Source organism: Paraburkholderia sp. RL17-337-BIB-A, from assembly GCF_046025895.1.
Classification (GTDB): Bacteria; Pseudomonadota; Gammaproteobacteria; order Burkholderiales; family Burkholderiaceae; genus Paraburkholderia; species Paraburkholderia fungorum_C.
Genome location: NZ_JARESY010000001.1, coordinates 1146837 through 1377522, shown reverse-complemented (window position 1 = coordinate 1377522; position 230686 = coordinate 1146837). Strand labels below are relative to the sequence as shown.

Sequence of the window (230686 nt, the reverse complement as noted above, 5' to 3'; positions counted from 1 at the left end):
CAGTGCGACTGCGCCGCTGTCGCCGAGACGGTGTTCGATTGCGTCGACGCCGAATAATGCAAAGAGAGGCACGGCTATCATGCCGGCTTTGTAGGCGGCGAGGTGCGCGATGGCCGTTTCGATCGATTGCGACAGGAAGATGCCGATGCGGTCGCCTCGCTGTGCGCCGGATGCGAGTAGCGCGTTGGCGAAGCGGTCAGACAGCGACTTCAATTCGTCGAATGTATAGCGGCTGGCTTTGCCTTCGGGGTCTTCGTAGATCAAGGCGAGGCGGGCCGAGCCGTCGGCCCATTTGTCGCATACGTCGACGCCGATGTTGTAGCGCGCCGGAATGCGCCAGGTGAAGTTGACCTTCAGCGATTCGTAGGTCTGGCCGTCGAGGTTCATGGTGTCTCCGTCGCTTGACGCTTTCTGCGTGATTTTTTTGAGTCTAGCTCAACGGGTTGGGGCGTGTTGAGGGAGGTCCCCTTTACTCGACGTTAATCCGCGCCATGAAGTCGCAGGGTTATCGATCATTACATATTCAATTCACATTTATTACTGTGTAATTACTGTCATCCGACAGGGTGGTATCGCCGAATAGCGCATAACGCGCAATCGGCGCGTAACGATCCGGGTTCTTTAAATCCAATCGGAGGTAGCTATGGGCTACATGATGTGCATGTACACGAACGACTACGAGGAAACCCAATCACAGGCGAACTCACAAGAAGCTGAGGAGATCGACCTTGATGCAATTCTAACTGCGGAGGAGATCGAAATTCTTTCCAACTAAGTCAGGAAAGGGGGGAATTCGCGCCCCCCTTTTAAATGGAGTCTATCCATGCAATGTATCGTACCGGAACGTTCGGTTTCCCTCGCCGAGGCTGAAGCGAAAATCGATGTCCAACTGCGTGAAAACGCTGTGCGACTCAGCCTGGAGCGCTTCGGCGCGCCACTTTCAAGCACGGTTGTGACCCTGGACTCAGATGAATTCAATGAAAGTTGCCGAGGATGTGGAAAAGGATATGAAGACGAGGCTCGGGTCGGTGCGAAATTCGAAGCGTACGAACATCAGTATTCTCTGCAATATTTTCGAGCTGCTTGCGAACTCATGCCCTTTCCAACGGTAGCAACACAACCGGTCTTGGCCGGGATGCTGCCAGTCCAGATTCTTGCCAGGAACAATCCAACCCAACTTGGCACGATACGATTTAATGAGGAAGAATCCCTCCCCACTCTTCATTACCCCGCTTTTCTGATTGACTACAACCATCCATCAAACAGACTCACCGGGGATGACGCCGACTATCAACTTGGCAAACGCTATTCGTGCGGCACCGGCTTAGCGGCTGGGGTGGGGTATATCGAAGCCGCCATTCATGCGGTGAGTGAAGTGATCGAGCGGCATAGCGTTGGATGCTTTATTGCTCAGCATTTCTTCTACTCCTCCCAGCAAGCCGTTCGGGTTGTTTCGCCAGATTCATTACCCGATGACGTTGCCCAGGTATTTCATGATGCCGAGTCATGCCTGCATTCCAGAATCCAGTTGATTGACGTGACCAGTGCGATCGATTGTCCAGTCTATATCGCACGCTGCCAGGAAAGACATATTGCAGGTGTTCACGTGATGGGAGCGGGTTGCTCGATCTATGCCAGTCACGCAGCAACGCGGGCGATCAAGGAGTTGGTTCAACAACACCACATTGCTGAAGGTGTCGAGTGGGTGCGCGACGAGTGGCGGCGGCATATGCTGCATTTGAGTCCGATCCCCCGGCTTCAGCAATGTTTGGCGGCAGACCTCGATTCACAACAGGGAATCAAAATGAGCGAGGTGTCCCTCCCGGCGGATCCATCCATTCTGCCTCTCGCCGCACAACTTGCTTCACTTAAAGACAGGTGCCGGACCGCAGGACTTCCCATCTGGTCCAAAGAACTGCATACCGCTGAGCTAGGCATTAGCCTCGCCTGTGCCGCGATGCCGAATATGGAGAGATTCTCTATCGTATCGCTCGGCAACTACGTTGTTCCAACCTATAACTAGTCGGTCCTGAAAAATTCAGTTTGCGCATCAGCGCGTCTCCATGGGGCCAAAGAGGCCACAGTCTCCGTCTGCGCGGCGAGGCAGTGGAACGCCTGGATGTCAACGAAGGGGATCAGTGCCTTTGCAGACGGTTCCAGCAAGCCGGTGCTGGCGTGAGCGTGACAGTGACGAGCCACTGCAGCGTCGTGAGGATAAAAAATGCGGGCGCCAGGCGCAGACGAACGATTGCGCGCAGCAACCATCGCAGGTTGTACCCCGCAGCACACAGTATCGCGTGTAGCGCATCGCCAGCCTGCCCTTTAAGCCAGCAACGCCGCATGCCGTGATCATGCTTCACATGGCCGATGATCGGTTCGATCGCCTGCCGCCGCTTTAGCCAGCGTCGCTGCGTGCTCGTCAGGCTCTTGTGTTTACCGCGATGAATAAGTTGTACTGACGATACCTCATTATCGACCCCACGATACCCGAGATCGACCAGCACGGTCTTCGGTTGCGGCGTACCGGGCAGATCCTGCAACAGGATGGTGCTCTGTTCAAGTTGTTCTGCCAGCGTGTGGCCGTCGTATGGGTTGCCCGCGAACGTGCGCGCACCAACGATCAGCCCTTGTTTTTCCGTGATCGCAAGGCTTACCTTGACGCCGAACTCGTAGGGCTGGCGCGCCTTGCCTTTACCGATGCACTCGACTTCGGGCGCGTGCAGGGCGTAAAGCTTGTTTTTGTCCTTTGGACGTTGGCAGCAAATACGCCACGCCCGCTCCAGCCACACGCGCAGTTGTGCCTTGCGTTCGTCTGAGGCTCCAGAGAGCTTGCGTTCGATGTCGCGCAGTAGCCGTCCCAATACGGTGCGCTGACGTTTGAGTACACGCCGCAGTCGCCTGAACTGCTTCGCATGCGCATAGCCGCCGGCGCGGCGACGCAGCCGTTTGCCTTCACGTTCGTACGTCTGCTTCAATACAAGACCAGCGCGTTGCGCAAGTTGCACGAGTCTGGCCCGCGCCACCTCCAGCAGACGGCCGTCAGTCGGATACGCAATGGCCTTCTCCTGGACCGTCGTATCAACAATCACGCGCTCGAATTCGGCCGGCTTCACCGCCTTCATCTGCACCGCCGCCGTGATCGTCGTCGCGAGCAGCTCCTCGACACCGCCTTCGCCCAGCGCCTGCCGGAAACGCACCAGATTGGTCGGGTCGCATGGCAGATGTGGCTGAAAGTACTCCTCACCACAGAAGAACTGAAAGTACACGTCCTGCGCCCAGCGCTCGCACACCGATTCATCGCTCTCGTTATAAGTGTGCTTCAAATACAGCAGCCCGACCATCAGCCGCACTGGCAGGCGCGGACGTCCGGCCGCACTAACGCCACCGGCCAGTTCCTTAGAACTCACACCAAACAGGTCCGCCGCTTCGCTTAACCGGCCATCGCGTGAGCGCCGCACAAACAGGGGCGCGAGCCTCGCTTCGATGGCAGCCCACGGCATCCTCGTGGCCAGCACCGCAAGTGGGTGGCGCAGATCAATCATCGCGTCCAGACGGCTACGAAAAAAATCCGGTGTGCTCATCGGCCAAAACTCCCAGAATTTTTATCTCTTCGATAATCTTCCTGGGAGCCAGGTTATCCGAAAACCAACTGCTACGCCAGGCCAGACGGTGCTTCACAGGTTTTTGCAGATCCGACTAACTACATCTGAGTCGATCTGATGCCGGTAGTCAGGATAGGAAAAGACAAACAGCATGCAATCTATCTGCTAAGGGGCGAAGCCAATGCCTGGCTCGGAATCAGATCAAAAACGCATGCGCTGAGCCGGTATAGCGTCATTGAACCCGAGACCCTGCAAGGGCTAATACTGGCCGACTCAACCTCCGGCGACTTTCATTATTTTGAAGTCCTGCTCCCGAAACGCGCCAACTGGAAGCAGGCATTATTTGATCGCGCCAACCGGATAAAAGGGTTTGACATTCACTTTCCCTACCCGCCTTCAGGAGAGACGGGTGATGAATATATATGCCCAGATTCCTTCTGGACAGAATGCGCTACAGACCCAGACCGTCTGGATCAGGAGGAATCGCACTTCCGCTCTTTTACTATCAACGTCCTCCAAGATATCGTTTATCCCGGCTGTGTCATCTATGACCCCGCCTGTTCAACTGGCTCGTTTTCTGGCTATCTAAAGGCATCGCTACCCCAATGCATAGTTCTGGCATCGGACGCCTCGCTATCGATGACTCAGGCAGCGAGAGACAAAATAGATCGCGCATTTGTGTGCGATGCACTTCGTCCCGCATTGCGGGATAATTCGTGCGACATCCTGATTTGTCGCTTCCTGAACCATGAAGTGATGACAACCACGTTGGCGAATAAAATTTTTTCAAAAATGGTGCCGCTGATAAAGCACAACGGAAAAATCATAATTTATGGGCACACTCCAATTTTAATTGACGTCCCCAGGATCATTCAGAAATATGGAATGACACTGACATCAAGCCTTGCACACTCGGAGATTCCGAATGGTCTATTCCAATACTATATCGTCGGGTTTCACTGAGTTTGCAGGCGCACGTCCGAAAAAGAACTGGGCGCTGCAGAGCCTTCACCTGGGTCAGCTGAGTAACCGGCGCGCCTGTTCATCCGGCGCGCTTGTTTCGTCGGGCGCGATGTGCGCGCCAGCTGACCAGTGCGGCGAACGCCGCGGTCGCCGCATAGCCGGCGAGGCGGATGGCCGCTTCGCCCGGCAGACGCGAGACCATCACAACGACAATGACGATTGCAAGCAGAGCCACACATGCGATTGCCCATTTCATCTCCGTCTCCCCCGAGGTTTAATGTGCCGCCCGGGCGCGCCCGGCTATCCCGCCGTCTTACCAGGCATACCGCCAACGACTTGCCGCTCAAGCGGCAACCCCTCTGCCACTTCCGCGCGCCTGCTCCAGAATGAACTCGATAAAACTCGCGGCGGCCCGCGTGTGATGACGATTCGGCATATAGAGCATGTACATGTTCGTGCCGAAGATGCTTAGACGCCATTCATCGAGCGCCGTCACCACCTCCCCACGGCGCAAGTCGTCCTGTACCACGTAGTCAGGCACCAGACCGACGCCCAGGCCGGCCAGCACCGCCTGGCGCAGGAACAGAAAGTTCTCGGAAATGATCGTCGGCTCCAGCAGCACTTCGTGGCGCTCGTCGCGCAGATAAGCTGCCACGCGCAACTGCCTGCCGACCACCGCCGCTGTAATCAACGGCGCCGTACGCAGATCATCGAGCCGCGTCGGCATGCCGCGGCTTGCGGCAAAATCCGGCGAAGCACAGGCAACATATCGCACCGGCCCCATGTCGCGCGCGACGAGATTTTGCGGCGGCTCCGACATCACCCGCACCGCGATGTCGACCTCGTCACGCATCAGATCCTCGACGCGATTCTCGAACATCACATCCAGCACGATACCCGGATAAAGACGCTTGAATGCGATCAGCCAATCCGACATCACCAGTTGCCCATAGCCGCTCGGCACGCTCAACCTCACCCGCCCCTGCAAGCTCTGCCCGAGCGTGGTCACCGACTCGCGCGCGGCCAGCAGCGCGTTCTGGATCGTGCGGCCATGCTCATAGAGCTGCAGACCGATTTCAGTCGCTTCGACCCGGCGCGTGGTACGCCTGACCAGTTGCAGCCCGACCGAGCGCTCCAGTTGATTCAGGTGATAGCTCACATTCGCGCGGCTCATTTTCAGCCGGCGCGCGGCTTCGCTCAGGTTGCCCGCATCGAGAATATCGACCAGCAAGGTCAGTGAATTGACGTCCATGACGCATGCCTTTGTCAAAATAATTTTGACAGTCTGTCAACCGTCTATGCAATTGTCAATAAACCTTGACCAACCGACAATCGGAGAACTCGCCAGAGCCGGTATCCTCCAATCCACCTCGATCCGGCCCGGTAACAGACAGTCAGGAGACGACACGATGACCCAGAACGCTTCCGCCGACGTTGTGACGCGCGAATTGCGCGGCAAAGTCCTGCTGGTGACGATCGACCACCCGCCGGTCAACGCCTTGTCCGCCGACGTGCGGCGCGGCCTGCTCGCCGCCGTCGAAGCCGCGGATGCCGACCCAGCCGTGGAGGCCGTGCTGATCGTCGGCGCCGGGCGCAACTTCATCGCGGGTGCGGACATTCGCGAGTTCGGCAAGCCGCCGGTGCCGCCGTCGCTGCCGGACGTCTGTAACCGCATCGAAACCTGTACGAAACCCGTGGTGGCCGCGATTCACGGCGCGGCGCTCGGCGGCGGTCTGGAAGTGGCGCTCGCGGCGCACTACCGGCTCGCCGTGAATGGCGCGAAGCTCGGTTTGCCCGAAGTCCAGCTCGGCCTGCTGCCGGGCGCAGGCGGCACGCAGCGGACGCCGCGCCTGATCGGCGCGCAGGCCGCCCTCGACCTGATCCTGAGCGGCCGTCACGCCGGCGCGAAGGAAGCGCTCGCGCTCGGCCTCATCGACCGGCTGGGCAGCAGCGACGACATCCTCGCTGAAGGCCTCGCCTATGTGCACGAACTGCTGGCCGCTCACGCTCCGGTGCGGCGCACCCGCGACGCCGCGGCGCTAAGCGAGCGCGCAGCGAGCCTCGCCGCCGTCGCCACGGCGCGCGCCGATACGGCGAAGAAATCGCGCGGCCTGTTCTCGCCGCTCAAAATCGTCGATGCTGTCGAGGCCGCCATCGAACAACCCTTTGAAGACGGCCTGCGGCTCGAACGCAAATTATTCCTGGAATGTATCGACAGCCCGCAGCGCGCCGGCTTGATTCACGCGTTCTTTGCCGAGCGTGAAGTGCTGAAGGCGCCGGAAACGCGCGATGCAAAAACACGCGCGCTGAACCAGATCGGCGTGGTGGGCGGCGGCACGATGGGCGCGGGTATCGCCGTCGCCGTCCTCGATGCAGGCCTGCCGGTGACGATGATCGAACGCGACGAGGCGTCGCTCGCGCGCGGCCGGGCGCACATCGACAAGGTCTACGACGGCCTGATCGCCAAAGGCCGCATGAGCGCGGAGAAAAAAGCCGACGTGATGGCACGCTGGCACGGCAGCACTTCGTACGACGCGCTCGCCGAAGCCGATCTGGTGATTGAAGCCGTGTTCGAAGACCTGGCGGTGAAAAAAGCCGTGTTCGCCGAGCTCGATCGCGTCTGCAAAGCCGGCGCGGTGCTCGCCACCAACACGTCGTATCTCGACATCGACGCGATTGCGGCCAGCATCTCGCGCCCGGCCGATGTAATCGGCCTGCACTTCTTCTCCCCCGCCAACATCATGAAGCTGCTGGAAGTGGTGGTGCCGAAGCAGGTCAGCGCGGACGTGGTCGCCAGCGCGTTCGAACTCGCGAAGAAGCTGCGCAAGACGCCGGTGCGCGCGGGCGTGTGCGACGGCTTCATCGGCAATCGCGTGCTGGCGGTCTATCGCAGCGCGGCGGACGCGATGATGGAAGACGGTGCGTCGCCCTATCAGATCGATGCGGCCGTGCGTGCGTTCGGCTTCCCGATGGGGCCGTTCCAGGTGGTCGATCTAGCGGGCGGCGACATCGGCTGGGCCGCGCGCAAGCGGCGCGCGGCCACGCGCAATCCTGCGGCACGCTACGTGCAGATCGCCGACCGCCTGTGCGAACGCGGCTGGTTCGGCCAGAAGACCGGCCGGGGTTTCTATCTGTACCCCGAAGGTTCGCGCAGCGGCACGCCGGACCCTGAGGTCGAGGCCATCATCGACGCCGAGCGTGAACGCGCCGGCATCACGCCGCGCACTTTCACCGACGAAGAGATCATGCGCCGCTACATGGCCGCGATGATCAACGAAGGCGCCAACGTCGTGCACGAAGGCATCGCGCTGCGGCCGCTCGACGTCGACGTCACGTTCCTCTACGGCTACGGTTTCCCGCGCTATCGCGGCGGTCCGATGAAATATGCCGATACGGTGGGCCTCGCCACGGTTCTCGCGGACATCCGCGAGTTCGCCCAGGAAGACCCGCTGTTCTGGCAAGCGTCGCCACTGCTGGTCGAACTGGTTGAGCGCGGCGCCGATTTCGCAAGCCTCAACCAGATCGCTTGAGACGGAACGTCATCTGGCGCATTCTCGACCGGTGGGCGCCTGCCCGCCCGCCGGTATGCCGTGCATCGATCGGTACACCTGTATGCCGGTCCAATAAACCTCCAGGAAAGAACCCGCCATGGATCTGAACTTCACGCCTGAAGAAGAAGCTTTCCGCACCGACGTGCAGCGCTTTTTGCGTGACAGGCTCCCGCAGCGTCTCGCCGACAAGGTACACGGCGGCCGCCGCCTTACGCGCGACGACATGGCTGAGTGGCACGCCATTCTCAACGCGCAAGGCTGGCTCGCCAATCATTGGCCGAAGGAGTACGGCGGCCCCGGCTGGAACGCCGTGCAGAAATTCATCTTCGAGAACGAATGTGCCTTGGCGGGGGCACCGCGCGTCGTGCCGTTCGGCGTCAACATGCTTGGCCCGGTGTTGATCAAATACGGCAACGACGCGCAAAAGCGCCACTGGTTGCCGCGCATTCTCGATGGCTCTGACTGGTGGTGCCAGGGTTACTCGGAACCGGGCGCGGGCTCGGACCTCGCATCGGTCAAGACCACTGCTGTACGCGGCAGCGACGCGCAAGGCGAGCATTACATCGTCAACGGTCAGAAAACGTGGACCACGCTCGGTCACTACGCGAACATGATCTTCTGTCTCGTGCGCAGCGCCACCGACGTGCGCAAGCAAGAAGGCATCAGCTTCCTGCTGATCGACATGAACACGCCAGGCGTCGACGTGCGGCCGATCATCACGCTCGACGGCGAGCACGAAGTCAACGAAGTGTTCTTTACGGACGTGCGCGTGCCCGTTGAGAACCTCGTGGGCGAAGAGAACCAAGGCTGGACCTACGCCAAATATCTGCTCACGTATGAGCGCACCAATATCGCGGGCGTCGGCTTCTCGGTGGCCGCCTTCAACCGGCTGCGCAAGATCGCCGCGAAACAGCAGCGCCACGGCCGGCCGCTGGCGGAAGATCCCGCGTTCGCGGCACGCATGGCGCGCGTCGAGATCGATCTGGAGAACATGAAGACGACCAATCTGCGCGTGATCGCGGCGGTAGCCGGCGGCGGCGTGCCGGGCGCCGAGAGTTCGATGCTGAAGATTCGCGGCACCGAGATCCGCCAGGAAATCTCTTCGCTCACGCGCCGTGCGATGGGACCGTATGCGCAGCCGTTCATCGGGGAGGCCTTGCACGAGGGCTTCGAAGGCACGCCGGTCGGCCCCGCCGAAGCCGCAAGCGCGGCCTCGCTCTACTTCAACAACCGCAAGCTGTCGATCTTCGGCGGCTCCAACGAAATCCAGAAGAACATCATTTCCAAAATGATCCTCGGACTGTAAGGGGCGCATGCCATGAATTTCCAGCACACAGAAGACCGCCGCATGCTGGCGGATACGCTCAATCGTTTTGTCGCCGAGCAATACGCCTTCGCGACGCGCGACCGGATCGCGGGCTCGGCTGAGGGCTTTAGCGCCGAGCTGTGGAATCGCTTCGCGGAACTCGGCATTATCGGCGCGTTGTTCGATGAAGCAGAGGGGGGTTTCGGCGGCGGCGGTTTCGATATCGCTGTCGTATTCGAGAGCCTGGGCCGTGGTCTCGTGGTCGAGCCGTTTCTCGATACCCTGATGGTCGGACAGGCGATCGCGCGTGACGGCAGCGAAGCGCAGAGAGCCACGCTGGCCGAACTGATCGAAGGCTCGCGTCTGGTTGCGCTCGCGCATGGCGAGCCGGACGGCCACTACGAACTATCGCGCGTTACGACGCGCGCCGAACGCAACGGCAACGCATGGAAGCTGAACGGCGCGAAAGCGGTCGTTCAGCAAGGCGAGAACGCATCGCTCCTGCTCGTCTCCGCGCGCACGGAAGGTGCCGGCGATGCAGAAGCCGGCATCACGCTCTTTCTCGTCCCGCGCGAGACAGCGGGTGTCAGCGTGCGCGGCTATCGCAAGATCGACGGCGGCCGCGCCGCCGAGGTCACCTTCGACAACGTCACACTCGCCGATGACGCGCTGCTCGGCGCGTCCGGTGAGGGCTTCGCGACGCTCGAATACGCGATCAGTTGTGGCGTGCTGGCCTTGTGTTCCGAAGCAGTCGGCGCGATGGATGTCGCGAAAGACTACACGCTTGAATACTTGCGCACACGCAAGCAGTTCGGCGTGCCGATCGGCAGCTTCCAGGCATTGCAGCATCGCATGGCGGATCTGCTGCTCGAAATCGAGCAGGCGCGCTCGGCGGTGATCAATGCCGCGGCGGCACTTGGGGCCGAACGCACGGTGCGGGAACGGGCGGTTTCGGCGGCGAAATACAGTATCGGCAGGATTGGAGCGAGGGTCGCCGAGGAATGCATTCAACTGCATGGCGGTATCGGCATGACGTGGGAATTGCCGCTTGCTCACTACGCGAAGCGCCTCGTGATGATCGATCATCAGCTTGGCGATGAGGATCATCATCTCGAACGGTATATCGCGCTCGGCAGAGGCTGCTGACGCAAGCGCTCGTAGAAACACATCCTTGGCGTATGGCCGACCCGTGCACTTCGTGCGGCTACAGCCCCCAAAAGACCTCGGCGTGTTCCTACAAGCGCTTGCGGCAACCGTCTACGAAAAGAACCCGAACAATAAGATTGTGGCTTTCGTATCGACGAAATCTCAATCGAAGCACATAGAACCTCGCTCAGCGATCTCGAGATTCTGTCATCACGCGTATAACGAATTTATAAAACCGAAGGGGGTGTACCGTTAATGCGCCATATCCGTGATGCACGTCGCGCGGTCCGCTCAATTCGCATGCTTTCTTTATCAGGAAGCTCACCCTTTATACAAATGATTTAGATGCAGGTCGATATCATCGCTCCGCTTGATGCCACTGCGTTACAGCCAGGCGTCATTCTTCGGAGAAAAATCATGTTTGAAACTGGCAAAGAGTATTCTCGGGAAGATATTCATCGAGTAACGGGAGGATGCAAACAGGCATTCTTACCTGTGAAGGGCGGTAAGGTCGTCGCCGCGCGATTGCGTCAGGACCTCAATCCGTATGCCCCGGATGTGATCGTCTGTGATAGCAGCGCCGCTGCACGTGCGGCCGGCCGAACGCTTGCGCGACAGACCGACCCGCTTCCTGTTTTTGTCCGAACAGCAACGGACCGATTCCGTTACATGGGCGAGTACATCACTGATGAATCGTTTACTGCGCCAGTCGACTACGCAAAATACGTGGAAAACACCGGCTTTAAGCTTGGTCAGATTTCGCGCGTGATCAAGATGAAACGCCGTTGATCTCAACGGGGTCTTCGATTCGTAAGCGTCTCTTCGCCGGCTGGGTTGTTGCTCGTGCCCAGCCGGCGAACCTCAAGTCATCGTTGACTGCGTCTCACATGGCGTATATACAGGCGATTTAGGACATCGCGCGGGACGGCATATGCACAGAATCGGTTTCGTCGTGTTCCCCGATTTCTATCTGATGGGCTTTGCGGCAGTCACGGCGTTCGAACTCGCAAACCTCGTGCTCGATGAACCGGCGTACGAAGTGACGGCTCTTTCGGAAACGGGCGGAATGGTGCCGACCTCGTCAGGAATTCGGGTCGAGACGCAACCTTTCGGCGACGCCATTTTCGATACGGTGATGTTCGGTTCGGGTCTTGAAACCGACGTTGCGTCCCCCGCACTGAGCGATTTCATCAAACGTTCGCTCAAGACATCGAGGCGTATCGCGGCTCCCTGCACCGGCGCTTTCATACTGGCGGCAGCGGGCGTTCTGGACGGCCGGCGCGCAACAACCCACTGGCGATTCGCGCGCGACCTGCAACGCCGCTTTCCGAAAGTGATCGTCGACGAAGATCAGATCTTCGTCGTGGACGGACCGATCTGGACATCGGCGGGTATGACCGCCACCATCGATATGGCGCTTGCCATGATCGAGAAGGATCACGGCAAGGACGTGTCGCGCACGGTCGCGCGCAAACTCGTCGTCTACCATCGGCGCGCGGGCGGCCAGTCGCAATTCTCCGCGTTGCTCGAACTGGAGCCGAAGTCCGACAGGATCCAGAAGGCCATCGACTACGCGAACGCCAATCTGCGCAACCCGTTGTCCGTGGAGGAGCTCGCCGACATCGCGAGCCTGAGCCCGCGCCAGTTCAGTAGAGCCTTCACCGCGGAGACCGGCCAGTCGCCTGCCAAGGCCGTCGAGCACCTGCGCGTGGAAGCCGCGCGGCTGATGCTCGAGCAGGGGCGCCATTCGATGGATGTGATCGCCGATGAAGTCGGCCTGTCCGACCGCGAGCGCATGAGGCGCGCGTTCCTGCGCACACTCGGCCAGCCGCCGCAGGCCATTCGGCGCTTCGGCAGGCAAAGTCGCCTGCCTGCGGAGCAAGCCGACCGTACCCAATTCAGAGATGCCTGACGAAGACGGCATGCTGGTGCCTTTCGCCCGATCGGACAGCGAGAAAACTTTGGGCCAGACCGCCAGATAGTCATCAACGCCAGGCAATCAATGCACAAATAGGGTGCCAGTTCCGCATGCACGGGTGCGCGCCGTCACTGGAACAGGGCAGACACCCACTGCGACGCCGCGAAATGCGGCGATTGCCGTTTGGCACGCTTCTCGCTATACAACGATGGCAAGGAGCCGGCGCATCATCCGGTTTGCACACAATCTGGAAATGGACGGCTAGGGTTCCGGCCTGCTTCACGCAGGTGCTGGTCCGAGAGCTGTCGACCTCAGGCGAGGTTACACGGCGGGATAAAAGCCCGGGAGAGAACGCGATGTTTGCGCTGCTCCCTGCCGTCGCTAACCGTCCCTTCCGAGGTCAATCTCATGCGCAAGCTCGTCCGCTTTCTCGGTATCGCTGCTGTCTCCCTCGCCTCCCTCGCCTCAACTTCCGCATTTGCCGCAGGCCGTACCGACTTCAAGGTCTGCTGGACCATCTACGCCGGCTGGATGCCGTGGGGTCAGGCAAAGACCCAGGGCATCGTCTCGAAGTGGGCCAAAAAATACGGCATCAACGTCGATGTCGTGCAACTGAACGACTACGTCGAATCCATCAATCAGTACACCGCCGGCAAGTTCGACGGCTGCGCGATGACCAATATGGATGCGCTGACCATTCCGGCTTCGGGCGGCGTGGATTCGACTGCGCTGATCGTCAGCGACTATTCGAACGGCAACGACGGCGTGCTCATCAAGGGCAAGGGTAAGCAGATCGCCAACCTGAAGGGCCAGCAGATCAATCTGGTCCAGTTCTCCGTTTCGCACTACCTGCTCGCCCGCGCCCTCGAAAGCGCGCATATGAGCGAGCGCGACCTCAAAGTGGTGAACACGTCCGATGCCGACATCGCCGGCGCGTTCGCAACGCCCGCGGTCCAGAACGCGGTGACGTGGAACCCGATGCTCGCTGATCTGAAGGCGCAGCCGAACGTCACCGAAGTCTTCGACTCGAGCAAGATCCCCGGCGAAATCATGGACATGATGGTGGTCAACACCAAGACCCTGCATGACAACCCCGCACTCGGCAAGGCGCTGACGGGCGCCTGGTTCGAGATGGTCGCGCTGATGCACGCCAACAGCGCCGACAGCACCACCGCGCTCACTGCGATGGCCAAGGCATCGGGCACCGATCTCGCAGGCTTCAAGGGCCAGTTGTCGACCACCGCGCTCTTCTACACGCCGAAAGCCGCGCTCGATTTCGTCACCAGTCCCGACATGCCGAAGATCATGACGCGCGTTGCCAGGTTCTCGTTCGATCATGGTCTGCTCGGACAGGATGCCAAAAGTGCGGACGTGGTCGGCATGGCATTCGACAAAGGCGTCGTGGTCGGCAACAAGAGCAACGTCAAGCTGCGTTTCGATCCGACCTACGTCGAAATGGCGGCGGCCGGGAAGCTCTGAGCCAAACATCTCACGCATTCGACAAGGCGGGCATCCATGCGACTCATCAACCGGCATCCCAGCCGAAGCGGCGGCCTGATGCTGCTGTTGCTGCCGTTCATCGTGCTGATGGCGGTGTATTTCACCGGCTCGTCGATGCGGCTCAAGCTCAATCCTGACGACAAGCTGCTGCCGGGCGCAACGCAGATGAGCGAGGCCATCAAGGAGGTCGCCTTCACCGAGGACAAACGCACGGGCGAGTACCTGCTGTGGGCCGACACGGTGTCGAGCTTGCGGCGGCTCGGTATCGGCCTGCTCGTGAGCGCCGTGATCGCGCTGGCGGCAGCCATCGCGACCGGTTCGCTGCCGTTGGTAAGCGCGACGTTTTCACCGTTCATCACGGTGATCTCGATGATCCCGCCGCTCGCGGTTCTGCCCATTCTGTTCATCGTGTTCGGGCTCGACGAATTGTCGAAGGTGGTGCTGATCGTGGTTGGCATTACCCCGATGATCATCCGCGACCTGCATTCGCGCGCCAGAGAAATCCCGGCCGAGTTGTGGGTCAAGGCGCAGACGCTCGGCGCGAACAGTTGGACGTTGATTCTGCGTCTCGTGCTGCCGCAGTTGCTTCCGCGTCTGCTGGTGGCGATGCGTCTGTCGCTCGGTGCGGCATGGCTTTTTCTGATCGCAGCGGAAGCGATTGCTTCGACGGATGGCCTCGGCTACCGCATCTTCCTGGTGCGCCGCTACCTCGCGATGGACGTGATCCTGCCTTACGTGGCGTGGATCACCCTGCTCGCGTGGCTCATCGACGAGCTGCTGCGCCGCGTGACGCAATGGTCGTTTCCCTGGTACGGCGGAGGCGCCCGATGATCGAAGTTCGTAACGTCTGGAAGGAATACGGCGATCAGGTCGTGCTCGAACGATTGAACCTGCGTATCGAAGCGGGCGAGTTCTGTTCGCTGGTCGGCGCATCGGGCTGCGGCAAGTCGACCTTCCTGCGGCTGTTGCTCGGCCAGGAGCGCGCCACGCGCGGCGAGATTCTGCTGGACGGGCAACCGTTGCCCGATGAGCCCGACGCGCATCGCGGCGTGGTGTTTCAACGCTATTCGGTGTTCGACCATCTCACGGTGATTCGCAACGTGATGCTGGGACTCGAATTGCCGCGCGCGAAGTTCACGGGCCGATTGTTCGGCGCACAACGACGTGCGGCGCGTGACGAGGCCGCGGCGATGCTGGAACACGTCGGTCTCGGCGCGGCGCTGGACAAATATCCGCAGCAACTGTCGGGCGGCATGCAACAGCGGCTCGCGATCGCTCAGGCGCTGATGATGAAGCCGCGCGTATTGTTGCTCGACGAACCATTCGGCGCGCTCGATCCCGGCATCCGCAAGGACATGCACGACCTGCTGCTGAGCCTGTGGCGCGAATCGAAGCTCACCATCTTCATGGTCACGCATGATCTGAAGGAAGGCTTCACGCTGGGCAGCCGCGTGCTGGTATTCGACAAGGTCCGCGTCGACCCTCAGGCGCCCGGCGCCTACGGTGCGCGTATCACCTACAACATTCCGCTCGACCACAGCCGCGACTCCGCGTCGTCGATCCATATGGCCCAGGCCGTGGTGCAAGGCGCAGCGCGTGTCGAAGCGGTCTCTGCCTGACAGGAATCTCAACAACATGGATTTGCTACTCGAAGAAACCATCCCCGGCGGCGGCCATGCATCGCTGATCGTCAAACGCGGCCAGTCGTTGCGCATTACCGACCTGCGCGGCGGCGCGAACGTCAGCGTGATGTTGATCAATGCCGCCGAGAAGAGCGAACGGCTCAACCTGCCCGATACGCTGAAGTGCCAGCACACGGCGAAACTCACGGCCGGTCATTGCCTGTACTCCGATATGGGCCGCGTGCTTGCCGCGATCGTGGCGGACACCTGCGGCTGGCACGACAGCATCGGCGGCGTATCGAACGCGGAAGAAGTGCAGGAACACTACGGTGCGGGCCGCTACCAGGAACTGCGCAACGGGTTCTATCGCAATGGCACCGACAATCTGCTCGTCGAAATGGGCAAGTGGGGGCTCGGCATTCAGGACCTGCTGATGACGCTCAACCTCTTTAGCCGGGTCGACGTCACGGATGCGGGCGCCTTGAATTTCGTGCCGGGCAATTCGAAGGCCGGCGACTACGTCGATCTGTATGCGCCCATGAACACGCTCGTCGTACTCACCGCGATCCAGCATCCGCTCGATCCGCATCCGGACTATGCGCCCAGGCCGGTCAAGCTTGCGTTGAGCCACGCAGAGCGCGACGTCGCCGAGCTTTGCCGAACCGCGTGCGAGGAAAACGTGCGCGGTTTCATCAACACCGATCGTCTGTTTCTTTGAGCGGAGCCCGACACCATGACAACAACGCTGACCGTCAGCGACAAACGCCCTGAAAACGCGGTCTTTCGCGAGACACTTGCGGCCGGTGAACCGTGGCTTCACGACCTGAAAGCTGGGCAGACGCTACGCATTCTCGATCTGGAAGGCAATCAGGCCGTCGATACGCTGTTCTACAGTCTCGCCGATCCGCGTGAGCGTTTCGACCCGCAACGTACGCTGCGCCGGCAGAAAAGCCTGTACCTGACAACCGGCACCGTGCTGTATTCGAACCTCGGCAATCCGATGCTGACGATCGTCGCCGATACCTGCGGTCGTCACGATACGCTCGGCGGGGCTTGCGCACAGGAGAGCAACACGGTGCGTTACGCGCTGGAAAAGCGCTACATGCATAGCTGTCGGGATAATTACCTGCGCGCCTGTGCACACGACGGACGTTTGTCGAAGCAGGATATCGGCGCGAACATCAACTTCTTCATGAATGTCCCGGTGACCTCCGTTGGTAGCCTGACTTTCGAGGACGGCATCTCGGCGCCAGGCAAGTATGTGGAATTGCGCGCGGAAATGGATGTGATCGTGCTGATCTCCAACTGCCCGCAGTTGAACAATCCGTGCAATGCCTATAACCCGACACCCGCGGAGCTGCTGATATGGAACTGAAGCGTATCCGCAACTGGCTGTACTTCGTCATGCTGGTTCGCTCCGGACGATGCTGTACCTGCACGCGCGAGCAATTGACCCACGCGAATCGCTAACGCCGGTCTCTGCCGCGGACGACCGCGGCATGCAATTCCCACGTGGCGGGACGGCCCGCCCATGAATCAAGACCTCCTTTCATGTTCGAGAAAATCCTGATCGCCAATCGCGGCGCGATTGCGTGCCGCATCCTTAGAACGTTGCGCGAACTCGAGGTAACCGGTGTTGCCGTTTATGCGGAAGCGGATCGCGCGAGTCTTCATGTGAGCGAGGCGCCCATTGCGCACTGTCTCGGCGACGGCCCGGCGTCGGCCACTTACCTCGATTCGCAAAAGATTCTCGAGATTGCTCGCCGTGAGAACGTTCAGGCGATCCATCCGGGCTACGGATTCCTGTCGGAGAACGCAAGCTTCGGCGAAGCGTGCGAAGCGGCCGGCATTGCGTTCATCGGACCGACGCCCGCGCAATTGCGGGCTTTTGGTCTGAAGCACACGGCTCGTGCCATCGCGGCCGAACAGGGCGTGCCGATGCTCGAAGGCACGGGCTTGCTCGACGATCTGCCGGTGGCGCTCGATGCAGCGGCGGCGATCGGCTATCCGGTGATGCTGAAAAGCACGGCGGGCGGCGGCGGTATCGGCATGCGGGTGTGCTGGAACAGCGAGGAACTGGGCACGCATTTCGACGTGGTCAAGCGCCTTGGCCAGAACAACTTCAGTGATGCCGGCGTGTTCCTCGAAAAGTACATCGAACGAGCGCGGCATCTCGAAGTGCAGATCTTCGGCGACGGACGGGGCAATGCCATTGCCCTCGGCGTGCGCGATTGCTCGGTGCAGCGGCGCAATCAGAAGGTGCTCGAAGAAACCCCCGCACCCTGTTTGCCGGACGGCATGTCCGCCGCATTGTGCGACGCCGCCGTGAAGCTCGCCAAAGCGGTGAATTACCGCTCGGCCGGCACCGTCGAATTTGTCTACGACAGCGCCGCGCAGCGGTTCTACTTCCTCGAGGTGAATACGCGTTTGCAGGTCGAGCACGGTGTGACCGAGCAGGTCTGGGGCGTCGATCTGGTGCGCTGGATGATCGAACTGGCCGCGGGCACGCTCGCGCCGTTGCAGGAACTCGCGGCGGGCTTGACGCCGCGGGGACACGCGATCCAGGCACGCCTCTACGCCGAAGACCCAGGCCGCGATTTCAAGCCGAGCCCGGGCTTGTTGACCGATGTCGCGTTTCCGCGCGCCGACGGCCGCGCGCTGCGCATCGATACGTGGATCGAAGCCGGCTGCGAAGTGCCGCCCTACTTCGACCCGATGCTGGCGAAGCTGATCACATGGTCGCCGACGCGCGACGCGGCACGCCACGCGCTCAACGACGCGTTGCAGAGTACGCGCCTCTACGGCGTGGAAACCAATCGCGACTATCTGCGGCAGATCCTCGACGATCGGCCGTTTGCGTCGGGCGAACCCTGGACGCGCTGTCTCGAAGGGCTCAGGTATCGGGCAAGCACGATCGAAGTACTCAGCGGCGGCACCCAGACGACCGTGCAGGATTATCCGGGCCGTCTCGGCTACTGGGCAGTCGGCATTCCGCCTTCCGGTCCGATGGATGACCGCGCGCTGCGGCTCGGTAACCGGCTGCTCGGCAATGCAACCGACGCGGCCGCGCTCGAAATCACCATGAGTGGGCCAACCTTGCGTTTCAATACGGATGCGGTCGTCGTAGTGACGGGCGCGCATCTGTCCGTGTTGCTCGACGACATCGAACAGCCGTTGAACACGACGCTCTTTGTCGCCGCCGGTTCGACGCTCGCGCTCGGCGCGATCCGTGGGGCGGGTGCGCGAGCCTATTTGTGTGTGCGCGGCGGCTTCGATGTCGCGATGTATCTCGGCAGCCGCAGCACCTTCACGCTCGGCCAGTTCGGCGGACATGGCGGGCGAGCGCTGCGCGCGGGCGATGTATTGCATCTGCACCCGCTGCAGGACGACAGCACGGGCGCGGTGCTTGCGAATGTCCCTGAGCTGGAAACCGTGCGGACGCTGCGCGTGATTTATGGCCCGCACGGCGCGCCGGAGTACTTCAGCGCGCGCTATATCGAGCAGTTTTTCGACACCGAATGGCAGATTCATTTCAACTCCAGCCGCACCGGCGTGCGTCTGGTCGGACCGAAGCCGGAATGGGCGCGCGAGGACGGCGGCGAGGCCGGGCTGCATCCGTCGAACCTTCACGATAACCCGTATGCGGTCGGCGCCGTCGATTTCACCGGCGACATGCCTGTGATTCTCGGGCCCGATGGTCCGAGTCTTGGCGGCTTTGTTTGTCCAGTCACGATCATCGAGGCGGATCTTTGGCAGATCGGCCAGTTGAAAGCCGGTGACAAGGTGCGCTTCCTGCCGGTTCAGATCGATGAAGCACGTGCGGCAGCACGCCAACGTCTGGGTGAATTGCAGACGCTCGAATTCGACGCACAGCCGGTCTTCACGAAGGCAGCCCCGCTGGTCTCGCCTATCGTCCTCGATACCGGTGCGGATCGCGAACGCCTCGTCGCGCGTGTTTCCGGAGACACGCATCTGCTGCTCGAAATCGGCCCGGCGGAACTCGATCTCGTCTTGCGCTTCCGAGGTCATGCGTTGATGCAGTCGCTCGAGGCGATGGCGCTGCCTGGCGTGATCGATCTGACGCCGGGCATCCGCTCGCTGCAGATCCACTATCAGCCTGAGCGCCTGCCTCTGTCGGAGTTGCTCGCGCTCGTCGAGCGCGCATGGCAGCATGTCGTGTTGCAGAAGGATTTGCGCGCGCCGTCACGGATCGTGCATCTGCCGCTGTCGTGGGACGATCCCGCGTGCCGGCTCGCGATCGACAAATACATGACGACGGTGCGCAGGGACGCGCCCTGGTGCCCGAGCAATCTCGAGTTTATCCGCCGCATCAACGACCTCGATTCGATCGACGCCGTCAAACAGATCGTCTTCGATGCCAGCTATCTCGTGATGGGACTGGGGGACGTGTATCTCGGCGCGCCGGTCGCGACCCCGCTCGATCCGCGCCACCGGCTGGTGACGACCAAATACAACCCGGCGCGCACATGGACGGCCGAGAATTCGGTCGGCATCGGCGGCGCGTATCTGTGCGTGTATGGGATGGAGGGGCCTGGCGGTTATCAGTTCGTTGGCCGCACGTTGCAGATGTGGAATCGTTACCGCGAAGTCGCGGATTTCGCGGGGCGGCCGTACCTGTTGCGCTTCTTCGACCAGATCCGCTTTTACGAAGTCGCGGCCGACGAATTGCAGCGCATCCGCGCGGACTTTCCGCTCGGCCGATATCCACTGCAGATCGAAGAGACCGAACTGTCGCTGGCCGACTATCAAACGTTTCTCACGCGCGAATCCGTCGGCATCGAGCAATTCCGCGTGCGTCAGCAAGCCGCGTTTCAGGCCGAACGCGAGCGTTGGCGCGAAGCGGGCGCGGCCGAAGAGAGTTTCGACGCGCCGGTCACCGAGGACGTGGAGCTCGCGCCGCTGAAAGATGGTGACGTAGCCGTGGAAAGCGAGATCGCGGGCAGCCTCTGGCAAGTGCGCGTGAGTACCGGCGACACGGTAGAGACCGGCGACGTGCTGCTCGTCATCGAGTCGATGAAGATGGAAATCTCCGTGTGCGCGCCGTCGGCGGGGACCGTCGGCGAAATTTACGTGGTGCCCGGCTCGCCGGTACGCGCGGGGCAACGCGTCGCTGTTATCGAGCGCCTTTGACTTTCCTGGGAAAACATTCATGTCTTCATTCGATCTGCGCCTGTCCACGCTGCGTGCCGCTTACCGTGCCGGGACGCTCACGCCGCGCCAGCTGATCGGCGAACTGCTGGCGAAAGCCGCTGCGCTGAATCCCGAGTTTCATCTGTTCATCCACCTGCTGAGCGAAGCGGAAGTCGCGCCCTATCTGGAATGGCTTGACACTCAGGATATCGAATCATTACCGCTCTATGGCATTCCGTTCGCGATCAAGGACAACATCGACCTGGCCGGTATTCCGACAACGGCCGCCTGCCCCGCGTTTGCCTATACGCCGGCCGAGTCGGCGACGCTCGTCGCGCAGTTGATCGCGCTGGGCGCCGTGCCGCTCGGCAAGACCAATCTCGACCAGTTCGCTACCGGCCTTAACGGCACGCGTTCACCGTACGGCAAGTGCCGCAACAGCGTGCATCCCGACTATCCGTCAGGCGGGTCGAGTGCGGGGTCGTCGCTGGCCGTCGCGCTGGGCGTCGCGAGCTTCGCGCTCGGCACCGATACCGCGGGTTCCGGCCGCGTGCCGGCAGGGCTGAACAACCTCATCGGACTCAAGGCGACCAAGGGTCTGCTATCCACCGCCGGCGTCGTGCCGGCCTGCCGCACGCTCGATTGCGTGACGTATTTCACGGCGAGCGCGCGCGAAGCCAGCGAACTGCTGGCGCTCACTGCGCAGGCCGATCCTCGCGATGCATACAGTCGCAAGAACCCGCAATGGAACAACGCGCGTGCGTTCGGCAAGCTCGCCAGATTCCGCTTTGGCGTGCCGTTGCAACTCGAATTCGCGGGCTGTGCTGAAAGCCCTGGGTTGTTTGCGAAGGCCCGCGCAATGCTCGAAGCCGCGGGCGGTGAAGCCGTCGAGATCGACTTCGCGCCGTTCGTCGAAGCGGCGAACCTGCTCTATGAAGGCCCGTGGGTCGCGGAGCGCTACAACGTAGTGGGTGAGTTGATCGAAGCGAATAAGGAGGCCGTGTTGCCGGTCATTCGCGACGTGCTGGCGAAGGCGCCGGGCGCCACCGCCGTCGAGCTCTTTCGCGCGCAATACCGTCTGCAAGCGTTGAAGGCGATCTGCGACGCCGCGCTCGAATCACTGGACTTCGTTCTCACACCAACTTATCCGCGTCCCGTCACGCTGGCAGAGTTGGAGCGCGATCCTATCGGACCCAATTCGCTGCTCGGCTACTACACCAACTTCATGAATCTGCTGGACTACGCGGCTGTGGCAACACCGACCGCGTTCATGAAGAACGGCCTGCCGTGGGGCGTGACCGTGTTTGGCCGCGCGTTCACGGATCAGTATCTGTTGAGCGTGGCGGATACGCTGCAGCGAATTAGCGGTGTTCAATGCGTCGGCGGTAGCACGCCTGATGTGAGCGACCGGCCGGCAGCAGCCAACGACCACGTGCGCGTCGCGGTGTGCGGCGCTCACATGCAGGGTTTGCCGCTCAATCGCGATCTGGTTTGCCGTGGTGCACGCCTGGTAGAGGCCACGCAAACAGCGCCACACTATCGGTTGTCCGCACTGGCGGCCACACCGGATGGCACGAGGCGGCCCGGCATGTGGCGAGTCCCGGACGGCGGCACGGCGATCGCGATTGAGGTCTGGGAGATGCCCAGTCTGGAATTGGGCTCGTTCATCACGACCATTCCCTCTCCGCTTGCGCTAGGGAAAGTTGAACTGATGGACGGCACGTGGGTTACCGGCTTTGTGTGCGAACCTTGTGGCCTGGAGTCCGGGGTCGACATCACGGGATTTGGCGGCTGGCGAGCATGGCTCGCTTCCGCTCTGCGGTAGCCCGCCCCGCTCGGCCAGGAAGCCTGTCCTGCTCCGAAATTCGGAGTATCAGCTTACCTAAGCCAGGATTTCAATAAGCGCATGAGTGTTTGACGCTTGCTTTACATCGACAGCATGGTCACTACACTTGGTTGTTGCGGCGACGATCGGTCTTGCCGGGCTCCTGGTTTCTACTGAGCAATGATGAGACGGTATGCACTGTTGTCAGTTGTCGTGCGCATTGCTGATATTGCAGCCTTATCTCGCGGAATTGGAGGACACGATCATGCAAACTGTTTTAAGACGATATTCCGGAAAGGGCGCGAAAGAACTGTTTGATTTGCTCGAGAAGCGTAAAGGAGAGGTCGAAGAATGGATGGGTGGTGTCAAAGGTCTGGTCACGTACACGCTCGTGCACAGCGGCGATGGCGGATTCTCCGTGACCGTTTGTCAAGACAAGACAGGTATCGATGAGGGCGTGCAAAGAGCGAAGGAGTGGATCGCGAAGAATGCGGGGAGCATTGGTGCGGCCGCGCCGGAAGTGACGGAGGGTAAGGTCATTACTCACTTGAACAAATCCTAGTTCTGAGACTTACGACGCACGCGCCAGATAGCGGCATGGGCGTGCGTCGCCAGGCCAATCATCCATTTGTCCAGTTACACCCGCACCGTCCACCAAATCAATCGACCTGTATCGAAAGCCGCAACCATCCTCTCACCGCCTCTTTTGAACCGGGGTGGCTACGCCAACCGATATGCGCGTCAGGCCGCACTCCCCACACCGTGCCGTCTGGGGCACGAAATGCGATAGCAAATTCGTTTGCCGCATCCGTTAGCACAGTGAACTGTTCATTGGGAGGCACTTCACATCCCGGTGCCGCAATCAGCACCGCAGTGTAGTGTCGCGCGAGATATCGATCCTTTAACTGTTCGATACCGTACGTACTGGGCATCAAAGACATCGGTAGAAATACCATGGCGCCTATGCCTGGTTTTCAACTAGCCTGATGTCGTCCGACACATTGCCTTCAAATCTCCTTGAAACTTTATCGGCAGGACGAAAGAACACTCGCTCTCGGAACCTGCTCGCCCACCGCATTCTGCGAATATGGCTCTGTAGATCATCAACCGGCACGTTAAGCGGCGACAAACACCAGCAGAGGTTTGCAATGACGAGGTTCGGTCCGGTTATGGTTTGGAGGGCGATGTTTCGTTCAGCGCTTGCGTTGCTGATCGGGATCGCCAGTGGCGCGTCGCGCGCGGATGATTGCGGTTGTTACGCGAGGTGCGGAGGCAACGCTCAATGCGTGCAGAACTGCGCATCTTCCTGTCAGCTGAATGCCAACATTGCCAGGCAACGCGAGGACATTCAGTCGGAAATCAAGAAAGACATGCAAACCATCGTGCCCGCTTACGTGCGAGCACGAGACCTCTTGCACAACACAGCACCCACGGCTCCGAACTTCGAAGAAGTTTTTTATGCGTACCAGGACGCCCGAATCAAGAGAGACAATGCGCTCCTCGGGCAGTACGTCGCCGCGGGGTCCAACTATATGGCAGAGCTTCTAACCGGCGGTCAGTCCTTCAAGATCCTCGACGACGCGTATCAAATGCCGGAATTCGCAAGGCCTTCATTCCACAGTTTCGTCAGGGCCCAAGCCACGCAAATGCTGAATGCCCCAACCGGTCGGGGTTACGCCGGCAATACCTCGAACTATCCAACCATGCTCGACCAGGCGGAACTCAACGTCTGGCCCGCTCAACACGGTGGACCGGTGCCGAAAGTCGTGTTCGGGCATCTCGTCGTCCCGCAGAAGGGTGATCCGAAGCCTCTTGATGAGCTTAATGCAAGCGATCGGTCGGCAGTAAAAGCATGCAATGACCAGGTCAATGCGAGCTTTCCATTGACGGACAGACGAGACCGCGAACTCCGGCAGAAACGTCAGGCGATGATGAAGGAGTGCGTCGGCCGCACATGTCAGAGTTGCGCCTATTGAACATCTTGCGAAGTAGTCTAAGAGCTTGCTTGATAGCCGACGAACCGCTCTGCTCCAAAACACGACACTCGCCCTCTGAAAACACAACGCCCCGGCGTCTCCTTTATCGGAGGCCCGAGGCGTTTTCATTGGCTCAGGTTATTCTGCAATGCGTTTGAAATTGGCGTAGTAATCGTCGGTGTAGTAGCAGTCGCTGGTCTGCTTGCGCGGTCCACCACAGACTATGCGGCGCTGCCCGCGATCCGCCGAGCCAGGCGTGCGAACGGTGTATGCGTGGTAGTAGCCGCGCGGATGCTGCGGCAGCAATACCGCGCTGTTGCGGAACAGGACACCGTCCTCGCCAAAAGGGAAAGGGCCGCCCGCTTTGATCAGACGCAGTGTTTCGGCTGCTTCCCCCGGCAACTGCGCCTTAGTGACGGTGGCCGGCGCGCTCCGCTCCTGCGCACCCGATGCGGCGAGTGTGCCGCTCGCGGCCTGCCCAGGCTGAACCAGCGCCTGACCCGCGGATGCGCCCGATTCCTGAGTAGTGTTTCGCGATCCGCCCTTGTCGCATCCTCCGAGGATCGCGCTCAAGGCGAGGATGCAGGAGAAAGCCCACGCTCGTTTCACGAAACGGTTGCCTCCGGGTTGACCAGCATTCGATGACCACGAACGATTTAAGGGTATCGCTAATGGCAGGGTGAATCAATGTTCGGCCGGAAATAGGATTTTTTTACTCGACAATCAGGTCGATCCACGGTTTTCGGCTGTGGCTAAATCAACGTCCTCAGCAAAGAAGCGGCGACGTGCTGCTTCGTCGCTTGGTGTATCCGGCCCGAGCCCCGACAGATCCGGCGCGCGGTCCGGCTCGCTGGCGAAATGCGGCAATACGTGTGCGCGGCGCATGTCGGCCATGTGGCCGGTCTCGTACAGCAACTGGGTGAGCCAGTCTTCGACGCGGTGCAGTGCGCCGTAATAGCGGTCGTGCTGTTGCGCGTACCCGTGTGCGGCGGCCTGCCAGTCGTCGGTGCCGAGCAGGCAGTCGCGTAACACCCGGACATCCCGCAGTGTCAGCGACAACCCGCATCCCCACGACGGGTCGCTGGCGGCGGCTGCATCGCCGATCAACGCCACCCCGTCACGATACGGATGATCAACCCAACAATCGGCGCCCGGATAAGCCGCGAGCGGGCCAGCGACGCTGGCGCCAGCGTACCAATCGCAGGGCACCCCGGTTGCGACGCACGCATCGACGAATTCGGCGATATGCCTGCTACCGCTAACGCGGTGCCGCTGTGCGACCCCGGACACGAAATAGGACCGGAACCGTTGCTGGCCGAGCGGAAAAATTAGAGCGCCCTGCCCGCACGACGGATTCTGGAAGTAGTGGACCGCATCTTCCGGCGCACCGAGCCCTTCGTGCAGTACGCCCGCAACGATCAGCCGTGGCGGGTCCTGGTTCACGATGAAGCCGGCCGCACCGCGCACCATCGAGCGGCGACCGTCAGCGCCGACCACCAGGCGGGCCGACACACGCTCCTCGCCTTGGACTGTGCGCAACCGCACGACCGGCGCATCCCCAGGCTCGACGCCGACGACGGCCGTATCCCGGCGCACGATCGCGCCGGCTGCTTCGGCTGCGTCGAGCAGTGTGCGTTGCATCGCAGGATGATGGAAGTTAAAGCAGCCGCAGTGCGCCGGTGTTGTTTCGACCAGGTCGCGGCAGTCGCGCGGCACGGGTCCAAAGTAACGCTTCCACCAGCGCACCTCATGGGCACCGCTATCGCGCAGCAGGCCCTCGATGCCAAGCGTACGTGCCTCCGCGACGCCCCACGGATGCATTCCCTCTCCCCGTACGCGGTCCTTGAATGCTGCCTCGCGCTCTACGATCAGCGTGCGGATTCCCTGCATCGCCAACGAGCGACCCAGCGCCGCGCCACCCAGACCGCCACCCACGATGACGACGTCCCAGTTGCCGTGTGCCATTTCTGACGATCCTCCGGGAAATTCGGGTCATGCTGTCACGTGTTCGAATATCCGATAGACGACTCTCGGATAAGACTTTGCAAGTGTGTGCGCTGCAGTGACGTGACGCCCAAATTCTATTGCGGATGGCCGCGCGGCATCTGGCGAGACCGGTGAAGCGATCCAGGCAGGAACCAGAATATCCGCTCCGCTACCTATGTATCTACGTACATCTGTGAGAGAGCAAAGAAAGCCGCTGGCGGAGCACAAATGTCTGTGGCCCGGCACGCATGGAGCATGCCGGCAAGGTCTGGGCAGGCAGTGCTCACTGTGACTACGCAATCTCGTCATCGGCATTGAGGCTGCGATGGGCGCGTAAGTCAGGCCGCAGCTGGCACCGGTCGGATGTTTTGATTCAGACGGAAGAAATTGGTTGGATCATATTTGTTCTTTACTTCCACGAGACGCAAATAATTTCCGCCGTAGGCGGAATGTAGCCGATCCTCGCCCTCCTCGCCGAGGTTGTTCGCGTAGACGCCGCCGGTCGAGTAGGGTTTGATCGCGTACCACACCTCGTTCGCCCATCGGGCAGCCGCCTCGTCGTCCGCCGCATTGTCCCAGATTGCAACTGGAAAGCAGTCGTAGCGTGCATCCCGGTTCACATACGGCGTGTCCGTTTTCTGTACTCGGGCGATCGCGCCGCCAACCTGCTGCAACACGAGCATTGATGAAATGGTAGGCGCGCTCGCGTAGACCCTCAGCATCGTGTTGATCGCCGTGTCCGTGAGCTCACGAAGAAATTGTGCCTTCCAGTAGTAACGGCGGCCTGGCGGAAAAATGCTGTCGCCACCGGATTGAATTTGCAGATACGGGATCGCGGCAAACCGGCTCTCGACCGGCGTTCCATATTCCCTGAGTGGCCTGATGACCCGGGTGCCCGCTTCCACGGACCCGGTGTAGCACGCCGAGATACTGAAGAACCGCTCACCAGATGGCGCAGTGACGAGTGCGGCGTCGAGACTGAGTTCGTCCGGCGCTGTGCTGGAAAATGCGTAATAGAACCGCATTGCATCACGCGCCTGATCGTAGCGATGCAGCACCGACCCCGCCAGCAGTTGCGGCCCGACCGGATGAAGCTGATATTCGAACGCCGTGACAATGCCGAAGTTGCCGCCTCCGCCGCGCAGGCCCCAGAACAGATCCGGATTTTCGAAGCGCGTTGCCCTCAGCAAGCGGCCGTCAGCGGTGACGACGTCGGCGCCAGCCAGGTTGTCGCAGGTCAGCCCGCATTTGCGGCCGAGCTTGCCAAACCCACCTCCGAGCGTCAATCCGGCAATGCCGGTATCGCTGTTGACACCCATCGTGGTCGCCAGACCATAGGCTTGCGTCGCAGCGTCGAACTCGCCGAGGCGAAGGCCGGCTTCGGCGCGTGCAACCCGGCGCAACGGATCGACCTCGATCCGCTTCATACGCGACAGGTTGATCACGACGCCGCCGTCGCAAACTGACATACCCGCGACATTGTGGCCTCCGCTGCGGACCGCCACGAGGTGGTTGCCTGACCGGGCGAAGCGAACCGTCTCGACAACGTCGTTGGCATCGGCGCAATAGACGATCATCGCCGGCCGCCTGTCGACCATGCCGTTCCATACCTTGCGGGCGTCGTCGTAGCGAGGCGTGCCCCGAATCACGGCTTCGCCGCGTAATTTCTGGCGAAGTCGTGTGATATCCCATTCCGGCGGATCGAGGCTGATACCGGAACGCTGGTTAGTCTGACGCACGTCCATCGAAACGCCTCCTCGTGTCCGGTTCTACCTGCCGAGGATCCTCTCATAGGCTATTGCCTGTGGCAAAATCAAAGATCTCAGTTACCGGATGACATTAATTCATCCAGGCACGTCATGAGAAAGCTGCTTCCGTTGCGGTCCCTTCAGGCATTCGAAGCTGCGGCGCGACACCGGAGCTTTAAGGCTGCGGCGGCGGAACTCGGCGTGACGCCAACGGCGATCAGCCATCAAATCCGGCTGTTGGAAGACGTGTGCGGTCAGAGACTATTCCAGCGGCATCCACGACCTCTTGCGCTGACGACTGCGGGCGAGCGACTGTTCCCGCAGCTGCGAAACGGCTTTGACACGCTGACACATGCAGTGGCGTCGCTCGCTGCGCCGTGTGATCCAGCGCCTCTTCGCGTAACGAGTCCCAATGCTTTCGCAAGCCGATGGCTGGTTCCGCGTCTGCCGAAATGGCGCGAGATGCATCCGGATATTCCATTGGAGATCATCGGGACCGACGCTGTCCTCGATCTGCGCGCGGGCGATGCCGACTTCGCGATCCGCTACGCCCGCGTAATGCCTGCCGGCTTTGCAGCGCAGGAGGTTTATCGTGATGCGTTCTTTCCGATCTGTAGTCCGGCGCTGCTTGCAACGCAGGACGGTCCGATCACGTGTGTTGCCGACTTGCTGCGGTTTCCCTTAATCCATTTCGACTGGATGAATCACGATCCGGAGGCACCCACCTGGCGAAAATGGCTTGCGACCGCAGGCACGATCGATCCTGGTCTGATGGAGACCGATAAGAAGTGCGATTTGAGCTTCCGTGAAGAATTGCACGCGATCGATGCCGTTGTCGCGGGACAAGGAATCGCCATCTGCAGTGATGTCGTGGTTAGCCGCGAACTGAGGTCTGGAGCGCTGGTCAAGGCGCATTCCCTGTCTCTGCAAGGCTATGGCTTTTACCTCGTATCAATGGTCCACCACCCCCGGCAGGCGGCGATCGATGCCTTCTCAGCCTGGATGAGATTGGCGAACTAAGGCATCTGCTACACCGGCTTCTGCGCTCCGGATTGGACCTGCTCGCCTGGCATCGTTGATTGAATCGAGTCGGTTCAAAGGCTCTGGAAGTGGCCGCTGAGCAGCGACTGCCGTCTCTAACCGCCAGGATCGCTATAACCAGCATTCCGGCTGCGCGAGTGACATATTCGTTCGCTCGTTCGTTCGCAGGCGCGGCGACACGCTTTTTTAATTCGGCAGCGCCTCATTCCGCAAGGCTCGATCGCAACAGACGGATGACCTGCGTGCGTGTTGACATCATTATTGTTGGGACGTTGACGGCCTTAATGCGGACTGCGCTGACGAAATCCCGAAGTTCCGGCCATACTGACGCTCACGTCACTGCCTGGAGGCAAATTCATGGGATTCGATTTCAACGGTAAACGCGTCGTCGTCGCGGGGGGCTCGCGCGGCATCGGCCGCAGCATCGCGCTCGGCTTCGCGCAGGCAGGCGCCGCCGTGTCCGTCTGTGCACGCAACCTGGAAGGATTGAAAGCGGTCGAGGCCGAACTGGCCGTCTATGACCATCCGGTCCATACCGCACCTTGCGATCTTGCTGACGGCGAAGCGATTACCGCGTACATTGCGGCCGCCGGCAAGGCGCTCGGCGGTATCGACATTTTGATCAACAACGCGTCCGGTTTCGGAGGCGGGGATACCGAACTCGGATGGGAGGCCGGCATTCAAGTCGACCTCATGGCAACCGTGCGCGCGGGTCATGCGGCACTGCCATTCCTGCGTCAGTCGGCCAACGCGGCCATCGTTAATGTGACGTCCATCTCAGCGCTGCGTCCGTCGACGCGTACCCAGTCTTACGCGGCGATCAAGGCGGCGGTCGTGCACTATACGGCCTCCCATGCCTTGTCACTCGCACCGGATCGAATCCGTGTCAACGCGGTTGCGCCCGGCTCAATCGAATTTCCCGGTGGAGCCTGGGAGCAGCGCAAGACATCCGATCCCGCGCTGTATGAGCGGATACTGTCTTCGGTTCCGTTCGGCCGGCTCGGAACGCCGGCAGAGGTCGCGAGTGCGGTGCTGTTTCTCGCCAGCTCGCACGCGGGCTGGATCACCGGCCAGACATTGGTGGTCGATGGCGGCCAAGTGTTGACGTAAATGCAAATACGCACACGGGGACGGGCAACGGTTCGCTGCGGAACGTAGCATCCCTGCTGCGAGCAGACGTAGCGGTCCTTGCGGCCGTTGCGCTGCTCGATGCACAGCGTCATGCGCTGACTGTCGTCGTCGCCGACCTTCAGCGCCACCACTTCACTGGCACGCACTCCGGCACCGAAGGCGACTGACAGCGCGGACTGATGCTTCAGGTGGCCAGTTGCCGTGATCGTCCGGGCCACTTCGTCCAGGCTGAGCACGACCGGTAACGTGCGGGGCATTCGCACCGGCTGCATCCGCGCCATCAGGTCGGGCTCGTGAAGCGTGATCTCCGAGAAGAAAACTTCATTGCCGATGAGCGGACCTGTCAGTTGCGCTTACAACCATTCTGATCAACTTGCAGTTGCGGGTGCAAACGATCCAAGAAGGTTGTTCGGCCTAGTGCTAGTGGGAGGCTAGCCGCTGACACTGTGGGGTACAACGTGGGTACAAATTATGGAAACGCGCCAGAAATAGAAAAAGGCCTTACAAGCATTGCTTGTAAGGCCTTGATTTCTTTGGTCGGGGCGAGAGGATTTGAACCTCCGACCACCTGCACCCCATGCAGGTACGCTACCAGGCTGCGCTACGCCCCGAACAGCTAAAAATTATAACAGACACTTCAATCGATTAGAACTGCCCTACGCTAACAAAGCAAACTAGTGACCCAACAAATCGATCACATGCAGTAATTCCTTGCGCAACTGCTCCACATCTACCGCAGCCACTGCTGCTGGCGCCGCTGCGCCCTCGCCTTCTTCGACCACCTCAGCCGGCGCACCGTGCGCGCCACCGCCATGCGAATCAAGCCGATTACGCGCTCCGTTGATCGTGAAGCCCTGCTCATACAGCAACTCACGAATCCGCCGGATCAACAGCACCTCATGATGCTGGTAGTACCGGCGATTGCCGCGCCGCTTGACAGGCCTCAACTGCGTGAACTCCTGTTCCCAATAGCGCAGCACGTGCGGTTTCACGCCGCATAGTTCGCTGACCTCACCAATCGTGAAGTAGCGCTTCGCCGGAATCGGAGGCAAGACGACTTTTTCGATCGTCGCTGTCATCGTCAGTTAGCCGTCGTGGTGGGTTGCGCAGGAACGCGCCAATCGATCAGCGCGCGAAGCTCGCTTCAGCGCCGCTCTCGACCAGCGCTTTCAGCTTTTGACTTGCATGGAACGTCACAACGCGGCGCGCGGCAATCGGAATCGCCTCGCCGGTCTTCGGGTTTCTGCCGGGACGCTGGGGTTTGTCGCGCAACTGAAAGTTGCCGAACCCCGACAGCTTCACGCTATCGCCACTCTCCAGCGCATCACGGATCACCTCGAAGAACGCTTCGACCATGTCTTTCGCTTCCCGCTTGTTGAGCCCGACATTGTCGAACAGCAACTCGGCAAGTTCAGCCTTGGTCAGCGTCGGCGTTTCGGTGGAAACGGCCGCGGGTGATGTCGGAATTTCGCGAATCATGGCGCTGCGTTGCGCCGTAAGAAGGGCTTCGAAATCACTCGAGTTCATTTCATTCATATCTATCAAATGGCGCGCCAAGCAGAAACGGAGGTTGCAAAAAAATGCCGTGCGAATGTTAAATGCGGGTTATCCACGCAACCGTGCGCCATATACTCGAGCCAGACGTTCCACCAGAGTTTGAATGGCCAGATCGACCGTTTCGTCCTGAAGGGTCCCGCCAGTATCTTGCAAGGTCACACGGAACGCAAGGCTTTTCTCGTGAGCACCCAGACCACCGGAAGTGTTTGATTTTGGACGGAATTCGTCGAAAAGCGCAACCTTCTGGACAGTCTTGCAAGCCTCTTCGGACTGCGCCTTCCGGAGCTCGTCCAGCAGCGCCTGCGCCTCGATTTTCTGATCGACGACCACCGCAATATCGCGACGCACCGGCGGGAATCTGGACACATCCGACGGAATCGGCAATACGCGCTGCATTAATGCTTTCGCTTCGATTTCAAACAGAATAGGCGCATGCGGCAAATCATATTTTTGCATCCAGCGCGGATGCAATTCGCCAATCCAGCCCACTGCGCGGTCATTCAGTTCAATACGCGCGCTGCGGCCTGGATGCAAAGCCGGATGCTCCGCTTTCACGAAGCGTGCCACGGCCGGCGCGAGCACGGCTTCGATGTCGCCCTTCACGTCGTAGTAGTCGACTGCGCGCGTCGGTGCGCCCCACTGCTCTTCGAGCGCGGGACCGTAAGCGAGGCCGCCGATCATCTTCGGCTGGGCGAAACCTTCGACCGTCAGCTCGCCGGCCTTGATCGACGGGTCGTGCAGAAATACGCGGCCGGCTTCGAACACGCGCACGCGGTCAGCCGCGCGACGGTTCAGGTTGGTACGCAGCACGTTGATCAGGCTGCCGAACAGCGTGGTGCGCATCACCGACAACTGGCTTGCAATCGGATTCAGCAGACGTACCGGCTTGTCGTTGCCGGCGAAGTCCTGCTCCCACTCGGCGTCGACGAAACTGAAGTTGACCGTTTCCGCGTAATCGCGCGCGGCGAGCGCGTGACGAATCACGTGAATCGAGCGCTGCGTTTCGTTGGTCGGCAGCATTTCGCTGGTCGCGACCGGCGGACGTGCGGGGATCTTCTCGAAACCGTAGATACGCGCGACCTCTTCGATCAGATCTTCTTCGATTTCGATATCGAAGCGGTACGACGGCGGCATCACCGAGAACGTATCGCCGTCGCGTTCGAACGTGAGGCCGAGGCGCGTGAAGATCTGCGCGATTTCGTCCGCCTCGATCTTGATGCCGATAATGCGGTTCGCGCGCGAGACCCGCATCTTCACCGGCTCGCGCTGCGGTACGTTGACGATCTGATCGTCGACCGGGCCGGCTTCGCCGCCGCAGATATCAAGGATCAATTGCGTGATGCGTTCGATGTGTTCGACGGTGGTCGCGTAATCGACGCCGCGTTCGAAACGATGACCCGCGTCGGTCGAGAAGTTGTATTTGCGCGAGCGGCCGCGAATGCTATCGGGCCACCAGAACGCGGCTTCGAGATAGATGTTGGTAGTGTCGAGCGTGACGGCCGTGCTGTCGCCACCCATGATGCCAGCGAGGCTTTCGATGTGTTGTTCATCGGCGATCACGCCGACGGTTTCATCGAGTTCGACGGTGTTGCCGTTCAGCAGCTTGAGCGTTTCGCCCTTGCGGCCCCAACGCACATCCATGCCGCCATGGATCTTGTCCAGATCGAACACGTGCGACGGACGGCCCAGTTCAAGCATCACATAGTTCGAGATATCGACGAGCGCGGAAATGCTGCGCTGACCCGAACGCTCCAGACGCTGCACCATCCATTGCGGCGACTTCGCGCGCGCATTCACGCCGCGAATCACACGACCCGAAAAACGGCCACACAGATCGGGCGCCGAAATTTTTACGGGCAACGTTTCGTTGAGCTTCACTTCGACCGGTTTGATCTCAAGCGGACGCAGCGACGCTCCGGTGATGGCCGACGTCTCGCGCGCCACGCCGAACACCGACAGGCAGTCCGCCTTGTTCGGCGTCAGCTTGATTTCGAAAACCGTGTCGTCGAGATTGAGCGTTTCGCGGATGTCCTGGCCGATCGGCGTATCTTCCGGCAGGATCATCAGGCCGCTATGATCTTCCGAGAGCTTCAGTTCGCGTGCCGAGCACAGCATGCCCTGACTTTCCACGCCGCGCAGCTTCGAGAGCTTGATCGCGAACGGCGTGCCGCCCTCTTCGGCCGGCGGCAGTTGCGCGCCAACCAACGCGACCGGCACCTTGATGCCCGGCGCGACATTCGGCGCACCGCACACGATGTTCAGCGTCGCGCCCGTGCCGGCGTTCACCTGACACACGTTGAGCTTATCTGCGTCCGGGTGCTTGACGACCTCCAGCACCTGGCCGACGACGATCTTCGAGGTCGGCGGCGCGGCCGGCCGCAGGTCTTCGACTTCGAGACCCGCCATCGTCAACGCGTGCGACAGCTCATCGGTCGTCAGTTGCGGATCGACAAAGGTTCTCAGCCAGGATTCCGGGAATTGCATGGTTCTGTGTACGTTCTGATCAGGTTGGGTCCATGTCCGGCAGGCGGCCCATTGATTCACTGGGCACTGCCGGGGACGCTGCTGGCGGCACGCACTGCGTGCGGTGCCGCGCTCTATGCTTGTCGCGTTCGTACGCGCCAGTTCACGCGAATTGACGCAGGAAACGCAGGTCGTTTTCGAAGAACAGACGCAGGTCTTGCACGCCGTAACGCAACATCGTGAGCCGCTCGAGGCCGCTGCCGAAAGCAAAGCCGATGTAGCGCTCGGGGTCGAGGCCCATGTTGCGGATCACCGTGGGGTGAACCTGGCCAGAACCCGAAATTTCGAGCCACTTGCCGGCGTTCTTGCCCGTTTCGAACAGCATGTCGATTTCAGCCGACGGTTCGGTGAACGGAAAGTACGACGGTCGAAAGCGCACGAGAATGTCGTCGCGTTCGAAGAATTTCTTGAGGAAGTCGGTATAGACACCCTTCAGATCCGCGAAGCTGATGTTCTCGTCGATCCACAGCCCTTCAACCTGGTTGAACATGGGCGAGTGGGTCGCGTCGCTGTCCACACGATATGTGCGGCCCGGCACGATCACCTTGATCGGCGGCGTGTTGGTGCGCGCGTAACGCACCTGCATCGGGCTCGTGTGCGTGCGCAGCAGCAGTTGACGGCCGTCGGCATCTTTGCCGTCGACGTAGAAGGTGTCCTGCATCGAACGCGCCGGATGGTTTTCCGGGCTGTTCAGCGAGGTGAAGTTGTACCAGTCGGTTTCGATCTCGGGGCCGTCGGCCACGTCGAATCCGATCGTACGGAAAATCTGTTCGACGCGCTCCCATGTGCGCATCACCGGATGCAGGCTACCTGCACCGGTGCCGCGGCCGGGCAGCGTGACGTCGATGGCTTCAGCGGCGAGGCGCTGGTTCAGCAACGCGTCGGCCAGCGCCTGACGGCGGGCCGTCAGCGCGGCTTCTACTTGTTGCTTGACGAAGTTGATCCGTGCGCCTTCGGTCTTGCGCGTTTCGGGATCGAGTTTGCCAAGGCCCTTCAATAGCTCGGTCAGCGCCCCCGATTTGCCGAGAAAGCGGGCTTTCTCGTTCTCGAGGGTAGTGACGTCGGAGGCTTCTGCGAAGGCTTTTTGCGCGTCGGCGACAATCTGGTCCAGATCCATTGATCCCATCATTTCAACGTCAGTGTTCTATCGAAGCAAAACTGGTTCTACCAACAAAAACGGGGCTCGGTGAGGAGCCCCGTTTTTGCTGCAGCGTCACCGAGACTACCGGATGTTCGCTGCAACGAACCACGCAGTTTAATTGCCCAAAGCGCAATCAGGCTGCAACGGCGGCTTTCACCTGCTGAACGATCGCAGCAAAAGCAGCCTTGTCGAACACAGCCATGTCGGCCAGCACCTTGCGGTCGAGTTCGATCGAAGCCTTCTTCAGGCCGTTGATGAACACGCTGTACGTCATGTCGTGCTGGCGCACCGCCGCGTTGATACGCGTGATCCACAATGCACGGAACACACGTTTCTTGTTGCGGCGATCGCGGTAGGCGTATTGGCCTGCGCGCATGACCGCCTGCTTGGCGATGCGATAGACGTTATTGCGACGGCCGCGGTAACCCTTGGCCAGCTTGATGATCTTCTTGTGACGGGCCCGTGCGGTAACCCCACGTTTTACTCGAGGCATATCTTGCTCCTATGAGTTTCGGTTAAGGGTTAAGCGAACGGCAGCATTGCGCGCACGGAGTTCATATCTGACTCATGAACTGACGTGGAACCGCGCAAATGGCGTTTGTTCTTGGTGGTCTTCTTGGTAAGAATGTGGCGCTTGAAGGCTTGACCGCGCTTGACGGTACCGCCCGGACGCACCACGAAGCGCTTTGCAGCACTCTTCTTGGTCTTCATCTTCGGCATGACAACTCCATTATTAGATGGATATGGGTGTGCGGTCGGCCAGATGGCCATTACCCGCCCTTCGAAACCCATTCCACTTGGTATGCAGACCGCCGATACCGCCGGCAGCCGCTTTTCAGGAGCGGCAACATTTGCACATGCGCCGTTCCGAAACCTACCGATGCGGCGCCGGACACCCGGCACAGCATCGTTCAATCTTTCACAACCGGAACGCGCACCACACGGCGCGCCGCCGTTCCAATTGCTTACTTCTTTTTCTTCGGCGCGAGCACCATGATCATCTGGCGCCCTTCCATTTTCGGCATCTGCTCGACCTGACCGACTTCGTCGAGGTCCGTGCGCAGGCGCTCGAGCATGCGCATACCGATTTCCTGGTGGGCCATTTCGCGGCCACGGAAACGCAACGTGATTTTCGTCTTGTCGCCGTCGTCGAGGAAGCGGATGAGGTTGCGCAGCTTGACGTTGTAATCGCCGTCATCGGTGCCCGGGCGGAATTTGACTTCCTTGACCTGGACAATCTTCTGCTTCAGCTTGGCCTCGTGTTGCTTCTTCGCTTCCGAGTACTTGAACTTGCCGTAATCCATCAGACGGCAGACCGGCGGAACCGCTTGCGGAGCGATTTCGACCAGATCCACATCTTGCTGTTCCGACATGCGGAACGCATCAGCGAGTTTCACGATGCCGAGCGGTTCGTTCTCGACGCCGACCAGACGCACCTCGGGTGCTGTAATTTCACCGTTGATGCGGTGCGCAGACTTATCAGTAGCGATGTTACGTTTCCTCTAAAAATTAAAAAAACGAGCCGGGCTGCCAAGTGGCTCAGTTGAACGACTGCACGTCCTGGCGCAGACGCTCAATGAAGGTATCGAGAGGCATCACGCCCAGATCGACACCACCACGGGCACGCACGGCTACCGTTTGGGCTTCACGCTCTTTGTCGCCGACCACAAGCAGGTACGGCACCTTCTCCAGCGTGTGCTCGCGTATTTTATAGCTAATCTTCTCGTTGCGCAAATCAGCCTCTACTCTAACCCCTTGTTTTTGCAACGATTGGGCTAGGGACTGTGCATATTCGGCCTGACTTTCCGCGATATTCATCACCACAACCTGCATGGGCGCGAGCCACGGCGGCATTGCACCAGCATGGTGCTCGATCAGAATACCGAGAAAGCGCTCCATTGATCCGACGATTGCCCGGTGCAGCATGATCGGGCGGCGACGGCTATTGTCTTCGGCGACGTATTCGGCGCCGAGGCGCTCCGGCAGCACCATATCGAGCTGCAACGTACCGCATTGCCACGAGCGGCCAAGCGCGTCCTTGATATGGTATTCGACCTTCGGCCCGTAGAACGCGCCCTCGCCCGGCAACTCTTCCCACGTCACGCCGCAAGCCGTCAGCGCCTCGCGCAGGCCCTGCTCCGCGCGGTCCCACGTCTCGTCCGTACCGGCGCGCGCGTCCGGGCGCAGCGAGAGCTTGATCTCGACGCTGTCAAAGCCGAAATCTTTGTACACGCTCATCGCCAGCGTGTTGAACGCGATCGACTCGCTGATGAACTGGTCTTCGGTACAGAAAATGTGGGCGTCGTCCTGCACGAAACCACGCACGCGCATCAGGCCATGCAGCGCGCCCGACGACTCATTGCGGTGGCACGAGCCGAATTCCGCATAACGCAGCGGCAGATCGCGGTACGAACGCAGACCGTGGTTGAACACCTGCACGTGACCCGGGCAGTTCATCGGCTTGATCGCGTAATCACGCTTTTCCGACTCGGTCGTGAACATGTTTTCACGATAGTTCTGCCAGTGGCCCGACGCTTCCCAGAGCGAACGGTCCATGATCATCGGCGTCTTGATTTCAAGGTAGCCGGCGTCGTTCACGCGGCGGCGCATGTACTGCTCAACCTGCTGCCACAGCGTCCAGCCACGCGGATGCCAGAACACCATGCCCGGCGACTCGTCCTGCATATGGAACAGATCCAGTTGCTTGCCGAGCTTGCGGTGGTCGCGCTTTTCAGCCTCTTCGAGCATGTGCAGATACGCGTCCTGGTCTTCCTTCTTCGTCCAGGCCGTACCGTAGATACGCTGCAACTGCTCGTTCTTCGAGTCGCCGCGCCAATAGGCGCCGGCCAGCTTCATCAACTTGAAGACCTTCAGCTTGCCGGTGGACGGCACGTGCGGGCCGCGGCACAGATCAGTGAAGCCGCCGTGCGAGTAAAGCTTGATTTCGTCGCTGACAGGAATGGATTCGATGATCTCGGCTTTGTACTTTTCGCCGATGCTCTTGAAGTAGTCCACCGCTTCGTCGCGCGACACCACGCGCCGCGAGACCGGCTCGTCTTTCTTCGCGAGTTCCTGCATGCGCTTTTCGATCTTCTCGAGATCTTCGGGCGTGAAGGGACGGCTGTAGGCGAAGTCGTAGTAAAAGCCGTTGTCGATCACCGGGCCGATCGTGACTTGCGCTTCCGGGAACAGATCCTTCACCGCGTAGGCGAGCAAATGCGCCGTGGAGTGACGAATGATATCGAGACCGTCGGCGTCTTTATCCGTGACGATAGCGAGCGCCACGTCATGATCGAGCAGCGTGGAGGTATCGACGAGCTCACCGTCGATCTTGCCGCCGAGCGCAGCCTTCGCGAGGCCGGGGCCGATCGAGGCGGCCACTTCGGCGACGGTCACCGGATGCTCGTACTGTCGAACAGAACCGTCAGGCAGACGTATCGAAACCATTGCGTTCTCCGTGGTGCCGACCGACGGCGGCACATACAACCATCAAATAAGCCAAAAAAAATGCGGCCCCGCTTTCGAGGGGCCGCATTCACATTTCCTGCAAACTACATTGGCGAAAGTGGTCCTCGACTAGCGTCGCTCCGAAGTAGTTTCGGCCAACGTTCGCGGTGTCATACCCTACTCACCTTTTGCGCCGAGGCGCTTGCTGCAGTTTGCGAAACCCCGGTCAAACCGGAATTTCTCTTTCGTTGGTAGGCTCGATTGGACTCGAACCAACGACCCCCACCATGTCAAGGTGGTGCTCTAACCAGCTGAGCTACGAGCCTGAAGAAACGAGATTATATGGAGCCCCACACCGCTTGGCAAGTACTTTTATGCACCGACTTTAAATTCCCACGCACGCGCTCGCGCGCTTTGAACGAATGCCCGCTGGCACCCGCCACCTCGTCCGTGCGTCAACTTTTTCGCGAAGCGCGCATCACGCCTGCTACTTCACCGAGCAACGTACACGCGCGCTGAATTTGCGCGGCATTCGATACCTCGACAGTGAACTGCATGAACGCGGCGTTACGACGCGATTGCGTCTTCACGCCGATCACATTCATTTTCTCGCGCGCGAAAACTTCGGAGATATCGCGCAACAGGCCCTGCCTATCTGTCGCCTCGATGCTGAGGTCGACGGGATAGACCGATTGCCCGCGACCGCTCATGACATCTGCCGACCATGCGGTTTGCAGCACACGCTCCGGCGCGCGATCGGCCATGCGCAGGAAGGTCGGGCAATCGCTGCGATGGATCGACATGCCCTTGCCGCGCGTGACAAACCCGCAGATATCGTCGGGCGGTGCGGGACGGCAACAACGCGCGAGTTGCGTGAGCAACGCGTCGACGCCGACCACCAGCACACCCGTGGAAGCCCCGCGTGCAACGCTCGCGCCACTGCTGCGCTTCTCGAACTGCTCAGGCGCTTCGACGACAGGCTCGGGCGGCGGCGCATCGTGCAGCGCCTGCTCGACGAGCCGCAGACTGAATTCTTCCTTGCCGACCACCGAGAACAGATCGTCGGTAGTCTTGAAGCCGAGCTTCGCGGCGAGCTGATCGAGATTGACCGAGGTCTTGCCTTCGCGCTGCAAGGTCTTTTCGACCATCGCCCGGCCGCTTGCAATGTGCTCCTGCACTTCGACCGCGTTGAACCACGCGCGCACTTTCTGGCGCGCCCGATGGCTCTGCAGATATCCAAGCTGCGGGTTGAGCCAATCCCGCGACGGACCACCCTCCTTGACCGCAACGATCTCGACCGTCTGGCCGTTCTGCAGTTGTGTGTTGAGCGGCACCATCGCGCCGTCGACACGCGAGCCACGGCAGCGATGCCCCAGCTCGCTATGCAGGTGATACGCGAAGTCCACCGGTGTCGCGCCGTGCGGCAGCGGAATCACGCGCGCTTGCGGCGTGAGCACGTAGATGTGGTCGTCGTCGAGCGTGGCCTGGCGCAGTTGCTCCCACGGCTGCGCCGCGCGTTTCTCGCCGTGCTCGCCTTCCGAAACTTCATCTTTCCACGCGAGCAGCTGACGCAGCCACGCGATCTTCTCGTCGTACTTCTCATTGGCGCTGAACTGCCCGCCGTAACCCCGCGTGCCCGCTTCCTTGTAGCGCCAGTGCGCCGCCACGCCGTACTCGGCGAACTGATGCATTTCCTGCGTGCGGATCTGCACTTCGAATGCGCGGCCGTCGTCGCCGATCACGACCGTGTGCAGCGATTTATAGCCGTTCGGCTTCGGCCGCGAGATGTAGTCGTCGAACTCTTTCGGCACCGGCTGCCACAGGTTGTGCACGATGCCGAGCACCGTGTAGCAATCCTTGATGTCCGGCACGATGACGCGAAACGCACGCACGTCGTACAGTTCGGCGAAGTCCAGCTCCTTGCCGCGCATCTTGCGCCAGATGCTGTAGATGTGTTTGGGCCGGCCGCTGACTTCGGCCTGGACATGCGCCGCGGCCAGCTCGCGCTGCAGGCGCTCGATCGCCTGCGCAACATAACTCTCGCGCTCGACGCGCTTCTCGTCGAGCAGCTTGGCGATGCGCTTGTAGGTGACCGGCTCTTCGAAACGGAGCGCGAGATCCTCGAGCTCCCATTTCAGTTGCCAGATGCCCAGACGGTTCGCGAGCGGCGCGTAGATATCGAGCGTCTCACGCGCGACGTCGGGCGACGGCGTGACTTTCGCCGCCGCGTAATAACGCAACGATTGCAAGCGCGACGCGAGCCGGATCAACACCACCCGAATATCCTGCGCGAACGCAAGCAGCATCTTGCGCAGCGCCTCGACCTGGGCGCGGCGTGCGGCTTGTGCGTCACGCCCGGCTTCGGGAATCGCATTCTGCGCGGCACGCAAACTCACGGTGCCCAAGCGCAGCAACTTGCGCACGTCGCCGACCAGTTGCGCGACTTCTTCGCCGAAGTTGTCGGCGATCACACGCTCCGGGTCTCGCAGATGCGGCGTCAACGCGAACAAGGCCGCCGCCAGCACAGCAGGCGGATCGACGTTGAGCGTGCGCATGATCGACGCCGTACCCGCCGCATGATCCGCCAGCAACTCGCCGGATGAGAGCCGTACCTCGCCCGCATGTTCGCGCACGAACGCCATCGCTTCGTCGAAGGAAGGCAGGGGTGTCGGCGTGCTCGTAACGATTTCGGTAGTCATGGTGCGACGGCCCACCGGGCCAGACGGATCAATGGAATTTCAACAACAACTGCGAGCCAGCCTTAATCGCGCTGCGCAGCGACTACAACGATCTCGACGAGGCACTTCGGGTTCGCGAGCCTGGCTTCCACGGTAGCGCGCGGCGGCGTGGCGCCTTGTGCGACCCACTCGTCCCACACGGCATTCATACCGGCGAAATGCACCATGTCCGAGATGTAGATCTGCACGGACAGCAACTGCGACTTGTCGCTGTTCACTTCACCCAGCAAACGGTCGATGTGGCCGAGCACTTCGCGCGTTTGACCCGTGATGTCCTGGTCCGCGTCTTCAGCAATCTGACCGGCGAGGTACACGGTGCCGTTGTGCACGGCGATTTCCGAGAGGCGCTTGCCGACGTGGTGACGAATGACTGCCATGAAGAATCCTGAGGTTGGTTGAAAATTGATCGAAGATGCGTCCCGCATTGCGTCCGCTCGCCCAAGGCTCAAGGCTCACGGACGCTGCGCGGAACCCGATATTATGACGCGTCAGCGGCCGGCCCGATAAAGAACTGCCTCGCGAGGTCGATCTGATCGGTCGACAGAAACGCCGGCGCATGCCCCACGCCCGCGATTTCCGCGCTCGATACGGCGCGCCCGCTCTCGACCATCCTGGCGACGGTCTCACGAGAAAGCAGATCCGACTGCTCACCGCGCACCACCAGCACAGGCCCCTGAAACGCAGCCAGCGACTGCCATAGCGCAGCCTCGCCGAGTTTGGCCGCCTCTTCGGTGGTCGCGGCAAACGGCACGGCGATCCGCGGGTCATAGCGGAACAGCCATTCGCCGCCTTGCTGGTGCAAAAGCGGCGTATTGATCTCGCGCCACTCCTCTGGCGTGAGCGGGCCGAAAGTTTGCGCGAGCAAGGCGGCGTAATCGATGCCTTGCTGCAGCGTTTCGAAACGCACGGGCTTGCCTAGGTAATCGGCGATGCGCTGCACGGCCGCCGGTTCCAGATGCGGCCCGACGTCGTTCAGCAGCAGCTTGCGAATCGGCGTTTCCGGCAGGCCGGCCAGCGCGAGTCCAATCAGGCCGCCCATCGAGGTGCCGAACCAGTCGACCGTTTCGACGTTCAGGCGTGCGATCAGCGTGATCATGTCGGCGACGTATTGCGGCACGCCGTAGAAGTTGGGGTTGCCGAGCCACGAAGACAAGCCCCGCCCCGCCACATCCGGACACACCACGCGGTACGTGCCGGCGAATTCCGCCGCAAGCCGGTCGAAATCGCGCCCTGAGCGCGTCAAGCCGTGCACGCACAGCAGCACACGCGGATTGGCCGGATCACCCCACTCGGTGTATGCGATCCGGTGCAGGCCACCGGCGCTCGCGCACTGCACATAACGTTGGCGCGGCGCGGACCGCTCGGCGGTGGAAGCGGACGTTTCGGTCATCTGGGCTCCTTGCAAAAAGCGCTGCGGGCTCGGCGCAGACCAAGCGGTGGGAAATGAACGTCGAATCTTCAAACGATTGTAAACCGCTTTGCCTCGCAGCAAGGATCGGCCAAACGGCCTAAGACTGACCAGGATGCTCTCGACATGCCCCGAGGTGAAAGCCCCGGCGCAGGCGCCCGGATGCAGGTAGCGCAAAACGGCATACGTGATCGTCACAACGGCCGGTCAGCGTTGCGTCGATACCGGGCCCAGCAACGGATAGACGGCACCAAACAAAACGGGCGAGACTCACGCCTCGCCCGCTTACAACCCGCTTCAACCCGCTTCGCAAGCCGCCCGTGATTCACAGGCAACTTGCGTTACCGCCCGCCGGGCGCCGGTCACATGGACCGAGACGGCCGGCTCATCCAATCACTCAGCTCACCGCGCTGACATCCAGCGGTGCGCCGGTCTTCGCCTTGATTTCCTCGACGCTGACGCCCGGGGCCAGTTCAGTCAGCTTCAGACCGTCTTCCGTCACCTCGATCACGCCGAGATCGGTGATGATCTGATCCACCACGCCCACGCCCGTCAGCGGCAGCGTGCATTCTTCGAGGATCTTGTGCTGATCGCCCTTCGCGACGTGCTCCATCAGCACGACCACGCGCTTGACGCCCGCCACCAGATCCATCGCGCCGCCCATGCCCTTGATCATCTTGCCGGGGATCATCCAGTTGGCCAGGTCGCCCTTCTTGCTGATCTGCATTGCGCCCAGAATCGCCAGGTTGATGTGGCCGCCGCGAATCATCGCGAACGAATCCGCCGACGAAAAAATCGATGACCCCGGCAACGTGGTCACCGTCTGCTTGCCGGCGTTGATCAGGTCGGCATCCACTTCTTCCTCGGTCGGCGACGGGCCTATGCCGAGCAGGCCGTTCTCCGACTGCAGCCACACTTCGACGCCCGCCGGCACGTGGTTCGCCACCAGCGTCGGCAAGCCGATGCCGAGGTTCACGTAGAAACCGTCCTGCAATTCCTTTGCCGCGCGTGCGGCCATTTCGTCACGAGTCCATGCCATGATCAGTCTCCTTTCGCGCGGACGATGCGTTGTTCAATGCGTTTTTCCGGATTCGCATTGAGCACAATGCGCTGCACGAAAATGCCCGGCGTATGGATCGCATCCGGATCGAGTTCGCCCACTTCAACGATTTCCTCGACCTCGGCGACCGTGATCTTGCCGGCCATCGCGCACATCGGGTTGAAGTTGCGCGCCGTGCGGCGATAGATCAGGTTGCCCGATTTGTCGGCCTTCCATGCCTTGACCAAAGCAACGTCGGCCGTCAGCGAGTGTTCGAGCACGTAGTGGTTCTCGCCGAACTGGCGGGTTTCCTTGCCCTCGGCAATCAGCGTGCCGTAGCCGGTGTTCGTGAAGAACGCCGGAATGCCCGAACCGCCGGCGCGCAGCTTCTCGGCGAGCGTGCCTTGCGGCGTGAATTCGAGTTCGAGTTCGCCGGCCAGATACTGGCGCTCGAACTCCTTGTTCTCGCCCACGTATGACGAAATCATCTTCTTGACCTGGCGCGTTTCGAGCAACAGACCGAGGCCGAAACCGTCGACGCCCGCATTGTTGCTGATGCAGGTGATGCCCTGCACCTTCGAATCGCGCAGCGCCGCGATCAGCGCCTCGGGAATGCCGCACAGCCCGAAGCCGCCGACGGCAAACGTCTGCCCGTCCTTGACGATGTCTTTCAGCGCCTCGGCGGCGCCTGGATAGACCTTGTTCATCAGTATGTCCCTTCCTTTATGGAAACCCTAAACCGGTACGCCGGCCGCCGGTACGCCGGCCGCCGGATCGTTGCGACTTCGATATGGCGCACAGCGGGCGAATGCCCGACACGTCATTCTAGTCATCCGCGGCCGGCCCTGCGCTCAGCTTACCCTGCATGGCGCCGATGCCTGCCGCCGACGCTTCGCCGCGTTGTCATGTGCCCGAAAGAGTACGCTGCGCGCGCCATGCGGCACAATACGCAAAAATACATAAGTACTTGCCGCCAACCCATGCCTGCACTGGATTACCAAACCGCGTTTCACCTCGCCCCGATCGGACTCGTGTTGTCGCGCGAACGGATCATCGAAGACTGCAACGACGAATTGGCGTCGATATTCGGCTGCACGCGCGAGGCGCTGCTCGGCCAGTCGTTCCAGGTCCTGTATCCGTCGACGGACGAATTCGAGCGCATCGGCACGCGAATTCCGCCGATCATGACCGCGCAGGGCAGCTATGCGGACGACCGGATCATGAAGCGGGCCAACGGGGAACTATTCTGGTGCCACGTGACGGGCCGCGCGCAGCAACGCGCCGACCCGCACGCAGCCGGTGTATGGACCTTTGAGGACTTGAGCGCGACGCGCCGCGTAGCGGTCGAATTGACGCCGCGCGAGCGGGAAATCGCCGCGCAGCTGGTAACGGGCAAAACCAGCAAGCAGATCGGGCGCGCGCTGGATATCAGTTCGCGCACGGTCGATGTCTACCGCGCGCGGCTGATGCGCAAGTACGATACGGGGAACGCGACCGAACTGTTGCAACGCTTGCTCGGGCATTGAGGGCTGGGATTGGGGGTGCCGGCTCGGTGAGGGACCGGCCTCGATGCATGAAGTACCGGCTCGGTGAGGGTCCGGCCTCGATGCATGAAGTGCCGGCTCGGTGAGGGTCCGGCCTGATGCGTGAGGACGACGTACGAGGCAGGAGGCATCAGGCAGCCCGCAACGAACCTGAAGAAGGCTTCCAGGTTCGACTGCATTCAGGGGCCAGGCTTCGAATATGCCGGTCACAGCCATTGTTCACCGTGGCTACCGCCAGGTCGTTGCAGGAGGCTGACGCTCAAGCCGCCTTGACCAGCGCGGCACCCTCGATGGTCGCGCGCAACAAATCCGGAACCGGCACTGACTTGCCCGCGGCGTAGTCGATCCACACACAGCGCGCGGCGCCGCGTGCATACACGGTGGTCGGATCGTCGGCGCGCACGAGTTCGAAGCCGGTGTCAAAGCTGCTGCGCCCGGGCGTCGCCACGGACATCCTGCCGATCACATCGCCGGGATAGTGCAACTGCTTGAGAAATTCCATCGACGCGTTGACGATCACCGGCCCCTGCCCGTCGGCGTTGCTGCCGACGAGGCCCAGTTGTTCGAACCAGGAAATCCGCACCTGCTCCATGTAGCGGAAATAGACCGTGTTGTTCACATGGCCGAATGCGTCCATGTCGCCCCAGCGGATCGGCATCGACATCTCGAAAACTGCATGAAAATGGCTCATCGTACTTCTTTAACGGATTGAAATCAGGTTGAAGCCGGCACGCGGGCCGGCGCAGAAATGACCAACAAAATAACGCAGGCCTTCCGTCAGCAGAAGGCCTGCGCGTGTAAAACAGTTTTTCTTCGACTGTGTGCCAATCCGCGGCGCCGGACGTGCGCTGCCGCGTTTCGGCTACACGCAAGACGCCGACGCCGGGCGAGGCGGCGCTAACAAGAAGGCGCCACAGCTTCCCGACGGCGGCGCAAAAGTCGCGTCACGCCCTCCAACCGAGGTCGAATGCGGCCCCGAGCGGCCCAACGAGCGTTCAGGCCAGCCCGAACCCGTCGTCGGCAGCAATCACCGAGCCGTTGATGAACTGCGATTCGTCGGCCGCCAGCAGCAGCAACAGTCCGTCCAGATCCTCCGGCGTGCCCACCCGATGACGCGGCAGCAACGACACCAGCTTCTGCCCCTGCTCGGTCGACCAGTGATGATGATTGATCTCAGTATCGATATAGCCCGGGCAAATGGCGTTCACGTTGATGCCGTGCTTGCCCCACTCCAGCGCCATGGCCTTGGTCATATGGACGACCGCGGCCTTGCTCATCGAGTACAGGCCGATCTGCGGCAGCACGCGCAAACCCGCCATCGACGCGATGTTGATGATCCGGTACGACGGCTTCTGCGCATTGTTGCCGCGCATGATCATGCGCTTGGCGACTTCCTGGGCGACGAAGAAGGCGCCGCGCGTGTTAGTGTCGAACACATATTCGAAGTCCGCCGGCGTGACTTCCGAGAGCTTCTGCGTGGTCGACACGCCTGAATTGTTCACCAGAATGTCGATCGTGCCCGCCTCGGTTTCCGCGTGGGCGACGGCTGATTTGATGCTCTGATAGTCCGTGACGTCGAGCGAGACAACATGCGCCGCGCCGCCGGAGGCTTCGATCTCGGCACGCAGCTCCTTCAGACGCTCGGTGCGGCGGCTTGCCAGCACGACCTTCGCGCCCGCCTGCGACAATACCTGAGCAAAGCGCTTTCCCAACCCGCTCGAGGCGCCCGTGATCAGCGCGACCTTGCCTTCCAGATTGATCGAACGGCCCATTGTCGTTCCCTTGTTCGGTTATTGTTACAGACGCAGTTGACAGGTGCGGTAAGCCCGTCACTACGGGTCATACCGTATCACAAAAATAGAACGATCGTGCTAATCTCTGCTCATCGGGTTGCAGTGCAAGAGACCATCGCCCACAATACGATCCCGAAAAAAGCATTCTAACGGTAAGAGGAGCATCAATGACCCCCGCAAGTCTCATTGAGCAGTACGGCCCGCGCGAGTCGATGGAATACGACGTGGTGATCGTCGGCGGCGGCCCGGCTGGGCTGTCCGCAGCGATCCGCCTGAAGCAGCTGGCGGCTGAAAATGGCGTCGAGCTTGGCGTGTGCGTACTCGAAAAAGGCTCGGAGATCGGGGCTCATATCCTGTCGGGCGCGGTGATGGATCCGCGCGCGATCACCGAACTGATTCCGGACTGGAAAGAAAAAGGCGCGCCTTTAGACGTTGAAGTGACCGAGGACCGGTTTTTGTTCCTGACCGAAACCGGCTCGAAGAGCGTGCCGGTCTGGGCGCTGCCGGATAACTTCAAGAATCACGGCAATTACGTGGTCAGCCTCGCGAATGTCACGCGCTGGCTGGGTCAGCAGGCTGAGGCGCTGGGTGTCGAAATTTTTCCGGGCTTTCCGGCCGCGGAGATTCTCTACAACGACGATGGCTCGGTCAAAGGCGTCGCCACCGGCAATCTGGGGATCGGCAAGGATGGCGAGCCTACTGAGAATTTCCAGCTCGGCATGGAACTGCACGCGAAATACACGCTGTTCTGCGAAGGCGCGCGCGGACATCTCGGTCGCCAGTTGAACGATAAATTCAAGCTGCGCGAAGGCGTCGATCCGCAGGTCTACGGTATCGGCATCAAGGAACTGTGGGAAATCGATCCGTCGAAACACAAGCCGGGTCTGGTCATGCACACGGCTGGCTGGCCGCTCGAAAATGATACGTACGGCGGCTCGTTCCTGTATCACATGGATAACAACCAGGTGGTGGTGGGCTTTGTGGTCGGTCTCGGCTACACGAACCCGTATCTGTCGCCATTCGAGGAGTTCCAGCGTTACAAGACGCATCCGGCAATCCGCGCGGTGCTCGAAGGCGGCAAGCGGGTGTCGTACGGCGCGCGGGCGATCACCGCCGGCGGCCTGCTGTCGCTGCCGAAGCTGGTGTTCCCGGGCGGCGCGCTGGTGGGTGACGATGCGGGCTTCCTGAACGCATCGCGGATCAAGGGTTCGCACGCGGCGATCAAGACCGGCATGCTGGCGGCTGAAGCGGCCTTTGATGCCGTCCAGGCAGGCCGCACCAGCGATGAACTCACCGCTTATCCGGAGTCGTTCAAGACCTCGTGGCTGCACACTGAGTTGCATCGTGCGCGTAATTTCAAGCAGTGGATGAGCAAGGGCCTGTACCTCGGCACCTTGATGGTCGGCATCGAGCAGAAGCTGTTAGGCGGCAATGTGCCCTGGACGCTGCATCACCAGCATTCGGATCACGAAATGCTGAAGCCTGCGTCGCAGTGCAAGCCGATCGTGTATCCGAAGCCGGATGGGAAGCTGACGTTTGACCGTCTCTCTTCGGTGTTCATTTCGAACACCAACCATGAAGAGAACCAGCCGGCTCACCTGACGCTGAAAGACCCTTCGGTACCGGTAAATGTGAACTGGCAGACCTATGCGGGACCGGAGTCACGCTATTGCCCGGCGGCGGTGTACGAGTTCGTGAAGAACGACGACGGCAGCGAACGGCTGGTGATCAACGCGCAGAACTGCGTGCACTGCAAGACCTGCGACATCAAGGACCCGACCCAGAACATCGTCTGGGTCACGCCTGAAGGTGGCGGCGGTCCGAACTATCCGAATATGTAATGCACACAAGCGCCGCTTCCACGCGGCGTTTTTTATCGGCGCGCGATCGCAACGCGATGAGTGGGCGGAGGCAGGAGATGAGGTTTGCAATACAAAAAACTCAAGCGCTCCGCATCACTTCAATCCGTTCTCGCACTTTCGCCAGCACCGGCGCCCACGCGCCAATCTCAGGCTGTCGAAAGAGTTCAATAGAGTCGTACCAAGGCGTGGTGCGCGATTCGTCGCCCCAAAACCATGCCGAGACATGATCGATCATCAAACACGTCGGCACGCCGAGCGCTCCCGCCAGATGCGCAGGCCCGCTATCGATCGTGACGACCAGATCCAGATTCGCCAGCAACGCAGCGACGTCATCGAATCCGGACTGAAAATGGTGGGTCAAGTCGACAACATCGAGACCCTTGGCCCGCCACAGCACGACAGTTTCACTACGCCCTGGCGACAACGCAAAATAGGTCACACCGGGCACATTCAATAGCGACTCGAGTTGCTCGACCGGCACCGAGCGCCGCATATCGCGGATATGGTCAGGATTGCCGTTCCACACCAAGCCGACCTTGCGATTGCCCGGCTTGCCGGCCGTGTGCGCCTGAACCCGCCCACACCATGCCTGCACACGCGCAGGCTCGGCGCTCAGATACGGCGCACCCCACCCTGTTGCATCGAAAACACCAAGCTGTAACGGCAAGCTCATCAATCCGCAATGGAAATCAGGCCGCGTTTCAAGGCTTGTTTCGAGCGGCAAGTCGGCAGGCAGCATCCGTTCGAATAGATGCCGCAACGGCCCGTCGTGACCGAAAATCACCCGGCCGCCCTCACGCCGCGCGCGCTCGGCTAGCCGCGGCAGAAAGCGCACCGCCCAAAGACAGTCGCCATTGCCTTGCTCGCCATACACGATCAGCGTTTTGCCTTCCAGCGATTCGCCCCGCCAATGCGGGCTGATCGCGGCGAGCGCATGCTGCGCGTTATTCAGATCGTCGCCGAACGCAACGCGTGATTCGTAATGCGCCCAGCCCTCGGCGAACCGTCCTGTGCGGATTTCGAGTTCAGACAGATCGAACTGCGCATGCGCGTTATTCGGCGACAGCACAAGCACCTGCCTGAGCAATGCTTCCGCTTGCGCGAAACGCGCCTGCTCCTTCACGCACAACGCGAGCTTGTGAAGCGCCACCGGATTGCCGGGTACGACACGCACCGCTTCGCGCAACAGCCGCTCGGCCGTGTCGAAGTCGTTGCGCTGTTGCACGGCGGCGGCGCGCCAGATCAACGCGTTGGCGTCTTCGCGGTTCCGTTCGAGAAGCAGCGTCGCGGCGGAATCGACGAGCACCCAGTCGCGCACGATGAACGCCGTCTGCGCAATCGTGTGGAGCAATGTGGGTTCGCACGAAGGGTCGAGCTGATAAGCGCGCACCAGCGCGGCAAGCGCCTCGCGCTGGCTGGCTTTGTCACGGCCGGCGCGTTGCAGCAGCGTTTGTCCGAACACGAGACAATCGGCTGCACCGGCTTGCGGCGCGGCGGCGCGCATGCGCAGAGCCGCGAGTTGGCGATCTGCCGGCTCGGAGGTCGTATCAGTCATGGAGACGATGCCACGGCGCGCGGTGCCGGTACGAAGGCGCTCGGAGAACCCGCTTTAAGGCGCGCTCGCGGCGATCTTCGGTGTGCTCACGGCGACATCGCCGCATTGCGCACGGTTACGCAATGCGTGGTCGATCAGTACCAGTGCGAGCATGGATTCGGCGATCGGCGTGGCGCGGATGCCGACGCAAGGGTCATGCCGCCCAAACGTTTCGACGATCGCCGGCTGCCCTGCCTTGTCGATCGAACGACGCGGCGTGCGAATGCTCGAAGTCGGCTTGATCGCGATGGACACCGTGATGTCCTGCCCGGTCGAAATGCCACCGAGCACGCCGCCCGCGTGATTGCCGACGAAGCCCTCTGGCGTCAATTCGTCGCCATGCACCGAGCCGCGTTGCGCGACACTGGCGAAGCCCGCGCCGATCTCGACGCCCTTCACCGCATTGATGCCCATCATGGCGTGGGCAATGTCCGCATCGAGGCGGTCGAACAGCGGCTCGCCGAGCCCGACCGGCACCCCGGAAGCCACGACATTGATGCGTGCGCCGATCGAGTCACCGTCCTTGCGCAACGCGTCCATATAATCTTCGAGTTCCGGCACGATCTCCGCATTCGGCACGAAGAACGGGTTCTCACGCACGTGCGCCCAGTCGACGAACGGGACATTGATCTCGCCGAGCGCCGCCATGTAGCCACGGATCTCTGTACCGAACTTTTCGCGCAGCCATCTCTTCGCCACCGCGCCGGCTGCCACGGTCGGCGCAGTCAAACGGGCCGACGAACGGCCGCCGCCGCGATAGTCGCGAATGCCGAATTTTTGCCAATAGGTATAGTCGGCGTGACCGGGACGGAAGGTGTCCGCGATGTTGCCGTAGTCCTTACTGCGCTGATCGGTATTGCGGATCAGCAGCGCGATCGGCGCACCGGTGGTCTGACCTTCGAACACGCCCGAGAGGATCTCGACCTTGTCTTCTTCCTGACGTTGCGTGACGTGACGCGACGTACCGGGTTTGCGGCGGTCGAGTTCAAGCTGGATATCGGCTTCGTTAAGCGCCATGCCGGGCGGGCAGCCGTCGATCACGCAGCCGATAGCGGGGCCGTGCGATTCGCCGAAGGTCGTGACAGTGAAAAGCGTACCGAGCGTGTTGCCGGACATGGGCGTCGTCCAAAGAAATGCGGGGAAGGCACTATTATGCCAGCCCCCAAGGGCCTAGGGCCGCAGCGCGCGCCGGTCTATGCCTTCTGGACAAGTCTCCGGCGTGGCGGGGCCGCAGAGGGAAGGGCAGGAATTCCTGCCGCGACACTGACCCAGCCGCGAATTCCATGACGCCGCAGCTTGCGCACGGACCCGATCGGCAAGCCGCCATCCGGCCACGCTACTTCCGCGCCCCGCGCAGTTCAGTAACGATCTGCTGCAGCGCTTCCGGCGTCGCCTCAGCCGGATCGATCGGTTCACCCACCGCCAGCGTCAGCCGGCTCATCACACCTTTCTGGATCGGCCGCGGCCAGCGCGCGTCGTTGGCGCGCGAAAACACGCTGCCCCACAGCCCGCGCAGCGCCATCGGTATCACCGGCGCCGGCGTGCGGCGCACGATCTCGGTCACGCCATGGCGGAACGGATTCATCTCGCCGGTCTTGGTCAGCTTGCCCTCCGGGAAGATGCAGACCAGGTCGCCCTCAGCCAGCGCCGCTGCACAACGCTCATAAGCGCGCGTCAGCAACTCTGGATCCTGATGGGCGGGCGCGATCGGAATCGCCTGCGCGTGGCGGAACACCCAGCCGGCGAACGGCGTCCTGAAGATCTGATGGTCCATCACGAAGCGGATCGGCCGCGGGCTCTCAGCCATGATGACGATCGCATCGACGAGGCTCACGTGGTTGCACACCAGCACGGCCGCGCCCTCTTCCGGAATTCGCTCGGCATGCACCAGGCGAATCCGGTAGAACGTATGCACCAGCACCCAGGCCATAAAACGCAGCAAAAACTCGGGCACGAGCGAATAGATGTACGTCGCGACGACGATGTTCAGCAACGCGGTGACCAGGAAAATCGCCGGAATGCTGAAACCCGCCGCGGTCAGCGCCATCGCCATCAATGACGAAACGATCATGAACAGCGAATTGAGAATGTTGTTCGCGGCGATGATGCGCGCCCGGTGGCTCGGCTGGCTACGGCTCTGGATCAGCGCATAGAGCGGCACGCTATAGAGGCCGCCGAACATGGCGAGCAGGAACAGATCGGCTAGCACGCGCCAATGAGCGAGCCGCATGAGAAATTCGCCGACGCTCAGCAAATGCCCCGCCTCCGGCAACGCGTGACTCGCGAAGAACAGATCGATCGCGAACACGCTCATGCCGATCGAGCCGAGCGGCACGAGGCCGATTTCGATGCGCCGCTTCGAGAGCTTTTCGCACATCAGCGAACCCAAACCAATGCCGATCGAGAAGGTGGCGAGCAGCACGGTCACGACATCCGGATCAGCGGACAGCACATTTTTCGCGAAGCTGAAAAACGACGACAGAAAAGTCGCGCCGACGAACCACAGCCAGGAAATCCCCAGCAGGCTCAGAAACACCGTGCGGTTTTCGCGCGCGAGCTTCAGATTGCGCCAGGTCTCGCTGACTGGATTCCAGTTGATGCGCAGATCGGGCTGCGGCGCCGCCGTAACCGGCACGAAGTTCGACACCAGCCGCCCCACCAGCGCAATCCCGACACAGGCGCAGGCCAGCACCACGGCGCCGTGTTCGACGAAACCCGCGCCCACGCCGCCAACGATCGTGCCGATCAGGATCGCGACGAAGGTGCCCATCTCAACCATCCCGTTACCGCCGACCAGTTCCGACTTCGACAGATGCTGCGGCAGGTACGAATACTTGACCGGGCCGAACACGGTCGAATGGACGCCCATCAGAAACGTGCACAGATACAGCAGGGGCGCGCTATGCAGCCAGAAACCCGCGCCGCCGATCAGCATGACGACGATTTCGAAGCTTTTGACGAAGCGCGTGAGCATCGCCTTGTCGTACTTGTCCGCGATCTGGCCGGAGGTGGCCGACAACAGCACGAACGGCAGAATGAAAATCGCCGAGATCAGGAACGCAGCCGTTTTCGGATCGACACCGGAAAAGCGCGCCGCCTGATACGTGACGAGCGACGTGAAGCCGATCTTGAAGACGTTATCGTTCATCGCGCCGAGGAACTGGGTCCAGAAAAACGGCGCGAAACGGCGCTGCCCGAGCAGGCGGAACTGGGATTCGTGCCCCTCGTGTGGGCGAGCGGCGCGGCGGGCGGCGGGTAACGGACGATCGCTCATTAAGTTCGGGGAACGGGCTAAACAATCACAAAAAGGGAAGAGCCAGGCACAAAAAAAGCGCACGCTTTCGCGCGCGCTTGACCGCATTTTCACACTCACGGCAACGGCGCGAACGCCGCGGTGAGCCGCTGCTCGTTAAGTTAGTTAGCGCGGCGCCGGTTGCTGTTCCTGCTGCTCTTCCGGCCAGTCGCGGATGTAGGCCTTGAGCATGCGGTTTTCGAAACCCTGCTCTTCGACCACGGCCTTCGCGACGTCGTAGAACGAGATCACGCCCATCAGCGTGCGGCTTTCCATCACCGGCAAATAGCGCACATGATGCTCGAGCATCATGCGACGAACCTCGTTGACGTCCGTTTCGGGCGTGCAGGTGAGCGGATGGTCGTCCATCAACTTGCGGATCGTTGCGGTACCCAGGCTGCCGCCGTGTTTGCTCAAGGTCAGAATAATTTCACGAAACGTCAGCATGCCGACGAGGTCGCCGTATTCCATCACGACCAGTGAGCCGATATCGTGCTCGGCCATGGTATTGACTGCGTCGTGCAGCGTGGTATCCGGCGTAACCGTGAAAAGGGTGTTGCCTTTGACTTTAAGAATGTCGCTGACTCGCATGATCTGTCTCCGTGATGCCGCTTAAGCTGATAATGCCTGAATGACTTTCGATCCTAGCGGAAAGGCCCATAAAAGGAAAGCGGCCCGCCCGCCAAGGCGCAGCGGGCGTTTGCAAGCTCAGTCCGGCGCCATGTAGACCGCGCGCATCGGGAAAACCGCGCTTGAAGCGATTCACGCCGGTGATAGGATGGCCGCCACTTTCACCTTTCGCGAGGCTGTCCGTGGCCTCGCCGCCCAGGATGTCCGCCAACCGTTTCGATACGCTTGCGCTGCACGCCGGCGCCGCCCCCGATCCCACCACCGGCGCGCGCGCCACGCCTATTTACCAGAGTACGTCGTTTTCGTTCCGCGACTCGGACCACGCCGCGGCGCTCTTCAATATGGAGCGCGCCGGCCACGTCTATTCGCGCATCTCGAATCCGACTGTGGCCGTGTTCGAGGAACGCGTTGCCGCGCTGGAAAACGGCGCGGGCGCGATCGGTACAGCGAGCGGCCAGGCTGCGCTCCATCTGGCGATCGCTACGTTGATGGGCGCGGGCGCCCATATCGTCGCCTCCAGCGCGTTGTACGGCGGCTCGCACAACCTGCTGCACTACACGCTGCGGCGCTTCGGCATCGAGACAAGCTTCGTCAAACCGGGCGATCCCGACGCATGGCGCGCCGCGCTGCGGCCGAACACGCGCCTGCTGTTCGGCGAGACGCTTGGCAACCCCGGCCTCGACGTGCTCGATATCGCCGCGGTGGCGCAAATCGCGCACGAGCACGGCGTGCCGCTGCTGGTCGACTCGACCTTCACCACGCCCTACCTGCTCAAGCCGTTCGACCATGGCGCCGACTTCGTCTATCACTCGGCGACCAAATTCCTTGGCGGGCACGGCACCACGATCGGCGGCGTGCTCGTGGACGGCGGCACGTTCGACTTCAACGCATCCGGCCGTTTTCCCGAATTCACCGAACCGTACGAGGGCTTTCACGGCATGGTATTCGCCGAGGAAAGCACTGTCGCACCGTTTCTCCTGCGCGCGCGCCGCGAGGGCTTGCGCGACTTCGGCGCCTGCCTGCATCCCCAGGCCGCCTGGCAACTCCTGCAAGGCATCGAGACGCTGCCGCTACGCATGGAACGGCACGTCGCGAATACGCGCAAGGTAGTTGAATTCCTGTGCGCACACCCCGCCGTCGAAGCCGTCGCCTATCCGGAACTGCCATCGCATCCGGACCATGCGCTCGCGAAGCGTCTGCTGCCGCGCGGCGCGGGCGCGGTGTTCAGCTTCACTCTGCGCGGCGACCGCGCCGCCGGACGCAGCTTCATTGAAACGCTTTCGCTGTTCTCGCACCTCGCGAACGTCGGCGACGCACGCTCACTGGTCATCCACCCTGCATCGACGACGCACTTCCGCATGGACGCCGCCGCACTCGCCGCAGCCGGCATCGCCGAAGGCACGATCCGCCTGTCGATCGGTCTCGAAGACCCCGACGATCTGATCGACGACCTCAAGCGTGCGCTGAAAGCCGCGCAGAAGGCGAGCGGGACGAGGGTGCCGGGGAGCGGACCATCTGGTTCGTCCGGCGCGGCGAAAAACAGCCCGTCCAGTTCATCCGCTGCTTCGGCGCAAGGAAGCCTGTCCAATTCGTCCGCCCCGCAGGCCCTCGACAACCTAACCAGTTCATCCACCCCGCAGGCCCCCGACAACCTATCCGGTTCATCCACCCCGCAGGCTCAGGACAATTCATCCAGCCCATCCGCTGACGCAACCAAACCACGCCCGGAGTCCGCATGATCCTCACCGTTCAAGGCAAGCCCGCCTACGCGTACACCGGCGGCAAACCCTTCGACCCCAGCCTGCCGACCGCGGTGTTCATCCACGGTGCCGAGCATGACCATAGCGTGTGGGCATTGCAAACGCGTTACTTCGCGCATCACGGCTTCGGCGTACTGGCGGTCGATCTGCCCGGCCACTGCCGCAGCGCCGGCCCCGCGCTCACCACCGTGACAGCAATGGCCGACTGGCTGGCCGCCCTGCTTGACGCCGCCGGCGTACAACGCGCATTCGTGGCCGGCCACAGCATGGGCTCGCTAATCGCACTCGACTTCGCCGGCCGCTATCCGGAGCGCGTCACGCACCTGGCGCTGCTCGCCACCGCCATCCCAATGGCCGTCTCCGACGCGTTGCTCGACGCCGCCCTGCATCGCGAGCCCGAAGCAATCGAGATGGTCAATCAATGGTCGCATTCGACGCTCGCCGCCAAACCGTCGTGCCCGGGCCCGGGCTTCTGGCTGCACGGCATGAACCAGCGGTTGATGGAGCGTGTCTCGGCGAGCGGCGAAACGCACCTGTTCCACACCGACTTCACCGCGTGCAACGGCTACGCGGACGGCCTCACACGAGCCGCTGAGGTGCGTTGCCCGACGCGCCTGATCGTGGGCCGGCGCGATGCGATGACGCCGCCACGCGCGGCCAAAGCGCTCGCCGACGCGCTCGCTCAAGCCGGCGTACCGGTCGACACCGTGACGCTCGAAGCCGGCCACGCCCTGATGACCGAGCAGCCCGATGCCACGCTCGACGCGCTGTTCAGCTTCGCCTCGAAAACCACAGGCACTGTTTCATACGGTGGTCAGTAATCGTTGTGAGTCGTCACGATAAGCGCACCCGTGCAGACGCGCCATCGGCCGAATGGCCAGGTTGCGCGCATAGCCCGATACCCGCACAATGACTCAAGCCTGTCCTGTTTCGAGTGCGTTCCGAACCTGTCGGCACACGGCGAAGCAACCTGGGAGCGACGGGCACGGAATCGAGTAGCGTCGACATTCGGAGGCCATGATGGCTCAAACCGCGCACACCGATCACTTCGCGAGCTTCGCGGAGTTCTATCCGTACTACCTGAGCGAGCATCGCAACACGGTATCGCGGCGGCTGCATTTCGTGGGTTCGCTCGGCGTGATCGGTTGCCTCGCCATGGCGCTCGCCACCGGTGACTGGCTATGGCTGCCGGCCGCCGTCATCTGCGGATATGGCTTTGCCTGGGTCGGGCATTTCTTCTTCGAGAAGAATCGCCCGGCTACTTTCCGGCATCCGCTCTATAGCCTGATGGGCGATTGGGTGATGTTCAAGGACATCTGCGTCGGAAAAATTTCTCTGTAGGTCTGCCGGCGCGTTCAGGCTGCCTGCTCATGCAGCCTGCTCATGCAGCCTGATGAGGCATTGAAGAAGTGCCCTGCCCATTTTCCTGGGCACGCGCTGCCCGTGAGGCAGCACGCGCCGCCAGCAACGCGGCGAGCGTCACTTTCAGTTTGTCGTTTTCCAGCGCCGCCAGAAGCGTCTCGCCATCCACGCGCGTGGAGTGCAGTTGAAGCTGATATTCGAGCTCCGCGCGATCGATCACGAACAGGTCGAACAGCTGCTCAACCGTGATCTGCGCCGGATTCGCCAGCAGCAGGAAGTGCGGACGCATGCCGTCCTCCTGCAAGCGCGCGATCCACTCGATCTCCTCGAGCTTTTGCAGCAGCTTGATCGTGGTGTCCATCTCGCGACGAAGCATTCGCGAGAGATCCGGCACCGTGTAGCCGCGCTTGCCGGCGTCGCGCGCTTCCGAGAGCCGTGCGAGCAATTCAAGCGAATCGAACAGATCGCTGCCCTCGAAAGTCGGCCGATGAAACTGGCCGATCCGGATCGCCGGCAACGCCGACGCAATCATCGCGCCGGCCAGTGCGATGAACCAGCAGAGGTACATCCACAACAGAAACAGCGGCACAGCGGCAAATGCGCCGTACACCGCCGTGTAGGTAGGAATACGGCGCACGTAATAGCCAAAGCCGCGCTTGGCGAGTTCGAAAGCGATCGCGGCAGTAATCCCGCCAATCACCGCGTCGCGCCATTCCACGCGGCAGTTCGGCAGAAATACGTACAGCATCGTGAAGGCGAGGGCCGTCAGCGGCAGCGCGGCGCTGGTCAGCGCCCAGTCGATCACCGGCGTAATGTGCTGGGCGGCCGTGAACGCCATGGACCGCGTGAACAGATAGGAAGAAATCGACAGACTCACGCCGATCAGAATCGGACCGAGCGTGATGATCGCCCAGTAGACCAGAATGCGCTGCGCGAATGGCCGCGCCTTGCGCACCCGCCAGATCACGTTGAAGGCGGACTCCACGGTCATCATCGTCATCACGGCGGTGACGAACAGAAAAATCATGCCGATGGTCGTGAGGCCCTTCGCCTTGGACGCGAACTGGTTCAGATAATTGAAAATCTGACTGTTGAGCTGCGCGGGCATCAGATGGTCGGCGAGGAAAATCTGCAGCGACATCTGAAACGAACTGAAAATCGGAAACGCGGTGAACAGCGCGAACGCGACCGTGGCAAGCGGCACGAGCGCGAGCATGGTGGTGAACGTGAGGCTGCCGGCCACCTGCGGAATGCGGTCTTCGCTGCTGCGCTTCGCGGCAAACTGCGCGAGCCGTTTGAGCGTGTCGAGATCGAAACGCACCCTGGACAACAAACCCACCTCCTTGCTTGATCAAACAGTGTGTCAGGACAGAGCGCGAGGCCTGGCCGAATGGCTATGGATGGCCTGTGCAGCGGACCCAGCCCCTATAATACCCGCTCACCGATGAGGCCTATGAAAGACATTCTCGTGCTTTATTACAGCCGTCACGGCGCCACGCGCGAGCTTGCGCTGGCGATCGCCCACGGCGTCGACAGCGTTCCCGGCATGCAGGCGCGCGTGCGCACCGTGCCGGCGGTTTCCACCGTCTGCGAAGCGACCCAGCCGGATATTCCCGCTGAAGGACCGCCCTACGTCGAACTGCGCGATCTCGAGGAATGCGCCGGTCTCGCGCTCGGTTCGCCCACCCGCTTCGGCAACATGGCCGCGTCGCTGAAATACTTTCTCGACGGCACCACGCCGCAGTGGCTTGCGGGTGCGCTGTCCGGCAAACCGGCCTGCGTGTTCACGTCCACCGGCAGTTTGCACGGCGGCCAGGAATCCACGCTGTTGTCGATGATGTTGCCGCTCCTGCATCACGGCATGCTGATCGTCGGGATTCCGTACACCGAGAGTGCGTTGTCCACCACGCAAACCGGCGGCACGCCCTACGGCGCGTCGCATTTCGCACGCGCGGGCACGGCCGGACAGGGCATCTCCGCCGACGAAAAAACGCTTGCGATTGCCCTCGGCGCGCGCGTTGCCCGCGCGGCGGCATCCATGAGCGAACGGCCGTGAGCGAGCCGGTCTCACCGCCGAAAATCGCCGCCGCATCCGGCGCCACTGCCGCCCTGCTCGCGCTGATCGTATTGTCCGTCGCGTGGGAATGGTGGCTCGCGCCGCTGCGTCCAGGCGGCTCGGCGCTGGTGCTCAAAGCCGTGCCGCTCCTGCTCGCCCTGCCCGGCGTGTGGCGGCATCGGCTTTACACGTTGCAATGGGCGTCGATGCTGATCCTGCTGTATTTTGCCGAGGGCATCGTCCGCGGCTGGAGCGATCGCGGCCTGAGCGCCCGCCTCGGTTGGCTCGAAGCCGCGCTCTCCGTGGTTTTTTTCGTCTGCACGCTCGCCTATGTCGCTCCGTTCAAGCGCGCGGCAAAACGGGCAGCCAGGCAGGCGGCAAAACAGGCAGCAAAAGAGAACGCAAAACCGAACGCCGGGCAGGCCGAGGGAGGCACCCGATGAAAACAGCGCTTCCCGCATAACCTATCCGCCGAACATCCCGACCGACCAACATGACCCAAGCCGCTTTCCTCACTGCCTGCCGCGACGTAATCGGCGCAGCCCACGTGCTGACCGACCCGCACGACACTGCGCCTTACCTCACCGACTGGCGTCACCGCTACACCGGCGCGGCCTGCGCCGTGCTCTGCCCGGCCACGCCTGACGAGGTCGCGGCGCTCGTCAAACTCGCCATCGAGCATCGCATCGCGCTGGTGCCGCAGGGCGGCAACACCGGTCTGGCCGGCGGCGCCACGCCGGATGCAAGCGGCGCGCAGGCGATCATCAGTCTGCGGCGTCTGAACCGTGTGCGCGATATCGATCCGCACAACAACACGATCACGGTCGAAGCCGGCGTTATCCTTGCCGACGTGCAAAAGCACGCCGGGCAAGCCGGCCGCCTGTTCCCCTTGAGCCTCGCGGCGGAAGGCAGTTGCACGATCGGCGGCAATCTCGCCACCAACGCGGGCGGCACCGGCGTACTGCGTTACGGCAACACGCGCGAACTCTGTCTGGGCCTGGAAGTGGTGACGCCGCAAGGCGAACTGTGGGACGGCCTGCGCGGACTGCGCAAGGACAACACCGGCTACGACCTGCGCGATCTGTTCATCGGCGCGGAAGGCACGCTCGGCATCATCACTGCTGCGGTGCTCAAGCTGCATCCGCAACCGGCCGCGCGTGTCACGGCGCTCGCCGCACTCGCGTCGCCGCATGCGGCGCTCGATTTCCTGTCGCTCACGCAACGCGTCGCCGGGCCGCTTCTGACCGGCTTCGAACTGATGTCGGATTTCTGTCTGCGGCTGGTGGGCCGGCATTTCGAGCAGATGCGCTATCCCTTCGCCGAACCGCACGCGCAAGTCGTGCTGCTGGAATTGTCGGACAGCGAGAGCGAGGAGCACGCGCGCGGACTGTTCGAGCGCCTGATGGAAACCGCGCTCGAAGAAGGTCTGGTGGAAGACGCGGTGGTCGCGGAAAACCTCACGCAGTCGCGAGCATTCTGGAATCTGCGCGAACACATCCCGCTCGCGCAGGCTGAGGAAGGCCTGAACATCAAGCACGATATCGCGGTGCCAATTTCGCGCATTGGTCACTTCATCGAGGAAACCGACGCGGCGATCGCGCAAGCCGTGCCGGGCGTGCGCATGGTCACGTTCGGCCATCTCGGCGACGGCAACCTGCACTACAACGTGCAGGCGCCAGAGGGCGTCGACGCGAAGGCGTTCCTCAAGACCTGGCAAGGTCCGATCAACCAGCTCGTCTACGACAGCGTGCACCGGCATCGCGGCAGCATCAGCGCGGAGCACGGTCTTGGCCAGTTGAAAATCGACGAGGCGATGCATTACAAGCAGGACGTCGAGGTACAGCTGATGCGCGCCGTCAAACGCGCGCTCGACCCGCTGAACCTGATGAATCCAGGCAAGGTGCTACGCTAGGGTTTAGAGCCTTCGGTTTTGAACCTTTGGTTTAGAGCCTTCGTTTTAAAGCTTCGGTTTAAGGCCTTCGGTTTAGAACCTTCGTTTTAAAGCCTTTGTTCCGAAAGCCTTCGCCATCTGGTGCGAGGCCCATTGCAGGAGTTGTCGTCGTGAAGATTCGCGTGCTGTCCGATCTGCATCTGGAGAACGACGAGCCCGAGCTGATCCCGCATGCGCACGCGGATCTGATCGTGCTGGCCGGCGACATCCACAATCATGCGGCCGGCCCGCGCTGGGCCGCGCAAACCTTCGACGGCGCCGTGCCGGTCGTCTACGTGCCAGGCAATCACGAGTACTACGACGGCGAATTCGGCGCGCTCGACACGGCCCTCTACGACGCAGCCGCGCAAGTCGACAACGTGCATGTGCTGAACAATGCGGCGCTGGTCGACCCGCAAGGCCGCTGGCGCGTGCTCGGCACCACCTTGTGGACCGACTTCGCGTTATACGGCGCGGATCCTGACACGCTCGCCGACTGCATTGACGCTTCGCGCCGGGCGATGCTCGACTTCCGCGGCCTGATCCAGATGAACTGGCCGCACGACACCCAGGACTCGCCACGCGACTTCACCCCTGGCGATTCTCTCGCGCTGCACCGCCAGGCGCGCGCCTGGCTCGAAAACGAGCTCGCCAGACCGTTCGACGGCAAGACGATCGTCGTCACGCATCACGCGCCGCATCGGCTGAGTCTGGCCGAGCGCTACGCGCACGATCGCGTGTCGGCCGGTTTCGTCAATCATTTGCCGCAACTGGTGTGCGCGCCCGTCGCGCTATGGGTTCACGGGCATACGCATAGCCCCTTCGATTACACCGTGAACGGCACGCGCGTGGTCTGCAATCCACGTGGCTATTTCGACCGGCGCACCCGGCAGTGGGAGAATCCGCAGTTCACGTGGGATAAGGTCGTGGAGATATAGCCTCGGCTTCGGGCCGATCTGGGTAGCGCGGCCAGGCGCGACGCACTACGCTGTTGTTGTCGTCGGGTCTTGCCAGGAGGTCGCTCATGTGTGGTCGAATCAGCCAGTACCGCGATCCGCATCTGTACGCCCAGCAGCTCGGCCTCGCCGATCCGGTCATGCTGTTCGACGCCGCAGACCGCCGCCCCGGCTACAACCTCGCGCCGGGCACCCATCCGCTCGCGATTTACCCAGACCAGACGTTGCGTGCGATCCACTGGGGGTATTGCCCGGCTTGGGCACGCGAGCAGCATCTGCCGCAGACGATCAACGCGCGCGCCGAAACCGCGCCGCACACGCGCTACTTCAAAGACCTGTGGAAAACGGGACGGGTACTGGTGCCGGCAGACGGCTGGTTCGAATGGCGCATGGAAGCGGTGGCCGCACCATCAAACGGCACCACCGCCGCGCAAGTCGAGGCCACGGTCCGCCAGCCCTACTTCGTGCATCTTAAAAGCGCCGTCCCGATGTACCTCGCGGCCTTATCGAGCGTACGCGGCACGCAAGCGCAAACGGACGGCATGGGATTGGTGATCGTGACGGCCACGGCCGACGCGGGCCTGATCGACGTGCACGACCGCCGCCCCCTGGTATTCGCGCCCGAGGCGGCGCGCCGCTGGCTGGATGCGGCACTGCAGTTCGACGAACTCGAACAGCTCGCGCGCAGCGCCTGCCTGCCCGCCGCGCGGTTTCGCTGGCATCGGGTGAGTCCGGAGGTGGACCGCACGCTCAATGACGAGCCGGGTCTGATCGAAGCGCTGCACTAGGCGCGCGGAGCGCGGATCGAAGCGCTGCGCCAAGCGTGCGGAGGGCAGATCGAAGCGCTGCGCCGACCGTCCGGAGCGCGAATCGAAGCACTGGTTCAACCGTACGGACTGCGGATCGAAGCACCAAACCACGCATACGGAGCGCGGATCGAAACAGATCGGCAGGCAGACCGCCATGGCGCGGTAACGCGGAAAACACGCAGGAAAACGCAACAGCAAGCTCAATCACCGCACGCCGGGCAATCCGGCACGCTCTCATGCTTCAACGCTCGTGCCGCTGTGCCTGCAGATCAGGACGCTCGACCTTGATCGGCATCAGTTGCGGCTGCTGTTCACGCAGACGGCGCAACAGTTCGCGCGATGCGGCGATTCCGATCAGTCCCAACATGACGGCCACGCCGATCATCAGATGCGTATCCATGAGTTCCTCGTCCTTGAGTTCTTGGTTGTTGCGTTTGTTGCGGTTCTTGCGATTTGCCGAACAGCGGCTTATTGTACGCGTCCGGCTGAATGCGGCAGCGTATGAACCACACGTTAGCAAATCGATCGCGGTGCGGAAGTAAGGAAATGTTGCAGCGCGGCACTTATGTAACAGGCTGTCATGCCACGCGTGGCCAAAGCCGTCAACAACGGTCAACCACTCGCGCGGCGCTGCCTCAGCTGCGCGCGAACTGGCGCAATTCTTCCTGATCGACGGCCAACGTGGCAGGCAGTTCGTCGCGCAGAAATTCGACCCAGGTGCGAATTTTCGCGTCCAGATACTGCCGTGACGGATACAGCGCGTACAGATTCATTTCCTGCGAGGTGTATTCCGGCAAAAGCCACACCAACTCACCACTACGCAAACCGCTGATCGCCGAGTAGATCGGAATCAGCCCCACGCCCATGCCACTGGACGCCGCGACAGCCATCGCTTCGGCGACATTCACCTGGAAGGTGGCCGGCCCCAGGGCAATCGTTTCCTCGCCGTTCGGGCCGTCGAAAATCCATTTGTCGGTCGGAAAAATCGGCGTGACCATTTGCAGACAAGTGTGACGCGCGAGGTCCGCGGGCGTTTGGGGCACGCCGTGCCGCTCCAGATAAGCCGGCGAGGCGCACACGATGCTGAACGCGCTGCCCAGCCGCTGCGACACCAGCCCCGAATCCGGCAGGCCGGTCGCGAGGGTCAGCGAGACATCAAAACCTTCATCGAGCAGATCGGGCATGCGCTGCGCGAGCGTCAGTTCGATATGCACGTCCGGATAGCGCGCCTGATAACGGCCCACCGCCGGCACCACATAGTGCTGGCCGAAGCTCGTCATCGCGTGGACCTTGAGCTTGCCGGATGGACGCGCGTGGGCGTCGCTGGCTTCCGCTTCGGCCTGATCCACGTACGCGAGAATCTGCTCGCAACGCTGCAGATAGCGTTCACCCGCCTCGGTCAACGCGATACGGCGCGTGGTGCGGTTCAACAGACGTGTGCGCAGATGCGCTTCCAGGTCGGAAACCGCGCGCGACGCATACGCCGTGGTCGTGTTCAGGTGCTGCGCGGCACCCGTAAAGCTGCCCGCTTCGACGACGCGGACAAATACGCGCATGTTTTGAAGCGTATCCATACTCTTTTCCAAGTGATCGGTGGCGATTGTTACACAATTCGCAAAGGCGATTATCTCATATTGCGTAAAAATGCCTTGCATCTTTACCGGTTATTCCCCAATCAATCGAAAAATATAATGACGCACATGCTTCTATAGCCAATTTTGGAGGAAATCGTGCAGTCTCCGGTACAGAAACGGATCGCCGCAGCCGCGGTTCTTACGATCCTATTAACAATCGCCGGCTGTGCCAGTACCGGAGGCATCGCGCCCCAAGACCGAGGAATCGAGCCCGCCTCGCTCGACGCAGGCAACGCCATCCGCGCCGCCAACGCGGACGCGCAATGGCCAGCCGCCGACTGGTGGCGTGCCTATAACGATCCGCAACTCAATGAGTGGATCGAAGCCGCGCAGACGGGCAATCCGAGCCTCGCCGTCGCCCAGGCGCGGGTGCGCGAAGCCGTGTCGATGGCGGGCGTCGCCCGTTCAGCGCTGTCGCCGCAAGTGAACGGCAGCCTGTCGATCCAGCGCCAGAAATGGGCCGACAACCTCTATTACGGCCCGGGCCCGCTCGCGGGCGAACAATCGTGGAATAACACCGGCACGCTGGGTCTGTCGTACAACCTCGATCTCTGGGGCAAGGACAAGAACGCCGCCGAACGCGCGCTCGACACCGCTCACGCCAGCGCGGCGGACTTCCGCGCCGCCCAGCTCGAACTGGAAGGCAACGTGGTGCGCACGTACATCGAGATGTCGCTGAACTACGCGCTACTCGATATCGCCAGATCCACGCTGCAGCAACAGCAGCAGATCGTCGACCTGGCGAACCGGCGTCTGAAAGGCGGCATCGGCACGCAGCTCGAAGTGAGCCAGGCCGAAACGCCGCTGCCGGAATACGAACGTCAGATCGATGAGATCGAGGAAAAGATCGCACTCGGCCGCAATCAATTGGCCGCACTGGCCGGCAAGGGTCCTGGCGCGGGTGACGAAATCCAGCGTCCGACGCTCTCGCTCGACACCGCACCCGCCGCTCTGCCGAGCGCACTGCCTGCGGATCTGATCGGCCATCGGCCGGACGTCGTCGCGGCGCGCTGGACGGTAGCGGCGCAAGCGCGCGGCATCGACGTCGCCAAGGCCAGCTTCTATCCGGATATCAACCTGTTGGCGTCGATCGGCGGATATGCCGCAATGGGGCCGCTGTTCCAGTTCCTGAAAGACCCGTCGCATAGCTGGAGCGCGGGTCCGGCGCTGTCGCTGCCGATCCTCGACGGCGGGCGCTTGCGCTCGCAACTCGGCGCGGCCTCGGCAGGATACGACGAGGCGGTCGATCGCTATAACCAGTCGATCGTCGGCGCGCTGAAGGACATCTCCGATCAGGTGATCCGGATCCGTTCGCTCGCGACCCAGGCGCAAGACGCCGACCGTTCGGTCGCGGCGGCTCGCAAGAACTATGACCTCGCGCGCGAAGGGTATCGGCGTGGTCTGACCGACTACCTGAATGTGCTGATCGCGCAAAGCCAATTGCTGCGCGCGCAGGAAGGCGTCGCCAAGATTCAGGCCGAGCGCCTCGGCGCGCATGCGTCGCTGGTCACGGCGTTGGGCGGTGGACTCGACGAGCCGGCGAACGGACCGCAGGCAAACGAGACGTTGCCGGCGCATGGCAAGGGCAATGCGGTGGCAGCAGGTTCGACCGCTGCGGCCAAGCCGTCGAACGCGCCGACGCAGACCGATTCGGCGAGTCATACGGGTAGCACCGCACCCGCTGCGGCCACGGCACCAGCGCAAAGCCCGGCCGCCGCTGCGGCAAAACCATCGCGCGCTGCTGCCAAACGTGCGAGCGACACCGGTATGAGCGCCGCGGCCACCACGTCTCACCTGTCCTCCACCGCAGCAGCGGCCGAGTAAGGAAGCCGACCATGTCAGCCTCCCCCTCTCCCGCGCCGCGCCCGGCATCGTTTACCGCGCTCTATTCGGCCGCCGCCGACTGGGCGCGCACCGACGGTCTCACATGGGTCTATCTGTTCAAAGCGCTCGCCGCCTGCTTTCTGGCGCTCGGCATCGCGATGAAACTCGATCTGCCGCAGCCCCGCACCGCCATGACCACCGTGTTCATCGTGATGCAGCCGCAAAGCGGGATGGTGTTCGCCAAGAGTTTCTACCGGATCTGCGGCACACTGGTCGGCCTCGTCGTGATGCTCGCGTTGATCGGCCTGTTCGCGCAGCAGCCGGAACTGTTCATCGTCTCGACTGCGATCTGGGTCGGCATCTGCACTGCGGGCGCCGCGCGCAATCGCAACTTCCGGTCCTATGGGTTCGTGCTGGCCGGCTATACCGCCGCGCTGATCGGCATTCCGGCTTCGCAGCATCCGGACGGCGCGTTTCTGAGCGCGCTCACGCGGGTGGCTGAAGTGGTGGTCGGCATCGTCTGCGCGGGCGCGGTCAGTGGCCTCGTGTTTCCGCAGTTCGCCGGCTTGCAGATGCGCGGCACCGTGCGCGCGCGTTTCTCGGCGTTCGTCGAATATGTGTCGGCCTCTTTGGCCGGCCGCAACGACCGCGCGCACATCGAAGCGACCAATGCGCGCTTTGTCGCCGACATCGTCGGTTTCGAAGCGGCGCGCAGTGTCGCGGTGTTCGAAGGCCCCGATTCGCGGATGCGCGGCGGCCGGCTGGCGCGTCTGAACAGCGAGTTCATGACCGCGTCGACGCGCTTTCACGCGCTGCATCAGTTGATGAACCGGTTGCGCGACGCGAACACCCGCGGCGCGACCGTCGCGGTCGAAGCGTTGGAACCGTACTTCAAGGAAATCGCGCCGTTGCTGGCGAAGTCGGGCGAACCCGTGCTGAGTGCCGCCGATGCGGCCCACGCCGCCGCGCAACTCGACGCGTACAAAGCCGAACTGCCCAAGCGAGTCCGCGCGACACGCGCCGAACTGGAAACGCAGCCGGACGCACCACTGCTCGATTTCGACACGGGCGCTGAACTGCTGTATCGCTTCATCGACGATCTGCACGCGTACGCGGCCACCTATGCATCGCTTGCCGTCGACACGCACGAACGCGAGCGCTGGATCGAGCGCTACGAACCGAAAACGAATGGCATTGCCGCGGGTGTCGCCGGCGTGCGCGCGGCCGTCGTGATGATCGTGCTCGGCGCATTCTGGATCGCGACCGCGTGGCCGAGTGGCTCGACCTTGACGCTGGACGCCGCGGCGGTGTGCGCGCTGGCGTCGTCGTCGCCGAATCCGAAGCGCACGGCGTTCCAGATGGCCGGTGGCACGCTGGTCGCCTCGGTAACGGCCATGATCGTGCAGTACGGCGTGTATCCGCACATCGACGGCTTTGCACTGCTGTGCGCCGCGCTCACGCCGTTCCTGCTGCTCGGCGTATTCATGACGACGCGCCCGGCGCTCGCCGGCTACGGCGTCGGCTACTGCATCTTCTTCTGCTTCCTGGCCGGTCCGGACAACCTGATTCATTACGACCCGAGCGGCACCATCAACGACGCGATCGCGCTGGTGCTGTCGATGCTGGTGTGCGTGATTGCCTTTGCCGTGCTGCTGCCGCCTTCGACGCCTTGGCTGCGCAACCGCCTGCTGGTGGACCTGCGCCGCCAGGTGACGCTGGCTAGCCGTGCGGGCATGCGCCGGGTGCGTTCGCGCTTCGAGAGCGGCGCACGCGATCTGATGTTCCAGATCAATGCGCTCGCGCCGAACGAACCCGAACTCAAACGCGACACCTTGCGCTGGCTCTTCTCGGTGCTCGAAGTCGGCAACGCGATGATCGATCTACGCCGCGAGGTGGCGGCGCTGCCCGCCGACGCGCGCTACGCGAAGTCGATGCCGTGGCGCGTCAGCTTGCGTGCAATGCGCAATGCGGTCACAGCGCTTTTCGAACGGCCGCGCGCGGACCGTTTCGACCGCGCGCTCGCCGCTACCACCGATGCGATTGCCGCGGTCCAACAGGTGCTGGCTACCTTCACGCCGCCGCGTGACGAGCGGCATCGGCTGCAACGCATTTTGAGTCAACTGCATTTCATTCGTACCGCGCTGCTCGATCCGCAATCGCCGCTTGAACCGCTGATGAGCGGACGGGCCGACGCGTCAGAAGGAGTTCGTCATGCCACGTGATATCGCCGTTTTCGACGCCTACGTGCCGGCCATTGTGCTGCTGTTTATCGCGGGCGCCGCGCTTACCTGGGTGTTGGATCGCGTGATTGCCTATACCGGCTTGTATCGCGTGGTGTGGCATCCGTCCTTGTTCCGGGCCAGCTTGCTCGTGTGTGTGTGCGGCGTGCTGAGTCTCGCCGTTTATCGTTGATCAGAGTCGAAACATGACCATCCGAAATATTGTTGGCTTCGTCGCGACAGCCATTATTTTTATCGTCGCGATCTTGATTGGGCGCGTGTTGTGGGTTCATTACATGGATGAGCCGTGGACACGTGATGGGCGCGTGCGCGCCGAGATTGTGAATGTGGCGCCGGATGTTTCCGGCGCGGTGGTTGATCTGCCTGTTAAGGATAATCAACTGGTCAAGAAAGGTGATCTGTTGATGCAGATCGATCCGTCGCACTATCAGATTGCTGTTGAGCAGGCGCAGGCGGCTGTTGCTGCGCGGAAGGCTGAGTTGCAAATGAGGCGGGATGATGCGCAGCGGCGGGCGGATATGGATGCTTTGGTGGTGTCCAAGGAGAGTCGTGAGAATGCTACTCATACTGCTTCTGCTGCTGAGGCTTCTTATCAGCAGGCTTTGGCTGCACTTGATGCTGCGAAGCTTAATCTTGAGCGGACTCGGGTTGTTGCGCCGGTTGACGGTTATGTCACTAACCTTAACGTGTTTCGTGGGGATTATGCGATTGCGGGTTCTGCCAAGGTGGCGATTGTTGATAGTCACTCATTTTGGGTTTATGGGTATTTTGAGGAGACCAAGCTGCCTCATGTTCGTATCGGTGATAAGGCTGAAGTTCGGTTGATGAGTGGAGGCACGCTTCAAGGGCACGTCGAGAGCATCTCTCGCGGGATCTATGATCGGGATAATCCCGAAAGCCGCGAGCTGCTGGCTGATGTTAATCCGACTTTTAATTGGGTTAGGTTGGCGCAGCGTGTGCCCGTGCGGGTTGCTATTGATTCTGTGCCTCAGGGGGTTGTGTTGGCGGCGGGGATTACTTGTACTGTTGTTGTTAAGGCTGGCTAATGATGGTTGGCTGCGCGGCGCTTGTTCGTCTGTGCTCTTATGGTGTTGGCCTTTCCTTGATTTCTTATTGGTCTATTAGCGTCGCCCCTGTGCGGGGCGGGCACTTACTTCTCTTTGCCGGCCGCAAAGAGAAGTAAGCAAGAGAAAGCGGCTCAAACCGCTAGTTCTTAAGCGGGTCCCCCGCGCAGTTACGGTAGTGGTGCATCTGGAATCCGGGTTCTCGCACACTCCGCGCCCGTGACACAGCAGTCATTCTTCCGGCGGCGCTGCGCGCGCCGTCGCGGTCGTTCAGGCGCGAGGCCTCATTCGCAGCGATTCGGGCGCAGACCTCAATCGCGGCTGCTCAGTCCCGGCACCCAGCCGCAGTGCTTCGGTCGCGGTACCCCGGTCGCAGCGATTCGTCGCGGTACCTCACTCGTAGTGCTTCGGTCGGGGTACCTCAGTAGCGGTACCCCAGTCGCGGTGGCTCGGTCGCGGTGGCTCGGTCGCGATGTTCAAGCTCTAAGCCTCGCCGGCTTACAGCCTGAACTTTCCAACCATCTGCTTCAGCCCCCGCGCCTGGTCATCCAGCGATCTTGCGGCCGCCGTTGCCTGCTCCACCAGCGCAGCGTTCTGCTGCGTACCCGAATCCATCTGTGTCACCGCCAGGTTGATCTCCTCGATGCCGGCGCTCTGCTCCGATGACGCCGCTGAAATCTCTCCCATGATGTCGGTCACACGCTTCACGGCCTTCACGACTTCGTCCATGGTCTGGCCGGCGTCTTGTGCCAATGTCGAGCCATTACTCACGCGCTGCACCGATGTGCTGATCAAACCCTTGATCTCCTTGGCCGCCGACGCGCTGCGTTGGGCCAGATTGCGCACTTCGGCGGCGACGACCGAAAAGCCACGGCCTTCCTCGCCGGCTCGGGCGGCTTCCACCGCGGCGTTCAACGCCAGAATGTTGGTCTGGAATGCAATTCCCTCGATCACGCCGATGATGTCGCCAATGCTTCGCGCGCTATCGTTGATCTCGTTCATCGTCGCGACCACGCGGCTCACAACTTCGCCGCCCTTCTCCGCAATTTCCGAAGCCGTGTTGGCCAAGGTGCTCGCCTGCTTCGCGTTGTCGGCGTTCTGTCTGACCGTGGAGGTCAACTGCTCCATGCTGCTCGCAGTCCGCTCGAGCGCCATCGCCTGCAACTCGGTACGCTGCGACAAGTCAAGATTGCCCATCGAAATTTCACCCGAGGCGGTCGCAATCGCGTCCGCACTGGATGCGATGTCGGAGACCGTCGTTGCAAGGCCGCTTTGCATGTCGTGCAGCGCGTACAGCATGCTCGATTTGTCCTTGCGCCCCAAGGCGATCTGATTCGACAGGTCGCCCGCGGCGATCCGGCTGGCAATTTCCTTGGCGTACGCAGGCTCGCCGCCGAGCTGGCCGGCAAGGCGTCGTACCACCCACTCGCTAATGGCGAACGCCAACACGATCAGCGCGACGGTCATCACCGCGATCATCACGAACGAGGAATGGAAGATAAATCCCGACGCCTCGATGGTCGCCTTCGCCGCCCTGCCGCGCTGCTCGACAATTTCGTCGACGAGCTTTTCGAGCTTGCCGGTCTCAACCAGCAACGAGACGTCCTGCGTGCCGACCTGCCAGTTCATCTGCGAAAGATCGAGCGGCTGCGCTTTCACGAGTGTCACGAAATCACGCAAATGGCCGCTCCACGCCGTGACGGCCGCGGCAAATTTCTTCTGCTGGTCGACGGCCTTTGCATCGGACGCGTCGACGTATTGCTGCAGCGTGCCCAGTTGCGCGGCGAGGCCGCTCAAACCCCGGTCGATGTCGGCGCCAAGTTCGTCGCGCTCCTTGGCCGTGGTCGCGGTCAGCAGCATCTTTTGCGCGCGGCTCGCGCGCAGCGTGTGGCCACGCGCCTCCTCAGCAGCGATGCTCGCCACGTGGCCCTGGTCGTAGATCGATTGCGCGGAGGCGTTCAGGCGGCTGATCTGGGTCAGCGAAAACACGCCGATCGCAAGTGTGCCGATCAGCAGCACGGCAAACGCAAGCCGCAACGTCGCCTTCACCGATAAGCCCTTGAGCCGCACGGCACGCGGGCCGCCGCCCTGTCCACGCGACGGCGACGGCTTGCCCGCCACCTTCTCTTCCGGTACGAACCCCGCGCCCGCCTGGCCGCCCAGCGAAACTGCTTTCATATTCTCGTCCCCACGTTTCGAACTGCCGGAAAGATCGGTTCCGGCATTGATGCTTATCTCTCCGGGTCTACGGCATAAACGTCTGCGATCTTTAACGCAACTCGCTTCATGCCGACCGTTACGCCCGGTCCTCGACGCATCGCTTTGTAAGCTTCGCGCCCGCGACCGTTTTATACATGGCCAAAAATCCGCAAACTGCATTTATCGGACGGCTTGCAAACCGGACGTGGCAATAACAGCACATCTCACCGCAAGCACGCCGCGGTGCACCGAGCTCCCGATTTCAGCGAGCCCGGGATGCCCGAATGAGCCGCAAGTGTCCGATTCGCGACAAAACTTGTCCTTACAATTCGCGGAGGCCACATTAAACTCCGATAATTAGCTGTCAAGGCGCTGCGCCGTGTCGAAACGCCGCAGTAATTCAAACCGGCAAGCGAACACGAAGAATCACGACACACCGCCCGCCTTGAATTGCCTTAAGTCTTGCGTCATTACCCGTCATCCCTTTTCTTCTCTCTCATCTAGCGTATGGAAACGAGCCTCGATAAAAGCGCCCTCGCCGGCGCCGCTGCCGGAACCGCTGGTTCTGCCAATCCGGCTGCCGCCGCGCAGCCGGCCGCCAAAGTCCAGCGCACGGTTTACTCCGTGCTCGGTGCGATCAGCTTTTCGCACCTGCTCAACGACATGATCCAGTCGTTGATCCTGGCCATTTACCCGATGCTGAAAGACAACTTTTCGCTGTCGTTCGGGCAGATCGGCCTGATTACGCTGACCTACCAGATCACGGCGTCGCTGCTGCAACCGCTTGTCGGCACCTATACCGACAAACATCCGAAGCCGTATTCGCTGCCCGTCGGCATGGGCTTTACGCTCGCCGGCCTGCTGCTGATGTCGGTCGCGCCGAGTTTCGGCGTGCTGCTGGTCGCGGCGGCGCTGGTCGGCTGCGGCTCGTCGGTGTTCCATCCGGAATCGTCGCGGGTAGCACGCATGGCGTCGGGCGGCCGTCATGGACTCGCGCAGTCGCTGTTCCAGGTGGGCGGCAATGCAGGTTCGTCGCTCGGACCGCTGCTCGCCGCGTTGATCGTGATTCCGCACGGCCAACGCAGCATCGCGTGGTTCTCGGTGGCGGCGCTTGTCGCGATCGTCGTGTTGACGCAGATCGGCCGCTGGTACAAGGCTCATCCGTCGGTGAAGAAGGCGCGCAGCCAGACCGGTCACGCGACGCTGTCGCGCAACAAGGTGATGTTCGCGATGAGCGTGCTGATGCTGCTGGTGTTCTCGAAATACTTCTACCTCGCCAGCCTCAACAGCTACTTCACGTTCTATCTGATCGACAAGTTCCATCTGCCGGTTCAAGCCGCGCAGATCCACCTGTTCGTGTTCCTCGCGGCGGTGGCGGCAGGCACGGTGATCGGCGGCCCGATCGGCGACAAGATCGGCCGCAAGTATGTGATCTGGGTGTCGATTCTCGGCGTCGCGCCGTTCACGCTGCTGCTGCCGTACGCCAACCTGTTCTGGACCGGCGTGTTGACGGTGGTCATCGGTATCGTGCTGGCTTCGGCGTTCTCGGCGATCCTCGTCTATGCGCAGGAGCTGATCCCCGGCAAGGTGGGGATGGTCGCGGGGTTGTTCTTCGGTTTCGCGTTCGGTATGGGCGGGATCGGCGCGGCCGTGCTCGGGCAGTTGGCCGACGCCACCAGCATCGCCTATGTGTATAAGGTCTGCTCGTTCCTGCCGCTGATCGGCGTGCTCACGGTGTTTCTGCCGGACGTCGAAGGCAAGCGCGCGAAAGCGTGATGCGCCTCTGCGGAGGTGAATGAGGAAAAAGGCGCTCCGGCGCCTTTTTCTTTGGGCGGCGCGTTTCGCGCTTGCTTGCGGCTACCCGTCATGGTGAACCCGCGTTGTCCGCACCGCCGCGCGTGCTCTATGCTTGTGCGGACATACGCACTGCTTTCCCGCCGCGCGCAACATCCGCACGACTCGACCCGTTCACTCACGCAGCAGAAGGATCGCCGCAGATGACCCGTTACCGCGACTTCCACCGCCGTTCGATCGAGCAACCCGAGGCGTTCTGGCGCGAACAGGCGCAGCGGATTCACTGGCAGACGCCGTTCGATACAGTGCTCGACCGCTCGAATCCGCCGTTCGCGCGCTGGTTCGTCGGCGGCCGGACGAACCTGTGTCATAACGCAGTGGATCGCCATCTGGTCGAGCGCGCACAGCAGAACGCGCTGGTGTATGTGTCGACGGAAACGGGCATCGAGCGGCGTTACACCTACGCCGAGCTCTACGCGGAAATCAACCGGATGGCCGCGGTGATGCGCTCGTTGGGTGTGAAGCGCGGCGACGTCGTGCTGCTCTATCTGCCGATGATCCCCGAAGCGCTGTTCGCGATGCTCGCGTGCGCACGGCTCGGCGCGATTCACTCGGTGGTGTTCGGCGGCTTCGCGGCCCCCAATCTGGCGGCACGCATCGACGATGCGAAACCTGTGCTGATCGTGACCGCCGACGCCGGCGCACGCGGCGGCAAGGTGATCGACTACACGCCGCTGGTGGACGAAGCGCTCGCGCGCGCAGCCCACAAGACGCCGCATGTGCTGCTGATCGATCGCCAGCTCGCGCCCGAACGCCTGAACGCTAACTACCTCGTCGCCTACGAACCGCTGCGCGAGCAGTTTTTCGACGCCCATGTGCCATGCGAATGGCTCGAATCGAACGAGCCTTCGTATGTGCTGTACACGTCGGGCACGACCGGCAAGCCGAAAGGCGTGCAGCGCGACGTCGGCGGCTATGCGGTGGCGCTGGCGGCATCGATGGAACACATCTTTCAGGGCAAGCCGGGCGACACGATGTTCACCGCGTCGGATGTCGGCTGGGTGGTTGGCCACAGTTACATCGTCTATGCGCCGCTGATCGCGGGGCTGACTACCGTGATGTACGAGGGCACGCCGATCCGGCCGGACGGCGGCATCTGGTGGCACCTCGTCGAGCAGCACAAGATCAATCTGATGTTCACCGCGCCGACCGCGTTGCGCGTGCTGAAAAAGCAGGACCCCGCGCTGTTGAAGAAAGCCGACCTGTCGAGCCTGCGCACGCTGTTCCTCGCCGGCGAGCCGCTCGACGAACCGACCGCGACATGGATCGCCGACGCGCTCGGCAAGCCCGTGATCGACAACTACTGGCAGACCGAAACCGGCTGGCCGATGCTGGCGATTCCGCGCGGCGTCGAGGCGCTGCCCACCAGGCTCGGTTCACCGGGCGTGCCGTCGGCCGGCTTCAATCTGAGCTTGCGCAACGAACTGACCGGCGAGCCCTGCCCGCCTGGCGAAAAAGGCGTACTCACGCTGGCTTATCCGCTGCCGCCGGGCTGCATGTCGACGGTATGGGGCGACGACAGCCGCTTTATCAGCACCTACTGGTCGAGCATTCCGAACCAGCAGCTCTACTCGACGTTCGACTGGGGCATTCAGGACGAAGACGGCTACGTCACGATCCTCGGCCGCACCGATGACGTGATCAACGTCGCGGGCCATCGGCTCGGCACGCGCGAGATCGAGGAAGCGTTGTCGAGTCATGCGGCGGTCGCGGAAGTGGCGGTGGTCGGCGTGACGGATGCGCTGAAGGGTCAGGCGGCGATGGCCTTCGTGGTGCTGCGCGACGCGCAGGCTTACGCGAACGACAAGGCGCGCGGCAAGCTGGAAGCCGAACTCACCGCGACAGTCGACCGCCAGCTCGGCGCGATTGCGCGGCCCTCGCGCGTGGTGGTGGTGTCGATGCTGCCGAAGACGCGCTCGGGCAAGCTGCTGCGCCGCGCGATCGCGGCGCTGGCCGAGGGGCGCGAGCCGGGGGATTTGCCGACGATCGAAGATCCGGCGGCGTTGCAGCAGGTGCGCGAGGCACTGGGGGATTCAACGAAACACTAGCCGGCGCCCGAGCCGCCCACGCCGTGAACGGGCAGCACACCTGCGCGCCAGCCATTCGAGCTACTGCTAGTGGACCGGCCGATCAACACGCGGCACGCCGAAGCGGCGAGCAGATCACGCGCGACGCGCCTCGAGAAACCGTGTCAGGATCGCGTTCGAATACGTCCCGGCAATCTCCGTGAGAAACGATACGAACGATTGCGGCGCGTGATCGTCCGCGGTGTCGGAAATGGTGCGCACTACCGCACACGGCACGCCGTACTCGTAACAGACCTGTGCGATCGCCGCACCTTCCATCTCGACCGCAAGCGCGTCCGGCAGCGCATTGCGCAGGGCTTCGACACCCGTTGCACTGGCAACGAACTGATCGCCGCTGATGATCAAGCCGCGATGCACGCGCGGCTCGCGTGTGCCGAAGCGCGCCGCCTGCACCGCGCCCTCTTCGGCAACAAAACGCTCACACGCTGCGGCGAGCCGATCGGCGAGCGCCGTATCGGCTGCAAAGCGCGACACGCCGAGCAAGGGCACTTCAAACCGCGGAAAGAGCGGCGACGCGTCGAGATCGTGCTGCATCAGCACGTTGGCGACGACGATATCGCCAACCCGCACCTCCGTTCCCACGCCACCCGCGACGCCGGTAAACACGATCGCCTCGACATCGAACGCATGGATCAGGGCGCTGACAGTGGCCGCCGCCGCGACCTTGCCGACCCGCGCCAACGTCACGACGCAAGGCGCGCCGTGCACAGTCCCAAGGTGATAGTCACGCTGACCATGCGTGATGGTGCGCACGCCGGATTCGGCGCGCATTGCTTCGATCAGATCGCCGAGCTCCTGCGGCAAGGCCGCGAGAATGCCGAGCGGACGATGCGAGACGGGCGCGCCACGGTGCGCCGGATCGGCACCCGGCGCGCTAGAACCCGCAGTACTGACGGCAATCTGGCTTCGACCCGCAGCACCCACGCCGACCGTGCTTGCACCAGCCGCCGCTACGCCAGTTGCGCCCGCGCTCATTCGACCGCCTGCAATTTGGCAACCGCCAGCGCCAGCCACTTCTCGCCGTGCCGCTTGAATTTCACCTGGGCCTTGGCATCCGTGCCGCCGCCTTCGAGCGCCGTGATCGTGCCTTCGCCAAACTTGGTGTGGAACACCTGCTGGCCGATGCGAAAACCCGCTTCAGCCGCGCGCTGTTCGTTTGCGAAGGCCGGCAACGGCGCCGGTGTCGACGACGTAGCGCCTGTGTAACCCGGCCGCGCGAACCAGTCGCGGCCATAGCCGGCGTTGTCCGAGCGGCCACCCCAGCGCGCGCCCGCCTCGACTTTCGGCGTGAGCCACTTGAGGGTTTCCTGCGGCAGTTCGTCGAAGAAACGCGAACGGATGTTGTAGCGCGTCTGGCCGTGCAGCATCCGGCTCTGCGCGAACGACAGATACAGACGCTCCTTCGCCCGCGTGATCGCCACGTACATCAAACGACGCTCTTCCTCCAGCCCGTCCGATTCCATCGCGCTGTTTTCATGCGGGAACAGCCCTTCTTCGAGACCGGTGATGAACACCGCCGTGAACTCGAGGCCCTTGGCCGCGTGCACGGTCATCAACTGCACAGCTTCCTGACCGGCTTGCGCCTGGTTGTCACCCGCTTCCAGCGATGCGTGCGACAGGAAACCGGCGAGCGGCGTCATCGTGTCCGGGTTTTGCGCCGGATCGGCGATGCCGGGCGCGTCCAGCACGACGACATTCGGATCGTCGGTGGCGACCGCCAACTCCGGAGCCGCGGTCGCGCCCGGGCGCAGCGGAATCGAGCGCGCCGGCGTATCCATGCCGTAGCCTTCCTCGCTGACAAAAGCGGCAGCCGCGTTGACCAGTTCCTGCAAGTTCTCGAGCCGGTCCTGGCCTTCGCGTTCGTTCTGATAGAACTCCGTGAGACCGCTCGTGCGGACCACGTATTCGACCGTTTCCGGCAGGCTCATCTGCTGCGTTTCCGCGCGCATCTTGCCGATCAGGTTCGCGAAGCTGGCGAGGCTCGACCCCGCCTTGCCCGCGACATACGGAATCGCCGCAGCCATCGAACAGTTGTACAGCCGCGCCGCATCAGCAAGTTGCTCGATCGAGCGCGCGCCGATGCCGCGGGTCGGGAAATTGACGACGCGGGCGAACGCCGTATCGTCGTTCGGATTGTCGATCAGGCGCAGATAGGCGAGTGCGTGCTTGACTTCCTGACGCTCGAAAAAGCGCAAACCGCCGTACACGCGATAGGCGATGCCCGCATTGACCAGCGTGTGTTCGATCGTGCGCGACTGCGCGTTGCTGCGATACAGGATGGCGATTTCACTGCGCGACGTGCCGGTACTGATCAGCGCCTTGATTTCCTCGACGATCCAGCCGGCTTCCTGCGTATCGGTGGCGGACGCGTAGACGCGCACCGGTTCGCCGTGACCCGCGTCGGTACGCAGGTTCTTGCCCAGACGCCGCGAGTTATTGGCGATCAGTTGATTGGCCGCGTCGAGGATATGGCCGTGCGAGCGGTAGTTCTGCTCGAGCTTGATCATGTGCCGGACATTGAACTCGTGCTCGAAGTCACGCATGTTGCCGACGTTTGCGCCGCGGAATGCGTAGATTGACTGGTCGTCGTCGCCGACCGCGAAGATCGAGTTGGTTTGCCCGGCCAGCATCTTCAGCCATGCGTATTGCAGCTTGTTGGTGTCCTGAAACTCGTCGACGAGGATGTGCTTGAAGCGCGCCTGATAGTGGGCGCGCAGGGGCGGATTGTGCGCGAGCAGTTCGAAGCAGCGCAGCAGCAATTCCGGGAAGTCGACGACGCCTTCGCGCTGGCATTGTTGGTCGTAGGCTTCGTAGAGTTCGACGAATTTGCGGTTGAAGTTATCCGTGGCGTCGACGTCTTTCGGGCGCAGGCCTTGTTCTTTCGAATTGTTGATGAAGTACTGGAGATTTTTGGCTGGGTACTTTTCATCGTCGATATTGAGGCCCTTCATCAGACGCTTGATCGCGGAGAGCTGGTCCGCGGTGTCGAGGATCTGGAAAGTGGCAGGCAGGCCGGCGTCGCGATGGTGCGCACGGAGCATGCGGTTGCACAGGCCGTGGAAGGTGCCGATCCACATGCCGCGCGTATCGATCGGCAAGAGTGCCGAAAGACGCGACATCATTTCGCGGGCGGCTTTATTGGTGAAGGTCACCGCGAGGATGGTGGCGGGCGACGCCAGACCGTGCTGGATGAGCCACGCGATCCGCGTGATAAGGACGCGGGTTTTGCCGCTGCCCGCGCCGGCAAGGATGAGCGCTGGCTCGTTCGGGAGCGTGACGGCGGCGTGTTGTTCGGGGTTTAGATTGGCTAGCAGATCGGGCATTTTTTGGGAGGACGGCGAGTGCGTTCGACATTATATGCCCCTGCGGGGTTGGGGGTTTTTTTGGGGTTTTTTTGGGGTTTTTGCCTGCGCGGCGCTTGTTTCTGGATACCTGCGGTGTTGGGCTTTCCTTGATCTGGTTATCTGCGTTGCGTTTTTTGGTTGTATGCCTACGGCGTTGGCCTTTCCTTGAATTGATATTGGTCTATTAGCGTCGCCCCTGTGCGGGGCGGGCACTTACTTCTCTTTGCCGCCGCAAAGAGAAGTAAGCAAGAGAAAGCGGCTCAAACCGCAAATTCTTAAGCGGATCCCCCGCGCAGTCGCGGTAGTGGTGCATCTGGAATCTGCGTTCTCGCACATTCAGCGTCAGTGACACAGCCGTCATACTTCCGGCGACGCTGCGCGCGCCGAAGGGCTCCTCTTAAAACCACCCCCTGCGTTTTCGTACTCACGCTTCATTTGGCGCGGTAGCGCGGCACGTATTTCGTATATCGACCTCTGCCCTCTCTCACCTCTTTCGCCTCTTTCACCTCTCCCACCTCTCTCACCTCTCCCACCTCTCCCACCTCTTTCGCCTCTTTCGCCTCTCTCGCCTCTCCCACCTCTTTCGCCTCTTTCGCCTCTCTCGCCTCTTTCGCCTCTTTCGCCTCTCTCGTCTCTCTCGTCTCTCTCGTCTCTCTCGCCTCTCTCGCCTCTCTCGCCTCTCTTGTGTCTCTTGTCCCTCTTGTCCCTCTTGTCGCTCTTGTCGCTCTTGTCCCTCTTGTCGCTCTTGTCCCTCTTGTCGCTCTTGCCGTGACACATCGCCGAGGCGAAGCCGACGGCCTCGAATGCATCTAAACGAAGCCAATGGTTTGCATGATGAACCCTTCCGGCGAGCACGCAGGGCGAGGCGGGACGTATGAGCGCCTTGTCACTCACGCCGAATGCGCGAGGGCACAGATTCCAGATGCACCACTACCGTAACTGTGCGGGGGACCCGCTTAAGAATTAGCGGTTTGAGCTGCTTTCTCTTGCCTACTTCTCTTTGCAGCCGGCAAAGAGAAGTAGGTGCCGCCCCGCACAGGGGCAACGCTAATAGACCGATAAGAAATCAAGGAAAGGCCAACACCGTAGGCATACAACCAAAAAAAACGCCACGCAGCCACCCCCTCAAGAGAAACCCAAACTCCAGATCGAGCAAAAAACCAAAACCGGCTGCCCCCAGCGGCAGCCCCCCACCTGCTGTAGAATTTGACCTCTCCCCGGCGTCGCGCGAACGACGCCCCATCCCGAAGGTCATCGTCGATGCAAATTCAGGTTCACAAGGAAGTCGATGCGCGCGGGCTGATGTGCCCGCTGCCCATTTTGCGCGCCAAGAAGGCGCTCGCCGACATGGAAAGCGGCCAGATTCTCAAAGTACTGGCTACCGATCCGGGCTCCCAGCGCGATTTCGCCGCGTTCGCAAAACAAACCGGCAATGAAATCGTCGAAAGCTCGGCCCACGACAAAGTTTTCACTTTTTTGATGAAGCGCCGCTAAATCAGGCGCCGGGCGCCCCAAAACAAAGGCGCTGTGCCCGCGAATGCGGGCACAGCGCCTTTTTTACGTCCGACTGTTGCTATCGGGAGACTTACACCGCGAAGCCGCTCAGCCTTCCAGCACCGGCGAACGGGTACGCAGATATTCTTCGAAATCGGCTGCCACCTCCGGGTGACGCAGCGCGAACTCGACCGTCGCCTTCAGATAGCCCAGCTTGCTGCCGCAATCGAAACGCGTACCGTGATACTTGTACGCCAGCACCTGTTCATCGGCGAGCAACGATTGAATCGCGTCCGTCAGTTGCAATTCGCCGCCCGCGCCCGGCTTGATCGAGCGGATGTGATCGAAAATCCGCGGCTTCAGCACATAGCGGCCGACCACGCCAAGGTTCGACGGCGCCGCGCTCGGCTCCGGCTTCTCGACGATGCCCGACATCTTGATGATCGAGTCTTCCCACTCCTTGCCTTCCACGATCCCGTATGACTTGGTTTCCTGCGCCGGGATCTCCTCGACGCCAATCACCGAGCTGTGATAGTGGTCGAACACCTCGATCATCTGCGTCATGACGGGCGGCGTGCCATACAACAGGTCGTCCGCGAGAATCACGGCGAAGGGGTTGTCGCCCACCAGCTTTTCCGCGCACAGCACGGCGTGGCCGAGGCCGAGCGCTTCAGGTTGACGCACGTAGAAGCAGTCCACATGGCTCGGCTTGATGCTACGCACCAGCTCGAGCAGCTTGTCCTTGCCACGCGCCTCGAGTTCCGCCTCGATTTCGTATGACTTGTCGAAATGGTCCTCGATCGCGCGCTTGCTGCGGCCCGTGACGAAGATCATTTCGGTGATGCCGGCCGCCATGGCCTCCTCCACTGCATATTGAATCAGCGGCTTGTCGACGATCGGCAGCATTTCCTTCGGACTCGCCTTCGTGGCAGGGAGGAACCGGGTGCCGAGACCTGCTACCGGAAATACCGCTTTTGTAACTTTTAGCATGTGATTACCCTGAATCCTCTGGTTTAGCTTTTGGTCCGTGTTCGCCTTCAAAAAGGCGGACACGGAACGTCGATCAGGCCGGCAGACGAGCCAATTGGGCCTTCAGCTTGCCGATGGTGATTTCGAATTCTGCCAGCCTTTTCTGCTCCTGCTCAACCACTGCCGGCGGCGCCTTTGCAACAAAGCTTTCATTCTGCAATTTGGCGTTGCACTTGCCGACTTCCGTGCTAAGCCGCGCAATCTCCTTCGCCAGGCGCTCGCGCTCCACCGCTACGTCGATTTCCACCTTCAGCACCAGCTTGTCATTCCCCACGATAGCAATTGGCGCGCCATCTGCCTGCGCATCCAGCGTTGCCTCGTCGGCAATGATCTGCACCTCCGACAAACGGGCCAATGCCTGAGCGTACGGAGCGAAGGTGGAGAGGCGCTCCGCGTTGCCGGCAGCGAGCAACGGCACCTTGACCGCCGGCGACAGATTCATTTCGCCGCGCAGATTCCGGCACGCATCGATTACCGCTTTCAGATCGGCCGCCCATTGCTCCGCGTCTTCGTCGATCTTCGACGGCTCCGCAACGGGGTAAGGCTGCACCATGATGGACGCTTCACCCTCGGCTTTGCCTTCGGGATAGCGGCCCGCCAATGGCGCAACTTTTTGCCACAGCGCTTCGGTAATGAAAGGAATCACCGGATGCGCGAGACGCAACACCGTCTCGAGTACGCGCAACAACGTGCGGCGTGTTGCGCGCTGCTGGTTCGGCTGACCCGTCTGGATCTGAACCTTGGCGAGTTCGAGATACCAGTCACAGTATTCGTCCCATACGAACTTGTATAGGGCGTTGGCCACATTGTCAAAACGATAGTCGGCGAAACCCTTGGCGATTTCCGCTTCGACACGCTGCAGGCGCGAGACGATCCAGCGGTCGGCCGCGGAGAAATTCAGGTGGCCATCCGGGCCGCACTCGCCGCATTGCTCCGGCTTGCCGAAACCGCAATCGTGGCCTTCGCAGTTCATCAGCACGAAACGGGTGGCATTCCACAGCTTGTTGCAGAAGTTGCGATAGCCTTCGCAGCGCGCCAGGTCGAAGTTGATGTTGCGGCCGAGCGTGGCCATCGACGCCATCGTGAAACGCAGCGCATCCGTGCCGAACGCCGGAATGCCGTCCGGGAATTCCTTGCGGGTTTTCTTTTCGATCGACGCAGCCTGCTTCGGATTCATCAGACCGGTGGTGCGCTTGGCGACCAGCGCGTCGAGGTCGATGCCGTCGACAATATCGATCGGGTCGAGCGTATTGCCCTTGCTCTTCGACATCTTCTGACCTTCGGCGTCGCGCACCAGACCGTGCACGTAGACCGTGTCGAACGGCACCTTGCCGGTGAAGTGCGTGGTCATCATGACCATGCGCGCGACCCAGAAGAAGATGATGTCGAAACCGGTGACCAGCACTGACGAAGGCATGAAGTGCTTCAACTCCGGCGTCTCGGCCGGCCAGCCGAGCGACGAGAACGGCACTAGAGCAGACGAGAACCACGTATCGAGCACGTCTTCGTCGCGCTTGAGTGGGCCCGTGTAACCGGCCTCGGCCGCCTTCTCGCGCGCGCCTTCTTCCGTCTTGGCGACGAAGATTTCACCGTCCTCGCCGTACCAAGCCGGGATCTGATGGCCCCACCAGAGTTGGCGCGAGATACACCAGTCCTGGATGTTTTCGAGCCATTGATAGTACGTGGTGGACCAGTTTTCCGGCACGAACCTGATTTCGCCGCTGCGGACCACGTCCAGCGCGGTCTCGGCGATCGATTTACCCGGATTGAAGGTGCCCTCCGGCGCCGGCTTGCTCATCGCGACGAACCATTGGTCCGTGAGCATCGGCTCGATCACCACGCCCGTGCGGTCGCCGCGCGGCACCATCAGCTTGTGCGGTTTGACCGATTCGAGCGCGCCGAGCGCTTCGAGGTCGGCCACGACCTGTTTGCGGGCTTCGAAACGATCCAGGCCGCGGTATTTTTCCGGTGCGTTGTCGTTGATCTTCGCGTCGAGCGTGAGGATCTCGATCATCGGCAGCTTGTGGCGCAGGCCGATCTGATAGTCGTTGAAATCATGCGCGGGCGTGACTTTGACCACGCCGGTGCCGAATTCGCGGTCGACGTAGTCGTCGGCGATGATCGGTACTTCGCGGCCGGAGAGCGGCAGTGTGACCGTTTTGCCGATCAGGTGCGCATAGCGCTCGTCTTCCGGATGGACCATCGCGGCGGTGTCGCCGAGCATGGTTTCCGGGCGCGTGGTGGCGACCGTCAGATGGCCGGAGCCGTCCGTGAGCGGATACTGGATGTGCCAGAGGTGGCCGTTTTCTTCTTCGCTGACCACTTCGAGATCGGAGACGGCGGTGAGCAGCACCGGGTCCCAGTTGACGAGGCGCTTGCCGCGGTAGATCAGGCCTTGTTCATACAGGCGTACGAAAACGTCGCGCACGGCGGCCGACATTTTGTCGTCCATCGTGAAGTATTCGCGCGACCAGTCGATCGACGCGCCCAGACGGCGTACCTGATTCGTGATGGTGGAGCCGGATTCCTGCTTCCATTCCCAGACGCGTTCGGTGAACTTTTCGCGGCCGAGGTCATGACGGGAGATGCCTTGTGCGTCCAGTTGACGTTCGACGACGATTTGCGTGGCGATGCCTGCGTGGTCCGTGCCCGGCACCCACAGGGTGTTTTCACCGAGCATGCGGTGATAGCGGGTGAGGCCGTCCATGATCGTCTGGTTGAAGGCGTGGCCCATGTGCAGGGTGCCCGTGACGTTCGGCGGCGGCAGCTGGATCGAGAAGTCTTTCTTGTTCTCGCTGAAGGAGGGCGCCGCGTAGGCGCGCTTTTCCCATTCGGGGCCCCAATGGGCTTCGATGGTGTGGGGCTCGAAGCTTTTGGCAAGCGTGGAGGTCGGGTCGCTCGGGGTCTCGCTCATTTCGTCGGTCTGCTGGTGGATGCAAAGAATGCTCGATTATAAGCGGCGCTGCGCGCGGGGGGCTTTGGGGGCTGTTTTGGGGTGTTTTTTTTGCCTGCTTGGTGTTTGTTTGTCTGTATGCCTGCGGCGTTGGGCTTTCCTTGCATTTTTTCTGCCTGCGCGGCGCTTATCGGCTGTGTGCCTACGGTGTTGGCCTTTCCTTGAATTGTTAGTGGTCTATTAGCGTTGCCCCTGTGCGGGGCGGCACTTGTAGTGGTTCAATGATCCTGGACACCTCTAAAGGGGATAATTCTCCAACTGAGGTGAGAAATGAGCAGACGGAACATTCCCGACGAATTGAAGGCAGAAGCGGTCCAGCTGGTGGTCAGCAGGGGCTATTCCTATGCGCAGGCGTGTGAGGCGCTGGGCGTGGGCGACACGGCGTTGCGCCGCTGGGTGACGCTGTGGCGCGCTGAGCAGGTCAGAGCGCCGCGTACACAACTGGAGATAGAGGCCGATGCGCGCCGCATCCGCGAACTCGAAGCCCGGGTCGCCGATCTGGAACGGGAGCGCGACATACTAAAAAAGTCCACGGCCTTCTTCGTCAAGGAAATGGATCGCTTCCCGAAGTGATCCAGTCACTGAAGAAGGTCTGGCCTGTGAGGGCGATGTGCCGGGTGATGAATGTTGCGCCTAGCAGCTATTACGCGTTTGCCGGGCGCACGTCGAAGAGTGCGGCGCCTTGCCAGCAGATAGCGGCCGCACGGGAAATTCATCGCGAAACCCGCGGCAGTTATGGGAGCCGCAGGATGTCGCAGGAGTTGCGAAAACGTGGTCACGCGGTAGGTCGTTATCGTGCCGGCACGCTGATGCGGCAGGCACAACTGGTGGTCACCAGAAAGCGCACACATCGCTATCCGAAGAGCAATGAGCAGGCGCAGGTGGTGCCTAATCTGCTGGACCGTAACTTCGAGCCGCCGGCCATCAATCAGGTATGGGCAGGCGACATTACGTATGTGAGGACGCTTCAGGGTTGGTCTTATCTTGCCATCGTGATGGACCTGTATTCGCGCCGTATCGTCGGCTGGTCGTTGGGGCTGATGCCTGATACAGCGCTGGTGATCAGGGCGTTGCAGCAGGCCCTGGAGCGGCGCAGTCCGTCGCCAGGCCTGATGTTCCACTCGGATCAGGGATGCCAGTACACCAGCGCGCACTTCACGAACGAACTGAAGGCAAACGGCATCGTCCAGAGTATGAGTAGAAAGGGGAACTGCTGGGATAACGCGCCGGTGGAGCGTTTCTTTAGAAGCCTGAAAGGCGAATGGATCGACGACAAAGGGTACCGTGATCACGCGCATGCCGAACGCGACATTGAGGCTTACATCGACGACTTTTATAACCACCGTCGCATCCATTCTGCAGCAGGCGGACAACCGCCGGCACGATGTGAAGCGTCACTTTTTTAGAAATGCCCCTTTCCGGGTGTCCAATTTTACTTGACCACTACAACTTACTTTCTTTGCCGCCGCAAAGAAAGATAAGCAAAGAAAGCGGCTCACACCGCAAATTCTTAAGCGGGTCCCCCGCACAGTCACGGTAGTGGTGCATCTGGAATCCGTGCCCTCGTACATTCGGCGTGAGCGACAACGCGCTCATCAGCTCCCACTCCGCACTGCGTGCGTCGCGGATGGGTCTGCATGGGAAACCATGAGCTTTGGTTCGGCGCGGTGGGAACCATCGGCTCCGCCTCGGTATACGCCCCCGCGACAGCGGCGAAAGAGGCCACAGCAACAGCAACAGCAACAGCAACAGCAACATCGGAGCTAAACACGATACACGCCACGCCGCCGTGCCAAACGAAACGTGAGTGCGAAAGCGCAGTGATCGGTCTTAAGAAGTGCGCTTCGGTGCGCGCAGAGCGCGCCGGAAGCATGGTGGCCTTACGAAGAGAAGTCAATGGCTGACACGAGTCGCGAGCGAAGCCGCAGGTCTTCCGTTGGGACGTTCCGGCGAGCACGCAGTGCGAGGCGGGAAGTATGACGGCCTTGTCACTCACGCCGAATGCGCGAGGGCACAGATTCCAGAGCACCACTACCGTAACTTGCGAGCGACCCACTTGCTGACACGAGTCCCGAGCGAAGCCGCCGGCATTCCCGATGTCCCCTTCCGGCGAGCACGCAGTGCGAGGCGGGAAGTATGAGCGCCTTGTCACTCGCGCCGAATGCGCGAGGGCACAGATTCCAGATGCACCACTACCGCGACTGTGCGGGGGCCCCGCTTATGCGCTGGCGGTGTGAGCCGCTTTCTTTGCTTATCTTTCTTTGCGGCGGCAAAGAAAGTAAGTGCCGCCCCGCACAGGGGCGACACTAATAGACCAATATCAATTCAAGAAAAGGCCAACACCATAGGCATACAGACAAAAACCGCGAGCAGCCAACCCAAATCAAGTAAACGCAAACACCATAAAAGCACCGACAAAAAAGCGCCGCGCAGGCAAAAAACTCCAGGAAAGACCAACCTCCCCGCCTCACCCCAGCGCCGCAGGCCGTCAACTACAAACCAACAGCCTCCCCCCTCAACAACGACTGCCGCAAAGCCACGCCAATCCGCGTGGCCTCAAGCGCATCGGCCAGCGAAGCCCCGGCATGCCTGCCAACCCCAGCGGCACCCGCTTGCACAGCGGCGACAAACCCCCGCGCCTCAAACAAAAACGCTTCCTCGAACCGATCAAAAAAACTCGGCGTACATTCATTACGAATGCCGGCGGCATCATAAATCTCGACGCGATTCGCACGCGGATTACGCCCAATAGCAACCGCACCCGCCGTACCAATCACCTCGCTATGCGTATCATTCCCATGCGCCTGCGTGCGCGACGCATAGAACATGGCGAGCTTCCCATCCTCGAACTCACAAATCGCCACGCCGTTATCAACATCGCCAAATTCCCGCAAACCCTCGTGCAACGCAGCCGCCCCCGCGGCAAACACGCGTTTGGCCCGCGGCCTGCCAAGCAGCCAGCGCGCGACATCGATGTCATGCACGGTGCAGTCCAGAAAAATCCCGCCGGAGGTCGCCGCAAAACGCACGAAAAAGCCATCGTCATCGTTCTTATCAGTGGTCTGCGAACGCACAAGAAAAGGTCGCCCAATCGCGCCAGCCTGGATCTTGTCAAACGCATCCTGATAGCTCGGATCGAAACGCCGCATGAAGCCGATGGTCGCCTGCAGATGCGGATAGCGCGCGGCTTCGGCCAATACGCGCTCGCACTCGGCAAGATCCAGTGACAGCGGCTTCTCACAGAACACATGTTTGCCGACGCGCAACGCATCGATAATCTGTTGCGCGTGCAACGACGACGGCGTGACAAGCCACACCGCGTCCACTTCGGAATCGGCAAGCAGGTCCGCATAGTCGTCATATAGACGCGGTTCAGGCAACGTATCCCGGGCCCAGGCCCGCTCCTCTTCCAAGGGACTGCAAGCGGCCACGAGCGACGCCCCCGGCACGCGGTACGCCAGATTTTCCGCGTGCCGCTTGCCCAACCGCCCCAAGCCGACCACGCCCACCCGAAGCGGCCCCGCCGATGCCTTCATCACGATGCCTCGCCGAGCTTTACCGCGCGACCCTCGCGCCACGAACGCGTGGCCGCTTCGGCAAGTTCGAGCGCTTTCAGGCCGTCCGCGACAGTAGTACGCACCGGCTTGCCGCGTGTGACCGCGTCGAAGAAATGCGCAATTTCCAGTGCATAAGCCGCGCGATACCGTTCGAGGAAAAACGCCTCGGGCACGTCGCTCGAGACTTCGGTTTTCGAATACGCGGTGACTTCGGTGGGACGCACATTACCCGCCTGCAACATACCGGTGCTGCCGAGCACTTCGAAACGCTGGTCGTAACCATAAGCCGCGCGCCGCGCGGTGTTGATCTGACATAGACGGCCGTGCTTCGTGCGGATCGTCACCGCAGTCGAATCGATATCGCCGGCTTCGGCAATCGCCGGGTCCGAAAGACAACTGCCGGTAGCATGCAACGTGTCGGCTTCGTCGTCGAGAATCCAGCGGAAGATGTCGAAGTCGTGAATCAGCATGTCCTTGAAAATGCCGCCCGAGTGCTTGATGTACTCGACGGGCGGCGCGCCCGGATCGCGGCTCGTCACCACCAGCATTTCCGGCGTGCCGATTTCGCCCGCATCGATGCGCGCTTTCAATGCGGAAAACGTCGGGTCGAAACGGCGCTGAAAGCCGATCATGCAAACCACGCCCGCACGCGCGACCGCCTCCGCACAGGCACGCGCCCGCTCCAAAGTCAGGTCCACCGGTTTCTCACAAAACACATGCTTCTTCTGTGCCGCCGACTTCGTGATCAGATCCGCGTGCGTGTCCGTGCTCGAACAGATCACCGTCGCGCCGATCGACGCATCGCCCATCGCGCCGTCGATATCCGCGACCTGCGCGCCGTGCTCGGCGGCGAGCGCCGCGGCCGCCTCGCGATTCACATCGACCACATATTTGAGCCGCACGCCGGGTTGGCGCGTCAGATTTGCCGCATGAATCTTGCCGATACGTCCTGCGCCGAATACCGCCACGTCGATCGTCTTTACCGCCTCAGTCATCGTATCCTCCAGTGTCTTTGGATTCTTCAACGTTCAGTTCGAGTTTGTACGCAAGCGCGATGAACAACGCCTGGCACAAACAGATCGTGCTGGTCAGCGAGCGGAACGCGAATGCGCTGCCCTCTTTCACATACAGTTGAGTGGTCGCGTAACGCGCTAGCGGAGAAAGTTGGCTATCCGTAATAACCAAGGTCTTCGCCTGATGATGATGCGCGACGCGCAGGCAATACTGCGTTTCCTTGCCGTACGGCGCGAAGCTGATCGCGATCACCACGTCGCCCTTCTTCACGCTGCGAATCTGTTCGCGGTACATGCCGCCGAAACCGGACACCAGATGCACGCGCTTGGGCGTGTGCTGCAACGCGTAGACGATATAGCTCGCCACCGGAAACGAGCGCCGCACGCCGATCACATAGATGTTGTCCGCCTGCTGAAGCATCTTCACAGCGGCGTCGAACTGCTTGTCGTCGAGACCTGCTTCAAGTTCTTCAAGTCCGCCGCGCGACGCCGCGATGAATTCGCGTGCTACCGAACCGCCGGACAACGCGCCAGGCTTCTCGTCGATCAGCTTGCGAATCCTCTGCTGATAACTCGGCGAGGACGTGCCCTGCCCCGTATAAGCCTGACGAAACACCGCCTGAAGATCGGAGAAGCCGGAAAACCCGAAGCGCTGCGCAAAACGCACCACCGCGGACGGATGCACGCCACAGCTCGCGGCGATATCGCTGGTGCGATCCACCATCACGCTCGAACGGTGCTGCTCGAGATAAGTCGCGACATTCTTCAATTGACGCGGCAGCGCCTCGTAATTTTCCGCGATGCGTTGCATCAATTCTTCGACGCTCGGCAAGTCTTCCGTGCTCTCTTCCGCCATGGCTCTCTCTTCGTTGCTTTATTGCAGTGCGGAAAGCGCCTTCAGCGCGCGACGCACCGCTTCCTGACGCTGCCGATTATAGGCAGGCACCTCATCAAATGGAATGTATTTTCCATTTTTATTTTTCATGAAATTTCCATTGCAACGCTTCGGAAGTTGGCCTAATCTTGGTCGTGAGCGATGGTGCACCGGCTAACCCGTGCCGCAACGCACGCAACCGGAAGGCCGCCCCGCCAGACGCTCCCTTCAATAACGACAGACCGAGAAAGGTGGAGACAATGAGACTTTGCAAGGGCAAGGCTACGCTCAGGATTCTGGTGACGGCATTGACGTTGGCGACGGGATTCGGTGCGGCGTCGGCCGCCCGCGCGGCTGACGCTCACTTCGTGCTGATCAGCCACGCGCCGGATTCGGATTCGTGGTGGAACACCATCAAGAACGCCATCAAACAGGCCGACGAAGATTTCAACGTCGAGACCGATTACCGGAATCCGCCGAACGGCGACATCGCCGACATGGCGCGTCTGATCGAACAGGCGGCCGCCCGCAACTACGATGGCGTGATCGTCTCGATCGCCGACTTCGACGTACTCAAGAGTGCAATCTCCAAGGTCACCGAGAAACACATCCCGCTCGTCACGATCAATTCCGGCACGGAAGCGCAAAGTGCGCAGCTCGGCGCAATCATGCACGTCGGTCAGCCTGAATACACCGCGGGCAAGGCAGCGGGCGAAAAAGCGAAGGCAGCGGGCATCAAGTCGTTCCTGTGTGTCAACCATTACGCAACCAACCCGGCTTCGTTCGAACGCTGCCGAGGCTTTGCCGAAGCGATCGGCGTCGACTTCAAGTCTTCCACGCTCGACGCCGGCCAGGACCCGACCGGTGTGCAATCGAAAGTGAGCGCGTATTTGCGCAATCATCCGAACACTCAGGCGGTGCTCACGCTCGGTCCGCTGTCGGCCGCGCCGACGATCAAGGCGCTGCAGCAGATGGGCCTTGCCGGCAAGGTCTGGTTCGCGACTTTCGATTTCGACAATGACATCGCGAAGGGCATCCAGGACGGCACGATCCAGTTCGCCATCGACCAGCAACCCTACCTGCAAGGCTATATCCCGGTCGCCGTACTGGCCATCGTGAAGAAGGAACACACCACCGATCCGGCGAAGATCCGCCAGATCCTGGAAGCGAATCCGAAGTTCAAGCAACGCCTCGCCACCTACGGCCTGGCACCCGCCTATGGACCGCGCAATATCGGTTCCGGCCCGGGGTTCATCACCAAGGCCAACATCGACAAGGTGGTCAAGTACGCCGGGCAGTATCGCTAACGCATTTCGCTGGAAGTGCGGATACGGGACAACCGTTCCGGCAGGTATGAAGTAAGTGGATGCGGCCGGTGCCAACCGGTCTGGCCGCTCCACGCCTGGGTTCACCACGTTTTACGTGCATCACGCGCCACGCGGTCAGATTGCAATCCGCTCTCGACTGCCACCCCGGGCGCATCAAGGAGAGCTTCAATGGGCGTAGCCAACCCCTTCCACCCCCATTCCCGCAAGCAGCCCCCTTCCGGCACCGGAACGGCGGCGACGCCCAACAGTGCGCCCGCCTCGGCCACCGGCGCCGCGGGGGCCGCGGGGCCCGATGAGCGTGTGCGCCAGGAATCGTGGTTCCGGCATCTGCTGAACCGTCCGGAATTCGCCGCCCTCGCCGGCACCGTGATGGTGTTCCTCGTGTTTGGGATTGCGGCCGGCAACTCCGGCATGTTCAACCTCGACGGCGTGATGAACTGGTCGCAAGTCGCCGCGTATCTCGGCCTGATCGCAGTCGGTGCATGTCTCCTGATGATTGCCGGTGAATTCGATCTGTCGATCGGTTCGATGATCGGCTTCTCGGGCATGATGGTCGCGCTGCCCACCATGTACTTCCACTGGCCGATTGCATTGTCGATCCTGTTTGCGTTCGCCGGCTCGATGCTGCTCGGCGCGCTCAACGGTTATCTGGTGATGCGCACGCGGCTGCCGTCGTTTATCGTGACACTGGCGTTCCTCTTCATCCTGCGTGGGCTCACGCTGGCTCTGTCGGTCATGTTCGCCGACCGCACGATCATCTCCGGCGTGGGCGACGTCGCCGCTCACGACTGGCTCGCCCATACCCTGTTCCAGGGTGTCGCGTTCAAGGGCCTGTTCATCTGGCTCGGCCAGATCGGTGTCGTGAAACTGCTCGACAACGGCAATCCGCTCGTGCCCGGCATTCCGAAAGTCCTGCTCTGGTGGTTCGCGCTGGCCGCAGTCTGCGCGTTCACGCTTGCCAAGACCCGCTTCGGCAACTGGATTTTCGCGGTCGGCGGCGACGCCAACGCGGCCAAGAACGTCGGCGTGCCGGTGCGGCGCGTGAAGATCTCACTGTTCGTGCTGACCGCGTTCTGTGCGTGCCTGTTCGCCGTGCTGCAAGTGTGCGACATCGGGTCGGCAGCGGCCGACCGTGGGCTGCAGGCTGAATTCGAAGCCATCATCGCGGCGGTGATCGGCGGCACGCTGCTGACCGGCGGCTACGGCTCGGTGATCGGCGCCTGCTTCGGCGCGCTGATCTTCGGCGTGGTGCAGATCGGCATCACCTATACGAATGTCGACTCCGACTGGTTCCGCGTGTTCCTCGGCGTGATGCTGCTGATCGCCGTGCTGTTCAATCACTACGTGCGCCGCCGCGTCGCGCAGTCGTAACGAGGAGACGACCATGTCCGATACGAATACCGTGAACACCGTGAACACGGCGGGCACGAGCGAGCCGCAGGACGACGTGATCCTCGCGCTCGAAGACGTCAGCAAGTACTTCGGCCAGGTCATCGCGCTGAGCGGCGTGACCTTGCGCCTGAAACGCGGTGAAGTGCATTGCCTGCTCGGCGACAACGGCGCGGGTAAATCGACGCTGATCAAAACCTTGGCGGGTGTGCATCAACCCTCTTCCGGTCAATACCTGGTCGACGGCAAACCCGTGCTGTTCGAGTCGCCGAAAGACGCGCTCGATCTCGGCATCGCCACGGTCTATCAGGATCTGGCGCTGGTGCCGTTGCTCTCGGTCGCACGCAACTTCTTCATGGGCCGCGAGCCGCAAAAGAAACTGTTCGGCTTTCTGAAGGTGATGGACCTCGAAACCAGCGCGACCACCGCGCGCGACAAACTTGCGGAGATGGGCATCAACGTGCGCGACCCGCATCAGCCGATCGGCACCATGTCCGGCGGCGAGAAGCAATGTCTGGCGATTGCGCGGGCGATTCACTTCGGCGCGCGCGTGCTGATTCTCGACGAGCCGACCGCCGCGCTCGGCGTCAAGCAGAGCTTCAACGTGCTGAAGCTGATCCACACGGCGCGTGCGAAAGGCATCTCGGTGATCTTTATCACGCACAACGTGCATCACGCGTATCCGATCGGCGATTCGTTCACGCTGCTCAATCGCGGCAAATCGCTCGGCACGTTCACCAAGGACACCATCAGCAAGGATGAAGTGCTCGACATGATGGCCGGCGGCGCCGAGATGCAGAAGATGATCGGCGAACTCGAAGGCACGACGATCTGATTCATTCGCGTGGGTTGCCGGCGCTTGCTGCGCCTCACGCCCGCGCTCAGCTATTCAGGAATATTCATGGATCATTCCAGCACATCCAGCGGCGCCGGGATCGTGAACCCAAACGCAACCGGCATTGAGCCCGCGTCCGCTTCAGCGGCCGCGGCCAGCCGTTTCGCACCGGATCGTAGCCGCGACATCGTCTGTCTTGGCCGGCTTGCCGTCGATCTGTACGCGCAGCAGGTCGGCGCGCGGCTCGAAGACGTGTCGAGCTTCGCGAAGTATCTCGGCGGGTCCTCGGCGAATATCGCGTTCGGTTGCGCGCGGCTCGGGCTTCGATCGGCGATGCTGGCGCGTGTCGGCAACGATCACATGGGCCGCTTTCTCACCGAGACCTTGACGAAGGAAGGCTGCGACGTCAGTCATGTACGTATCGATCAGGAGCGCCTGACCGCGCTCGTTCTGCTCGGCCTGAAAGATCGCGATACGTTTCCGCTGATCTTCTATCGTGAGAACTGCGCGGATATGGCCGTGGATGAAGCAGATTTCGACGAGGCGTACATCGCGTCGTCGAAAGCGCTGCTGATTACCGGCACGCATTTTTCGACCGGGCAGGTGAACCGCACAAGCCATCGCGCGCTCGATTACGCACGGCGCAATAACGTGCGCACCGTGCTCGATATCGATTATCGCCCTGTGTTGTGGGGTCTCACGGGCAAAGCGGACGGCGAAACCCGCTTCGTCGCGAGCGAAGGCGTGAGCTCGCACTTGCAGCGCATTCTGCCTTTGTTCGATCTGGTGATCGGCACCGAGGAGGAGTTCCGCATCGCCGGCGGCAAGACCGAACTCGTCGACGCACTCGCGATGGTGCGCGCCGTGACACCGGCCACGCTGGTTCTGAAGCGCGGGCCGATGGGCTGCCAGATCATCGACGGCAAGGTTCCGGCAACGCTCGACGATTTACCGATTCATGGCGGCGTGGAAGTCGAAGTGCTCAACGTGCTCGGCGCGGGCGACGCGTTCGCGTCCGGCTTTCTCTCCGGATGGTTGTGCGACCAGCCACTCGAAGCCTGCGCGCGCGCCGCGAATGCCAGCGGTGCGCTGGTCGTATCGCGTCACGGTTGCGCACCCGCGATGCCGACGCCCGCCGAACTTGACTACTTCCTGCGCGAAGCCAAAGCCGATCCGCAACGCATGCGCCGCCCCGACCGCGATGCGACGCTCGCACGCCTGCATCGTGTCTCCCCTGCCCGTAAACAATGGGACGAAGTACTGGGCTTCGCGTTCGACCACCGCAACCAGTTCTTCGAACTGGCCCAGCAGACCGGTGCCGACGAAGCGCGCATCGCGCAACTGAAGGGCCTGTTCGTGGAAGCCGTCGCGCAGACGGAAGCCGCCTTGGGGTTGCAAGGCCGCATCGGCGTATTGAGCGACGACCGCTACGGTCAGGACGCATTGAACGCCGCCACCGGCCGCGGCTGGTGGATCGGCCGCCCGGTTGAACTGCCCGGGTCCGTGCCGCTCGTGTTCGACCACGGCCGCTCGGTCGGCACCGCGCTGATCGCGTGGCCGCAGGAACACATTGCCAAGTGCCTGGTGCAATTCCATCCCGACGAACCGGTCGAACAACGGCTCGAACAGGAGGCACAACTGCGCGCGCTTTACGACGCGACGCAAGCGAGCGGCCACGAACTGCTACTCGAAGTGATTCCGCCGAAGCACGCGCATCTGCCGCAAGCACCGGACATCGTTTATCGCGCGTTGAAGCGGCTGTACAACATCGGCATCTATCCGGAATGGTGGAAGCTCGAACCGATGGACGCCGCGCAATGGCAAGCCGTCGACGCGCTGATCGCCGAGCGCGATCCGTATTGCCGGGGCGTGGTGCTGCTCGGTTTGTCGGCGGGTGTCGAGCAATTGGACGAGGGCTTTCGCGCGGCGGCACAATCGGCGACATGCCGGGGCTTCACCGTGGGCCGCACGATTTTTCACGAACCGAGCCATGCATGGCTCGCCGGGGAGATCGGCGACGACGAACTGATCGCGCGCGTGCGCCGCACCTTCGAAACGCTGATCGCGTCATGGCGCGCGGCGCGCGGAGCGGCAAACGCGCCGCTTACCACGGCGCGGCATGCACATCAGGAGCAGGCGGCATGAACGAACGCATATTGCATCACGATGCGGCGTCCGCCAACGACGCCGTCCAGGCACGCGCGCCCTCGGGCGGCACCATCCGTCTGACAACCGCCCAGGCGCTGGTGCGCTATCTCGCCGCGCAACGCGTCGCGAGCGAAGACGGCACCGGCACCGAGCCGCTCTTTGGCGGCGTGTTCGCGATCTTCGGGCACGGCAATGTGGCCGGCATGGGCGAAGCGTTGTATCAGCACCGCGAGGCGTTGCCCACCCTGCGTGCCCATAACGAACAGGCGATGGCACACAGCGCGATCGCCTACGCGAAAGCGCATTTTCGCCGCCGTATGATGGCCGTCACGACTTCGATCGGACCCGGCGCGACCAATCTGATCACGGCAGCCGCGCTCGCGCATGTGAATCGTCTGCCCGTGCTGCTGTTACCCGGCGACGTGTTCATCTCGCGCGCGCCCGATCCGGTGTTGCAGCAGGTGGAAGATTTTCATGACGGCGGCGTCTCCGCCAACGATGCGTTCAAGCCCGTGTCGCGCTACTTCGATCGCATCGTGCATCCGGCGCAGTTGCTCAATGCATTGCCGCGCGCCTTGCGTGTGCTCACCGACGCCGCGTTGTGCGGTCCCGTCACGCTCGCGTTGCCCCAGGACGTGCAAGCGCAGGCATGGGATTTCCCTGCTGATTTCTTTGCGCCGCGCGTCATTACGTTTCACTCCCCTGCGCCACGTGCCGAAGACATCGACGCGGCGGTCGCCCGTCTGCGCCGCGCCAGGCGGCCGCTGATCGTCGCGGGCGGTGGCGTGCTTTATGGCCGCGCGACCGAGGCGCTGCACCGCTTCGCCGCCGCACACGGCGTTCCGGTCGCGGAAACGCAGGCCGGCAAGGGTTCGCTCGCGTGGAACGATCCGTTGAACGCCGGCGCATTGGGCGTGACCGGCTCGCCTGCCGCCAATGCGCTCGCACACGATGCGGACTGCGTGCTCGCAATCGGCACACGCTTGCAGGACTTCACCACCGGTTCGAACACCTTGTTCACGCAGGCCGACGTGATCGGCATCAATGCGAATCCGTTCGACGGCCTCAAGCATCGCGCGCTGGTGCTCGAAGCCGATGCCCGTCTTGCACTGGATGCGCTCGCCGAACCTCTGCAAGGCTGGCACGCGGACCGCACATGGACCGCGCGCGCGCACAAACTCGCCACGAGCTGGCGCGATACCGTGGGCACGCTCACGCATGCGCCGCAACGCGACACCGTGCTGCCGTATGAAGGCGACGTGATCGGCGCGGTGCAGCGTTCGAGCGCGCGTTCCACGATGGACGACATCGTCGTTTGCGCAGCGGGAACCTTGCCGGCCGAATTGCACAAGCTATGGCGCGCGGGCAAACCGGGGGCGTACCACGTCGAATACGGCTACTCGTGCATGGGCTACGAAATCGCCGGCGGCCTCGGCGTGAAGCTCGCGCGGCCCGCGCGCGAAGTGATCGTGATGCTCGGCGACGGCAGCTATCTGATGATGAACAGCGAGATCGCGACTTCGGTGATGCTCGGCGCGAAGCTCATCATCCTGGTGCTCGACAATCGCGGCTACGGCTGTATCAATCGCTTGCAGCAGGCCTGCGGTGGCGCGCCGTTCAACAACCTGCTCGACGACTGCATGCAGGGCCCGCTCGGCGCACCGAGGATCGATTTCGCCGCGCATGCGCGCGCGCTTGGCGCGCAGGCTGAACACGTCGCGAACATTGCTGAGCTTGAAAACGCACTGCAACGCGCGCGTGCCGCCGATCGCACCTACGTCATCAGTATCGACACCGACCCCGCCCGCACCACTGACGACGGCGGCTGGTGGTGGGAAGTCGCCGTGCCCGAGGTATCGGCGCGCGACACCGTGCGTGCCGCACGTTCGCAATACGACGCCCAACTCGCCGCCCGCGCCGCGCCCGCCGATCCCGGCGAGCGCCCCGGCCACATCGACACCGAATGAGGACCCTCGCATGACTGCTTTCGACGTACGTATCGGCATCAACCCCTTATCGTGGATGAACGACGACCTCCCTTCGCTCGGCGGCGAAACGCCGCTCGAAGTCGCGCTCACCGAAGGACGCCAGATCGGCTATCAGGGGTTCGAGCTCGGCAACAAATTTCCGCGCGAACCACAGGCGTTGAAGACGTTGCTTGCCCAATACGATCTGGCCTTGGTATCCGGCTGGTACTCCGGACGACTCGCGCGACGCAGCGTGGCAGAGGAAATCGCCGCGGTCGGCCCGCACCTCGAGCTGCTCGCGCAGAACGGCGCGACGGTGATGGTCTACGGCGAAGTCGCCGATTCGATCCAGGGCGCGCCGCAGCCGCTGTATCAACGTCCGCGTTTTTTCAGCGACGCGCAGTGGGCTGCCTATGCGGCACGCGTCGATGAATTCGCGCGCTACACGCTAAGCCGCGGCGTACGGCTCGCGTACCACCATCACATGGGCGCGTATGTCGAAACGCCGGCTGACGTCGACCAGTTGATGTCGCGCACGAGCGACGCCGTGGGTTTGCTGTTCGATGCGGGGCACATCACGTTTGCCAGCGGCGATCCACTCGCGGTACTCGACAAGCACATTGACCGCGTATGTCATGTGCACTGCAAGGACGTTCGGCCTGCGGTGATGAAGCTGGCACGCAACCGGAACTGGAGTTTTCTCGACGCCGTGATCAACGGTGCATTCACGGTACCGGGCGATGGCGCGGTGAACTTTGCCGCGCTCATTGATCGATTGAAGCGGCATGGTTATCGCGGCTGGCTGGTAGTTGAAGCGGAACAGGACCCGGTGGTGGCGCCGTCATACGACTATGCGGAGAAAGGCTTTCGGACCTTGCGAGCGATGGTCGATGCGCCGCTTGGCGCCGGTGACAAGACTGAGCAGGAGGCGGCATGAGTTTATTGGTGAAGGCGCAGCGCGAGGGCCAGACAATCGTGCGGGTGACGCCTGAGTCGGCGTGCTGGCGGTATGTGGGGTTTGCTGCTTACCGGCTGGGCGCGGATGAAGTCGTGCATGTTTTCGAGCCGTCCCGTGAAGTGTGTATCGTGGTGCTGATGGGCGCGGTGGATATTGAAACGGCTGATGCCAAATGGAGTTCGCTGGGTTCGCGCGATAGCGTGTTCGAGGATTCCGCGCCGTATGCGCTGTATTTGCCGCCTGGCGTGCGGGCGACGGTTCGCGCCTGTCGCGATGCGGAGGTTGGCGTGGCGAGTGCGCCTGGCAAGGGGGCGTATCCGGCGAGGTTGATCGAACCTTCCACGATGAAGCGCTCCACGCGTGGCAAGGGGCTGAATACACGATACGTATGCGATATTCTTCCGCAGACTGAGCTTGCGGAGTCTTTGCTGGTTGTTGAGGTTCGGACGCCCGGTGGGCATGCTTCCAGCTATCCGCCGCATAAGCACGATACGGATAATGTGCCTCATGAGAGTTCACTCGAAGAGACTTACTATCATCGGCTCGATCCGCCGCAAGGGTTTGCTTTTCAGCGTGTGTATACGGATATGCGTGATATCGATGAGTCGATGGCTGTCGAGAATCACGATGTCGTGATGGTGCCGCGTGGGTATCATCCGGTTGTTGTTCCCTATGGGTATGAGTCTTATTATTTGAATGTGATGGCGGGAGGACAGCGCGTGTGGCATTTTCGTAATGATCCTGCGCATGAGTGGATTGTTAATAAGGATGGTTGACGGTTTTTTTTTTGCGGAGCGGTTGTTTGTTTGTGTGCCTGCGGGGGTGGCCTTTCCTTGATCTCGTTGCCTGCGCGGCGCTTTTGGCTGTGTGCCTGCAGCGTTGGCCTTTCCTTGAGTTGATATCGGTCTATTAGTGTTGCCCCTGTGCGGGGCGGCACTTACTTTCTTTGCCGCCGCGTAACTATTCAGCAGCCACCAAAGGCGAAACGACTAATCCGGCGAAGCTCAACGCCAGCGCATTGATCAGCGAGCGGTTCTGCTTGCGCAGGGTGGCAAGGTAGGAGCGGATCGTGCAGAACGCCTGCATGCCCGATTCTGCGCGGAAGCATCCTGAGATTTTCTGTTTGAGTTTGAGCATACGGATGTCGCGTTCGGCCTGGTTGTTATCGAACGGGACGCGGTGGTCTGCAATGAAACGCCACACTTCGCGTGCATACCTCTGAAGGCGCCGGAGCAGGTTGTATGTAAAACTTTGCCTGATTCTGCCGCGGCGGTCCTCGCGCGTCGGTTCACGTGCCTGTTGCGGATTGAGTCGGCGCGCCTGGGCAATCAGCATCCGGCTACGCCGCGCATAATGGCGTTGGCGCGATTGATCCAGCGCTGCGTTGCCCGAGGCCAGACTGAGGTCAGCCTCACGCTTTGCCTGGCAAAGCAGATCGATCATCTGCTGTGCCCAGGTTTGCTGCGTGGACTCCAGCACAAACACCAGTTCGCGCAGATGGTGCGCATTGCACAGCGCATGTTCACATTCATAGCCCGCGTACGGCCCCCAGCCGTCATGGACCGCGATGCCCTTGAAGCCGGGGAGAATGCCGAAGCTATCCAACGCCTCGCTACCGCGCTTGCGGTGTGAGCCATACCAGCTCAACATGCGTGTCGAGGCGACATGCAGCCAGTGAGGCGTGCGACCCACGCGCATTGAACTCTCATCGAAATGCACCACGGGCTGCTCGCGTAGCGCCTGTTTGATCTGTTCAACCGCCGGCGCCAGCAGCTGCGCGGCCTGATCAATGCTGTGCTGTACGGTTCCCGTACTCACAGGCAGACCAAACAGGTCTTCCAGCGCCTGAGCGGTACGCGCTACCGGCAACTGCTGGTATTGCGTCAGATAGACCGCCGCGGCGCGCACCTGGGGACCGTACTGGACCGCCTGGCTCACGCCCTGGGGAAACATGCCCGAATGCTGCTTGCCGCAGCGGCACTGCGCGATCTGGACGCGATGTTCGGTCACCTCAAAGCGCGTGGGCGGCAGATCGATCACCTGACGGCCTTCGGGCAACACGGCAATGCGGGCCGGTTTGATGCGTTTGCCGCATGCATCGCACACCGGCGCCACTGGGTGAATCTTGATGTGATCGGGCTGCGCTACGCGTTTGAGCGTCTTGCCCTTGTGCCCAGGTTGCGCACCGGGCTTGGCGCCGCTCGTGCCACGCAACGACTTCGGTTTGCGCCTGGGCCCATCGCTTGACGGCGGCTTGCTGGAGTTATGACTGTCCTTCTCCAGTTTCGCTTCGAGCTCGTTCAGACGTCTCACCAGATCAATGATGAGCGCGTCCTTCTGTTCGTGCGTCAGGTCCTTGATGTCTGGCATCTTCGTCATGTCCTTCACTATGCACAGCCTGGCAACAGTTTACAAGCTGAATAGTTACGCCGCCGCAAAGAAAGATAAGCAAAGAAAGCGGCTCACACCGCCAGCCCATAAGCGGGGCCCCCGCACAGTCGCGGTAGTGGTGCATCTGGAATCCATGCCCTCGCACATTCGGCGTGAGTGACAAAGCACTCATACTTCCCGCCTCGCACTGCGTGCTCACCGGAAGGGTTCATCACGCAAACCAGCGGCTTCGCTTGAGCCCGATGGGAGCCATCGGCTTCGCCTCGGTGAGGCGCACCACACTCGGGGTCGACCGCACTTCAAATGAAATGTCAGTGCGTCGCACCTCCACTCGCATTCGCCTCGTAGCCACGCCCGAAGGAGAGAAGCCACAGTTGCATTCGCAGTCGCCGTTGCTGTTGCTGTTGCTGTTGCTGTTGCTGTTGCTGTTGCTGTTGCTGTTGCTGTTGCTGTTGCTGTTGCTGTTGCTGTTGCTGTTGCTGTTGCTGTTGCATCAGGGTTATGCGATGCCGAGCTGCGGCAGCGAGTAAAACGTGGGCGTCAAACGCGGTGGGCGGTTTTATGAAGCACGTTTCGGCGCGCGCAGCGGCGCCGGGAGTACTATGGCTTTATCCAACAGAAACCGATGGTTCACTAAGTCCCGAGCGAAGCCACCGACCTTCCTGATGAACCCTTCCGGCGAGCACGCAGGGCGAGGCGGGAAGTATGACGGCCTTGTCACTGACGCCAAATGTGCGAGAGCACAGATTCCAGATGCACCACTACCGCGACTGTGCGGGGGCCCCGCTTCTGAGCTGGCGGTTTGAGCCGCTTTCTTTTGCCTACTTTTCTTTGCGGCAGGCAAAGAAAAGTAGGTGCTGCCCCGCACAGGGGCGACGCTAATAGACCAATAACAAATCAAGGAAAGGCCAACGCCAAAAAACCACAGACAATAAGCGCCGCGCAGGCAAAAAAACTGTGACAGGGCGCATCAGGACAGCAAAATAGTCACGAATTCAAATGCGGCGCTGCAATACAACCGCAGCGAGACACCCGCCAAAAACGCTGCTGTTCGGCTTTAACAAACCCACCTTGCCCGCCGTGGAACCGCAACTACCTAACCCACCCCGAGCCATTCCTGCATCACGTCCGGTCGCTTCAAAAACAACGCAAGCGTGTCATCGAACACAATTTCGCCATGTCCCATCACCGCCACCCGGCTAGCAATGTCTTGCGCAATCACGAGCCGCTGTTCGATCAGCAGCATCGCCACACCCCGCTCACGCAGCATTCGCAGACATTGCGCGACCTGCCCGATCACCTGGCTGGCCAGTCCCTCGCCGGGTTCGTCGATGACCAGCAGGTCGGGATCGCCGAGCAATGCCCGGGCAAGCGTCAGCATCTGCTGTTCACCGCCGGATAGCGCGCCGGCACGCGTGCCCATCCTTTCGCGCAGGACGGGAAACAGTTCATAGGCGTCGTCAAAGGCAAAGCGCGCGGTGCGGCCGCGAGCCCGCGGCGCCACACCGAGTTGCAGATTCTCGTGGACGCTCAGCGTCGGAAAGACGTCGCGATGTTCCGGCACGTAACCGAGTCCCAGGCGGGCGATCTCGAAGGTGCGCAGCCCGCTGAGTGCATGGCCGGCAAAACGCAACTTGCCCTCGCTGCGCACGAGACCCATGATCGCGCGCGCCAGCGTCGAGCGTCCGGAGCCGTTGCGCCCGACCAGCGCGACGACCTCTCCCGCGCCGATCTGCAACGACACGCCACGCAGGGCCTGGCTCGCGCCGTACCATGCATTCAATTGTTGAATGTCGAGCAAGGCGGTCATGGGCGGAAGTCGTCGCCGAGATAAGCGGCGCGCACTGCCGCGTCCGCGCGAATCGCCGCCGGCGTACCAGTCGCGATGATGCGGCCTTGCACCAGCACCGAAATGCGATCGGCGATCGCGAACACGGCGTCCATGTCGTGCTCGACCATCAGCAGCGTGCGGCCCGCGGTGGTCGAGCGAATCAGCTCGATGGCGCGCGCCGCTTCGGCGCGGTTCATGCCGGCGGTAGGTTCATCGAGCAGCAAGGTATGCGCGCCACCCGCGAGAGCAATGCCGAGGTCGAGCGCGCGCTGCTCGGCATAGCTCAGTGTGCCGGCCTGGCTATGCCGGCGCGCACTCAGCCCCACTACATCGAGCACCTGATCGGCGCGTGCATCGACCGTGCGTGAACCGCTGAAACGCTGCCACCAGTGCGTGCGGTCGCGCTCGGCCAGCATGGCCGCACAGCGCAGGTTGTCGAACACGCTGAGGCGAGCGAACACGCTGGTGGTCTGGAAACTGCGCGCGAGGCCACGGCGCGTGATCGCGGCCGGCGCGAGACGCGTGATCTCCGTACCGAACAGATCGATGCGCCCGGCGTTCGGACGCGCGCCACCGGCGATCAGATTGAAGAGCGTCGATTTGCCGGCGCCGTTCGGGCCGATCAACGCATGGCGCTCACCGGGCTCGATCGCAAGATCGACGCCGCGCAGAATCTGCGTGGCGCCAAAGCGTTTTTCGATGCCGTAGAGCGCGAGGGCCGGGATCATCGTGCGTCTCCGGTGCTCGGCGCAGCACTGGCGCGAACGGCAAGACGTGCCTGCGCGCGACGTGCGTAGCGTGCCGCGAGTGCCCCCGTGATGGCCAGCATGAAAACCGCGCCGCCTAGCCAAAGATGGGGTGAGGCCGTCGCCAGCGGCACGCCGATCACGTTGAAAGCCGCGCCATCGTCAGCACCGAATTGCACGGCATAGGCCCACTGCACCGCGAGCACAACGGCCAGCGTCCACAGCGCCGCCGAGGCCACGCCCCATAGATAAGCCTTGCTGCACACGCGCCAGCCGTAGCCAGACAGGCGTGCCGTGTGCCGTTGCGCGAAGCCCGCCAGTCCATCCGGCGAGGCCACCACGATCACGATGAAGAACAGCCCCAGATAGAACAGCCAGGCCCGCGTCACACTCGCCACCGCAACGCTGAAAAACGTCAGGACGATCGCGCCGGCGACCGGCCCGAAAAACGCCGCCGTACCGCCGATCACCGTCGCGATCAGCACGGCGCCCGAGCGCATCATGCCGACGCTTTCCGTCGACACCAGTTCGACATTGATCAGCCCTAGGGTGCCTGCAATGCCCGCAAAAAACGCCGACATCACCACCACGCCATAGCGGACGCGGCGCGGGTAGCAGCCGATCGCCGCCGCGCGCGCCGGATTGTCGCGCACGGCGTTGGCAAGCCGCATGAACGGTGTGCGCGACAACGCGAACATCGCCACGCTCGCCAGCACGCACCACAACGCGATCAGCGCATACGCTTCGCGTGCCGGGCCGAAGCTCCAAGTTGCGAGCAGCGGCCCGCTCGCGCGATCGATCGGCACGCCAGCCTCGCCGCCGAACCAGTCGGGCAGTGTCCACGCGGCCGCCGCGACGAGTTCGCCGATGCCGAGCGTGATCATCGCGAACGCCGTTCCGGCGCGCCGCGTCGACACGAAACCGAACAGCACCCCGCACAGCGCGCCGCCGATGCCGCCGATCAACGGCAGCAGCACGAGCGGCACGCCGATGCGGTTGAACACTTGCGCCGCGATGAGCGCGCCGAGGCCGGAATAAGCGGCATGACCGAACGACAGCAAGCCCGTTTCGCCGAGCAGCAGGTTGTAGGAGAGCGCGAAGACGATCATCGTCGCGGTCTGCGCGAGATAGGCGAGCAGCCAGCTTTGCGGCCACACCAAGGGCGGCACGGCGAGGAACAGGACGAGCGCGAGCCAGGGTGCGACGATTCGCGGCATCGAGCGAGACGTCGCGACGGGCATCGCGAACGTGTCGGGCGGCTCACGCATGATCGTCGCGCCGGCCGAACAGTCCACGCGGACGCAGCGCCAGCATCGCAACAAGCAGCAGATAGGGAATCAGCGGCGCGAATTGCGCGAGTGTCAACGCGTCCCATTCGGCCGGCAGCGCGCCTCCGAATGCCCATGTGAGATCGCCCAACGACACGTCGCTCGCCACCGCAAAGGTCTGCACGCAGCCGACGATCAATGACGCCGCCAGCGCCCCGCTCAACGAGCCCAGGCCGCCGATCACGACCACCACGAACACGATCGACCCCAGCGACTCCGCCATCGCCGGCTCGATTACGAAGAGCGGCGCGCCGATCACGCCGGCCAGAGCGGCGAGCGCCGTGCCCGCCGCGAACACGCCGGTGAACACGCGCGGCACGTTGTGGCCGAGCGCCTCGACAGCGCTCGCATGCGTGAGCGCGGCGCGCACGATCAGCCCCGCCTTCGACACGCGCAGCACCGCGTAGAGCACCGCCAGCATCGCCAGCGACACCGCCATCATGAAGGCCCGATAGCGTGCGAAGGCCGCGCCGTAGACCATGAACAACGGTCCGTCGAGCGCGGCCGGCACAGTGGCGCCAAGCGGACTCAGCCCCCAGCCGAGCTTGACCAGCTCGCCGAGCAGATACGCGGCGCCGAACGTCAGCAATAATTCGGGCAGATGACCGTGCACCCGCACGCGGCGCAGCAGCCAGCGCTCCAGCGCCGCGCCGATCAAGCCGACAACGAGCGGCGCGATCACCAGCGCACTCCAGAAACCCGCATGCGCCGCCACCGAAAAGCCGACATACGCGCCGAGCATGTAGAAGCTCGCGTGGGCGAAATTCAGCACGCCGAGCATGCTGAAAATCAGCGTCAAACCTGCCGACAGCATGAACAACAGCAGGCCGTAACTCACGCCGTTGAGCAGATTGATGACGAACGACTGCACGCGCCTATTCCGCCTGCACCGCGACGGTTAGCGGCTCGAGCGCCGCGCGCAGCTCAGCGGGCAGAGTCACCGGACGACGCGTGACGCGATCCACGTACACGTGCACGAAATGACCTTGCGCCGCGGGTTGATCGTCGCCATCCTTGAAGAGACCGACTTCGTAGCGCACGCTCGAGCTACCGAGCCGCACCACTCGCAAGCCCGCTTCGACCCGCTCGGGAAACACCAGCGGCGCGAAGTAATTGCAATGTGTCTCGACCACGAGGCCGATCGTCGCGCCGTGCTCGAAGTCGAGCACGCCGGCGCGAATCAGATATTCGTTCACCACCGTGTCGAAGTAGCTGTAATAGACGACGTTGTTGACGTGGCCATAGACGTCGTTATCCATCCAGCGTGTGGTGATCGGCAGAAAATGCGGGTAGGCGCTGCGCGTGGCGGGTGTGGGTTTGTTCATCGTGATGTGGTGGAGTGGATGGCCAAGCTCATTGGCGTAACTTACTGCCCCGGCCTTTCGACAAATTCGAACGGCAGTCCGCGCCGCCGCATCCATTCGCCGAGCGCCTGCCCGGTGCCCGCGCGCCATGGACGCAGTTTGGCCGGCTCGACCAGCCGGTATTCGAGCAATTCGGGCGACAGCGCCACCGTGCCGTACGCCTTCACGTGATACGCGATGATCAGCTCGTTCTTGCGGATGAATTCGTACACGCCGATCAATTCGACGGTCTCCGCATGCAGCGAGGTTTCTTCGAGCACCTCGCGGGCGATACCCTCTTCCGGCGTCTCGCCGTTCTCGAGGAAGCCGGTGATCAGCGCGAACATGCCTTCAGGCCAGGCGGCGTTGCGCGCGAGCAGGATCTTGCCCTCGTACTCGACGATCGCGGCCACGACCGGCAGCGGATTGTTCCAGTGGACGTAGCCGCATTCGTTGTCGGGACAGATCTGGCGGATGCGGCCGCCTTCGTGTTCGGCATCGGCGCGCTCGATCAAAGGTGTAGCGCAGCGCGGACAAAATTGGTATTCGGTCATGGCGAGTGGGGCGTCTCTTATGTTTTTGGGTGCGGTTTTGTTCAGCGTTGAGAGTCGCTTTGGCTGGGTCAGCGTCGGCTGCGCGCTGCGCGATTCCAACCTGGCTCAGTCGCGCAGTTGATGCGCGTTCACGCCGCGCACAGCTCGCGCACTTCCGCGGCGAAACGCTCGACGGTTACCGGCTGCGTATCCCAGGCGCACATCAGCCGGCAACCGCCCGCGCCGATGAACTCGTAGAATTTCCAGCCGCGCGCGCGCATCGCCTTGGCGGCCTGCGGAGGCAATTGCGCAAAGACCGCGTTCGATTCTCGCGGAAACATGATGCTCACGCCGGGAATTTCCTGCAACCGCGTTTGCAGCAAGTCGGCCATGGCATTCGCATGACGCGCGTTGCGCAGCCAGACGTCGTTGTCCAGCAGACCGAGCCACGGCGCGGAGATGAAGCGCATTTTCGAGGCCAGTTGGCCGGCCTGCTTCAAACGGTAGGCAAAATCGTCGGCGAGCGAGCGGTCGAAAAACACCACGGCTTCGCCGACCGGCAAGCCGTTCTTGGTGCCGCCAAAGCACAACACGTCGACGCCCGCGCGCCATGTGATCTCGGACGGATGCACGTCGAGCGCCGCGACCGCGTTCGCAAACCGCGCGCCGTCCATGTGCACCAACAGACGACGCCGTTTGGCGATCGCCGCGATCGCGCGTACTTCTTCAACGGTGTAGACGGTGCCCACTTCCGTCGATTGGGTCAGCGTGACAACTTTCGCTTTCGGGTAGTGAATATCGGCGCGGCGCGTGACGACCGCTTCGATTGCATCTGGCGTGAGCTTGCCGCCGATGCCTGGCGCCGTCAGCAGCTTCGAGCCGCCGGAGAAGAATTCCGGGCCGCCGCATTCATCCGTTTCGATGTGCGCGAGTTCATGGCAGATCACCGAGTGATACGACTGGCACAGCGACGCCAGCGCCAGCGAATTGGCGGCCGTGCCGTTGAACACAAAAAACACTTCGCAGTCGGTCTGGAACAGGTCCCGCAGACGGTCGCAGACCTGGTTGGTCCAGGAATCGTCGCCGTAGGCCGGTTCGTGGCCGCTGTTGTTGGCGGTGATCAGCGCTTCGAGCGCTTCGGGACAGATACCGGCGTAGTTGTCGGACGCGAAATGTTGCATGGATCGGGGCGCGCCCGGCGACGGGCGCACTGAGATGACGGAAAGCGGTCATTTTAGTGCGCCGGAGGGTTATTTTTGTTTTTCGGTTGTTGGGGGGCGCGGGTTGACCAACGCTGCGCTGGGGAAATGCCCCCCGATATGAGCGCCTCGCCGATCCTCTGCCGTTGAAGACGGCGCTGCGCACGCTGCCGACAGACCTGCTCAAGCCGCTGGAAAAATCACTGACTGAAAGCCGTCAGTTGCAGCCGCAATCAGGCATGCGGCGATGTCCACGCGGCAGGCGCGCCACGATGATCAGGCCGATTGCGCCCAGTACCAACGCCCCGGCCGCCAGCGACAGCGCCGGCGAAAAGGAGCCGGTATGTTCGGCGATCGGCGCGGCCACCAATGGACCCACGATCTGCCCGATGCCGTACGCCGCGGTTGCATAACCCATCAGGCCGGCCGCAGCGTCGCCACGCAGGCGCCGGGCTTCGCGCATCGCGAACAAGGTGATTGCAGTGAATGGCAGACCGATCAGGATGCTGCCGAGCGCAAAGCCGCCCGCTGTCGGCCAGACGATGCCGAGCGCAATCCCTGCAGCTTGCAGCACGTAACAACCGGCGAGCAGCGAGCGGTTGTCCCAATGCATCGGCAGGCGTGCCGCGAGCAACGCGCCGACGACCAGGGCCGCGCCGAACATCGGCCAGAACAGATCGGGCCAGAACGAGCCCGGCAGCGCGTGGCGCGCGATCACCGGCAGGAACGTCGCAGTGATGATGTAGCCGAAGCCGGGCACGCCGTAGAGCAGGATCAACCAGAAGGAGTCGGCGCGGTGGGAGGGGTGGCTTTGGTTCGCGGCGGGGCCTTGGTCTGTGAGGGTGCGTTGGTCTGTGGGAGTGCCTTGGCCCGTGGCGATGCCTTGGCCTGTGGCAGTGCCTTGGGCCGTGGCAGTGCCTTGCGCCGTGGCAGTGCCTTGGCCTGTGGCAGTGCCTTGGCCTGTGGCAGTGCCTTGGCCCGTGGCAGAGCCTTGGCCCGTGGCAGAGCCTTGGCCCGTGGCAGAGCCTTGGCCCGTGGCAGAGCCTTGGCCTGTGGCAGAGCCTTGGCCCGTGGCGATGCCTTGGCTTACCGCGGGGCGTTGGCTCGCATGAACGGCGGTATTTACCCCGCCCGCAGAGAGCGCCACGCCTCCTGAGGCTGCATCGTTCACCCCCCTGAACACGGGCCAAACCACGATCGAAAGCACCGCTGAGACAAGTCCGAAGCCGATCCACCCGGCTGTCGCGCCGTAGCTGCCCGCGGCGCTGACCAGCAAGCCCGTCCCGACGATGCCCACGCCCGGCCCCGTATAGATCACCCCGGCCCAACCGTGCGCGCCAAGTTCGGCGAGCCGCCGCAGGCCCCACTGCGAGGCGAACACGAAGGTCCAGGCGCTGACCGCGCCAGCCACAAATCGCACGACAGCCCACACCCAGAATTGGCTGGTTACACCCATCGCCAGCGTCAGCAAGACCGTCACGACAAGCCCTGTCCGCACCATGCGCGCCGGCTCGACCCGCAGGGCCGCGCAAGCGACCGCACCAACGAAATAACCGGCGTAGTTAAACGACGCGAGCCAGCCGCCGTGCTGGATATCGATCTGCGGCTGACCGAATTGGCTGCCGTGAAGCATCAGCGGCAGGAGCGGCGTGAACGCAAAACGCCCAATGCCGAGCACCACGGCCAAGGTAATCATGCAGGCAAGCGCCGCGCGGCGGGCGGCATGACGTTCGACAACCACGTCGTACGCTGGGGAAGCGAGATCATTCATGAACAGGCAGCCAATAGATTCGAGCCGGCGGTCACCGGACGCTTCAATCCATATTAGCTTGACCTTTCGATCACGAAAAATGAATAATTAGGATACCAACCATCGCCAGGAGAGAATCATGGATCTGGCCGCCTTGACCATTTTTCGGGCTGTCGTGCGCGAAAATGGCGTGACGCGCGCCGCTGCCAAGCTCAATCGCGTGCAATCGAACGTCACCACGCGGATCAAGCAACTCGAGGAACAACTGGGCACCGACCTGTTCATCCGCGACGGCCGGCGTCTCGTTTTGACGCCGGCTGGCGAGACGTTGCTGCCCTACGCCGAACGTCTGCTCGCGCTCGCCGACGAGGCGCGCCATGCGGTGCGCGAGGATCGTCCGAGTGGGCGCTTGCGTTTGGGCGCGATGGAAAGCGTCGCGGCGACGCGTCTGCCCGGATTGCTCGCGCGTTATCACCAGCAGTGGCCGGATGTCGCACTGGAACTGGAAACCGGCACGACCGGCAAGCTAATCGAACGTGTCCGCGAATTCGAAATAGATGCGGCCCTGGTGGCCACGCCGCCGGATCCTGCCGCGCTCGGCGACCTGTTCGAGACGGTGCCGGTTTTTCGCGAAGAGCTGGTGATGCTGTCGCCGCGTGGCCATCAGCCGATTCGCGAAGTGCGGGATATCGCGCTATCGACGCTGATCGCGTTCGAGCGCGGGTGTGTTTACCGGGCGTACGTCGAGAAGTGGTATCTGGAACATGGCGTGAGGCCGGCTCGCGTGCTGGAGCTGGGCTCTTACCATGCGATTGTGGCGTGCGTAGCGGCTGGCGCCGGGGTGGCGGTGGCGCCCAGGTCAGTGCTGGATTTGCAGGGCGACGCCAGCAATATCGCCGTTCACGAGCTTCACGATATTGGAGAAATTGAAACGCTTCTGGTCTGGCGGCGGGGGCATTTTTCGTCCGCGCTGAATGCGCTGCGGCAAACGCTGGTGTCAGAAGAGGCTGCGATGGATGCACCTGCCGTTGCAACGACGGCGGCTGCTTGACAGTTTGGCCGCGCGGGACGCGCTCATGTCACTGGCGCCCCGCGTAGCCTGATCAAACCCGAATCAAAGCTGGGCTTCGACCCAACCCTTCACGCCGGCCAGCGCCGCCGGCAGATTCGCCGGCTCGGTGCCGCCTGCTTGCGCCATATCCGGCCGCCCGCCGCCCTTGCCACCGACTTGCTGCGCCACGAAGTTGACCAGTTCACCCGCCTTCACCTTCTTGCTGGCATCTGCCGTCACACCTGCAATCAGACTCACCTTGCCGCCTTCGACCGAGGCCAGCACGATCGCCGCGCTCTTCAGCTTGTCCTTCAGCTTGTCGACCGTTTCGCGCAGCGTTTTCACGTCCGCGCCCTCAAGCGTTGCAGCCAGCACATGCACGCCGGCCACTTCGATTGCCTGACCGGCAAGCTCATCGCCCTGGCTCGACGCCATCTTCGACTTCAACGCGCTCAGTTCCTTTTCCAGCGACTTCACCTGATCCTGCACCTGCACGATCCGCTGTGTCAGTTCCGACGGCTGCGCCTTCAACACGGCCGCAGCGGCATTGATCCGCGCGTCGAGATCCTGCACGAAGCGCACGGCGTTATCGCCCGTGATTGCTTCCACGCGACGGATGCCGGCAGCCACACCGCCTTCCATCACGATCTTGAACAGGCCAATGTCGCCCGTGCGATGCACGTGCGTACCGCCGCACAGCTCGCGCGAGAAACCGAGGTCGAGCACGCGCACTTCGTCGCCATACTTTTCGCCGAACAGCGCCATCGCGCCGCCCTTCACCGCTTCGTCGAACGGCATGACCTTCACAATGCCCGGTGCGTTCGCCAGCACTTCCGCATTGACGATCGCTTCGACCTGGCGGATCTGCTCGTCGGTCATCGGCGCGTTGTGCGCGAAGTCGAAACGGGTCTTGTCCGCATCGACCAGCGAACCCTTCTGCTGCACGTGCGAACCGAGCACTTCGCGCAGTGCCTTGTGCATCAGGTGAGTCGCCGAGTGATTGCGCTCGGTGCGAGCACGCCGCACCGCGTCGATTTCCGCCTTCACGACGTCGCCGACTTTCAGCGTGCCCTGCTCGAGGGTACCGTGATGGCCGACCACGTCCGCCTGCACCTTCAGCGTGTCGGTGACCGCAAAGCGCACGCTCGCGTTAGCCAGCAAGCCCTGGTCGCCCACCTGGCCGCCTGACTCCGCGTAGAACGGCGTGTGATCGAGCACGACGACAGCTTGCTGGCCGTGCTTCACTTCCTTCACCGAGGCGCCGTCGACATACAGCGCGATTACTTTCGCGTCGTCGAAGATGATTTCTTCGTAGCCGTGGAACGTGGTCTTCGCGCCCGAGTATTCGAGGCCTTGTGCCATCTTGAACTTGCCCGCCGCGCGAGCCTGCTCGCGCTGACGCGCCATGGCTTCGTCGAAAGCCGCTTCGTCGACCGTCACTTCGCGCTCGCGGCACACGTCTGCCGTCAGATCGAGCGGGAAGCCGTAGGTGTCGTGCAGCTTGAATGCGAGTTCGCCGTCGAGGGTCTTGCCACCCTTCGCGTCCAGATCGGCCAGCGCGCTTTCCAGAATCGACATGCCGTGCTCGATGGTCTCGAAGAAGCGCTCTTCTTCCTGACGCAGCACGTCGGTCACGCGTTGCTCCGCGTCCTTCAGTTCCGGATAGGCGCCGCCCATTTGCGCGACGAGGTCCGGCACCATGCGGTGGAAGAACGAACCCTTCTTGCCCAGCTTGTAGCCATGACGGATCGCGCGGCGCACGATACGGCGCAGCACATAGCCGCGGCCTTCGTTGCCCGGAATCACGCCGTCGACGATCAGGAACGAGCACGCGCGAATGTGGTCGGCGATCACCTTCAGCGAGTTGTTGGTCAGATCGGTCACGCCGGTTTCGCGGCCCGCGGCCTTGATAAGCGCCTGGAAGAGGTCGATCTCGTAGTTGCTGTGCACGTGCTGCAGAACCGCGGCGATGCGCTCCAGACCCATGCCCGTGTCGACACACTGCTTGGGCAGCGGCGTCAGGGTGCCTTGCGCGTCGCGGCTAAACTGCATGAACACGAGATTCCAGATCTCGATGTAGCGGTCGCCGTCTTCTTCAGGCGATCCCGGAGGGCCGCCCCAGACGTCCGGGCCGTGGTCGTAGAAGATTTCCGAGCACGGGCCGCACGGGCCGACGTCGGCCATCTGCCAGAAGTTGTCTGACGCGTAGCGCGCGCCCTTGTTGTCGCCGATGCGGATGATCCGCTCGACCGGCACGCCCACTTCCTTCGCCCAGATGTCGTGCGCTTCGTCGTCTTCGTGATAGACGGTGACCCACAGCTTGTCTTTGGGCAACTGGTACACGCCCGTCAGCAACTCCCACGCGTAGTGGATTGCGTCGCGCTTGAAGTAGTCGCCGAACGAGAAGTTGCCCAGCATTTCAAAGAACGTGTGGTGACGCGCGGTGTAGCCGACGTTTTCCAGATCGTTGTGCTTGCCGCCGGCGCGCACGCTGCGCTGCGCGGTTGTGGCGCGCGAATAAGGACGCGATTCCGCGCCGAGGAACACATCTTTGAACTGCACCATCCCCGAATTGGTGAAGAGCAGTGTCGGGTCGTTGCCGGGCACAAGGCTCGACGAGCGAACGATCGTGTGGCCCTTCGATTCGAAGAACTTGAGGAATTTCTCGCGGATTTCGGCGGCTTTCATAGCGTGCGGGGGACGGTCCTGGCTGTTTCCGGCGGCATCATGGGATGCGCCAACTGTTTGTTTCTTAAACGACTGATTATACGGGATCGGCGCCCGTGCGCGGCAGCGCCCCCGCCTGGTTGACCATTCGGCCAGGTTTGGCCGGGTAGCGCGCGGCATGGTCAAGGCGCGCCGCGCGTCCTATGCCATTCGGCTGACTGCGCCGGCGCGCGGGAATCGCTTAAGATTGCCCCCATCCGCGGCGACATGCGCGCCGTTTCACACAAATCTTGCATGGGACCAGAGTAAGCGCTGAAGCGCTAACTCTGGTCGACAAAGGAGACATTGAAAAATATGGGCGCTCTCAGTCATATCCGCGTGCTGGATCTCACACGCGTGCTCGCCGGCCCTTGGTGCGCGCAGACGTTGGCCGATTTCGGCGCCGACGTCATCAAGATCGAACGCCCCGAAGTCGGCGACGACACCCGCCACTGGGGGCCGCCGTACCTGAAAACACCGGAAGGCGCCGACACGCGCGAAGCCGCCTATTACCTCGCGGCGAACCGCAACAAGCGCTCGGTCACCGTCGATATCGCTTCGCCCGAAGGCCAGCGGATCATCCGCGAACTGGCCGCCCAAAGCGACGTGGTGCTGGAAAATTACAAGGTCGGGCAGTTGCAGAAGTACGGCCTCGATTACGCGTCGCTCAAGGAAGTGAAGCCGGATCTGATCTACTGCTCGGTGACCGGCTTCGGGCAAACCGGCCCGTATGCGCAGCGGGCTGGCTACGATTTCATCGTGCAAGGCATCGGCGGTTTCATGAGCATCACCGGCGAGCGCGACGGCCAGCCGGGCGGCGGTCCGCAGAAAGCGGGCGTGGCGATTGCCGATCTGATGACCGGCATGTATTCGACCATCGCCGTGCTCACAGCGCTCACGCACCGCGACCGCACGGGCGAAGGCCAGTACATCGACATGGCGCTGCTGGACGTACAGGTCGCCATGCTGGCCAACATGAATTCGAACTACCTGGCGAGCGGCCAGCCGCCGGTGCGCTGGGGCAATGCGCATCCGAATATCGTGCCCTATCAGACCTTCCAGACGAGCGACGGCTGGATCATCGTCGCGGTCGGCAACGACGGCCAGTTCCGCAAATTCGTCGAGGCAGGCGGCCGCCCCGAACTGGCCAACGACGCGCGATTCGCAACCAACCCCGCTCGCGTGCGCCATCGCGACACGCTCGTGCCGATCCTTGCCGACATGGTGCGCCTGCAGGGCAAGCAGCAATGGATCGCCGCACTGGAAGCGGCCGGCGTGCCGTGCGGGCCGATCAACGATCTGGGTGAAGTATTTGAAAACGAGCAGGTGGTGGCGCGCGGCATGCGGGTTGATCTGCCGCATCCGTCGGGCGGCACGGTCAAGCTGGTGCGCAATCCGATCAATATGACCGGCACGCCGCCCGAAGCGCTGTCCCATCCGCCGACGCTCGGCGAGCACACGCATAGCATCTTGCGCGATGTGCTCGGTTATGACGAGGCGCGGATCGCGGCGTTGCGGGACCAATCGGTGATTTGAGGCCGGTGCGGGCGGCGCCGGTTTTCAGTGACGCCGGCGACAACGCGGCCCATGGCGATGGCGCACTTCGGTTTCCGAAATCCGTTGAGCGCCGAATCGGCGCAAATAGCAGCTCAGCGCCCCTCGCCCAATGAAGCCAGCCAGCTCCGCCCTTCGTCCCAATCGCCGAGGCCGCTGTCGGCATTGATATGGCCGCGCGGCCCGAGATCGATCCAGCGGCTGCCCCACGCGTGCGCGCACGTTTGCGAGAACGGCCCGCTGCCGTATAGATCGTCGTTGCTCGCCACGACGATGCTCGCGAACGGCAAGCGCGTAAGCGGCACTGGCGCGAAACCGCTGGCGTCGTGTGGAAAATGCGGCCCGGAAGGATCGGGCACGGCCACCAGAAGTGCGCCCACTACCTTCGCAAGCTGGGTCGCGCTTGCATACTGCGTCGCCCAGAACGCGGCCGTCAGACAGCCGAGGCTGTGTGCGGCGAACACGACTGGCGAGTCGGCGGCGGCCACCGCGGCGTCAAGCGTGCGGCACCACGCGTCGCGCGCCGGATGGTCCCAGTCCGACATCCGCACGCGCACGAAGGAAGGATCGAGCGCTTCCCAGCGCGTCTGCCAGTGACCTGCGCCGGAGTTCTGATAGCCCGGCAGCACGAGTACGTTTGGTTTTTGTCCGCTCATCGCGCGCCCCTTTGTAGTTCGTTTCTCAAGTGCACTTCGCAAGTGCGTTTTGCAAGTGCGCCTCGCAAGCGCGCTGTAGTATGTCTGCGCAGTTTGCTTCTGCAAAGCCTTGCTCCGCCCGGCCGAAGCCGCGCTTCAATGCATCGCTTGCCCCACGCCGTACGGATCAGCCGCCCTTTCGCGCGTCGTACCTTCGGCGTGAATCACCTGCACATCGCCGTTGAACGCTGCCCTAAGCGTTGCGTTGCTTCACCCCGCCGAAGCTGCGCTTAATGCATCACGCGCGCCACGCCCACACCGCGCGGATCGGCCGCCGGTTCGGGCGTCATGCCTTCAACGCGAATCATCTGCACGTCGCCGTTGAACGACTGTCCTTCCAGCGTGTAGCCCTTGGCTTTCAACTCGTCCGCCAGCTCACCCGTAATCGGATGATACGGCTCAAAATAAATGGTCTTCGGCGGCAGTAATTGATGATGGAACCGCATCGCGGCCAGAGCGTCGGTAGGCGTCATATTGAAGTCGTACAGGTCGGTCATCACCTGGAAGATCGACGTCAGGATTCGCGAGCCGCCAGGCGTGCCGATCACGAGCGACACCTTGTTGTCTTTCAACAGGATGGTCGGCGTCATCGACGAAAGCGGCCGGCGTCCCGGCGCCACCGTGTTCAGGTCGTCAGCCGTTGCGCCCTGTACGCTGGCGGCACTGGGCCTGGTCACGAAGTCGTCCATCGCATCGTTGAGCACGAAGCCCGCGCCGTCCACCACCACGCCGGAACCGAACGACCCATTCAGCGTGTAGGTATTCGACACCGCATTACCCCACTTGTCGACCACCGAAAAATGCGTGGTTTGCGCTTTTTCCGGCAGCACGTCGCCAAGGCCGCCTTTGACGGGCGTGGCGCCCGGCACTGCGTCGGGCTTCACTTCGTCGGCGCGCTGTGCGAGGTAAGCGTCGTCAGTCAGTTTGTCGACCGGCACCTTGTAGGAATCGGGATCGCCCATGTATTGCTGACGATCGGCGAACACGCGGTCTTCGATCTGCGCGATCAGATGGATATAGGGCGCGGAGTTCAGTTCGAGGCCGTCGAACGCCGGCTTCAGATCGGCTTTCATCTTCAGCATCTGGATCAGCCCGATGCCGCCCGAGCTCGGCGGCGGCGCGGTCACGATCTTGTAGCCATTCCAGTCGGCGGAGAGCGGCTGGCGCCAGACGGCCTTGTATTGAATCAGGTCCGGCTTCGTGACCAGACCGTGGCCGTACATCTGCTGGGCAATGAGGTCGGCGGTTTGGCCTTCGTAGAACTCGCGGCCGCCGTCGCTGGCAATGCGCGAGAGGGTTTGCGCGAGTTCCGGTTGACGGTACATCACGCCCGCTTTCAGATTGGAAAAGTAGGCGTCGAAGTTGGTCTTGCCGGCGAAATTCTTCGCCGCCGCGTCGTGGCGCTGCTGCAACCATGGCTCGACCTGGAAGCCGTCGGTGGCGTAACGGATCGCCGGCGCCAGCACCTGCTTCCACTTCAGCTTGCCGAAGCGCTGCTGCGCTTCCCACATGCCCTCAACGGTGCCCGGCACAGCCACCGCGCGATGGCCGACGACGCTCATGCCAGGTATGAGGCTGCCTTTATCGTCGAGATACATATCGCGGGTCGCCTGTTGCGGCGCCCGCTCGCGGTAGTCGAGAAAGTACGGCTTGCCGTCCATGAACACCGTCATGAAGCCGCCGCCGCCGAGGTTCCCCGCGTCCGGATAGGTCACGGCCAGCGTGAAGGCGATCGCCACCGCGGCGTCCACCGCATTGCCCCCCGCGGCGAAGATCTGCTGCGCGGTGTCGGCGCTGTAGCGATCCGGCACGGCCACGGCCGACGCGTCCAGCACGGCCTTGGGCGGGGGCGTTTTCGCCAGCGCGGGAGCCGGCACGACCAAACTGCCGGTGAATGCGGCGAACACGGCCGCAACCGTCACGATTCGGGCGAAAGACAAAGAAGCGAAAGGCGCGCGAGGCGCGTCATGTGTCGGGACGGACATCCGAGAAACTCCGGGAACTGGGGGTGCCATGTTGCAGGAACGAAAAGCGTCGGTGCAACATAGCCCAATGGGTGAGGCGGCCTGCGCGAGCGGCCGCGCTGCGGGCGGCTTGCCTGCGACTTGCGCGACAAGGCGAAGGCAGCGCAATCCGAAACAGGTTCAACGGGGCACACGAGTAGGCAGCGTGGCCGCCCGGCTTGCGCGGCACGGACGGACGCACAGCGGCGCCGGAAAAAATCAATGGGCGAACATACTGGCCGTGCGCGGCGTGAAGAATGCGCCGCCCGCATCGTCGCGCGGCGGGCGAAGCCGTCGCCGCTCGCATCCTAAGTCGCGGGCCCATGCGCCAACAAAACGTTTTACCTCCTGTTACAGCGCCTTAAATGCGGCTTGCAGGATTCCACCCGTCCCCAAAAAACGCGCCAAACCGCTCAAACGTTGGCTGCGCGCCGCACTCACCTGCCGCGAGCGAACGTGTCAGGTAGAATTGTCGGATAAGTGGGCGCATTGCGCACCCCCGACAGACTTTCACCTTCTCGCATGAATACCGAACGCAACGACGCGCCAGCGGCATCCAATTTCATCCGCAACATCATTGACGACGACAACCGCACCGGCAAGTGGGGCGAGCGTGTCGAAACGCGCTTTCCGCCTGAGCCGAACGGCTACCTGCACATCGGTCACGCCAAGAGCATCTGCCTGAACTTCGGCGTGGCGCGCAGCTACGGCGGCGTGTGCCATCTGCGCTTCGACGATACCAATCCGGAAAAGGAAAGCGTCGAGTACGTCGACTCGATCATCGACTCCGTGCGCTGGCTCGGTTTCGAATGGGAAAAAGACGGCAAGGAACAGCTCTACTTCGCGAGCGACTACTACGGCAAGCTGTACGAGTTCGCCGAACTGCTGATCGAACGCGGCAAGGCCTATGTGGACAGCCAGTCGGCTGAAGAAATGCGCGCGAACCGCGGCTCGGCCTCTGAAGTCGGCACGCCGTCGCGCTTCCGCGAACGTTCGGTGCAGGAAAACCTGGACCTGTTCCGCCGCATGAAAGCCGGCGAGTTCAAGGAAGGCGAGCACGTGCTGCGCGCGAAGATCGACATGTCGTCGCCGAACTTCAACATGCGCGATCCGGTCATCTACCGGATCCGCTTTGCGCACCACTACCGCACCGGCGACACCTGGTGCGTGTACCCGATGTACGACTACACACACTGCATCTCGGACGCGTTGGAAAACATCACGCATTCGCTCTGCACGCTCGAGTTCGAAGATCACCGTCCGCTATACGACTGGATTCTGAATGAGCTGGCCGAAGCCGGGATTTTCACGCGCCCGCTGCCGCAGCAAATCGAGTTTTCGCGTCTGAACCTGACCTATGCGATCACCAGCAAGCGCAAGCTGCTGCAACTGGTGACCGAAGGACATGTCGAGGGCTGGGACGACCCGCGTATGCCGACTATCGTCGGTGTGCGCCGCCGCGGTTTCACGCCGGAAGCGATCCAGTTGTTCTGCGAGCGCATTGGCGTCACCAAGGTCGATTCGTGGATCGACATGAGCGTGTTCGAAGGCGCGCTGCGCGACGATCTGGACGACAAGGCGCCGCGTATTGCTGCCGTGCTCGATCCAGTCAAGCTGATCATCGACAATTTCCCCGAGGGCGTGACCGAGCCGTGCAATGCGCCGGTCCATCCGCATCATCCGGAAATGGGCGTTCGGGAGTTTCCAATTTCGCGCGAACTGTGGATCGAACGCGACGACTACAACGAAACGCCGCCGAAGGGCTACTTCCGCCTGTTCCCGGGCAACAAGGTGCGCCTGCGCTACGGCTATGTGATCGAGTGCATCGGCGCGGACAAGGACGAGAACGGCAACATCGTCGCAGTCCATTGCAACTACTTCCCGGACAGCAAATCGGGCACCGAAGGCGCGAACACCTATAAGGTCAAGGGCAACATTCACTGGGTCAGCGCGGCCGGCGCGTGCCCGGCCGAAGTGCGCATCTACGACCGTCTGTTCAAGGAACCGCAACCGGACGCCGGTGGCCGCGACTTCCTCGACGCGCTGAATCCGGATTCGAAGCGCGTGGTCAACGCCTACCTGGAACCGGGCGCGCGCGACACGCTGCCGGAACAGCGCTATCAGTTCGAGCGCCATGGCTATTTCGTCGCCGACCGGGTCGATTCGAAACCGGGTAAGCCTGTATTCAATCGCATCGTCAGTTTGCGCGACAGTTGGGGCAAGCCGGCGTAAGCTGAAGCGGTTCCAGCGCGAAGCGCATCTGAAGTTGAGGTTGCAGTTGAAGTTGAAGTTGAAGTTGAATACGGCGTGCATTTCGTGAGCGGGATGCACGCCGTTTTGTTGCATCATGTTCCATCGATAGTGACAGCGCGGCATGCGTGTACGCGCCAGTCCGGGAGGCCTGATGAAAGTTGCAGCCCGCCGCGGGGCGAGTGTATGGGGCACGGCACGGGGTGTGCGTCACGCGCGTACGGCTCCTGCCCGGCGCACGATTCGCGCCACACGCGTCGCACAAAGCATGCGCGGCGCACTCGCGATGTTGGTCGCGTTCGGCACGGCGTCGCTTGCCTGCCCCGCTCATGCGGATGAACTCACCGGCACGCTGAAGAAAATCCACGACGACGGCGTGGTTGTGCTCGGCGTGCGTGAAGCGTCGATTCCCTTTTCGTACTTCGACGGCACGCGCACGGTGGGCTACTCGCAGACCATCGCGCTGCAGATCGTCGACGAAATCAAGAAAACGCTCGGCCTCCCGCAACTGAAGGTGCACGAAATCACCGTGACCTCGTCGAACCGTACGCCGATGTTGCTGAACAACCAGATCGATCTGGAATGCGGCTCGACCACGCATACGGTGGAACGCGAAAACGTGGCCGCCTTCTCGAACAGCTTCTTCCAGTATGCGGTGCGCATGATCGCGCGCAAGAGCAGCGGTATCACGGATTTTCCGGACCTCGCCGGCAAGACAGTCGTGACCACCGCGGGCACCTCCGACGAGCGCCTGCTGCGCCGCCTGAACACCGAGAAGCACCTGAACATGCGCATCACGAGCGCGCGCGATCACTCTGATGCATTCAGCGCGCTCAAGGACGATCGCGCGGTGGCCTTCGTGATGGACGAGCCGATCGTGTACGGCTTCAAAGCGACCGACCCGCACCCTGAAGACTTCGTGGTAACCGGTACGCCGCTCGACTATGAGGTCTACGCCTGCATGTTCCGCAAAGGCGACGAGCCGTTCCGCACGCTCGTGAACGGGGTGATCGCACGCGGCCAGACTTCCGGCGAGGCGGAGCGTCTATATAAGCAGTGGTTCACGCAGCCGATCCCGCCGCATGGCATCAATCTGAATTTTCCGCTCTCGGAGCAAAACCGTACGCTGTTCGCGCATCCGAACGACCGCGCGCTTGACTGAGCGCGCAGGCAGCCCACGCGAATGCGGGAGGCGGCGCGCCGCGTGCGTGGTTGCAGTTCCGGTTGCAGTTCCGGTTGCAGTTCCGGTTGCAGTTGCAGTTGCGGTTGCAGTTGCGGTTGCAGTTGCGGTTGCAGTTGCGGTTGCAGTTGCGGTTGCAGTTGCGGTTGCAGTTGCGGTTGCAGTTGCGGTTGCAGTCGCGGTTGCCGCCACAGCCAAAACGACAAGCCCACCGCTATAGCGTTCGATGCAGCTCCACCAGCGAAAGCGTGGTCTGAAAAAGCCGTGTCAGACTGCGGCTCGCGTACCGTTCGACTTCGTCCGGCGCGGTCCAGCGATAGGCGTCCATTTCGGGAATCAGCGTGCCGTCAGAGCGGCGCGGAAACAGCGACGTGCACGTGCACGAACTCAAATCGAGTTCGTCGGCCGTGGCGCGCGCCGCGAACAGATGCAGATCCTTGTCGCGCCGGTAGACGAACAGGCCGAGATCCTTCAGACGCCCGGCCTCGATCGCGATACCGGTCTCCTCGACCATCTCGCGCAGCGCCGTGACGTGCGGCGCCTCGCCCTCTTCGCCGTGCCCTTTCGGAACGTCCCAGTGAGACGTCTCGGTAGCATGCGCGAGCAGCACCCGACCGTCCGGGTCGAGCAGTACGATGCCGCACGAAACGACTCGCGCGATCATCGCCGCAACGCGCCGCAAAGACGCAAGGCTTCACGCTGCGCCACCAGCAAGCCGACACGCGTCGTCATAGCGGCCCGCATGCTCAGTGCTTTTTCTGCAATTGCCAGTTACCGCTGGCCTGTTTGCAAAACTGCGGGCGCAGGTTCATCGACTGCCCTTTCGCATTCAGGACGACACCGACGTCGCGGCAGGTGCGCTCGCCGTCCTTTGCGGTACTGGCGATGGTGATCGTCGCGTCGATCCTGACGCTGTTGCCGGTGCCTTCGTTGACCCAGCTGGTGCTTTCGCCGTCCTGCTTGTCATTCAGGGCGGCGAAGACGGCTTTCTTGACCGAATCGACGTCGCGTTGCTTCATGTAGCTGATCGGCGTGTCGTTCAGAAAACCGAGGTTGGCCGCTTGTGCGCCCATCGCGCCGCCAAGCAGCAGGCCACCAACGGTCAGGTGAAACAGGGCACGGGTTCGCGTCGACATGAAGGGTTCTCCTCGAAGAGTAGTTCGGCGGTCTCGAGCGCGCTCACGGCAGCTCGTGATCTGGACCCCAAAAGCATAGCATGTCGCCCTCGGCGCGGCCGCCTGGATGTGCGCCTTGCAGCGCTCGCCGCCGTTTGCAGCCACCAACGGTCGCATGGTCTGGACGACTGGACACGAAAGGCTGCGCGGAATTTTAGGACGCGTCTCATATCTTGTTATGAAACGTCTTCTTAAGATAGGTCCGTTGCGCTGCCGCGCTTACCAAGCTTCAAACGTCGCCTCATGGACATCTCGTTTGCTCTAGAAAGCTTCGCCGTCGCGCTCGCGCTCTTTTGCGTCGCGCTGGTGCCGTTCGCCATCGGTCGCGATCCCGGTCTTGCGCGGCGCATCGTGCAAATGGACAACCTCCCACGCGCACGCTGGCCAAATCTGCTGACACGCGTCGGCATTGCATGCGTCCTGATGTCGTTCGCATTGCTGCTAGCCGGCTGCTATTACCTCCTTGCCGGCGCGGCCAACTGACCAACCCGCGGCGGCGCATGTCGCATCAAGTGCCGTTCTACAAGCCGCAAGGCAACCTGAACGAGCACGCGGGTTACGCGGATGTGGTGCCGGGAGACCAGCACATTGCCGACGTGATCCCGCATCTGCAGAAGAGCCCACAGTGGATGGAACAACATGCTGGTGGTCGTGACATACGACGAAAACGGCGGCTTATGAGATCACCTGGCGCCGCCGACGGCCGGCCGTGGGGATCCGGGCGCGCGGATTCCGGCGCTGATCATCTCGCCAGCCGCGAGGAAGGATGCACGGCCCATACGGCGACACGACGCGTTTTCATGACCGGCGTATGCTTCGACGCAGAGCGCGATCATTCCCGCCGATTGCGCATCGAAACCCTTCGCGACGTGTTGCAGGCTCGCCCACTCATCCAGGAGTTCGACAACATGACTGAAAAAACCATCAAGGTGCCCGGCCCGGATCATCCGATCACGGTCGAGCCGGACACCTCCCATGTGGTGGTCACGGTGGCCGGCCACGTGATCGCGGATACACGCAAGGCGCTGGTGTTGCGCGAGGCGTCGTATCCGCCGGTGTATTACATTCCGCGCAACGACGTCGAGATGACGCTGCTGCAACGCACCGATCACGCGACCTATTGCCCATACAAGGGCGATTGCGCGTATTACAGCATTCCGCTTGGCGGCGAGCGGACGGTGAATGCGGTGTGGACCTACGAGTCGCCCTACGCGGCCGTGAAAGAGATCGCTCAGCATCTCGCGTTCTATCCGAACCGGGTCGATTCCATCGAGGTGCAGCCGGCAGGGTAAACGGCGGAATGCGCGGCGAAACGCGCGCCGGAGTGCGCGGCCAAGCGCGCGGCAAGGCGCATGGCGAAGCGCGCATCGCAGCGGTGCGGGGAGACGCGCGGATTGAAGCGGACTTGTGCTTCTATGAGGGCACGGCGGCCTTCGGGGACTACGCGAGGGCGGAACCCGGCCGCCGGGTTTTTCTGCCGAACGCTTTTCGAACGGTTGGCAGAGACCTTCACGAACCGCTACGTTCATTGTTTGCGTCATCGCGTACGAACGGCAACGCGCCCCGTCTTGGACCAGTGAACAAGCCGCTTAATTGGCCGAGATGCATGGCAAGTGGACGGACAGTTTTTTTGCCGCGAAATGCCAGCATTCCCCAGAGCGAATTGGCAATCTGCACGCTCCACGCCCCGGTAATATTGTTGCGGCTCCAATAGGCCTTGAAGCGTTCGGCGCCCACGCCGAAATCGACGTTCAACCGTTGATCGAATGCCCATTTGATGACGTGCTCCATGACGATCGAGCCGGGACCGAACTTGGCGTAGCGGGCGTCGAAGCCGGCAATGAGACCGTCAACGCAGGTCTTGCCCACGCCGACCACCGTGGCCGCGACTGGCGCGCCATCCAGGGTGACCACGAACAGGCGCGCCATGGCGCGGCCGTCCCCCGGGCAGAGCAGGTTGACGAGAAAGTCCCGATAGTGCGACGAGTCGAGCCATTCGCCTCGCTTGCCGACCCGATCGCCCCACTCGCGTTTGCGCGCCAGTATCCAGTCGACGAGCGCCACGTTTTCGCTGTCGTCGCCGGGTTCCGTCAGGCGCACCGCAAGCTGTCCTTCCTTGGACAAGCGGCGTTCGAGCGCTCCGGGTTTCTTCCCGCTCATCGTGCCTAGCGTCTCGCAAAACGTGTCCCATTCGGTCTCGTCACGAAGCTTCGCGAAGGCGGCGACCGAGTGGGTGGCCCTCATCACATGGCGCTCCCGCATGGCGATAGCGTGCAGTTCAGAGCCTTCGTCCACGTACGGCAACTTGATGAAATCGGCACCGCAATGCCGCAGCGCCGTCCGCCACGCACCGGCAACCAGAGGGGGGGCGGATGGTTCATCGGCCACGAGCACCCTCGTGTAATCGCCTACTTCGTGGTGACTCAGGGGGCAAAGATAAGTCCACAGGAGCCGCCGGTAAGTCACGAGCGGCCAGACCATGACTAGCCGCCCGTTCTCACGATGCACGATGCAGCAGAGCCGTCTGCCGCGCGGCTTGGCTACATGTTGCCAGGCCAGCCAGCACACACTGAAAGCCTGAGCGTACTGGCCGTGCGCGCTGCACCAAAGATCGTCCCATTCTCTCTGTAAAGCCCGAAAGCCATCTTCGTCGCTCACTATCTCAAACTGACAATCTGCGTCGCTCATGGTGTCTCGAGGAAATGACCGCTGTTGGCTGTCGCGCCGCCGCTCGCACACCGGGTCTAACGCGTTGCCGGGAGGTTAAAACGAAGGGCGGGGTAGGACTGACCCGTTTGATGGTGCCAATTGCTCGCGCACTAATATGTTCGACAGCGCACAATCTCGGCGAACGCGCCGTCCGTATGCCGAAAGTGAAGCAGAAAATATCCGGCTGCTTTCGCACACTCGACGGTGCCGAAAATTTCTGCGTCATTCGTTCCTGCCTCGACACACGCCGCAAGCAAGGTCATGGCATGCTCGACGTATTACGGCGGCCCTTGCTGGCGAAGCTTCGCCTTGCCGATTCCGGGCCGTTTCAGGCTCAAACCTGAATTGGAAAAGACTGCCCCTTGTAGCGGAATCAGCACAACCCTGCCCTACTCCGCCGCCGGCCGCCGTACCCTTTCGCCGCCGCCCCTTCGCCGCGACGATGGCCCTCCGACCATCAGACATCCGCACATCGAGCGCCTGGTGCGCGAGCCACGCCATTAGATCGAACACGTTCGCCGTGCGGTGCTGCTTCGGATCGAAGTCAGTCGCGGCGACGTGGCGCGGTTCGCCCGCGTGCCATTCTACGGACGGAATGACGAACGGGGCGGCTGTCCACAACCTTATGTCGTGGACAGCGCCGTTGTCCACCGGCGGGCGCGGGATGTTCGTGACTGCGTAACGGCTGCCGCCTGTGCCGAAGCCGGTACACGCTTCATGTTCAGTGGCGTAGCCGCCTGTTTAGCCTGTGCGTTTGTCGACGCGTCTGAACAGCGCGGCGCGGGATTCGTTGAGTTCCTCGGCGGCCTGCAGGTCAGTTAGCGCGCAGGCGGGTTGCCGCAACTCTTCGAGCGTGACGCCTTCGCGCAGGACCGTCGCGGCGGTCGCATTGACCGCAAACTTACACCACGCCTACATGAAATACTAAAAAGGAAATTGAAACGAGGAAAATCAATGCAACTCATTGATTTTATTGGTACGGCAGGAGGGACTCGAACGATTATATAAGGAAAATTTCGTCAAAATCGACCCTATGAGTGACTGAACTCGGCCAAACGCCCAGCCTGGTATAGGCACTCTTCTTCGACCTGAGCGTGCAACTGATTGCATGTTACAAACAACAGCCTATTTCGTGTCGCCAGGCGCTTCAGCTCAGGCCATGTGTTCGGCGGGCTACGCAGTTCGCGCTGCGCGCGAAGCCCTACCGGGCCGGCTGCTACCGCCTCACCCCAGCGCTGCAATGCAGCGCTGGGGCAAGCACACTATGGCCTTCGGACAGGGCATCGGTACGCAGCAGTCGTAGTTTGTTTTGCAGAGAGGGGGCTTCTACAAGTCAAACGCGACCTCCCTGCGCTGCGCTATCGGCGGGGACACGACAGCGCTTTCAAAAGCTTCACGGCTCCCAATAATCACGACTTGCTCGACGCCGCGTGTCAGTGCCGTATAGACGAGCGAATGGTCCAGCAAGCGACTTTTCGAGAGCACAATGACCACCCGACCGAACTGCGACCCTTGTGCTTTATGCACGCTGATGGCGTAAGCTAGTTCGATTCGTCCGGACACCTCGTCCGGTCGGAAAACGTGCATATCACCGTCGAAAGAAACTTGCAGCGCGCCGTCGGCTTCGACCGAAACCACGCGACCAAGCGCCCCGTTCATCAGAGAGCGCTCGTAGTCGTTGAGCAAATGAATGACGGGCTCACCAGGCACGAAGGAATCTTGCGGGCCAGCATTCGCTGCTTGAGCATGAAAGCTACCGTTGATGAAGCGGGTACCTGCTCGTCCTCCTTTGACAGCGGCAAGAACCTGCCAATCCTCGCCAGCCCACTCTTGGACGATAGTCCGCAGAAGCGGCATGACGCCATCTAAATCGCAATCAATGAAACTTACTCCGGCATGCTTGCCCTCGAATGGAACAAACCTCGGCACCAAATGCTCGCGTACGTCTGAGGCTGCTGTTGGAATACCAGAGGAGGCGGCCTGTCGATGAACAGTCCGCAGTTGAACCTGAGGTACTTTTGCGCTGCCAACTAATCGATGGAATGCCAAGCCGAACCCGATGGGGGGCAACTGCGCAGAATCACCCACGAGCATCAGTCCCGCACCATCTGGCATGTGCTGCAGAATTCGATATAGCGTAGGCAAGTCCAGCATTGAAGCTTCGTCGATGACTATCAGGCTTTCAGCGGTGACTTCCAATCGACCAGACCGTACTGCGCTCAGAAACTTCGCGATAGTCATTGCAGGATGACGCGTGGCCTCTTCCATGCGTTGAGCGGCCCGACCAGCCAGAGCCATCTGCAATACGGAAAGGTTCTGCGCTTCAGCCAATTGAAGAACGACGCGTAAAACCGTCGTCTTACCGACGCCAGCTCCGCCGGTCAACAAGCAAAACTGATGTTCGAAAGGCAGTACAACGGCCGCACCTTGCTCATCGTTGAGACGAAAGCCCTGAGCCGTCTCAACAGCACGAATGTTCTGCGCCGTCCATCCGTCTAGCGTCTGCATTGGAAACAGAGGGGCTTGAGAACGCTGCTCGCCCGACAACATCGAGCGTATACGGCTAGCAATCCCATTTTCCAACGCCCATGCTCCGAAGGCCTGATACCCAATCACTGAATTGCCACAAACTGCGCCTTCGGCCAATGCCACCTCTATTGCCCTTTTTACCAACCGTCGGTCTATCCGGCCCGCCAAAGCCGCCTCCAGAGCGCCAGACGAAGCTACGGTATGGCCCCACTGCAGACGGTCGTACAGGCAGGACTCAACCGCACCTACGAGACGGCGGTCATCGTCGGCAGCGATTCCGAGTTTCGCGCCCAAAGAGTCGACGCGCCTCCACGAAGCGAGCGCAAGCAAATAGTAGGGATTCCGCTGGAGAAGTTCACGAGTCTTGGTGCCCCAGACACGACGCAGAGTTGTTGCCATCCGCAGGTCAAGTCCGTGAGCGTCCAAGAATTCAACTGTTTCCGCTTCTTCACGCTTGTGAGCCCATGTGTCTACGAGTGACCGCGCCAACGACGGGCTCACAACTCGTTCAAGCTCGTCTGTCAGGCCATCAGACAGCACATGAGAGAGCCGCTCCCCGAACTCCTCCCACAAGCGTGCCGCTTTGCCCTCTCCAATTCCCCGGAAGTCAGGGTGTTCGGAAAGGTAGTGTGTAAGCAAATGTCCACGCGGGAGTTCGTATCGAACGCTGGTTGCATGGAGTTGCAATCCATACTTTCCATCGTTTCGGAAACCTCCGTTTACAAGCCATGATTCACCGGTGACCGGGGCGCGAACGAACACGTTCGGCGGAGCGATGACACGAATGGCGTTCCCAGCCTCATCAACCGCGCTGAAAATGGTCGCACCGTTACCCAGTATGCTGAGCAAACGCCGAACGGACAGCCGTACGGTAGAGGTCGGCGCGAGCTCCATTAGTCCCCCGCCGGCGGAGTAACAATACGCTTCCCGGTGTCAATCATCATGTCCTGTCTGCCCAGTTGTTGCAGAAGGTCCTTTACCTGCTTTCGCAGCATGTGGTTCTCCGCGACAATTACGGCATTCTGTTGCTCCAGCGTGTTCAACTTTCGTTCGAGCCGTTGCAACTGTTGGGTTCCGGTTCGTGCCGAGCCACCATGTTGGTCTGCATTCGCGGGTCCAACACTCTTCTCTCGAAGAGCCTGCTTCTGCGACAAACTCTTCAGGCTTTCACAAAGCAAGCGCACGTCCTCGTTTTGATAGAACGAATTCGTCGGTATTCCTGTTATTCGTGACAGCTCCGCCTTATTCACGTCTCCGTCTCGTCCCAAAGGAATTGGGGTTCCGGCCTGAATGAAGGACTGCAACATCGCGAGATATTCTCGCCCTTTGTCTCTTCCGTTCTTCATTTATCACCTTTCGAAACGCTGTTAAGCCATTCCACGAACGAACCAGCAAGCTCCTTGTCGACAACCACGTTGTTTCGTCTTTTGGACCTGTCCAATATCCTTTGAGCCGAGGAATCCACTTCGAGGGTCAAACTCATATGACTGAGGACAGCTCGCAATGCTTGGCACGTTCGAACGAACTTAAACTCATAGTCGGACATTGCCGTCTGTCCAGGCGGCAACGATTCGCCAGTAAGACGCTCTGGTGACTGGAGACCCTTCCGTTCTTTGAATTGCTCAACCTGCTCCTCGAGCGACTCGATGTAGATGTTAAGTCTCTCGACCTCTCGCTTCAGGTTTCCTGCTTCTAGCTTTTTGGTGACGAGAAGCGCTTCGGCGCCCGGGTCGGTTATCGCGCGACCAACTCGCAATCTCGACCCCGTGTCCAAATGTTGCTTTTGGTACGTCAGTATCTTTGACTTATACCGGACGTTACGCATCAAGGTAGATTTATTGCACGGAGCCCCCTCGACCTGGGCAATGTGGCGAGCAGTGAGGTCGGCGAGGTCGGTTGCATTTCGGACCTTTACCCGGGTCTTTCCGAGGTACAGCAGGTATTCGTCAATTATGGCTTCTCGCCGGGTCTGATTAGCTTCCTGCCACACGGCAAACCTGCTGGGCTTCGTCATTGCTCGCTCTCCTCTTCGCCTAGCAACCTCAACGACGTACGGGACAATCCATACTCGGATGTTTCTTTGTCAAGTACCTCGGCAAGCTGCGCAGCGTTCAGGCCGGTTGCGCCAGCAATTGATTTCAACAATCCGGCACATTCTGCTGCCGGGTCAATCGGCAAATCTTGGGCAAATGCTGCTCGCAGGTTTCCGGACTTCGCAAGCAACTCTCGTCTTAGTAAGTCAAATCGAGCGCGGACTTGTGGGCTCTGCATCGTAGGATAGGCAATACATTCCCCCAAACGCGCGAGAAGATATTCAGTCATAGATGTCGGTGCCACAACCCTCTGAAGGTCACGCTCAATAATTTCAGGTCTTTGAACAAGCCACTTTCGATTGTCTGTACCAGCTGCAATCCTCTGCCGCGTCAGCTCAAGGACCTCTTCGCTGAGAATCCAACCTGTGAGCTCTTCGCAGAGTCGACCCCGCTCCTCCTCGAGTCGGTCAAGCTCTTCTCCGGTATATTTCGCGTTGAGTGTCTTCTCGTCTGCCGAAAGTAAAGCTTCGAGCTCGTCAACCATTTCTGCGACTTGCCGCTTTTTTGCGCCCACGGCGGGCAAATGGTCGACGCTACGTACTGCATAGTCGCAGAGGCTGCAACGATGCGTTCCGCGTAAGTCCTTAACAACCTCTGGGGGGCAGATATTGTTGTAAGGGCAGATTTCGGTTTTGTTTGCGGCCGCGTCGATGCCTCGTGTCAATCGCAGCACATCAACACCTTTAGCTGCTTTCTCGTTGAACGAAATGCTGATGCACCCATAAGAGACTAAGGTCTCATCGAGGTTGGCACGCATACTCTGCGCGAGCCGCGAGTTCACGCTGTCAGCATGTATGAAAGCAGAAGTTTCCTTGCGTCCAGTCAGAACGGGTTCAAAAGCATTTCGCAAAGCCGCATCTCTCATGCGAGCGGCTTGATGTACTTGCTCGATTTCCAAAGTCTCTTGGTCAAGGTGCACGTAGTAATTGACGACGCCGGGACGCTGACCTGTAATGTGTTTGCCAATCAGGTCAGTTGGCAAAAATGTAATGTACTGCGAGACGACTGCGACGCGACTACTATGTGGGGTCACGCTCGTCATCACGTTTAGTTGACAATGCTCGCCAGCGCCAAACCGCTTTCCATAAGCCTCAAGCTTTAGCTTCAGGTCTGGGTCGTTCGCTCGTAGGCCCGGCGGCAATAGTCTTAGGAGCGGGCGTGTCGAACCGTAACTGATGAGTTCGGGGAGCAGCCCTTGGAGGCCGCACAACGTGCTCTTCCATACAACGCCGTAAGTCGTGTCGTCGTGTGGTTTGCCATCCTTCGTGTACGCGAAGAGCGGGCGGAATTTCGGCCACTTGGTCGATGGATTGTCGTTGTAAAAATGAATGGCATCGAACCCAGCTTCGTCAATTAGCTCAACCCAGTCGCGTTGAGCGCGGAGCAACTCTATGACACGGATATTGACATGCGGGGTCCACGTAGCCTTCTTCTCCTTGTCAGTATTCACGAATAGCATCGCAAATTCTGTATCGTCATCGCCGACGACCGAATCGAATAAGTCTCGGTCTAGCCATTGAATGTGGTTATGCCGTAGCCCGGTGTGTAGCGCGACGAGATTTTGATGAACCGCGTGCGGGTGCGGTAGAAATACAGACCGTCCACCTTTCACCGTGCGCCAACCTAGGTCGAGAACATTCGGGATGAATCGAAGGGGGATAGTCTTTCCGCTTGCGAACAACACAGGCACGAAGCCTACGAGGTCCACGCTAGCGAATGTGTCGATTACACCGCACTCTGCAACCTTCTTTACCTGCTCAGAACTTAACGTCCCCGAGAGAGCAAGGTTCGTCACTACGTAATGATGCGCGAGGAGCGCCTCGTGATAGTCGAGATATACCGCGAAGAGACGGCGCGGAACTGGCCGCTTCTTGGTCGCTTTAGGCCGAGACGTTCGCGGGAAATCATGCGGCGATAACGGCTGGCTGAATCCTTCGCAGCCTGGAAGCTCCTCAGAGTAACGTTCGATGAACTCGAAGAAGCCTTGTAGCTGGAGCAGGTTTGCATAGTAGCCGTTGTTAGACCATTTGCGATGTTCCCCGTGCGCATTCATGAACTCGATAAACGTTACCGGCATTTCCTGCTCTAATGGAAGCAGGCGGCTGACGAATACAGTCTTGAGTAAAAGTGAAGGCGAACGGGGGTACGTGAAGACAGCGCCAGGATTGCGGGCAAACCAGTACGGAAGGTAATAAAACAAGTAAATGTTCCACCAACGAAGCGCCAACTTGACCTGCTTGTAGCTTTCCCTCGCCGTCTTCCGGACATAGAGCTCCTCCAACTCGAGCCACTGTTCGCTCATACTACGGATATCGACCTCAAGTCCCGGAAGACGCTCAAGCGCGCGGATACGCTCCGGCTTTGCCCATACGGGCTCGACATGCAACAGTTCCTGCAGCAGGTCGCGGTCACTACGTGGCCCCGAGTCGAATATGTGGCGAAGTGGTCCTTCCTCTGGCCTACCCAACCCTGATGCAATCCGCAACGCATCATCGCGCAGCGCCGCTGCCCAGCTCTCTGCGGTTATAGCGACCCGCTCTCCGAAAGCGGACTTCAAGACGTCTAGGAGTGCCTTATACGCGAGAGGCAGAGTGTCATTCGGGCTGAGGACTTCTTCGGCTCCTTTTATAGCCAACAAGTCTCTGATGTTAACGTCCTCCGCTCGGTGCCATCCGGTAGCTAGGAGCAATTTCGTACCGTAAGTAAGAAACCACTCTTTGCGTTTGCGGTCTCGTCCAACGGAATCAAACGCGGCATGGGGAAGAGAATCGGACTGCGAGTCCAAGGTGCGTATAAAGGCTAAAAGCTCCGAGGCGACTAGCCCACCGACTTCTCGCCTCCTGCCGGCTCCGACCTGTGGAGCATCGTTGCGTATGGAGGGCCACGGAAAAGTTATTGGCAACGTGATTGCGCCCGAGCTATGGAGGGCGACGAGGAACAAGCCAACACCAGGCCTAATGGTGACCGCGTAGCTTCGCTTGAAAGCCAACATCCCCGTGGATGGAAACATCAGCGCCTTAAAATGTGCTTCTGTCAGATAGCCCGTCTTCTGCCGATACGCTTCGAGTGCTTCCCTGACATACGCCTCGTCGAATCGTCGGTCTGGTTTGCTCAGTACACTTTTGCGGACAAACTTCGCATACGCTCCTCTAAGATGCGTGCTAGTGGTAACCATCGCAAGGTCGATATGCTCCAGCCCATAGGCCAATAGCAAAGCGTCAGCACTCTGGGTGAGAGCAGCCCTAATGTCGGCATGAAGCGCATCCCCCGTTCTATTGAATACGACACTGTGCGGCGTCAGATTAACCACGGGTATTGCCCTCCTGAACAATCTGAGAACGTACCTTTGCCATTTGGGCCTCAAGCGCCTCTAGCTTCAGCTCCAGCAGTTTCTTTGGAGTGCCATTGCGAAAAAGCACCCGGTTGGCGTGCTGAATTTCCAGCTTGCGTAGGTCTTTATCGAATCTGGCATATTTCAACGTGCTCTTGACATCGCTATGCCCGAGCAGTTGCTGCACAATTGGGACGGGCAGGCCGTAGTCCCCGTTGCTTCGAGGGAAGTAATTCAACACGTATGTCCCGTACATATGCCGAAGCGAATGAGGACCAGTCCCCCTCGGTAGCGAAACGCCAACACGCCCGCACGCGCCCTGAAAAACATCCAATCTGCTTGAGGGCGCGCTCAGAAAATACGGCAGGCCGCGTTGCTGGCCTTTGAGAAACTGGAACAGGAAATCGTGCCGCCCGTGCGCTATGTATTCGCGTTCCAAATATCGCTGAAGCGATTCGAAGAACACGCTGGCAAAAGGCTCAATGAGAAGAGTCAGGTCGGTTGTACGTCCTTTCCACGCGAGCGACTCTCGTTGGCTTGGAGAAAGTGCGCGATAGCTTGGGTGCCCGGGTCTCGTCTTGGGGTCAACCAAATGCACAGTTCCTTCTTCGACATCAACGTCGTCGCTAAGGAGCGTTTGAAGGCCCTCGTGGGTGCGGCAGCCGCTTGCGGCCAGTAGCGAATAAATGGATTTATCGCGTTCTGTGGGCATCGCATCAATGAGGTCCATCACCTTATCGTATGGAAACGCTCGGGACTCGTCGTAATCGACGATTTCCGTCGCATCGCCCAGCACGACGCACTCAATGAGTTGAGGCCCCCCAGAAACGACGCCGGCAAGCATCGAATGCGCTCTCATCGCTTTGACTTCTTGAGGCTGCAATTGCCGCTTCTGGCCCAAGCCGGGAAGAAGTGAAGTTTCGGCGACGACAATTCTGTTGTTGTAGACGGTCGCCAGTTCAGCCAGCTCTTTACGCACTGTCTCCGACAGCTTCAGGAAGCGCCGGAGCGCGGCCTTTTTTGGAATCAAGCTGCTGGTGGCGTTGACCCCTGGCGGCAACGAGACAGCCACCGCCTGCGCAATGGGATGGGAAGCATCTGTACCGAGGAGCAGGTATTCGCCATAGGCCTCAAGCGCGTCAGCAAGTTGCAGCTTGGTCAGCGGTTGACCTTGGCCGTGATAGGCCATTACCTCGATTAGGTAGTTGAAAAACTCAGCGAGGTGCCGGCAGTAGGATTCACGCGTGTTGGGAGGTGAGTTGCGTAAAGACTCTGCAAATGCCGCGAAGGCAGCAATGGGAAGACCGTCGGGGCCGAGGAGCTGCCATGTCGTCCGCCCGCCAGCCTGTCGTCTGCGCAAACTCACATGCTTGTACATACTGCCAGCCCCCAAGTATGCAACTGCAAATAACAGTAGCACTCAGTGCCCAAGTATGCAACTAAATTGCATACTTGGGCCGACAGACGAGACTTCGCAACGAGGTGTTATTACCTCGAGAAGCCTGTCGCTATTGGGAAAGATGGTGTCGCGGACGGGAATCGAACCCATAACCTGCGGCTTAGAAGGCCGCTGCTCTATCCGATTGAGCTACCGCGACTTAACAGAAATTGATACGGTCAAGCATGCAACTTACAACACCCGATATAAGAACCCCCCACCCTCGGCTTAGAAGGCCGATGCTCTATCCAGCTGAGCTACTGCCGTATTGACGTGAGGCGATGCAGCACGACAACCGTGTACACCATGCATCGCCCGCAATGAGAACCCGTACAGGGCATTGGAACCTGTGCACTATCACTGCCACAGGGTTCGTGGGATACCGAAATTCTAACTGACCGAGCCAAGGCTTGGAAATCCAATCCGCCGCGCGGCAACGCTGACCGGCAGCCACCCAAACCTGGCCACAAAACAAAATCGGCCCGGCAGGTTGAGTCGGGCCCGGATTATAACCGATCGCCTCTCGCCCGCGAACCGCACGCCAGCGCGAGGCGCGCAGCAGCGGACATATCGAATGCAATCAGACCGGCTGCGGGTGCAGCATGAACCAGCCGAGGAACACGATCCCCGCGATCACGCAGTACACGCCGAACGAAGCCAGACGTCCGCGGCCTTCGAAATAGCGCATCAGAAAACGCACGCTCAGATACGCGGCGATTGCGGTCAGCACGCCGCCGAGCAATGCATCGGCGAGTTGTCCCGGTGCATGGAACAATTTCGGCAATTCGAGCACGCCGGCCGCGAGGATGATCGGCGTGCCCAGCAGGAACGAGAACTCGGCGGCCTTCTCGGTCGTCAGGCCAGCCGCATTGCCGGCGATCATCGTCAGACCGCTACGGGAGAAGCCCGGAATCAACGCGCCGATTTGCGCGAGACCGACAAAAAACGCCTGACTGAGAGTCAGCTTCTCCGGCGCCCGATGCGCGCGCGAACGTTGCAGACGATCGCCGAACCACAGCAGCACACCGTTGACGATCAGCGCGATGGCGACGATGCGCAGATCGTGAAAGAGCCGCTCGAGGCGCTTCTCGAGGATCAGTCCGACGAGGCCCGCCGGAATCGTACCGATGATGAGCGCCCACATCATGTGCGCGTCGTCATTGCGACGGCCAGCGAATGACGCGAAGAAGCCGCGCACCAGTTCGCACCAGCGCTTGCGGAAATACCACAGCAGCGCGAACGCCGTGCCGAGGTGCAACGCGACGAGGAACGGCAGCAACTGCGGCGCGTGCTTGTCGATATGCATACCGAACAGTGCGGGCACGAGCAGCGTATGGCCGAGGCTGCTGACCGGGAACAACTCGGTGACGCCTTGCAGCACGCTCAGGAAAATCAGAAACGACAGGTTCACGCGGCGGTCCTTGTAAGGAAAATGTCGGGGAACAGCGCGCCGCAAGGGGAACAGCACGGCGCGTCAAAAGCGCACCGATTATGCCTGGCTGCAAAGTCAGCGCCAAGCGTTTGAACCGCATTCGGGGAAATATTGATGCGCTGCGTCACAACTGGAAACCGTTGTTACGCCGCAGAAAAAGAATGGGCACCGCCGACGGCCGCCCTGCGATCATGAAGAAGTTGTGGTGCGCGTGAAGCGCGAGACGCTTGCCAGTGCGCGTACCGACCGGCCTGGTAGAAGCTTAGGCAGACGGTTGGATCAGCGCTCGAGCTTGTAGAAGAAGTAGACGGTGCTGACTGCGAACATGCCGAACAGCGCCAGCCCCATTGCCATTGCGAGATCCATAACGCCCTCCTGAGCCGGTTTCGCCCGGTAGTCGAAACCACCGGGCAGTGAGCGGATTATCGACAAGGTTAGTGCTTCCCGGACACCCGCAATTTCCCGAGAAGGGTTTCCCCGTAGCGCAAAGCAGCGCAAAATCCTTCTCTTGCGAGCATTCAACCTTTATCAACCCAGCCCACCGACCATGCCCCTCTCCCCGCAACAGGACATTCTCGAGATTGCCCAGGACGCCTCCGTGCTCCGCTTCTCGCCGCAAGCCGGTGGCCGCCTTCTGTCGTGGACCATCGACGGCGAAGAGGTGATTCACTGGCCCGAGAACGCCGACTGGAGCCAGCCCGCCAGGATTCGCGGCGGCAACCCGCTGCTGTTTCCATTTCTCGGCCGGCACCGTGTCGACGGCAAAATTGGCTACTGGCGTGACGCACAAGGCACCGTGCGCGAATTGCCAATGCACGGTTTTGCACGCGACCTGCCCTTCGAGGCCCACGCCGATGTGCACGGCGCCGGCCTGCGCATGACCCTCACCGACAGCGACGCGACGCGCGGCGGCTATCCGTTCGGCTTCCGTTTCGAAGCGGCGTACCAGCTTGTCGATCCCCATACGCTGGAAGTCACGCTGAGCACCGCCAATACCGGCGACACGAGGCTGCCGTACTACGCAGGCCACCACTTCTATTTCACGTTGCCGCATACGCAGCGCGCCGAGACGTCGCTGGAACTGCCGCGCAGCGAACGGCGCTATCAGCAGGGCGACGGCTCGATCAGCGCGGCCGAGGCGGGCGCGGCGCGCTACACGCTCGACGAGGCGCGGATTCACGACTGCTTCCATTGCCTTGTTGGTGCGCCGGACCAACCTGTGCGTCTCAGCGCACCCGGCCTGAACCGGCTCATCACGATCGACCTGCGACGGCCGGACTCGTTGCCCTGGTACTCGGTCACGACATGGACCGAAGCCGCTGACTCGGACTTCTACTGCGTCGAGCCATGGCTGGGTCTGCCGGATGCGATCCACAACGGCATGGGATTGCGTTGGCTCGAGCCGGGACAAACCGAGACGGCCGCACTGCGCATCAGCGTCAGCAAGCTGCGCGAATAGCAAGGTCACACTGCAGGATTTGCGAGCATCGCGACGTGATCGATTGCGCGACCCCTCGTGGCTTATTGCCGCGTTCCTGCTGTGTGCGCCCTCCTCCCCGCCCGTTTTTCGGATGCTGCAGCGCAAAACCGTTAGAATCGGACGCTTTGCATCTACCTGTCGCGTGATCGGGATCGGCGCGCGGCAGCGCTTTGCGAGGTCCAATGCTCAACAGAAGAAGAATGATGAAACGGCTCGCCTGCGCGTCGTTGCTGGCGGTGCTCGCCGCCTGCGGGTCCGCTCCGGTGGGGCCAGGCTTTTATCGCGTCGAACGGGGCGATACGCTATCGAAGATCGCGCGCAGCAACCGGCAATCGGTGCAAAGCATCGTGCGCTGGAACAGTCTGACCAACCCGGACAGCATCGAGGTGGGGCAAGTGTTGCGGGTCGCGCCGCCAGGGGGTGGCGCTTCAGGCGGCACCTCAGCTGGCGCAATCCGCAGCAGCGGTGCGGGCAGCGCGAGCGCGTCGGCTGCGCCGCGTCCGGCTCCTAGCGACAATGCGCCGGCTTCGACGATCTCACTGGTATGGCCGGCAGACGGCACGGTGATCCGGCGCTTCGACGGCGGCAACTCGAAGGGCATCGATATTTCGGCGGCAGCGGGCACGCCGGTGATAGCTGCGGCGCCCGGCACGGTGGTCTACGCAGGCAACGGCTTGCGCGGTTACGGCAACCTGCTGATCATCAAGCACAATGCCGAGTACCTGACGGCCTACGCGCACAACCGCGCGTTGCTGGTGAAGGAAGGTCAATCGGTCACGCGCGGCGAGAAGATCGCCGAAATGGGCGACACCGACACCGATCGCGTCATGCTGCACTTCGAACTGCGCTATCAAGGCCGCTCGATCGACCCCTCGCGGGCACTGCCGCCTCGCTAGCCGTCCAGCGTCAGGCACGCACCCTGCAACCGCAGTCGAGGGAACCGCGCGTGCTATAAAACGCTCAATCCTATGCATGACGTGGCTCGATGCCACGTCTTCCCCCGCTTTCTGTAAGGAATCTGCAATGAAGAGCGTATTTGCGTCCATGGCAACGGCCACGGCGATCGGCCTCGGCCTGCTGACGCTCGGCGGCCTCGGCGGCTGCTCCAGCACCACCACCATGACCTACCTGCCGAGCGGCGATACCGGCTTCGCGATCAACTGCAGCGGCAGCGACGCGAGCTCCAGTTGGGCCGAGTGCTACAAGCGCGCGGGCGAAGTCTGCGGCAACTATGGCTACGACGTCGTTTCGAAGGACGTGGACAACGGCGCCACCTCGGGCGGCACGGTCGGTGGGATCTTCGGCGCGAACGTCAAGAACCGGTCGATGGTAGTTCGCTGCAAGCAGTGAAGGCAACATGGGGCAGCGCGTACTTAGGGCGGAGCGCGGCTCGCGCTAGTGGCGCCGCCAGCGGCCGGAGCGCGGATCGATGCGGGCGGCGAAGGCCAACAGCACACTAAGCGCGATCGGCCAGATGCCGAGGAAAATGATCAACCAGGTCATGACGGCGGCAAGAAAATGTAACTTCCATAATCCGCGCCACGTGTGAATCCGCAGTGACCGTGGAGTGAATCAGCAATGACCGGGACGAAAAAAAGCCCGGCACGAGGCCGGGCTAACGGGGGTTCGGCGCATATCGGCAAAGGACCGGTTCACCATGCGCCAGAACGAAATCTAACAACCCGCCTTTACAAGCGCAATCTATTAATTTCGCGTGCAATGTGACACTGCGTACGGAGTCCGCATTACGTGAACGAAAATGTCGGAAATAAGCGAATAAATACCGTTGTCCGATCCGGATAAAACGCCATTTAAAGGGCTGATCAGAATGCCGTAACCTGCTCGCAGGACCTTATTAATCAAGGATCTGCCTATACGCGATGGGAAAAATCTGACGAAAGTTCCTTGGCCGATTTGCGCTAGCCACGCCCAGTATGATCCAGACGCTTTATGCATTGCGAACCTTTAGTGCGCTAACGCACCATACCGATGTATTAGCGGATATTGCGCGACGCGAATAATCAATCGCATTTCTTCACAACAAAATTCGCAAATTGCGGATATATTAAAAATCCTCAGATCAACCGACAAATTGCGAAGTCTAAAATCGACCATGATTAACTTATTCAACCATCAGTTGATAAGCACATATATCGGTTCATTCAAGCTGGCCGAATGGCTAAATCGGCCGGCTAAAGACATCGATCACATGACTCGCAGACCGCCCGAGTTCGACAGATTTTCGTGTAAGTGATTGATTTTGCTGAACCCGGGGGTGCAAATTTGCCACTACAAGCTACGGATTGTCGGTATCGGCAGGTTTAGGGCATCGAAGAGTTCCTTCTGTTCAGGAGTCAGTGTGGACAGGCCGGTTGCGCTTTGGCGCCGATGAAGGACGACCTGATGAAACTGGATGCGCCGGACGATTTCCAGCGCACGCTCGGGCGAGCAGGCTTTGTCGCGGGCCTTCAGACGCATGCGCATCACGCGATACAGCACGAGCGCCAGAAAGCAGATCATCGCGTGTGCGCGAATCCGGTCGGGCAGGCGATGGAACACCGGGCCGATCTCGATTTCGGACTTCAGTACGCGGAAGCCCCGCTCGATGTCAGCCAGCGACTTGTAGCGCTTCACGACGTCGATCGGGGTGAGCTCCGGCACGTTGGTCACGAGGATCAGCTTGCCGTCCATCATGCGGGCGCGGGTCAGTGCACGCTCATCGATGTCGTAGGTGAACAGGTCCGATTTCAGATCAACCCTGACGATCGATGCGAGCTTCGCTTCGCAGACTGCCTGATAAAGACGCGCCTTGGCACCGCTGTCGGAGAGCTTGCGGCCCTTGTGCTTGCGCCCGCCGTCCTGTCCATCGAGCTTGTCGGCCCAGCGCGCTGCGTCCCGTTCAAGTTCGGCAATATGCTTATCGCGCCGGGCACCCATTTCTGCGGCGAAGTCCGGCCGGTGCGCGACGATCAGCCGGTGACCCTGCCACTTGAATTCTCCGATGACTTCGGTGCTGGCCTTCAGGCAGGTGTCGTTATGGAAGCTGGCGAGCAGTTCGTCGAAATCGCTATAGCGTCGCGCCGCGACGGCCAGGATGAATTCCAGTGGCTGGTCATGGACCTTGATGGACTGGATCGCTTCCAGGTTATCCAGCGACAGCAGGCCGCGATCGGCCACCAGCACGACGCGGCGAACCGGATAGCGCGCCAGCACCTTGGTGATCGTTGGCACGAGCGTGTGCGTCTCTGCCGCGTTGCCGGCAAACACTTCGTGATGGATCGGCAGGCCGTCGGCGGTCTGCACGACGCCGAGCATCACCTGGCGCGCGATGTCCCCTTCCTTCGCAAGCCCGTACTGACGGATCTCGCCTGCCATTTCCGAGTGGCCTTCGGTACGGATCGTCGTCAGGTCGTAGAACACGATCGAGAGTTCCTGGTCGATCAGCGGGCGCAGCAGCGCGGCAGACACCTCCTCCAGTGCATCGGCGCACTCGACCAGCGTATCCATGGTGCGCAGCAGCCGTTGATGCGTGACCGTCTCAGGTGCAACGTCCGGCACCATGGTCGCTTCGAGCCATCGCGTGATGCCCAGCTTCGATTCCGGATCGCACAGCCGGTTGAACACCATCACGCGCAGCAGGCGCTCGGCGTCGAACTGGTGATGCGGTCGCAGCACGCGACGGAACGCATCGGCAAAGCCCAGTTCTTCCCACAGCGCCGTGAGCATCCAGGTGTCGCCAACCGACAGGCCCGACGTAAAGGCGGCCTCGCCGGTGCCCTCATTGAGCGTCGGTTTGCCCGCCGCACGCAGCAACCCGTTGATCAGTGCATCGTTACCGCCGGCCTGTACGCTCTCCAGTCGTCCCAAGGTAGCAATCACGCGCTGACGCGACACACCCAGCTCATCGCGAAAGGATTCCATGAGCTGGACGTACTGGCGTGGACCCGAAGACGTGACTTTGATAAACATGCCACAACTGTAGTCACGAATATGGCTTGTTTCAAGCTGTATTGTGGTATCGGCGTGCCACTACAGAGTTATTCAAGGTCCGCGCATCAAGTGTTTGATTTGTCAGCGCCTTTGCCCGCAAACTGCCCCGAAAATCGGTTTAAGCTGTCGAACTCGGGTGACCGAGTTCAGTCACGAGCACCGCCGCCTGCTGATGGGAAATCGTCGCGCCTTTGAACAGCGCCGCATCGACAAGCCGCACGCCGCTCAGGTCTGCTTCCCGCAAGTCCGCTCCATCGAAGCGCGCGCCCTTCAGATGGGCATCCTTCAGACTGCCGCCGCTGAAGATCGCCTCGCGGAAATCGACCCCGGCCAGATCGGCGTCGGAGAAATCGAGTTGCTGCAGCATGGCCTTGCGAAACGACAGGCCGCGCAAATGCGCGCCCACCAGCAACGTCTCAACGAAACTCAGGCCCAGCGCAGCGACATGCTCGAAGTTCGCGCCGGTCAGCTTGCAGCTGTGAAACGACGCTGACGCAAGCTTGGCGCGCCGCCAACTGGTGTTGTTCAGATCGCTCGACTGGAACGCCGCGTCGACCAGATCGGCCGACGCGAAATCCGCCTCGCGGCCACGGCAACGGACCCAGCAGGTGTGCGACAGCATTGCGCCGAAAAACGAGGTCTCGACGATCGCGCAACGATGAAACTCAGCGCCGCGCAAATCGAGTCGCGACAGATCGGCGCCTTCGAAATCGCAGTCGATGAAATGGAGCGGCTCTTTGTCCTGGGCGAGGTTTGCGGCGATGAGACGCTCGACGTCAGTACGCGTGAGTGTCGCACCGGTCAGCACGTGAGATTGCGCGCCCGAATCCGGCGCCGTTGAATCCAGTGACATGAAGGTTCAGAATCAATTTCGAAAGATCCTAAGCGTACCGGAACGCGCTCCGCCCTGGCGCTCCACGCCGATGGTTTATAGTAACGGCCCCGTCAGAACCCGCTTACGATGACTTCCAACGACGCCACTCATAGCCCGCTGTACGCCAAGCTGCTCGCCGAAACCGCCAAAATCGGCTGGAGCGAACTCGAACGCTTTTTCGCGCGCGGCATGTTGCTGCGCGTCGCGCGCGATATCGATCTGGTGAGCGTCGCCGAAGCCATTGCCAGCGACGACACCACGCAGGTCACGCAATGGCTGGCTGCTGGCCTCGTCGAACGTGTGCAGGCGGAAACCGCCGCCGATTTCGCCGTGCGCGATCCGGATCTGTGGGCGGTGGTCGTCTCGCCATGGGTGTGCGTGCAGGAACGCAATTGAGCGACCGCGCGCCCGCCCCGAAGGAGGTCATCTCTGGGGGCGCCCCGAAGGAGTTTCCGTTAGGGGATGGGCCGAAGGATATCCCGTTGGGGGAAGCCCCGAAGGAAGTCTTTTTGGGGGATGCCCCGAAGGAGGTCTCCCTGGAGGAAGCCCGGAGGCAAGGCTCCCTGGGGGATGCCCCGAAAGAAATCCGCCTGGAGGCCACGCCGAAGGACGGTCTCTTGGGGGACGGCCCGAAGCAGCGCTTCCTGGAGAGCGGCGCGGCCGCGACGGCGCCCGCCGTCCCGGTGCGCTGGCACCGCCGGGTGTTGACGCTAGCGTTTCCAATCGTCCTCGCCAATCTCACACAGCCGATTCTCGGCGCGGTCGACACCGCCGTCGCCGGCCATCTGGACGGTGCCTCCTATCTCGGCGGCGTTGCGCTCGGCGGGCTGTTCTTCAACTTCGTGTTCTGGGGCTTCGGCTTCCTGCGCATGGGCACCACGGGCCTCGTCGCGCAAGCGCACGGCGCGGGCGACCATGCCGGGTTGCGCAACAACGTCGTGCGCGCGCTGTTGCTCGCGGCGGCGATCGGCGCCGCGGTGCTTCTGCTGCAAGGGCCGCTGATCGGTTACGCGTTGCGCGCGATCGGCGGCAGCGACGCGGTGCAGCGCCACGCGCAGGTCTACTGCCACGCGCGCATCTGGGCCGCGCCGCTCGCGCTCGGCAATTACGTGGTGCTCGGCTGGCTGCTGGGCACGCAGCAGGTGCGGCTCGCCCTGCTTTCGCAAGTGTTCATCAACAGCGTGAACATCGCGGCGGTGCTGTCGTATGTGTACGTTTTCGATTGGGGCGTGGCTGGTATCGGCGCGGCCACGGCGACGGCCGACGCGCTCGGCTTCGTACTCGGCGCCGCGCTGTTGTGGCACGGCCGGCCACGCGGCTTGCCTGCGCTGAACCGCACCGCCCTCTTCGACGCGTCCGCGCTCAAGCGGCTGGTGGTACTGAATCGCGATATCTTCGTGCGCACGCTCTGTCTGCTGTCGTCGTTCGGCTGGTTCGCGCATCTTGGCGCGAGACAAGGTGACGCCACGCTCGCCGCCAACGCGCTGCTGCTCAATTTTCAGACCTTCATGGCCTACGGACTCGACGGCTTCGCGCACGCTGCCGAAGCGCTGGTCGGCGCGGCGATCGGCGCGCGCAACCGGCACGCTTTCGCGCAGGCCATCAAGGTGACGGCGCTGTGGTCGGCGCTCGGCGCGCTGGGTTTCTCGCTGGTGTACTGGGGCGCGGGCTCATGGATCATCGAACGTCTGACCGATCAGGCCGCGGTGCGCGCCACGGCCGAGACCTATCTGCCTTGGGCCGCGCTTTCGCCGGTGATCTCCGTGTGGGGCTTTCTGCTCGACGGCGTGTTCATCGGCGCGACTCGCACGCGTGAGCTGATGATGTCGATGGTGGTGTCGTTTGCGGTGTTCGTGGCGGCCTCGTGGGCCTTGCTGACGCTGTATGGCAATCACGGCTTGTGGGCCGCGATGCTGATCTTCATGGCCGCCCGCGGCGTCACGCTTGCGCGCTTTTTGCCGGGCGTCGTGCGCGGCATGGCGGGCGCGGGCGCTTAGGCTTTGCTTAGGCGCCCGGCGTGCCCGCGCCGGAACGTCGCTTTCATTTTGCCCCTGTCTGCCCTCGAGGCACGACAGGCACCATGGCGGGCGGCCGGTCGTCGGTGGGTACACCGTGGTAGTCGGCGGGATCTTTGGGCGGCGTGCCGCCATGAGGCCCGGAAGGGTCGTTGGCACAGCCGCCGAGTCCGGCGGCCAGCATCAATGCAATCAACAAAACGCGGTTCATAGACTCTCGAGACAAAATGACAATAACGGCGACGAAGCGCCGAAAGTCTACCCGCAATTCGCCTTCGACGAACTCGCGCCTCGCAGTCTCCCTGCTGCCATTTTGTTACGCGTGATCTACTATAAAGACACAGCTACGTGTCATAGGAGACTGCCATGGACGCTGAATCGATTGCAGGTCTGGTCGGACTCGCAATAGGTCTGCTCGTGCTGCTCGCGCTGTCGATTTTCGAATCGAGAACTTATCGGCGCGAACACGACGGCGAAGGCATGCTGCATCACTGGCTCACACACCAGCATATGCCGCACTGGATGCGTCGCCGGCATTGAGGGAATCAACCGGCTGCTGCTCGCGCGCTTGCGCACAGCAGGCAAGCGCGAGCGCCCGCTGACGCGCAACGCATTCGTGTCCGCTGCGTACGCGCCTGTCGTACACGGCCTGCCGCACGCCACTCGCCCACCCGCCGTACTTCGTCATCTGCGCTTCCTTTTTTGCGCGCTTCCTCCCTGCGCGCTTCCTCCCTGCGCGCTTCCTCCCTTACGCACTTCCTCCCTTACGCACTTCCTCCCTTACGCGCATCCTCCCTTACGCGCATCCTCCCTTACGCGCATCCTCCCTTACGCACTTCCTCCCTTACGCACTTCCTCCCTTACGCACTTCCACCCTGCAGCGCATCCACCCTGCAGCGCATCCACCCTGCAGCACGTCCACCCTGCCTCACCCGCCGCAATCCTCGCAGGCACATGCCTTGCTGAAGAGCATCCTGCAAGGAGGCGTAGCGATGCGCGTCCCTCGTCCCGGCGCGCAGGCGCCGAACCAACAGACTACGCGGCCCGAGCACTTCCGAGGGCCAGACAGGGAGAACTCAAATGACCATCGGAACCATTCTGCTTATCGTGCTCATCCTACTGTTGATCGGCGCGTTGCCGAGTTGGCCATACAGCAGCGGCTGGGGCTATCGGCCGACCGGGGTGCTTGGCGTCGTCCTGATCATCGTGATCGTGCTGCTGCTGATGGGACGCATATAAGCCGCGCCTCCGAGACCCTTCCGAGGCCCTTTTTCCAGCCCGACGCAATTCGTAGTTGACTCTGGCACCCAATGCCACGTAGAATCTCGGATTCGTCGGAGCGTAGCGCAGCCTGGTAGCGCATCTGATTTGGGATCAGAGGGTCGAAGGTTCGAATCCTTTCGCTCCGACCACGAAAAAGCAATATGAAACCCGCGTCGCCTTCGGCTTCGCGGGTTTTTGCTTTTCGGGCGTCATGAGTTCATGCGAACGGCTCTGCTCAGCCTTGCGTCCTCACGAGCGCCCATGCGACAGTGATCGAAACCCGGGCGCAGTTGTCTACGCCGCAACCAGAGTCAAGGAGGCACGCATGGATCTGATCCTCTGGCGTCACGCCGAAGCGGAAGATTTCGCCGCCAGCGATCTCGCCCGCGCGCTCACCACGCGTGGCCGCAAACAGGCGCAAAACGTCGCCAAGTGGCTGCGCACCCGCCTGCCCGACGATGCGGTGGTCCTCGCGAGTCCCGCCGTGCGCACCATCCAGACCGCCGAAACCTTGAGCGACCAGTATCGCGTGGTGCGCGAACTCGCGCCCAACGCCAGCGCGGACGATGTGCTGAAGGCCGCCGGCTGGCCTAAAGGCATTGCGCCGACGGTCGTGATCGTCGGCCATCAACCGACGCTCGGCCACGTTGCGGCACGCCTCCTCGGCAACAGCAATGCGAGTTGGCCGCTGAAGAAAGCCGGCCTATGGTGGATCGAAAGCCGTGAACGCGACGGCGAGGACCAGGCCGTGCTGCGCGCGGCGATGAGCCCCGATCTGATCTGATCTACCCTGTGCCGGTCGCACGGAAACAACACACGGCGCGCGCGGCTCACGACATTACAAGCCGCACGCACGCAGCTTACGGGCAGTCATCCAATCGTCATGGCTTTGCCATGCGAGCGTCATCAGGCGTTACTACATTGGCGAAAAAAGAAATCTCCCTTTTTTCGACCAGGACGCCACATGCGAGAACTGCCGACGCCCACCCTGCCCCTGGCTTCGCTCTTCGAGACGCGGCGGCTGCCGCGCGCCGAAGAGACGGTCACCGCCCAGCATCGGCTGCAAGTCACGTGGGCCCGTACCGACGAGGAACTGCGCGAAGCCCAGCGTCTGCGCTACCGTGTATTCGCCGATGAAATGGGCGCGCGTCTGACGGGTCCAGCCGGCCTCGACGTGGATTCGTTCGACTCATACTGCGATCACCTGCTGGTGCGCGATCTCGACACGCTGAAGGTGGTCGGCACGTACCGCGCGCTGCCGCCGCATCAGGCAGTCCGTATCGGACGTCTGTATGCGGAAAGCGAATTCGACGTGTCGCGTCTCACGCACCTGCGCGCGAAGATGGTCGAGGTGGGCCGTTCGTGCGTGCACCCGGACTACCGTAGCGGCGCGGTGATCATGTCGCTGTGGGCCGGGCTCGCCGCGTACATGAAGCACAACGGCTACGAGACGATGCTCGGCTGCGCGAGCGTCGCGATGGTCGACGGTGGCCACTACGCGGCAAATCTGTACTGCGCGCTGCGCGACAACGCATTGACGGCGCCGGAATATCGCGCGTTTCCGCACACGCCACTGCCCGTCGAAGAATTGCAGAACGGTGCCGACGTCGCGCCGCCGCCGCTGGTGAAAGGCTATCTGCGTCTTGGTGCGAAGATTTGCGGCGCGCCGGCTTGGGACCCCGATTTCAACACGGCGGACTTTCTGACGCTGCTGCGCCTGTCGGACATCAACGCGCGTTACGCGCGGCACTTCCTCGGCGAAGCGTCGCCGCGCTGAACGGCGCGCAAATACCCGCTCCATTCAGTCGACTTGAGTCGACGACTGATGCGGATAAAAAAAGCCCGGCGGTTCATCTCCGTCGGGCTTTTTCATTTGCCGCGCCGATCGCGCGGCGGCTTTCGATTGCGTCCATGCGGGGCACGGCACAACGCATCAGTCTCAATCGTCGGTGTAAACCACGCGATACGGGATGCCAACCTTCTCCCACTCCGCAGCCTCCTGGATCAGGCTGTAATCGGTCAGCGGATTGTTAGTCACCCACTCGTTCGGCAAACGCACTTCATACCCGCCATTGACCTGCGCAACCGCGATGTCGGGCAAGCCGACATCGGCACGTCGGCGGCATAGCAATGCCGCGAGCCGCAGACAGAACAACAGCGGCCACTCCACCTCGCGCGTTTGCGACAGCTTGCCGAGTTTCCCCGCGTGGCCGAGCACCAGCGCGGCGAGCCGCGCCTGGTCGGTACGCGAAAAGCCCGGCATGTCGGCATTGCTCGCGATATAGGCCGAATGCTTGTGATATGCGCTGTGCGAAATCGACAGTCCGATTTCATGCAAGGCCGCGGCCCAGCCGAGGAACATGCGGTTCTCGACGCGGCGCTCCTCGTCCGGTTCGACAAACTGGTCGTAAAAGCGCACCGCGAGTTCGCCGATACGCCCGGCCTGCGCGCGATCCACGCCGTAACGCCGCATGAAGCCTTCCACCGTCACGGTGCGCATGTCCTCGTGCTGCGACCGGCCCAGCAAGTCGTACAGCACGCCGAGGCGCAGCGCGCCGTCGGTCGTATCGACGTAATCGACGCCAAGTTCGTCGAACACCGCGATCATGATCGACAGGCCGCCGGCCAGCACCGGAATGCGATCGCCCTTCAACGCGACCAGCTTCAGGCGATTGACGTTCTCCGCCTTGATCAGCGCGCGCTTGAGGCGCTCCAGCCCGCCGCGCGAGATGCCGTGCGTGACACCCGGGTCGTTGAAGCCGTTTGCCTCGACCAGTTCGGCGAGCGCGCGTGCGGTGCCCGAGGAGCCGATCGCCTGCTCCCAACCGGTTTTCTTGTACTCGGCGGAAATGATCTGAATTTCGCGGCCCGCGGCGAGTTCGGCCTGCCGCATGGTGTATTCGTCGACATTACCCGCCGGGAAGAAGGCGCGGCTATGGCTCACGCAGCCGATATACAGGCTCTCCATCTTGATCGGCGTGTAGTGCGAACCAATGATGAATTCCGTCGAACCGCCCCCGATATCCACCACGAGGCGCTTGCCCGCGCTAGCGGGCACGGAGTGTGCTGCGCCGGCGTAAATCAGGCGCGCTTCTTCGCGCCCGGCGATCACTTCGATCGGGAAGCCAAGCGCGGCTTGCGCCTCGCCGAGAAACTCGTTGGCATTCTTGGCGATGCGCAGTGTATTCGTGGCAACCGCCCGAACGTGATCGGGATGAAAGTCGCGCAACCGCTCGCCGAAGCGCTTGAGCGCATCCCAGCCGCGCACCTGCGAGGCGCGGTCGAGCATCTTGTCGCGCGACAGACCGGCGGCAAGGCGCACCGGCTCGCGCAATGCGTCGACCTGATAGATCTGGCTGCCCGCGTCGGTTTCCTCGACCCGGCCTACGATCAGCCGGAAGCTGTTCGAGCCGAGGTCGACGGCAGCAAGGAGTTGCGGGGTAGTAACCATCGAGTATGCGGACTCCATGCGCGCTAGCGCGGCGGCGTTGGACGCGGAAGGTGCCGGTTGTCCACTCGGTGCCCTGGGCGCCTTATGGCCGGCCGCGCTGTTCAAAGACGCCATTCTAAGCGTACCGGAGCTCACGATGTCGCCTCGCAGTAATGGGGTTGCCCTATGGTCCCATATGCACTGCGTCATAATGACGACACGCAACGAATACGGCGTAGAATTTATAACTTCGAGAATGTCATAACAACATCATCATACTGTGAGAATTTCCGAGCGTCTTTCCGTCTCCCCTCCTGACATTCCATTCTCGCTGCCGATGTCCATCCGCTACCCCTTATTGAATCGCGAGCTGGGCATTCTGGGTTTCAACGAGCGTGTGTTGGCACAAGCTGCCGACCCGGCCGTCCCTTTGCTCGAACGCCTGCGCTTCATCTGCATCACCAGTAGCAACCTCGACGAATTCTTCGAGGTCCGCATGGCCGGATTGCAGGAACAGATGCGCGACAACCCCGGTGCGCTGTCGCCGGACGGCATGTCGCTGCAGCACGTGTACGACCTCGTGGTCGAGCGCGCGCAGCGGCTCGTGCATCGGCAGTACACCATGCTGCACGACACGGTGCTCACCGCGCTCGAAGCAGAAGGCATCTATTTTCACGGCACGGAAGCGTGGAACGAAGCGCAGACCGAATGGGCGCGCAACTACTTCTTCGACGAACTGCTGCCGGTGCTCACGCCGATCGGCCTCGATCCGGCTCACCCGTTTCCGCGCGTGCTCAACAAGAGTCTGAATTTCGTCGTCGAACTCGAAGGCAAGGATGCGTTCGGCCGCCAGGCGATGATGGGCATCGTGCAGGCGCCGCGTGCATTGCCGCGGCTCGTGCGCATGCCGGAAGAGCTGTCGGGCTATCCGCATGGCTTCGTGCTGCTGAGCTCGTTGCTGCAGCGCTTTGTCGGCGAGCTGTTTCCGAATCTGGTGGTGCGCACCTGCAACCAGTTTCGCATCACGCGCAATAGCGAACTGTTCGTCGACGAAGACGAAATCACCAACCTGCGGGTCGCGTTACAGGGCGAACTGCCGGCGCGGCATCTGGGCAATGCGGTGCGGCTCGAAGTGTCGGCGGAAACGCCTACGCATGTCGTGCGGCGCCTCCTCGACGAAAGCGGCCTCTCCACCAAGGATTGCTATTTCGCCGACGGCCCCGTCAATCTCGTGCGGCTGATGCAATTGCCGGAGATGGTGGACCGGCCCGACTTGAAATTCGTGCCGCATATTCCGGCGATTCCGCAGCAGATCGCCAACAGCGTGAACATGTTCGATGTGATCGACCAGGGCGACGTGCTGCTGCATCACCCGTATGAGAGCTTTCAGCCGGTGCTCGAACTGCTGTTGCAAGCGGCGAAAGATCCGAACGTGGTGGCGATCAAGCAGACCATCTATCGCACCGGCACCGATTCGCCCCTGATGGATGCGCTCATGCAAGCCGCGCGCAACGGCAAGGAAGTGACGGTGGTGGTCGAACTGCTCGCGCGCTTCGACGAAGAAACCAACATTAGCTGGGCCTCGCAGCTGGAGGCGGTGGGCGCGCACGTCGTGTACGGCGTGGTCGGCCACAAATGCCACGCAAAGATGATGCTGATCGTGCGGCGTGTCTCGTCCGGCGGCAAGACCCGAATGAAGCGCTACGTCCACCTCGGTACCGGCAACTATCATCCGCGCACCGCACGTCTTTATACCGATTTCGGCCTGATGACTGCGGAAGAGAAAATCTGCGAAGACGTGCACCACGTGTTCCAGCAACTGACCGGCATTGGCGGTGAACTGAGGCTGCATGAGTTGTGGCAATCGCCGTTCACGCTGCACCCGAAACTGGTCGAAGCGATTCGCGCTGAAGCGGAACACGCACGCGCCGGCAAGAAAGCGCGCATCGTCGCGAAGATGAACGCGCTCCTCGAGCCGACCGTGATCGCCGAGTTGTACGAAGCATCACAGGCCGGCGTGAAGATCGATCTGATCGTGCGTGGCGTGTGTTCCTTGCAACCGGGCGTGCCGGGCCTGTCGGAGAACATCACCGTGCGTTCGATTGTCGGGCGCTTTCTCGAACACCATCGCATCTTCTACTTCTACGACGGCGGCAAGGAACGGGTGTATCTGTCGAGCGCCGACTGGATGGACCGCAACTTCTTCCGCCGCGTCGAAGTGGCGTTTCCAATCAACAACCGGCGCCTCAAGCGGCGTGTGATCGCCGAAGGCCTGTCGGCGTTTCTCGGCGACAACCAGTCCGCGTGGCTGATGCAAAGCGACGGCCACTACCGGCGCCGGCGGCCGGGCAAATCCTCGCGCAATGCGCAGATGAGCCTGCTGGGGAAATTCTGTTCGTGAGTGCGTGAGTGCGTGAGTGCGTTTGCGCGCCGCTGAACCGGCTGCGTGCATAAAAAAACCCGCCTTGGTTTTGCGCCAGGCGGGTTTTTTTCAGGCCACTATTTCAAACCGGAGCCGGCTGCCGACGCGCCGTGCGATACACCGGGAAGCGCACGGTGAACGTGCTGCCGCGCCCCTCTTCGCTCTTCACGTCGAGCTGCGCATCATGCCGTTGCAGCACGTGCTTGACGATGGCGAGGCCGAGGCCCGTGCCGCCCGTATCGCGAGAGCGGCTGCGGTCGACGCGATAGAAGCGCTCAGTCAGACGCGGAATATCCGCCGCCGGAATCCCCAGGCCGCTATCCGTGACGGAGAACACCGCACTGCCGCCGTTCGCCTGCCAGCTCACGCGGATCGCGCCGCCGTCCGGCGTATAGCGGATCGCATTGGTCACGAGGTTGCCAAGCGCGCTGAGTATCTCCGTTTCCACACCGGTGACGGTGAGCCCTTCGTCGGCGTCGAACACGATCGTGTGATGGTCGCTCGAGAGGCTTTGCGCGTCGTCCTGCAAATGGCGCAACACCGCGCGCATATCGATCATCTGATCGCTCGCTGGCCTGTTGTCGCCTTCGAGCTTCGCGAGCACCAGCAGGTCGTCGACGATATGACGCATCCGCGAGGACTGTTGCTCCATCAGTTCGAGGTAGCGCCCGCGCTCGGCTTCGCTCAGCGGCAGTTCTCGCATTGTTTCGAGGAAACCGGAGAGCACGGTGAGCGGTGTTTTCAGTTCATGCGACACGTTGGCGACAAAGTCGCGCCGCATCGCGTCGGTACGCTCCAGCTCGGTGATGTCTTGCGACAGCACCAGCTTGCGGTTCTCGCCGTACGGAAACACCTGCACCGACAGCACGTTCTGGCGCTTTTCGCCCATCCCGCGCATGATCAGCATCTCCTGGTAGCGATGCGAATTCAGATAACGCACGAAATCCGGTTGCCGCACCAGATGCGTGATGTGCTGGCGCAAATCGCGTTTCGCATCCAGCCCGAAATGGAGTTCGGAGATCGCGTTGCACCACTCGATCTGATCGTGATCGTCGAGCATCGCCACGCCGTTGGGGGACGCCTGGATCGCCTGGATGAAGCGCGAATGCTGCTGCTCGACCTGACGCACCTGCGCATGCCAGCGCTTCGCAAGCTTATGCAAACGGTAGTAGATTTCGCCCCAGATGCCGGGGGCGCTCGGCACTTCGCCGTAGACCGGCGCGTCGAGCAAGCGCCACAAGCGCTGCTTGTGAAAGGTGCTGAAGAGGCTCTGCGCGAGCAGTAAAACGATCGCGAGGACGAGCCCTGCCTTGACGTTCACAAGTGCGCCGACCACCACGCACAGAACAGCCAGCAGCACGACCGACACGATGGAGCGCGCCCAGATGATGTTCATGTTCTAGCAATCGACGAGAAAAGTGCTACCGGAAAGTCAGGCGCTCTTCGCGAGCCGGTAGCCGCTGCCGCGTACCGTCTCAATCATAGCATCGCACCCAGCCGGCTTCAGTGCCGCGCGCAGACGCTTGATGTGCACGTCCACCGTGCGCTCTTCGACGAACACGTGATCGCCCCACACCTGATCGAGCAGTTGCGTGCGGCTATGCACGCGCTCCGGGTGCGTCATGAAGAAATGCAGCAGACGGAATTCGGTCGGGCCGAGATCGAGCTTGATTTCGCTGCCTTCGGCGTGCGCGGCGACGCGGTGCGTTGCCGGATCGAGCTTCAGACCGTTGATCGCGACCAGGTCTTCGGTCAACTGCGGCGCGCGGCGGCGCAACACCGCCTTGATGCGCGCCATCAGTTCTTTCGGCGAAAACGGCTTGGTGACGTAGTCATCCGCACCGATTTCGAGGCCGAGCACCTTGTCCTGTTCATCGCCACGCGCGGTCAGCATGATGATCGGAATATGCTTGGTGCGTTCGTTGTTGCGCAAATCGCGGGCGAACGCGACGCCCGACTTGCCCGGCAACATCCAGTCGAGCAGAACGAGATCGGGCAAGACATCGCTGATCAGGTTCTGCGCCTGTTCCGCGTTGTACGCGCGAATCGGACAGTGACCGGCATGTTGAAGATTGACCGAAATCAGTTCGGAAATGGCGGGCTCATCTTCAATGACGAGAATGCTGCTGGGCATCGGCACCTCTGATCCTTTTAACAGATTAACTGAGTGCTTCGCGTTCGAGCGCGTCGCGCGACTTGTGTCGCACGTCGGTGCCCTTCACGATGTAAATGATGAATTCGGCGATGTTCTTCGCGTGATCGCCGATCCGCTCGATCGCCTTGGCGATGAACAGGAAATCGAGGCCCACCGAGATCGAACGCGGATCTTCAGTCATGTACGAAATCAGCTTGCGCACGAAGGCGCGGAATTCTTCGTCGATCGCTTTATCGTCGCGCACGATCTGCGCGGCGGCGACCGTGTCGAGACGCGCAAATGCATCCAGCGCGCGGCGCAGAATCGACACCGCCATTTCGCCCGACAATTTGATCTCGGCGATATTGATGGTGCGCGAGGCGCCGTCTTCCATCAGACGCTTGGTGCGCTTGGCGATTTTTTCGGCTTCGTCGCCGGCGCGTTCGAGATTCGTAATCGTTTTCGAAATTGCGATCAGAAGGCGCAGGTCACGCGCGGCCGGCTGACGGCGCGCGATGATGTTGCTGCACTCTTCGTCGATGTCGATTTCCATCTTGTTCAGGCGCTCTTCCGCCGCGATCACCTGTTCGCAGATGTCGAGGTTGAATTCGTTGAGTGCCTGCATCGCGTTGACGATCTGCGATTCGACGAGGCCGCCCATTTCGAGGACCTTCGACGAAACGAGATTCAGATCGGCGTCGAACTGGCTGGACAGGTGTTTATCGGACATGTCGTACTCCCTTTTTTTGCTCGTCGACGGCTTAGCCGAAGCGGCCTGTGATGTAGTCCTCGGTTTCCTTGCGGACCGGCTTGATGAAGATCTTTTCGGTGTCGCCGAACTCGATCAGCTCGCCAAGGTACATATAGGCAGTGTAGTCCGAACAGCGGGCCGCCTGTTGCATGTTGTGGGTGACGATCACCACCGTGTAATCGCTCTTCAATTCGGCGATCAGTTCCTCGATACGGCCCGTCGAAATCGGGTCGAGTGCGGAACACGGTTCATCGAGCAGCAACACTTCGGGACGGATCGCGATACCGCGCGCGATACACAGGCGCTGCTGCTGGCCGCCGGACAAACCGTAGCCGCTCTGGCCCAGCTTGTCTTTCACTTCGTTCCACAACGCGGCCTTGGTCAATGCCCATTCCACGCGGTCGTCCATTTCCGAGCGCGGCAGCGTTTCGAACATCTTCACGCCGAACGCGATGTTGTCGTAGATCGACATCGGAAACGGCGTCGGCTTCTGGAACACCATGCCGATCCGCGCGCGCAGCAGCGAAATATCGCGCTTGGAGGTCAGCAGGTTTTCGCCGTCCATCAGGATCTCGCCTTCGGCGCGTTGTTCCGGATAGAGCGCGTACATCTTGTTGAACGTACGCAGCAGCGTGGACTTGCCGCAACCCGACGGGCCGATGAACGCGGTCACCTGGCCTTCGGGAATCTGCAGATTGATGTTCTTCAGCGCGTGATACTTGCCGTAGAAGAAGTTCAGGTCGTTGACCTCGATCTTCGGGCGCGACGGCGAAGGCGCCTGGCCGCTCTGGGCGGGATCGAAGCCGGCGGGCGCCGTCGGACGCGCGATCGGATTGAGTTGAGTTTCTGCCATATTCATCGGATTACACTCCGCCCTTACTTATTCGAAAAGATCGTGCGCGCGAGGATGTTCAATCCCAGCACCGCGAGCGTGATCAGGAAGACGCCGGCCCACGCGAGCGATTGCCACTGCGCAAACGGGCTCATCGCGAACTTGTAGATCGTGACCGGCAGGTTCGCAACCGGCTGGTTCATGTCCATCGAGAAGAACTGATTCGACAGCGCCGTGAACAGGAGCGGCGCGGTTTCGCCGGCAATCCGCGCGACGCCGAGTAGCACGCCGGTGATAATGCCCGCGATCGACGCCTTCAGCGTGATCGACAGCACCATCTTCCACTTCGGCGTGCCGAGTGCGAACGCCGCTTCGCGCAGCGCATTCGGCACCAGCTTCAGCATGTTTTCAGTGGTGCGAATCACGATCGGAATCTGCAGCAGCGCCAGCGCGAACACGCCGGCCCAGCCGCTGAAGCGACCCATCTTCGCGACGACCAGAGCGTAGACGAACAGACCGACCACGATTGACGGCGCCGACAACAGGATGTCGTTGATGAAACGCGTGAGACTCGCAAGCCAGCCCTTCTGACCATACTCGGCCAGATACACACCGGCCAGAATGCCGATCGGCGTGCCGATGAAAGTAGCGAGCCCGACCAGCATCGCACTGCCGACGATCGCGTTGGCGAGACCGCCGCCATCGGTGTTCGGCGGCGGCGTGGATTGCGTGAACAGGTCGACCGACAAACCGCCGATGCCCAGACGCAGCGTCGTATAGAGAATCCACACGAGCCACAGCAAACCAAACGCCATGGCCGCGAGCGACATCGTCAGCGCGACGGCGTTCTTCATGCGACGGCGGCCTTGCAGACGCACGCGCATCCTTTCGAGCGTAGCGGCGTCGTGCGAACCCGGCATACCCAAGCTGGACTGGCTCATTTCGCGCCCTCCCCTTTCTCGAGACGAAGCAGCATGAATTTCGAAATTGCCAGCACGATGAAGGTAATCACGAACAGAATCAAACCGAGCTCCATGAGCGCCGACGTATGCAGGCCTGGGTCGGCTTCCGCGAATTCGTTGGCCAGCGCCGAGGTAATACTGTTGCCCGGCGAAAACAGCGAGACGTTATCGAGCAGATTGGTGTTGCCGATCACGAAGGTCACCGCCATCGTTTCACCGAGTGCCCGGCCGAGGCCAAGCATCACGCCGCCGATCACGCCGCTCTTCGTAAAGGGCAGCACGATCTTCCACATCACTTCCCACGTCGTGCAGCCGATGCCGTACGCCGATTCCTTCAGGAGGACCGGCGTGACTTCGAACACGTCGCGCATCACTGCGGCGATATACGGAATGATCATGATCGCGAGAATCACGCCCGCGCACAGAATGCCGATGCCGATGGGCGCGCCCTGGAACAACGCGCCGACAAACGGAATGCCGCCGAGCACCGTGCCCAGCGGCTTTTCGAACCATGTCGCAAAGATCGGCGCGAAGACCAGCAAACCCCACATGCCGTAGACAATCGACGGAATCGCGGCGAGCAGTTCAATGGCGATGCCCAGCGGCCGACGCAGCCACGCGGGCGCGAGTTCGGTCAGGAACAGCGCGATGCCGAAGCTGACGGGCACCGCGATGATGAGGGCAATGAGCGAGGTCGCGATCGTGCCGTAAATCGGCACCAGTGCGCCGAATTGTTTGCTGGGTGGATCCCAGTCGGCGGTCCACAGAAACGCGAAGCCGAACTGCTTGATCGACGGCATGGAAGCGACGATCAGCGAAACGATGATGCCGCCGAGCAGCAACAGCGTGATGATGGCGGCGAGACGTGCGAGACCGCCGAAGATGACGTCGCCGGCGCGGCTGGGTGCTTTTTGCTGCGACGCGCTGCCGGGCGGTGTCGACCTCGCCGCGCCAGAGGCTAATTGGATATCGGACATGAGAGCCTGATGGACCTGTTTCCAGTTGCCGTATGACACTTGTCATGCGGCGGACGATGCTGGGCTAATGCCGGGATAGTATCTGGGTGTTGCCTTGGTGTTGCCTTGGTGTTGCCTTGGTGTTGCCTTGGTGTTGCCTTGGTGTTGCCTTGGTGTTGCCTTGGTGTTGCCTTGGTGTTGCCTGGATCGTACCTTGGTAAAGCCGTTGGCCGTCCTCGAATGAGCACGGCCAACGTGTTGCGAGATGCTTGCTTATCAGCGTAACACTTAGTCAGCGATAGCCTTGCCCGCTGCGTCCTTCACCTTCGACTTCCACTGCGTGCGGATTTCCGCCGTCACCGAATCCGGCAACGAGATGTAGTCCAGATCGTTTGCAGCCTGAGTGCCGTTCTTGAACGCCCAGTCGAAGAACTTCAGCGTTTCCGTGCCTTGCGGCGCCTTTTCCTGCGTAGTGTGCAGCAACACGAAGGTTGCGCCGACGATCGGCCATGCGTCCTTGCCCGGCTCGTTCGTCAGGATCTGATAGAACGACTTCGACCAGTCCGCGCCCGCCGCCGCTGCCTTGAACGTTTCCGTCTTCGGCTCGACCACTGCACCCGTCGCGTTCTTCATGCCGACGTACGTCATGTGGTTCTGCTTCGCATACGCCCATTCCACGTAACCGATTGCGCCCGGCAGACGCTGCACGAAGGCTGCGACACCGTCGTTGCCCTTGCCGCCCGTGCCCGTCGGCCAGTTGACCGTTGCGCCTTCACCGACCTTCGACTTCCAGTCGGCGTTGACCTTCGACAGGTAGTTCGTCCAGATGAAGGTGGTGCCCGAACCGTCAGCGCGGCGAACCACGGCGATGTCGGTATCCGGCAGCTTGACCTTCGGGTTCAGTGCAACGATCGCCGGATCGTTCCACTTCTTGATCTTGCCCAGGTAGATGTCGCCGAGCACTTCGCCCGACAGCGTCAATTCACCAGCCTTCACGCCCGGCACGTTGATAGCCGGAACCACGCCGCCGACCACTGTCGGGAACTGGAACAAGCCTGCCTTCGCGAGTTCATCGTCCTTCAGCGGAGCGTCCGAGCCTGCGAAATCAACCGTCTTCGCTTCGATCTGCTTGATACCGCCCGACGAGCCGATACCTTGATAGTTGACCTTGCCGCCACCCGACTTCTGGTAGGCGTCAGCCCACTTCGTGTAGATCGGTGCTGCGAAGGTGCTGCCCGCGCCGGTGATGTCTGCGGCTTGCGCTGCGATCGCGAAAAGCGCGCCAGCGACGCCAGCGAACACGGTTTGCATCAATTTCATGAGACCTCCAAGGGTGTGAGCGGTGTGAGCGAATAACATGAACACCGCGAAGCTTAGGGTCTCTTTGTGACAGTAACGTGACTAACCGTGAAACGGATGTGACAGTGAGATTACCGGGTTGAAAGGCGCTCGAACGGACGAATCGCTGGTTTAGCGAAGTTGCGGGGGGCCGCTCTGCAGATTAGTTGAAAAAGATGGGGCGCGAACGTTTGCGTGCGGGGAATGGGTGCGGCGGGGAATTTTTGGTTTCTTGCTAACGAGGCCAGCCAGATTACGGGTCAGGATTGAGTGCGCGGGAATGACTGGTTGGGCAGAAGTCGGGCGCCGGGGGGACACTCCGAGCGAGTTTTGTCGCCGCTCGGGCCGCGGCGGGACGATCTGCTTTACCGCCCGTCGCCGCCCATCACGGCGGCGACGATCTGCTTGCCGCCTGTCGCCGCCGGTCCACGGTGGGACGATCTGCTTGCCGCCCGCCCACGGTGGGGACGATCCGCTTGTCGTCCGTCGCCATTGCGTCGACGGCGACGGGCGGTGTCACCGCCGTGTCACGCCGCCTCGATCACTCGCGTGGTTATCTAAGCCGTAGCTTGCTTGACCGCGTCGGCGATCGATTCGGCATACCGAACCGCATCGTTGACTTTTTCCGCCTCGACCATCACACGCAGCACGGGCTCGGTGCCGGATGCGCGGATCAACACGCGGCCGCGGCCGTTCAGCGCCTGCTCAACCTTACTGATGGCGCGACGGATCGCATCGCTGCCCTTCCAGTCCGCGCCGGGCTGCATCCGCACGTTGATCAGCTTCTGCGGAAACAGCGTCACGCCGTGGAGCAACTCGGCGAGCGTTTTGTCGCTGCGCTTCATCGCGGCCAGCACCAGCAGGGCCGAGACGATGCCGTCACCGGTCGAATGGCGGTCGAGGGAAAGGATATGGCCGGAGCCTTCCGCGCCCAGTTGCCAGCCGTGCTCACGCAACTGTTCGAGCACGTAGCGGTCGCCCACCGCCGCCCGGACGAATTTCACGCCGGCTTCCTGCAGCGCGACTTCGACCGCCATGTTGGTCATCAAGGTGCCGACCGCGCCTTCCACGTTGCCCTCGGTCGCCATCCGGTCCTTGACCAGGACGTACAGCAGCTCGTCGCCGTTATACAGGCGCCCCCCTGCATCCACGACCTGTAGCCGGTCGGCATCGCCGTCCAGCGCAATGCCGAGGTCCGCATGATTCGCGCGCACCGCGCGCACCAGCGCGTCCGGAGCGGTTGCGCCGACACCGTCGTTGATGTTGAAACCGTTCGGCGCGACGCCGATCGGAATCACGTCGGCGCCGAGTTCGTGGAACACGTGCGGCGCGACGTCGTACGCAGCGCCGTGCGCGCAGTCGACCACCAGCTTGAGGCCGCGCAAGTCGAAGGCGGCCGGGAAGGTGCTCTTGCAGAACTCGATGTAACGGCCGGCCGCGTCGTCGAGGCGCCGCGCCTTGCCGAGTTGTTCGGATGCCGCGCACGCAAGCGGCAGATCGAGCTGCTCTTCGATCTGCGATTCCACTTCGTCGGGCAGCTTGTTGCCGTCGGCGGAGAAGAATTTGATGCCGTTGTCGTAGTACGGGTTGTGCGACGCACTGATCACGACGCCCGCGGCCAGCCGCAGTGCGCGCGTCAGATAGGCGATGCCCGGGGTCGGCATCGGCCCCGCCAGCATGACGTCGACGCCGGCCGCGGAAAAGCCCGCTTCGAGCGCGGCTTCGAGCATATAGCCCGACACCCGCGTGTCTTTACCAATCAGCACCGTGGGCCGCGTGCCCGTTCTGGCCCAGCGGTCCGCGCCCGCGAGCACCTTGCCGGCAGCGTAGCCGAGCCGCAATACAAACTCCGGCGTAATCGGCCCTTCGCCAACCTTGCCCCGAATCCCGTCCGTTCCGAAATAGCGACGTGCCATGTTTTATAGTCCTCCTTTTTTTTGGGGCTTAGCCGCACACGCGGCTGTGATTCGCCGCGTCGCGCATGGCTGCCCATACTTTCAATGCATCTACTGTCTGCGCGACGTCGTGCACGCGCAGAATTGCCGCGCCGCGCCCGGCAGCACACACTGCCGCGGCGATGCTGCCCGCGACCCGTTCCGGCGCCGGCCGTTCCACCACTGCGCCGACCATCGACTTGCGCGACATGCCCGCAAGAATGGGGTACGGCGGCTCGGCCCTCGGCGCTGTGTCCGGCAGGTGCGCGAGCAGCGCGTAATTGTGCTCGACCACCGCCTTGCCAAAGCCGAAACCCGGATCCACGCTGATGCGCGCACGGGCGATGCCCGCTTGCCTCAGCGCCGCCACTCGTTCTTCGAGGAACTGTCGAACCTCGCTTACGACGTCGTCATAGGTGGGCACGCCAACTTGCATGGTCTGCGGCTCGCCGAGCATGTGCATCACGCATAGACCGCATTCGCTGTCGCGCACGGCGTCGATCGCGCCGGGCATCCGGAAGCCCCAGATATCGTTGATCAGGTCGGCACCCGCCGTCAGTGCGTGACGCATCACTTCCGGCTTGTATGTATCAATCGACAGCGGCACATTCGCGCCGCGCAGTTGTTCGACCAGCGGGATCACGCGCTCCAGTTCTTCGTCGAGCGGCACCGGCGGCGCACCCGGGCGGGTCGACTCACCGCCGATGTCGATGATATCCGCGCCGTCGAGCAACATGCGCTCGGCCTGGCGCAGCGCATCGCCACGCATGGCGTACTGACCGCCGTCGGAAAAAGAATCGGGTGTGACGTTCAGGATGCCCATGACCAACGGGCGTTCAAAGGTCAGCTTGAAGCGGCCGCATTGCAGCGGTTCAGGAAGGGGGAGAGAAGTAAATTCGACTTTCGGCACGTAGCGGTCAATCACGTAAAACGGATAAATGCAAAACGGGCCGGTGTGAAACACACCGGCCCGCACTTTCTACTGGTCGCCGATCAGGCCGGCGCGGTCGCGCTGCCCGGCTTGACCTCGGTGCCCGGGCTGCCGCCCGACGAGGCGTCGCTTGCCGACGGCGGCGAGCTCTTCGGCGAACGCGGCGGACGGCCTGCCATGATGTCGTTGATCTGATCGGCGTCGATCGTTTCCCACTCCATCAGCGCGGCGGTCATCGCTTCGACCTTGTCGCGGTTCTCATCCAGCAAGCGCTTGGCGAGGTTGTATTGCTCGTCCAGCACGCGGCGGATTTCCGCGTCGACCTTCTGCTGTGTTGCTTCCGAAATGGTGCGCGTGAAGCCACGGCCAAACGGCGTAGCGTCGTTTTCGTCGTCGACGTAGACCATCGGTCCGAGTGCGTCCGTCATACCGAAGCGAGCCACCATGGCGCGGGCCGTAGCCGTTGCCTTGTTGAAGTCGTCCGATGCGCCGGTGCTGATCAGGTTCAGGAACAGCTCTTCCGCGACGCGGCCACCGAACAGGATCGCCAGGCGGTCCAGCAGGTAGTCCTTCGAATACGTTTCGTTGTCATGCTCCGGCAACTGCCACGTGACACCCAGCGCACGGCCGCGCGGGATGATCGTGACCTTGTGCACCGGATCGGCCTTCGGCAACAGCTTGGCGATGACCGCGTGACCCGACTCGTGATACGCCGTAGCACGCTTCGATTCCTCGCGAATCACGGCCGACTTGCGTTCCGGACCCATGAAGATCTTGTCCTTCGCGTCTTCGAAGTCGTTCATTTCCACGATGCGCTTGCCACGGCGAGCCGCGAACAGTGCTGCTTCGTTGACCAGGTTCGCCAGATCGGCGCCCGAGAAGCCCGGCGTGCCGCGTGCGATAACCGCTGCGTCGACGTCGTTCGAAATCGGCACCTTGCGCAGGTGAACCTTCATGATGTGTTCGCGGCCGCGGATATCCGGCAGACCGACATACACCTGACGGTCGAAACGGCCCGGACGCAGCAGTGCCTTGTCCAGCACGTCCGAACGGTTCGTGGCAGCGATCACGATCACACCGGAATTCGCTTCGAAGCCGTCCATCTCGACCAGCATCTGGTTCAAGGTCTGTTCGCGTTCGTCGTTACCGCCGCCCATGCCGGCACCGCGATGACGGCCGACCGCGTCGATTTCGTCGATGAACACGATACACGGTGCATGCTTCTTGGCCTGCTCGAACATGTCGCGCACACGAGCCGCACCGACACCCACGAACATTTCCACGAAGTCCGAACCCGAGATACTGAAGAACGGCACCTTCGCTTCGCCAGCGATAGCGCGCGCCAGCAACGTTTTACCGGTTCCCGGCGGCCCGACCAGCAACACGCCGCGTGGAATGCGCCCGCCGAGCTTCTGGAACTTCTGCGGATCGCGCAGGAAATCGACCAGTTCGGAGACTTCTTCCTTGGCTTCGTCGCAACCGGCGACGTCGGTGAAATTGATTGCGTTGTTGTTTTCGTCGATCAGACGTGCACGGGATTTACCGAACGAGAACGCACCGCCTTTCCCGCCTCCTTGCATCTGTCGCATCATGTAGAACCAGAATCCGATGATCAGGATCGTTGGTCCGAGGTAGTACAGCGCGGACACCAGCGCATTCGGTTCGTCATCAGCCTTGCCGCTCACCTGAACGCCATACTTCATCAGATCGCCGACCATCCAGATGTCGCCGGGCGACACGATCTGGTACTTCTGGCCGTCTGCTGGAGTGACCGTGAGGTTCCGCCCCTGGACAATGACGTTCTTGACTTTGCCGTTCTTCGCGTCGTCCATGAACTGCGAATAGGAAACACCTTCCTGGACACGGGGCTTGTCGAACTGCTTGAACACCGTAAACAGCACCAGTGCGATAACCAGCCACACTGCTGCTTTCGAAAACATATTGTTGTTCAAAGCACCACTCCTTCACTTAGACGGGCGCCTACATTTGCCTTGCGGCACCACGAAAGCATTCTAATCCAGTCCGCAGACCCCTGCCATAACGTTTCGCTACCACATAAATAGCGGAGCGGGCTATCAGGGCACCGATTTCCAGCGCCATGGGTACATTAACGACAGATGCGGAACCTTCCTGCAGCGCCCCTATGCGGGCCGCTTGAGATGCTTACCCAAAATAAACGTTTCTGACGACTTGTCCCGCGAGGCTTTCGGCTTGCGGGCCGCCACCACCTTGAACTGACGCTTGAACTTTTCGACAATCTGGCTGTAACCGCTGCCGTGAAAACATTTGACTAAAAGGGCGCCATCCGGCTTCAGGTGATTTTGCGCGAATTCCATCGCGATATCGCACAGATGCTCGATTCGCGCGGCGTCCGCCACCGCCACTCCCGACAGGTTGGGCGCCATATCCGAAATTACAAGGTCAACCTGGCGCTCGCCGACTAATTCTTCGAGTTGTTCGAGAACCGAGTCTTCGCGGAAGTCGCCCTGAATGAAATGGACGTCGGCGATCGGCTCCATCGGCAGCATGTCGAGAGCGATGATCGTGCCGTCGATGCCGCCCTCGCGCTCGGCGTCGCGCTGCGTGCCCTTGGCCAGCTTGTTACGGGCGTACTGGCTCCAGCTACCGGGCGTGGAGCCCAGGTCGACGATCACCTGGCCTGGCCGGATCAGTTTGTCCTGCTCGTCGATTTCCTTCAGCTTGTAGGCGGCGCGGGCGCGATAACCCTCCCGCTGCGCCATTTTTACATACGGGTCGTTGATGTGATCATGCAACCACGCCGTGTTGAACTTGTTTTTTGCCATTAAAGGTGAACTCTTGCTGCGAAATGTGGCGCTTTAGGGGATAATACGCGGTTAATTCGCGCGGCCACCGCCAAACTTGGCAGTCATCCGCGATTCTGTTGTTCTGACGCGCCGCCCTGCGCTATTGGCCGAAATCTCTCGGAAATGCAGGTGCCGCCATTTTAGTCGAGTCTTCCACTTTCCATGCCAGCCCTTAAAGTCTCTTCCGACCAACGCGCCGAGTTGCGCTCCCAGGCACATGCGCTCAAACCGGTCGTGCTCGTCGGCGCCGAAGGCTTGACCGACGCTGTGCTGTCGGAAATCAAGGTCCACCTTGGCGCGCATCAACTGATCAAAATCCGCGTGTTCGGCGACGAACGCGAAGAACGCATCGCCATCTACGAACAGATTTGCGACAAGCTCAATGCAGCGCCGATCCAGCATATTGGCAAGCTGCTGGTGATCTGGAAGCCGGAAGCAGCAGCACAACCGGCCGTGAAGGCCAAGCGCGGCGCCCTGCCGAGCGCCCGCGAAGCGGCTGTCGAAGCCAAACCGGGTAAAGGCCGCGCACCGCGCGTGGTCACGGTGGTGAAGCCCAGCGAAATCCCGATGCGCAAGCCGAAGGCAAAAGCAGTCGTGGTGCGTGGCAATGAACGCGTCACGCAAGGCGGCAACATCAAGCGCGCCAAGAAGCGCCAGACCAGCGCGAAGCGCGCGCATCAGTCGTCGAAGTAAGCGAATGGTGAGGGTGCGGGCGGTCTCCGCACCCTCGTGTGAACTGATCAGGCCGACTGGTTAAACTCTGCCCGGTCGACTCAGCCCGGATAAAGTGCCAGGGGCCCTCCGCTTGAGTAACTCCACAGGCAAGCCCGCTTGAGCAAGCCGTAGCCGTGCCACTCAACCGGTTACTTTCCCCGCAGCACTGCGAGCGCCCTGTTCCGCTGTCATGACGCCGACGCTCGCCGGCAGCTTCCACACCAGTGCCACGCCCAGCAGGCTTTCGATCAGATAAAACAGACTCGACACGCCGTGCAGGATGCCGAAGCGTGTCGCATAAGCTGAATGTCCGACATCACTGCCCGCTTCCAGCGCGGCAATGCGCATTGCGTTCATAAACGGCTGCAATGCAAAGTAACCCACCAGCACGCAGACAAGCATACCGGCGATCAACCAGCGCAAACGGCGATAAGCGTCGCTACCGCGGCGAACCAGTACGTTCGCCAGACCCAGCAGCAAAATGCCGCACACCGCGCCCAGCACGCCTTCAATGCGAAACAGTTGCGCCGCCACGGCGCCCGCCGTCATCCGGTCGAGCGATGTGAACAGCACCGGCGCGACGGCATAGCCGATAGTCAACAGACTACCGACCCACACTACCGTCAGCAGGCGGAACAGTCGATGCGGCATCAAGGACACCGTAGCCGCCTTCAAACGTAGCTAACCGCGATGATTTCGTACTCGCGTACGCCGCCTGGCGCCTGCACCGAGGCAACGTCGCCTTCCGACTTGCCGATCAACGCGCGCGCGATCGGCGAGCTGATCGAGATCAGACCGTGGTCGATATCCGCTTCGTCGTCGCCGACGATCTGGTATTTGACCTTTGCGCCCGAATCCAGGTCTTCGAGTTCAAGCGTCGCGCCGAACACGACGCGGCCGTCCGCGTCCACCTTGGACGGGTCGATCACCTGCGCACCGGCCAGCTTGGATTCGATTTCGGCAATACGGCCTTCGATGAAGCCCTGCTTTTCCTTCGCCGCGTCATATTCCGCGTTTTCCGACAGATCGCCCTGGGCACGCGCTTCAGCGATCGAATTGATCACCGAGGGACGCTCAACCGATTTCAGGCGCTGCAATTCATCGCGCAACATTTCCGCGCCGCGCTTCGTCAATGGAACAGTGCTCATAAACAACTCTATGCAAAAAACAGCCGTAAAAAAAATCACCGCGGTTAAGTGCATTCCGCGGAGGCTGACGTGCCGGGCAAAACCCGGGCCACAGCACCTGCGGAACGCCGCTTAACCGCGGCACTTACATCTTGGACAGGTATTCGAAGCCTTAGTTTAGGCGAGCGTGGAGGCCTTGTAAATCATAGACTTCCAGGTTCTTCAAATAGCGCAAGCCTTCAACTGCGGCCCGTGCGCCGGACATCGTCGTGTAGTACGTGACCTTGTTCGCCTGTGCGCTCATACGGATCGAGCGCGAGTCGGCGATCGCGGCGCGGGTTTCGTCGACGGTCGTGAAGACCAGCGCGATTTCGCCGTTCTTGATCATGTCGACGATGTGCGGACGGCCGTCCTTCACCTTGTTGACGACCTTGACCGGCACGCCGGCCGCTTCGATCGCGGCAGCCGTGCCCTTGGTCGCGACAATCGGATAGCCGAGTTCGTGCAGCATGCGTGCGACAACGACCGCCTTCGGCTTGTCGGCGTCCATCACGGTCAGCAGCACCGTGCCCGACTCCGGCAGACGCGAACCCGCCGCGAGCTGCGACTTGAAGAGCGCTTCACCGAAGGTCTGACCCACGCCCATCACTTCACCGGTCGAGCGCATTTCCGGTCCGAGCACCGGATCGACTGCCGGGAACTTGACGAACGGGAACACCGCTTCCTTCACGCTGAAGTACGGCGGATCGATTTCCTTCGTCACGCCCTGTTGTGCGAGCGTCTGGCCGACCATCGCGCGCGCCGCGATCTTCGCGAGCGGCAGGCTGGTCGCCTTCGACACGTACGGCACCGTGCGCGACGCACGCGGGTTCACTTCCAGCACGTAGATGATGTCTTCTTTCGAGCCATCAGCCTGCGGCACCTGCTGGATCGCGAACTGCACGTTCATCAGGCCGACCACGTTCAGCGCCTTCGCCATTGCACCGGTCTGGCGCTTCAGCTCGGCAATGGTTTCCTTCGACAACGAGTACGGCGGCAGCGAGCAAGCCGAGTCGCCCGAGTGGACGCCCGCCTGTTCGATGTGCTCCATCACGCCGCCGATGAACACCGCTTCGCCATCGGAGATGCAATCTACGTCACATTCGATCGCATCGTTGAGGAAGCGGTCGAGCAGCACCGGCGAATCGTTCGACACCTTCACGGCTTCGCGCATGTAGCGCTCGAGGTCGCGCGGCTCGTGGACGATTTCCATGGCGCGGCCGCCCAGCACGTACGACGGACGCACCACCAGCGGATAGCCGATTTCCTCGGCGAGCTTCAGCGCTTCGTCTTCTGCACGCGCGGTGCGGTTCGGCGGTTGACGCAGGCCGAGGTCCTGCAGCAGCTTCTGGAAACGCTCGCGGTCTTCCGCGGCGTCGATCATGTCCGGCGACGTGCCGACGATCGGCACACCGTTCGCTTCGAGATCGAGCGCGAGCTTCAGCGGCGTTTGACCGCCGTATTGCACGATCACGCCGACCGGCTTTTCCTTGTCAACGATTTCCAGAACATCTTCGAGCGTCAGCGATTCGAAGTACAGACGATCGGACGTGTCGTAGTCGGTCGAAACGGTTTCAGGGTTGCAGTTGACCATGATCGTTTCGTAGCCGTCTTCGCGCATGGCGAGCGCGGCATGCACGCAGCAGTAGTCGAACTCGATACCCTGGCCGATCCGGTTCGGGCCGCCGCCCAGCACCATGATCTTCTTGTTGTTGGTCGGGTTCGCTTCGCACTCTTCCTCGTAGGTCGAGTACATGTAAGCGGTTTTCGTAGCGAACTCGGCCGCGCACGTGTCGACGCGCTTGTAGACCGGGCGCACGTTCAACTCGATACGGCGTTGACGCACTTCCGCCGGCTTCGCGCCGAGCAGCTTCGCCAAACGACGATCCGAGAAGCCGCTTTGCTTCAGATACTTGAGCTCTTCCTTCGACAGGCTTGCCAGCGTACGGCCGGCCAACGCCTTTTCCTTCAGGATGATCTGTTCGATCTGCGCGAGGAACCACGGGTCGATCGACGTCTCTTCGAAAATCTCTTCGGCCGTCATGCCGACACGGAATGCGTCGCCCACGTACCAGATGCGATCCGGGCCGGCTTCGCCGATCTCGCGGATGATCTCGTCGCGGTTGTCGGTCTTTTCGTCCAGACCGTCGACGCCCACTTCCAGACCGCGCAGCGCCTTCTGGAACGATTCCTGGAAGGTGCGGCCAATCGCCATTACTTCACCGACCGACTTCATCTGCGTGGTCAGGCGCGAATCGGCTTCGCGGAATTTCTCGAAAGCGAAGCGCGGGATCTTGGTGACGACGTAGTCGATCGTCGGTTCGAACGAGGCCGGGGTCTGGCCGCCGGTGATTTCGTTCTTCAGTTCGTCCAGCGTGTAGCCGACTGCCAGCTTTGCCGCGACCTTCGCGATCGGGAAGCCCGTAGCCTTCGACGCCAGTGCCGACGAACGTGACACACGCGGATTCATTTCAATCACGATCATCCGGCCGTCTTTCGGATTGATCGAGAACTGCACGTTCGAACCGCCCGTGTCCACGCCGATCTCGCGCAGCACGGCGAGCGATGCGTTACGCAGGATCTGGTATTCCTTGTCCGTGAGCGTTTGCGCCGGCGCGACGGTAATCGAGTCGCCGGTGTGGATGCCCATCGGATCCAGGTTTTCGATCGAGCAGACAATGATGCAGTTGTCCTGTTTGTCGCGGACCACTTCCATCTCGTACTCTTTCCAGCCGAGCAGCGATTCTTCGATCAGCAGTTCGCGCGTGGGCGACAGGTCCAGACCGCGCTTGCAGATCTCTTCGAATTCGTCGCGGTTGTACGCGATGCCGCCACCGGAGCCGCCCAACGTGAACGACGGACGGATCACGACCGGATAACCGCCGCTGCCCGTTTGCACCGCAATGTCGGCCTGCACCTGCAGCGCTTCTTCCATCGAATGCGCAGTGCCCGACTTGGCCGAACCGAGGCCGATCTTGGTCATCGCGTCTTTGAACTTCTGGCGGTCTTCCGCCTTGTCGATCGCTTCCGGCGAAGCGCCGATCAGCTCGACCTTGTATTTGTCCAGCACGCCGTGTGCGTGGAGATCCAGCGCGCAGTTCAGCGCGGTCTGGCCGCCCATCGTCGGCAGGATCGCGTCCGGGCGCTCCTTGGCGATGATGCGTTCAACCACTTCCCACGTGATCGGCTCGATGTAGGTCACGTCGGCCGTGTTCGGGTCGGTCATGATCGTCGCCGGATTGCTGTTGACGAGAATGACCTTGTAGCCTTCCTCACGCAACGCCTTGCATGCCTGCGCGCCCGAGTAGTCGAACTCGCACGCCTGGCCGATGATGATCGGACCCGCGCCGATGATGAGGATGCTCTTGATGTCTGTCCGCTTCGGCATAACGCTCTCGCTAATGTATTCCTGAATTCTTTCCGTCGGCGCGCTGCGTTGTTACGTTGCGCGCGCTCTGCTCTGTGTTGTGCGGCTCGCCGCGCTTCGCGCTGAGTGCGCGGATTGCGGGGCGAGCCTCGCGCCGCCAGGGCGCTTCACAAGCTATCGCTTCAAACGCCCTTATGCCGATGCGGTCTTGCCGGCCTTCTTCGTGTCCATCAACGCAGTGAAGCGGTCGAACAGATAGGCGATGTCGTGCGGGCCGGGCGACGCTTCCGGGTGACCCTGGAAGCAGAACGCCGGCTTGTCGGTCAACGCGAAGCCTTGCAGCGTGCCGTCGAACAGCGAGATGTGCGTGACCTTGGCATTGGCCGGCAGCGTGTCGGCGTCGACCGCGAAGCCGTGATTCTGCGACGTGATGACCACGCGGCCGTCTTCGAGATCCTTCACCGGATGGTTCGCGCCGTGGTGGCCGGTCTTCATCTTGAGGGTCTTGGCGCCGAGCGCGAGGCCCATGATCTGGTGGCCGAGGCAGATGCCGAAGGTCGGAATGCCGCGTTCGATCAGTTCTTTGGTGGCGCGAATCGCGTAGTCGCACGGTTCCGGATCGCCCGGGCCGTTCGACAGGAAAACGCCGTCCGGGTTGAGCGCCAGCGCGTCAGCCGCTGAAGCTTCTGCCGGCAGCACGGTAACGTGGCAGCCGCGTTCAGCCAGCATGCGCAGGATGTTGTACTTCACGCCGTAATCAAACGCGACCACGCGGTACTTCGGCGCGTTCTGCGTGCCGTAGCCAGTGCCCAGACGCCATTCGGTCTGGGTCCATTCGTAGCTTTCTTTCGTCGACACGACTTTCGCGAGGTCCATGCCCGACAAACCCGGGAACGAGCGCGCGAGTTCGATTGCCTTCGCTTCATCATCCGAGCCGGCCAGAATGGCGCCGTTCTGCGCACCCTTGTCGCGCAGCACGCGGGTCAGCATACGGGTGTCGAGACCGGCGATGGCGACCACGCCTTCGTCCTTGAGGTATTGCGGGAGCGTGCGCTCCATGCGGAAGTTCGACGCGAGAACCGGCAGATCACGGATGATCAGGCCGGCGGCATGGACTTTCGTAGCTTCGACGTCTTCGGCATTCACGCCGACGTTACCGATGTGCGGATACGTGAGGGTCACGATCTGACGCGCGTAGCTCGGGTCGGTCAGGATTTCCTGATAGCCGGTGATAGCGGTGTTAAACACGACTTCGCCGATCGTATGCCCGGGGGCGCCGATCGAGTAACCACGAAAGACCGTGCCGTCGGCGAGTGCGAGCAAAGCGGGAGAAAATGACGGCAACACGGGAGACTCCTTGGGGAACACCCTGTTGCCGACCTGTCTATCCGACTGCGAGCCGCAGCGAAACGCATCGACAGGATGCGCGCGCAGACTCACTCGCGTACTGCTGGTGACGTCGCAAGGGCGCGATAGGTCCATTGTGTGGACGAATCGGCTGGGTGCGGGGCGTCAAAAGCGCGCGGCGGATGAACGGTTTGGGAGAGGTAGGCGCTAGGGTGCGGGTTGATAAGCTCAAACCTTGAAATTATAGCGTGAAATCACCCTTCCCGCCAAATCCGAGATGGCGCGGCGACATAGCGAAGCGTGGCCCGAACCCGATCAAAGCCTTGCTGCGTCTGCCACGAGGCCATCGGACAAAATTTACACGGGCCAGAATCGGGATAGGGTCGGTAAATATGACACTCCGCCCCAGGCTCCGCGCGCGACCGCCTCAGGCCTGTAATTCAGCGTGTGCCTGCGACGGCCAAATCAAGCATCACTGCCTCAGGCCTCCTGCTCAGCGTGCACTTGCGCCGGCCGAACCAACGTGCGGCCGGGCAACACATACCAGATCGCGCTCAATACCTGCAGCGTCACCAGAATGCCCCAGGCGGTCAGATGCGCTGCCGCCGGATATTTTCCGCCGCTGGCCGTCCAGTGCGACAACACCGCGCCGACGCCGATCTGGAAACCGAAAATCAGCAGAAAAATGATCAGCGTCAGCGTGGTATTCACCCGCCCGATCATCTGCGCCGGGAAGTGCCGCGCCATCACCGCGTAGCTCAGAATGCCGGTGCCGCCGAAGACGCCGTACGCCGCCCACAGCAGGCTCGCAGGTAGCGGCACACTGAACATGATCAGCAGCTGGGTGACAACGAACAGCGCCATGCCAATGCCGCAAAACACGTACAACGAGATGCCGCGCCGCTCGAGGCTGCGTGCCGCCGCGCCGAAACCCACGCAGCCGGCCATCATGGCGAAGCCGAGAATCGACACCAGTGCGGCCGCTTCACGCGGCTCGAAGCCTTGTACGTCGCGCAACCAGGCACCCACCCACAACGATTGCATCGCGTAGAACACGCCTTGGGTGACGACCGAGAACGACGCGATCTTCCAGAATGCCGCGCTCCTCAGAATGTGCAAAGTGCCTTTAAATTGGGCACCAAGACTTGCCTGGTGACGGGTTTCCTTGATATCAGGGGCGAGCGTCCACTGCGCCACTGCCACCAGAACCGTCAGCAGACCCAGACCGATACAGACCGTGCGCCAGCTGGTAAAGCCCAGCACCCACGTGAGCGGCGAGCCAACCATCACGCCGCCGAAACCGCCGATCGCCATCACCAGCCCGTTCATCAACGGCAGCCGTGCCGACGCGAAATGCTGCGCCAGCGCCTTGAACGCGCCACCGAGACATACGGACACACCAACGCCGATCAAGAGACGCCCGACCATCATCCCGCCGACACTGTGCGCGGCGCCGAACACCCAGATTCCCAGCGCGGCGAATAGCAAGGTGGCCGCCGTCACCCGACGTGCGCCGAAGTGGTCAAGCAACACGCCGGCCGGGATCTGCGCGCCCGCGAAGCCGAGAAAATACAGACTGGTCAGCACGCCGAGATCCGTGGCCGACAAGCCGAGATCGTGTGTGATGAACGGGGCGAAGCCGAGATTGACGCCGCGAAATACGTAAGAAACAAAGTAACCGGCGGAAAACAGGAGAAAAACGCGCAACTGGGTCGACGACATAAACTTTGAGATGAGCGGCCGGATTTGGCCCAAGCACGAAAGATAAATGAAACGGGCGAACTTCGCCCGAATTGATCTGCAGAATGAAAAACGCCGTCACCACGGGTGACGGCGTTGGAATAACACGGTGCGTGATCGGAGCGCAATTCATGCGCTGCCCCCGCAACGCATGTGGTCACTACCGTGGGAGCCGCTTTTTGGTCTACTTACCCTTCTTCGCGTTGGCCGCGGTCTTCGGGCGGCTATCTGCCGCGGCCTTCGACGCCTTGCTGGACGTGGAAGCCGACACCTTCGTCACCTTGCCCTTGCTGGCACCGGACGTTGTCGGCTTGCTCGCTTTGCCCACCGGCTCAGATACTTTCACCACGGCGGAACGGCCACGACCCTTGCTCTTATCGTAGCGCGAATCGTTCCTCGTGTCTGCGACGCGGGTGCCGATCTTCTCGACACCGCCGCCTTGCACGTCGGTCGCGATGCGCTCAGGGCCGGGTTCGCTCGGCATCGCCTTGCCGACCGGCACGTGCAGCACAATCACCTGACCACGCGAAACCTGATCGCGATGCGTGCGATTCCACGCCTTCAACTGACCGATGGAGACGCCGTAACGCACGGCGACGGCGGCCATCGTCTGATTGCGACGCACGCGGATCAGCATCTTGCGGGTGTCGGGGACGTCCGGCTCCATGGCCAGCACGGCGCTTTCGGCGACGTCGGCGCTGATGTCTTCGTCGTCGTCCGAACCGCGCGGCACCACGATGGTGGAGCCCGGCTTCAGACGCATGCCGGCCGGAATCTTGTTCACTTCCATCAACGTATCGGCATCGACACCAATCTTTTGCGCAATCGCCGCCGGTGCCGCACGCTCGGTGACCGTGTACGTGGTCCACGACGACAGCGAACCGGAGTACGCCTTCAGATTGCGTTCGAACGCGCTGGCGTTGTCGAACGGCAACAGGATTTGCGGCTGCGTGGCGCCAAGAATCACCGGCTTTCTGAACGATGGGTTCAGCGAGCGGAATTCGTCCGTGGAGAGATTCGCGAGCTTGGCCGCCATGTCCACGTCGATGTCGTGCGAGGTTGTGACCGTCACGAAATACGGGTGGTTCGGAATCGACGGCAGCGTGAGCCCGTACATTTGCGGATTCATCACGATGTTCTTGACCGCCTGCAGCTTGGGCACGTAGTTGCGCGTCTCGTTCGGCATGCGCAGGCTGAGGTAGTCGGTGGGCAGCCCCGCCGCCTCGTTGCGGGCGATCGCGCGCTGCACGTTGCCCTCGCCCCAGTTGTAGGCGGCGAGCGCCAATTGCCAGTCGCCGAACATGTCATGCAGATTCGACAGATAGTCGAGCGCGGCGCTGGTCGACGCCAGCACGTCGCGGCGCTCGTCCTGCCACATGTTCTGCTTGAGGTTATAGGTGCGGCCCGTGCCCGGCATGAACTGCCACATGCCCGCCGCCTTCGCGACTGACAAGGCCTGCGGGCTATACGCGGATTCGATGAACGGCAGCAGCGCGAGCTCGGTCGGCATATGGCGCGCCTCGAGCTCTTCGACGATGTGATACAGGTACTTTTGCGAGCGCTCAGTCATGCGCTGCACGTAATCCGGGCGCTGCGCATACCAGTTGACCTGCATATCGACGAGGTCGGTTTGCAGATCCGGCATTTGAAAACCACGGCGAATACGGCCCCACAGGTCGGCGTCCGCGCTCGTCAGTTGAGTGACTGAGCCCTGGTCGACGTTGATCGTTTCTTTGGCGGTGGCTGTCTTGCGAAGGGCGTCGGCTACGGCTTGCTGACTGGCAGGGTTGGTTGCGGTGGTGGGGCTATTCGTCGCCGGTCCCTGACTCGCGCAAGCGGCGAGCGTCAGGACCAACAACGCACTAAAGATAAATCGCATGAACGTCTCGGCTTCCACAAGGGCTGGAATTTGCAGCCGATAGTACGAAACGGCATCGTTTACGTCAATCGGAAATTACGAAAAAAACCAAGGAAATCTTGGGCTTGGCGAATTTTTGCGATTCATCGCGTGAGAAATACCCTGATGCCGAACGGGTCAACGGAAACGATTTTTCCATTCACGCATCAGCGTGAATGCCGCCAAACGATCTGGCACTTTTTCGTGCAACTGCTCTTGCAAGGTGGTTTGAATCGCCGGATTGTCGGCGCGCAAAAATGGGTTCACGGCGCGTTCGTGGGCGATCGTGGTGGGCAGCGTCGGCACATGACGCGCGCGCAATTCGCTCGCCCGGTCACGCCAGGCTTGCAGTTCGGCGTTGCCCGGCTCACAGGCGAGCGCGAAGCGGATGTTCGACAGCGTGTACTCGTGTGCGCAGTGAACCTCGGTTGCACCAGGGAGCGCGGCAAGCGAATCCAGCGACGCCAGCATCTGCGTGGGCGTGCCTTCGAACAACCGGCCGCAACCGCACGCGAACAGCGTGTCGCCACAAAACACGTGCGGCGTGCCGCGCGGGTCGGCCGCCTGGAAATAAGCGATATGACCGCTCGTGTGACCCGGCACGTCGAGCACGCTGAATTCGAGTGCGGGAGCCGCAATCGTCACGTGATCGCCATTTTCAAGACGGTGCGTGAGGTGCTGGATCGCTTCACCGGCGGGGCCGTACACGGGAACGGCCTGGCCGTTCAGCAGATCGGCCACCCCACCGACATGGTCTTGGTGATGGTGCGTGAGTAAAATAGCGCTCAGCCGCCAACCTCGTTTCGCCAGATATGCGCGCACGGGGGCGGCCTCACCCGGATCGACGACCACCGCGTGATGCCCGTCGGAAACGACCCAGATGTAGTTGTCTTCAAACGCCGGGACCGGTACGTACTCGAGCGCATTCATAGGCGACCCATTCTCTGATATGACTGATCGAGCGATTATAGACTGGCCCGCCTGGACCGATTCGCCACCTGGCCGCTACGTGCTCGACTGGGAACAGACCCAGCTCGATCGCGTGGTGTCGGACGTGTTCGGTTACCATGCGCTGCAACTGGGCCTGCCGCAACTCGACGCCTTGCGCGAGAACCGCATGCCGTGCCGCGGACTCGTGCTCGACGCGGCGAGCGGCGCGAGCGCGCCCTACACTTTTCCGCGCGGTCTGGGGCGCGCCGGGAATGGCTTGGCAAATGGCTCGGCGAATGATTCGAGGAAGGACGCCGCGCAAGGTCTGCCCGTGGGCTTGTCGGCGCCGGCGGGGCGTAGCGCTGTCTGGTGCGACCTGCTGGACCTACCGTTCGAGGCACAAAGCGTCGACCTGATCGTGATGCCGCATACGCTGGAATTCACGAGCGACCCGCATCGGCTGCTGCGCGAAGCTGAGCGCGTGCTGATGCCTGAAGGCCAACTGATCATTCTCGGCTTCAATTCGCTGTCGCTGTGGGGCGCGCGTCAATCGGTCGGCAAGATGACCGGCCGGCCGTTCGTACCCGCGGCAGTCGATCTGATCGCCTTCACGCGTTTGAAAGACTGGATCAAACTGCTGGGTTTCGACCTTGAACGCGGGCGCTTCGGCTGCTATCGTCCGCCGCTCGGCAGCGATCAATGGCTGTCCCGCTATGGTTTCATGGAAGCCGCCGGCGACCGCTGGTGGCCGATTTTTGGCGCCACGTACATGATCAAGGCGATCAAGCGCGTGCGCGGCATGCACCTCGTCGGCCCGCTGAAAGTGAAGAAACCTGTCCTCGCCGCGGGCCTCGCGCCCGCCGCCACCCCGAACACACGCAACCATACTCAATGACTTCCGACATCATCGATATTTATACCGACGGCGCTTGCAAGGGCAACCCCGGCCGCGGCGGCTGGGGCGCGCTGCTGCGTTTCGGCGACCAGGAAAAAGAACTGTTCGGCGGTGAAGCCAACACCACCAACAACCGCATGGAACTGATGGGCGTGATCGCCGCGCTCGAGGCACTCAAGCGCCCCTGCAAGGCCGTCGTGCACACCGACTCGCAGTACGTGCAGAAAGGCATCAGCGAGTGGATTCATGGCTGGAAAAAGAAAGGCTGGATCACCGCGGCCAAGCAGCCGGTGAAGAACGCCGATCTCTGGAAGCGGCTCGACGCACTTGTCGCACAGCACGAAATCGAATGGCGCTGGGTACGCGGTCACAACGGCCACCCGGAAAACGAACGCGCGGATCAACTCGCCAATCGCGGCGTCGCGTCGCTCGCGGAAATATGATGCGTGCGGTGCCGCCCGCAGCGGCACCATCGCGCGCGCCCTTCTTTTTTTGCTGATCTTTTTTGAGCAGGCTAATCCGACATGCGTCAACTCATCCTCGATACCGAAACCACCGGCCTGAATGCACGAACCGGCGACCGGATCCTTGAACTCGGTTGCGTCGAAATGGTGAACCGCCGGCTCACGGGCAACAACCTGCATTTCTACATCAACCCGGAACGTGACAGCGATCCGGGCGCACTGGCGGTTCACGGGCTGACCACCGAATTCCTGAGCGACAAGCCAAAGTTCGCCGAGATCGCCGATCAGTTTCGCGACTTCATTCAGGACGCGGAGCTGATCATTCACAATGCACCGTTCGACATCGGCTTTCTCGATGCCGAATTTGCGCTGCTGGGTTTGCCGCCGCTGAAGACCTACTGCGGCGAGATCATCGATACATTGGCGCGCGCCAAGCAGATGTTCCCGGGCAAGCGTAATTCACTCGACGCACTGTGCGACCGCTTCGGCATCAGCAACGCGCACCGCACCCTGCACGGCGCATTGCTCGACTCGGAACTGCTCGCCGAGGTGTATCTGGCGATGACACGCGGCCAGGAAAGCCTCGTCATCGACATGCTCGGCGACTCGCACGGCGGCGGCGCGCACGCGCCGCGCATCGCGATCGATTCGCTGAATCTGATCGTGATTGCCGCGAGCGACGACGAGGTCGCCGAACATCAGGCGGTACTCGACGGCCTCGATAAAGCGATCAAAGGCACGAGTGTGTGGCGTCTCGAACCCGCGTCGGCCGTGGATGAGCAAACCGCTTAAAAAGTACTTTACGGGTGCAAAAATCCCTGACATAATTCGGCTCTCTTCGGGTGGTTAGCTCAGCGGTAGAGCACTGCCTTCACACGGCAGGGGTCACAGGTTCAATCCCTGTACCACCCACCAGTACATAAGCAAGCGTTACCCGACGTTGCTTTAAAACCCCAGATCCGAAAGGATGCTGGGGTTTTTTATTGCCTATGTCGCCCACCGTTTTTTCATTGTCGCCAACACGGTGGCCGCTATCTACGCAGCTTCACATACTAAGTACAACAGCCAGGAAATTAGGGGCGTCGGTGCCGCCTTGTTCCGCCTGGTTCGCCAACTTCAGTACCGGTGGTTACCAAATCATCTCAAACCGCGTAGCCGTCTCAGGACTGCCTGAAGATTTGCCATTCACGATCTCCGAAAGCGTTTTTACGCGAGACGTCGAGCACCTCAGCGGCACGGTGTCACGGATAGAACTCGAGCGCCCCTTTGTCTGACCGCCCACTGAACGATGAGTGCCAGTGGCGAACGTGGTCCATGTCCGAGCCGCGATGCCCTACGCGTTCGTCGCTCAAGTTACGTGATCGATCAAAAGGAGCCGGTGAGCTCGGCCGCCCACACGCGGCAGCAGTTTCAGACTTTTCTCATATTTCTCGATCGGGCTAGCGTTTATCTTGCAGACGCTAAATAACCCGGAGATGAAATGAATAACAGGACTCCCAGGCTTATCTCGACCTGTTCACCAGATCAGGATCGAACTGGAATTATTGGCGAGACGACAGGTATCAACGGACTACCCCATCCTCACACCGCCGCCGACTGTGACCTGCGCGATCACGCTTTCATGCCCCTCGATGTCGCGCGCCTGTGCAACTCTGGTTTGGCCCATGACGAAACGCTCGCAGCTTGCGGGGCCGCTGTCCTGCTGCGCTGTGTCTCATGGCATCAGTTGCCAGCTGCCTCACTTCCGGACGATGACGAGTGGCTCGCAAAGCGCGTGGGTTATTGGCATCGCGGCAAGATCGACAGAGACTGGCCCACTGTACGCGACGCTGCGCTGCGTGACTGGATCAAGTGCAGCGACGGGCGCTTGTATCACCCCACTCTCGCAGCGAAAGCGCGCGACGCGTGGGCAGCCGAGCTAAAGCAATGTTTCCACACGGAATGCACGCTCATCAAACAGAACTGCCGAAGACGTCGAATTGAATCCGTCAGACCCGATTTCGACGAGTGGCTGCCGTCAGGCTGTCACCAGAGAAAAGCCCGCGATGCTTCTAGCAAAAGAGCCTTTCCGACACCGGGAGAAGCAAAGCTCACAACCCGAGGCGCAAACAGCGGCAGAGGCGCGACTATGCGCGCGAGCGAAAAACACGCGATGAGCGCCGCCGACATATCAGCTTCGTTGATCAGATGGGAGCTTAAGCGCGGCAAGTCCGCGCGCGGCTTCTCCGCAAACCACGTGCATGTGATTGCACTTGCCAGGATGGCTCTGACGCCGCGCGAGCTGCGCCGGGCGTACGACTCCGCGGTAGCTGATCGGCTCGGAACGAACGACCACTTGCCAGTGAACGCTGGCTTCGTGAAGAAGTTCGCGATCAAGCACCGCAACCGGCTCCAGCATCGCAACCCGTTCGAGCCAAGGCCAAAGGCTGACGGCTGAGACCACATGACTCAAGGCATCGCTTTGGAGATTGCGCAAATCGACTTTGAGACTAGCACCCGTGCGAAGCCGTGAGATCGCTCAGGACGCGCATTTTCCGACGCGCTCACACACTGTGAGCGCAGCACGGCGCAGCGTGATCACCGCACGTTCCAATTCGGAAAATCCGCGACGATGCGCCTCCGCGCAGGTTTATCCCGACAACGCCTCGCACCGGCGTGCAGGTTGCACCTAGGTCGCATCCCTTGCGTCAGCCACTGACAGAATGGCTGTAGTTTAGATAACTGCACTAAACAAGTCAATATATTTAAACGCTATAGCTAAAAAAAAGCCGCCGGTTAACTGCCGGCGGCGTTCGTAGCGAGGGAATAGCCGCCGCTTCTCCTACTCCGGCCGAAACATCGAGGCTTTAACAATCGCCGCGACGTAGTGCAGCAGTTCGATCTTCTCCTCCTCGATCGCAATCTCAGGATGATCCCGGTTCACCGAATTAAAATGTTTACGACCGTCGCGCGAATAAAGGTAGATCTTGATCATGACCCGACCGTCCGTTGCCTTGACAAGCACCTCGTCGCCCGGCCGGATAGCATGCTCGGGCTGTACGACCACGAACTCGCCGTCGCGGATGCGCGGCAGCATGGAATCGCCCACACAGCGCAGCCCGTAAGCCTTCTCCCCGGATGGAAAGTCCAGATAACCGTCGCCATATCCTACCGGGGCTTCAATTTCGGCCCAGAAACCGTCGTTACCAAGCTGTGCCATGCCCATTACCGAAATGCGTTGTTTCTCGGGCAACCGGATCGGGGCGAATTCGTCCTGCTGCCCGACATCGGCTAACTTCTTGTCTCCTTCGCCCATGGCAAGCCAGCCGACTGTGTAGCCGAACTTCTTCCCGATTTTGACGGCGTACTGGCTCTTCATCGACTTTGTGACGCCTGACAACCATTGGTTGACGGCGCCTTTGGTAACGCCGGCGACTTTAGCCAGTTCGGTCTGTTCGATGCCGGTCTCGTCCAGGATCATCCGGATACGTTCGGAAAGGGTAGTCATGGAACAGGAATCTAAACTATACACGGTTTAGATATCTTTTAATTTCCAGTTTAGCTTTCTGCACCAAAAGAGCAAATACCAGCCGAGGCTGGCGCACCACGGCTACCGTCGAAACGTTCGCAGGAGACCGCGTGATACTGCTTGATCCTGCTTATGGCCCTCGTGTATCCACACGCGGAGTCGATCAATTGCACCCGCACTTGCTGCCCACCTCGAAGTCAACACCGAAACTCCGCACGATTGCGACCGCCAAATACTGCTGATATAGTCAGCGTTCGGGCATTCGCTCCGTCTACTTTCTTCACCTCATTCGACTACAGGGAGGCGTCACATGTTTGCAGTGCATATCGCCGTCCCTGAGATGGTCTCACGACCATTCTCGCGACCTTAAAGTTGTCGCGTCGTCGCTTACGCGGTTCTGCCTGAACAGGTGTTCCGCGCAATTTCCAGACAGTCCGTAGTCTCATTGCCGGCATTGTTGTCAACTCAGCCTGGCGCGCTTGACTGTCTCTTCTTTCGCTTCTGACTGGACCCTCGGTGCGCTCGCGCGCCACCGGGTCGTGGCAAATGACCAGAAAAAAACTCGACTTTCGTGGACAAGCCTTCAAGGATGTCCTCGGCTTCACCTTCCTTCACTGGGCTAAACAGCCCTGGCGCATCGTCACGATTACCACGCTCGTGCTGCTCTCGGCATTGGCCGACGTGCTCACGCCAATGTTCGCCGGACGGCTCGTCGACGCGATCGCATCCGGCTCTGCCGGCGACGCCGTCGCGTGGCACGCTGCGATCACGGCCTTCTGCGTGTTGAGCGCGCTTGGGCTCGGCGCCACGCTGCTTCGCCAGGGCGTGTTCTTCAACATCATCAGGCTGACGCTCAAGATGATGAGCGAGATCGCCGCGAACGCGTTTCATCGCGTGCAACGCTTTTCAACGGACTGGCACGCCAACAGCTTCGCCGGATCCACCGTGCGCAAGATCACGCGCGGCATGTGGGCGCTCGATCTGCTCAACGACACGCTGCTGATCGCGCTGCTTCCGTCGCTGGTCATGCTGGTCGGGGCAACGGTGCTGCTCGGCTGGCGCTGGCCAATGATGGGTGCAGTCGTCGGTATCGGCTCGGTGCTGTACATAACAGTGACCGTGGCCATGTCGCTCGGCTTCGTTGCGCCCGCCGCGCGCCTCGCTAACGCATGGGACACGCGCATGGGCGGCGCCCTCGCCGACGCCGTCAGTTGCAATGGCGTGGTGAAAGCGTTCGGCGCCGAAGAGCGCGAAGAAGTGCTGCTCGAACGAGTGATTCGCAAGTGGCGTCATCGCACGCGCCGCACGTGGATACGCGGCACGGTCAACGGCGGCCTGCAGGGCGCCATGCTGGTGGCGATTCAGGCCGCGATTCTCGGCGCCGCGCTGCTGTTGTGGGCGCGCGGCGAAGCAAGCGTCGGCGACATCACGTTCGCGTTGACGATGTTCTTCATGCTGCAAGGCTATCTGCGCGACGTGGGCATGCACATCCGCAACCTGCAGCGTTCGGTCAACGACATGGAGGAACTGGTGTCGCTGGAGAGCCAGCCGCTGGGTATTGAAGATCGTCCCGGAGCGGGCCCGATCGCAATCGGCAAAGGCGAAATTCGCTTCGAGCATGTCACTTTCCACTACGGCACGAAGGCCACGCCGCTCTACGACAACTTCTCCGCGCGCATCGCGCCGGGAGAACGCGTCGGGCTGGTCGGGCATTCGGGCTCAGGGAAAACGACCTTCATCAAGCTGATCCAGCGGCTGTATGACATTTCGGAAGGCCGGATCACGATCGACGGTCAGGACATCGCCCGGGTGCAACAGGCGTCGTTGCGCAGTCAGATCGCGATCGTTCAGCAGGAGCCGGTGCTGTTTCACCGCTCGCTGGCCGAGAACATCGCCTATGCACGGCCCGGCGCGAGTCGCGCCGAGATCGAACGCGCCGCAAAGCTCGCCAGTGCGCACGACTTTATCGCGGCGCTGCCCCAAGGCTACGACACGCTGGTGGGCGAACGCGGCGTCAAGCTCTCGGGTGGCGAACGTCAGCGCGTGGCGATTGCGCGGGCGTTTCTCGCGGACGCGCCGATCCTGATTCTGGACGAAGCGACCTCGAGCCTCGACAGCGAAAGCGAAGTGCTGATCCAGCAGGCCATGGAGCGGTTGATGATGGGCCGCACGACGCTGGTGGTGGCGCACCGCCTTTCCACCGTGCGGGCGCTGGACAGGCTGCTGGTGCTGGACAAGGGCAAGGTCATCGAGGAAGGCAGTCACGAGACGCTGATCAGACTCGAGAACGGCCTGTATCGGCGGTTGTTCGAACGTCAGGCACTGGAGTTGATCAAGGGCTTGGGCGATTCGGATTCAGATGTCACGCGCAGGACCCACGCCGCGAAGGCGAATCGGCTCGACGATTCAAGCTTGCTGGTCGGGAATTAAATCGCTGTAAGAAGCGTGCGGGACGTCATGCGGAAGCCGCCGGCAAAAGGCCGTTTCTGCTGGCGTTACGCACGCCCCGCTTCGTTCACCCGCGCGAACGCCCACGCGGCGTTTCTCGCCTGCCGCGCTTGACGGAACGCCATGCGTTGCGGCCCGACTCAATGCGACGAACCGGCCGGCGCTTCAACGGGCGACTAGACCACGCCCGCAGGCAGTCCGATACCTCGGGCCATGCCGGTAGCCGCGAACACCATCAACACCAGCAGCACGGTCTGGATCACGCTGAAACGCGCATACTTGCGCGCTTTTCGCAAATCGGGCGGGGCGCCCTTCTTGATACAGGCACGCCAACGCATCAGCGCAAGCATCGACGGGACTTCAAGGATGAGGATCAGCACTAGCAGCGTCATCTTGAAGTGAAAGAGCGGCTCATGGAGGTAGTAGTCGGCGCCCTTTTCGAAGCCACCGAAGGCGCGCATCAGACCGGTGACGATCAGCACCAACGCCGAAATGCCCCAGCCCGTATCAGCGCGGAATACGGACCGCAACGCAGCGGGCACGCTGGCGCGCCGCAGCGCCCAGGTGCGCCGGAGAATCGACGCGAGCGCAAAGCCATAAGCGAGTAGATGAAGGGCGGCAAGCAACCAGCGAACCAGCATGGCGACTCCTGCAAACGACGCAATATGATCGATCGATGTATGTCCACTCGCCCACTGAGACGCCGGGCATCACTTCCTATTATCGACTACAGCTTACTTTACGATGCCTGGTTAGCCTGCGGGGTGTGGCCGACTGCACAAAGCAACCCACTCAGACTTGCTGCAACGAGGTGTCGAGCGCACGTGCGGCGACCCGATCGCCTTCGGTCGTGAGCGCGGTGCGGAACACGGTTTGTCGATTGTGGCCTGCCGCAGCCGGCGAATCCCACAGCAATTCGATTTTCGGACGTCGGCCGAAGCCGCTGCGAGCCAACGCAGGCGCGCCGACCGAGCCGAGCGGTGCGGCAGACGCACCGGGCTCGCCCGCCACGCCGAGCGCCACTGCGGGCGTGGGCGTCGGTGTCGAACTCGTTGCTTGGCCCGCCGCCCATCGCACGGACAATTCGCGCGCGTCATATTGGCCCACCTTGCGCCGCTCGGCCCAGACGACCACCGTGCGGGTGGCCGGATCGAGCGCGACCGCATAGCGGCCGATCGCAAAGCGTCGCGCGGCGATATTGGTGCGCCACAGCGCGCGCGGCCGGCAAATCCAGACCACCGCGGCGTATAACGCCGGCGCCGCCAACAGCCAGCCGTTGGTAGCCGCCACCGCCTGCGCGGCGCGCCGCCAGCCGGCGCTCGCCGCAAATGCACCGACCGACCAGAGCGCAAACAGAAAACCGAGGAAAGCAAACAGGCGCAGCGCTTGCCGCAACCATTGCGGCAGCGGATGAAACGGACGCTCAACCACGGCTCGCGCGCCCGGCAGAAAGATCAGCAGGAACAGGAATACCAGATTGATGCACGCCCACGGCGAGGACACCATCGCCGACAGCGACGCGCCCAGGTCCATCTGCGCCATCGAAAAAAGCCAGCGAGCGAGGAGCACGAGACCGATGGCGCGCAGCGCGAAAATCGTACCGGCGCCGGGCGCCGCGTTCGCACGCGTCTCTTTCGTTCTCGCCAAGGCATCCTCCTGTCGTCGGCGGCGCCGCAGCCAAATTTGCGGCACGGCCATTATAGGGATATTACGGAGATTGGCTCACGCAGACGGTGTCCAACACCGTACTTTCTGCCGCTCAGAAGCCAAAACGCGGCGCGCATGCAACAACGCCCCGTGGGCGAGACGCACACGGGGCGTTGTTGGTGCAGCCGGACCACCTGATCGCCGGAGGCGCCGAGGCAAAAGCGCCGCCGGCGCTCCGGCAAGACGGTCTGACTGCCTTTCCTTATAGCACTTAGCTGGCGTTGACTTCGCGCAGTACTGTGCGATGCTTCTGACGCAGCAGCGCTTCGTAGGTGGCGACGTAGTTCTGCGCCATCACCTTCGACGAGAAGCGCGCTTCGAACGCCGCACGCACCTTGGCGCGCGGCAGCGTGTGCAGACGCTTCACGGCGGCAACAGCGCTGATTTCGTCTTCGACGACAAAACCCGACACGCCGTTTTCGATCACTTCCGGCACCGATCCGCGATTGAACGCGACGACCGGCGTACCGCACGCCATGGCTTCGATCATCACCAGGCCGAACGGCTCCGGCCAGTCGATCGGGAACACCAGTGCATGCGCGTTGCCGAGAAACTCACGCTTTTCGGCTTCGCCGATTTCGCCAATGTATTCGACGTGCGGGAGCGCCATCAGCGGCTTGATCACTTCTTCGTAATAGGCACGGTCGGCCTTGTCGATCTTGGCGGCGACCTTGAGCTTCATGCCTGCCTGGCCGGCGATGCGGATCGCGCGGTCGAGACCCTTCTCCGGCGAGACGCGGCCGAGGAATGCGAGGTAGCCCGGCTCGACGTCCTTGATCGGCGTGAGCACATTTTCCGGCAGGCCGTGATAAACGGTTTGCAACCAGTTCGCCTGTTGCAGCGGGCTACGCTGGTTGTCCGAAATCGACACCACCGGCACGTCGCTGAACGTATTGAAGATCGGTTGCAGTTCCGGCAGATCGAGACGGCCGTGCAGCGTGGTCAGGAACGGCACCGGCTGGCGGGCGAACAGCGAGAACGGGTAGTAATCGATGTGGAAATGCAGCACGTCGAATTCGTCCGCACGGCGGCGCACTTCTTCGAGCAGCAGCATGTGCGGCGCCATCACGTCGCGGATGGTCGGGTCGAGGCGCAACGCCTGCGGCCAGAACGCTTCGAGTTTCGCCGAGGTTTGCGAATCGCCGCTCGCGAAGAGCGTGACGTCGTGGCCCTGTTCAACCAATGCTTCGGTCAGGTAGGACACTACGCGTTCCGTACCACCGTAAAGCTTGGGAGGAACCGCCTCGTGCAAGGGAGCGATTTGAGCGATTCGCATAATGAAGAACTCCTCGTAAAAAATCAGGCAAAGGTACTGCGTTTGGTAAAAGCGACTCGCTTGCTCGCCAGGGCAGTCTGGCCGGATATGCCGGCGCGGACCTGATTCTTTCGAGAAATCCTGCGATGGATCGCTTGGGTAGTGAGCCCAGATCAGCTATTCGCCGTCTGCGCATGTGCCGGTAAACGCACACATGACACCTGCGTTGACAAACTGTCAGATATTTCGGCGGGCCTACAGAGCATGCATTATCGGTGCCGGGAATCTCGCTGCACCACAACATTTCAAAGTCTTTACGTTGTTACAAAGGCGAAACACTTTGCAAACCCTTGTTTTATAAGACAGTTCTACAGTAGCAACTGGCTTGCAGCGCAGACCTCGATTCCGGCATCTGTAAGCTCTTGCGTCAACTTTACCGGCAGGCATTGCAGAAATGCCGCACCGCAGTTGAATGCAATTTGTAATTATATCCCGAAATAGTCCGCAACCTGCGTGAACCACCGGTCCGCTGGCGGCTCGAGCAACAGTAGGTCGCGCTCATCTATCGCGAAATCAGTCGCGCCATCGCCCGGATACACAGGGCGCAATCGCTTTGGGATGTTTACAATGCGAAGCATCGGCTTCGCGGCGAACTCTTTGCTGTGGCCCATGCCTTGCATGCACAACCCGAAACACATCGACCTCACGATCAATTGGAACACTTAACCATCGCCCAGCGTAATGCCCAGAACGCAAAGCTTGCGAGCTATGCGCATCGGCCGCTTGCGTTTCTTTTCCGCTTTATCCGCCGCCATCCGCTCGCGCATGCGATCGTCCTGTGCAGCGTGTTTGCGGCCGTGGGCTGTGCGCTCGCTTCGCAGTATGCGATCAAGCATCTGATCGACGTGCTCGGCGAAGGTCGGCATCATCCCGGTCCACTGTGGGGTGCGTTCGCCATCCTGGTCGGCCTGATCGCCGCCGACAACCTGCTGTGGCGGGTCGGCGGCTGGGTTGCCGCGCACACCTTCGTGGCTGTCACGGGCGACTTGCGGCGCGATCTGTTCCAGTATTTGAGCGGCCACTCGCCCACCTATTACTCGGAGAAACAGCCGGGCATGCTGGCGAGCCGCATCACGGCAACCTCGAACGCCGTCTACACCGCCGAAAACACCACCGCCTGGAACGTGCTGCCGCCATGTATCGCGGTGCTCGGTGCAATCATCATGATCATCGCCGTGAACCCGCTGATGGCGGGCGGCCTGATGCTGTGCTCGGCCATTCTGTCGGTCGTGCTTTACAAACTGGCGGGGCGCGGTTCGGCCCGGCACCATCACTTCGCTACCAAGGCGGCGTCGGTGGACGGCGAGCTGGTCGACGTGATCAGCAACATGGGCCTCGTACGCGCCTTCGGCATGACGTTTCGCGAACAGCAGCGTTTCGGCGCGACCGTCAAGGCGGAAATGGAAGCGCGCCAGCAGAGCCTGCTGTATCTGGAAAAGCTGCGCCTGCTGCATGCGGTCATCACCGCGCTGCTGTCGGCGGGCTTGCTGGGCTGGGCGCTGTGGCTGTGGGATCAAGGCAAGGCGACCTCCGGCGACATCGTGCTGGTCAGCTCGCTTGGCTTCACGATCTTGCACGGCACGCGCGATCTGGCCGTGGCGCTCGTCGACGTCACGCAGCACGTCGCGCGGCTCGCCGAAGCTGTCCGCACGCTGCTCGAGCCGCACGGCATGCCCGACCGCGACGGCGCGAGCGAACTCGTGTCGCAAGGCGGCCGGGTCGATTTCGAAAGCGTGACGTTCGCCTATCCGCGCCGCCGGCCGATTCTCGATCACTTCGACCTGCATATCGAACCGGGACAGCGGGTCGGCCTGATCGGCAAGTCGGGTGCGGGCAAGTCCACCGTGCTGGCGCTGCTGCAGCGTTTCTACGAGACGCAGGGCGGCGCAATCAAGATCGACGGCCAGGAGATCGCCGGGATCACCCAGGACAGCCTGCGCCACGCCATCGCGCTGGTGCCGCAAGATATCTCGCTGTTCCATCGCACCGTGTACGAGAACATCGCTTACGGCCGCCCTGAAGCGAGCCGCGAAGAAGTAATCGCCGCCGCGCGCGAAGCCCGTTGCAGCGACTTCATTGAAGCCATGCCGGAAGGGTTCGACACGATTGTCGGCGACCGCGGCGTGAAGCTCTCTGGCGGACAGCGTCAGCGGATCGCGATTGCGCGCGCGATCCTGAAGAACGCCCCGATCCTGCTGCTCGACGAAGCCACCTCGGCGCTCGACAGTGCATCGGAAGAAGCGATCCAGAAGGCGCTCGACCGGCTGATGGTGGGCCGCACGGTGATCGCGATCGCGCACCGGCTGTCGACGCTGAACAACTTCGATCGGATCATCGTGATGAGCCAGGGCAAGGTGATCGACGACGGCAGTCCAGAAGAGTTGCGCCAACGCCCAGGCCTCTACCGCGACCTGCTTTCGAAGCAGTATGGCAAGGGCACCACGCTGCATATCGGCGGCAAGAAAGTGGACGAGCAGCACGTGGTCTAAGCGATGCGCCGCCCTCTGCGACTTCAGCAAAAACAGAAAAGCCGCTTTCGAGCGGCTTTTCTGTTTTTCCGGGTAGATGCAATCGGCCTGAATCCGGCCTGAATCCGGCCTGAATCGCCACCTGAATCCCACCTATCCGGGCAAGGTTTCGCGCGCGGCTTTCCTGCCTGAGCCAGCACGCACCTTTACCGTTCTGGTGCTCTTCGCCGCACCCACGCTCTGCAGATCGCGCATGAAGTTATCGCGCCACACCGACACATTGTTCTCGCGCAGCTGCACCATCATGTCGCGATGACGCGCCTGACGCTCCACAAGCGGCATCTCCAGCGCCTTGGCGAGCGCCTCGGCCATCCCGTCGATGTCGACCGGATTGACGATCAACGCGCCATCCAGTTCCTGCGCGGCGCCGGCAAAGCGTGACAGCACGAGAACGCCCGGATTCTCCGGATCCTGGGCCGACACATATTCCTTGGCGACGAGATTCATGCCGTCGCGCAACGGCGTGACGTAGCCGACATGCGCCGTACGGAACAGCGCGGCCAGCACCGAGCGCTCGTACTGCTTGTGGATGTAGAGAATCGGCGTCCAGTCCAGCTCGGCGAAACGGCCATTGATGCGCCCCGACTCCCCTTCGAGCTGCAAGCGGATGTCCTGATAGGCGTGCATGTCGGCGCGCGTCGGCGGCGCGATTTGCAGGAAAGACACCTTGTTGCGTTGCGCGGACGCGTGTTCCAGCAGACGCTCGAACGCGCGAAAACGCTCGACCAGCCCCTTCGAATAATCGAGGCGGTCCACGCTCATGATCAGCTTGCGCGAATGCAGTGCCGTCTTCATGGTGCGCACGGGCTTGCCGCGCTCGCCTGCTTTCGCGAGCTCGGCGATTTCGTCCGGATAGACGCCGATCGGATAAGCCGCCGCGCGCAAGCTGCGGCCGAATGCATGCACGGTCAGCGGGCCGCTGGCGGACACGTCGACCGTGCCGTTCGCCTCGTTGACGATGTAGTCACACAACGCCCGCAAATCCGGCGCGGTCTGGAAACCGAGCAGATCGAACGAACAGAGCGCTTCGACCAGTTCGCGATGCGGCGGCACCGCCAGCAATACCTGCGAAGCCGGAAACGGAATATGCAGAAAGAAGCCGATGCGATTTTTCACGCCGGCCGCGCGCAACGCCTGAGCGAAAGGAATCAGGTGATAGTCGTGGACCCAGATGACGTCGTCTTCGCGCAGGAGCGGCACGAGTTGCTGGGCGAGCCACGCATTGACGCGGCAATAGCCTTCGAAATCGTGCCGGTCGTACTGCAGCAGGTCGGCCCGATAGTGGAACGCGGGCCATAGCGTGGCGTTCGAAAAACCGCGGTAGTACTGGTCGTAATCGCGGCGCATCAGCGCGATGGTCGCAAAGGTCACCGGCCCGCGCTCTTCAACCTTGATCTGTGGCTGCCCGGAGCTGAGCACGTCGCCGCTCCAGCCGAACCACATGCCGCCGGTTTCCTTCAGCGCGTCGTACACGCCGACCGCCAGACCGCCCGCCGCCGGGCCGCCCTCCGAGATCGGCGCAACCCGGTTCGATACGATGATCAGTCGGCTCATGAAGCGCGATTCCCGATGCAGTGCGTGTTGTACGTTGAGCGATACGGCGTATCCATCATGCCTTGCGCGCCGCCGCGACGATCGATTCCAGCCAGTCGAGCAACGCCGTGACCGACTCGACGCGCGTATGCGCCGTCGTGTCGCCCGCGCCCACCTTGATCGACCAGCCGCCGCGCTCGTTGACGACGGCAAAGCCTTTCTCGTCGGTCAGATCGTCGCCGGCAAACACGGGCTTGCGGCCAACAAACGGCGGCTCGTCGAGGAACGCGCGCATGGCTCGGCCCTTGTCGACGTCCTTCGGTTTGATTTCGTAGACCATCTTGCCCGGCTGCAACACATACGAACCCGGATAGTCGGCCACCAGCCGCTGGGTCGCCTCGCGCGCCACTGGCTCGCGGTCGGGCGCGTTGCGGTAATGCAGCGCCAGCGCAGCGCCTTTGATCTCGAGCAGCATGCCGGGATGTTCGTTGACGACCTGCGCGAGCACCTGCTCCATGCGCAACAGGCGCTCGTCGTGAAAACCAATGCGCTGCGTGTCGCCATTCGCGTCACGCCGCTCGGCGCCGTGCAGACCCGCGATCGGCAGATCGGGCATGCCGAGGAAACCGTCGATGCTGTCGATGCCGCGGCCCGACACGACCGCCACCGCGCCGTTCGTCAGGCTCCGCAACTCGGTCAGCAACACGATGACGCGCGGTTGCACCAGCACGCCGTCCGGCGTGGGCGCGAGTTCGACGAGCGTGCCGTCGAAGTCGAAGAAAAATGCCGTCTCGCTGGGAGACAGAACAGCCGGAAGTGCTTGCATTGGTTAAATTTGCCTTTCAGCCTTCTGCGGCTGGAAAAGTGTGCGCATCTTACCGCGCCGCCGTCAATTTTTCGAGAAAGTAAGCCTGCCCACAAGCCTGGCCGGGCATTACGGCCGACACCACTCACAATTACGTTCAACAAGACAACAATCCGGCTTCAGCGAGCTTTCAACCGTCTGCGTCAAATTGACTCGCAATCCGTGCGCCTGCGGGGGCCTGGCGACGTCATGGGAAATTTTGCGATACAGTCGCAGCCACGCAGACTATTGCAGTGACGACTCTATTTGCACACTACAACGGGTCGCGCGCTTTGCCCGAACCACATCGCGTCCGTTCACAGGCAGCGTCACGCGCCGCTCTTCAATCGAGTCATTGAACCCTGCTTTGTTCCCAATCATTTCGCCCCGACACCCGCAGCCGAACCTCTCGCCACCGCGCCAGCCGTGGACGAGGCGCCTGGTTGCGTTGTCCGTCATGCTGGGCGCATTGGCCACACTAGGTGGCTGCACGCATCCCGCCGAACCGTGGCAGTTGACCAATGTGACCGGCCACTTGCCGGACCTCGATTTCACGCTAACCGGCGACGACGGCCATGCCGTCACCGGCGATACGTTCAAAGGCCGCGCGTCGCTCGTCTACTTCGGCTACACGCATTGTCCCGACGTCTGCCCTGAAACGATGGGCCGCCTGATGCAAGTGCTCGGCAAACTCGGCCCGGACGCGCAAAAAGTGCGCATTCTGTTCATCACCGTCGACCCCGCGCGCGACACACCCAAAGCCTTGCACGATTACGTCGGCGCCTTCGACTCGCAACACGCCGAAGGCCTGACTGGCACCGACTGGCAGATCGAGTCGCTCGCCAAGCGCTACCGGGTTGCCTATCAGATGGAAAAACGCGCCCCCAATGGCGACTACGAAGTCACCCATAGCTCGGCCGTCTACGTGTTCGACCAGGAAGGCCATGCGCGCCTGCTCGCCACCGATCACGATACTCCCGATGCGATCGCACAAGACCTGCGCCGTATCATTGATGACCGTTCCTGACCTTTCCCGAGTTCATCCATGTCGATCAAGATCAAAACGTTCGCCGCACTGAGCTGCACCCTCGCCCTCTCCTTCGGTTGCGCGTCGGCAGCGTTTGCCGCCGGTGCTAACGCGATCAGCGTCAAAGACGCGTGGGTCCGCTGGCTGCCGAACAACCTCCCCGCCGCCGGCTACGTGACGCTGGTGAACGCGGGCGACAAACCGGTCGACCTCGTGGATATTTCCAGCAACGACTACGGCGACGCGATGCTGCATCAAACGGTATCGAACGGCTCGACGCAAAAAATGGTGATGGTCGACAAGCTGACGGTGCCCGCGCACGGCCAGGTGTCAATCGCGCCGGGCGGCTATCACGTGATGCTCGAAGACGCAAAGCACAGGGTCGCACCGGGCGACACCGTGCATCTGACGCTGAAGTTCTCCGACGGCGAAACGCTCGATACACCGTTCGCTGTCAAGTCGCCTGCCCAAACCAAGTAACCAGGTAGCGCTGCGCGATGAATCTGCTCTACTGGCTCGATCCGTGGGAGTTTTCGCCGACCGTCGTGATTGCCTTGCTGGTGCCGGCGATCCTGTTCGTGCGCGGCGCGCGCAAGGCGAAGGTGTCGATTCGCCGGCGCATATCCTTCTGGTTCGGGCTGGTCGCGCTGTATGTCGCGCTGCATACGCGCCTCGATTATTTCTTCGAGCATGAGTTCTTCATGCATCGCGCGCAGCATCTGGTGCTGCATCACCTCGGGCCGTTCTTTATCGCGCTTTCCTATCCGGGCGCCGCCTTGCGCGCGGGCATTCCATTCAGCTGGCGGCAGCGCGTCGTGCGGCCCGCGCTGGAGACCCCGTTGGTACGCAAGCTACTCGACGTGGTGATGCATCCGGTGGTCGCCGTCACGTTGTTTGTCGGGCTGATCTACTTCTGGCTGATGTCGCCGATTCATTTCATGGCGATGCTCGACTGGCGGCTGTATCGCGTGATGAACTGGAGCATGGTGATCGACGGCCTGTTGTTCTGGTGGCTCGTGCTCGATCCGCGCCCGGCGCCGCCCGCGCGTTTGTCGCCCGGCAAGCGCGTGCTGGTGGTGATCGCCGCGATTCCGCCGCAGATCCTTCTCGGCGCGTTTATCTTCTTCACGCCGCACGAGCTGTATCCGATTTACTCGATCTGCGGGCGCGCCTTCACGTGGCTGAGCCCGATGCGCGATCAGCAGATCGGCGGGCTGTTGCTGTGGATTCCGGGTTCGATGATGAGCGTGATCGGCGCGCTGCTGGCGTTGCGTCACTGGATGCGGCTGTCGGCACGTGGACGTCTGCGCGGCGAGCGGCGCGCCACGGCGACCCGCCACGACCCGGCGCAAGCCGCCTCAGTGCCTGCGGGCGGCCAGCACTGATCCCTTGAAGCGCTTGACGACGGAATCAGGGGCGGACCGAATCGCAGGATAGGGTCCGCAATGAGGATGCCCAAAGGGCTTTGATGTCGCAGCCTTTGAAGCCGCTCGGTGCGCGCACGTCGCGCACGGTTTGCGTGCGCGGCTCAGGCCGAGCGCATCCACACGTGCGGGATGCCGTCCTCGTCGTGAATCTCCGACACCGGCGTAAAGCCGAACGCGCCGTAGAAGCCCTGCAGATGCGCCTGCGCATGCAAACGGATCGGCGTACCGGGCCACTGCGCGCGGATATGCGCGAGCGAGCGTTCGAGCATCGCGTTGCCGAGGCCGATGCCGCGGAAATCCGCGGTGGTCAACACGCGGCCGATGCGGATATCAGCGTCGTCAGCATCGGGCAGCAGTACGCGCAGATAGCCCGCGAGCGGCGGACGCTGGTTGTTGCCTGCGTCGCCGGGACCAAAGGCAAACAGATGCCAGGCATCTGAGTCGAGCCCGTCGACATCGTCATACACGCAGTTCTGCTCGACGACGAACACCGCGCTGCGAGCGGCCAGCATCGCATAGACTTCGGCAGTCGTGAGGTGTTCAAACGCTTTCCAGCGCCATTCGAGTTGCGCCAGTCGCGTGGCGGCGGTTTGCTGCGATTCTGTCATCGGAAATCTTTAAAGGAAGCGCCCCGTAACGGGCGGCGGCAATGCGGAATTATGCCGTGCGTGGCGGGCTTGGGCTATGCGGCGCCGGGCCGGCGCCGATTTCCCGTGAGGTCGACGCAACGGTACGGCGGCGAGTGCTGTGTATCGTCTCGTCACCGGAATCCGCGGCACGCCGCGTGTGCGTACCGAATACGCTCGCATTCATGCCACGCTCAACTGCCGTACGCCGCCCGTGCCTTCGACGCCTGCTTGTGGCTATACATCGCCGCATCGGCAGCCGCGAGCAAGTCGGCGATCGATGCATGCCGCGCGGGATCGTACTGAATCTGGCCGACGCTATAGCGGATCTGGTAGCCGCGCCGTGCTTCGCGATTGCGCGCATCCAGCAATGCCGTGAGACGCTGCCTGACTTCCAGCGTCTCGCCGCTGCCCGAGTTGGTCAGCAAAGCGACGAACTCGTCGCCACCCAGCCGCCCGATCACATCGCTTTCGCGCAGCGCGTTTTGCAACACCTCGGCGAAGGCCTTCAACGCGAGGTCGCCTTCCGCGTGGCCGTGGGTGTCGTTGATCAGCTTGAAATCGTTCAGATCGAAAAACAGCAGCGACGCCGGTTTATCCGTCCGCTTGCAGACGTTCAATGCATGTTGCGCGAGCGCTTCGAAACCGCGACGGTTCGACAGCAGCGTCAGGTCGTCGAGCGTGGCCAGTTGCACGGCCACCAGTTCCTGCTCAGCCATGTGCGCCAGATCGCGCAGCAATTCGCGCTCTTCCTCGTCGAGGCCGCGCGGCTTCGTGTCGATCAGACACAGCGTGCCCAGCTTGCTGCCATTCGGAACCGTGAGCGGACAGCCGGCGTAGAAACGGATGTTCGGATTGTCCGTGACGAGCGGATTGTCGTGAAAACGCACGTCGGCCAATGTGTCCGGCACCATCAGGATGTCGTCGTCGAGAAGCGCATGCGCGCAGAACGACACGTCGCGCGACGTCTCGGACGCAGCCAGCCCGATACACGATTTAAACCACTGCCTGTCTGCATCGACGAGGCTCACGAGCGCGATCGGCACGCCGAATAGCCGTTTGGCGAGGCGAGTCAGGCGGTCGAAGCGCTCTTCAGGCAAGGTATCGAGAATATTCAGCGCACGCAATGTGTCGAGACGGGCGCTTTCATTGCTGGGCGTCAGTGGGACTTGCATGGGGTGTTCCGTAGAGCCATAAGGGGTGACCGGGTTCGTGAGCACGTAGTGTATAGCGGCATTTTTAACGTCCGATTGAGCCCGTCCCGCAGATTTCCGCCGGGTCGCGTGGGAGCCATGTTGCCGTCGTGCCCCGTCAGGCGCCGCAATCAGGACATTTCACGGTGAATTGCGGCTCGCGGTCTGCCCCCCGTGGCAACCCGCTACTCGCCGACGGAAACCGGCTCGACGGCTTGTGCGAGACACTCGATCAAATTACCGGGCCCGCACAAATGCAGCGCGCCCACTACCACCAAGGTCCGCTCCGTGCGCCCGAGCAGCGCCGTGACGCGCGCCGCCCAGGCGCGATTGCGGCCGTCAAGAATAGCCTCGCGGATGCCGGGCAGATTGAACATCGGCGACTCGATGGCAATCTGCTGCACGGCCGGCAAATCGCCATGCAGCCATGCGGCATGCATTCGCTCGAGCGTGCGCTGCGGTTCAGCGAGATCGGTCATCAGCATGCCGAGCGCCGTGCCGATAGCGTCGAGCGGGATCGCTTCGAGCGACGCCGCCACGTCCTGCGCGGTCTCGAGATACTGGTACGGTTTGGCTTGCGTGAGCGCCGAGCGCAGCATGCGCGGCTCGACGCCTTCGACGACTTGCTGGAACAGCGTTGGCGCGACAATCAGCGCGGCCCACGGACGCAGATCGACGAGCGGCGCCAACGGCCCTTCCGCGGGCCACGCGGCCTGTAGCTGATTCCAGGCATCGGCGGATAGCAAGGGCTGCAGTTGAGCTGCGCCGCCCTGCGGATGAGTCTTCAGATACGGCAGGATCGTCGGTGGATCGGATTCGAAGACCAGCGATTCGGCCCAGTCATACGCGTGCCCGATCCATGGCGGCGTTCTGCGGCTCGTCGCCGGAAACAGGTGCATTGAGCCGAGCAGACGAACGTTGGTGCCGGTGAGTTGTAGATACATGCAGCCTCGCGTAGACGGGCAATTGCACAAAGAGGCAATCGGGCAATTCAATCGACGACGCGCAGTGCGGCGGCGCCACTCGCGGCCACTTGCCATGCGGTCCGCACCGCACACGCGACGAACAGCAGGAAGACGACCTGCGAAAGATACAGACCCATGCGAATGGGATGATGCAGTGCGAACCATGAATTGTGCACTACGTCCGACACGACGACGGCGACGCAGAGGATCAGCCCGGCTTCTGGTCGCCACAGCAGTAGTAGCGATCAGCGGATCGATGAAGAGCAATGAGGTCCAGTAGATCGGCGTCAGCGGCGCCGCGCCGCCGTAGTCCCACCAGAGTCCATGGACCAAGGCCACTTGCAGATGCGTCCCGGTAGCGCCGCAAAGGCAGAGTGTATAGATCAGGCGGAAAGTGGAGAGGACGGCGCATAAAAAGAAAAGCCCCGACAAGTCGGGGCTTTTCTTTACATCAACTACTGGAGGCGCGAGCCGGAGTCGAACCGGCCTAAACGGCTTTGCAGGCCGCTGCATAACCGCTTTGCTATCGCGCCGCAAGCGGACTGGAACCTAGCTGCAGATTCTCAGATTTGTTTGGTGGGTAACCGTAAGGACCGGCCCACCAAACAAAAAGGGAAGCGTTGCTTCCCCTTATGTATGGAGCGGGAGACGAGGCTCGAACTCGCGACCTCAACCTTGGCAAGGTTGCGCTCTACCAACTGAGCTACTCCCGCATTGCCCTACTTCACAACGCCTTGCACTTTTACTTCGCCAAACGATGCGTTGCTTCAAAAATTGGAGCGGGAGACGAGGCTCGAACTCGCGACCTCAACCTTGGCAAGGTTGCGCTCTACCAACTGAGCTACTCCCGCATTGTGCTGCTTTTGCCCTGCTACTGCTGCCTTGTTACTGCAACTACTCTCTTACTGCACCGCGCTTCAAACTGCGTGCATCGGAGAAACGAGATTATGGAGAAACGACTGAAACGTGTCAACCCCTTTTGCGAATGTCTTTAACTGAAAAGATTTCACTCATGCTTCGCACACGGTCGGACACGTTCGGCATGCTTCAACCGCCCTGACCTTGCGCCTCGATGATGCTTCAATCAGGCAACGCCACTCCGCTCGCGGATCTGCGGCCACGCGAGCTTCATGTAATAGAGCATCGACCAGATCGTCAGGAACGCGGCCAGATAGATCAGCCACAGACCCCACACACGCGTGTCGACAGAGACACCGCTACCGAACGGCAACGGCCCATAGAACAGCAGCATCGGAATCGCCACCATCTGGCACACGGTCTTGAACTTGCCGAGCGAATTCACCGCGACGCTCTTCGATGCGCCGATCTGCGCCATCCATTCGCGCAGCGCCGAGATAGCGATCTCACGGCCGACGATCACCAGCGCAATCGCCGAATCGATCCGCGCGAGTTGCACGAGCACCAGCAACGCCGCCGTCACCATCAGCTTGTCGGCGACCGGATCGAGAAACGCGCCGAACGCCGAGGTCTGATTCCATTTGCGGGCCAGAAAGCCGTCGAACCAGTCGGTTAGCGCCGCCAGAATGAAAATCGTCGCGGCTGCCAGATTGCGGTGTGCCGGGCTCATCATCATGTCGGGCAAATAAAACACACCGACGACGAGCGGAATCAGAACGATCCGCAGCCAAGTCAGGAAAATCGGGAAATTAAACGGCATGGGCAGGCGCTGCGTCTGACAAGGGAGATGCAATTGTGCCGTGTCACAAGGCCTGCCACAAGCAAAGCGGCGCGCGGCGCCTCGCACGGGCGCCACCTGGACGTCGGATCAGTGCAACTGCCGGTAGATCTGCTCGGCCAACGCCTGCGAAATCCCTTCGACGCTCGCCAGATCCTCGACGCTCGCCGCGACGACCCCGCGCAGGCCGCCAAAGCGCGCCAATAGCCGCTGGCGCCGCTTCGCTCCAACGCCTTCGAGCTCTTCGAGGCGCGAGGTCTGGCGTGTCTTGCCGCGCTTCGCGCGCATGCCGGTGATGGCGAAACGGTGCGCCTCGTCGCGGATTTGCGCGACCAGCATCAGCGCCGCGCTTTCCTTGCCGAGCTCGAGCGCTGCGCGGCCGTCGGCGAAAATCAATGTCTCGAGACCGACCTTGCGGCCCTCGCCCTTCGCGACACCGACCAGCATGCCGGTATCGAGACCCAGTTCGGTGAACACCTGGCGTGCGATTTCGACCTGACCCTTACCGCCGTCGATCAACACGATGGTCGGCAGGATGCCGCCAGCCGCTACCGGCTCCGCTGCATCCGGTGCGACGGACGGGTCCGCGGACGCATCGGTTTGCAATTCGGCGGCTTCGTCAGCGGCGTTCGCAGCCGCTTGCGCGACCATCTTCTCGTAGCGGCGCGTGAGCACCTGGCGCATCGCCGCGTAATCGTCGCCTGGCGTGATGCCGGTGATGTTGTAGCGGCGGTACTCGGACGACTGCATCTTGTGATGGTGATACACCACGCACGACGCCTGCGTCGCCTCGCCCATCGTGTGGCTGATGTCGAAGCACTCGATACGCAGATGCGCGAGGTCGTCGCACTCCATGCCGAGCGTGTCGGTGAGCGCGCGCGTGCGGGCCTGCTGCGAGCCTTGCTCCGAGAGCAGGCGTGCGAGCGCGAGCCGCGCGTTCTGCTCGGCCATCGCGAGCCATGCGCGCCGTTGACCTTGCGGCTGGCGCAGCACGGTCACCTTGTGGCCGGCCTGTTCAATCAGCACATCGACCAGTTCGCGCGTGGCCGGCGCGTGGCTGACCACGAGCACCGGCGGCACGCGATTGCCGATGTAGTGCTGCGCGATGAACGCTTCCAGCACTTCAGATTCGATGCCGCCGGCGGTTGCACGGCCTTTGCGTTGCGCCGAGGGTTCGACTTTGGAGTCGGAGTCGGAGTCGGAGTCGGAGTCGGAGTCGGAGTCGGAGTCGGTGTCGGTGTCGGTGTCGGTGTCGGTGTCGGTGTCGGTGTCGGTGTCGGTGTCGGTGTCGGTGTCGGTGTCGGTGTCGGTGTCGGCCGCCCCGGCCTCGACCGCAGCGTCTCCATCGTCGTCTTCTTCGGAGGGCATCTCCTCGGCGATGGCGAGCGCGTCAGCGGCATCGGCCAATGCGCTTGCGCCGATTACGCCCTCGTCAGACACCGAGCCGGCGCCGCCTGCGACGTCGATCAGCAGATCATCGTCGCCACCCTCTTCAAGCCCGCCCTCTGCGACCGTCAACGCGCTTTCCACATGCGCGGGAAAATACGCCTTGTCGCCCAGATGCCGTCCGCCGCGCACCATCGCGAGATTCACGCACACGCGCCCGCCCAGCGCGACGACCGCGAGAATATCCACATCGCTATCGCCGCCGACTTCGATCGCCTGCTGATGCAGCACCGTCGACAGCGAACTCATCTGATTGCGCACCGCCGCGGCCTGCTCGAACTTCAACTCGCTCGCGAACGCGTGCATTTTCTGCTCGAGCTCCTTCATCACTTCGCCCTGCCGGCCGAGCAGAAAGCGCGACGCATTGGCGACATCGCGCGCGTAATCTTCTTCGCTGATCGCCGCGACGCACGGCGCCGTGCAGCGGCCAATCTGATGCAGCAGACACGGCCGCGTGCGGTTGTTGAACACGGAGTCTTCGCAGGTGCGCAACTGGAACACACGCTGCAGGATCTGGATGCTCTCGCGCACCGCCCACGCGCTCGGGAACGGGCCGAAGTACTGATTCTTGCGATCCACCGAGCCGCGGTAATACGCCATGCGCGGAAACTTGTGGCCGGTCAGCTTGAGATACGGATACGACTTGTCGTCGCGAAACAGAATGTTGTAACGCGGCGTCAGCGCCTTGATCAGATTGTTTTCGAGCAGCAGCGCTTCGGCCTCGGAGCGCGTGACGGTCGTCTCGATGCGCGCAATGCGCGTCACCATCATCGCGATGCGCGGCGACAGTAGCGTCTTCGTGAAGTAGCTCGACACGCGCTTCTTCAGATCGCGCGCCTTGCCCACGTAAAGCACCGTGCCCTGCGTATCGTAATAGCGATAGACGCCGGGCAGATGCGGCAATTGGGCGAGCACTTTTTTCGGCTCGAAAACGTCGGTTGCTTCGGGTTCGGTCATGCAGAATCGGTTGGCTGGGACAGTGTCGCGAAGCCTCTGCCTGTGTGCCGCGCGCTCGGTGGTCACTCAGCGGTCACTTAGGCGCGGAACCGCGGATGAGTGCTTTAGAATCGCCAGTTTAGAGCATTCCGCGTGCGTTCGAACCCTGCTGCATCGAATGGTGTGATGCAGCGGCGCAAGCCTGGCGGCTGCACCTGATTGCATCACCCGCCAGCAAGGTCCTGCGCGATCCAACCACGCCCCCGTTCCACTCTACGACCCGCCACCATGTCCAACGCTGCGCCCCCTTCCGAACCGGCCACTGCCGCGCCCACGGCAATCGCCTGCGATATTTTTTGCGCGGTGATCGATAATTTCGGCGACATCGGCGTGTGCTGGCGTCTTGCGCGCCAACTGGCGAGCGAGCATGGCTGGCAAGTACGCGTGTTCGTCGACGACCTGCATGCGTTCCAGAAACTGTGCCCTTCGCTGGCGCTGGATCGCGCGCGCCAGGCGGTCGGCGGCATCATCATCGAACACTGGCGCGAGCCGCCCCATGCGGGCGATACGCTCGAAGTGGCTGACGTCGTGATCGAGGCATTTGCGTGCGAGTTGCCACCGATCTACGTCGCCGCGATGGCGCGGCGCGAACGCGCGCCGGTCTGGTTCAACCTCGAATACCTGAGCGCCGAAGACTGGGTCGCGGATTTCCATCTGCGGCCTTCGCCGCATCCACGCTACCCGCTGACCAAGACCTTCTTTTTCCCCGGCCTCGGCCCCGGCACCGGCGGCGTGCTGAAGGAACGGCTTCTGGACACCGCGCGGGAGGCCTTCGAAGCCTCGCAACCCGCGCGCGAGGCGTGGTGGCTGACAACCACCGGCCGCGCGCCGCCACCCTCCACGGCTACGGTCGTCTCGCTGTTCGCCTACGAAAACCCCGCCGTCGACAGCCTGCTCGAACAATGGCGCGACAGCGCCGAACCGGTCGTCCTGCTGGTACCGGAAGGCCGCATTTCGGGCGCGGTCGCGCGCTTTTTCGGCCTGCCTTCGTTCGCCGCCGGTTCGCACGCCGAGCGCGGCGGCCTCAGCGTCCACTCGCTCGCCTTCACGGAGCAACCCGGCTACGACGCGCTGCTGTGGGCCAGCGACATCAACTTCGTGCGCGGCGAGGATTCGTTCGTGCGCGCCCAATGGGCCGCCAAACCCTTTGTCTGGCACATCTACCCCCAGGCCGACGACGCCCATTTGCCCAAGCTCGACGCCGCGCTCGCCCACTACGGCCGGACCTTGCCCAGCAACGCGCGGGACGCCCTCGCACGCTTCTGGCACGCATGGAACGGCGCGGGCCGGCCGGACTGGGCGGAATTCCGGCACCACCGCGCGGCGCTGAAACAGCGCGCGGCCGAATGGGCCGGCGAACTGGCCCAGGTAGGCGACCTCACTGGAAATCTGGCCTTGTTCGCAAAAAGTCAGTTAAAATAAGCGGTTATCCAACGGCCGACGACGCAAGCGCGGCCCGATCGCAGCGAGTAAGTCTTGCAAACTCGTCTTGCAAATTCGTCTGGCAAATGCGCCAGACTAACTGGCCAGACCGACTCGCGAGGCAAACCCAGCAGGCCAATCCGCTTGGCCCTGGCAAACCCCGCATCGAAAGATGCATGACCCGCCCTCAGCTTGGTAGCTGTGTGGCGCAATGTCAAAAAAGGGGCGCGTCCTGCGATCGGCGCCACTCGTGATCACGCCCGCACAGGGTAAAAGCAGGTAACGGATTGCAGGGGGTTGCAGGTTTGCAGCCTCGCCGTGGGTCACCGCGGCAAGCCGGCCATGCTCCACGCACCGCTTCCAGGCGGTCCCGCGCCGTACGGCGAGGAGCAGCGAAGCCGCTTGCGCCGTATGCCGTTGAGCAAAAGTTGAAGCTACTTATTTCGTACAGGACAGTTTTATGAAGACCGCACAGGAACTCCGCACCGGCAACGTAGTAATGATCGGCGCAGACGCGATGGTCGTGCAAAAGGCCGAATACAACAAATCGGGCCGCAACTCCGCCGTCGTCAAGATGAAGTTCAAGAACCTGCTGACCGGCGCAGGCATGGAAAGCGTGTACAAGGCAGACGACAAATTCGACGTCGTGGTGCTGGAGCGCAAGGAAGTCACCTACTCGTACTTCGCTGACCCGATGTACGTGTTCATGGACGCCGACTACAACCAATTCGAAGTCGAAAGCGAAATGATGGGCGACGCCCTCCATTACCTCGAAGACGGCATGGCCTGCGAAGTCGTGTTCTACAACGAGAAAGCCATCTCGGTCGAACTGCCGACCACGCTGGTCCGCGAAATTACCTACACGGAACCGGCTGTCAAGGGCGATACGTCTTCGGGCAAGGTGTTGAAGAACGCCAAGCTGAACACCGGCTTCGAATTGCAAGTGCCGCTCTTCTGCGCCATCGGCGACAAGATCGAAATCGACACGCGTACGCACGAGTACCGCAGCCGCGCCTAAGCGCCTGCCGCCTCCATCCCACGCCGGAGCAAGTACGGCGCGGCGATAAAAAATGGCAAAAGAAAAAGCGCCCACTACGGGCGCTTTTTCTTTTTTGCGCCGCCGTGTATGGTTGAGGAAATCTTTACCGGCAGGCTTCTCGAAAATGCCAGTCCGTTGCCCGTTTTCTTCCTGCTTCACGTTCGACAAACCATTGATAAGCTTAAGTAATTGGTTTTGGCACAATCCATGCTCCTCTTGGGTATAGGCCTGACACGGCTTTATTTCATTCAACTCCGGAGATGCGATATGAATAACGACATCGCTGAAGGCAAGTGGAAGCAAATGGTCGGCAAGGCCAAGGCAGCATGGGGTGAATTGACGGACGACGAACTAACCAAGGCAGAAGGCCACGCCGACAGACTGGCGGGGCTGATCCAGGAGCGCTACGGCAAGACCCGCGAGCAGGCGGAACTTGAGGTACGGCGCTTCTTTGATAGCAACCGGCATTTCTAACCGGTCAAATGAAGGAAATACAGATACGGATGTGCCGTCCAGGCGCCACAGCGCGTCAAGGCGGCCATCCACTGAAATGCAAAGGACCAGAACTACGTGAGTCGAGTCGCCGAGATCCGCTTGCACGTCGCCTTTCACGACCAGCGTCGCGCCCATGCCAACTGGTTGGCATCGGTTGCTCCGCAGCCGTGGGAGACGCTGCTGCTCGCGCGGTGCGGTATTCGACCGGCAGTACCGGCCAGCCATCGCGCCCGGGTGGCGCGCCAGCGTATTCGGCGCGGCATACCGGGTATTCCGTCAATCTAAAAAATAGCGCTCGCCATGCCCCACGCCCTGATTGTTGAAGACGATCCCAATAGCCTGTCAGGTCTGTCCGCCATCCTCGCTGCCGACGGTTTCTCCGTCGACACCGCGACCACCATCGCCGAGGCCCGGGCGGCGCTGACCCGCTTTATCCCCGATGTCGTGCTGGTCGATCTGAATCTGCCGGACGGCAGCGGACTCGATGTGTTGCAGCACTTGCCGGCGCATCCGCCCGGCGGCGCCCTGCCCGTAATCGTGATGACAGGCAATGCGACGGTCGAAAGCGCGATCGAGGGATTGCGCCACGGCATCTGGGACTACCTGCTCAAACCGGTCAACATCCCGCGTTTGCGTAGCTTGCTCGCGCGCATTCCGCGTCCCTACGAACTAACCGAAGAGGTCCAGACGCTGCGCGCGTCGCTGCGTCAACTCGGCCGTTTCGGCTCGATACTGGGCCGCAGCGGCGCGATGCAGCATGTGTACGACACGATCGAACACATCGCGCCGACCGAAGCCGCCGTGCTGATTTCCGGCGAAGCCGGCACAGGCAAGCAATTCGCCGCGCACACGCTGCACAACATGAGCCGGCGCCGCAAAGGGCCGTTCGTCTCGTTCGATTGCCGCACGGCGGGTAGCGTCGCGGCGCATCGCTCGCTCGATAGTGTGCTGTTCGGCCACGAGCGCGGCGCGTTCGGCGGCGCCGAGCAGCGCGAGCCCGGTCTGTTCGAGCAGGCCAGCGGCGGTACGCTGTTCATCGAGGAAATCGCCGAGCTGCCGCGCGCCCAGCAGGAAGCACTGCTGCGCGCACTCGATTCGCAGAGCTTCATGCGGGTTGGCGGCACGAATCATGTGGCGACCGACTTCCGCCTGATCGCCTCCACGCGCAAAAATCCGCGCGCGGCGGTCGCCGACGGCAGCCTGCACGAAGACCTCGCGCTGCGTCTCGAAGCGGCCGCTTTAACGCTGCCGCCGCTGCGCGAGCGCGGCGAGGATGCGGCGCTGATCGCGCAAGCCGTCGTCGACGAGTTGAATCGCGAAGTCACCGCGCGCGGTATGTCGGACGTCGCCAAGCAGGTTGGACCGAACTTCCTGCGCGAGTGCCTTGCGTACGAGTGGCCGGGCAATGTGCGCGAGTTGCAGGATCGCGTGCGCCGGGCCTATCACGCATCCGGAGACGTGCTGGAATCGTTGCGTGCCGATGAAGCAGGCTCGGTGAACGGACGCGATCTGAACGGCAGCCGCGTGCAGGTCACCGTCGGCACACCGCTCGCGGACGTCGAGGAAATGTTGATTCGCGCGACGCTGGATGCTGTCGGCGGCACGCGCCATCGCGCGGCCTCGCTGCTGGGGATCAGTCCAAAGACGCTGTACAACAAGCTGCAGCGGATGCGGTTGAATTGATGACTGGGTGCGGCCGGCTTCGCGGCTGGCCACGCTTGAACAGAAACGGCGCCTGATAGCTGCCTGAACCCCAAAAGCATGGACGGATGTCCAACTTTGGAGTTCAGTCCAGAGAAGCGCCGTTTTCTTTGCTCAACGCAAATGCTTGCGTACGCTCGAGTAGCGGATCCATGTTTACTCGTGGCTCATACAAGCGCGTGTCCATACGAGCCCATCTCTCATACAAGCGCGTCGCTCATGCAAACGCGCTGCGCAGCAAGGCCTGCGCTTGCAGATACTGCGGCTGGGCGACCAGCTTGCTCCACTTCAGCGCCTTGCCGCGCGGCCGCATGCGCTTAAGCCGCTGCTGCGATTCCTTCGACGGTGTGAAACGCAGCGCGTCCAGCACCTTCTCCGCTTCATCCGGCTGATTGCAGATCAGCACCATGTCGCAACCGGCTTGCAGTGCGGCGCTCGCGCCTTCCGTCAACGTGCCGCCCTGGCGCGCGGCTTCCATCGAGAGATCGTCGCTGAAGACCGCGCCTTCAAAGCGCAATTTTTTGCGCAGGATGTCCTGCAGCCAGACACGCGAGAAGCCCGCCGGCTTGGAGTCGACCTGCGGATAAACCACATGTGCGGGGAGCACTGCCCCGAGCGACACTCCGAGCCAATCGTACGGCGCCACGTCATCGCGCAGGATCTCGTCGAGCGAACGGTCGTCGACCGGCATGGCGACGTGCGAGTCCGCCTGTGCGAAACCGTGCCCCGGGAAATGCTTGCCGCAATTGCTCATGCCGGCCAGCGCGAGACCGTGATTGAGACACTTCGCCAGCAAGGTCACGACGCGCGGATCGCTATGGAACGAGCGATCGCCGATCACCTGCGACTGGCCATAATTCAGATCGAGCACCGGCGTGAAACTCATATCGATGCCGCACGCGCGCAATTCGGCCGCGAGGATATAGCCGACCGCGGTCGTCACCTTGGTGGCATGCAACACGTCGCTGTCCCACAGCGCGCCGAGCTTGCCCATGGCCGGGAGCACCGTGAAGCCGTCGGTGCGAAAGCGCTGCACGCGGCCGCCTTCGTGATCGACGGCAATCAGCAGATCGTCGCGAATCGCGCGGATCGAATCGGTCAGCGCGATCAATTGCGCGCGGCTCTCGTAATGACGTGCGAACAGAATCACGCCGCCGGTCATCGGATGGGCAAGGCGGCGTTTATCGTCGTCGTTCAGCGTTTTGCCGACTACGTCGAGCATGACCGGTCCGGGAGTGGTTTTCATCGAATTCCGCTAGAAAAAAGCCTGAGGCAAATAAAGACGCGGCCGACATGCGCCGCGTTCAAGATATTTTTTATTCGTCGCTGGCCGGCGCGTGCGGGGCGTCCGGCCCTCGCGCCGCTTCGCCCGTTTCGGCGATCACGAACGACACGGCGTAGTCGCGTTCGTCACTGATCGTCACGCGCGCCGTGATGCCGCGCGCGTCGAGCCATTCAGCGAGCTCGCCCGATGCAACCACCATGGGCTCGCCGCTCGGCTTGTTGAGTGTTTGCAGCGCGCGCCAGGTCATCGGCCAGCGCATGCCAAGGCCGATCGCCTTCGAGAACGCTTCTTTAGCGGAGAACCGCGTCGCCAGAAAGGCGAGACCGCGCGCCGCCGAGCGCGCGTGGCGAGCGTGATAAATGCGCAGCTCGTCCGCACCGAGCACCTTCTCGGCGAAGCGCCCGTTGGTGCGCGTCATCACCGCGGCCACGCGGCTGACCTGAACGACGTCCGTGCCGATGCCGTAGATCGTCATGGGCAATGCCGCGGCGTTACGCGCGTGCGCCGAGACGGGCGGCGACCATGATCGCCTTCATCTCGCGCACTGCGTTATCCCAGCCGGCGAAGATCGCATGCGCGACGATCGCGTGGCCGATATTCAGTTCGACGATGCCCTCGATCGCGGCGATCTGCTGAACGTTGGTGTAGTGCAAGCCATGACCCGCATTGACCTTGATGCCGAGCGTCGCGCCGAACTCGACGGCACGCACCACGCGCTCGTATTCGCGCTGCTGCTCGGCAGGGTCGTGCGCTTCGGCATAACGGCCCGTGTGCAGTTCGATCACCGGCGCGCCCGCTTCGTGCGCGGCGCGGATTTGCGTTTCGTCCGGATCGATGAAGAGCGACACGCGCGAGTTCGCTTCGGCGAGTTGCTTGCAGGCGGCGCGCACGGACTCGAACTGACCGGCGACGTCGAGACCGCCTTCAGTGGTCAGTTCCTGTCGTTTTTCCGGCACGAGGCAAACGTCGTGCGGCTCGACTTCACACGCGATGTCGAGCATCTCCTGGGTCACGGCGCATTCGAGATTCATGCGCGTTTTCAGGAGCGGCCGAAGTTTGCGCACGTCCGCATCGACGATATGCCGGCGATCTTCACGCAAATGCAGCGTGATCACGTCAGCGCCGGCCTCTTCGGCCATCAGCGCGGCGCGGATCGGATCGGGGTAAGCAGTGCCGCGCGCGTTGCGCAGCGTGGCGACGTGATCGATGTTCACGCCCAGGTCAATCACATTCGGCGACGTAAGAAAGAAGCTCATAAGTTCTGCAAGTCGATCAGGATCTGGCGCGTCGCGAGCGGCGTGCCGCAAAGGTAAGTGTTGAGCAGGAAGCGCATTAGCGTTTTGCTTTGCGCCACGGTCTGCGCTCGATGGTAATCGTCCTTTTCCATATCGAGCAAGGTTTGTCCGGCGATCACCGGCCATTGCGCGGGCAGATCGTCGGACGCTTCGCGCACGCCGCGCTCCGGGTCGAACACATAGCGGCCTTCGGCCTGCACGGCTTTGCGCGCGACGGTGCGATCGAGCGCCATCGCATAACCGGTTTCGCGCAGCAGCACACGTTCGAACGAACGCAGCACCTGCACGGGCGGTTCGTCATGCGCGAGACGCGTCATGGTGACGACGTAGTGATGGAACAGTTGCGGATGCGGATCTTCGCGCGCGCAGAATTTGACCAGCAGTTCGTTGACATAGAAGCCGCACAGTAGCGCATCGCCCGCTAAGGGCAACATGCCGCCGACCCACTCAGCGCCGGTCAGCGTGCGCACTTCGGATTTGCCTGACCACGACAACGCAAGCGGCTGGAAGGTCTGCAGCACGCCGCGTAAAGCGGAATGCGGACGTTTCGCGCCCTTCGCGACGAGCGCGAGGCGGCCGTGATCGCGCGAGAGCACGTCGATGATCAGACTGGTCTCGCGGTACGGATAGCTGTGCAGGACAAAAGCGGGTTGCTCCGCGATCCGGTAGTCGGAAGCGGGGGCGCGAGGCGCGCGGCGCGGCGGCGCTTTGCGTGGTTCGCCTTCGGCGCCTGGAGTAGCCTGAGCGCTTCTGGCGCTCGATGAGGCTTTTTTTGTACTGCGAGCGGGTTTGGACGGCTCGCGAGCCGGCGCTGCCGGCGCCGAGTCGTCCGGATCAGCGTCGGAATTCAGCGTCATCCACGCGTCATTCGTACCCATACGCACGGAGTCCGGCTTCGTTGTCCGCCCAGCCGCTCTTCACCTTGATGAAGGTTTCCAGATACACCGGACCATCGAACAGCTTTTCCATGTCGAGGCGCGCTTCAGTGCTGATCTGCTTCAGCTTGGCGCCCTTCTGGCCAATGATCATCGCCTTGTGCGTATCGCGCTCGACCATGATGGTCGCGAAAATGCGGCGCAGACGGCCTTCGGTTTCGAACTTGTCGATTAGTACCGTGCTCGTGTACGGCAGTTCGTCGCCGGTCCAGCGGAACACTTTCTCGCGCAGGATTTCGGCGGCGAGGAAGCGTTCGCTGCGATCGGTCAGGTCGTCTTCGCCATAGATTGGTGCGCCTTCCGGCAGGAACGGCTTGACGGTCGCCATCAGACGCTTGATATCGTCCAGGTTCTTCGCCGACAACGGCACGATCTCGGCGAACTTGTGCAGCGCGCTGACCTGCTGCATGAACGGGAACAGCGAGTCCTTATCCGACACGCGGTCGAGCTTGTTCGCGATCAGCAGCGTGGGCACCGATGGCGGGATCAGATCGAGCACCTTCTGATCGTCCGGGCCGAAGCGGCCGGCTTCGATCACGAACAGGATCGCGTCGACCGAAGTCAGCGTGGACGTGACCGCGCGGTTGAGCGAGCGGTTCAGCGCGCCGCTGTGCTTGGTCTGGAAACCCGGCGTGTCGACGAAAATGTACTGCGCGTCTTCAAGCGTGTGAATGCCGGTAATGCGGTGCCGCGTGGTCTGCGCCTTGCGCGACGTGATACTGACTTTCTGGCCGACCAGCGCATTCATCAGCGTGGACTTGCCGACATTCGGGCGGCCGACGATCGCGACCATGCCGCAGCGAAAACCAGTGGGAGTGGGAGCGTTCATATTCGGGCTACGGCAAGTTCAGATCGACGCGCGGCGAATGGCGCGCCGATGGCAATCAATGGCCCGCATCGGCGACGCGGGTTTGCACCGCGTCGGCTACGCCGGGTTCGTGTTCGACAGGTGCCGGCACGCCAGGCGTGGGCACGGCTGCGCCGGGTGTGGCTTCACGGCTGCGGTGTTTGTCGGTGCTGCGGATGGCGGCGGCTTCCGGTTTGGCTTCGGCGGGTTTGGCTTCGGCGGCCCTTGTGTCCACGGACTTTGTGCCTTCGGGTTTGGCGTCCGCGGGCTTGGCGTCTATGGCCTTCGCGTCGACGGACTTCGCACCTTCGGATTTGGTGTCTGCGGATTTGGCGTCGGCCCTCTCGGCCGGCTTGTCCGCCGTGGCTTTCTCACCAGACCGATCGCTCGCGTGAGCGGCCGTTTTGTCTGCCCGCTCAGCCTTATCCGCGCGGTCCAACTTGTCCTGCCCGCTGTATTCGACGTGCGCGGCACGAATCACAGCCAGCGGCGCGGACGTCGCAGTTAGGATCGACTTCTCGGCTGTGGACTCCGTCACCGGCGCGGTACGGGACTCACCTCGCCCGGCTCCGCGCTCATTTTTGCGATCCGGGCTGCGCAAATCGAGCGCGGCCTGTACGCCGGTCACGCCGGGGACGACCTCCTGCTCGGCATTCTTCGCCGCACGGGCGCCTTTCGAGCGCTTGGGCTTGGCGACCACGGCGGGCGCAGCGGCCATCACCTCGTCGAGCGCCTTCTTGGCGGCGGCCTGCTCGGCCGCACGACGGCTCGCGCCCGAACCGGACACCTTGACGTCCAGCTTCGGCACCGTGCATTCGACTTCAAATTGCTGATTGTGCGCCGCACCATGAGTCGCGACGACCGTATATGTGGGCAACGCGATCTTGTGACCCTGCAAATACTCCTGCAGCAGCGTCTTGGCGTCTTTACCGAGCGTGCGCGGGTCGATATGGTCGAGAATCGGCACGTAAAGGCGCTTGATGACCGTTTGGGCGGCATCGAACCCACCGTCGAGGAATACTGCGCCCAGTACTGCTTCGAGCGTGTCAGCAAGGATCGACGGGCGGCGGAAGCCACCGCTGCGCAGTTCGCCCTCACCGAGACGCAGCCCTTCGGAGATATTCAGGGCCTGGGCGATTTCGTAAAGGGACTGCTGTTTGACCAGATTGGCGCGGACGCGCGACAGATCGCCTTCGTCCAGTTTGCCGAAACGTTGGAACAAAAGCGCAGCCACCGCGCAATTTAGAACGGAGTCGCCGAGGAACTCGAGCCGTTCGTTGTGCGTGGAACTATGACTGCGGTGCGTTAAAGCCTGGCGCAACAATTCCGCATTGCGAAATTCGTAGCGCAGACGGCTTTCCAACGGAGATAGGGGCATGGGCAGAGTATAACGCGGGCGCCTGCCCCGGCGAAAACGCGGGACGGCCAGCGGAAAAAGCGTGGTGAAGCGACGTTACCGCGGATTCTTAAAGTAGCGTGCTAACACGCCGCGACTAATGTGACCGAAGTAGAGGCCACCTGCGCGGCGTGTCGTGCAATCAAGACCTGCGTGCTCAGTGGAATGAGCCGATGCGCTTCAGATCGCTGAAGTTCATCCAGATAAAAAACGCGCGACCGACGACATTCTGATCCGGCGCAAAACCCCAGTAGCGGCTATCGGCGCTGTTATCGCGGTTGTCGCCCATCATGAAGTAATTGCCCGGCGGCACTTTGCAAATCACGCCGCGTGCGTTGTACGTGCAGTTATCGCGATACGGATAATCTTCGGCGCCGACGATGAACGGCGGCACGGCCGGGTTGTTCAGAATCGCGTTCTTGCGGCCGTCGAGATCTTCTTCGAATTGCTTCGCGTAGCCGAGGCGTTCTTCGTCGAGGTAGTCAGGCAGCGGCGTTTCCGGCACCGGCTTGCCGTTGATCGTCAATTGCTTGTCCTGATAAGCGACGGTGTCGCCCGGCAAGCCGATCACGCGCTTGATGTAGTCGACCGATTCGTCTTTCGGGTAGCGGAACACCACCACGTCGCCGCGCTCGAGCGGACGGCCTTCGGTGATCTTCGTGTTGGTGATCGGCAGGCGAATGCCGTAGTCGAATTTGTTGACGAGGATGAAGTCACCCACCAGCAGAGTCGGCACCATCGAGCCCGACGGAATCTTGAACGGCTCGACCACGAACGAGCGCACCACGAACACCACCAGAATCACCGGGAAAAAGCTCGCCGAATATTCGAGCCACCACGGTTGACGCAGCTTGTCGTCACGCAGACGGGCGCGCGTTTGCGCCGCGTTTTCGTCGGCGAAACGCTCGCCGACGCGTGCCTGCTGGCGGTCGAACTCAGCGACCGCGGCTTCCGCCGCGCGACGCCGTTGCGGCATGAAAACCAGTTTATCTGCAACCCATGCAATGCCCGTCAAAATGACGAGCACAAAAAGAATCAGCGCAAAATTCATAAGGATCCGTTGTTCGTCTTATTTGTCTTCGACACGCAGGATCGCGAGGAAAGCCTCTTGCGGAATCTCGACGGACCCGACCTGCTTCATTCGCTTCTTGCCTGCCTTTTGTTTTTCGAGCAGTTTCTTCTTACGGCTAATATCGCCGCCGTAGCATTTTGCCAGCACGTTCTTACGCAACGCTTTAATGTTTTCGCGCGCAATAATATTCGCGCCGATGGTCGCCTGAATCGCCACGTCGTACATTTGCCGCGGAATCAGTTCGCGCATTTTCGACGCCACTTCGCGGCCGCGATACTGGCTCTGCGAACGGTGCACGATCACCGACAACGCATCCACCTTGTCGCCGTTGATCAGCATGTCGACCTTCACGACGTCTGCCGCACGATATTCCTTGAACTCGTAATCCATCGACGCATAGCCGCGCGAGATCGACTTCAGACGATCGAAGAAATCGAGCACGACCTCGCCCATCGGGATTTCGTAGGTCAACTGGACCTGGCGGCCGTGGTACTGCATGTTGATCTGGTTGCCGCGCTTTTGCGTGCACAGCGTGATCACCGAGCCGACGTAGTCTTGCGGCATGTACAAATTCACGGTGACGATCGGCTCGCGCACTTCCTCGATCTTCGACGGCTCCGGCATCTTGGCCGGATTCTCAACCATGATGATCGTACCGTCGCGCTGCAGGACTTCGTACACCACGGTCGGCGCCGTGGTGATCAGATCCATGTCGAACTCGCGCTCGAGACGCTCCTGGACGATTTCCATGTGCAACAGGCCGAGGAAGCCGCAACGGAAACCGAAGCCGAGCGCCTGCGACACTTCCGGCTCGTACATCAGCGAGGCGTCGTTCAGCTTCAGCTTTTCCAGCGAGTCACGCAGCGCGTCGTACTGGTTCGCTTCGACCGGATAGAGACCGGCGAACACCTGCGGCTTCACTTCCTTGAAGCCCGGCAGCGGTTCAGCCGCGGGACGGTTCACCAGCGTGACGGTGTCGCCCACCTTCGCGGCGGCCAATTCCTTGATGCCGGCGATGATGAAGCCCACCTGCCCTGCGGACAATGATTCCAGATTCTTCGACTTCGGCGTGAACACGCCGATATGCTCGACCGGATACTGCGCGCCGGTCGCCATCATGCGGATCTTGTCCTTCGGACGCAGCGTGCCGTTGACGATACGAACCAGCATCACGACGCCGACATAGTTGTCGAACCACGAGTCGATGATCAGCGCTTGCAGCGGTGCTTCCGGGTCGCCCTTGGGCGGCGGCACCTTGGCGACCAGCGCTTCGAGCACGTCTTCCACGCCGAGGCCGGTTTTCGCGCTGCAACGCGTAGCGTCGGCGGCGTCGATACCGATCACGTCTTCGATTTCCTCGATTGCGTTCTCGGGATTCGCGGCCGGCAAGTCGATCTTGTTGAGCACGGGAATCACGTCGACGCCAAGCTCGATCGCCGTGTAGCAGTTGGCGACGGTTTGCGCTTCCACGCCCTGGCTTGCATCGACGACCAGCAACGCGCCTTCACATGCGGACAGCGAGCGGCTGACTTCGTACGAGAAGTCGACGTGGCCCGGCGTGTCGATCATGTTCAGGTTATAGATCTGCCCATCACGGGCCTTGTACGTCAGTGCGGCGGTTTGTGCCTTGATGGTAATGCCGCGCTCGCGCTCGAGATCCATCGAGTCGAGCACCTGGGATTCCATCTCGCGGTCGGATAAGCCACCGCAGATCTGGATGATGCGATCCGCGAGCGTCGACTTGCCATGGTCGATGTGCGCAATGATCGAGAAGTTACGAATATGATCCATTCAGTACCGATCAAGCGAAAAAGGCGCGCTCGGACAATAGCGGAGCACGCCTTGTAAGTAGGTGAAAAACCTATCTATTTTAGCCGAAAAGGCTATCGCCCGGCGCATCTTGCGAAGCCCGGGCAGAAAAGACGGCTCAGCAGCTACCGTGTATGGGACCAGAGTAAGCGCCGAAGCGCCAACTCTGGGTCGACAGGAGTGACGCGAAACAAGAGGTCGACAACGCACGTTCGTGCGCGGTTTGGACCTTTAACCGGACCCCGAATGCGCCGCTGTCAGGCGCGCGGCAAGTGCGGCACGAACCTGCGGCGCGTCGAGGTGATAGTGACACAGTTCGACGCCGTCACAGACGAGAACCGGCACAAGTTCGTTATAACGCGCTTCCAGCAACGGATCGGCGTCAATGTCGATCACCACGACTTGCGCGCTGAACTCAACCAGCAAAGGCTCGAGCGCGGCGCGCATGTCATCGCACAAGTGGCACCACGCGCGCCCGTAGAGCGTGAGCGGCACCACCTGCTTCATTTCTGCGCGTTGCGCGGGCGAATCGGCACGAACTGCGTGTTCTCGCCGCGACGGACCAGCAAGGCCACCATCTTTTGCGAGTCGAGATGCGAGGTCAGATCGTCGAACTGCTTCGCGCTCGTGATGTCCGTGTCGCCGACACGCAGGACGATGTCGCCCTTTTGCAGCCCAACGCGCACGGCTGGTCCGTCTACAGCGTCGATCTGCACGCCGTTGCGCAATTTCAGCGCCTTCAGTTGGTCAGGAGGAATATCGCTGACGGCAAGGCCCAGCACGTTCGTGGCACGCTGCTTCGGCACCGGCGGTTTCTTCTGATCCGCCTTGGCGGTCTTGTCCGGTTGCATCTCGGCAATCGTGACCGGCAGATCGCGCGTCTGGCCCTTGCGCCAGATCGTAATCGTCGACTTGGTGCCCGGCTTCGTGTCGCCGACCATGCGCGGCAAATCCGTTGCTGTGTCGACCGAATGCCCGTTGAACTTCAGGATGATGTCGCCTGGCTGCACGCCGGCCTTATCCGCCGGACCGCCTGGTTCGACGCTGCTGACCAGCGCGCCCTGCGCCTTCGGCAGCCCGAGCGAATCGGCCACGTCTTTCGTCACTTCACCGATCGCCACCGCGATCCGGCCACGCACGACCTTGCCCGAAGATTTCAGCTGGTCGGCTACGCGCATCGCCTCGTCGATCGGAATCGCGAACGAGATGCCCATGAAACCACCGGTGCGGCTGTAGATCTGCGAGTTGATGCCGATCACTTCGCCTTGCATGTTGATCAGCGGACCGCCCGAGTTACCCGGATTGACGGCTACGTCGGTCTGAATGAACGGCAGATAATCTCCCGTATCACGCCCCTTGGCGCTGACAATCCCGGCCGTCACTGTGTTCTCAAGACCGAATGGCGAACCGATCGCGACTACCCACTCGCCCACGCGAACCTTGTTCGAGTCGCCGATCGTGATGGTCGGCAAATTGGCAGCGCTGATCTTCACGACGGCCACGTCGGTCCGATCATCCACGCCGATCAGCTTCGCCTTGAACTCGCGCTTGTCGGTGAGAGTGACGTAAATGGTGTCCGCGTCGTCCACGACGTGCGCGTTGGTCATCACATAGCCGTCCGCCGACAGAATGAAGCCTGAGCCGACGCCACTGTTCTGTTCGGGATCGTTGTTATCCGGCGAGTCCTGGCTGCCGCCGCTCCCGCCGTTATCGTCACCGCGCGGCGAGCTTGGGGCGCCTGGAGATTGCGGCGACTGTGGCAAAGGAATACCGAAGAAGCGGCGGAAAAACTCCGACATGTCGCCGTCGTCCATGCCCGGCGGCAATCCGCCACGGGCACCGCTGCTCGACACGCGGGTGGTCGTGCGAATGTTGACGACTGCTGGGCCGACCTTGTCGACGAGGTCAGTGAAGTCGGGCAGATTGGCGGCGGGAGCCGCCGACGCCGTGTGCGGCACGAGCGGCAAACACGCCGCTACCACCGCGGCCGCGAGGAATTTGCGCACCGAGAAAGTCGTCATATCGTAGCAAGCCGAGGGATTCGAGTGATTCGGAGGATTACTTCGGAGCTTTATATTCTATGGCAGACGCAAATTGCTGCAATGTGGTCTGGGGCACTTCACCAAGCAGAGTAATCCAGAAGTCGCCGCGCCGCTTGACCAGCACGTGTGTGGCGCCGCTGCTACCCGCGCCTTCCTTGCGGGTATTGTTCTCGACCGGCTCGACAAATACCGAAATGGCCGCGAGGCCGTCGGAGAATACCGCCTGGTCGACCGGAATGGTCGGCTGGCCCGCGTCACGCGCGGCCATTGGGCGACGCAGCTCACGAATCTTGCGGAAGCCCGGCACCGTCGGCGTGATCTGCCAGCCTTGCGCAGCCATATCGACCGGCTCGACCGGCGGACGCACCACGGTCCATCCTGCCGTATTACGAATACCGTTGACGATTGGGGTTTTGTCGACCGGCACGCCGATGCGAATCTGCGAAAACGACAACTGCTCGAGCACCTGGCCGTTCGGGTCGAGCGTCTGCGCGCGCAGCAGCAAGCCGGTTTTCTTGTCGGCCCACAGTTTATAAGCAAAGCGGTAGGCGTCTTTCGGGTCGAGCTCGATGACCTGGCTGTCGACACCCGCGACGCGATCCTCGCCGAGCAGCTTCGGCTCGTACACCGACAGCACCTGCTCACCGCTTACAGCCAACAAGGCAGGAAAAGAATCTTTGTTCTGGCGCTTCTCGACCACGCACAGATGCCGCTCGGGCACGAACGTGTAGAGATCGTCGTTATGGCGAAGCATTTTGCGCGGCTTGCCGTCGAGGCTTTCGAGTTGCTCGAATTCGCCGTCCGTACGGGTCGCGTAATGCGCGATCCGCGACGTCTGAACGAAATTGCCGCGCTGATAGACAAACGCGCCCTCGTAGTTCTGCTGCTGGGCGGCCTGATGGATTCGATCGAGCAGCTCCGCGGCCGTGCGACGGGCGACGACTGGATCCTCGGTTTGTGCAAAGACCCGCGGTGTAGCGGACAACAATACGGCTGCGCAGAACAGAAATGCCGGCAGCCGCCCCCAGATAGTCGTTTTATTCAACCGCGGAGTCTGCATCAAACTATTGGCCTTGCGTAGAAACTGCGGCAGCGCGAATCAGCGGCATCGAGCCCGGCATAACCGGTTGTTGCGCGAATTGCTGGTGAGCTTCCAGATATTGATCGAGACTTGCGTCACGAATAATGTTGGCGTCTTGCGCGACCGGCTGGACCGTCGCGGCCGGCACCGACGCCATGGCAACGCGTTGCAGCGAATCGCCATGTGACTGGATGGCCGCGACCTGTGTTACGCCCGGGCCGCCCGGCACGCCTTGCAGTTGCGGCACGACGATCCACGTTAGCGTGGCTGCGGCGGCAGCGACAGCAAACGCCGGCACAACACGCCGACGCAGCGCCAGCAAACGGCGCGCGACCGGCATTGCGGCCGGCGCGAGCACGTGCGGCTCGCTGTCGAAACGTGCGGCAAAACCGCTCAGGAACGCGCTGCTCGCCGCCGGGCTGACCGCCAGATCGTCGGAACGCAGGGCGTCGCCAATCAGGTGATAGCACGACCAGGCGGCTCGATCTTCGCCGTCCAGTTCGGAAACAAACGTGTTCAGATGCTCTTCGCCGAACAGCTCACCGTCGACAAAAGCGGACAGACGCTCGCCGCGCGAGCTGGCTTGCGATTGCATCGAGACCGACCCCATGATGCTCCCCATCTTACAAATACCCCGTAGTGACACCACTAATCCAGATATTGCAGCCGCGCCCCGTCCGGCGGACTGGTGTTTACCAGCGCTTGCCTTCAGGTGTGTCAAGCAACGGACGCAATTTTGCCGCAATGGCTTCGCGAGCGCGGAAAATTCGTGATCTGACTGTGCCAATTGGGCAACCCATCATCTCAGCGATTTCCTCATAGCTCAAACCTTCAATTTCACGAAGAGTAATGGCGGTGCGCAACTCTTCCGGTAAAACCGCCATCGCAGCATTGACCGTCTCAGCGATCTGCTTGCTCATCAACATCGACTCAGGCGTGTTGATATCCCTTAGTTGGTCGGCGTCCGAGAAAGTTTCAGCTTCTTCAGCATCTGCTTCGGTGGAAGTCGGTGCGCGCCGTCCTTGGGTCGCAAGGTAGTTCTTTGCCGTGTTGACCGCAATCCGGTACAACCACGTATAAAAGGCCGATTCGCCGCGAAACTGCGGCAACGCCCGGTACGCCTTGATAAAGGCGTCCTGGGCGACGTCTTCCACTTCGGCCGGGTCGCGCACGAGGCGCGAGATCAGCCGGAGAATCTTACGGTGGTATTTGGAGACCAGAAGCTCGAACGCGGCCTTGTCGCCCTTCTGGACGCGCTCGACCAGCAACTGATCAATTTCTTTTTCGCTCACCTGATAAATCCGTTAACTATAGGGCGCATGGCGGGGGACCATTGTAGCGTCCCCATCATCGCGGCACGTTATTCCGGTAACAGCGGTTACAGTCGTTACAGTCACGCACCGGCGCCGCGCCGGCCCAGCACGGCGAGTTCCCGGAAAACGGACGCCGGAAGCGCGTCAGCAGGAAGAAGTAGCGCACGGGAGCGCCCATGGTCCGGTGCCAGCGCCAGAATGAGCAAACGACCGCTCCATTGCGAACAGCCGGCAATGCGGCCGTGCATCAGCAAACTGCCGGCCCGATTCTAGGCAGACAGTCCGTCCGGACCGATTTTCAACGCGACGGGTTGCGCGTGCTCATGTTTAACCGCACAGAGTGTCAGCAGCGCCCACACGGCAAGCGTCAACGGAACCGCCTGCGAGGCGCCCAGACGCGACGCAAAGCAGGTGTAAGCGGCCAACGTCGCTATCAGGACGAACGCCCCCAGAGCAGCGCACATGGCGGCGGAGCGCCGCAACGTAATCCGTTGCGGCGCTCCGCCGGGCGTTGCCGATTCGAGGGAAACCGCCGGACAAGCCGGCGTTTGCGACTGGCGTGTCACCAGGCAATCGGGCGATCAGGCGCGCTTGAAGACCAGCGTGCCGTTCGTGCCGCCGAACCCGAACGAGTTCTTCAGCGCAACGTCGATCTTCATCTCCCGCGCGGTGTTGGCGCAGTAATCGAGATCGCAGGCCGGATCCTGATTGAAGATGTTGATTGTGGGCGGCGACACCTGGTGATGCACGGCCAGGACCGTGAACACGGACTCCAGGCCGCCGGCGCCGCCCAACAGGTGACCTGTCATCGACTTGGTCGAGTTCACGACCATGTCTTTGGCGTGGTCGCCGAAAGCGCGCTTGATGCCGGTGGTTTCAGCGAGGTCGCCAAGCGGCGTGGACGTGCCATGCGCGTTCAGATAATTCACCTGATCCGAATTGATGCCCGCGTTCTTCATGGCGGCCAGCATGCAGCGGCGCGCGCCGTCGCCGTCTTCCAGCGGTGCGGTCATGTGGTAGGCGTCGCCGCTCATCCCATAGCCGCTGACTTCAGCGTAAATCTTCGCGCCGCGCGCCTTCGCGTGTTCGTACTCTTCGAGCACCATCACGCCGGCGCCTTCGCCCAGTACGAAACCGTCGCGGTCTTTGTCCCACGGACGGCTCGCCGTGGCCGGATCGTCATTACGCTGCGACAGCGCGCGCGCCGCCGCAAAGCCGCCGATGCCGAGCGGCGACACGGTGGATTCCGCGCCGCCGGCGATCATCACGTCGGCGTCGCCGTATTCGATCAGGCGCGAAGCCTCGCCGATACAGTGCAGACCCGTGGTACATGCGGTCACGATCGCCAGATTCGGACCCTTGATGCCGAACTTGATTGACAGGTGGCCCGAGATCATGTTGATGATCGACGCCGGCACGAAGAACGGAGAAATGCGGCGCGGGCCGCGATTCAGCAGTTCGGTTTGGGTTACTTCGATCATCGGCAGGCCGCCGATGCCCGAACCAACCACCACGCCGATGCGCTCCGAATTCTCGTCGGTGACTTCGAGGCCACTGTCCTGCATCGCCTGGATGCCCGCTGCGACGCCGTAATGGATGAACGTATCCATGTGGCGCGCTTCCTTACCGGGGATGTAGTCCTCGATATTGAAGCCCTTCACCTCGCCGGCGAAACGAGTCGAAAAGTTCGACGCATCGAACTTTGTGATATTGGCAATACCCGACTTGCCGGCGACCAGATTGGCCCAGCCGTCGGCAACATTATTGCCAACAGGCGAAATCAGCCCCAGGCCTGTAACAACAACACGACGGCGGCTCACGGTAACCCCTTTTTCATAGATGACAAAAACAAAAGCCACAGCGGCCACAGGAACCTGACCTGTGTGCCCTGTGGCTGTTAAGCCGCCCACACACCTGGTGTTTCACACCAGGTCCCCCAAAGGGGCAAGAAAACTTGGGGCGGCCCGGCGTTTTCTTGAAAGTCGGCAATCGCGCGAAAAGTTGCGCTGTCAACATCGCTGGCTCCTGCACGGCAAAAAGCGCCAGCCCTGCTGGCGTCGGAAACCGACACGGCAGGGCGTCATACGCCGCCAACGCAGAAACGCAGGCGCGAATGACTTTAGGCCTTGACGTTCGCGCGAGCGTAGTCGATCGCTTGCTGGACGGTAGTGATCTTCTCGGCTTCTTCATCCGGAATTTCCATGCCGAATTCGTCTTCGAGGGCCATCACGAGTTCAACGGTGTCGAGCGAGTCGGCGCCGAGGTCGTTCACGAACGAAGCTTCGTTCTTGATTTCAGCTTCTGCAACGCCCAGTTGTTCTGCGACGATCTTCTTGACGCGCTGTTCGATATTGTCCATTACCCCTCCAAGGGAAAGAAGTTCAAAAATACAGGTGCGCGCATTTTATCAGGTTTGACCCGGCAAAAAAGCGGCGCATCGGGTTCCTGTCAAGGCATGCGCCTTATGCTTCTGCAAACGCATCAAGGCGCGGATAGTAACCGAATTTGGTTACGACATGTACATTCCGCCGTTCACATGCAGTGTGGTGCCAGTGATATAACCCGCTTGCGGCGACGCCAGGAACGCCACGGCGTGCGCGATATCGTCCGGGCTGCCAAGGCGGCCGAGCGGAATCTGCGTCTTCAGTGCAGTTTGCTGCTCTTCCGGCAGGGTCTTGGTCATGTCGGTATCGATGAAGCCCGGCGCGACGCAATTCACGGTGATGCCACGGCTGCCGATCTCGCGTGCAAGTGCGCGCGTCATGCCTGCTACACCCGCTTTCGCGGCTGCGTAATTGACCTGCCCCGGGTTGCCGGCCGAGCCGACCACCGACGTGATGTTGATGATACGGCCGCCCTTCGCCTTCATCATGGGACGCAGCACCGCGCGCGACAGGCGGAAGACCGACTTGAGATTGGTGTCGATCACCGCGTCCCAGTCGTCGTCCTTCATGCGCATTGCCAGCTGGTCTTGCGTGATGCCGGCGTTGTTCACCAGCACGTGCAGCGCGCCGAATTCCTTCACGGTGCCGTCGATCAGCGCTTCCGCTGCGGCGGCGTCGTTTACGTTGAGGACCGCGCCGCGGCCGCTCACGCCGGCCGCACCAAACGCTTCGGTAATCGCGGCTGCGCCGCTTTCGCTGGTCGCCGTGCCGATCACCGTCGCGCCCTGGCGCGCCAGTTCCATCGCGATTGCACGACCAATGCCGCGCGAGGCGCCGGTCACGATTGCGATCTGCTTGTCGAGAGTCTTTTCCATCTGTCAGTCCGGATGCCCTTTCGGAGGGCTGATTGATTCTTGATGTCGATTTTTGGCGCCGCCACGTGCTGCGTATGACGCGGCGCTCAGCCCGCCATCACGAGCTTGAGCGTTTCTTCGAGCGAGGCCGGATCGAACACCGATGCACCAACCAGATTGCCGTCGATACGCTTGGTCAAACCCGCAAGGACCTTGCCCGGTCCGCATTCGACCACGTGCGTGACGCCTTGCGCCGCCATCGCCTGCACGCTTTCTACCCAACGCACCGGCCCTGCGGCCTGGCGCACCAGCGCGTCCTTGATCTTCGCCGGCTCGTTGACCACCGCGACGTCGACGTTGTTGAGCACTGGAATCGACGGCACCTGCACGTCGATGCCAGCCAGATACTCACGCAATTGATCCGACGCCGGTTCAAGCAGCGACGAGTGGAACGGCGCCGATACCGGCAGCGGCAATGCACGCTTTGCGCCCTTCGCCTTTGCGACTTCGCAAGCCTTTTCGACTGCGGCCTTGTGACCGGCGATCACGACTTGCGCCGGCGCGTTGAAATTCACCGCCTCGACAACACCCGCGACCGACGCTTCGGCGCATACCGAGCGCACCGTGTCGTCATCGAGGCCGAGAATCGCGGCCATACCGCCCACGCCGACTGGAACGGCCGTTTGCATGGCTTGCGCACGAAAACGGACGAGCGGCACAGCATCGCGAAACGCGAGCGCACCCGCCGCGACCAGCGCGGTGTACTCGCCGAGACTATGACCGGCGACGATGGCCGGCTTCGGGCCGCCCGCCTGCTGCCACGCGCGGTAAATCGCGTACGCGGCGGTCAGCATGACCGGCTGGGTATTGGTAGTGAGATTCAGATCTTCGACGGGACCTTCGGCGATCAGCTTGCCGAGGTCCTGATTGAGCGCATCGGATGCTTCCTGAACCGTCTCACGCACGACCGTGTGATCGGCGAATGCGTTGAGCATGCCGACCGACTGCGAACCTTGCCCAGGAAAAACGAACGCAAATTTCATATCGTCCCCAAAATCGATGTTGTCAGATGTGGGTGGCGCGCCCGATGGATTGAGAACGCGCTCAAGCGTAGCCAGGCGCCACGAAGACCGCTCGCCATAACGTCGCCGCTATCAGTAGCGGATTACCGACGCGCCCCACGTGAAGCCGCCGCCGACGCCTTCGATCAGCACGTTCTGGCCGCGCTTGATGCGGCCGTCGCGCACTGCGACGTCAAATGCGAGCGGAATGGACGCAGCCGACGTATTGCCGTGCTCGCCCACCGTGACGACCATGCGCTCCTGCGGCAAGCCAAGCTTGCGACAGGTACTTTGCATAATGCGGATGTTGGCCTGGTGCGGGATCAGCCAATCGACCTGCCCGGCCGACAGATTGGCCTTGGCGAGTGCCTCGACCGCGACCTTCTCGAGCACATTGACGGCGAGCTTGAACACCGCCTGCCCGTCCATATGCAGGAACGCGCTGCCTTCGATCACGCCGCCGTTCACATTGCCCGGCGTGCAGAGAATGTTCGAATGGCTGCCGTCGGCGTGCAATGCGCTGGCCAGCACACCCGGTTCTTCGGATGCCTGCAGGATCACCGCGCCCGCCCCGTCGCCGAACAGCACGCACGTGGCGCGGTCCTTGAAATCGAGAATGCGCGAAAAGGTTTCCGCGCCGATCACGAGCGCGGTGCGATGCTGGCCACTGCGAATGAAACTGTCCGCGGTCGCCACCGCATAAGCGAAGCCGGAACAGACGGCCTGCACGTCGAATGCCGCGCCGTGGTTCTTGATGCCGAGCTTGTTCTGCAACAGGCACGCCGTACTCGGAAACACGAAGTCCGGCGTGGAGGTTGCAACGATGATCAGATCGATGGATTGCGGATCGATATCAGCCGCTTCGATCGCGCGCTGCGAGGCGATCAGCGCCAGATCGCTGGTGGTGACATCGGGTTCGGCGAAGTGGCGCGCATGGATGCCCGTGCGGGCAACGATCCACTCGTCGCTCGTCTCGACGCCCTGGCTGGCAAGACGTTCAGCCAGATCCTGATTGGTGACGCGGCCGGGCGGCAGATAGCTGCCGGTGCCGATCACGCGGGAATAAATTGTGGATTGAGCCATTATGCCTTCGAGGATTGCGCAGCGTAGGGCTCGGCCGGCTGGCCTGCGATCGGGCTTGCGTGACCCGCACCGCTTGCGTCGCGCGCCGCCTGTTCAAGAGAACCTGCGTTCTCTTCCATTGCTCGCGCAAGGCGTTCCAGCACGCCGTTTTTGACGGCATCATACCCGCGTTTGATAGCCCACTCAAACCCGTAGGCATCCGCCGAGCCATGGCTTTTGATCACCAGCCCGCGCAGGCCCAGCAATGCGGCCCCATTGTATTGCCGATGATCGACGCGCTTCTTGAAGCGCATCAATACCGGTAACGCGAGCACCGCCATCACCTTGGTGAGCCACGAGCGGCCGAACTCTTCCTTGATGATGTCGTTGAGCATCTGCGCGAGGCCTTCCGACGTCTTCAGCGCGACATTGCCGACAAAACCATCGCAGACGATGACGTCGACCGTGCCCTTGAAGATGTCGTTGCCTTCAACGTTGCCGTGAAAGTTAAGTGTACTCGCGCGCAGCAATTCGCCGGCACGTTTGATGGTGTCGTTACCCTTGATGACTTCTTCACCGATGTTGAGCAGGCCGATGGTGGGCCGCTCCTTACCTTCGAGCGCCGACACGAGTGCGTGCCCCATCTCCGCGAACTGCAGCAGATGCTGCGGCTCGCAGTCGACGTTGGCGCCCAGGTCGAGCATCGTTGTGTAGCCATCGGGATTGGGCAGCGCGAACGCGATGGCCGGGCGCTCAATGCCCGGCAGCGTTTTCAGCACATAGCGCGATACCGCCATCAGCGCACCGGTGTTGCCGGCGGAAATGCAGGCTTGCGCCTCGCCTTCCTTGACGCGGTTCAGCGCCACGCGCATGGACGAATCTTTTTTCTTGCGCAGCGCGACTTCAACCGGATCGTCCATGGCGACGATCTCGGAAGCGGGTACGACGGTCAGCGCCGGCAGGTCTTGAGCCTTCAACTTCTTCAGTTGCGCACGAATCGCACTTTCAATGCCGACGAGCAGCAGTTGCGCGTCGGGATGCGAACGAACGAAGTTAACGGCAGCGGGAACGGTCACGGACGGGCCGTGGTCGCCTCCCATGCAATCTATCGTGAGCTTTACTGTCATGGAGTGCGACGAATTTCAGGCGCCCTGCATGGGACCGCAATAAGCGCTAAAGCGCCAACTGCGATCGACACAAAAAAGCGGCAGTTGAATGCCGCCTTTTTGCCGAGCCGGGAAAATGTCAAGCGAGCCGATCGCCACGCGAAACGCCAAGGGGCGCAACGCAGTGAAACGATTAGTCGTTCTTCGTCTTGACGACTTTCTTGCCGCGATAGTAGCCGTTCGGGCTAACGTGGTGACGCAGATGCACTTCGCCCGTGCTCGGTTCCACGGCCAGCGGCGCTGCCGTCAGGAAATCGTGCGAACGGTGCATGCCGCGCTTCGACGGCGACTTCTTATTTTGTTGAACTGCCATGACTAACTCCTAAAAATTTTCCGAATTCTAACACAGCCCGACCCGGTGTCCGCCATTGGCCGAATGACCAATGCGCCCGTGCCGCGCTCCCATGCAACTGTTCAGTGCTTCTTGTCGCCCGGCTCACCGCGCTTGAGACTTTCGAGCGCCGCAAACGGATTGGGCCGCTCGGGCTTTCCGCCCTCACCAGCTTCGTCCGGCGCAGCCTCGTCGCCCTCGCCTTCTGCTCCAGCCACACCAGAGACGAGGCTCTCGTGCACTTCGGGGCAAACCTCGTGCTTGGGCACGAGCGGCAAGGAAAGCAGCAACTCTTCTTCGATCAAGTCGATGAGATCGAACTGGCGCGAGCCCACGATCACTTCGACTTCATCCTCGTCGAGCGGAAACTCTTCGGCTTCCGCCTCAGTGTTGACGATCCGGTAAGTTGCATCGACATTGAACGCCTGCAGATACGGCGTCATGCACCGCTGACATTCGAGCCATGCAGCGCCGTGAATCGCGAGCCTGAGATAAGGCTGCGGACCCTCAGTGCCGTCGTCCTGCAATTCCGGCTGCGTCGCCCCTTCGGCTTGCCAGGTGAACGCGGCATCGCGGTCTGGCGCTTCTGCCGGGACTTCGTTTAACATGCGCGGCAGTTGCGAGACGCGCACGACACCCGCGGCCTGACGCCCACTCCGCGCAAATTCGAACAGATCGATATCGTGCGGGTCGGATAGACCAGCAGGGTTGCCAGGATGTTGAGTCATGTGCGCTCCTGCGTCGGCAAGGATTTCGCCGGGGATAAACCGGTTGCAATGCAGCGGCTTGCAAAGCCGCCCGAGGAACTCAAAAAAGCCCGCTCGCGCAATAGCATACCGATGAAAAGCCCGAAATCATATCCGTTTTGTCTTTTCGAGTCAAACACTTAAGCCCGTACACGTGCGACATCCGCACAACCCCGTACGACCCGCCTCTCTAGCCGTTGGTTGACCATGTCAGATTCCCCCAATCGCCCGCCACGCCTGATTCTGGCGTCGAGTTCGCCTTATCGTCGCGGGTTGCTCGAGCGCCTGCGCATTCCGTTCGATATCGCAGTACCGGCGATCGACGAGACGCCGCTTGCCGGCGAAACGCCTGAAGCGACCGCGCTGCGCCTCGCCGAGGCGAAGGCCCGCGCGGTTGCGGACAAGCTCGGCGTCAGTGAAGCCGCGCTCGTGATCGGCTCCGATCAGGTCGCCACCTATGACGGCTTGCAGATCGGCAAGCCCGGCACGCACGACAAGGCACTCGCCCAGCTGCAGGCGATGCGCGGCCGCGAAGTGCTGTTTCATAGTGCGTTGTGCCTGTTCGACAGTCGTTCGGGAACGGCGCAAGCCGTAGACGTCATTACCCGCGTGCAATTCCGCGACCTGCCGGACGCGGCGCTAGACGCGTATCTGCGCGCTGAAACACCCTACGACGTCGCGGGCAGCGCCAAATCCGAAGGTCTCGGCATTGCATTGCTCGAAGCCATTCACTCGGACGACCCGACCGCGTTGGTCGGCCTGCCATTGATCGCACTGTCGCGCATGCTGCTCGCAGTGGGCTATCCACTCCTGGGGGCAGCATGAGCGGCACCTTATATCTGATCCCGAACACGCTCGGCGAAGGCGACGCCGACGCGCTCGATGCCGTCCTGCCCGCGCCGGTCCGGGCGCGCGCGGCATCGCTGCACTATTACATCGGCGAAAACGCGAAAACCACCCGTGCTTTTCTGAAGAAGGTCGGCACTGAAAAGCCGATTCAGGAAATCGAGATTCGTGAATTGAACGTCAACACGCCGGCGGGCGAAATTGACAAGCTGCTCGCGCCGTTGCTGGCCGGCACGGATGCGGGTTTGGTGTCCGAAGCCGGCTGCCCGGCAGTCGCGGACCCAGGCGCCCTGCTGGTGCGCCGTGCGCACGAGCGCGGCGTGAAGGTCGTGCCGCTTGTTGGACCGAGTTCGATTTTGCTGGCACTGATGGCTTCCGGCCTGAACGGCCAGAGTTTTGCGTTCCACGGTTACCTGCCGGTCGACGCCATCGAACGGGCCAAGCGTCTGCGCGAACTGGAGCAACAGTCGCGCAAAGGCAAGCAGACGCAAATCTTTATCGAGACGCCGTATCGCAATCGCGCCTTGCTCGACACGTTGCTGGCGACCTGCGCGCCGTCGACTCTGGTTTGCGTTGCAGTCGATCTGACGCTGGAGACGGAAAACATCGCCAGCCGCACTGTGGCCGACTGGAAAAAGAAACCGGCTATCGATCTGCACAAGCGGCCCGCAATTTTTTTGATTCTGGCCGTCTGATCGTTGCTGCAACTTAACCGTTATCCGCGAACCGGGTCGTGCCCGCTTACCAGATCGACTGAGCGCTCCCATCGCTCAACTCGCCGATCGCCGCTCAATGGGAAGAAAAAAAGCCCCGCGCGGCCATCACTTGGCCGCGCGGGGCTTTTTCACAGGCAAATAATCACCGCAAGCTCATCTTCCCGCCAAGCGCCATCGCGTGAACGGCGCCACTGCCAACCGCCGCGCCGAATTTGCGCGCTACGCGGTCCGTAATGCTCTCTTTAACCGTGTAGTCGACGATATCCGGGGCCTTGAAAAGCTCGCGGGCGACGTAATCCGCGTCGCCAAAACCGTCTGCGAGTCCCAGCTCGACACTCTTCTGCCCTGTCCAGAAAAGGCCAGAAAACATATCCGGCGTTTCGTGAAGCCGCTTGCCACGGCCCTGACGGACGGCGTCGATGAACTGAGCATGGATCTGATCGAGCATATCTTGCGCATGTTCGTCCATCTTCGGCGTTTCCGGCGAGAACGGGTCGAAAAAGCCTTTGTTCTCACCCGAAGTGTGCAGACGACGCTGAATCCCCAGCTTATCCATCAGGCCAGTAAAGCCGAAGCTATCCATCAGCACGCCAATCGAGCCGACGATGCTCGCCTTGTCGACGTAAATCTTGTCAGCCGCCGCGGCTGCATAATAGCCGCCTGACGCGCACATATCGCCGACCACAACGTACAACGGGATCGACGGATACTTGGCGCGCAGCCGGTGAATCTCGTTGTAGATGATGCCCGCCTGCACCGGACTGCCACCGGGGCTATTGCAGCGCAGAATCACGCCTGCCGTGCCCGAGTCGTCGAATGCACTTTCCAGTGCCGTGTTGATATCTTCTGCGTTCGCGTTCGTATCGGCGGAGATTTCGCCGTCAATTGTCACCATTGCCGTATGCCGGCCGGTGGTGGAGACCTTGTCGCCAGAGAAATCGAAGGCACCCCATACCGCTAACAGCAAGACGATCAGGAACACAAAGCGGAAAAAGATCTTCCAGCGGCGAGCCGCCCGCTGCTCAGTAATTGCCGCAAGCGCAATGCGCTCGAGCGCGGCGCGCTCCCAGCCCGGCTGATCGGCAGGCGTGCGGGTGCGGCCTGTCAGGGACGGTTCCTTCGGTTCAGGAGTCAAATTGTCGGACATGCGATGCAGTGGAAAGGTCGAAGAGGAGAAAAAATCAGGGCGTGGTGGGACGCAGTTCGCCATCGGGCAGCCAGAATACGGCGCGGCCTTCAGGTGTATCCCGCTCATCAACCTGAACCGGACGCAACCGCCCGCCGCGGCACGGGCCACCCACGCATTTGCCCGTATCAGGCGCGTAAATCGCGCCATGTGTGGCGCACATCAAGTATAAACCGGACGATTCGAAGAACTGCCCTTCGGCCCAGTCGAGTTCCATGGGCACGTGGGCGCAGCGATTCAGATAGCCGTAGGCACGGCCATCGTAGCGAACAAAAAATACCACTACGTCGCTACCGCCCAGCATGGCCGCGCGCCGTACGCCCGTACCTCCATCGACCAGTTCGTCGGACGCGCAAATGCGAACCGCTTCCGTGGCCGCTTCGCTCGTGCCGCCGCTCATGCGTTCTCTCGCAGCCAGCCGGACAGCGCGCTCACGCTCGACGCGACGAATTTCGGCGACAACGCGGTCAGCGAGCCGGCCGGATGCGCTCCGTACGTCACGCCGATGCCCGCCACGCCCGCGTTGATCGCCATCTGCAGATCGTGCGTCGTATCGCCGACCATCACAGTGCGCACCGGATCCTGCCCCAGTTCACGCGTGAGTTCATGCAGCATGGCCGGATGGGGTTTGGAGAAGGTTTCGTCGGCGCAACGCGTGCCGTCGAACAGGCTCGTCAGACGCGATTGATCGAGCGCGCGGTTCAGCCCAACGCGGCTCTTGCCGGTCGCCACCGCCAGCAGATAGCCCTGATCGCGCAAATCCTGCAACATCTCGCGCACGCCGACGAACAGTTCGGTAGTCTGGTCCTTTACTAGATAGTGGAAGCGGTAGCGCTCCGCCAGACGCGGGTAATCGACCGGATCGAGCGTGGGCGCGGCGATCTGCAGCGCGTCACGCAAGCCGAGGCCAATCACGTAGCTGGCGGCCTCGTCGGCGGGAACCGGCAAGCCGAGATCGCGGCATGCCGACTGGATGCTGCGCGTGATGTGCGCGGTCGAATCCATCAGCGTCCCGTCCCAGTCGAAGACGATCAGATCAAATTGCTCTCTAGCCATGCGGTGTCGTCTCCGGGTTTGACCCATTTCGTAATTCATTGAGCTGCGCAACGAAACTGCGGCACTCGGCCGGCAGCGGCGCCTCGAACTGCACGGGCGCGCCGGTTGCCGGGTGCGTCAGCTTAAGCCGGTAGGCGTGCAGGAACATGCGTTTCAGGCCTGGCTTCGCGTTGGCGCGCGCCAGCGCCTTATTCAGCGCGAAGTCGCCGTATTTTGCATCGCCGACGATCGGCAGTTCCAGATGCTGCAAATGGACGCGAATCTGATGCGTACGCCCGGTCTTCAGCTCCGCTTCGAGCAGCGCGTACTCCGGCCATTTGTCGACCAGATTGAACACCGTGTGCGACGCGAGGCCGTCGGCCTGGACACGCACACGCCGTTCGCCGTCCGCGGTCAAATACTTGTGCAGCGGCTCCTTGACCGCGCGGCGGCGGCCCCAGTCGCTCGCCCACTCGCCATGGACGCACGCATAGTAGCGCTTATCCATCTTGTTCTCGCGAATCTGCTCGTGCAGATTGACCAGCGCGGCGCGTTTCTTGGCAAGCATCAGGATGCCGGACGTCTCACGATCCAGCCGATGCACCAATTCGAGGAATTTCGCCTGCGGCCGCGCCTCGCGCATCTGTTCGATCACGCCGAACGCGACGCCGCTGCCTCCGTGGACC

196 protein-coding genes, 8 tRNA genes, 2 pseudogenes and 1 riboswitch (2 of these 207 only partly in view) are annotated in these 230686 nt (G+C 61.7%); of the genes and pseudogenes, 79 read left to right on the top strand and 127 right to left on the bottom strand.

Features of this window, described 5'->3' with window-relative positions; all coding sequences use genetic code 11:
* Positions 1 to 387, bottom strand: partial view of an acyl-CoA synthetase gene (locus tag P0D84_RS06420; RefSeq protein ID WP_408333725.1) — the 5' end (the start) only. 1290 nt of this gene lie to the left of the window's left edge; only the first 387 of its 1677 coding nucleotides appear in the window; the start codon lies at positions 385 to 387; its stop codon lies beyond the left edge, outside the window.
* Between the two features lie 436 nt (positions 388 to 823).
* Here P0D84_RS06420 and P0D84_RS06415 point away from each other — a divergent pair, with 436 nt between their 5' ends.
* Positions 824 to 2023, top strand: a complete 1200-nt coding sequence (locus P0D84_RS06415; RefSeq protein WP_408333722.1) for a YcaO-like family protein — start codon at positions 824 to 826, stop codon at positions 2021 to 2023.
* A gap of 112 nt (positions 2024 to 2135) precedes the next feature.
* Here P0D84_RS06415 and P0D84_RS06410 read toward each other — a convergent pair whose 3' ends face one another.
* Positions 2136 to 3581, bottom strand: a complete 1446-nt coding sequence (locus P0D84_RS06410; protein ID WP_408333720.1) for an IS5 family transposase — start codon at positions 3579 to 3581, stop codon at positions 2136 to 2138.
* 138 nt (positions 3582 to 3719) lie between these two features.
* On the opposite strand from P0D84_RS06410, the gene P0D84_RS06405 reads away from it, so the two are divergent.
* Entirely contained in the window at positions 3720 to 4565 is an 846-nt protein-coding gene (locus tag P0D84_RS06405; protein WP_408333718.1) for a class I SAM-dependent methyltransferase, read from the top strand.
* 79 nt (positions 4566 to 4644) lie between these two features.
* Here P0D84_RS06405 and P0D84_RS06400 read toward each other — a convergent pair whose 3' ends face one another.
* Both P0D84_RS06400 and P0D84_RS06395 read right to left on the bottom strand, forming a co-directional pair.
* The gene (locus P0D84_RS06400) at positions 4645 to 4821 is read right to left on the bottom strand and encodes a hypothetical protein (protein WP_408333715.1); all 177 of its coding nucleotides are present in this window, start codon (positions 4819 to 4821) and stop codon (positions 4645 to 4647) included.
* 87 nt (positions 4822 to 4908) lie between these two features.
* On the bottom strand, positions 4909 to 5817 hold the full coding sequence (locus P0D84_RS06395) for a LysR family transcriptional regulator (protein WP_408333712.1): 909 nt from the start codon (positions 5815 to 5817) through the stop codon (positions 4909 to 4911).
* Between the two features lie 157 nt (positions 5818 to 5974).
* Between P0D84_RS06395 and P0D84_RS06390 the strand changes: the two genes are divergently transcribed.
* From P0D84_RS06390 to P0D84_RS06325, 14 genes are all read left to right on the top strand, one after another.
* Positions 5975 to 8095 (top strand): 3-hydroxyacyl-CoA dehydrogenase NAD-binding domain-containing protein, encoded by a 2121-nt coding sequence (locus P0D84_RS06390; protein WP_408333709.1) that lies wholly within the window; start codon positions 5975 to 5977, stop codon positions 8093 to 8095.
* A 118-nt stretch (positions 8096 to 8213) separates the two neighbouring features.
* Complete coding sequence (locus P0D84_RS06385) at positions 8214 to 9422, top strand: acyl-CoA dehydrogenase family protein (RefSeq protein ID WP_408333706.1); 1209 nt, start codon at positions 8214 to 8216, stop codon at positions 9420 to 9422.
* A gap of 12 nt (positions 9423 to 9434) precedes the next feature.
* Positions 9435 to 10568, top strand: coding sequence for an acyl-CoA dehydrogenase family protein (locus P0D84_RS06380; RefSeq protein ID WP_408333703.1), 1134 nt, complete (start codon positions 9435 to 9437; stop codon positions 10566 to 10568).
* 417 nt (positions 10569 to 10985) lie between these two features.
* The gene (locus P0D84_RS06375) at positions 10986 to 11357 is read left to right on the top strand and encodes a hypothetical protein (protein ID WP_408339702.1); all 372 of its coding nucleotides are present in this window, start codon (positions 10986 to 10988) and stop codon (positions 11355 to 11357) included.
* 142 nt (positions 11358 to 11499) lie between these two features.
* Positions 11500 to 12480, top strand: a complete 981-nt coding sequence (locus P0D84_RS06370) for a GlxA family transcriptional regulator (RefSeq protein ID WP_408333700.1) — start codon at positions 11500 to 11502, stop codon at positions 12478 to 12480.
* Positions 12481 to 12736: 256 nt separating this feature from the next.
* Positions 12737 to 12836: riboswitch (guanidine-I (ykkC/yxkD leader) on the top strand.
* Between the two features lie 58 nt (positions 12837 to 12894).
* Positions 12895 to 13965: a putative urea ABC transporter substrate-binding protein gene (locus P0D84_RS06365; RefSeq protein WP_408333697.1), complete on the top strand. Its 1071-nt coding sequence runs from the start codon at positions 12895 to 12897 to the stop codon at positions 13963 to 13965.
* A 36-nt stretch (positions 13966 to 14001) separates the two neighbouring features.
* Complete coding sequence (locus P0D84_RS06360) at positions 14002 to 14817, top strand: ABC transporter permease (RefSeq protein WP_408333694.1); 816 nt, start codon at positions 14002 to 14004, stop codon at positions 14815 to 14817.
* Positions 14814 to 15605, top strand: a complete 792-nt coding sequence (locus P0D84_RS06355; RefSeq protein ID WP_408333691.1) for an ABC transporter ATP-binding protein — start codon at positions 14814 to 14816, stop codon at positions 15603 to 15605. The genes P0D84_RS06360 and P0D84_RS06355 overlap by 4 nt, the downstream gene beginning before the upstream one ends.
* Positions 15606 to 15621: 16 nt before the next feature.
* On the top strand, positions 15622 to 16326 hold the full coding sequence (locus P0D84_RS06350) for an urea amidolyase associated protein UAAP1 (RefSeq protein WP_408333688.1): 705 nt from the start codon (positions 15622 to 15624) through the stop codon (positions 16324 to 16326).
* A 15-nt stretch (positions 16327 to 16341) separates the two neighbouring features.
* Complete coding sequence (locus tag P0D84_RS06345) at positions 16342 to 16983, top strand: urea amidolyase associated protein UAAP2 (protein ID WP_408333685.1); 642 nt, start codon at positions 16342 to 16344, stop codon at positions 16981 to 16983.
* A gap of 176 nt (positions 16984 to 17159) precedes the next feature.
* Positions 17160 to 20759 carry an urea carboxylase gene (gene uca / locus P0D84_RS06340; protein WP_408333682.1) on the top strand — a complete coding sequence of 1200 codons (3600 nt, stop codon included), beginning with the start codon at positions 17160 to 17162 and terminating at the stop codon, positions 20757 to 20759.
* Between the two features lie 19 nt (positions 20760 to 20778).
* Positions 20779 to 22584, top strand: a complete 1806-nt coding sequence (gene atzF / locus P0D84_RS06335) for an allophanate hydrolase (RefSeq protein ID WP_408333679.1) — start codon at positions 20779 to 20781, stop codon at positions 22582 to 22584.
* 265 nt (positions 22585 to 22849) lie between these two features.
* Positions 22850 to 23146, top strand: a complete 297-nt coding sequence (locus P0D84_RS06330) for a hypothetical protein (protein ID WP_408333676.1) — start codon at positions 22850 to 22852, stop codon at positions 23144 to 23146.
* A 622-nt stretch (positions 23147 to 23768) separates the two neighbouring features.
* Positions 23769 to 24560, top strand: a complete 792-nt coding sequence (locus P0D84_RS06325; protein WP_408333673.1) for a hypothetical protein — start codon at positions 23769 to 23771, stop codon at positions 24558 to 24560.
* A 138-nt stretch (positions 24561 to 24698) separates the two neighbouring features.
* Here the strand turns inward: P0D84_RS06325 and P0D84_RS06320 are convergent, their stop codons facing one another.
* The 3 genes from P0D84_RS06320 to P0D84_RS06310 form a co-directional block, all read right to left on the bottom strand.
* The gene (locus P0D84_RS06320; RefSeq protein ID WP_408333670.1) at positions 24699 to 25169 is read right to left on the bottom strand and encodes a ribonuclease; all 471 of its coding nucleotides are present in this window, start codon (positions 25167 to 25169) and stop codon (positions 24699 to 24701) included.
* A 114-nt stretch (positions 25170 to 25283) separates the two neighbouring features.
* Positions 25284 to 26525, bottom strand: a complete 1242-nt coding sequence (locus P0D84_RS06315) for an FAD-dependent oxidoreductase (protein ID WP_408333667.1) — start codon at positions 26523 to 26525, stop codon at positions 25284 to 25286.
* 359 nt (positions 26526 to 26884) lie between these two features.
* On the bottom strand, positions 26885 to 28291 hold the full coding sequence (locus tag P0D84_RS06310; protein WP_408333664.1) for an FAD-binding oxidoreductase: 1407 nt from the start codon (positions 28289 to 28291) through the stop codon (positions 26885 to 26887).
* A gap of 114 nt (positions 28292 to 28405) precedes the next feature.
* Between P0D84_RS06310 and P0D84_RS06305 the strand changes: the two genes are divergently transcribed.
* Positions 28406 to 29314, top strand: a complete 909-nt coding sequence (locus P0D84_RS06305) for a LysR substrate-binding domain-containing protein (protein ID WP_408333661.1) — start codon at positions 28406 to 28408, stop codon at positions 29312 to 29314.
* Between the two features lie 378 nt (positions 29315 to 29692).
* Complete coding sequence (locus P0D84_RS06300; protein WP_408333658.1) at positions 29693 to 30445, top strand: SDR family NAD(P)-dependent oxidoreductase; 753 nt, start codon at positions 29693 to 29695, stop codon at positions 30443 to 30445.
* A gap of 68 nt (positions 30446 to 30513) precedes the next feature.
* Here the strand turns inward: P0D84_RS06300 and P0D84_RS06295 are convergent.
* The 16 genes and pseudogenes from P0D84_RS06295 to P0D84_RS06220 form a co-directional block, all read right to left on the bottom strand.
* Positions 30514 to 30783 (bottom strand): annotated as a pseudogene (locus tag P0D84_RS06295) (site-specific integrase); the annotation flags it as partial.
* 217 nt (positions 30784 to 31000) lie between these two features.
* Positions 31001 to 31077, bottom strand: a tRNA-Pro gene (locus tag P0D84_RS06290).
* 63 nt (positions 31078 to 31140) lie between these two features.
* Entirely contained in the window at positions 31141 to 31545 is a 405-nt protein-coding gene (locus tag P0D84_RS06285) for a MerR family transcriptional regulator (protein WP_408333655.1), read from the bottom strand.
* A 46-nt stretch (positions 31546 to 31591) separates the two neighbouring features.
* Positions 31592 to 32002, bottom strand: coding sequence for an integration host factor subunit alpha (locus tag P0D84_RS06280; RefSeq protein WP_408333652.1), 411 nt, complete (start codon positions 32000 to 32002; stop codon positions 31592 to 31594).
* A gap of 69 nt (positions 32003 to 32071) precedes the next feature.
* The gene (gene pheT / locus P0D84_RS06275) at positions 32072 to 34507 is read right to left on the bottom strand and encodes a phenylalanine--tRNA ligase subunit beta (RefSeq protein ID WP_408333649.1); all 2436 of its coding nucleotides are present in this window, start codon (positions 34505 to 34507) and stop codon (positions 32072 to 32074) included.
* 142 nt (positions 34508 to 34649) lie between these two features.
* Complete coding sequence (pheS, locus tag P0D84_RS06270) at positions 34650 to 35663, bottom strand: phenylalanine--tRNA ligase subunit alpha (RefSeq protein ID WP_408333646.1); 1014 nt, start codon at positions 35661 to 35663, stop codon at positions 34650 to 34652.
* Between the two features lie 157 nt (positions 35664 to 35820).
* Positions 35821 to 36180, bottom strand: coding sequence for a 50S ribosomal protein L20 (gene rplT / locus P0D84_RS06265; protein ID WP_006052502.1), 360 nt, complete (start codon positions 36178 to 36180; stop codon positions 35821 to 35823).
* Between the two features lie 29 nt (positions 36181 to 36209).
* Entirely contained in the window at positions 36210 to 36407 is a 198-nt protein-coding gene (gene rpmI, locus P0D84_RS06260) for a 50S ribosomal protein L35 (protein WP_074282768.1), read from the bottom strand.
* A gap of 245 nt (positions 36408 to 36652) precedes the next feature.
* Positions 36653 to 37177 (bottom strand): translation initiation factor IF-3, encoded by a 525-nt coding sequence (infC, locus tag P0D84_RS06255; RefSeq protein ID WP_074263967.1) that lies wholly within the window; start codon positions 37175 to 37177, stop codon positions 36653 to 36655.
* A gap of 49 nt (positions 37178 to 37226) precedes the next feature.
* Positions 37227 to 39134, bottom strand: coding sequence for a threonine--tRNA ligase (thrS, locus tag P0D84_RS06250; RefSeq protein WP_408333643.1), 1908 nt, complete (start codon positions 39132 to 39134; stop codon positions 37227 to 37229).
* Positions 39135 to 39383: 249 nt separating this feature from the next.
* Positions 39384 to 39460: transfer RNA gene (locus P0D84_RS06245), tRNA-Val, on the bottom strand.
* Positions 39461 to 39589: 129 nt separating this feature from the next.
* Positions 39590 to 41833 (bottom strand): RelA/SpoT family protein, encoded by a 2244-nt coding sequence (locus P0D84_RS06240; protein ID WP_408333641.1) that lies wholly within the window; start codon positions 41831 to 41833, stop codon positions 39590 to 39592.
* Positions 41834 to 41895: 62 nt separating this feature from the next.
* On the bottom strand, positions 41896 to 42249 hold the full coding sequence (locus P0D84_RS06235) for a RidA family protein (RefSeq protein WP_408333638.1): 354 nt from the start codon (positions 42247 to 42249) through the stop codon (positions 41896 to 41898).
* A gap of 101 nt (positions 42250 to 42350) precedes the next feature.
* Positions 42351 to 43262, bottom strand: coding sequence for an alpha/beta fold hydrolase (locus P0D84_RS06230; RefSeq protein ID WP_408333635.1), 912 nt, complete (start codon positions 43260 to 43262; stop codon positions 42351 to 42353).
* Positions 43263 to 43677: 415 nt separating this feature from the next.
* Positions 43678 to 44319: a CoA transferase subunit B gene (locus P0D84_RS06225; RefSeq protein ID WP_074282763.1), complete on the bottom strand. Its 642-nt coding sequence runs from the start codon at positions 44317 to 44319 to the stop codon at positions 43678 to 43680.
* Positions 44320 to 44321: 2 nt separating this feature from the next.
* Positions 44322 to 45026, bottom strand: coding sequence for a CoA transferase subunit A (locus P0D84_RS06220; protein ID WP_054040428.1), 705 nt, complete (start codon positions 45024 to 45026; stop codon positions 44322 to 44324).
* A 273-nt stretch (positions 45027 to 45299) separates the two neighbouring features.
* On the opposite strand from P0D84_RS06220, the gene P0D84_RS06215 reads away from it, so the two are divergent.
* The gene (locus P0D84_RS06215) at positions 45300 to 45845 is read left to right on the top strand and encodes a LuxR C-terminal-related transcriptional regulator (RefSeq protein ID WP_408333630.1); all 546 of its coding nucleotides are present in this window, start codon (positions 45300 to 45302) and stop codon (positions 45843 to 45845) included.
* Between the two features lie 277 nt (positions 45846 to 46122).
* Here P0D84_RS06215 and P0D84_RS06210 read toward each other — a convergent pair whose 3' ends face one another.
* The gene (locus P0D84_RS06210; RefSeq protein WP_408333627.1) at positions 46123 to 46554 is read right to left on the bottom strand and encodes an acyl-CoA thioesterase; all 432 of its coding nucleotides are present in this window, start codon (positions 46552 to 46554) and stop codon (positions 46123 to 46125) included.
* 304 nt (positions 46555 to 46858) lie between these two features.
* The gene (locus P0D84_RS06205) at positions 46859 to 47635 is read right to left on the bottom strand and encodes an SDR family oxidoreductase (RefSeq protein ID WP_408333624.1); all 777 of its coding nucleotides are present in this window, start codon (positions 47633 to 47635) and stop codon (positions 46859 to 46861) included.
* 188 nt (positions 47636 to 47823) lie between these two features.
* On the opposite strand from P0D84_RS06205, the gene P0D84_RS06200 reads away from it, so the two are divergent.
* Positions 47824 to 49497: an electron transfer flavoprotein-ubiquinone oxidoreductase gene (locus P0D84_RS06200; protein WP_408333621.1), complete on the top strand. Its 1674-nt coding sequence runs from the start codon at positions 47824 to 47826 to the stop codon at positions 49495 to 49497.
* 100 nt (positions 49498 to 49597) lie between these two features.
* Here P0D84_RS06200 and P0D84_RS06195 read toward each other — a convergent pair whose 3' ends face one another.
* The 4 genes from P0D84_RS06195 to P0D84_RS06180 all read right to left on the bottom strand — a co-directional run bounded on the left by P0D84_RS06195 (position 49598) and on the right by P0D84_RS06180 (position 54995).
* Positions 49598 to 51073, bottom strand: coding sequence for a tetratricopeptide repeat-containing glycosyltransferase family protein (locus P0D84_RS06195; protein WP_408333618.1), 1476 nt, complete (start codon positions 51071 to 51073; stop codon positions 49598 to 49600).
* A 54-nt stretch (positions 51074 to 51127) separates the two neighbouring features.
* Positions 51128 to 52228: a chorismate synthase gene (gene aroC, locus P0D84_RS06190; RefSeq protein ID WP_408333615.1), complete on the bottom strand. Its 1101-nt coding sequence runs from the start codon at positions 52226 to 52228 to the stop codon at positions 51128 to 51130.
* Positions 52229 to 52448: 220 nt separating this feature from the next.
* Positions 52449 to 54386: an MFS transporter gene (locus P0D84_RS06185; protein WP_408333612.1), complete on the bottom strand. Its 1938-nt coding sequence runs from the start codon at positions 54384 to 54386 to the stop codon at positions 52449 to 52451.
* A gap of 144 nt (positions 54387 to 54530) precedes the next feature.
* A complete protein-coding gene (locus P0D84_RS06180; protein WP_408333609.1) occupies positions 54531 to 54995 on the bottom strand; it encodes a CBS domain-containing protein in 465 nt (154 codons plus the stop codon).
* Between the two features lie 239 nt (positions 54996 to 55234).
* On the opposite strand from P0D84_RS06180, the gene P0D84_RS06175 reads away from it, so the two are divergent.
* The 3 genes from P0D84_RS06175 (at position 55235) to P0D84_RS06165 (ending at position 58135) form a co-directional block, all read left to right on the top strand.
* Positions 55235 to 56773, top strand: coding sequence for an O-acetylhomoserine aminocarboxypropyltransferase (locus P0D84_RS06175; protein WP_408333606.1), 1539 nt, complete (start codon positions 55235 to 55237; stop codon positions 56771 to 56773).
* On the top strand, positions 56770 to 57615 hold the full coding sequence (locus P0D84_RS06170; protein WP_408333603.1) for an alpha/beta fold hydrolase: 846 nt from the start codon (positions 56770 to 56772) through the stop codon (positions 57613 to 57615). The genes P0D84_RS06175 and P0D84_RS06170 overlap by 4 nt, the downstream gene beginning before the upstream one ends.
* Positions 57616 to 57814: 199 nt before the next feature.
* The gene (locus tag P0D84_RS06165) at positions 57815 to 58135 is read left to right on the top strand and encodes an Mpo1-like protein (protein ID WP_012433756.1); all 321 of its coding nucleotides are present in this window, start codon (positions 57815 to 57817) and stop codon (positions 58133 to 58135) included.
* A gap of 40 nt (positions 58136 to 58175) precedes the next feature.
* Here P0D84_RS06165 and P0D84_RS06160 read toward each other — a convergent pair whose 3' ends face one another.
* Positions 58176 to 59489 carry a YihY family inner membrane protein gene (locus P0D84_RS06160; protein WP_408333600.1) on the bottom strand — a complete coding sequence of 438 codons (1314 nt, stop codon included), beginning with the start codon at positions 59487 to 59489 and terminating at the stop codon, positions 58176 to 58178.
* Between the two features lie 120 nt (positions 59490 to 59609).
* Here P0D84_RS06160 and wrbA point away from each other — a divergent pair, with 120 nt between their 5' ends.
* From wrbA to P0D84_RS06135, 5 genes are all read left to right on the top strand, one after another.
* Positions 59610 to 60212 carry an NAD(P)H:quinone oxidoreductase gene (wrbA, locus tag P0D84_RS06155; RefSeq protein ID WP_408333597.1) on the top strand — a complete coding sequence of 201 codons (603 nt, stop codon included), beginning with the start codon at positions 59610 to 59612 and terminating at the stop codon, positions 60210 to 60212.
* Positions 60209 to 60655: a DUF2069 domain-containing protein gene (locus P0D84_RS06150; RefSeq protein ID WP_408333594.1), complete on the top strand. Its 447-nt coding sequence runs from the start codon at positions 60209 to 60211 to the stop codon at positions 60653 to 60655. Before wrbA ends, P0D84_RS06150 begins: the two co-directional genes overlap by 4 nt.
* Positions 60656 to 60705: 50 nt before the next feature.
* Positions 60706 to 62124 carry an FAD-binding oxidoreductase gene (locus P0D84_RS06145; protein WP_408333591.1) on the top strand — a complete coding sequence of 473 codons (1419 nt, stop codon included), beginning with the start codon at positions 60706 to 60708 and terminating at the stop codon, positions 62122 to 62124.
* A 149-nt stretch (positions 62125 to 62273) separates the two neighbouring features.
* Positions 62274 to 63080, top strand: a complete 807-nt coding sequence (locus P0D84_RS06140; RefSeq protein WP_408333588.1) for a metallophosphoesterase — start codon at positions 62274 to 62276, stop codon at positions 63078 to 63080.
* A gap of 86 nt (positions 63081 to 63166) precedes the next feature.
* Positions 63167 to 63886 carry an SOS response-associated peptidase gene (locus tag P0D84_RS06135; RefSeq protein WP_408333585.1) on the top strand — a complete coding sequence of 240 codons (720 nt, stop codon included), beginning with the start codon at positions 63167 to 63169 and terminating at the stop codon, positions 63884 to 63886.
* 262 nt (positions 63887 to 64148) lie between these two features.
* Here the strand turns inward: P0D84_RS06135 and P0D84_RS06130 are convergent, their stop codons facing one another.
* Together P0D84_RS06130 and P0D84_RS06125 are read right to left on the bottom strand one after the other, a co-directional pair.
* A complete protein-coding gene (locus P0D84_RS06130) occupies positions 64149 to 64307 on the bottom strand; it encodes a hypothetical protein (RefSeq protein ID WP_408333582.1) in 159 nt (52 codons plus the stop codon).
* Between the two features lie 235 nt (positions 64308 to 64542).
* Entirely contained in the window at positions 64543 to 65481 is a 939-nt protein-coding gene (locus P0D84_RS06125) for a LysR family transcriptional regulator (RefSeq protein WP_408333579.1), read from the bottom strand.
* A 156-nt stretch (positions 65482 to 65637) separates the two neighbouring features.
* On the opposite strand from P0D84_RS06125, the gene P0D84_RS06120 reads away from it, so the two are divergent.
* The 4 genes from P0D84_RS06120 to P0D84_RS06105 are packed head-to-tail and all read left to right on the top strand — an operon-like array spanning position 65638 to position 70651.
* Complete coding sequence (locus P0D84_RS06120; RefSeq protein WP_408333576.1) at positions 65638 to 67365, top strand: efflux transporter outer membrane subunit; 1728 nt, start codon at positions 65638 to 65640, stop codon at positions 67363 to 67365.
* An 11-nt stretch (positions 67366 to 67376) separates the two neighbouring features.
* A complete protein-coding gene (locus P0D84_RS06115) occupies positions 67377 to 69587 on the top strand; it encodes an FUSC family protein (RefSeq protein ID WP_408333573.1) in 2211 nt (736 codons plus the stop codon).
* Complete coding sequence (locus tag P0D84_RS06110; RefSeq protein ID WP_179733202.1) at positions 69577 to 69777, top strand: DUF1656 domain-containing protein; 201 nt, start codon at positions 69577 to 69579, stop codon at positions 69775 to 69777. Before P0D84_RS06115 ends, P0D84_RS06110 begins: the two co-directional genes overlap by 11 nt.
* 13 nt (positions 69778 to 69790) lie before the next feature.
* Positions 69791 to 70651 carry an efflux RND transporter periplasmic adaptor subunit gene (locus tag P0D84_RS06105; RefSeq protein WP_408333569.1) on the top strand — a complete coding sequence of 287 codons (861 nt, stop codon included), beginning with the start codon at positions 69791 to 69793 and terminating at the stop codon, positions 70649 to 70651.
* A 516-nt stretch (positions 70652 to 71167) separates the two neighbouring features.
* Here P0D84_RS06105 and P0D84_RS06100 read toward each other — a convergent pair.
* On the bottom strand, positions 71168 to 72847 hold the full coding sequence (locus tag P0D84_RS06100) for a methyl-accepting chemotaxis protein (protein WP_408333566.1): 1680 nt from the start codon (positions 72845 to 72847) through the stop codon (positions 71168 to 71170).
* 528 nt (positions 72848 to 73375) lie between these two features.
* Between P0D84_RS06100 and P0D84_RS06095 the strand changes: the two genes are divergently transcribed.
* Both P0D84_RS06095 and P0D84_RS06090 read left to right on the top strand, forming a co-directional pair.
* On the top strand, positions 73376 to 74644 hold the full coding sequence (locus P0D84_RS06095) for an MFS transporter (protein WP_408333563.1): 1269 nt from the start codon (positions 73376 to 73378) through the stop codon (positions 74642 to 74644).
* Between the two features lie 221 nt (positions 74645 to 74865).
* Positions 74866 to 76770: a propionate--CoA ligase gene (locus P0D84_RS06090; protein ID WP_408333560.1), complete on the top strand. Its 1905-nt coding sequence runs from the start codon at positions 74866 to 74868 to the stop codon at positions 76768 to 76770.
* A 114-nt stretch (positions 76771 to 76884) separates the two neighbouring features.
* On the opposite strand, the gene P0D84_RS06085 is transcribed toward P0D84_RS06090, so the two are convergent.
* The 3 genes from P0D84_RS06085 to P0D84_RS06075 all read right to left on the bottom strand — a co-directional run bounded on the left by P0D84_RS06085 (position 76885) and on the right by P0D84_RS06075 (position 80731).
* A complete protein-coding gene (locus P0D84_RS06085) occupies positions 76885 to 77784 on the bottom strand; it encodes a 5'-methylthioadenosine/adenosylhomocysteine nucleosidase (protein ID WP_408333557.1) in 900 nt (299 codons plus the stop codon).
* Positions 77781 to 80132, bottom strand: coding sequence for a UvrD-helicase domain-containing protein (locus P0D84_RS06080; RefSeq protein ID WP_408333554.1), 2352 nt, complete (start codon positions 80130 to 80132; stop codon positions 77781 to 77783). Before P0D84_RS06080 ends, P0D84_RS06085 begins: the two co-directional genes overlap by 4 nt.
* Before the next feature lie 452 nt (positions 80133 to 80584).
* A complete protein-coding gene (locus P0D84_RS06075; RefSeq protein ID WP_408333551.1) occupies positions 80585 to 80731 on the bottom strand; it encodes a hypothetical protein in 147 nt (48 codons plus the stop codon).
* A 688-nt stretch (positions 80732 to 81419) separates the two neighbouring features.
* Here P0D84_RS06075 and P0D84_RS06070 point away from each other — a divergent pair.
* Positions 81420 to 81647, top strand: a complete 228-nt coding sequence (locus P0D84_RS06070; RefSeq protein WP_025600552.1) for a sulfurtransferase TusA family protein — start codon at positions 81420 to 81422, stop codon at positions 81645 to 81647.
* A 108-nt stretch (positions 81648 to 81755) separates the two neighbouring features.
* On the opposite strand, the gene galU is transcribed toward P0D84_RS06070, so the two are convergent.
* A complete protein-coding gene (galU, locus tag P0D84_RS06065) occupies positions 81756 to 82637 on the bottom strand; it encodes a UTP--glucose-1-phosphate uridylyltransferase GalU (protein ID WP_179733223.1) in 882 nt (293 codons plus the stop codon).
* A 73-nt stretch (positions 82638 to 82710) separates the two neighbouring features.
* Positions 82711 to 85590, bottom strand: coding sequence for a valine--tRNA ligase (locus tag P0D84_RS06060; protein WP_408333547.1), 2880 nt, complete (start codon positions 85588 to 85590; stop codon positions 82711 to 82713).
* A gap of 309 nt (positions 85591 to 85899) precedes the next feature.
* Between P0D84_RS06060 and P0D84_RS06055 the strand changes: the two genes are divergently transcribed.
* Positions 85900 to 87035 (top strand): IS3 family transposase gene (locus P0D84_RS06055; protein WP_408333544.1). Its coding sequence is split into 2 segments (ribosomal slippage): positions 85900 to 86158 and positions 86158 to 87035, totalling 1137 coding nucleotides; the frame shifts between segments, so codons are not numbered across the junction.
* Positions 87036 to 88121: 1086 nt separating this feature from the next.
* Here P0D84_RS06055 and P0D84_RS06050 read toward each other — a convergent pair.
* Genes P0D84_RS06050 through P0D84_RS06040 form a run of 3 tightly spaced genes read right to left on the bottom strand, consistent with a single transcriptional unit; the run spans position 88122 to position 91055 of the window.
* Positions 88122 to 89165, bottom strand: coding sequence for a Gfo/Idh/MocA family oxidoreductase (locus P0D84_RS06050; RefSeq protein WP_408339700.1), 1044 nt, complete (start codon positions 89163 to 89165; stop codon positions 88122 to 88124).
* Entirely contained in the window at positions 89165 to 90181 is a 1017-nt protein-coding gene (iolG, locus tag P0D84_RS06045; RefSeq protein ID WP_408333541.1) for an inositol 2-dehydrogenase, read from the bottom strand. Before iolG ends, P0D84_RS06050 begins: the two co-directional genes overlap by 1 nt.
* Positions 90174 to 91055 carry a MurR/RpiR family transcriptional regulator gene (locus tag P0D84_RS06040; protein WP_408333538.1) on the bottom strand — a complete coding sequence of 294 codons (882 nt, stop codon included), beginning with the start codon at positions 91053 to 91055 and terminating at the stop codon, positions 90174 to 90176. Before P0D84_RS06040 ends, iolG begins: the two co-directional genes overlap by 8 nt.
* Positions 91056 to 91333: 278 nt before the next feature.
* Here P0D84_RS06040 and P0D84_RS06035 point away from each other — a divergent pair, with 278 nt between their 5' ends.
* From P0D84_RS06035 to iolB, 7 genes are all read left to right on the top strand, one after another.
* Positions 91334 to 92380 carry a sugar ABC transporter substrate-binding protein gene (locus P0D84_RS06035; protein WP_323046696.1) on the top strand — a complete coding sequence of 349 codons (1047 nt, stop codon included), beginning with the start codon at positions 91334 to 91336 and terminating at the stop codon, positions 92378 to 92380.
* A gap of 189 nt (positions 92381 to 92569) precedes the next feature.
* Positions 92570 to 93772 carry an ABC transporter permease gene (locus P0D84_RS06030; protein WP_408333534.1) on the top strand — a complete coding sequence of 401 codons (1203 nt, stop codon included), beginning with the start codon at positions 92570 to 92572 and terminating at the stop codon, positions 93770 to 93772.
* Positions 93773 to 93785: 13 nt separating this feature from the next.
* The gene (locus P0D84_RS06025; RefSeq protein ID WP_408333531.1) at positions 93786 to 94625 is read left to right on the top strand and encodes an ATP-binding cassette domain-containing protein; all 840 of its coding nucleotides are present in this window, start codon (positions 93786 to 93788) and stop codon (positions 94623 to 94625) included.
* 66 nt (positions 94626 to 94691) lie between these two features.
* Positions 94692 to 96770: a bifunctional 5-dehydro-2-deoxygluconokinase/5-dehydro-2-deoxyphosphogluconate aldolase gene (locus P0D84_RS06020; protein ID WP_408333528.1), complete on the top strand. Its 2079-nt coding sequence runs from the start codon at positions 94692 to 94694 to the stop codon at positions 96768 to 96770.
* Positions 96767 to 98740: a 3D-(3,5/4)-trihydroxycyclohexane-1,2-dione acylhydrolase (decyclizing) gene (iolD, locus tag P0D84_RS06015; RefSeq protein WP_408333525.1), complete on the top strand. Its 1974-nt coding sequence runs from the start codon at positions 96767 to 96769 to the stop codon at positions 98738 to 98740. Before P0D84_RS06020 ends, iolD begins: the two co-directional genes overlap by 4 nt.
* Before the next feature lie 10 nt (positions 98741 to 98750).
* On the top strand, positions 98751 to 99677 hold the full coding sequence (gene iolE, locus P0D84_RS06010) for a myo-inosose-2 dehydratase (protein ID WP_408333522.1): 927 nt from the start codon (positions 98751 to 98753) through the stop codon (positions 99675 to 99677).
* Positions 99674 to 100474, top strand: a complete 801-nt coding sequence (gene iolB / locus P0D84_RS06005; protein WP_408333519.1) for a 5-deoxy-glucuronate isomerase — start codon at positions 99674 to 99676, stop codon at positions 100472 to 100474. The genes iolE and iolB overlap by 4 nt, the downstream gene beginning before the upstream one ends.
* Positions 100475 to 100658: 184 nt before the next feature.
* Here the strand turns inward: iolB and tnpC are convergent, their stop codons facing one another.
* A complete protein-coding gene (gene tnpC / locus P0D84_RS06000) occupies positions 100659 to 102077 on the bottom strand; it encodes an IS66 family transposase (RefSeq protein WP_408333516.1) in 1419 nt (472 codons plus the stop codon).
* 326 nt (positions 102078 to 102403) lie between these two features.
* Here tnpC and P0D84_RS05995 point away from each other — a divergent pair, with 326 nt between their 5' ends.
* Positions 102404 to 102619: a hypothetical protein gene (locus tag P0D84_RS05995; protein WP_408333513.1), complete on the top strand. Its 216-nt coding sequence runs from the start codon at positions 102404 to 102406 to the stop codon at positions 102617 to 102619.
* A gap of 566 nt (positions 102620 to 103185) precedes the next feature.
* On the opposite strand, the gene P0D84_RS05990 is transcribed toward P0D84_RS05995, so the two are convergent.
* The 8 genes from P0D84_RS05990 to P0D84_RS05955 form a co-directional block, all read right to left on the bottom strand.
* Positions 103186 to 103899, bottom strand: a complete 714-nt coding sequence (locus P0D84_RS05990; RefSeq protein WP_408333510.1) for an ABC transporter ATP-binding protein — start codon at positions 103897 to 103899, stop codon at positions 103186 to 103188.
* Positions 103896 to 104648 (bottom strand): ABC transporter ATP-binding protein, encoded by a 753-nt coding sequence (locus P0D84_RS05985; RefSeq protein ID WP_408333507.1) that lies wholly within the window; start codon positions 104646 to 104648, stop codon positions 103896 to 103898. The genes P0D84_RS05990 and P0D84_RS05985 overlap by 4 nt, the downstream gene beginning before the upstream one ends.
* A complete protein-coding gene (locus tag P0D84_RS05980) occupies positions 104645 to 105934 on the bottom strand; it encodes a branched-chain amino acid ABC transporter permease (protein ID WP_408333504.1) in 1290 nt (429 codons plus the stop codon). The genes P0D84_RS05985 and P0D84_RS05980 overlap by 4 nt, the downstream gene beginning before the upstream one ends.
* Positions 105927 to 106865, bottom strand: coding sequence for a branched-chain amino acid ABC transporter permease (locus P0D84_RS05975; RefSeq protein WP_408333501.1), 939 nt, complete (start codon positions 106863 to 106865; stop codon positions 105927 to 105929). Before P0D84_RS05975 ends, P0D84_RS05980 begins: the two co-directional genes overlap by 8 nt.
* Before the next feature lie 4 nt (positions 106866 to 106869).
* Complete coding sequence (locus P0D84_RS05970; RefSeq protein WP_408333498.1) at positions 106870 to 107319, bottom strand: acyl-CoA thioesterase; 450 nt, start codon at positions 107317 to 107319, stop codon at positions 106870 to 106872.
* A gap of 41 nt (positions 107320 to 107360) precedes the next feature.
* Entirely contained in the window at positions 107361 to 107891 is a 531-nt protein-coding gene (locus P0D84_RS05965; RefSeq protein WP_408333495.1) for an NUDIX domain-containing protein, read from the bottom strand.
* Positions 107892 to 108019: 128 nt separating this feature from the next.
* Positions 108020 to 109051 carry a threonine aldolase family protein gene (locus P0D84_RS05960; protein ID WP_408333492.1) on the bottom strand — a complete coding sequence of 344 codons (1032 nt, stop codon included), beginning with the start codon at positions 109049 to 109051 and terminating at the stop codon, positions 108020 to 108022.
* 235 nt (positions 109052 to 109286) lie between these two features.
* Entirely contained in the window at positions 109287 to 110840 is a 1554-nt protein-coding gene (locus P0D84_RS05955; RefSeq protein WP_408333489.1) for a YbfB/YjiJ family MFS transporter, read from the bottom strand.
* A 118-nt stretch (positions 110841 to 110958) separates the two neighbouring features.
* Here P0D84_RS05955 and P0D84_RS05950 point away from each other — a divergent pair, with 118 nt between their 5' ends.
* Positions 110959 to 111870, top strand: coding sequence for a LysR family transcriptional regulator (locus tag P0D84_RS05950; RefSeq protein WP_408333486.1), 912 nt, complete (start codon positions 110959 to 110961; stop codon positions 111868 to 111870).
* Positions 111871 to 111933: 63 nt separating this feature from the next.
* Here the strand turns inward: P0D84_RS05950 and alaS are convergent, their stop codons facing one another.
* Positions 111934 to 114558 (bottom strand): alanine--tRNA ligase, encoded by a 2625-nt coding sequence (gene alaS / locus P0D84_RS05945; RefSeq protein ID WP_408333483.1) that lies wholly within the window; start codon positions 114556 to 114558, stop codon positions 111934 to 111936.
* Between the two features lie 333 nt (positions 114559 to 114891).
* On the opposite strand from alaS, the gene P0D84_RS05940 reads away from it, so the two are divergent.
* Positions 114892 to 116112: a CaiB/BaiF CoA transferase family protein gene (locus tag P0D84_RS05940; RefSeq protein WP_408333480.1), complete on the top strand. Its 1221-nt coding sequence runs from the start codon at positions 114892 to 114894 to the stop codon at positions 116110 to 116112.
* Between the two features lie 113 nt (positions 116113 to 116225).
* On the opposite strand, the gene P0D84_RS05935 is transcribed toward P0D84_RS05940, so the two are convergent.
* Entirely contained in the window at positions 116226 to 116786 is a 561-nt protein-coding gene (locus P0D84_RS05935; protein ID WP_408333477.1) for an RBBP9/YdeN family alpha/beta hydrolase, read from the bottom strand.
* Between the two features lie 269 nt (positions 116787 to 117055).
* The gene (ggt, locus tag P0D84_RS05930; protein ID WP_408333474.1) at positions 117056 to 118810 is read right to left on the bottom strand and encodes a gamma-glutamyltransferase; all 1755 of its coding nucleotides are present in this window, start codon (positions 118808 to 118810) and stop codon (positions 117056 to 117058) included.
* Positions 118811 to 119350: 540 nt separating this feature from the next.
* On the opposite strand from ggt, the gene P0D84_RS05925 reads away from it, so the two are divergent.
* Complete coding sequence (locus tag P0D84_RS05925; RefSeq protein ID WP_408333471.1) at positions 119351 to 121060, top strand: glutamine--tRNA ligase/YqeY domain fusion protein; 1710 nt, start codon at positions 119351 to 119353, stop codon at positions 121058 to 121060.
* A 172-nt stretch (positions 121061 to 121232) separates the two neighbouring features.
* Positions 121233 to 122240: a transporter substrate-binding domain-containing protein gene (locus P0D84_RS05920; RefSeq protein ID WP_408333468.1), complete on the top strand. Its 1008-nt coding sequence runs from the start codon at positions 121233 to 121235 to the stop codon at positions 122238 to 122240.
* 232 nt (positions 122241 to 122472) lie between these two features.
* Here the strand turns inward: P0D84_RS05920 and P0D84_RS05915 are convergent, their stop codons facing one another.
* The gene (locus P0D84_RS05915; RefSeq protein WP_408333465.1) at positions 122473 to 122922 is read right to left on the bottom strand and encodes an NUDIX hydrolase; all 450 of its coding nucleotides are present in this window, start codon (positions 122920 to 122922) and stop codon (positions 122473 to 122475) included.
* Positions 122923 to 123004: 82 nt separating this feature from the next.
* Complete coding sequence (locus tag P0D84_RS05910) at positions 123005 to 123394, bottom strand: RT0821/Lpp0805 family surface protein (protein ID WP_408333462.1); 390 nt, start codon at positions 123392 to 123394, stop codon at positions 123005 to 123007.
* 282 nt (positions 123395 to 123676) lie between these two features.
* Here P0D84_RS05910 and P0D84_RS05905 point away from each other — a divergent pair, with 282 nt between their 5' ends.
* The 3 genes and pseudogenes from P0D84_RS05905 (at position 123677) to P0D84_RS05895 (ending at position 124725) form a co-directional block, all read left to right on the top strand.
* A complete protein-coding gene (locus P0D84_RS05905; RefSeq protein WP_408333459.1) occupies positions 123677 to 123916 on the top strand; it encodes a hypothetical protein in 240 nt (79 codons plus the stop codon).
* A gap of 29 nt (positions 123917 to 123945) precedes the next feature.
* Positions 123946 to 124198: pseudogene (locus P0D84_RS05900) on the top strand (alkaline phosphatase family protein); the annotation flags it as partial.
* A 143-nt stretch (positions 124199 to 124341) separates the two neighbouring features.
* A complete protein-coding gene (locus P0D84_RS05895; RefSeq protein ID WP_408333456.1) occupies positions 124342 to 124725 on the top strand; it encodes a DUF427 domain-containing protein in 384 nt (127 codons plus the stop codon).
* A 217-nt stretch (positions 124726 to 124942) separates the two neighbouring features.
* On the opposite strand, the gene P0D84_RS05890 is transcribed toward P0D84_RS05895, so the two are convergent.
* The 9 genes from P0D84_RS05890 to P0D84_RS05850 all read right to left on the bottom strand — a co-directional run bounded on the left by P0D84_RS05890 (position 124943) and on the right by P0D84_RS05850 (position 137397).
* On the bottom strand, positions 124943 to 125827 hold the full coding sequence (locus tag P0D84_RS05890) for a GNAT family N-acetyltransferase (protein WP_408333453.1): 885 nt from the start codon (positions 125825 to 125827) through the stop codon (positions 124943 to 124945).
* 1641 nt (positions 125828 to 127468) lie between these two features.
* Positions 127469 to 129565 (bottom strand): AAA family ATPase, encoded by a 2097-nt coding sequence (locus P0D84_RS05885; RefSeq protein WP_408333450.1) that lies wholly within the window; start codon positions 129563 to 129565, stop codon positions 127469 to 127471.
* Positions 129565 to 130017, bottom strand: a complete 453-nt coding sequence (locus P0D84_RS05880) for a hypothetical protein (protein ID WP_408333447.1) — start codon at positions 130015 to 130017, stop codon at positions 129565 to 129567. Before P0D84_RS05880 ends, P0D84_RS05885 begins: the two co-directional genes overlap by 1 nt.
* Entirely contained in the window at positions 130014 to 130685 is a 672-nt protein-coding gene (locus P0D84_RS05875; protein ID WP_408333444.1) for a hypothetical protein, read from the bottom strand. The genes P0D84_RS05880 and P0D84_RS05875 overlap by 4 nt, the downstream gene beginning before the upstream one ends.
* Positions 130682 to 134074, bottom strand: coding sequence for a hypothetical protein (locus P0D84_RS05870; protein ID WP_408339922.1), 3393 nt, complete (start codon positions 134072 to 134074; stop codon positions 130682 to 130684). The genes P0D84_RS05875 and P0D84_RS05870 overlap by 4 nt, the downstream gene beginning before the upstream one ends.
* Positions 134067 to 135473, bottom strand: coding sequence for a tyrosine-type recombinase/integrase (locus tag P0D84_RS05865; protein WP_408333441.1), 1407 nt, complete (start codon positions 135471 to 135473; stop codon positions 134067 to 134069). The genes P0D84_RS05870 and P0D84_RS05865 overlap by 8 nt, the downstream gene beginning before the upstream one ends.
* A 143-nt stretch (positions 135474 to 135616) precedes the next feature.
* Positions 135617 to 135693: transfer RNA gene (locus P0D84_RS05860), tRNA-Arg, on the bottom strand.
* Positions 135694 to 136113: 420 nt separating this feature from the next.
* Positions 136114 to 136944: an undecaprenyl-diphosphate phosphatase gene (locus tag P0D84_RS05855; RefSeq protein ID WP_408333438.1), complete on the bottom strand. Its 831-nt coding sequence runs from the start codon at positions 136942 to 136944 to the stop codon at positions 136114 to 136116.
* Between the two features lie 300 nt (positions 136945 to 137244).
* A complete protein-coding gene (locus P0D84_RS05850; RefSeq protein ID WP_408333435.1) occupies positions 137245 to 137397 on the bottom strand; it encodes a hypothetical protein in 153 nt (50 codons plus the stop codon).
* 115 nt (positions 137398 to 137512) lie between these two features.
* Between P0D84_RS05850 and P0D84_RS05845 the strand changes: the two genes are divergently transcribed.
* From P0D84_RS05845 to P0D84_RS05835, 3 genes are all read left to right on the top strand, one after another.
* A complete protein-coding gene (locus tag P0D84_RS05845; RefSeq protein ID WP_408333432.1) occupies positions 137513 to 138424 on the top strand; it encodes an aldose epimerase family protein in 912 nt (303 codons plus the stop codon).
* A gap of 203 nt (positions 138425 to 138627) precedes the next feature.
* Entirely contained in the window at positions 138628 to 139341 is a 714-nt protein-coding gene (locus tag P0D84_RS05840; protein ID WP_408333429.1) for a peptidoglycan DD-metalloendopeptidase family protein, read from the top strand.
* A gap of 127 nt (positions 139342 to 139468) precedes the next feature.
* Positions 139469 to 139795: a hypothetical protein gene (locus P0D84_RS05835; RefSeq protein ID WP_408333426.1), complete on the top strand. Its 327-nt coding sequence runs from the start codon at positions 139469 to 139471 to the stop codon at positions 139793 to 139795.
* Positions 139796 to 140734: 939 nt separating this feature from the next.
* Here the strand turns inward: P0D84_RS05835 and P0D84_RS05830 are convergent.
* On the bottom strand, positions 140735 to 142414 hold the full coding sequence (locus tag P0D84_RS05830) for an IS1634 family transposase (protein WP_408331403.1): 1680 nt from the start codon (positions 142412 to 142414) through the stop codon (positions 140735 to 140737).
* Positions 142415 to 142553: 139 nt separating this feature from the next.
* Positions 142554 to 143288 (bottom strand): pentapeptide repeat-containing protein, encoded by a 735-nt coding sequence (locus P0D84_RS05825; protein ID WP_408333423.1) that lies wholly within the window; start codon positions 143286 to 143288, stop codon positions 142554 to 142556.
* A gap of 108 nt (positions 143289 to 143396) precedes the next feature.
* On the opposite strand from P0D84_RS05825, the gene P0D84_RS05820 reads away from it, so the two are divergent.
* Together P0D84_RS05820 and P0D84_RS05815 are read left to right on the top strand one after the other, a co-directional pair.
* Positions 143397 to 143705 (top strand): DUF2288 domain-containing protein, encoded by a 309-nt coding sequence (locus P0D84_RS05820; protein ID WP_408333420.1) that lies wholly within the window; start codon positions 143397 to 143399, stop codon positions 143703 to 143705.
* Between the two features lie 248 nt (positions 143706 to 143953).
* On the top strand, positions 143954 to 145306 hold the full coding sequence (locus tag P0D84_RS05815) for an MATE family efflux transporter (protein ID WP_408339698.1): 1353 nt from the start codon (positions 143954 to 143956) through the stop codon (positions 145304 to 145306).
* A gap of 43 nt (positions 145307 to 145349) precedes the next feature.
* Here the strand turns inward: P0D84_RS05815 and P0D84_RS05810 are convergent, their stop codons facing one another.
* Complete coding sequence (locus P0D84_RS05810) at positions 145350 to 145535, bottom strand: hypothetical protein (RefSeq protein WP_408333417.1); 186 nt, start codon at positions 145533 to 145535, stop codon at positions 145350 to 145352.
* 155 nt (positions 145536 to 145690) lie between these two features.
* Here P0D84_RS05810 and P0D84_RS05805 point away from each other — a divergent pair, with 155 nt between their 5' ends.
* From P0D84_RS05805 to P0D84_RS05785, 5 genes are all read left to right on the top strand, one after another.
* Positions 145691 to 145864 (top strand): hypothetical protein, encoded by a 174-nt coding sequence (locus P0D84_RS05805; RefSeq protein WP_408333414.1) that lies wholly within the window; start codon positions 145691 to 145693, stop codon positions 145862 to 145864.
* Positions 145865 to 146404: 540 nt separating this feature from the next.
* Positions 146405 to 146563: a DUF3309 family protein gene (locus P0D84_RS05800; RefSeq protein ID WP_007181032.1), complete on the top strand. Its 159-nt coding sequence runs from the start codon at positions 146405 to 146407 to the stop codon at positions 146561 to 146563.
* Positions 146564 to 146659: 96 nt separating this feature from the next.
* Positions 146660 to 146736: transfer RNA gene (locus tag P0D84_RS05795), tRNA-Pro, on the top strand.
* A 176-nt stretch (positions 146737 to 146912) separates the two neighbouring features.
* Positions 146913 to 147371, top strand: coding sequence for a SixA phosphatase family protein (locus P0D84_RS05790; protein ID WP_408333411.1), 459 nt, complete (start codon positions 146913 to 146915; stop codon positions 147369 to 147371).
* Positions 147372 to 147551: 180 nt separating this feature from the next.
* Complete coding sequence (locus P0D84_RS05785; RefSeq protein WP_408333408.1) at positions 147552 to 148364, top strand: GNAT family N-acetyltransferase; 813 nt, start codon at positions 147552 to 147554, stop codon at positions 148362 to 148364.
* A gap of 162 nt (positions 148365 to 148526) precedes the next feature.
* Here the strand turns inward: P0D84_RS05785 and ppx are convergent, their stop codons facing one another.
* Positions 148527 to 150152 (bottom strand): exopolyphosphatase, encoded by a 1626-nt coding sequence (gene ppx / locus P0D84_RS05780; RefSeq protein ID WP_408333405.1) that lies wholly within the window; start codon positions 150150 to 150152, stop codon positions 148527 to 148529.
* A 202-nt stretch (positions 150153 to 150354) separates the two neighbouring features.
* Here ppx and ppk1 point away from each other — a divergent pair, with 202 nt between their 5' ends.
* Positions 150355 to 152418 carry a polyphosphate kinase 1 gene (gene ppk1, locus P0D84_RS05775; protein ID WP_408339696.1) on the top strand — a complete coding sequence of 688 codons (2064 nt, stop codon included), beginning with the start codon at positions 150355 to 150357 and terminating at the stop codon, positions 152416 to 152418.
* Between the two features lie 103 nt (positions 152419 to 152521).
* Here the strand turns inward: ppk1 and phoR are convergent, their stop codons facing one another.
* From phoR to P0D84_RS05720, 11 genes are all read right to left on the bottom strand, one after another.
* Entirely contained in the window at positions 152522 to 153835 is a 1314-nt protein-coding gene (gene phoR, locus P0D84_RS05770; RefSeq protein ID WP_408333402.1) for a phosphate regulon sensor histidine kinase PhoR, read from the bottom strand.
* 36 nt (positions 153836 to 153871) lie between these two features.
* Positions 153872 to 154573: a phosphate regulon transcriptional regulator PhoB gene (gene phoB / locus P0D84_RS05765; RefSeq protein ID WP_408333399.1), complete on the bottom strand. Its 702-nt coding sequence runs from the start codon at positions 154571 to 154573 to the stop codon at positions 153872 to 153874.
* Positions 154574 to 154598: 25 nt separating this feature from the next.
* Positions 154599 to 155303 (bottom strand): phosphate signaling complex protein PhoU, encoded by a 705-nt coding sequence (gene phoU / locus P0D84_RS05760; protein WP_408333396.1) that lies wholly within the window; start codon positions 155301 to 155303, stop codon positions 154599 to 154601.
* Positions 155304 to 155334: 31 nt separating this feature from the next.
* Positions 155335 to 156183, bottom strand: a complete 849-nt coding sequence (pstB, locus tag P0D84_RS05755; protein WP_408333393.1) for a phosphate ABC transporter ATP-binding protein PstB — start codon at positions 156181 to 156183, stop codon at positions 155335 to 155337.
* Positions 156184 to 156200: 17 nt separating this feature from the next.
* Positions 156201 to 157097 carry a phosphate ABC transporter permease PstA gene (gene pstA / locus P0D84_RS05750; RefSeq protein WP_408333390.1) on the bottom strand — a complete coding sequence of 299 codons (897 nt, stop codon included), beginning with the start codon at positions 157095 to 157097 and terminating at the stop codon, positions 156201 to 156203.
* Positions 157094 to 158095 (bottom strand): phosphate ABC transporter permease PstC, encoded by a 1002-nt coding sequence (pstC, locus tag P0D84_RS05745; protein ID WP_408333387.1) that lies wholly within the window; start codon positions 158093 to 158095, stop codon positions 157094 to 157096. The genes pstA and pstC overlap by 4 nt, the downstream gene beginning before the upstream one ends.
* Before the next feature lie 267 nt (positions 158096 to 158362).
* The gene (gene pstS / locus P0D84_RS05740) at positions 158363 to 159394 is read right to left on the bottom strand and encodes a phosphate ABC transporter substrate-binding protein PstS (RefSeq protein WP_408333384.1); all 1032 of its coding nucleotides are present in this window, start codon (positions 159392 to 159394) and stop codon (positions 158363 to 158365) included.
* A gap of 575 nt (positions 159395 to 159969) precedes the next feature.
* Positions 159970 to 161328 (bottom strand): phosphoglucosamine mutase, encoded by a 1359-nt coding sequence (glmM, locus tag P0D84_RS05735; RefSeq protein WP_408333381.1) that lies wholly within the window; start codon positions 161326 to 161328, stop codon positions 159970 to 159972.
* Positions 161329 to 161356: 28 nt separating this feature from the next.
* Positions 161357 to 162169 carry a dihydropteroate synthase gene (gene folP / locus P0D84_RS05730; protein WP_408339694.1) on the bottom strand — a complete coding sequence of 271 codons (813 nt, stop codon included), beginning with the start codon at positions 162167 to 162169 and terminating at the stop codon, positions 161357 to 161359.
* A 170-nt stretch (positions 162170 to 162339) separates the two neighbouring features.
* Entirely contained in the window at positions 162340 to 164229 is a 1890-nt protein-coding gene (gene ftsH / locus P0D84_RS05725) for an ATP-dependent zinc metalloprotease FtsH (RefSeq protein WP_054036261.1), read from the bottom strand.
* A gap of 189 nt (positions 164230 to 164418) precedes the next feature.
* Entirely contained in the window at positions 164419 to 165081 is a 663-nt protein-coding gene (locus tag P0D84_RS05720) for an RlmE family RNA methyltransferase (RefSeq protein WP_179733316.1), read from the bottom strand.
* A gap of 183 nt (positions 165082 to 165264) precedes the next feature.
* On the opposite strand from P0D84_RS05720, the gene P0D84_RS05715 reads away from it, so the two are divergent.
* Positions 165265 to 165795: a YhbY family RNA-binding protein gene (locus tag P0D84_RS05715; RefSeq protein ID WP_323044074.1), complete on the top strand. Its 531-nt coding sequence runs from the start codon at positions 165265 to 165267 to the stop codon at positions 165793 to 165795.
* Positions 165796 to 165957: 162 nt separating this feature from the next.
* On the opposite strand, the gene P0D84_RS05710 is transcribed toward P0D84_RS05715, so the two are convergent.
* From P0D84_RS05710 to gloB, 7 genes are all read right to left on the bottom strand, one after another.
* Entirely contained in the window at positions 165958 to 166467 is a 510-nt protein-coding gene (locus P0D84_RS05710) for a DUF4149 domain-containing protein (RefSeq protein ID WP_408333376.1), read from the bottom strand.
* A gap of 20 nt (positions 166468 to 166487) precedes the next feature.
* On the bottom strand, positions 166488 to 166964 hold the full coding sequence (gene greA, locus P0D84_RS05705) for a transcription elongation factor GreA (RefSeq protein WP_074282679.1): 477 nt from the start codon (positions 166962 to 166964) through the stop codon (positions 166488 to 166490).
* A gap of 151 nt (positions 166965 to 167115) precedes the next feature.
* Complete coding sequence (carB, locus tag P0D84_RS05700; protein ID WP_408333372.1) at positions 167116 to 170370, bottom strand: carbamoyl-phosphate synthase large subunit; 3255 nt, start codon at positions 170368 to 170370, stop codon at positions 167116 to 167118.
* Positions 170371 to 170541: 171 nt separating this feature from the next.
* Positions 170542 to 171696 carry a glutamine-hydrolyzing carbamoyl-phosphate synthase small subunit gene (gene carA, locus P0D84_RS05695; protein ID WP_408333368.1) on the bottom strand — a complete coding sequence of 385 codons (1155 nt, stop codon included), beginning with the start codon at positions 171694 to 171696 and terminating at the stop codon, positions 170542 to 170544.
* Between the two features lie 480 nt (positions 171697 to 172176).
* Positions 172177 to 173418, bottom strand: coding sequence for an MFS transporter (locus tag P0D84_RS05690; protein WP_408333365.1), 1242 nt, complete (start codon positions 173416 to 173418; stop codon positions 172177 to 172179).
* 202 nt (positions 173419 to 173620) lie between these two features.
* Positions 173621 to 175315 (bottom strand): transglycosylase SLT domain-containing protein, encoded by a 1695-nt coding sequence (locus P0D84_RS05685; RefSeq protein ID WP_408333362.1) that lies wholly within the window; start codon positions 175313 to 175315, stop codon positions 173621 to 173623.
* Between the two features lie 156 nt (positions 175316 to 175471).
* Positions 175472 to 176263 carry a hydroxyacylglutathione hydrolase gene (gene gloB / locus P0D84_RS05680; protein WP_408333359.1) on the bottom strand — a complete coding sequence of 264 codons (792 nt, stop codon included), beginning with the start codon at positions 176261 to 176263 and terminating at the stop codon, positions 175472 to 175474.
* 19 nt (positions 176264 to 176282) lie between these two features.
* Here gloB and P0D84_RS05675 point away from each other — a divergent pair, with 19 nt between their 5' ends.
* The 5 genes from P0D84_RS05675 to P0D84_RS05655 all read left to right on the top strand — a co-directional run bounded on the left by P0D84_RS05675 (position 176283) and on the right by P0D84_RS05655 (position 180059).
* On the top strand, positions 176283 to 177158 hold the full coding sequence (locus P0D84_RS05675) for a class I SAM-dependent methyltransferase (RefSeq protein WP_408333356.1): 876 nt from the start codon (positions 176283 to 176285) through the stop codon (positions 177156 to 177158).
* Complete coding sequence (rnhA, locus tag P0D84_RS05670; protein WP_408333353.1) at positions 177155 to 177601, top strand: ribonuclease HI; 447 nt, start codon at positions 177155 to 177157, stop codon at positions 177599 to 177601. The genes P0D84_RS05675 and rnhA overlap by 4 nt, the downstream gene beginning before the upstream one ends.
* Positions 177602 to 177682: 81 nt before the next feature.
* A complete protein-coding gene (dnaQ, locus tag P0D84_RS05665; RefSeq protein WP_408333350.1) occupies positions 177683 to 178414 on the top strand; it encodes a DNA polymerase III subunit epsilon in 732 nt (243 codons plus the stop codon).
* A gap of 48 nt (positions 178415 to 178462) precedes the next feature.
* A tRNA-Val gene (locus P0D84_RS05660) sits at positions 178463 to 178537 on the top strand.
* A 565-nt stretch (positions 178538 to 179102) separates the two neighbouring features.
* Positions 179103 to 180059, top strand: a complete 957-nt coding sequence (locus P0D84_RS05655; RefSeq protein ID WP_408333347.1) for a hypothetical protein — start codon at positions 179103 to 179105, stop codon at positions 180057 to 180059.
* 384 nt (positions 180060 to 180443) lie between these two features.
* Here the strand turns inward: P0D84_RS05655 and P0D84_RS05650 are convergent, their stop codons facing one another.
* Positions 180444 to 181109 carry a LexA family transcriptional regulator gene (locus tag P0D84_RS05650; protein WP_408333344.1) on the bottom strand — a complete coding sequence of 222 codons (666 nt, stop codon included), beginning with the start codon at positions 181107 to 181109 and terminating at the stop codon, positions 180444 to 180446.
* A 567-nt stretch (positions 181110 to 181676) separates the two neighbouring features.
* Here P0D84_RS05650 and P0D84_RS05645 point away from each other — a divergent pair.
* Entirely contained in the window at positions 181677 to 183560 is a 1884-nt protein-coding gene (locus tag P0D84_RS05645; RefSeq protein WP_408333340.1) for an ABC transporter ATP-binding protein, read from the top strand.
* Between the two features lie 194 nt (positions 183561 to 183754).
* Here P0D84_RS05645 and P0D84_RS05640 read toward each other — a convergent pair whose 3' ends face one another.
* From P0D84_RS05640 to P0D84_RS05630, 3 genes are all read right to left on the bottom strand, one after another.
* Positions 183755 to 184219, bottom strand: a complete 465-nt coding sequence (locus P0D84_RS05640) for a DUF2214 family protein (RefSeq protein ID WP_408333337.1) — start codon at positions 184217 to 184219, stop codon at positions 183755 to 183757.
* A 151-nt stretch (positions 184220 to 184370) separates the two neighbouring features.
* On the bottom strand, positions 184371 to 185225 hold the full coding sequence (locus P0D84_RS05635; protein WP_408333334.1) for a hypothetical protein: 855 nt from the start codon (positions 185223 to 185225) through the stop codon (positions 184371 to 184373).
* A 271-nt stretch (positions 185226 to 185496) separates the two neighbouring features.
* A complete protein-coding gene (locus tag P0D84_RS05630; RefSeq protein WP_408333331.1) occupies positions 185497 to 186561 on the bottom strand; it encodes a glycosyltransferase family 4 protein in 1065 nt (354 codons plus the stop codon).
* Between the two features lie 692 nt (positions 186562 to 187253).
* Between P0D84_RS05630 and P0D84_RS05625 the strand changes: the two genes are divergently transcribed.
* Positions 187254 to 189089 (top strand): ABC transporter ATP-binding protein, encoded by a 1836-nt coding sequence (locus tag P0D84_RS05625; protein ID WP_408333328.1) that lies wholly within the window; start codon positions 187254 to 187256, stop codon positions 189087 to 189089.
* A gap of 132 nt (positions 189090 to 189221) precedes the next feature.
* On the opposite strand, the gene otsA is transcribed toward P0D84_RS05625, so the two are convergent.
* Positions 189222 to 190682, bottom strand: a complete 1461-nt coding sequence (otsA, locus tag P0D84_RS05620; RefSeq protein ID WP_408333325.1) for an alpha,alpha-trehalose-phosphate synthase (UDP-forming) — start codon at positions 190680 to 190682, stop codon at positions 189222 to 189224.
* Between the two features lie 55 nt (positions 190683 to 190737).
* Positions 190738 to 191487: a trehalose-phosphatase gene (gene otsB / locus P0D84_RS05615; protein ID WP_408333322.1), complete on the bottom strand. Its 750-nt coding sequence runs from the start codon at positions 191485 to 191487 to the stop codon at positions 190738 to 190740.
* 475 nt (positions 191488 to 191962) lie between these two features.
* Between otsB and P0D84_RS05610 the strand changes: the two genes are divergently transcribed.
* The 3 genes from P0D84_RS05610 to P0D84_RS05600 are packed head-to-tail and all read left to right on the top strand — an operon-like array spanning position 191963 to position 193917.
* A complete protein-coding gene (locus tag P0D84_RS05610; protein WP_408339692.1) occupies positions 191963 to 192532 on the top strand; it encodes an SCO family protein in 570 nt (189 codons plus the stop codon).
* An 18-nt stretch (positions 192533 to 192550) separates the two neighbouring features.
* Positions 192551 to 193012, top strand: coding sequence for a copper chaperone PCu(A)C (locus P0D84_RS05605; protein ID WP_408333319.1), 462 nt, complete (start codon positions 192551 to 192553; stop codon positions 193010 to 193012).
* 17 nt (positions 193013 to 193029) lie between these two features.
* Complete coding sequence (locus P0D84_RS05600; RefSeq protein ID WP_408333316.1) at positions 193030 to 193917, top strand: cytochrome c oxidase assembly protein; 888 nt, start codon at positions 193030 to 193032, stop codon at positions 193915 to 193917.
* 143 nt (positions 193918 to 194060) lie between these two features.
* Here the strand turns inward: P0D84_RS05600 and P0D84_RS05595 are convergent, their stop codons facing one another.
* The 9 genes from P0D84_RS05595 to uvrC all read right to left on the bottom strand — a co-directional run bounded on the left by P0D84_RS05595 (position 194061) and on the right by uvrC (position 200842).
* Positions 194061 to 194567: a GNAT family N-acetyltransferase gene (locus P0D84_RS05595; protein ID WP_408333313.1), complete on the bottom strand. Its 507-nt coding sequence runs from the start codon at positions 194565 to 194567 to the stop codon at positions 194061 to 194063.
* A 212-nt stretch (positions 194568 to 194779) separates the two neighbouring features.
* Positions 194780 to 195760: a sensor domain-containing diguanylate cyclase gene (locus tag P0D84_RS05590; RefSeq protein ID WP_408333310.1), complete on the bottom strand. Its 981-nt coding sequence runs from the start codon at positions 195758 to 195760 to the stop codon at positions 194780 to 194782.
* A 203-nt stretch (positions 195761 to 195963) separates the two neighbouring features.
* Positions 195964 to 196722 (bottom strand): TraB/GumN family protein, encoded by a 759-nt coding sequence (locus tag P0D84_RS05585; protein WP_408333307.1) that lies wholly within the window; start codon positions 196720 to 196722, stop codon positions 195964 to 195966.
* A gap of 47 nt (positions 196723 to 196769) precedes the next feature.
* Positions 196770 to 196931, bottom strand: coding sequence for a hypothetical protein (locus P0D84_RS05580; protein ID WP_408333305.1), 162 nt, complete (start codon positions 196929 to 196931; stop codon positions 196770 to 196772).
* A gap of 271 nt (positions 196932 to 197202) precedes the next feature.
* Positions 197203 to 197276: transfer RNA gene (locus tag P0D84_RS05575), tRNA-Cys, on the bottom strand.
* 104 nt (positions 197277 to 197380) lie between these two features.
* A tRNA-Gly gene (locus P0D84_RS05570) sits at positions 197381 to 197456 on the bottom strand.
* Between the two features lie 62 nt (positions 197457 to 197518).
* Positions 197519 to 197594: transfer RNA gene (locus P0D84_RS05565), tRNA-Gly, on the bottom strand.
* A gap of 233 nt (positions 197595 to 197827) precedes the next feature.
* Positions 197828 to 198421, bottom strand: coding sequence for a CDP-diacylglycerol--glycerol-3-phosphate 3-phosphatidyltransferase (gene pgsA / locus P0D84_RS05560; protein ID WP_408333302.1), 594 nt, complete (start codon positions 198419 to 198421; stop codon positions 197828 to 197830).
* A 108-nt stretch (positions 198422 to 198529) separates the two neighbouring features.
* Entirely contained in the window at positions 198530 to 200842 is a 2313-nt protein-coding gene (uvrC, locus tag P0D84_RS05555; RefSeq protein ID WP_408333299.1) for an excinuclease ABC subunit UvrC, read from the bottom strand.
* A 267-nt stretch (positions 200843 to 201109) separates the two neighbouring features.
* On the opposite strand from uvrC, the gene earP reads away from it, so the two are divergent.
* The 4 genes from earP (at position 201110) to P0D84_RS05535 (ending at position 205520) form a co-directional block, all read left to right on the top strand.
* On the top strand, positions 201110 to 202303 hold the full coding sequence (gene earP, locus P0D84_RS05550; RefSeq protein ID WP_408333297.1) for an elongation factor P maturation arginine rhamnosyltransferase EarP: 1194 nt from the start codon (positions 201110 to 201112) through the stop codon (positions 202301 to 202303).
* Positions 202304 to 202763: 460 nt separating this feature from the next.
* The gene (gene efp, locus P0D84_RS05545) at positions 202764 to 203321 is read left to right on the top strand and encodes an elongation factor P (protein WP_323043713.1); all 558 of its coding nucleotides are present in this window, start codon (positions 202764 to 202766) and stop codon (positions 203319 to 203321) included.
* Between the two features lie 288 nt (positions 203322 to 203609).
* A complete protein-coding gene (locus P0D84_RS05540; protein ID WP_179733385.1) occupies positions 203610 to 203816 on the top strand; it encodes a CsbD family protein in 207 nt (68 codons plus the stop codon).
* A 321-nt stretch (positions 203817 to 204137) separates the two neighbouring features.
* Positions 204138 to 205520: a sigma-54-dependent transcriptional regulator gene (locus P0D84_RS05535; protein ID WP_408333294.1), complete on the top strand. Its 1383-nt coding sequence runs from the start codon at positions 204138 to 204140 to the stop codon at positions 205518 to 205520.
* A 235-nt stretch (positions 205521 to 205755) separates the two neighbouring features.
* On the opposite strand, the gene nagZ is transcribed toward P0D84_RS05535, so the two are convergent.
* From nagZ to P0D84_RS05425, 22 genes are all read right to left on the bottom strand, one after another.
* Positions 205756 to 206784, bottom strand: coding sequence for a beta-N-acetylhexosaminidase (gene nagZ / locus P0D84_RS05530; protein WP_408333291.1), 1029 nt, complete (start codon positions 206782 to 206784; stop codon positions 205756 to 205758).
* A gap of 70 nt (positions 206785 to 206854) precedes the next feature.
* Positions 206855 to 207298, bottom strand: a complete 444-nt coding sequence (gene acpS, locus P0D84_RS05525; protein ID WP_408333288.1) for a holo-ACP synthase — start codon at positions 207296 to 207298, stop codon at positions 206855 to 206857.
* A 16-nt stretch (positions 207299 to 207314) separates the two neighbouring features.
* Positions 207315 to 208079, bottom strand: coding sequence for a pyridoxine 5'-phosphate synthase (gene pdxJ, locus P0D84_RS05520; RefSeq protein WP_408333285.1), 765 nt, complete (start codon positions 208077 to 208079; stop codon positions 207315 to 207317).
* Entirely contained in the window at positions 208076 to 208996 is a 921-nt protein-coding gene (gene recO, locus P0D84_RS05515; protein ID WP_408333282.1) for a DNA repair protein RecO, read from the bottom strand. The genes pdxJ and recO overlap by 4 nt, the downstream gene beginning before the upstream one ends.
* Complete coding sequence (era, locus tag P0D84_RS05510) at positions 208983 to 209882, bottom strand: GTPase Era (RefSeq protein ID WP_408333279.1); 900 nt, start codon at positions 209880 to 209882, stop codon at positions 208983 to 208985. The genes recO and era overlap by 14 nt, the downstream gene beginning before the upstream one ends.
* 55 nt (positions 209883 to 209937) lie before the next feature.
* The gene (gene rnc / locus P0D84_RS05505) at positions 209938 to 211278 is read right to left on the bottom strand and encodes a ribonuclease III (RefSeq protein WP_408333276.1); all 1341 of its coding nucleotides are present in this window, start codon (positions 211276 to 211278) and stop codon (positions 209938 to 209940) included.
* A 175-nt stretch (positions 211279 to 211453) separates the two neighbouring features.
* Positions 211454 to 212347 carry a signal peptidase I gene (gene lepB / locus P0D84_RS05500; RefSeq protein ID WP_408333273.1) on the bottom strand — a complete coding sequence of 298 codons (894 nt, stop codon included), beginning with the start codon at positions 212345 to 212347 and terminating at the stop codon, positions 211454 to 211456.
* Positions 212348 to 212365: 18 nt separating this feature from the next.
* Complete coding sequence (lepA, locus tag P0D84_RS05495) at positions 212366 to 214159, bottom strand: translation elongation factor 4 (RefSeq protein WP_408333270.1); 1794 nt, start codon at positions 214157 to 214159, stop codon at positions 212366 to 212368.
* Positions 214160 to 214408: 249 nt separating this feature from the next.
* Positions 214409 to 214684, bottom strand: a complete 276-nt coding sequence (locus P0D84_RS05490) for a glutaredoxin family protein (protein WP_408333267.1) — start codon at positions 214682 to 214684, stop codon at positions 214409 to 214411.
* Positions 214681 to 216198, bottom strand: coding sequence for a DegQ family serine endoprotease (locus tag P0D84_RS05485; protein ID WP_408333264.1), 1518 nt, complete (start codon positions 216196 to 216198; stop codon positions 214681 to 214683). The genes P0D84_RS05490 and P0D84_RS05485 overlap by 4 nt, the downstream gene beginning before the upstream one ends.
* A 37-nt stretch (positions 216199 to 216235) precedes the next feature.
* Positions 216236 to 217279, bottom strand: coding sequence for a MucB/RseB C-terminal domain-containing protein (locus P0D84_RS05480; RefSeq protein WP_408339690.1), 1044 nt, complete (start codon positions 217277 to 217279; stop codon positions 216236 to 216238).
* A gap of 4 nt (positions 217280 to 217283) precedes the next feature.
* Complete coding sequence (locus P0D84_RS05475; RefSeq protein ID WP_408333261.1) at positions 217284 to 217910, bottom strand: sigma-E factor negative regulatory protein; 627 nt, start codon at positions 217908 to 217910, stop codon at positions 217284 to 217286.
* A gap of 82 nt (positions 217911 to 217992) precedes the next feature.
* Positions 217993 to 218592 carry an RNA polymerase sigma factor RpoE gene (gene rpoE / locus P0D84_RS05470; RefSeq protein WP_175162620.1) on the bottom strand — a complete coding sequence of 200 codons (600 nt, stop codon included), beginning with the start codon at positions 218590 to 218592 and terminating at the stop codon, positions 217993 to 217995.
* Positions 218593 to 218882: 290 nt separating this feature from the next.
* The gene (locus P0D84_RS05465; RefSeq protein WP_408333257.1) at positions 218883 to 219179 is read right to left on the bottom strand and encodes a hypothetical protein; all 297 of its coding nucleotides are present in this window, start codon (positions 219177 to 219179) and stop codon (positions 218883 to 218885) included.
* 15 nt (positions 219180 to 219194) lie between these two features.
* Positions 219195 to 220433: a beta-ketoacyl-ACP synthase II gene (gene fabF, locus P0D84_RS05460; protein ID WP_408333254.1), complete on the bottom strand. Its 1239-nt coding sequence runs from the start codon at positions 220431 to 220433 to the stop codon at positions 219195 to 219197.
* Between the two features lie 299 nt (positions 220434 to 220732).
* Positions 220733 to 220972 carry an acyl carrier protein gene (acpP, locus tag P0D84_RS05455; RefSeq protein WP_004197638.1) on the bottom strand — a complete coding sequence of 80 codons (240 nt, stop codon included), beginning with the start codon at positions 220970 to 220972 and terminating at the stop codon, positions 220733 to 220735.
* A 150-nt stretch (positions 220973 to 221122) separates the two neighbouring features.
* Positions 221123 to 221872, bottom strand: a complete 750-nt coding sequence (gene fabG / locus P0D84_RS05450; protein ID WP_408333251.1) for a 3-oxoacyl-ACP reductase FabG — start codon at positions 221870 to 221872, stop codon at positions 221123 to 221125.
* An 86-nt stretch (positions 221873 to 221958) separates the two neighbouring features.
* On the bottom strand, positions 221959 to 222894 hold the full coding sequence (gene fabD / locus P0D84_RS05445) for an ACP S-malonyltransferase (protein ID WP_408333248.1): 936 nt from the start codon (positions 222892 to 222894) through the stop codon (positions 221959 to 221961).
* Between the two features lie 111 nt (positions 222895 to 223005).
* A complete protein-coding gene (locus tag P0D84_RS05440; RefSeq protein ID WP_408333245.1) occupies positions 223006 to 223995 on the bottom strand; it encodes a beta-ketoacyl-ACP synthase III in 990 nt (329 codons plus the stop codon).
* Positions 223995 to 225101, bottom strand: a complete 1107-nt coding sequence (gene plsX / locus P0D84_RS05435; RefSeq protein ID WP_179733425.1) for a phosphate acyltransferase PlsX — start codon at positions 225099 to 225101, stop codon at positions 223995 to 223997. Before plsX ends, P0D84_RS05440 begins: the two co-directional genes overlap by 1 nt.
* A 172-nt stretch (positions 225102 to 225273) precedes the next feature.
* On the bottom strand, positions 225274 to 225453 hold the full coding sequence (rpmF, locus tag P0D84_RS05430; RefSeq protein ID WP_006051932.1) for a 50S ribosomal protein L32: 180 nt from the start codon (positions 225451 to 225453) through the stop codon (positions 225274 to 225276).
* A gap of 101 nt (positions 225454 to 225554) precedes the next feature.
* Positions 225555 to 226199 carry a DUF177 domain-containing protein gene (locus tag P0D84_RS05425; protein ID WP_408333241.1) on the bottom strand — a complete coding sequence of 215 codons (645 nt, stop codon included), beginning with the start codon at positions 226197 to 226199 and terminating at the stop codon, positions 225555 to 225557.
* Positions 226200 to 226424: 225 nt separating this feature from the next.
* Between P0D84_RS05425 and P0D84_RS05420 the strand changes: the two genes are divergently transcribed.
* Both P0D84_RS05420 and P0D84_RS05415 read left to right on the top strand, forming a co-directional pair.
* Complete coding sequence (locus P0D84_RS05420; protein WP_408333239.1) at positions 226425 to 227042, top strand: Maf-like protein; 618 nt, start codon at positions 226425 to 226427, stop codon at positions 227040 to 227042.
* On the top strand, positions 227039 to 227758 hold the full coding sequence (locus P0D84_RS05415) for an SAM-dependent methyltransferase (protein WP_408333236.1): 720 nt from the start codon (positions 227039 to 227041) through the stop codon (positions 227756 to 227758). Before P0D84_RS05420 ends, P0D84_RS05415 begins: the two co-directional genes overlap by 4 nt.
* A 163-nt stretch (positions 227759 to 227921) precedes the next feature.
* Here P0D84_RS05415 and P0D84_RS05410 read toward each other — a convergent pair whose 3' ends face one another.
* The 4 genes in view from P0D84_RS05410 to P0D84_RS05395 are tightly spaced (at most 34 nt apart) and all read right to left on the bottom strand, a layout consistent with a single transcriptional unit that may run on beyond the window.
* The gene (locus P0D84_RS05410) at positions 227922 to 228926 is read right to left on the bottom strand and encodes a S49 family peptidase (protein WP_408333233.1); all 1005 of its coding nucleotides are present in this window, start codon (positions 228924 to 228926) and stop codon (positions 227922 to 227924) included.
* A 34-nt stretch (positions 228927 to 228960) separates the two neighbouring features.
* Positions 228961 to 229365 carry a Rieske (2Fe-2S) protein gene (locus P0D84_RS05405; RefSeq protein WP_408333230.1) on the bottom strand — a complete coding sequence of 135 codons (405 nt, stop codon included), beginning with the start codon at positions 229363 to 229365 and terminating at the stop codon, positions 228961 to 228963.
* A complete protein-coding gene (locus P0D84_RS05400; RefSeq protein WP_179733436.1) occupies positions 229362 to 230021 on the bottom strand; it encodes an HAD-IA family hydrolase in 660 nt (219 codons plus the stop codon). The genes P0D84_RS05405 and P0D84_RS05400 overlap by 4 nt, the downstream gene beginning before the upstream one ends.
* Positions 230014 to 230686 carry the 3' portion of an RluA family pseudouridine synthase gene (locus P0D84_RS05395; protein ID WP_408339688.1) on the bottom strand. The gene runs 353 nt beyond the window's last position, so only the last 673 of its 1026 coding nucleotides appear in the window; the start codon falls outside the window, past its right edge; it ends in the stop codon at positions 230014 to 230016. Before P0D84_RS05395 ends, P0D84_RS05400 begins: the two co-directional genes overlap by 8 nt.

Bases quoted from the DNA above. Each gene is read 5' to 3' on its own strand.
- P0D84_RS06415 (WP_408333722.1), top strand. From the start codon at position 824: ATGCAATGTATCGTACCGGAACGTTCGGTTTCCCTCGCCGAGGCTGAA.
- P0D84_RS06410 (WP_408333720.1), bottom strand. From the start codon at position 3,581: ATGAGCACACCGGATTTTTTTCGTAGCCGTCTGGACGCGATGATTGAT.
- P0D84_RS06405 (WP_408333718.1), top strand. From the start codon at position 3,720: ATGCCGGTAGTCAGGATAGGAAAAGACAAACAGCATGCAATCTATCTG.
- P0D84_RS06400 (WP_408333715.1), bottom strand. From the start codon at position 4,821: ATGAAATGGGCAATCGCATGTGTGGCTCTGCTTGCAATCGTCATTGTC.
- P0D84_RS06395 (WP_408333712.1), bottom strand. From the start codon at position 5,817: ATGGACGTCAATTCACTGACCTTGCTGGTCGATATTCTCGATGCGGGC.
- P0D84_RS06390 (WP_408333709.1), top strand. From the start codon at position 5,975: ATGACCCAGAACGCTTCCGCCGACGTTGTGACGCGCGAATTGCGCGGC.
- P0D84_RS06385 (WP_408333706.1), top strand. From the start codon at position 8,214: ATGGATCTGAACTTCACGCCTGAAGAAGAAGCTTTCCGCACCGACGTG.
- P0D84_RS06380 (WP_408333703.1), top strand. From the start codon at position 9,435: ATGAATTTCCAGCACACAGAAGACCGCCGCATGCTGGCGGATACGCTC.
- P0D84_RS06375 (WP_408339702.1), top strand. From the start codon at position 10,986: ATGTTTGAAACTGGCAAAGAGTATTCTCGGGAAGATATTCATCGAGTA.
- P0D84_RS06370 (WP_408333700.1), top strand. From the start codon at position 11,500: ATGCACAGAATCGGTTTCGTCGTGTTCCCCGATTTCTATCTGATGGGC.
- P0D84_RS06365 (WP_408333697.1), top strand. From the start codon at position 12,895: ATGCGCAAGCTCGTCCGCTTTCTCGGTATCGCTGCTGTCTCCCTCGCC.
- P0D84_RS06360 (WP_408333694.1), top strand. From the start codon at position 14,002: ATGCGACTCATCAACCGGCATCCCAGCCGAAGCGGCGGCCTGATGCTG.
- P0D84_RS06355 (WP_408333691.1), top strand. From the start codon at position 14,814: ATGATCGAAGTTCGTAACGTCTGGAAGGAATACGGCGATCAGGTCGTG.
- P0D84_RS06350 (WP_408333688.1), top strand. From the start codon at position 15,622: ATGGATTTGCTACTCGAAGAAACCATCCCCGGCGGCGGCCATGCATCG.
- P0D84_RS06345 (WP_408333685.1), top strand. From the start codon at position 16,342: ATGACAACAACGCTGACCGTCAGCGACAAACGCCCTGAAAACGCGGTC.
- uca (WP_408333682.1), top strand. From the start codon at position 17,160: ATGTTCGAGAAAATCCTGATCGCCAATCGCGGCGCGATTGCGTGCCGC.
- atzF (WP_408333679.1), top strand. From the start codon at position 20,779: ATGTCTTCATTCGATCTGCGCCTGTCCACGCTGCGTGCCGCTTACCGT.
- P0D84_RS06330 (WP_408333676.1), top strand. From the start codon at position 22,850: ATGCAAACTGTTTTAAGACGATATTCCGGAAAGGGCGCGAAAGAACTG.
- P0D84_RS06325 (WP_408333673.1), top strand. From the start codon at position 23,769: ATGTTTCGTTCAGCGCTTGCGTTGCTGATCGGGATCGCCAGTGGCGCG.
- P0D84_RS06315 (WP_408333667.1), bottom strand. From the start codon at position 26,525: ATGGCACACGGCAACTGGGACGTCGTCATCGTGGGTGGCGGTCTGGGT.
- P0D84_RS06310 (WP_408333664.1), bottom strand. From the start codon at position 28,291: ATGGACGTGCGTCAGACTAACCAGCGTTCCGGTATCAGCCTCGATCCG.
- P0D84_RS06305 (WP_408333661.1), top strand. From the start codon at position 28,406: ATGAGAAAGCTGCTTCCGTTGCGGTCCCTTCAGGCATTCGAAGCTGCG.
- P0D84_RS06300 (WP_408333658.1), top strand. From the start codon at position 29,693: ATGGGATTCGATTTCAACGGTAAACGCGTCGTCGTCGCGGGGGGCTCG.
- P0D84_RS06285 (WP_408333655.1), bottom strand. From the start codon at position 31,545: ATGACAGCGACGATCGAAAAAGTCGTCTTGCCTCCGATTCCGGCGAAG.
- P0D84_RS06280 (WP_408333652.1), bottom strand. From the start codon at position 32,002: ATGAATGAAATGAACTCGAGTGATTTCGAAGCCCTTCTTACGGCGCAA.
- pheT (WP_408333649.1), bottom strand. From the start codon at position 34,507: ATGCAATTCCCGGAATCCTGGCTGAGAACCTTTGTCGATCCGCAACTG.
- pheS (WP_408333646.1), bottom strand. From the start codon at position 35,663: ATGGATCTGGACCAGATTGTCGCCGACGCGCAAAAAGCCTTCGCAGAA.
- rplT (WP_006052502.1), bottom strand. From the start codon at position 36,180: ATGCCTCGAGTAAAACGTGGGGTTACCGCACGGGCCCGTCACAAGAAG.
- rpmI (WP_074282768.1), bottom strand. From the start codon at position 36,407: ATGCCGAAGATGAAGACCAAGAAGAGTGCTGCAAAGCGCTTCGTGGTG.
- thrS (WP_408333643.1), bottom strand. From the start codon at position 39,134: ATGGTTTCGATACGTCTGCCTGACGGTTCTGTTCGACAGTACGAGCAT.
- P0D84_RS06240 (WP_408333641.1), bottom strand. From the start codon at position 41,833: ATGACTACCGAAATCGTTACGAGCACGCCGACACCCCTGCCTTCCTTC.
- P0D84_RS06235 (WP_408333638.1), bottom strand. From the start codon at position 42,249: ATGGCAGTCATTCGTCACCACGTCGGCAAGCGCCTCTCGGAAATCGCC.
- P0D84_RS06230 (WP_408333635.1), bottom strand. From the start codon at position 43,262: ATGACCGAAACGTCCGCTTCCACCGCCGAGCGGTCCGCGCCGCGCCAA.
- P0D84_RS06225 (WP_074282763.1), bottom strand. From the start codon at position 44,319: ATGGCATGGACTCGTGACGAAATGGCCGCACGCGCGGCAAAGGAATTG.
- P0D84_RS06220 (WP_054040428.1), bottom strand. From the start codon at position 45,026: ATGAACAAGGTCTATCCAGGCGCCGCCGAGGCGCTGAAAGACATCGTC.
- P0D84_RS06215 (WP_408333630.1), top strand. From the start codon at position 45,300: ATGCCTGCACTGGATTACCAAACCGCGTTTCACCTCGCCCCGATCGGA.
- P0D84_RS06210 (WP_408333627.1), bottom strand. From the start codon at position 46,554: ATGAGCCATTTTCATGCAGTTTTCGAGATGTCGATGCCGATCCGCTGG.
- P0D84_RS06205 (WP_408333624.1), bottom strand. From the start codon at position 47,635: ATGGGCCGTTCGATCAATCTGGAAGGCAAGGTCGCGCTGATCACGGGC.
- P0D84_RS06200 (WP_408333621.1), top strand. From the start codon at position 47,824: ATGACCCCCGCAAGTCTCATTGAGCAGTACGGCCCGCGCGAGTCGATG.
- P0D84_RS06195 (WP_408333618.1), bottom strand. From the start codon at position 51,073: ATGACTGATACGACCTCCGAGCCGGCAGATCGCCAACTCGCGGCTCTG.
- aroC (WP_408333615.1), bottom strand. From the start codon at position 52,228: ATGTCCGGCAACACGCTCGGTACGCTTTTCACTGTCACGACCTTCGGC.
- P0D84_RS06185 (WP_408333612.1), bottom strand. From the start codon at position 54,386: ATGAGCGATCGTCCGTTACCCGCCGCCCGCCGCGCCGCTCGCCCACAC.
- P0D84_RS06180 (WP_408333609.1), bottom strand. From the start codon at position 54,995: ATGCGAGTCAGCGACATTCTTAAAGTCAAAGGCAACACCCTTTTCACG.
- P0D84_RS06175 (WP_408333606.1), top strand. From the start codon at position 55,235: ATGTCCGCCAACCGTTTCGATACGCTTGCGCTGCACGCCGGCGCCGCC.
- P0D84_RS06170 (WP_408333603.1), top strand. From the start codon at position 56,770: ATGATCCTCACCGTTCAAGGCAAGCCCGCCTACGCGTACACCGGCGGC.
- P0D84_RS06165 (WP_012433756.1), top strand. From the start codon at position 57,815: ATGGCTCAAACCGCGCACACCGATCACTTCGCGAGCTTCGCGGAGTTC.
- wrbA (WP_408333597.1), top strand. From the start codon at position 59,610: ATGAAAGACATTCTCGTGCTTTATTACAGCCGTCACGGCGCCACGCGC.
- P0D84_RS06145 (WP_408333591.1), top strand. From the start codon at position 60,706: ATGACCCAAGCCGCTTTCCTCACTGCCTGCCGCGACGTAATCGGCGCA.
- P0D84_RS06135 (WP_408333585.1), top strand. From the start codon at position 63,167: ATGTGTGGTCGAATCAGCCAGTACCGCGATCCGCATCTGTACGCCCAG.
- P0D84_RS06130 (WP_408333582.1), bottom strand. From the start codon at position 64,307: ATGGATACGCATCTGATGATCGGCGTGGCCGTCATGTTGGGACTGATC.
- P0D84_RS06125 (WP_408333579.1), bottom strand. From the start codon at position 65,481: ATGGATACGCTTCAAAACATGCGCGTATTTGTCCGCGTCGTCGAAGCG.
- P0D84_RS06115 (WP_408333573.1), top strand. From the start codon at position 67,377: ATGTCAGCCTCCCCCTCTCCCGCGCCGCGCCCGGCATCGTTTACCGCG.
- P0D84_RS06110 (WP_179733202.1), top strand. From the start codon at position 69,577: ATGCCACGTGATATCGCCGTTTTCGACGCCTACGTGCCGGCCATTGTG.
- P0D84_RS06105 (WP_408333569.1), top strand. From the start codon at position 69,791: ATGACCATCCGAAATATTGTTGGCTTCGTCGCGACAGCCATTATTTTT.
- P0D84_RS06100 (WP_408333566.1), bottom strand. From the start codon at position 72,847: ATGAAAGCAGTTTCGCTGGGCGGCCAGGCGGGCGCGGGGTTCGTACCG.
- P0D84_RS06095 (WP_408333563.1), top strand. From the start codon at position 73,376: ATGGAAACGAGCCTCGATAAAAGCGCCCTCGCCGGCGCCGCTGCCGGA.
- P0D84_RS06090 (WP_408333560.1), top strand. From the start codon at position 74,866: ATGACCCGTTACCGCGACTTCCACCGCCGTTCGATCGAGCAACCCGAG.
- P0D84_RS06085 (WP_408333557.1), bottom strand. From the start codon at position 77,784: ATGAGCGCGGGCGCAACTGGCGTAGCGGCGGCTGGTGCAAGCACGGTC.
- P0D84_RS06080 (WP_408333554.1), bottom strand. From the start codon at position 80,132: ATGCCCGATCTGCTAGCCAATCTAAACCCCGAACAACACGCCGCCGTC.
- galU (WP_179733223.1), bottom strand. From the start codon at position 82,637: ATGCTAAAAGTTACAAAAGCGGTATTTCCGGTAGCAGGTCTCGGCACC.
- P0D84_RS06060 (WP_408333547.1), bottom strand. From the start codon at position 85,590: ATGAGCGAGACCCCGAGCGACCCGACCTCCACGCTTGCCAAAAGCTTC.
- P0D84_RS06050 (WP_408339700.1), bottom strand. From the start codon at position 89,165: ATGAAGGCATCGGCGGGGCCGCTTCGGGTGGGCGTGGTCGGCTTGGGG.
- iolG (WP_408333541.1), bottom strand. From the start codon at position 90,181: ATGACTGAGGCGGTAAAGACGATCGACGTGGCGGTATTCGGCGCAGGA.
- P0D84_RS06040 (WP_408333538.1), bottom strand. From the start codon at position 91,055: ATGGCGGAAGAGAGCACGGAAGACTTGCCGAGCGTCGAAGAATTGATG.
- P0D84_RS06035 (WP_323046696.1), top strand. From the start codon at position 91,334: ATGAGACTTTGCAAGGGCAAGGCTACGCTCAGGATTCTGGTGACGGCA.
- P0D84_RS06030 (WP_408333534.1), top strand. From the start codon at position 92,570: ATGGGCGTAGCCAACCCCTTCCACCCCCATTCCCGCAAGCAGCCCCCT.
- P0D84_RS06025 (WP_408333531.1), top strand. From the start codon at position 93,786: ATGTCCGATACGAATACCGTGAACACCGTGAACACGGCGGGCACGAGC.
- P0D84_RS06020 (WP_408333528.1), top strand. From the start codon at position 94,692: ATGGATCATTCCAGCACATCCAGCGGCGCCGGGATCGTGAACCCAAAC.
- iolD (WP_408333525.1), top strand. From the start codon at position 96,767: ATGAACGAACGCATATTGCATCACGATGCGGCGTCCGCCAACGACGCC.
- iolE (WP_408333522.1), top strand. From the start codon at position 98,751: ATGACTGCTTTCGACGTACGTATCGGCATCAACCCCTTATCGTGGATG.
- iolB (WP_408333519.1), top strand. From the start codon at position 99,674: ATGAGTTTATTGGTGAAGGCGCAGCGCGAGGGCCAGACAATCGTGCGG.
- tnpC (WP_408333516.1), bottom strand. From the start codon at position 102,077: ATGACGAAGATGCCAGACATCAAGGACCTGACGCACGAACAGAAGGAC.
- P0D84_RS05990 (WP_408333510.1), bottom strand. From the start codon at position 103,899: ATGACCGCCTTGCTCGACATTCAACAATTGAATGCATGGTACGGCGCG.
- P0D84_RS05985 (WP_408333507.1), bottom strand. From the start codon at position 104,648: ATGATCCCGGCCCTCGCGCTCTACGGCATCGAAAAACGCTTTGGCGCC.
- P0D84_RS05980 (WP_408333504.1), bottom strand. From the start codon at position 105,934: ATGCGTGAGCCGCCCGACACGTTCGCGATGCCCGTCGCGACGTCTCGC.
- P0D84_RS05970 (WP_408333498.1), bottom strand. From the start codon at position 107,319: ATGAACAAACCCACACCCGCCACGCGCAGCGCCTACCCGCATTTTCTG.
- P0D84_RS05965 (WP_408333495.1), bottom strand. From the start codon at position 107,891: ATGACCGAATACCAATTTTGTCCGCGCTGCGCTACACCTTTGATCGAG.
- P0D84_RS05960 (WP_408333492.1), bottom strand. From the start codon at position 109,051: ATGCAACATTTCGCGTCCGACAACTACGCCGGTATCTGTCCCGAAGCG.
- P0D84_RS05955 (WP_408333489.1), bottom strand. From the start codon at position 110,840: ATGAATGATCTCGCTTCCCCAGCGTACGACGTGGTTGTCGAACGTCAT.
- P0D84_RS05950 (WP_408333486.1), top strand. From the start codon at position 110,959: ATGGATCTGGCCGCCTTGACCATTTTTCGGGCTGTCGTGCGCGAAAAT.
- alaS (WP_408333483.1), bottom strand. From the start codon at position 114,558: ATGAAAGCCGCCGAAATCCGCGAGAAATTCCTCAAGTTCTTCGAATCG.
- P0D84_RS05940 (WP_408333480.1), top strand. From the start codon at position 114,892: ATGGGCGCTCTCAGTCATATCCGCGTGCTGGATCTCACACGCGTGCTC.
- P0D84_RS05935 (WP_408333477.1), bottom strand. From the start codon at position 116,786: ATGAGCGGACAAAAACCAAACGTACTCGTGCTGCCGGGCTATCAGAAC.
- ggt (WP_408333474.1), bottom strand. From the start codon at position 118,810: ATGTCCGTCCCGACACATGACGCGCCTCGCGCGCCTTTCGCTTCTTTG.
- P0D84_RS05925 (WP_408333471.1), top strand. From the start codon at position 119,351: ATGAATACCGAACGCAACGACGCGCCAGCGGCATCCAATTTCATCCGC.
- P0D84_RS05920 (WP_408333468.1), top strand. From the start codon at position 121,233: ATGAAAGTTGCAGCCCGCCGCGGGGCGAGTGTATGGGGCACGGCACGG.
- P0D84_RS05915 (WP_408333465.1), bottom strand. From the start codon at position 122,922: ATGATCGCGCGAGTCGTTTCGTGCGGCATCGTACTGCTCGACCCGGAC.
- P0D84_RS05910 (WP_408333462.1), bottom strand. From the start codon at position 123,394: ATGTCGACGCGAACCCGTGCCCTGTTTCACCTGACCGTTGGTGGCCTG.
- P0D84_RS05905 (WP_408333459.1), top strand. From the start codon at position 123,677: ATGGACATCTCGTTTGCTCTAGAAAGCTTCGCCGTCGCGCTCGCGCTC.
- P0D84_RS05895 (WP_408333456.1), top strand. From the start codon at position 124,342: ATGACTGAAAAAACCATCAAGGTGCCCGGCCCGGATCATCCGATCACG.
- P0D84_RS05885 (WP_408333450.1), bottom strand. From the start codon at position 129,565: ATGGAGCTCGCGCCGACCTCTACCGTACGGCTGTCCGTTCGGCGTTTG.
- P0D84_RS05880 (WP_408333447.1), bottom strand. From the start codon at position 130,017: ATGAAGAACGGAAGAGACAAAGGGCGAGAATATCTCGCGATGTTGCAG.
- P0D84_RS05875 (WP_408333444.1), bottom strand. From the start codon at position 130,685: ATGACGAAGCCCAGCAGGTTTGCCGTGTGGCAGGAAGCTAATCAGACC.
- P0D84_RS05865 (WP_408333441.1), bottom strand. From the start codon at position 135,473: ATGTACAAGCATGTGAGTTTGCGCAGACGACAGGCTGGCGGGCGGACG.
- P0D84_RS05845 (WP_408333432.1), top strand. From the start codon at position 137,513: ATGCCCCTCTCCCCGCAACAGGACATTCTCGAGATTGCCCAGGACGCC.
- P0D84_RS05840 (WP_408333429.1), top strand. From the start codon at position 138,628: ATGCTCAACAGAAGAAGAATGATGAAACGGCTCGCCTGCGCGTCGTTG.
- P0D84_RS05835 (WP_408333426.1), top strand. From the start codon at position 139,469: ATGAAGAGCGTATTTGCGTCCATGGCAACGGCCACGGCGATCGGCCTC.
- P0D84_RS05830 (WP_408331403.1), bottom strand. From the start codon at position 142,414: ATGTTTATCAAAGTCACGTCTTCGGGTCCACGCCAGTACGTCCAGCTC.
- P0D84_RS05825 (WP_408333423.1), bottom strand. From the start codon at position 143,288: ATGTCACTGGATTCAACGGCGCCGGATTCGGGCGCGCAATCTCACGTG.
- P0D84_RS05820 (WP_408333420.1), top strand. From the start codon at position 143,397: ATGACTTCCAACGACGCCACTCATAGCCCGCTGTACGCCAAGCTGCTC.
- P0D84_RS05810 (WP_408333417.1), bottom strand. From the start codon at position 145,535: ATGAACCGCGTTTTGTTGATTGCATTGATGCTGGCCGCCGGACTCGGC.
- P0D84_RS05805 (WP_408333414.1), top strand. From the start codon at position 145,691: ATGGACGCTGAATCGATTGCAGGTCTGGTCGGACTCGCAATAGGTCTG.
- P0D84_RS05800 (WP_007181032.1), top strand. From the start codon at position 146,405: ATGACCATCGGAACCATTCTGCTTATCGTGCTCATCCTACTGTTGATC.
- P0D84_RS05790 (WP_408333411.1), top strand. From the start codon at position 146,913: ATGGATCTGATCCTCTGGCGTCACGCCGAAGCGGAAGATTTCGCCGCC.
- P0D84_RS05785 (WP_408333408.1), top strand. From the start codon at position 147,552: ATGCGAGAACTGCCGACGCCCACCCTGCCCCTGGCTTCGCTCTTCGAG.
- ppx (WP_408333405.1), bottom strand. From the start codon at position 150,152: ATGGCGTCTTTGAACAGCGCGGCCGGCCATAAGGCGCCCAGGGCACCG.
- ppk1 (WP_408339696.1), top strand. From the start codon at position 150,355: ATGTCCATCCGCTACCCCTTATTGAATCGCGAGCTGGGCATTCTGGGT.
- phoR (WP_408333402.1), bottom strand. From the start codon at position 153,835: ATGAACATCATCTGGGCGCGCTCCATCGTGTCGGTCGTGCTGCTGGCT.
- phoB (WP_408333399.1), bottom strand. From the start codon at position 154,573: ATGCCCAGCAGCATTCTCGTCATTGAAGATGAGCCCGCCATTTCCGAA.
- phoU (WP_408333396.1), bottom strand. From the start codon at position 155,303: ATGTCCGATAAACACCTGTCCAGCCAGTTCGACGCCGATCTGAATCTC.
- pstB (WP_408333393.1), bottom strand. From the start codon at position 156,183: ATGAATATGGCAGAAACTCAACTCAATCCGATCGCGCGTCCGACGGCG.
- pstA (WP_408333390.1), bottom strand. From the start codon at position 157,097: ATGAGCCAGTCCAGCTTGGGTATGCCGGGTTCGCACGACGCCGCTACG.
- pstC (WP_408333387.1), bottom strand. From the start codon at position 158,095: ATGTCCGATATCCAATTAGCCTCTGGCGCGGCGAGGTCGACACCGCCC.
- pstS (WP_408333384.1), bottom strand. From the start codon at position 159,394: ATGAAATTGATGCAAACCGTGTTCGCTGGCGTCGCTGGCGCGCTTTTC.
- glmM (WP_408333381.1), bottom strand. From the start codon at position 161,328: ATGGCACGTCGCTATTTCGGAACGGACGGGATTCGGGGCAAGGTTGGC.
- folP (WP_408339694.1), bottom strand. From the start codon at position 162,169: ATGGGCATCCTGAACGTCACACCCGATTCTTTTTCCGACGGCGGTCAG.
- P0D84_RS05720 (WP_179733316.1), bottom strand. From the start codon at position 165,081: ATGGCAAAAAACAAGTTCAACACGGCGTGGTTGCATGATCACATCAAC.
- P0D84_RS05715 (WP_323044074.1), top strand. From the start codon at position 165,265: ATGCCAGCCCTTAAAGTCTCTTCCGACCAACGCGCCGAGTTGCGCTCC.
- P0D84_RS05710 (WP_408333376.1), bottom strand. From the start codon at position 166,467: ATGCCGCATCGACTGTTCCGCCTGCTGACGGTAGTGTGGGTCGGTAGT.
- greA (WP_074282679.1), bottom strand. From the start codon at position 166,964: ATGAGCACTGTTCCATTGACGAAGCGCGGCGCGGAAATGTTGCGCGAT.
- carB (WP_408333372.1), bottom strand. From the start codon at position 170,370: ATGCCGAAGCGGACAGACATCAAGAGCATCCTCATCATCGGCGCGGGT.
- P0D84_RS05690 (WP_408333365.1), bottom strand. From the start codon at position 173,418: ATGTCGTCGACCCAGTTGCGCGTTTTTCTCCTGTTTTCCGCCGGTTAC.
- P0D84_RS05685 (WP_408333362.1), bottom strand. From the start codon at position 175,315: ATGCGATTTATCTTTAGTGCGTTGTTGGTCCTGACGCTCGCCGCTTGC.
- gloB (WP_408333359.1), bottom strand. From the start codon at position 176,263: ATGAATGCGCTCGAGTACGTACCGGTCCCGGCGTTTGAAGACAACTAC.
- P0D84_RS05675 (WP_408333356.1), top strand. From the start codon at position 176,283: ATGACTGATCGAGCGATTATAGACTGGCCCGCCTGGACCGATTCGCCA.
- rnhA (WP_408333353.1), top strand. From the start codon at position 177,155: ATGACTTCCGACATCATCGATATTTATACCGACGGCGCTTGCAAGGGC.
- dnaQ (WP_408333350.1), top strand. From the start codon at position 177,683: ATGCGTCAACTCATCCTCGATACCGAAACCACCGGCCTGAATGCACGA.
- P0D84_RS05655 (WP_408333347.1), top strand. From the start codon at position 179,103: ATGAATAACAGGACTCCCAGGCTTATCTCGACCTGTTCACCAGATCAG.
- P0D84_RS05650 (WP_408333344.1), bottom strand. From the start codon at position 181,109: ATGACTACCCTTTCCGAACGTATCCGGATGATCCTGGACGAGACCGGC.
- P0D84_RS05645 (WP_408333340.1), top strand. From the start codon at position 181,677: ATGACCAGAAAAAAACTCGACTTTCGTGGACAAGCCTTCAAGGATGTC.
- P0D84_RS05640 (WP_408333337.1), bottom strand. From the start codon at position 184,219: ATGCTGGTTCGCTGGTTGCTTGCCGCCCTTCATCTACTCGCTTATGGC.
- P0D84_RS05630 (WP_408333331.1), bottom strand. From the start codon at position 186,561: ATGCGAATCGCTCAAATCGCTCCCTTGCACGAGGCGGTTCCTCCCAAG.
- otsA (WP_408333325.1), bottom strand. From the start codon at position 190,682: ATGAGCCGACTGATCATCGTATCGAACCGGGTTGCGCCGATCTCGGAG.
- otsB (WP_408333322.1), bottom strand. From the start codon at position 191,487: ATGCAAGCACTTCCGGCTGTTCTGTCTCCCAGCGAGACGGCATTTTTC.
- P0D84_RS05610 (WP_408339692.1), top strand. From the start codon at position 191,963: ATGCTGGGCGCATTGGCCACACTAGGTGGCTGCACGCATCCCGCCGAA.
- P0D84_RS05605 (WP_408333319.1), top strand. From the start codon at position 192,551: ATGTCGATCAAGATCAAAACGTTCGCCGCACTGAGCTGCACCCTCGCC.
- P0D84_RS05600 (WP_408333316.1), top strand. From the start codon at position 193,030: ATGAATCTGCTCTACTGGCTCGATCCGTGGGAGTTTTCGCCGACCGTC.
- P0D84_RS05595 (WP_408333313.1), bottom strand. From the start codon at position 194,567: ATGACAGAATCGCAGCAAACCGCCGCCACGCGACTGGCGCAACTCGAA.
- P0D84_RS05590 (WP_408333310.1), bottom strand. From the start codon at position 195,760: ATGCAAGTCCCACTGACGCCCAGCAATGAAAGCGCCCGTCTCGACACA.
- P0D84_RS05585 (WP_408333307.1), bottom strand. From the start codon at position 196,722: ATGTATCTACAACTCACCGGCACCAACGTTCGTCTGCTCGGCTCAATG.
- pgsA (WP_408333302.1), bottom strand. From the start codon at position 198,421: ATGCCGTTTAATTTCCCGATTTTCCTGACTTGGCTGCGGATCGTTCTG.
- uvrC (WP_408333299.1), bottom strand. From the start codon at position 200,842: ATGACCGAACCCGAAGCAACCGACGTTTTCGAGCCGAAAAAAGTGCTC.
- earP (WP_408333297.1), top strand. From the start codon at position 201,110: ATGTCCAACGCTGCGCCCCCTTCCGAACCGGCCACTGCCGCGCCCACG.
- efp (WP_323043713.1), top strand. From the start codon at position 202,764: ATGAAGACCGCACAGGAACTCCGCACCGGCAACGTAGTAATGATCGGC.
- P0D84_RS05540 (WP_179733385.1), top strand. From the start codon at position 203,610: ATGAATAACGACATCGCTGAAGGCAAGTGGAAGCAAATGGTCGGCAAG.
- P0D84_RS05535 (WP_408333294.1), top strand. From the start codon at position 204,138: ATGCCCCACGCCCTGATTGTTGAAGACGATCCCAATAGCCTGTCAGGT.
- nagZ (WP_408333291.1), bottom strand. From the start codon at position 206,784: ATGAAAACCACTCCCGGACCGGTCATGCTCGACGTAGTCGGCAAAACG.
- acpS (WP_408333288.1), bottom strand. From the start codon at position 207,298: ATGACGATCTACGGCATCGGCACGGACGTCGTTCAGGTCAGCCGCGTG.
- pdxJ (WP_408333285.1), bottom strand. From the start codon at position 208,079: ATGAGCTTCTTTCTTACGTCGCCGAATGTGATTGACCTGGGCGTGAAC.
- recO (WP_408333282.1), bottom strand. From the start codon at position 208,996: ATGGGTACGAATGACGCGTGGATGACGCTGAATTCCGACGCTGATCCG.
- era (WP_408333279.1), bottom strand. From the start codon at position 209,882: ATGAACGCTCCCACTCCCACTGGTTTTCGCTGCGGCATGGTCGCGATC.
- rnc (WP_408333276.1), bottom strand. From the start codon at position 211,278: ATGCCCCTATCTCCGTTGGAAAGCCGTCTGCGCTACGAATTTCGCAAT.
- lepB (WP_408333273.1), bottom strand. From the start codon at position 212,347: ATGAATTTTGCGCTGATTCTTTTTGTGCTCGTCATTTTGACGGGCATT.
- lepA (WP_408333270.1), bottom strand. From the start codon at position 214,159: ATGGATCATATTCGTAACTTCTCGATCATTGCGCACATCGACCATGGC.
- P0D84_RS05490 (WP_408333267.1), bottom strand. From the start codon at position 214,684: ATGAAGCAGGTGGTGCCGCTCACGCTCTACGGGCGCGCGTGGTGCCAC.
- P0D84_RS05485 (WP_408333264.1), bottom strand. From the start codon at position 216,198: ATGACGACTTTCTCGGTGCGCAAATTCCTCGCGGCCGCGGTGGTAGCG.
- P0D84_RS05480 (WP_408339690.1), bottom strand. From the start codon at position 217,279: ATGCAGACTCCGCGGTTGAATAAAACGACTATCTGGGGGCGGCTGCCG.
- P0D84_RS05475 (WP_408333261.1), bottom strand. From the start codon at position 217,910: ATGGGGTCGGTCTCGATGCAATCGCAAGCCAGCTCGCGCGGCGAGCGT.
- acpP (WP_004197638.1), bottom strand. From the start codon at position 220,972: ATGGACAATATCGAACAGCGCGTCAAGAAGATCGTCGCAGAACAACTG.
- fabG (WP_408333251.1), bottom strand. From the start codon at position 221,872: ATGGAAAAGACTCTCGACAAGCAGATCGCAATCGTGACCGGCGCCTCG.
- fabD (WP_408333248.1), bottom strand. From the start codon at position 222,894: ATGAAATTTGCGTTCGTTTTTCCTGGGCAAGGTTCGCAGTCGGTCGGC.
- P0D84_RS05440 (WP_408333245.1), bottom strand. From the start codon at position 223,995: ATGGCTCAATCCACAATTTATTCCCGCGTGATCGGCACCGGCAGCTAT.
- plsX (WP_179733425.1), bottom strand. From the start codon at position 225,101: ATGACAGTAAAGCTCACGATAGATTGCATGGGAGGCGACCACGGCCCG.
- rpmF (WP_006051932.1), bottom strand. From the start codon at position 225,453: ATGGCAGTTCAACAAAATAAGAAGTCGCCGTCGAAGCGCGGCATGCAC.
- P0D84_RS05425 (WP_408333241.1), bottom strand. From the start codon at position 226,199: ATGACTCAACATCCTGGCAACCCTGCTGGTCTATCCGACCCGCACGAT.
- P0D84_RS05420 (WP_408333239.1), top strand. From the start codon at position 226,425: ATGTCAGATTCCCCCAATCGCCCGCCACGCCTGATTCTGGCGTCGAGT.
- P0D84_RS05415 (WP_408333236.1), top strand. From the start codon at position 227,039: ATGAGCGGCACCTTATATCTGATCCCGAACACGCTCGGCGAAGGCGAC.
- P0D84_RS05410 (WP_408333233.1), bottom strand. From the start codon at position 228,926: ATGTCCGACAATTTGACTCCTGAACCGAAGGAACCGTCCCTGACAGGC.
- P0D84_RS05405 (WP_408333230.1), bottom strand. From the start codon at position 229,365: ATGAGCGGCGGCACGAGCGAAGCGGCCACGGAAGCGGTTCGCATTTGC.
- P0D84_RS05400 (WP_179733436.1), bottom strand. From the start codon at position 230,021: ATGGCTAGAGAGCAATTTGATCTGATCGTCTTCGACTGGGACGGGACG.